213 protein-coding genes, 5 tRNA genes and 2 riboswitches are annotated in these 213,455 nt (G+C 68.2%); of the genes, 110 read left to right on the forward strand and 108 right to left on the reverse strand.

Annotation, left to right across the window (positions count from 1 at the left end; genetic code table 11):
* Positions 1 to 40: 40 nt before the first annotated feature.
* From TSH64_RS26110 to TSH64_RS26125, 4 genes are all read right to left on the reverse strand, one after another.
* Positions 41 to 469, reverse strand: a complete 429-nt coding sequence (locus TSH64_RS26110) for a DUF1489 domain-containing protein (RefSeq protein WP_109449520.1) — start codon at positions 467 to 469, stop codon at positions 41 to 43.
* A gap of 116 nt (positions 470 to 585) precedes the next feature.
* On the reverse strand, positions 586 to 1,623 hold the full coding sequence (locus TSH64_RS26115; RefSeq protein ID WP_109449522.1) for an ion channel: 1,038 nt from the start codon (positions 1,621 to 1,623) through the stop codon (positions 586 to 588).
* 160 nt (positions 1,624 to 1,783) lie between these two features.
* Positions 1,784 to 2,398, reverse strand: coding sequence for a 2-hydroxychromene-2-carboxylate isomerase (locus TSH64_RS26120; RefSeq protein ID WP_109449524.1), 615 nt, complete (start codon positions 2,396 to 2,398; stop codon positions 1,784 to 1,786).
* Positions 2,399 to 2,500: 102 nt separating this feature from the next.
* On the reverse strand, positions 2,501 to 3,214 hold the full coding sequence (locus TSH64_RS26125) for a response regulator transcription factor (RefSeq protein WP_042696260.1): 714 nt from the start codon (positions 3,212 to 3,214) through the stop codon (positions 2,501 to 2,503).
* Between the two features lie 251 nt (positions 3,215 to 3,465).
* Here TSH64_RS26125 and TSH64_RS26130 point away from each other — a divergent pair, with 251 nt between their 5' ends.
* Both TSH64_RS26130 and TSH64_RS26135 read left to right on the forward strand, forming a co-directional pair.
* Complete coding sequence (locus tag TSH64_RS26130; RefSeq protein WP_109052013.1) at positions 3,466 to 3,651, forward strand: hypothetical protein; 186 nt, start codon at positions 3,466 to 3,468, stop codon at positions 3,649 to 3,651.
* Positions 3,652 to 4,072: 421 nt separating this feature from the next.
* Complete coding sequence (locus tag TSH64_RS26135; RefSeq protein ID WP_109449526.1) at positions 4,073 to 6,244, forward strand: hypothetical protein; 2,172 nt, start codon at positions 4,073 to 4,075, stop codon at positions 6,242 to 6,244.
* A 43-nt stretch (positions 6,245 to 6,287) separates the two neighbouring features.
* On the opposite strand, the gene TSH64_RS26140 is transcribed toward TSH64_RS26135, so the two are convergent.
* The 5 genes from TSH64_RS26140 to thiO all read right to left on the reverse strand — a co-directional run bounded on the left by TSH64_RS26140 (position 6,288) and on the right by thiO (position 9,708).
* Positions 6,288 to 6,752, reverse strand: coding sequence for a hypothetical protein (locus TSH64_RS26140; RefSeq protein ID WP_199237669.1), 465 nt, complete (start codon positions 6,750 to 6,752; stop codon positions 6,288 to 6,290).
* Positions 6,753 to 6,781: 29 nt separating this feature from the next.
* Positions 6,782 to 7,225 carry a PaaI family thioesterase gene (locus tag TSH64_RS26145; RefSeq protein WP_098740586.1) on the reverse strand — a complete coding sequence of 148 codons (444 nt, stop codon included), beginning with the start codon at positions 7,223 to 7,225 and terminating at the stop codon, positions 6,782 to 6,784.
* Between the two features lie 168 nt (positions 7,226 to 7,393).
* Positions 7,394 to 8,194 (reverse strand): thiazole synthase, encoded by an 801-nt coding sequence (locus TSH64_RS26150; protein ID WP_109449530.1) that lies wholly within the window; start codon positions 8,192 to 8,194, stop codon positions 7,394 to 7,396.
* A gap of 114 nt (positions 8,195 to 8,308) precedes the next feature.
* Positions 8,309 to 8,530 (reverse strand): sulfur carrier protein ThiS, encoded by a 222-nt coding sequence (thiS, locus tag TSH64_RS26155; RefSeq protein ID WP_109449532.1) that lies wholly within the window; start codon positions 8,528 to 8,530, stop codon positions 8,309 to 8,311.
* On the reverse strand, positions 8,527 to 9,708 hold the full coding sequence (gene thiO, locus TSH64_RS26160) for a glycine oxidase ThiO (protein ID WP_109453046.1): 1,182 nt from the start codon (positions 9,706 to 9,708) through the stop codon (positions 8,527 to 8,529). The genes thiS and thiO overlap by 4 nt, the downstream gene beginning before the upstream one ends.
* Positions 9,700 to 9,799, reverse strand: a riboswitch (TPP riboswitch). (Overlaps the previous gene by 9 nt.)
* A gap of 270 nt (positions 9,800 to 10,069) precedes the next feature.
* Here thiO and TSH64_RS26165 point away from each other — a divergent pair.
* Positions 10,070 to 12,133: a methyl-accepting chemotaxis protein gene (locus TSH64_RS26165; RefSeq protein WP_158285415.1), complete on the forward strand. Its 2,064-nt coding sequence runs from the start codon at positions 10,070 to 10,072 to the stop codon at positions 12,131 to 12,133.
* 33 nt (positions 12,134 to 12,166) lie between these two features.
* Here TSH64_RS26165 and TSH64_RS26170 read toward each other — a convergent pair whose 3' ends face one another.
* Positions 12,167 to 13,711, reverse strand: a complete 1,545-nt coding sequence (locus TSH64_RS26170; RefSeq protein ID WP_247873154.1) for a DNA polymerase Y family protein — start codon at positions 13,709 to 13,711, stop codon at positions 12,167 to 12,169.
* Positions 13,712 to 13,900: 189 nt separating this feature from the next.
* On the opposite strand from TSH64_RS26170, the gene TSH64_RS26175 reads away from it, so the two are divergent.
* From TSH64_RS26175 to TSH64_RS26200, 6 genes are all read left to right on the forward strand, one after another.
* Positions 13,901 to 14,473 (forward strand): hypothetical protein, encoded by a 573-nt coding sequence (locus TSH64_RS26175; RefSeq protein ID WP_109449536.1) that lies wholly within the window; start codon positions 13,901 to 13,903, stop codon positions 14,471 to 14,473.
* Between the two features lie 119 nt (positions 14,474 to 14,592).
* The gene (locus tag TSH64_RS26180) at positions 14,593 to 15,087 is read left to right on the forward strand and encodes a HupE/UreJ family protein (protein WP_109449538.1); all 495 of its coding nucleotides are present in this window, start codon (positions 14,593 to 14,595) and stop codon (positions 15,085 to 15,087) included.
* Positions 15,088 to 15,280: 193 nt separating this feature from the next.
* Positions 15,281 to 16,459, forward strand: coding sequence for a TAXI family TRAP transporter solute-binding subunit (locus TSH64_RS26185; RefSeq protein WP_247873155.1), 1,179 nt, complete (start codon positions 15,281 to 15,283; stop codon positions 16,457 to 16,459).
* Positions 16,460 to 16,587: 128 nt separating this feature from the next.
* Positions 16,588 to 17,049 (forward strand): GNAT family N-acetyltransferase, encoded by a 462-nt coding sequence (locus tag TSH64_RS26190; protein ID WP_109453048.1) that lies wholly within the window; start codon positions 16,588 to 16,590, stop codon positions 17,047 to 17,049.
* A gap of 114 nt (positions 17,050 to 17,163) precedes the next feature.
* The gene (locus TSH64_RS26195; protein ID WP_109449542.1) at positions 17,164 to 17,832 is read left to right on the forward strand and encodes a glutathione S-transferase family protein; all 669 of its coding nucleotides are present in this window, start codon (positions 17,164 to 17,166) and stop codon (positions 17,830 to 17,832) included.
* 94 nt (positions 17,833 to 17,926) lie between these two features.
* Positions 17,927 to 19,570 (forward strand): hypothetical protein, encoded by a 1,644-nt coding sequence (locus TSH64_RS26200; RefSeq protein ID WP_109449544.1) that lies wholly within the window; start codon positions 17,927 to 17,929, stop codon positions 19,568 to 19,570.
* Positions 19,571 to 19,594: 24 nt separating this feature from the next.
* Here TSH64_RS26200 and TSH64_RS26205 read toward each other — a convergent pair whose 3' ends face one another.
* Complete coding sequence (locus tag TSH64_RS26205) at positions 19,595 to 20,305, reverse strand: TetR/AcrR family transcriptional regulator C-terminal domain-containing protein (protein ID WP_109449546.1); 711 nt, start codon at positions 20,303 to 20,305, stop codon at positions 19,595 to 19,597.
* Between the two features lie 113 nt (positions 20,306 to 20,418).
* On the opposite strand from TSH64_RS26205, the gene TSH64_RS26210 reads away from it, so the two are divergent.
* Both TSH64_RS26210 and htpG read left to right on the forward strand, forming a co-directional pair.
* Positions 20,419 to 21,063 (forward strand): MSMEG_1061 family FMN-dependent PPOX-type flavoprotein, encoded by a 645-nt coding sequence (locus TSH64_RS26210; RefSeq protein ID WP_109449548.1) that lies wholly within the window; start codon positions 20,419 to 20,421, stop codon positions 21,061 to 21,063.
* 166 nt (positions 21,064 to 21,229) lie between these two features.
* Entirely contained in the window at positions 21,230 to 23,110 is a 1,881-nt protein-coding gene (gene htpG, locus TSH64_RS26215; RefSeq protein WP_109449551.1) for a molecular chaperone HtpG, read from the forward strand.
* A gap of 68 nt (positions 23,111 to 23,178) precedes the next feature.
* On the opposite strand, the gene TSH64_RS26220 is transcribed toward htpG, so the two are convergent.
* Positions 23,179 to 24,348 carry an ATP-binding protein gene (locus tag TSH64_RS26220; protein WP_109449553.1) on the reverse strand — a complete coding sequence of 390 codons (1,170 nt, stop codon included), beginning with the start codon at positions 24,346 to 24,348 and terminating at the stop codon, positions 23,179 to 23,181.
* 460 nt (positions 24,349 to 24,808) lie between these two features.
* Here TSH64_RS26220 and TSH64_RS26225 point away from each other — a divergent pair, with 460 nt between their 5' ends.
* The 4 genes from TSH64_RS26225 (at position 24,809) to TSH64_RS26240 (ending at position 27,102) form a co-directional block, all read left to right on the forward strand.
* Positions 24,809 to 25,240 carry a Fur family transcriptional regulator gene (locus tag TSH64_RS26225; RefSeq protein ID WP_042701979.1) on the forward strand — a complete coding sequence of 144 codons (432 nt, stop codon included), beginning with the start codon at positions 24,809 to 24,811 and terminating at the stop codon, positions 25,238 to 25,240.
* Between the two features lie 199 nt (positions 25,241 to 25,439).
* Positions 25,440 to 25,805, forward strand: a complete 366-nt coding sequence (locus TSH64_RS26230; protein ID WP_109449555.1) for a hypothetical protein — start codon at positions 25,440 to 25,442, stop codon at positions 25,803 to 25,805.
* A 99-nt stretch (positions 25,806 to 25,904) separates the two neighbouring features.
* On the forward strand, positions 25,905 to 26,651 hold the full coding sequence (locus TSH64_RS26235) for an HAD family hydrolase (protein ID WP_109449557.1): 747 nt from the start codon (positions 25,905 to 25,907) through the stop codon (positions 26,649 to 26,651).
* Positions 26,652 to 26,727: 76 nt separating this feature from the next.
* Positions 26,728 to 27,102, forward strand: coding sequence for a response regulator (locus TSH64_RS26240; protein WP_109449559.1), 375 nt, complete (start codon positions 26,728 to 26,730; stop codon positions 27,100 to 27,102).
* Positions 27,103 to 27,178: 76 nt separating this feature from the next.
* Here the strand turns inward: TSH64_RS26240 and sigJ are convergent, their stop codons facing one another.
* From sigJ to TSH64_RS26290, 10 genes are all read right to left on the reverse strand, one after another.
* Positions 27,179 to 28,105, reverse strand: a complete 927-nt coding sequence (gene sigJ / locus TSH64_RS26245) for an RNA polymerase sigma factor SigJ (protein WP_109449561.1) — start codon at positions 28,103 to 28,105, stop codon at positions 27,179 to 27,181.
* Positions 28,102 to 28,554 (reverse strand): carboxymuconolactone decarboxylase family protein, encoded by a 453-nt coding sequence (locus TSH64_RS26250; protein WP_109453049.1) that lies wholly within the window; start codon positions 28,552 to 28,554, stop codon positions 28,102 to 28,104. The genes sigJ and TSH64_RS26250 overlap by 4 nt, the downstream gene beginning before the upstream one ends.
* A gap of 98 nt (positions 28,555 to 28,652) precedes the next feature.
* Positions 28,653 to 28,910 carry a hypothetical protein gene (locus TSH64_RS26255; RefSeq protein ID WP_109449563.1) on the reverse strand — a complete coding sequence of 86 codons (258 nt, stop codon included), beginning with the start codon at positions 28,908 to 28,910 and terminating at the stop codon, positions 28,653 to 28,655.
* A 16-nt stretch (positions 28,911 to 28,926) separates the two neighbouring features.
* Entirely contained in the window at positions 28,927 to 29,415 is a 489-nt protein-coding gene (locus tag TSH64_RS26260; RefSeq protein ID WP_247873156.1) for a DsrE family protein, read from the reverse strand.
* Between the two features lie 33 nt (positions 29,416 to 29,448).
* Positions 29,449 to 30,237 carry a molybdopterin-synthase adenylyltransferase MoeB gene (moeB, locus tag TSH64_RS26265; protein ID WP_247873157.1) on the reverse strand — a complete coding sequence of 263 codons (789 nt, stop codon included), beginning with the start codon at positions 30,235 to 30,237 and terminating at the stop codon, positions 29,449 to 29,451.
* A 98-nt stretch (positions 30,238 to 30,335) separates the two neighbouring features.
* Positions 30,336 to 31,127: a hypothetical protein gene (locus TSH64_RS26270; RefSeq protein WP_109449567.1), complete on the reverse strand. Its 792-nt coding sequence runs from the start codon at positions 31,125 to 31,127 to the stop codon at positions 30,336 to 30,338.
* A 154-nt stretch (positions 31,128 to 31,281) separates the two neighbouring features.
* Complete coding sequence (gene cysK / locus TSH64_RS26275; protein ID WP_109449569.1) at positions 31,282 to 32,241, reverse strand: cysteine synthase A; 960 nt, start codon at positions 32,239 to 32,241, stop codon at positions 31,282 to 31,284.
* Between the two features lie 110 nt (positions 32,242 to 32,351).
* Positions 32,352 to 32,807 carry an Rrf2 family transcriptional regulator gene (locus tag TSH64_RS26280; protein ID WP_012972993.1) on the reverse strand — a complete coding sequence of 152 codons (456 nt, stop codon included), beginning with the start codon at positions 32,805 to 32,807 and terminating at the stop codon, positions 32,352 to 32,354.
* A 200-nt stretch (positions 32,808 to 33,007) separates the two neighbouring features.
* Positions 33,008 to 33,316 carry a DUF2218 domain-containing protein gene (locus tag TSH64_RS26285; protein WP_109449571.1) on the reverse strand — a complete coding sequence of 103 codons (309 nt, stop codon included), beginning with the start codon at positions 33,314 to 33,316 and terminating at the stop codon, positions 33,008 to 33,010.
* Between the two features lie 36 nt (positions 33,317 to 33,352).
* On the reverse strand, positions 33,353 to 33,979 hold the full coding sequence (locus TSH64_RS26290) for a PadR family transcriptional regulator (protein WP_109449573.1): 627 nt from the start codon (positions 33,977 to 33,979) through the stop codon (positions 33,353 to 33,355).
* Between the two features lie 206 nt (positions 33,980 to 34,185).
* Between TSH64_RS26290 and TSH64_RS26295 the strand changes: the two genes are divergently transcribed.
* The 6 genes from TSH64_RS26295 (at position 34,186) to TSH64_RS26320 (ending at position 40,888) form a co-directional block, all read left to right on the forward strand.
* Positions 34,186 to 36,114 (forward strand): hypothetical protein, encoded by a 1,929-nt coding sequence (locus tag TSH64_RS26295; RefSeq protein ID WP_109453051.1) that lies wholly within the window; start codon positions 34,186 to 34,188, stop codon positions 36,112 to 36,114.
* 50 nt (positions 36,115 to 36,164) lie between these two features.
* A complete protein-coding gene (trxB, locus tag TSH64_RS26300; RefSeq protein WP_109449575.1) occupies positions 36,165 to 37,169 on the forward strand; it encodes a thioredoxin-disulfide reductase in 1,005 nt (334 codons plus the stop codon).
* A gap of 120 nt (positions 37,170 to 37,289) precedes the next feature.
* Positions 37,290 to 38,300, forward strand: a complete 1,011-nt coding sequence (locus tag TSH64_RS26305) for an ABC transporter permease (protein ID WP_109449577.1) — start codon at positions 37,290 to 37,292, stop codon at positions 38,298 to 38,300.
* Positions 38,297 to 39,229, forward strand: a complete 933-nt coding sequence (gene nikC / locus TSH64_RS26310; protein WP_109449579.1) for a nickel transporter permease — start codon at positions 38,297 to 38,299, stop codon at positions 39,227 to 39,229. The genes TSH64_RS26305 and nikC overlap by 4 nt, the downstream gene beginning before the upstream one ends.
* Before the next feature lie 4 nt (positions 39,230 to 39,233).
* Entirely contained in the window at positions 39,234 to 40,106 is an 873-nt protein-coding gene (locus tag TSH64_RS26315; RefSeq protein WP_109449581.1) for an ABC transporter ATP-binding protein, read from the forward strand.
* Between the two features lie 2 nt (positions 40,107 to 40,108).
* Entirely contained in the window at positions 40,109 to 40,888 is a 780-nt protein-coding gene (locus TSH64_RS26320; protein ID WP_109449583.1) for an ABC transporter ATP-binding protein, read from the forward strand.
* A 22-nt stretch (positions 40,889 to 40,910) separates the two neighbouring features.
* Here TSH64_RS26320 and TSH64_RS26325 read toward each other — a convergent pair whose 3' ends face one another.
* The 3 genes from TSH64_RS26325 to TSH64_RS26335 are packed head-to-tail and all read right to left on the reverse strand — an operon-like array spanning position 40,911 to position 43,383.
* Positions 40,911 to 41,156: a helix-turn-helix domain-containing protein gene (locus TSH64_RS26325; protein ID WP_109449585.1), complete on the reverse strand. Its 246-nt coding sequence runs from the start codon at positions 41,154 to 41,156 to the stop codon at positions 40,911 to 40,913.
* Between the two features lie 31 nt (positions 41,157 to 41,187).
* Entirely contained in the window at positions 41,188 to 41,463 is a 276-nt protein-coding gene (locus TSH64_RS26330) for a BrnT family toxin (RefSeq protein WP_109449587.1), read from the reverse strand.
* A gap of 51 nt (positions 41,464 to 41,514) precedes the next feature.
* Positions 41,515 to 43,383 carry a GGDEF domain-containing protein gene (locus TSH64_RS26335; protein WP_109449589.1) on the reverse strand — a complete coding sequence of 623 codons (1,869 nt, stop codon included), beginning with the start codon at positions 43,381 to 43,383 and terminating at the stop codon, positions 41,515 to 41,517.
* A gap of 629 nt (positions 43,384 to 44,012) precedes the next feature.
* On the opposite strand from TSH64_RS26335, the gene TSH64_RS26340 reads away from it, so the two are divergent.
* Positions 44,013 to 45,566 carry an ATP-binding protein gene (locus TSH64_RS26340; RefSeq protein ID WP_109449591.1) on the forward strand — a complete coding sequence of 518 codons (1,554 nt, stop codon included), beginning with the start codon at positions 44,013 to 44,015 and terminating at the stop codon, positions 45,564 to 45,566.
* Positions 45,567 to 45,571: 5 nt separating this feature from the next.
* On the opposite strand, the gene TSH64_RS26345 is transcribed toward TSH64_RS26340, so the two are convergent.
* A complete protein-coding gene (locus TSH64_RS26345; protein ID WP_109449593.1) occupies positions 45,572 to 46,108 on the reverse strand; it encodes a substrate-binding domain-containing protein in 537 nt (178 codons plus the stop codon).
* Between the two features lie 197 nt (positions 46,109 to 46,305).
* Between TSH64_RS26345 and TSH64_RS26350 the strand changes: the two genes are divergently transcribed.
* Positions 46,306 to 47,199 carry a LysR substrate-binding domain-containing protein gene (locus TSH64_RS26350; RefSeq protein ID WP_109449595.1) on the forward strand — a complete coding sequence of 298 codons (894 nt, stop codon included), beginning with the start codon at positions 46,306 to 46,308 and terminating at the stop codon, positions 47,197 to 47,199.
* A gap of 39 nt (positions 47,200 to 47,238) precedes the next feature.
* Here the strand turns inward: TSH64_RS26350 and TSH64_RS26355 are convergent, their stop codons facing one another.
* On the reverse strand, positions 47,239 to 48,264 hold the full coding sequence (locus TSH64_RS26355; RefSeq protein WP_109453052.1) for a zinc-binding alcohol dehydrogenase family protein: 1,026 nt from the start codon (positions 48,262 to 48,264) through the stop codon (positions 47,239 to 47,241).
* Positions 48,265 to 48,517: 253 nt separating this feature from the next.
* On the opposite strand from TSH64_RS26355, the gene TSH64_RS26360 reads away from it, so the two are divergent.
* Positions 48,518 to 48,787 carry a hypothetical protein gene (locus tag TSH64_RS26360; RefSeq protein WP_109449597.1) on the forward strand — a complete coding sequence of 90 codons (270 nt, stop codon included), beginning with the start codon at positions 48,518 to 48,520 and terminating at the stop codon, positions 48,785 to 48,787.
* A 20-nt stretch (positions 48,788 to 48,807) separates the two neighbouring features.
* Here the strand turns inward: TSH64_RS26360 and TSH64_RS26365 are convergent, their stop codons facing one another.
* The 6 genes from TSH64_RS26365 to groES all read right to left on the reverse strand — a co-directional run bounded on the left by TSH64_RS26365 (position 48,808) and on the right by groES (position 54,872).
* Positions 48,808 to 50,001, reverse strand: a complete 1,194-nt coding sequence (locus TSH64_RS26365; RefSeq protein ID WP_109449599.1) for a hypothetical protein — start codon at positions 49,999 to 50,001, stop codon at positions 48,808 to 48,810.
* Between the two features lie 173 nt (positions 50,002 to 50,174).
* Positions 50,175 to 50,888: a LuxR C-terminal-related transcriptional regulator gene (locus TSH64_RS26370; protein ID WP_109449601.1), complete on the reverse strand. Its 714-nt coding sequence runs from the start codon at positions 50,886 to 50,888 to the stop codon at positions 50,175 to 50,177.
* Between the two features lie 423 nt (positions 50,889 to 51,311).
* The gene (locus tag TSH64_RS26375) at positions 51,312 to 52,229 is read right to left on the reverse strand and encodes a DMT family transporter (protein WP_109449603.1); all 918 of its coding nucleotides are present in this window, start codon (positions 52,227 to 52,229) and stop codon (positions 51,312 to 51,314) included.
* Between the two features lie 17 nt (positions 52,230 to 52,246).
* Complete coding sequence (locus TSH64_RS26380; RefSeq protein ID WP_109449606.1) at positions 52,247 to 52,621, reverse strand: hypothetical protein; 375 nt, start codon at positions 52,619 to 52,621, stop codon at positions 52,247 to 52,249.
* Positions 52,622 to 52,889: 268 nt separating this feature from the next.
* Positions 52,890 to 54,533, reverse strand: a complete 1,644-nt coding sequence (gene groL / locus TSH64_RS26385) for a chaperonin GroEL (protein WP_109449608.1) — start codon at positions 54,531 to 54,533, stop codon at positions 52,890 to 52,892.
* 48 nt (positions 54,534 to 54,581) lie between these two features.
* Positions 54,582 to 54,872 (reverse strand): co-chaperone GroES, encoded by a 291-nt coding sequence (gene groES / locus TSH64_RS26390; RefSeq protein ID WP_042702035.1) that lies wholly within the window; start codon positions 54,870 to 54,872, stop codon positions 54,582 to 54,584.
* A 445-nt stretch (positions 54,873 to 55,317) separates the two neighbouring features.
* Between groES and TSH64_RS26395 the strand changes: the two genes are divergently transcribed.
* The 3 genes from TSH64_RS26395 to TSH64_RS26405 all read left to right on the forward strand — a co-directional run bounded on the left by TSH64_RS26395 (position 55,318) and on the right by TSH64_RS26405 (position 57,436).
* Complete coding sequence (locus TSH64_RS26395) at positions 55,318 to 55,554, forward strand: hypothetical protein (RefSeq protein WP_109449610.1); 237 nt, start codon at positions 55,318 to 55,320, stop codon at positions 55,552 to 55,554.
* Between the two features lie 177 nt (positions 55,555 to 55,731).
* A complete protein-coding gene (locus TSH64_RS26400) occupies positions 55,732 to 56,226 on the forward strand; it encodes a lysozyme (RefSeq protein ID WP_109449612.1) in 495 nt (164 codons plus the stop codon).
* A 136-nt stretch (positions 56,227 to 56,362) separates the two neighbouring features.
* Complete coding sequence (locus TSH64_RS26405; protein ID WP_109449614.1) at positions 56,363 to 57,436, forward strand: COX15/CtaA family protein; 1,074 nt, start codon at positions 56,363 to 56,365, stop codon at positions 57,434 to 57,436.
* Between the two features lie 227 nt (positions 57,437 to 57,663).
* On the opposite strand, the gene TSH64_RS26410 is transcribed toward TSH64_RS26405, so the two are convergent.
* The 8 genes from TSH64_RS26410 to ccoN all read right to left on the reverse strand — a co-directional run bounded on the left by TSH64_RS26410 (position 57,664) and on the right by ccoN (position 65,284).
* The gene (locus TSH64_RS26410) at positions 57,664 to 58,326 is read right to left on the reverse strand and encodes a cyclic nucleotide-binding domain-containing protein (RefSeq protein ID WP_247873158.1); all 663 of its coding nucleotides are present in this window, start codon (positions 58,324 to 58,326) and stop codon (positions 57,664 to 57,666) included.
* A gap of 181 nt (positions 58,327 to 58,507) precedes the next feature.
* Positions 58,508 to 58,711, reverse strand: a complete 204-nt coding sequence (gene ccoS, locus TSH64_RS26415) for a cbb3-type cytochrome oxidase assembly protein CcoS (RefSeq protein ID WP_109449618.1) — start codon at positions 58,709 to 58,711, stop codon at positions 58,508 to 58,510.
* A complete protein-coding gene (locus TSH64_RS26420; RefSeq protein ID WP_109449620.1) occupies positions 58,617 to 61,166 on the reverse strand; it encodes a heavy metal translocating P-type ATPase metal-binding domain-containing protein in 2,550 nt (849 codons plus the stop codon). Before TSH64_RS26420 ends, ccoS begins: the two co-directional genes overlap by 95 nt.
* Before the next feature lie 38 nt (positions 61,167 to 61,204).
* A complete protein-coding gene (locus TSH64_RS26425; RefSeq protein WP_109449622.1) occupies positions 61,205 to 61,735 on the reverse strand; it encodes a FixH family protein in 531 nt (176 codons plus the stop codon).
* A gap of 222 nt (positions 61,736 to 61,957) precedes the next feature.
* Positions 61,958 to 62,848: a cytochrome-c oxidase, cbb3-type subunit III gene (gene ccoP, locus TSH64_RS26430; RefSeq protein WP_109449624.1), complete on the reverse strand. Its 891-nt coding sequence runs from the start codon at positions 62,846 to 62,848 to the stop codon at positions 61,958 to 61,960.
* A 3-nt stretch (positions 62,849 to 62,851) separates the two neighbouring features.
* Positions 62,852 to 63,013: a cbb3-type cytochrome c oxidase subunit 3 gene (locus tag TSH64_RS26435; RefSeq protein ID WP_012972963.1), complete on the reverse strand. Its 162-nt coding sequence runs from the start codon at positions 63,011 to 63,013 to the stop codon at positions 62,852 to 62,854.
* A gap of 15 nt (positions 63,014 to 63,028) precedes the next feature.
* Entirely contained in the window at positions 63,029 to 63,766 is a 738-nt protein-coding gene (gene ccoO / locus TSH64_RS26440) for a cytochrome-c oxidase, cbb3-type subunit II (RefSeq protein ID WP_109048083.1), read from the reverse strand.
* Between the two features lie 21 nt (positions 63,767 to 63,787).
* Positions 63,788 to 65,284 (reverse strand): cytochrome-c oxidase, cbb3-type subunit I, encoded by a 1,497-nt coding sequence (gene ccoN, locus TSH64_RS26445; protein ID WP_109449626.1) that lies wholly within the window; start codon positions 65,282 to 65,284, stop codon positions 63,788 to 63,790.
* A 444-nt stretch (positions 65,285 to 65,728) separates the two neighbouring features.
* Between ccoN and TSH64_RS26450 the strand changes: the two genes are divergently transcribed.
* The 3 genes from TSH64_RS26450 to TSH64_RS26460 all read left to right on the forward strand — a co-directional run bounded on the left by TSH64_RS26450 (position 65,729) and on the right by TSH64_RS26460 (position 67,809).
* Positions 65,729 to 66,103 (forward strand): hypothetical protein, encoded by a 375-nt coding sequence (locus tag TSH64_RS26450; RefSeq protein WP_247873159.1) that lies wholly within the window; start codon positions 65,729 to 65,731, stop codon positions 66,101 to 66,103.
* A 55-nt stretch (positions 66,104 to 66,158) separates the two neighbouring features.
* A complete protein-coding gene (locus tag TSH64_RS26455) occupies positions 66,159 to 66,518 on the forward strand; it encodes a cupin domain-containing protein (protein WP_109449630.1) in 360 nt (119 codons plus the stop codon).
* Positions 66,519 to 66,597: 79 nt separating this feature from the next.
* Positions 66,598 to 67,809, forward strand: a complete 1,212-nt coding sequence (locus TSH64_RS26460) for a class I SAM-dependent rRNA methyltransferase (RefSeq protein ID WP_109449633.1) — start codon at positions 66,598 to 66,600, stop codon at positions 67,807 to 67,809.
* 122 nt (positions 67,810 to 67,931) lie between these two features.
* Here TSH64_RS26460 and gluQRS read toward each other — a convergent pair whose 3' ends face one another.
* The gene (gluQRS, locus tag TSH64_RS26465) at positions 67,932 to 68,777 is read right to left on the reverse strand and encodes a tRNA glutamyl-Q(34) synthetase GluQRS (protein WP_109449635.1); all 846 of its coding nucleotides are present in this window, start codon (positions 68,775 to 68,777) and stop codon (positions 67,932 to 67,934) included.
* A gap of 94 nt (positions 68,778 to 68,871) precedes the next feature.
* Positions 68,872 to 69,039, reverse strand: a complete 168-nt coding sequence (locus TSH64_RS35995) for a hypothetical protein (protein ID WP_014248815.1) — start codon at positions 69,037 to 69,039, stop codon at positions 68,872 to 68,874.
* 434 nt (positions 69,040 to 69,473) lie between these two features.
* Between TSH64_RS35995 and TSH64_RS26470 the strand changes: the two genes are divergently transcribed.
* Positions 69,474 to 70,037, forward strand: a complete 564-nt coding sequence (locus tag TSH64_RS26470; protein ID WP_109449637.1) for an HNH endonuclease — start codon at positions 69,474 to 69,476, stop codon at positions 70,035 to 70,037.
* 71 nt (positions 70,038 to 70,108) lie between these two features.
* On the opposite strand, the gene TSH64_RS26475 is transcribed toward TSH64_RS26470, so the two are convergent.
* Positions 70,109 to 70,693: a demethoxyubiquinone hydroxylase family protein gene (locus tag TSH64_RS26475; RefSeq protein WP_109449639.1), complete on the reverse strand. Its 585-nt coding sequence runs from the start codon at positions 70,691 to 70,693 to the stop codon at positions 70,109 to 70,111.
* Positions 70,690 to 71,226, reverse strand: coding sequence for a disulfide bond formation protein B (locus tag TSH64_RS26480; RefSeq protein ID WP_109449641.1), 537 nt, complete (start codon positions 71,224 to 71,226; stop codon positions 70,690 to 70,692). Before TSH64_RS26480 ends, TSH64_RS26475 begins: the two co-directional genes overlap by 4 nt.
* Positions 71,227 to 71,453: 227 nt before the next feature.
* On the opposite strand from TSH64_RS26480, the gene TSH64_RS26485 reads away from it, so the two are divergent.
* A tRNA-Leu gene (locus TSH64_RS26485) sits at positions 71,454 to 71,538 on the forward strand.
* 33 nt (positions 71,539 to 71,571) lie between these two features.
* Here TSH64_RS26485 and TSH64_RS26490 read toward each other — a convergent pair.
* On the reverse strand, positions 71,572 to 71,925 hold the full coding sequence (locus tag TSH64_RS26490) for a carboxymuconolactone decarboxylase family protein (protein ID WP_109449643.1): 354 nt from the start codon (positions 71,923 to 71,925) through the stop codon (positions 71,572 to 71,574).
* A 210-nt stretch (positions 71,926 to 72,135) separates the two neighbouring features.
* Between TSH64_RS26490 and TSH64_RS26495 the strand changes: the two genes are divergently transcribed.
* From TSH64_RS26495 to TSH64_RS35700, 3 genes are all read left to right on the forward strand, one after another.
* Positions 72,136 to 72,519, forward strand: a complete 384-nt coding sequence (locus tag TSH64_RS26495) for a rhodanese-like domain-containing protein (protein ID WP_109449645.1) — start codon at positions 72,136 to 72,138, stop codon at positions 72,517 to 72,519.
* An 83-nt stretch (positions 72,520 to 72,602) separates the two neighbouring features.
* Positions 72,603 to 72,824, forward strand: coding sequence for a hypothetical protein (locus tag TSH64_RS26500; protein ID WP_109449648.1), 222 nt, complete (start codon positions 72,603 to 72,605; stop codon positions 72,822 to 72,824).
* Between the two features lie 8 nt (positions 72,825 to 72,832).
* Positions 72,833 to 73,006: a hypothetical protein gene (locus tag TSH64_RS35700; protein ID WP_158285416.1), complete on the forward strand. Its 174-nt coding sequence runs from the start codon at positions 72,833 to 72,835 to the stop codon at positions 73,004 to 73,006.
* An 82-nt stretch (positions 73,007 to 73,088) separates the two neighbouring features.
* Here the strand turns inward: TSH64_RS35700 and TSH64_RS26510 are convergent.
* Positions 73,089 to 73,173: transfer RNA gene (locus TSH64_RS26510), tRNA-Leu, on the reverse strand.
* A 255-nt stretch (positions 73,174 to 73,428) separates the two neighbouring features.
* Here TSH64_RS26510 and TSH64_RS36000 point away from each other — a divergent pair.
* Positions 73,429 to 73,602, forward strand: a complete 174-nt coding sequence (locus TSH64_RS36000; RefSeq protein WP_199237670.1) for a hypothetical protein — start codon at positions 73,429 to 73,431, stop codon at positions 73,600 to 73,602.
* Between the two features lie 32 nt (positions 73,603 to 73,634).
* Here TSH64_RS36000 and TSH64_RS26515 read toward each other — a convergent pair whose 3' ends face one another.
* Positions 73,635 to 73,880 carry a hypothetical protein gene (locus TSH64_RS26515; protein ID WP_109449652.1) on the reverse strand — a complete coding sequence of 82 codons (246 nt, stop codon included), beginning with the start codon at positions 73,878 to 73,880 and terminating at the stop codon, positions 73,635 to 73,637.
* 118 nt (positions 73,881 to 73,998) lie between these two features.
* The gene (locus TSH64_RS26520) at positions 73,999 to 74,784 is read right to left on the reverse strand and encodes a molybdopterin-binding protein (protein WP_109449654.1); all 786 of its coding nucleotides are present in this window, start codon (positions 74,782 to 74,784) and stop codon (positions 73,999 to 74,001) included.
* Positions 74,785 to 74,850: 66 nt separating this feature from the next.
* On the opposite strand from TSH64_RS26520, the gene sfsA reads away from it, so the two are divergent.
* Together sfsA and map are read left to right on the forward strand one after the other, a co-directional pair.
* Complete coding sequence (sfsA, locus tag TSH64_RS26525; protein ID WP_109453053.1) at positions 74,851 to 75,603, forward strand: DNA/RNA nuclease SfsA; 753 nt, start codon at positions 74,851 to 74,853, stop codon at positions 75,601 to 75,603.
* Between the two features lie 60 nt (positions 75,604 to 75,663).
* Positions 75,664 to 76,473, forward strand: coding sequence for a type I methionyl aminopeptidase (gene map / locus TSH64_RS26530; RefSeq protein ID WP_109449657.1), 810 nt, complete (start codon positions 75,664 to 75,666; stop codon positions 76,471 to 76,473).
* Positions 76,474 to 76,646: 173 nt separating this feature from the next.
* Here the strand turns inward: map and TSH64_RS26535 are convergent.
* The 6 genes from TSH64_RS26535 to TSH64_RS26560 form a co-directional block, all read right to left on the reverse strand.
* Positions 76,647 to 76,721: transfer RNA gene (locus TSH64_RS26535), tRNA-Thr, on the reverse strand.
* Between the two features lie 103 nt (positions 76,722 to 76,824).
* Positions 76,825 to 78,753, reverse strand: a complete 1,929-nt coding sequence (recQ, locus tag TSH64_RS26540; protein WP_109449659.1) for a DNA helicase RecQ — start codon at positions 78,751 to 78,753, stop codon at positions 76,825 to 76,827.
* A gap of 410 nt (positions 78,754 to 79,163) precedes the next feature.
* Entirely contained in the window at positions 79,164 to 79,607 is a 444-nt protein-coding gene (locus TSH64_RS26545; RefSeq protein WP_161958144.1) for a (deoxy)nucleoside triphosphate pyrophosphohydrolase, read from the reverse strand.
* On the reverse strand, positions 79,604 to 80,188 hold the full coding sequence (locus TSH64_RS26550; RefSeq protein WP_109449661.1) for a GNAT family N-acetyltransferase: 585 nt from the start codon (positions 80,186 to 80,188) through the stop codon (positions 79,604 to 79,606). The genes TSH64_RS26545 and TSH64_RS26550 overlap by 4 nt, the downstream gene beginning before the upstream one ends.
* A 21-nt stretch (positions 80,189 to 80,209) precedes the next feature.
* Positions 80,210 to 81,448 carry a bifunctional glutamate N-acetyltransferase/amino-acid acetyltransferase ArgJ gene (argJ, locus tag TSH64_RS26555; protein ID WP_109449663.1) on the reverse strand — a complete coding sequence of 413 codons (1,239 nt, stop codon included), beginning with the start codon at positions 81,446 to 81,448 and terminating at the stop codon, positions 80,210 to 80,212.
* A gap of 130 nt (positions 81,449 to 81,578) precedes the next feature.
* Positions 81,579 to 82,541, reverse strand: coding sequence for a peptidylprolyl isomerase (locus TSH64_RS26560; protein WP_109449665.1), 963 nt, complete (start codon positions 82,539 to 82,541; stop codon positions 81,579 to 81,581).
* A 439-nt stretch (positions 82,542 to 82,980) separates the two neighbouring features.
* Here TSH64_RS26560 and secA point away from each other — a divergent pair, with 439 nt between their 5' ends.
* The 3 genes from secA to TSH64_RS26575 all read left to right on the forward strand — a co-directional run bounded on the left by secA (position 82,981) and on the right by TSH64_RS26575 (position 89,217).
* Positions 82,981 to 85,743 carry a preprotein translocase subunit SecA gene (secA, locus tag TSH64_RS26565; RefSeq protein WP_109449667.1) on the forward strand — a complete coding sequence of 921 codons (2,763 nt, stop codon included), beginning with the start codon at positions 82,981 to 82,983 and terminating at the stop codon, positions 85,741 to 85,743.
* A 99-nt stretch (positions 85,744 to 85,842) separates the two neighbouring features.
* Positions 85,843 to 86,328 carry a large conductance mechanosensitive channel protein MscL gene (gene mscL, locus TSH64_RS26570; RefSeq protein WP_247873160.1) on the forward strand — a complete coding sequence of 162 codons (486 nt, stop codon included), beginning with the start codon at positions 85,843 to 85,845 and terminating at the stop codon, positions 86,326 to 86,328.
* A gap of 129 nt (positions 86,329 to 86,457) precedes the next feature.
* Positions 86,458 to 89,217, forward strand: coding sequence for an EAL domain-containing protein (locus TSH64_RS26575; protein ID WP_247873161.1), 2,760 nt, complete (start codon positions 86,458 to 86,460; stop codon positions 89,215 to 89,217).
* 30 nt (positions 89,218 to 89,247) lie between these two features.
* On the opposite strand, the gene TSH64_RS26580 is transcribed toward TSH64_RS26575, so the two are convergent.
* The 3 genes from TSH64_RS26580 to TSH64_RS26590 are packed head-to-tail and all read right to left on the reverse strand — an operon-like array spanning position 89,248 to position 90,431.
* Entirely contained in the window at positions 89,248 to 89,721 is a 474-nt protein-coding gene (locus TSH64_RS26580) for an SRPBCC family protein (RefSeq protein WP_109449669.1), read from the reverse strand.
* Complete coding sequence (locus TSH64_RS26585; RefSeq protein WP_109449671.1) at positions 89,718 to 90,056, reverse strand: metalloregulator ArsR/SmtB family transcription factor; 339 nt, start codon at positions 90,054 to 90,056, stop codon at positions 89,718 to 89,720. The genes TSH64_RS26580 and TSH64_RS26585 overlap by 4 nt, the downstream gene beginning before the upstream one ends.
* A 51-nt stretch (positions 90,057 to 90,107) precedes the next feature.
* Positions 90,108 to 90,431, reverse strand: coding sequence for a multidrug efflux SMR transporter (locus TSH64_RS26590; RefSeq protein WP_109449673.1), 324 nt, complete (start codon positions 90,429 to 90,431; stop codon positions 90,108 to 90,110).
* 215 nt (positions 90,432 to 90,646) lie between these two features.
* On the opposite strand from TSH64_RS26590, the gene TSH64_RS26595 reads away from it, so the two are divergent.
* The 3 genes from TSH64_RS26595 to TSH64_RS26605 all read left to right on the forward strand — a co-directional run bounded on the left by TSH64_RS26595 (position 90,647) and on the right by TSH64_RS26605 (position 94,988).
* Positions 90,647 to 92,215, forward strand: coding sequence for a lysine--tRNA ligase (locus tag TSH64_RS26595; protein ID WP_109449675.1), 1,569 nt, complete (start codon positions 90,647 to 90,649; stop codon positions 92,213 to 92,215).
* Positions 92,216 to 92,708: 493 nt separating this feature from the next.
* Positions 92,709 to 93,617, forward strand: a complete 909-nt coding sequence (locus TSH64_RS26600; protein ID WP_109449678.1) for a hypothetical protein — start codon at positions 92,709 to 92,711, stop codon at positions 93,615 to 93,617.
* Between the two features lie 147 nt (positions 93,618 to 93,764).
* Positions 93,765 to 94,988, forward strand: a complete 1,224-nt coding sequence (locus TSH64_RS26605; protein ID WP_247873162.1) for a DUF2336 domain-containing protein — start codon at positions 93,765 to 93,767, stop codon at positions 94,986 to 94,988.
* 33 nt (positions 94,989 to 95,021) lie between these two features.
* On the opposite strand, the gene TSH64_RS26610 is transcribed toward TSH64_RS26605, so the two are convergent.
* Entirely contained in the window at positions 95,022 to 95,516 is a 495-nt protein-coding gene (locus tag TSH64_RS26610) for a hypothetical protein (RefSeq protein WP_109449682.1), read from the reverse strand.
* Between the two features lie 270 nt (positions 95,517 to 95,786).
* Between TSH64_RS26610 and mdh the strand changes: the two genes are divergently transcribed.
* The 5 genes from mdh to TSH64_RS26635 all read left to right on the forward strand — a co-directional run bounded on the left by mdh (position 95,787) and on the right by TSH64_RS26635 (position 101,427).
* Positions 95,787 to 96,755 (forward strand): malate dehydrogenase, encoded by a 969-nt coding sequence (mdh, locus tag TSH64_RS26615; protein ID WP_109449684.1) that lies wholly within the window; start codon positions 95,787 to 95,789, stop codon positions 96,753 to 96,755.
* Between the two features lie 130 nt (positions 96,756 to 96,885).
* Positions 96,886 to 98,085 (forward strand): ADP-forming succinate--CoA ligase subunit beta, encoded by a 1,200-nt coding sequence (sucC, locus tag TSH64_RS26620; protein WP_109449686.1) that lies wholly within the window; start codon positions 96,886 to 96,888, stop codon positions 98,083 to 98,085.
* 1 nt (position 98,086) lies between these two features.
* Entirely contained in the window at positions 98,087 to 98,962 is an 876-nt protein-coding gene (gene sucD / locus TSH64_RS26625) for a succinate--CoA ligase subunit alpha (RefSeq protein ID WP_109449688.1), read from the forward strand.
* 124 nt (positions 98,963 to 99,086) lie between these two features.
* On the forward strand, positions 99,087 to 100,004 hold the full coding sequence (locus tag TSH64_RS26630) for an IclR family transcriptional regulator (RefSeq protein ID WP_098737493.1): 918 nt from the start codon (positions 99,087 to 99,089) through the stop codon (positions 100,002 to 100,004).
* A gap of 424 nt (positions 100,005 to 100,428) precedes the next feature.
* Positions 100,429 to 101,427: an NAD(P)H-quinone oxidoreductase gene (locus TSH64_RS26635; RefSeq protein WP_109449691.1), complete on the forward strand. Its 999-nt coding sequence runs from the start codon at positions 100,429 to 100,431 to the stop codon at positions 101,425 to 101,427.
* A 75-nt stretch (positions 101,428 to 101,502) separates the two neighbouring features.
* Here the strand turns inward: TSH64_RS26635 and TSH64_RS26640 are convergent, their stop codons facing one another.
* From TSH64_RS26640 to TSH64_RS26650, 3 genes are all read right to left on the reverse strand, one after another.
* Positions 101,503 to 102,969 (reverse strand): hypothetical protein, encoded by a 1,467-nt coding sequence (locus TSH64_RS26640; protein WP_109449693.1) that lies wholly within the window; start codon positions 102,967 to 102,969, stop codon positions 101,503 to 101,505.
* Between the two features lie 12 nt (positions 102,970 to 102,981).
* Positions 102,982 to 103,587, reverse strand: coding sequence for a BON domain-containing protein (locus tag TSH64_RS26645; RefSeq protein WP_109449695.1), 606 nt, complete (start codon positions 103,585 to 103,587; stop codon positions 102,982 to 102,984).
* A 222-nt stretch (positions 103,588 to 103,809) separates the two neighbouring features.
* Positions 103,810 to 104,652, reverse strand: a complete 843-nt coding sequence (locus TSH64_RS26650; protein ID WP_109449697.1) for an N-acetylmuramoyl-L-alanine amidase — start codon at positions 104,650 to 104,652, stop codon at positions 103,810 to 103,812.
* Between the two features lie 257 nt (positions 104,653 to 104,909).
* On the opposite strand from TSH64_RS26650, the gene TSH64_RS36005 reads away from it, so the two are divergent.
* Positions 104,910 to 105,077 carry a hypothetical protein gene (locus tag TSH64_RS36005; protein ID WP_199235334.1) on the forward strand — a complete coding sequence of 56 codons (168 nt, stop codon included), beginning with the start codon at positions 104,910 to 104,912 and terminating at the stop codon, positions 105,075 to 105,077.
* A 156-nt stretch (positions 105,078 to 105,233) separates the two neighbouring features.
* Here the strand turns inward: TSH64_RS36005 and TSH64_RS26655 are convergent, their stop codons facing one another.
* Positions 105,234 to 105,620, reverse strand: coding sequence for a hypothetical protein (locus tag TSH64_RS26655; protein ID WP_109449699.1), 387 nt, complete (start codon positions 105,618 to 105,620; stop codon positions 105,234 to 105,236).
* A gap of 223 nt (positions 105,621 to 105,843) precedes the next feature.
* On the opposite strand from TSH64_RS26655, the gene purU reads away from it, so the two are divergent.
* Positions 105,844 to 106,710 (forward strand): formyltetrahydrofolate deformylase, encoded by an 867-nt coding sequence (purU, locus tag TSH64_RS26660; RefSeq protein WP_109449702.1) that lies wholly within the window; start codon positions 105,844 to 105,846, stop codon positions 106,708 to 106,710.
* A 28-nt stretch (positions 106,711 to 106,738) separates the two neighbouring features.
* On the opposite strand, the gene TSH64_RS26665 is transcribed toward purU, so the two are convergent.
* On the reverse strand, positions 106,739 to 107,542 hold the full coding sequence (locus TSH64_RS26665; protein ID WP_109449705.1) for a response regulator: 804 nt from the start codon (positions 107,540 to 107,542) through the stop codon (positions 106,739 to 106,741).
* A gap of 947 nt (positions 107,543 to 108,489) precedes the next feature.
* Between TSH64_RS26665 and TSH64_RS26670 the strand changes: the two genes are divergently transcribed.
* Entirely contained in the window at positions 108,490 to 108,993 is a 504-nt protein-coding gene (locus TSH64_RS26670) for a hypothetical protein (protein ID WP_109449707.1), read from the forward strand.
* Positions 108,994 to 109,348: 355 nt separating this feature from the next.
* The gene (locus TSH64_RS26675) at positions 109,349 to 110,983 is read left to right on the forward strand and encodes an AMP-binding protein (protein WP_109453056.1); all 1,635 of its coding nucleotides are present in this window, start codon (positions 109,349 to 109,351) and stop codon (positions 110,981 to 110,983) included.
* Between the two features lie 5 nt (positions 110,984 to 110,988).
* Here the strand turns inward: TSH64_RS26675 and TSH64_RS26680 are convergent, their stop codons facing one another.
* Entirely contained in the window at positions 110,989 to 111,918 is a 930-nt protein-coding gene (locus TSH64_RS26680; protein WP_247873163.1) for a ChbG/HpnK family deacetylase, read from the reverse strand.
* A gap of 20 nt (positions 111,919 to 111,938) precedes the next feature.
* On the reverse strand, positions 111,939 to 112,889 hold the full coding sequence (locus TSH64_RS26685; protein ID WP_247873164.1) for a DMT family transporter: 951 nt from the start codon (positions 112,887 to 112,889) through the stop codon (positions 111,939 to 111,941).
* Between the two features lie 398 nt (positions 112,890 to 113,287).
* Here TSH64_RS26685 and TSH64_RS26690 point away from each other — a divergent pair, with 398 nt between their 5' ends.
* From TSH64_RS26690 to TSH64_RS26725, 8 genes are all read left to right on the forward strand, one after another.
* Entirely contained in the window at positions 113,288 to 114,886 is a 1,599-nt protein-coding gene (locus TSH64_RS26690; RefSeq protein WP_109449711.1) for an ABC transporter substrate-binding protein, read from the forward strand.
* Positions 114,887 to 115,108: 222 nt separating this feature from the next.
* Positions 115,109 to 116,119: an ABC transporter permease subunit gene (locus tag TSH64_RS26695; RefSeq protein ID WP_109050116.1), complete on the forward strand. Its 1,011-nt coding sequence runs from the start codon at positions 115,109 to 115,111 to the stop codon at positions 116,117 to 116,119.
* Between the two features lie 9 nt (positions 116,120 to 116,128).
* The gene (locus TSH64_RS26700; protein WP_199237671.1) at positions 116,129 to 117,040 is read left to right on the forward strand and encodes an ABC transporter permease subunit; all 912 of its coding nucleotides are present in this window, start codon (positions 116,129 to 116,131) and stop codon (positions 117,038 to 117,040) included.
* A gap of 4 nt (positions 117,041 to 117,044) precedes the next feature.
* Positions 117,045 to 118,034 carry an ABC transporter ATP-binding protein gene (locus TSH64_RS26705; RefSeq protein ID WP_098737512.1) on the forward strand — a complete coding sequence of 330 codons (990 nt, stop codon included), beginning with the start codon at positions 117,045 to 117,047 and terminating at the stop codon, positions 118,032 to 118,034.
* Entirely contained in the window at positions 118,034 to 119,059 is a 1,026-nt protein-coding gene (locus tag TSH64_RS26710) for a peptide ABC transporter ATP-binding protein (RefSeq protein WP_247873165.1), read from the forward strand. The genes TSH64_RS26705 and TSH64_RS26710 overlap by 1 nt, the downstream gene beginning before the upstream one ends.
* A 116-nt stretch (positions 119,060 to 119,175) precedes the next feature.
* Positions 119,176 to 119,877 carry a hypothetical protein gene (locus tag TSH64_RS26715; protein WP_109449715.1) on the forward strand — a complete coding sequence of 234 codons (702 nt, stop codon included), beginning with the start codon at positions 119,176 to 119,178 and terminating at the stop codon, positions 119,875 to 119,877.
* Between the two features lie 111 nt (positions 119,878 to 119,988).
* Positions 119,989 to 120,477, forward strand: a complete 489-nt coding sequence (locus TSH64_RS26720) for a YajQ family cyclic di-GMP-binding protein (protein ID WP_098737515.1) — start codon at positions 119,989 to 119,991, stop codon at positions 120,475 to 120,477.
* Between the two features lie 218 nt (positions 120,478 to 120,695).
* Positions 120,696 to 121,103 carry a hypothetical protein gene (locus tag TSH64_RS26725; RefSeq protein ID WP_109449717.1) on the forward strand — a complete coding sequence of 136 codons (408 nt, stop codon included), beginning with the start codon at positions 120,696 to 120,698 and terminating at the stop codon, positions 121,101 to 121,103.
* A gap of 82 nt (positions 121,104 to 121,185) precedes the next feature.
* On the opposite strand, the gene TSH64_RS26730 is transcribed toward TSH64_RS26725, so the two are convergent.
* The gene (locus TSH64_RS26730; RefSeq protein ID WP_109449720.1) at positions 121,186 to 121,398 is read right to left on the reverse strand and encodes a hypothetical protein; all 213 of its coding nucleotides are present in this window, start codon (positions 121,396 to 121,398) and stop codon (positions 121,186 to 121,188) included.
* Positions 121,399 to 121,787: 389 nt separating this feature from the next.
* Between TSH64_RS26730 and oxlT the strand changes: the two genes are divergently transcribed.
* The gene (oxlT, locus tag TSH64_RS26735) at positions 121,788 to 123,083 is read left to right on the forward strand and encodes an oxalate/formate MFS antiporter (RefSeq protein WP_109449722.1); all 1,296 of its coding nucleotides are present in this window, start codon (positions 121,788 to 121,790) and stop codon (positions 123,081 to 123,083) included.
* Between the two features lie 13 nt (positions 123,084 to 123,096).
* Here oxlT and TSH64_RS26740 read toward each other — a convergent pair whose 3' ends face one another.
* The 3 genes from TSH64_RS26740 to TSH64_RS26750 all read right to left on the reverse strand — a co-directional run bounded on the left by TSH64_RS26740 (position 123,097) and on the right by TSH64_RS26750 (position 125,036).
* The gene (locus tag TSH64_RS26740; RefSeq protein ID WP_109449724.1) at positions 123,097 to 123,987 is read right to left on the reverse strand and encodes a S49 family peptidase; all 891 of its coding nucleotides are present in this window, start codon (positions 123,985 to 123,987) and stop codon (positions 123,097 to 123,099) included.
* A 63-nt stretch (positions 123,988 to 124,050) separates the two neighbouring features.
* Positions 124,051 to 124,785, reverse strand: coding sequence for a methyltransferase (locus tag TSH64_RS26745; RefSeq protein ID WP_247873166.1), 735 nt, complete (start codon positions 124,783 to 124,785; stop codon positions 124,051 to 124,053).
* A gap of 44 nt (positions 124,786 to 124,829) precedes the next feature.
* Complete coding sequence (locus TSH64_RS26750) at positions 124,830 to 125,036, reverse strand: DUF2007 domain-containing protein (protein WP_109449728.1); 207 nt, start codon at positions 125,034 to 125,036, stop codon at positions 124,830 to 124,832.
* Positions 125,037 to 125,153: 117 nt separating this feature from the next.
* On the opposite strand from TSH64_RS26750, the gene TSH64_RS26755 reads away from it, so the two are divergent.
* Positions 125,154 to 126,170 carry a polyprenyl synthetase family protein gene (locus TSH64_RS26755; protein ID WP_109449731.1) on the forward strand — a complete coding sequence of 339 codons (1,017 nt, stop codon included), beginning with the start codon at positions 125,154 to 125,156 and terminating at the stop codon, positions 126,168 to 126,170.
* 146 nt (positions 126,171 to 126,316) lie between these two features.
* A tRNA-Pro gene (locus TSH64_RS26760) sits at positions 126,317 to 126,393 on the forward strand.
* A gap of 90 nt (positions 126,394 to 126,483) precedes the next feature.
* Here TSH64_RS26760 and TSH64_RS26765 read toward each other — a convergent pair.
* On the reverse strand, positions 126,484 to 127,272 hold the full coding sequence (locus TSH64_RS26765) for a metallophosphoesterase family protein (RefSeq protein ID WP_109449733.1): 789 nt from the start codon (positions 127,270 to 127,272) through the stop codon (positions 126,484 to 126,486).
* A gap of 300 nt (positions 127,273 to 127,572) precedes the next feature.
* Between TSH64_RS26765 and TSH64_RS26770 the strand changes: the two genes are divergently transcribed.
* Positions 127,573 to 128,835 carry an ABC transporter substrate-binding protein gene (locus TSH64_RS26770; protein WP_109449735.1) on the forward strand — a complete coding sequence of 421 codons (1,263 nt, stop codon included), beginning with the start codon at positions 127,573 to 127,575 and terminating at the stop codon, positions 128,833 to 128,835.
* A gap of 50 nt (positions 128,836 to 128,885) precedes the next feature.
* Here TSH64_RS26770 and TSH64_RS26775 read toward each other — a convergent pair whose 3' ends face one another.
* Positions 128,886 to 129,530 (reverse strand): trimeric intracellular cation channel family protein, encoded by a 645-nt coding sequence (locus TSH64_RS26775; protein WP_109449737.1) that lies wholly within the window; start codon positions 129,528 to 129,530, stop codon positions 128,886 to 128,888.
* 73 nt (positions 129,531 to 129,603) lie between these two features.
* Entirely contained in the window at positions 129,604 to 130,164 is a 561-nt protein-coding gene (locus TSH64_RS26780; RefSeq protein ID WP_109449739.1) for a hypothetical protein, read from the reverse strand.
* A 163-nt stretch (positions 130,165 to 130,327) separates the two neighbouring features.
* Here TSH64_RS26780 and TSH64_RS26785 point away from each other — a divergent pair, with 163 nt between their 5' ends.
* Complete coding sequence (locus TSH64_RS26785) at positions 130,328 to 132,766, forward strand: heavy metal translocating P-type ATPase (RefSeq protein ID WP_109449741.1); 2,439 nt, start codon at positions 130,328 to 130,330, stop codon at positions 132,764 to 132,766.
* 11 nt (positions 132,767 to 132,777) lie between these two features.
* On the forward strand, positions 132,778 to 133,164 hold the full coding sequence (gene cueR / locus TSH64_RS26790) for a Cu(I)-responsive transcriptional regulator (RefSeq protein ID WP_109050134.1): 387 nt from the start codon (positions 132,778 to 132,780) through the stop codon (positions 133,162 to 133,164).
* A gap of 254 nt (positions 133,165 to 133,418) precedes the next feature.
* On the opposite strand, the gene TSH64_RS26795 is transcribed toward cueR, so the two are convergent.
* A complete protein-coding gene (locus tag TSH64_RS26795; RefSeq protein ID WP_109449743.1) occupies positions 133,419 to 133,604 on the reverse strand; it encodes a hypothetical protein in 186 nt (61 codons plus the stop codon).
* 161 nt (positions 133,605 to 133,765) lie between these two features.
* On the opposite strand from TSH64_RS26795, the gene TSH64_RS26800 reads away from it, so the two are divergent.
* Positions 133,766 to 135,181 (forward strand): MFS transporter, encoded by a 1,416-nt coding sequence (locus TSH64_RS26800; protein ID WP_247873167.1) that lies wholly within the window; start codon positions 133,766 to 133,768, stop codon positions 135,179 to 135,181.
* Between the two features lie 4 nt (positions 135,182 to 135,185).
* On the opposite strand, the gene TSH64_RS26805 is transcribed toward TSH64_RS26800, so the two are convergent.
* The 4 genes from TSH64_RS26805 to TSH64_RS26825 all read right to left on the reverse strand — a co-directional run bounded on the left by TSH64_RS26805 (position 135,186) and on the right by TSH64_RS26825 (position 138,176).
* A complete protein-coding gene (locus TSH64_RS26805; RefSeq protein WP_109449747.1) occupies positions 135,186 to 135,767 on the reverse strand; it encodes a PRC-barrel domain-containing protein in 582 nt (193 codons plus the stop codon).
* Between the two features lie 221 nt (positions 135,768 to 135,988).
* The gene (locus TSH64_RS26815; protein WP_109449749.1) at positions 135,989 to 136,243 is read right to left on the reverse strand and encodes a DUF3072 domain-containing protein; all 255 of its coding nucleotides are present in this window, start codon (positions 136,241 to 136,243) and stop codon (positions 135,989 to 135,991) included.
* Between the two features lie 77 nt (positions 136,244 to 136,320).
* A complete protein-coding gene (gene metW / locus TSH64_RS26820; protein WP_109449751.1) occupies positions 136,321 to 136,929 on the reverse strand; it encodes a methionine biosynthesis protein MetW in 609 nt (202 codons plus the stop codon).
* Between the two features lie 20 nt (positions 136,930 to 136,949).
* Positions 136,950 to 138,176, reverse strand: coding sequence for a homoserine O-acetyltransferase (locus TSH64_RS26825; RefSeq protein WP_109449753.1), 1,227 nt, complete (start codon positions 138,174 to 138,176; stop codon positions 136,950 to 136,952).
* A 177-nt stretch (positions 138,177 to 138,353) separates the two neighbouring features.
* Here TSH64_RS26825 and pheA point away from each other — a divergent pair, with 177 nt between their 5' ends.
* Together pheA and hisC are read left to right on the forward strand one after the other, a co-directional pair.
* Complete coding sequence (gene pheA / locus TSH64_RS26830; RefSeq protein WP_098737531.1) at positions 138,354 to 139,250, forward strand: chorismate mutase; 897 nt, start codon at positions 138,354 to 138,356, stop codon at positions 139,248 to 139,250.
* Positions 139,251 to 139,401: 151 nt separating this feature from the next.
* Complete coding sequence (gene hisC / locus TSH64_RS26835; RefSeq protein ID WP_109449755.1) at positions 139,402 to 140,493, forward strand: histidinol-phosphate transaminase; 1,092 nt, start codon at positions 139,402 to 139,404, stop codon at positions 140,491 to 140,493.
* 64 nt (positions 140,494 to 140,557) lie between these two features.
* On the opposite strand, the gene TSH64_RS26840 is transcribed toward hisC, so the two are convergent.
* The 7 genes from TSH64_RS26840 to TSH64_RS26870 form a co-directional block, all read right to left on the reverse strand.
* Entirely contained in the window at positions 140,558 to 141,838 is a 1,281-nt protein-coding gene (locus TSH64_RS26840) for an amidohydrolase family protein (protein WP_109449757.1), read from the reverse strand.
* Positions 141,838 to 142,761 (reverse strand): ABC transporter permease, encoded by a 924-nt coding sequence (locus TSH64_RS26845; protein ID WP_109449759.1) that lies wholly within the window; start codon positions 142,759 to 142,761, stop codon positions 141,838 to 141,840. Before TSH64_RS26845 ends, TSH64_RS26840 begins: the two co-directional genes overlap by 1 nt.
* 6 nt (positions 142,762 to 142,767) lie before the next feature.
* Complete coding sequence (locus TSH64_RS26850) at positions 142,768 to 143,817, reverse strand: ABC transporter permease (RefSeq protein ID WP_109453062.1); 1,050 nt, start codon at positions 143,815 to 143,817, stop codon at positions 142,768 to 142,770.
* On the reverse strand, positions 143,807 to 145,375 hold the full coding sequence (locus TSH64_RS26855) for an ABC transporter ATP-binding protein (RefSeq protein WP_109449761.1): 1,569 nt from the start codon (positions 145,373 to 145,375) through the stop codon (positions 143,807 to 143,809). Before TSH64_RS26855 ends, TSH64_RS26850 begins: the two co-directional genes overlap by 11 nt.
* Before the next feature lie 28 nt (positions 145,376 to 145,403).
* A complete protein-coding gene (locus TSH64_RS26860) occupies positions 145,404 to 146,399 on the reverse strand; it encodes a BMP family protein (protein ID WP_109449763.1) in 996 nt (331 codons plus the stop codon).
* Positions 146,400 to 146,716: 317 nt separating this feature from the next.
* Positions 146,717 to 146,896 (reverse strand): DUF2256 domain-containing protein, encoded by a 180-nt coding sequence (locus TSH64_RS26865; protein WP_109449765.1) that lies wholly within the window; start codon positions 146,894 to 146,896, stop codon positions 146,717 to 146,719.
* Positions 146,893 to 147,780: an IclR family transcriptional regulator gene (locus TSH64_RS26870; RefSeq protein WP_199237673.1), complete on the reverse strand. Its 888-nt coding sequence runs from the start codon at positions 147,778 to 147,780 to the stop codon at positions 146,893 to 146,895. Before TSH64_RS26870 ends, TSH64_RS26865 begins: the two co-directional genes overlap by 4 nt.
* 189 nt (positions 147,781 to 147,969) lie before the next feature.
* Here TSH64_RS26870 and TSH64_RS26875 point away from each other — a divergent pair, with 189 nt between their 5' ends.
* From TSH64_RS26875 to TSH64_RS26905, 7 genes are read left to right on the forward strand one after another with little or no spacing between them, the layout of a single operon-like run.
* Positions 147,970 to 149,064, forward strand: coding sequence for an ABC transporter ATP-binding protein (locus TSH64_RS26875; RefSeq protein WP_109449767.1), 1,095 nt, complete (start codon positions 147,970 to 147,972; stop codon positions 149,062 to 149,064).
* Entirely contained in the window at positions 149,061 to 149,966 is a 906-nt protein-coding gene (locus TSH64_RS26880; protein WP_109449769.1) for an ABC transporter permease, read from the forward strand. The genes TSH64_RS26875 and TSH64_RS26880 overlap by 4 nt, the downstream gene beginning before the upstream one ends.
* Before the next feature lie 7 nt (positions 149,967 to 149,973).
* Positions 149,974 to 150,768 carry an ABC transporter permease gene (locus TSH64_RS26885; protein ID WP_109449772.1) on the forward strand — a complete coding sequence of 265 codons (795 nt, stop codon included), beginning with the start codon at positions 149,974 to 149,976 and terminating at the stop codon, positions 150,766 to 150,768.
* 40 nt (positions 150,769 to 150,808) lie between these two features.
* Positions 150,809 to 151,099, forward strand: a complete 291-nt coding sequence (locus tag TSH64_RS26890; protein ID WP_109449774.1) for a (2Fe-2S)-binding protein — start codon at positions 150,809 to 150,811, stop codon at positions 151,097 to 151,099.
* The gene (locus TSH64_RS26895) at positions 151,096 to 152,484 is read left to right on the forward strand and encodes an FAD/NAD(P)-binding oxidoreductase (protein ID WP_109449776.1); all 1,389 of its coding nucleotides are present in this window, start codon (positions 151,096 to 151,098) and stop codon (positions 152,482 to 152,484) included. The genes TSH64_RS26890 and TSH64_RS26895 overlap by 4 nt, the downstream gene beginning before the upstream one ends.
* Positions 152,484 to 153,602 carry an FAD-binding oxidoreductase gene (locus tag TSH64_RS26900; protein WP_109449778.1) on the forward strand — a complete coding sequence of 373 codons (1,119 nt, stop codon included), beginning with the start codon at positions 152,484 to 152,486 and terminating at the stop codon, positions 153,600 to 153,602. The genes TSH64_RS26895 and TSH64_RS26900 overlap by 1 nt, the downstream gene beginning before the upstream one ends.
* A gap of 32 nt (positions 153,603 to 153,634) precedes the next feature.
* Positions 153,635 to 154,696 carry an ABC transporter substrate-binding protein gene (locus TSH64_RS26905; RefSeq protein WP_109449779.1) on the forward strand — a complete coding sequence of 354 codons (1,062 nt, stop codon included), beginning with the start codon at positions 153,635 to 153,637 and terminating at the stop codon, positions 154,694 to 154,696.
* Between the two features lie 57 nt (positions 154,697 to 154,753).
* Here the strand turns inward: TSH64_RS26905 and TSH64_RS26910 are convergent, their stop codons facing one another.
* The gene (locus TSH64_RS26910) at positions 154,754 to 156,145 is read right to left on the reverse strand and encodes a 3-deoxy-7-phosphoheptulonate synthase class II (protein WP_109449780.1); all 1,392 of its coding nucleotides are present in this window, start codon (positions 156,143 to 156,145) and stop codon (positions 154,754 to 154,756) included.
* Between the two features lie 321 nt (positions 156,146 to 156,466).
* Here TSH64_RS26910 and TSH64_RS26915 point away from each other — a divergent pair, with 321 nt between their 5' ends.
* The gene (locus TSH64_RS26915; RefSeq protein ID WP_247873168.1) at positions 156,467 to 157,831 is read left to right on the forward strand and encodes an AmpG family muropeptide MFS transporter; all 1,365 of its coding nucleotides are present in this window, start codon (positions 156,467 to 156,469) and stop codon (positions 157,829 to 157,831) included.
* Between the two features lie 49 nt (positions 157,832 to 157,880).
* Here the strand turns inward: TSH64_RS26915 and TSH64_RS26920 are convergent, their stop codons facing one another.
* From TSH64_RS26920 to TSH64_RS26935, 4 genes are all read right to left on the reverse strand, one after another.
* Positions 157,881 to 158,777, reverse strand: coding sequence for a manganese catalase family protein (locus tag TSH64_RS26920; protein ID WP_109449782.1), 897 nt, complete (start codon positions 158,775 to 158,777; stop codon positions 157,881 to 157,883).
* Between the two features lie 303 nt (positions 158,778 to 159,080).
* The gene (locus TSH64_RS26925; RefSeq protein WP_109449783.1) at positions 159,081 to 159,563 is read right to left on the reverse strand and encodes a hypothetical protein; all 483 of its coding nucleotides are present in this window, start codon (positions 159,561 to 159,563) and stop codon (positions 159,081 to 159,083) included.
* Positions 159,564 to 159,737: 174 nt separating this feature from the next.
* Complete coding sequence (gene gor / locus TSH64_RS26930; protein WP_109453064.1) at positions 159,738 to 161,105, reverse strand: glutathione-disulfide reductase; 1,368 nt, start codon at positions 161,103 to 161,105, stop codon at positions 159,738 to 159,740.
* A 133-nt stretch (positions 161,106 to 161,238) separates the two neighbouring features.
* Positions 161,239 to 161,733, reverse strand: a complete 495-nt coding sequence (locus TSH64_RS26935; RefSeq protein ID WP_247873169.1) for a flagellar basal body-associated FliL family protein — start codon at positions 161,731 to 161,733, stop codon at positions 161,239 to 161,241.
* Positions 161,734 to 162,165: 432 nt separating this feature from the next.
* Between TSH64_RS26935 and TSH64_RS26940 the strand changes: the two genes are divergently transcribed.
* Entirely contained in the window at positions 162,166 to 163,359 is a 1,194-nt protein-coding gene (locus TSH64_RS26940; RefSeq protein WP_247873170.1) for a nicotinate phosphoribosyltransferase, read from the forward strand.
* A 143-nt stretch (positions 163,360 to 163,502) separates the two neighbouring features.
* On the opposite strand, the gene deoA is transcribed toward TSH64_RS26940, so the two are convergent.
* Genes deoA through TSH64_RS26970 form a run of 6 tightly spaced genes read right to left on the reverse strand, consistent with a single transcriptional unit; the run spans position 163,503 to position 169,052 of the window.
* Positions 163,503 to 164,822, reverse strand: coding sequence for a thymidine phosphorylase (gene deoA / locus TSH64_RS26945; protein WP_109449786.1), 1,320 nt, complete (start codon positions 164,820 to 164,822; stop codon positions 163,503 to 163,505).
* 3 nt (positions 164,823 to 164,825) lie between these two features.
* Positions 164,826 to 165,665, reverse strand: coding sequence for a deoxyribose-phosphate aldolase (gene deoC, locus TSH64_RS26950; RefSeq protein ID WP_109449788.1), 840 nt, complete (start codon positions 165,663 to 165,665; stop codon positions 164,826 to 164,828).
* Complete coding sequence (locus TSH64_RS26955; protein ID WP_109449790.1) at positions 165,662 to 166,495, reverse strand: purine-nucleoside phosphorylase; 834 nt, start codon at positions 166,493 to 166,495, stop codon at positions 165,662 to 165,664. The genes deoC and TSH64_RS26955 overlap by 4 nt, the downstream gene beginning before the upstream one ends.
* 15 nt (positions 166,496 to 166,510) lie before the next feature.
* Positions 166,511 to 166,930 carry a cytidine deaminase gene (cdd, locus tag TSH64_RS26960; protein WP_109449792.1) on the reverse strand — a complete coding sequence of 140 codons (420 nt, stop codon included), beginning with the start codon at positions 166,928 to 166,930 and terminating at the stop codon, positions 166,511 to 166,513.
* A 4-nt stretch (positions 166,931 to 166,934) separates the two neighbouring features.
* The gene (locus tag TSH64_RS26965) at positions 166,935 to 167,909 is read right to left on the reverse strand and encodes an ABC transporter permease (protein WP_109449794.1); all 975 of its coding nucleotides are present in this window, start codon (positions 167,907 to 167,909) and stop codon (positions 166,935 to 166,937) included.
* 3 nt (positions 167,910 to 167,912) lie between these two features.
* Positions 167,913 to 169,052, reverse strand: a complete 1,140-nt coding sequence (locus TSH64_RS26970) for an ABC transporter permease (RefSeq protein WP_109453069.1) — start codon at positions 169,050 to 169,052, stop codon at positions 167,913 to 167,915.
* A gap of 185 nt (positions 169,053 to 169,237) precedes the next feature.
* On the opposite strand from TSH64_RS26970, the gene TSH64_RS26975 reads away from it, so the two are divergent.
* The 8 genes from TSH64_RS26975 (at position 169,238) to TSH64_RS27010 (ending at position 178,696) form a co-directional block, all read left to right on the forward strand.
* Positions 169,238 to 169,570: a (2Fe-2S) ferredoxin domain-containing protein gene (locus tag TSH64_RS26975; protein WP_109449796.1), complete on the forward strand. Its 333-nt coding sequence runs from the start codon at positions 169,238 to 169,240 to the stop codon at positions 169,568 to 169,570.
* Positions 169,571 to 169,701: 131 nt separating this feature from the next.
* Entirely contained in the window at positions 169,702 to 170,616 is a 915-nt protein-coding gene (locus TSH64_RS26980; protein WP_109449798.1) for a DMT family transporter, read from the forward strand.
* A 33-nt stretch (positions 170,617 to 170,649) separates the two neighbouring features.
* Positions 170,650 to 170,764: riboswitch (TPP riboswitch) on the forward strand.
* Between the two features lie 82 nt (positions 170,765 to 170,846).
* Positions 170,847 to 171,983 carry an ABC transporter substrate-binding protein gene (locus TSH64_RS26985; protein ID WP_109449800.1) on the forward strand — a complete coding sequence of 379 codons (1,137 nt, stop codon included), beginning with the start codon at positions 170,847 to 170,849 and terminating at the stop codon, positions 171,981 to 171,983.
* 4 nt (positions 171,984 to 171,987) lie between these two features.
* Positions 171,988 to 172,860, forward strand: coding sequence for a branched-chain amino acid ABC transporter permease (locus tag TSH64_RS26990; protein WP_109449802.1), 873 nt, complete (start codon positions 171,988 to 171,990; stop codon positions 172,858 to 172,860).
* Positions 172,853 to 174,577, forward strand: a complete 1,725-nt coding sequence (locus TSH64_RS26995) for a branched-chain amino acid ABC transporter ATP-binding protein/permease (RefSeq protein ID WP_109449804.1) — start codon at positions 172,853 to 172,855, stop codon at positions 174,575 to 174,577. The genes TSH64_RS26990 and TSH64_RS26995 overlap by 8 nt, the downstream gene beginning before the upstream one ends.
* Positions 174,574 to 175,275: an ABC transporter ATP-binding protein gene (locus TSH64_RS27000; protein WP_109449806.1), complete on the forward strand. Its 702-nt coding sequence runs from the start codon at positions 174,574 to 174,576 to the stop codon at positions 175,273 to 175,275. The genes TSH64_RS26995 and TSH64_RS27000 overlap by 4 nt, the downstream gene beginning before the upstream one ends.
* A gap of 126 nt (positions 175,276 to 175,401) precedes the next feature.
* Positions 175,402 to 176,793 carry a hypothetical protein gene (locus tag TSH64_RS36010; protein WP_109453071.1) on the forward strand — a complete coding sequence of 464 codons (1,392 nt, stop codon included), beginning with the start codon at positions 175,402 to 175,404 and terminating at the stop codon, positions 176,791 to 176,793.
* A gap of 61 nt (positions 176,794 to 176,854) precedes the next feature.
* The gene (locus TSH64_RS27010) at positions 176,855 to 178,696 is read left to right on the forward strand and encodes a chloride channel protein (protein WP_109449808.1); all 1,842 of its coding nucleotides are present in this window, start codon (positions 176,855 to 176,857) and stop codon (positions 178,694 to 178,696) included.
* Between the two features lie 114 nt (positions 178,697 to 178,810).
* On the opposite strand, the gene TSH64_RS27015 is transcribed toward TSH64_RS27010, so the two are convergent.
* Positions 178,811 to 179,464, reverse strand: a complete 654-nt coding sequence (locus TSH64_RS27015) for a peptidoglycan-binding domain-containing protein (RefSeq protein ID WP_109449810.1) — start codon at positions 179,462 to 179,464, stop codon at positions 178,811 to 178,813.
* Between the two features lie 597 nt (positions 179,465 to 180,061).
* Here TSH64_RS27015 and opgC point away from each other — a divergent pair.
* Both opgC and TSH64_RS27025 read left to right on the forward strand, forming a co-directional pair.
* Positions 180,062 to 181,222, forward strand: coding sequence for an OpgC domain-containing protein (opgC, locus tag TSH64_RS27020; protein ID WP_109449812.1), 1,161 nt, complete (start codon positions 180,062 to 180,064; stop codon positions 181,220 to 181,222).
* Positions 181,223 to 181,288: 66 nt separating this feature from the next.
* Positions 181,289 to 181,585, forward strand: coding sequence for a hypothetical protein (locus TSH64_RS27025; RefSeq protein ID WP_109449814.1), 297 nt, complete (start codon positions 181,289 to 181,291; stop codon positions 181,583 to 181,585).
* 71 nt (positions 181,586 to 181,656) lie between these two features.
* Here TSH64_RS27025 and TSH64_RS27030 read toward each other — a convergent pair whose 3' ends face one another.
* Both TSH64_RS27030 and TSH64_RS27035 read right to left on the reverse strand, forming a co-directional pair.
* On the reverse strand, positions 181,657 to 182,094 hold the full coding sequence (locus tag TSH64_RS27030; RefSeq protein WP_109449816.1) for a PRC-barrel domain-containing protein: 438 nt from the start codon (positions 182,092 to 182,094) through the stop codon (positions 181,657 to 181,659).
* Between the two features lie 137 nt (positions 182,095 to 182,231).
* Entirely contained in the window at positions 182,232 to 182,858 is a 627-nt protein-coding gene (locus TSH64_RS27035) for an ATP-dependent Clp protease proteolytic subunit (RefSeq protein WP_109048162.1), read from the reverse strand.
* Between the two features lie 395 nt (positions 182,859 to 183,253).
* Here TSH64_RS27035 and TSH64_RS27040 point away from each other — a divergent pair, with 395 nt between their 5' ends.
* The 5 genes from TSH64_RS27040 to TSH64_RS27060 all read left to right on the forward strand — a co-directional run bounded on the left by TSH64_RS27040 (position 183,254) and on the right by TSH64_RS27060 (position 189,388).
* Positions 183,254 to 184,117: a glycosyltransferase gene (locus TSH64_RS27040; protein ID WP_109449818.1), complete on the forward strand. Its 864-nt coding sequence runs from the start codon at positions 183,254 to 183,256 to the stop codon at positions 184,115 to 184,117.
* 96 nt (positions 184,118 to 184,213) lie between these two features.
* Positions 184,214 to 184,585, forward strand: a complete 372-nt coding sequence (locus TSH64_RS27045; RefSeq protein ID WP_247873171.1) for a hypothetical protein — start codon at positions 184,214 to 184,216, stop codon at positions 184,583 to 184,585.
* A 103-nt stretch (positions 184,586 to 184,688) separates the two neighbouring features.
* Entirely contained in the window at positions 184,689 to 185,840 is a 1,152-nt protein-coding gene (locus tag TSH64_RS27050; RefSeq protein ID WP_109449820.1) for an efflux RND transporter periplasmic adaptor subunit, read from the forward strand.
* A gap of 6 nt (positions 185,841 to 185,846) precedes the next feature.
* Positions 185,847 to 188,993: an efflux RND transporter permease subunit gene (locus TSH64_RS27055; RefSeq protein WP_247873172.1), complete on the forward strand. Its 3,147-nt coding sequence runs from the start codon at positions 185,847 to 185,849 to the stop codon at positions 188,991 to 188,993.
* A 14-nt stretch (positions 188,994 to 189,007) separates the two neighbouring features.
* A complete protein-coding gene (locus TSH64_RS27060; RefSeq protein ID WP_109449822.1) occupies positions 189,008 to 189,388 on the forward strand; it encodes a response regulator in 381 nt (126 codons plus the stop codon).
* A gap of 148 nt (positions 189,389 to 189,536) precedes the next feature.
* On the opposite strand, the gene TSH64_RS36015 is transcribed toward TSH64_RS27060, so the two are convergent.
* From TSH64_RS36015 to folK, 3 genes are all read right to left on the reverse strand, one after another.
* Positions 189,537 to 189,695 carry a hypothetical protein gene (locus tag TSH64_RS36015; protein WP_167421726.1) on the reverse strand — a complete coding sequence of 53 codons (159 nt, stop codon included), beginning with the start codon at positions 189,693 to 189,695 and terminating at the stop codon, positions 189,537 to 189,539.
* A 294-nt stretch (positions 189,696 to 189,989) separates the two neighbouring features.
* Positions 189,990 to 190,397: a hypothetical protein gene (locus TSH64_RS27065; protein ID WP_247873173.1), complete on the reverse strand. Its 408-nt coding sequence runs from the start codon at positions 190,395 to 190,397 to the stop codon at positions 189,990 to 189,992.
* A gap of 90 nt (positions 190,398 to 190,487) precedes the next feature.
* Positions 190,488 to 191,021, reverse strand: a complete 534-nt coding sequence (gene folK / locus TSH64_RS27070; RefSeq protein WP_109449826.1) for a 2-amino-4-hydroxy-6-hydroxymethyldihydropteridine diphosphokinase — start codon at positions 191,019 to 191,021, stop codon at positions 190,488 to 190,490.
* Between the two features lie 242 nt (positions 191,022 to 191,263).
* Between folK and TSH64_RS27075 the strand changes: the two genes are divergently transcribed.
* From TSH64_RS27075 to TSH64_RS27085, 3 genes are all read left to right on the forward strand, one after another.
* Complete coding sequence (locus tag TSH64_RS27075) at positions 191,264 to 191,692, forward strand: hypothetical protein (protein WP_247873174.1); 429 nt, start codon at positions 191,264 to 191,266, stop codon at positions 191,690 to 191,692.
* Positions 191,693 to 191,850: 158 nt separating this feature from the next.
* Complete coding sequence (locus tag TSH64_RS27080; RefSeq protein ID WP_109449830.1) at positions 191,851 to 192,552, forward strand: carbon monoxide dehydrogenase subunit G; 702 nt, start codon at positions 191,851 to 191,853, stop codon at positions 192,550 to 192,552.
* Positions 192,553 to 192,681: 129 nt separating this feature from the next.
* Positions 192,682 to 193,062, forward strand: a complete 381-nt coding sequence (locus TSH64_RS27085; protein WP_109048171.1) for a cytochrome c family protein — start codon at positions 192,682 to 192,684, stop codon at positions 193,060 to 193,062.
* Between the two features lie 136 nt (positions 193,063 to 193,198).
* Here TSH64_RS27085 and pepN read toward each other — a convergent pair whose 3' ends face one another.
* The 6 genes from pepN to erpA all read right to left on the reverse strand — a co-directional run bounded on the left by pepN (position 193,199) and on the right by erpA (position 199,633).
* Positions 193,199 to 195,856, reverse strand: coding sequence for an aminopeptidase N (gene pepN, locus TSH64_RS27090; RefSeq protein WP_109449832.1), 2,658 nt, complete (start codon positions 195,854 to 195,856; stop codon positions 193,199 to 193,201).
* A gap of 296 nt (positions 195,857 to 196,152) precedes the next feature.
* Positions 196,153 to 197,349 carry a hypothetical protein gene (locus TSH64_RS27095; protein ID WP_109449834.1) on the reverse strand — a complete coding sequence of 399 codons (1,197 nt, stop codon included), beginning with the start codon at positions 197,347 to 197,349 and terminating at the stop codon, positions 196,153 to 196,155.
* A 228-nt stretch (positions 197,350 to 197,577) separates the two neighbouring features.
* Positions 197,578 to 197,667 (reverse strand) — tRNA-Ser (locus TSH64_RS27100).
* A 71-nt stretch (positions 197,668 to 197,738) separates the two neighbouring features.
* On the reverse strand, positions 197,739 to 198,311 hold the full coding sequence (locus tag TSH64_RS27105) for a hypothetical protein (RefSeq protein ID WP_109449835.1): 573 nt from the start codon (positions 198,309 to 198,311) through the stop codon (positions 197,739 to 197,741).
* A gap of 129 nt (positions 198,312 to 198,440) precedes the next feature.
* On the reverse strand, positions 198,441 to 199,214 hold the full coding sequence (xth, locus tag TSH64_RS27110) for an exodeoxyribonuclease III (RefSeq protein ID WP_109449837.1): 774 nt from the start codon (positions 199,212 to 199,214) through the stop codon (positions 198,441 to 198,443).
* A gap of 62 nt (positions 199,215 to 199,276) precedes the next feature.
* On the reverse strand, positions 199,277 to 199,633 hold the full coding sequence (erpA, locus tag TSH64_RS27115; RefSeq protein WP_109449838.1) for an iron-sulfur cluster insertion protein ErpA: 357 nt from the start codon (positions 199,631 to 199,633) through the stop codon (positions 199,277 to 199,279).
* A gap of 191 nt (positions 199,634 to 199,824) precedes the next feature.
* On the opposite strand from erpA, the gene TSH64_RS27120 reads away from it, so the two are divergent.
* From TSH64_RS27120 to TSH64_RS27180, 13 genes are all read left to right on the forward strand, one after another.
* Positions 199,825 to 201,024 (forward strand): deoxyguanosinetriphosphate triphosphohydrolase, encoded by a 1,200-nt coding sequence (locus TSH64_RS27120; RefSeq protein WP_109449839.1) that lies wholly within the window; start codon positions 199,825 to 199,827, stop codon positions 201,022 to 201,024.
* 58 nt (positions 201,025 to 201,082) lie between these two features.
* Positions 201,083 to 202,843: an arginine--tRNA ligase gene (gene argS / locus TSH64_RS27125; RefSeq protein ID WP_109449840.1), complete on the forward strand. Its 1,761-nt coding sequence runs from the start codon at positions 201,083 to 201,085 to the stop codon at positions 202,841 to 202,843.
* Positions 202,840 to 203,913 (forward strand): SPOR domain-containing protein, encoded by a 1,074-nt coding sequence (locus tag TSH64_RS27130; protein WP_109449841.1) that lies wholly within the window; start codon positions 202,840 to 202,842, stop codon positions 203,911 to 203,913. The genes argS and TSH64_RS27130 overlap by 4 nt, the downstream gene beginning before the upstream one ends.
* Before the next feature lie 34 nt (positions 203,914 to 203,947).
* Complete coding sequence (gene nagZ / locus TSH64_RS27135; RefSeq protein WP_247873175.1) at positions 203,948 to 204,988, forward strand: beta-N-acetylhexosaminidase; 1,041 nt, start codon at positions 203,948 to 203,950, stop codon at positions 204,986 to 204,988.
* Positions 204,989 to 205,004: 16 nt separating this feature from the next.
* Positions 205,005 to 205,682 carry a site-2 protease family protein gene (locus TSH64_RS27140; protein WP_109449843.1) on the forward strand — a complete coding sequence of 226 codons (678 nt, stop codon included), beginning with the start codon at positions 205,005 to 205,007 and terminating at the stop codon, positions 205,680 to 205,682.
* 11 nt (positions 205,683 to 205,693) lie between these two features.
* A complete protein-coding gene (locus TSH64_RS27145; RefSeq protein WP_109449844.1) occupies positions 205,694 to 206,527 on the forward strand; it encodes a ScpA family protein in 834 nt (277 codons plus the stop codon).
* Positions 206,520 to 207,137: an SMC-Scp complex subunit ScpB gene (gene scpB / locus TSH64_RS27150; RefSeq protein WP_109449845.1), complete on the forward strand. Its 618-nt coding sequence runs from the start codon at positions 206,520 to 206,522 to the stop codon at positions 207,135 to 207,137. The genes TSH64_RS27145 and scpB overlap by 8 nt, the downstream gene beginning before the upstream one ends.
* Before the next feature lie 161 nt (positions 207,138 to 207,298).
* Positions 207,299 to 207,553: a twin-arginine translocase TatA/TatE family subunit gene (locus tag TSH64_RS27155; protein ID WP_109449847.1), complete on the forward strand. Its 255-nt coding sequence runs from the start codon at positions 207,299 to 207,301 to the stop codon at positions 207,551 to 207,553.
* 75 nt (positions 207,554 to 207,628) lie between these two features.
* Positions 207,629 to 208,180 carry a Sec-independent protein translocase protein TatB gene (tatB, locus tag TSH64_RS27160; protein WP_109449849.1) on the forward strand — a complete coding sequence of 184 codons (552 nt, stop codon included), beginning with the start codon at positions 207,629 to 207,631 and terminating at the stop codon, positions 208,178 to 208,180.
* Between the two features lie 15 nt (positions 208,181 to 208,195).
* On the forward strand, positions 208,196 to 208,984 hold the full coding sequence (gene tatC / locus TSH64_RS27165) for a twin-arginine translocase subunit TatC (RefSeq protein ID WP_109050505.1): 789 nt from the start codon (positions 208,196 to 208,198) through the stop codon (positions 208,982 to 208,984).
* A 184-nt stretch (positions 208,985 to 209,168) separates the two neighbouring features.
* A complete protein-coding gene (alaS, locus tag TSH64_RS27170; protein ID WP_109449851.1) occupies positions 209,169 to 211,838 on the forward strand; it encodes an alanine--tRNA ligase in 2,670 nt (889 codons plus the stop codon).
* Positions 211,839 to 211,911: 73 nt separating this feature from the next.
* Positions 211,912 to 212,244, forward strand: coding sequence for a DHCW motif cupin fold protein (locus TSH64_RS27175; protein WP_109449853.1), 333 nt, complete (start codon positions 211,912 to 211,914; stop codon positions 212,242 to 212,244).
* A 28-nt stretch (positions 212,245 to 212,272) separates the two neighbouring features.
* Positions 212,273 to 213,115, forward strand: a complete 843-nt coding sequence (locus TSH64_RS27180; RefSeq protein ID WP_109449855.1) for a MoxR family ATPase — start codon at positions 212,273 to 212,275, stop codon at positions 213,113 to 213,115.
* Positions 213,116 to 213,455: the final 340 nt, after the last annotated feature.

Here is a 213,455-nt window from a genome sequence, read left to right on the forward strand (position 1 = left end):
CTTCTGCTTTTTATGTTCGCTGAACCGACGGATGTTTTCCTCAGAGCAGCCCGAGTTCACGCAGCTCCGCCGCCATGTCGGCCGGCAGTTCGTCCCCTGCCCCGCCGGCGGCGGAAAGATCCTGGGGGGCGGCGTCTGCGGTCAGATAGCGCCAGCCCTGGAACGGTCGATGTGCGGTCGGCACCGTCTGCACCCGGTCGGCGGCGATGTGCAGGGTGCAATAGCTCTCCCCCTCCTCGTCGGTATCGGTGTCGATGGCAAGGATGGGCTGGCGCACCAAAACGCTGCCCTTGATCACCCAATAGATCGATCCGCCGGCCAGCAGCTCGTCGCCGCGCTTGGGCAGGCGGCGGGTGTAGACGGGGATGCGGGTCTGGCCACCGGCGGTTACGGCACGGCGGTCCTGAAGCTCAGCCAGATGGTCGAGGTCACGGACGCCGACGGCGAGCTTGATCAGATGGAGAGGCATGGGGACTGCATGGTCTCTGACAGGAGGGACGGAACCGCGCCCAGCATAGCGCGCCTCCTGACATAGTGCGTTATGCCGGATTGTCCCGCAGTCTGGAGCGCGGAACGGATCTGTCCTCAGAGCGGATCGTTGCGGTCCGACCGGTTGATCGGCCGGGCATGGCCGATGATGGCGCTGAAGCCGAACAGCAGAAGCAGCACGCCCATGACGATCTCGATGCCGCAGACCAGACGAACCACCCCGGACACCGGGTGGATGTCGCCGTAGCCGACGGTGGCGAAGGTCACGATGGAGAAATAGATCCCCTCGGCGAAGGTGATGTCGCGCCTGACGCCCTCGATCACGAAGTTCGGCTCCGCCATGAAGCGGTCCATGATGGTGTAGATGGCGCCGAACAGGATGATGCAGAGCGAATAGAAGGTCAGGAAGGCGAAGGCCGGCAGGACCAGACGGGCCGATTGCTGGAAGAAGCCTTCGAACAGCAGGCCCGCATCGAGCAGGAAGATGGCGATGTCGCGCGACACCAGGGCGACGATGACGGCGATGGCCGACATGGCCAGCAGGAAGATGGCACCGATGGCCTGGGTGTCCATGTCCTGTTCGGGCACCAGGAAGGTCAGGGCGCCGATGCCCCAGACCGGCGCCATCCACAGGAAGACGCGGTCGAAATGGCCACCCTCGCGCAGACGCCGCGACATCACGATCCGCCGGATGTCCTCCGCCCGCCACCAGGCGCCGCCGAGGAAGGCGACCAGCGGCAGGACGAAGGCAATCGCCTGGATCAGCGGGCTGATGTTGTGGAAGTTGCTTTCGGCGAAAAAGACGAAGATGCAGGCATAGACGCCGATGAAGTTGGTCAAAGCCAGGGTGAAGAACTGGCTCCCCGGAAACAGGTAGTGGAAGGCGCCGACCACCAGCCCGACCGATCCCAGCAGGACGAAGGTCAGGTCGCCCGACACCGACCGGATCGACAGGGCGATCAGGCCGAGCAGCAGAGCCGTCAGCAGCGCCCCGCCCAGCCAGGACTTCGACGCCCCCCGGCCGCCATGCCCACCCCCATGCCCGCCGCCATGATTCCCGTGCGAACCGCCGGGCGGGACTGCCGGGGGCGGGCTGGAGGTCCGGGGACGGCGGTCGGGAACGATCTGATCCATGGGGCGGTAAACCGAAACGAGAGCAGGCACCGCGGCCGGCGCCCAACCGAAAGTCTTAGCCCATGGTTATAGCGGTTTGCCGGCCCCGACCGTCAGCACTTTCCGGCCCCGGATGACGATGCGGAGGCCCGGCTTTACCCGACGTCCTTGCCAGCCGCCCTTACCAGCCGCCGGTGGCGAGCCAGCGGTCGACCATGTCGAGCCGGTCCCAGCCCCAGAAGGGTTCGCCATCGACGATGAAGAAGGGCGAGCCGAAGACGCCGCGCTCCACCGCATCGTCGACCTCGCTGCGGAGCCGGTCCTTGACCGCCGGATCCTGGATGGCGGCGGTCACCGCGGCGCGGTCGATGCCGAGGCTGCCCAGTGTCTTCGCCGCGATCTCCGCCACCGTGTCGGCCGGGCCGATGTCCTGCCCCTCGCCGAAATGGGCATGATAGATGGCGCGGGCCAGCAGCTTGGCCTGCTCCGGATGCTCGTCGGCCAGCCAGTAGAAGGCGCGCGAGGCGGCGACGCCATTGGCCGGGGCCGAATCGGGGAAGGTGAAGGGCGCGCCGGTCAGGCGGGCGATGCGTCCGACATCCTGGGTCAGATACTCGCCGCGCAGGGGCTGCTCCAGGTTCGGCTTCATCCCCGTCACCTTGAAGATGGCGCCGAGCAGGACCGGGTGCCAAGTGACGGTGCGGCCGTGCTTCGCCGCCAGCTCGTCGATGCGCAGGCTGGCGAAGTAACCGTAGGGGGAGCCGAAGTCGAAATAGAAATCGATGGGATCAGGCACGCGCGTTTCCTCTCCGACAGGTTTTCAGGAAAGGCTAACGCGGGCGTGGGAAGGCGTCCAGGGTGGCGTCCGGGGGAGCCACGGACAGGGATCGGCAGGCCCTCAGACGGTGCGGACCTTGGCGTCGAAGACGTAGCCGGCACCACGCTCGGTCTTGATGATGCGGGGTTCCTTCGGGTTCGCCTCGATCTTGCGGCGCAGGCGGAGGATAAGCACGTCGATGGAGCGGTCGAACACCTCCGCCCCGTCGACCCGGGTGAGGTCGAGCAGCTGGTCGCGGGTCAGCACCCGCTGCGGCCGCTTGACGAAGGCGGCGAGCAGGCCGAACTCCGCCTTGGTCAGCTCCACCTCGCGCCCCTCCTGGCCGCGCAGGCGCTGGGCGGTGAGGTCGAGTTCCCAGTTGGCGAACTGCACGACGGCGCGCAGTTCTTCCGGGCTGCGGGCCGGGCGGGCGTCGTTGGAGACGCGGCGCAGCACCGCCTTGATGCGGGCCAGCAGTTCGCGCGGGTTGAAGGGCTTGGTCAGGTAATCGTCGGCGCCCAGCTCCAGCCCGACGATGCGGTCGACATCCTGATCCTTGGAGGACAGGATGATGACGGGGATCTGCGATTCGGTGCGGATCTGGCGGACAAGCCCCAGACCGTCGCCGTCGGGAAGCCGCAGGTCGCAGACCACGAGATCGACAGGCTCGCCATCCAGGGCCTGCCGGGCCGATGCGGTATCCTGCGCCGTCGTGACCCGGTACCCCTCTCCCGCCAGATATGAGGCCAAAAGCTCCCGAATCGGCTCGTCGTCGTCGACCGCGAGAATATGCATGCCTGTTACCTCCCCAAACCTTCTTATCTCACGCGCGAGCGCCACGCAATGCGTTACAACCCCGTAACAGCCGCGGCTCTTTCGCCCACCGCGTGAGTTGGTTGAAACCCCCTGCCGCACCAGCGACATAAAAGTACCCTTGCGCGGACATTAACCAGAAACACGTTGCGGTTTAAATCCAGACCATCGAACAGGGACGGTCGCCCGCCAAGGGGCGACGGACCAATGCCGTGATGGGGGACTGCACCGCCATGTCGAACATCGATCATTGCCTGGAACGCCTGGCGCTGCTCGACCGCGCCGACCGCCTGCTGAACGAGGTGCGGGTCTATGGGCAGCATGGCCCGATCCGCGAAACGCTGGCGCAGCACCGGCTGCTGCTGGGGGAGGCAAGGCGCCATCTCGACTCGGCACGCTCGGTCGGACGGCCGGGCTGACGGGCCGGACGACAGGCCGCTGAAAGATAGAGACAAGGCCACGATCATGTCCGGCTGCACCGTCCCGGCACTGCCGATGCCGCACCAGCGCACCGCATCGCATGCCCCGGCCCACTCCCCGGCTCACCATAGGACCGCGAGGCGCCTGCCCGCCGAGGGCAACCGCCGTCCGGTGGCGGAGCGCTGCAGCCACCACCAGGGCTGCACGCCGAACCCGGTGCAGGTTGCGACCCATAACGGCGCACCGCTGTGGCGCACGATGATGGAACGCTGGCTGACAGCGGCGCCCTGACGGCGGCACCCTGACGCTCGGGCCCCACCCTTGCGGCCTTACCTGCCGCCTCCGGCAACGCTCTCCCTAATCCCGCCCGAATTCGCGCTTATGCCGACGGTCGGGAGCAACAGAACCGGAGAGACAATCATGACCCGTGCCATCCTTCTCGCCTCCACCGCCCTGCTGATGGCGGCCCCGGCCGCCTGGGCCGCGGCGGACGGACCAACCGGCGGGCAACTGGCGCTGACGCGGGTTCTGCTGTCCACCGGCGGCGTCGGCTATTTCGAATATGAGGCGACGGTCAGCGGCGATGCCGACCTGTCGCTGGAGGTGCGGCGCGATCAGGTCGACGACGTGCTGAAAAGCATCGTCGTCTATGACGACAAGGGCGGAGTCGGCACCATCGGCCTGCCCGGCGCCGAACCGCTGGACACCGCCTTCCGCGAACTGCCCTTCTCGGCGGGCGACCTCACCTCGCCCGCCGCTCTGCTGAACGCGATGCGCGGGGCGGAGGTGACGTCCGGCGGCTCCCGCCAGTTGACCGGCCGGCTGATGTCGGTGACTGAGGAGACGGTGCGGCTGCCGGGCAGCGACGGCGCCACCGCCACCCGCCACCGGGTGACGCTGATGACCGCAGACGGCCTGCGCCAGCTGGTGCTGGAGGAGGCCGATGCCCTGCGCTTCACCGATCCGGCGGTGCAGGCCCAGATCGACCGGGCGCTGTCGGCGGTGGCGGACAATGCCCGGCGCGAGCGGCGGCAGCTGACCGTGCACAGCCGGGCGCCGCAAGGGGCGCCGCAGGATGGGCAGGCCGCCGGCGAGCGGCGGGTCCGGGTCGGCTATGTCGCGGAGACGCCGCTGTGGAAGGCGACCTACCGGCTCAGCATGACGCAGACCGGGCAGCAACAGAGCGGACAGCCGCAGACCGGGGCGGCGAAGGAGGGCAGCGGCGCCCTGCAGGGCTGGGCGGTGCTGGAGAATCTCAGCGGCGAGGATTGGAAGGGCGTCGATCTGACGGTGGTATCGGGCAATCCGGTCACCCTGCGCCAAGCGCTCTACACCCCCTACTTCGTCGAGCGGCCGGAGGTGCCGGTGGAGGTGCTGGGCCGGGTGCTGCCCACGGCGGACGAGGGCACGGTGACGCTGAACGACGCCCATCCGGCGATGCGGCCGCAGTCCGAACTCTCGCGTGCCGCAGCGCCGCCCGCCGCAGCGATGGCCGCTCCCCCGCCCCCCGCACCGGCCCCGATGGAAGAGCCGCTGGCGAAGGTGGCGCCCTACGGCAGCGCCGCCGGGACACCGGCGATGGCTGCGGTGCGCGGTGCCGATGCCGGTGCCGCGGAAGGCGCCCAGGTGCTGTTCCATTACCCGCAGCCGGTCAGCGTGCCGAACGGCGGGACGCTGATGATGCCGATCGCCGTCCGCAGCCTGCCGGTGGAGCGGGTTGCGCTCTACCAGCCGGGCACCGATGCCCGCCACCCGCTGGCGTCGCTGCGGCTGCGCAACGACGGCGACACCGCCCTGCCGCCGGGTCTGCTGACCTTCTATGACCGGACCGGCGGCGCCGGGATGGAGACCAGCGCCTATGTCGGCGACGCGCGCATGGCGACCCTGCCGGCGGGCGACAGCCGCCTGCTGTCCTTCGCCGTCGACCAGGCGGTGACCATCGACCGCGAGGAGAAGCCGAGCCGCCGGCTGTCCCGCGCCACCCTTGCCGACGGCGTGCTGACCCTGTCGGTCACCGACCGGCAGAGCACCACCTACACGGTGGCGGGCGCCCCGGACGCCGACCGCAGCGTGGTGATCGAGCATCCGCGCCGTCCCGGCTGGGATCTCGCCGAGCCGGCAAACGGCAAGCCGGAGGCGACAGCCGGCGCCTACCGCCTGCCCCTGGCGGTGCCGGCCGGCAAGACGGTGACGCTGACCGCGACCTTGGAACGGCCGCGGCAGGAGCGGATCGTGCTGACCGATCTGAGCGCCGACCAGATCGCCGCCCGCGCCTCCGCCCCCGAACTGCCGCCGGAGGTGCGTCAGGCGCTGACGACACTGGCCGGCCTGCGGTCGGCCGTCGCCGAGAAGGAGCGCCGCATCGCCGAATTGGAGGACGAGCGGACCGAGCGCATCGCCGACCAGGACCGGCTGCGCGAGAACCTGAAGGCGCTGCCGGCGGGCAGCGACCTGCACAAGCGCACGCTGGCCAAGATGGGAGAGGCGGAGAATCGCCTGGACGGCCTGGCTCGCGACCTGACCACCGCCCGCGCGGAGGCGGAGAAGGCCCGACAGGTGCTGCGCGAACGGGTGAAGGCCCTGGCGATCTGAGAGGAGGGGGGCGGGGTTCCGCCCCCCTTTCGCGCTTTTGTCCTTACAGCGTCGTCGCGCTGCAATAGGCCCAATCCTCGCCCTGCAGGCCGAAGAAGGCGGCGACCGGCTTGCCGCTGGAGCGGTCGACGACGACGCGGAAGCGGCTGCCGGTGCAGGTGCCCTGGGCCTGCTTGGCGACCGGGACCTTGACGTGCTTGGACTTCAGGCAGGCTTCCGACATCTTCGGCGGGTTGGCCGGGCCGTCCACCTTCTTGCCGTTCAGCACCATGTAATAGCTGGTGGCCTGCCCGCCCTTGACGTCGGCCTTCACCTCGATCTTGCCGAAGCGCGACTTGTAGAGGCCGGCATCCTGTTCGCCGTCCGGCGCGCCGCCGGGCAGCGAGCGGAAGGAGATGGCGGCGCAGGAGGGCGGGTCCTTGGCCTCGGCCGGGGCGGCGGCGAGCACGGCGACACCGCCGGCCAGCAGCAGGGCGGCGGGCACGGACAACAGATGGGCAGACAGCATCGAAAAGCCCTTTCGAACCGGTTGAAACGTCATTTCGGCATCACGCAGAAGGTGGTCTGCTGCATCAGGGCGCAGTCCTTCTCGACACCGCCGTCCAGCATCGACACCTCGACCTGGGTGATGACCAGGGTGCGGCCCGGCTTCACCACGCGGGCGCGGGCGATCATGACGTCGCCCTTGGCCGGCGACATCAGGTTGATCTTGAACTCCACCGCCAGCACTTCCGCCCCGGCCGGCATCAGGCTCAGGGCCGCATAGCCGCCGGCATTGTCGGCCAGCGTGCTGACCATGCCGGCATGGAAGAAGCCGTGCTGCTGCGTCAGGTCGGCACGGAAGGGCAGACGCATCTCGCAGAAACCCGGCTCCATCGCCGCCAGTTCGATGCCGAGCGTCTTGCAGATCGGCTGCTGTTCAAAGGACGCGAAACAGCGCGCCTTCCAGTCGGGAGTGCGGGGTTCAAAGGTGGCGGGCAAGGCAAGGGTCTCCGGCAGAGGGGTGCCAAGGGGGGAGTGCCAAAGGAGGCGGTGCGCCACAGCCTGCGTCAGCCGCCCCGCAGGATCAAGCGGCCGAACGGAGTGCGCGTCACCTTGCCCACCACCTTGCCCACCCTGGCCGCCCCGGCGGCCTATGACCGACCGCCGTCAGCCGCCGATCAGGCCCATCTGCGGGCTGGACGGTTCGGCATGGGCGCGCATCGGCATGCGGCCGGCCAGATGGGCGGCGCGGCCGGCATTGACCGCATCGCGCATCGCCGCAGCCATCCGCACCGGGTCGCGCGCCTTCGACACCGCGGTGTTCAGCAGGACGGCGGCACAGCCGAGCTCCATCGCCAGCGCCGCGTCGGAGGCGGTGCCGATGCCGGCATCCAGCACCACCGGCACCGGGCTGCGGGCGCAGATCGTCTCGATGGCGTGCGGGTTGCGGATGCCCATGCCGGAGCCGATGAAGGCCCCCAACGGCATCACCGCCGCGGCCCCCAGGTCGGCCAGCTTGCGGCAGGTGACGGGGTCGTCGTTGCAGTAGGGCAGCACGACGAAGCCGTCATTCACCAGCTCCTCGGTCGCACGCAGCAGTTCCTCCACGTCGGGATAGAGCAGGTCGCGGTCGCCGATGACCTCGAGCTTGATCCAGGGGGTGTCCAGCGCCTCGCGCGACAGCTGGGCGGTGAGCACGGCTTCCTTGGCGGTCATGCAGCCGGCGGTGTTGGGCAGCAGCCCGACCGGCCCGGTCGGCCGCCCGGCGGTGGCGCGGGCCAGCACGTCGACGAGGCTTTCCGAATAGCCGTCCAGGCTGATGCGGCGGATCGCCAGCGTGACCAGTTCGCTGCAGCTGGCCGCCAGCGCGTCGAGCATCACCTGCTGGTTCGGATAGCCGGCGGTGCCGAGGAACAGCCGTGAGCCGAGGCTGCGCCCGGCGATGGTGAGGGTGTCGGGTTGGGACATGGGGGGAGCCTTTTGATAAGGCCCTCCCGCGCAAGCGGTCCGGGGATACCCCCCTCTCCCCGGGGGGGAGAGGGGATCCTTCCCGGGCTGGTCGCGGGAGAGGGAAATTCAGGGTCAGCCGCCCTGGATCGGGCGGACGATTTCCAGGCTGTCGCCGGGCTGGAGCAGGGTCTCGGGCCAGCGCCGCCGTGGGACCACGGCGCCGTTCAGGGCGACCGCGACGCCGAGCGTTCCGGCGGCGATGCCATGCCCGGCCAGGAACTCGGCGACGGAGGCGGCGGACAGCGGCTCTTCGCGGCCGTTGACGCGGATGGCTTCACGTGAAACGGCGGTCATGCGGCGGCTCCCGCGGCAACGAAGCGGTCGGCGGCGAAGGGGCGCAGCATCGGGTCGGTCTCGCCGGTCAGCACCAGGCGGGCGATGCCGTCGGCGGTCACCGGGGTCAGCAGGATGCCGTTGCGGTGGTGGCCGGTGGCATGGATCAGGCCGGGAATGCCGCTCTCGCCCAGGATCGGCGCATCGTCGCGGCTGCCGGGACGGAAACCCGCCCAGGCTTCCTCGATGGGCAGTTCGGCGATGCCCGGCAGCGCCCGCCACGCCCCCTCCAGCAGGGCGAACTGCCCGCCGGCGGTCAGACGGTCGTCGAAGCCTCGCTCCTCCGTCGTGGCGCCGATCAGCAGCCGGCCGTCCAGCCGCGGGATCAGGTAGGTGCCGGGCGTCCACACCACATGGCGCAGCAGCGGCAGACGGGGGTCCATGCGCAGGCAGACCATCTGCCCCTTCACCGGACGCACCGGCGGCTTCGCGGCGGGCGGCAGCCCAGGCACGCCGGCCGACCACGCCCCGGCGGCCAGCACCACCCGGTCGGCCCGATGCAGCGTTTCGGCAACCCGCACCCCCACGGCGCGGCCGCCCTCCACCGCCAGCGCCACCTCGCCGCATTGCTCGTGCAGGCGGGCGCCGGCAGCCACGGCGGCGCGGCGCAGGGCGGCCGCGACCTTGCGGTTGTCGACCTGATGGTCGCCGGCACAGAACAGGGCACCGGCGACACCCGGTTGCAGGAAGGGCTCGCGCCGCCGCACCTCGGCCCCGCTCAGCCACTCCACCGGCAATCCAAGATCGCGCTGGAAACCGTGCAGGAAGCGGACCTTCGCGGCATCGTCGGCGGTCAGCGCGATGACCATCGTGCCTTCGCTGCGCAAATCGACGGCCATGCCGCTCGCCGCCTCGAGAGCGCGGGCGAAGTCCGGCCACAGGGCCTGCGACGCGCGGGTCAGCGGCAGCAGCCCCTCCTCGCCCGGCTCGGTTTCGACGCAGGCGGCCAGCATCCCGCCGGCGGCATGGGTGGCGCCGCGCCCGGCCTCCCCCCGCTCGAAGACATCGACGCGGCAGCCGGCCGACGCCAGCCTCCAGGCGATGGCGAGGCCGATGCAGCCGGCGCCGACGATGGCAATGGAGGGACGGAGTCCGGATTCAGAAACGGAAAAAGAATGTGATTCTGGCGCATGGATCATGCGGCGGCTCCCTTCGCTGGAATTACCCAGACAGGTTCGATGGGTGTGTTCTCAGCCGCGCGACCACCGCACGGCACCCCAGGCCTATGGATTGCCTTATGCCAATCTTCCGCTGGCCCCACAAGCGGAATCGACCGGCGTCCGGTCTTGCCAACCCCGGCCCGCCGTATCGGCTCGCCGCCCAACCTGACGATGGATGCGGCAACAGGCCGCAGCCGGATACGGAGTCCCCCCGACAGGAAGCGTTACCGAGCGGCAGCTAAAATGTCGGCACAATGAGCCATACCCGGGCACTCACAGCCGCAAACGGGCGCCGCCGGTGCGCGGAATGAACAACGAAGACGACCGAGGATTCGCCAGCATGCTGTCTTTCTTCCGCTCGGACTCTCCGACCGCCCCCGTTTCCGGCACTCCGGCGGGCACCCCGGCTGGCGGGCCCGAAGCGGCAGCGCACGCCGCCGGACCGGCGGAACAGCCGATCCGCAGCCTGTGCCTGCCGGCGGAGCGGATCGGTGCCGCGGCGCTGGAGGGGCTGACTTTCGCCGCCGGGGCACCGGCGCTGGTCGTCGGCTTCGTGTCGCCGCATGTCGATTTCGCCGCCACCGCGCGGGCGGTCCGCTCCGCCCTGCCGGCGGCGACCCAGCTGGTGCTGGTCTCCAGCGCGGGCGAGCTGTGCGCGGCCGAGGGCCAGCCGCTCTACCGCAAGGCCGGCGACCACTGGGACAGCGTGGTGCTGCAATCCTTCAGCCCGCGCCTGCTTGCCGGGGTCAGCATCCAGTCGGTCCCGCTGCATTGCGACGACCTGCGCGGCGGCCGAGCGACCCGCGACGTGCCGGCCAGGGTGGAGGCGATCCGCGGCGAACTCGACCGCATCCGCGTCCCCTTCCCGGTCGACAGCCATGACACGGTGGCGCTGACATTCATCGACGGGCTGTCGGCCAGCGAAAGCTGGTTCATGGAGGCGGTCTACCGCTCCGGCCATTTCCCCTGCCTGTTCATCGGCGGCTCGGCCGGCGGCAAGCTCGACTTCCGCAACACCCATCTGTTCGACGGCCAGCGCGTGCTGGAGAACGCGGCGGTGACGGTCTTCCTGAAGATGGCGCCCGGCATCCGCTACGGCATCTTCAAGTCGCAGAATTTCCGGCCGACCCAGACCCGCTTCGCCGTGGTCGACGCCGACCCGATGCGCCGCATCGTGCGCAGCGTGATCGACCGCGACGGCTTCGAGGTCGTCGGCTTCATCGACGCGCTCGCCAAATCCCTGCGCTGCAAGCCGCAGGAGCTGCCGGGCAAGCTGGCGAAGAACACCTTTGCCATCGAGATGGAGGGGGAGCTGTTCGTCCGCTCCATCTCCGGCTTCGATTTCGAAAAGGGGGAGGTCGCCTTCTACTGCGACGTCAACCCCGGCGATTCGCTGTGCCTGGTGGAGGCGACCGATTTCGTCCGCCAGACCCAGGACGACCTCTCGGCCTATCTGCGCAACAAGCCGCGCCCCCTCGGCGCCATCCTGAACGACTGCATCCTGCGCCGGCTGAACAACCCCGACCAGCTGTCGCGGGTCCATGCCTTCGACGGGCTGGCCGCCGCCGGCTTCTCCACCTTCGGCGAGCTGCTGGGCATCAACATCAACCAGACCCTGTCCGCGCTGATGTTCTTCGAGGTGCCGCCCGGCGCCGCGTTCAGCGACGACATGGTCGACCGTTTCCCGGTGCATTACGCCCGGTTCCAGAGCTATTTCATCGCCACCCGCTACAACCGGCTGGAGCTGCTGAGCCGCATCCGCAACAGCGTGATCGAGCGGATGCACAGCTATCTCGACGCGCTGGTGACGCTGACCGGCGGCGTGCAGGAGACCGCCAGCTATGCCGCGCGCATCGGCGGCTCGATGTCGGCGATCGAGGCGACGCTGAACCGCCACGCCACCCTGTTCGACGGCCACGCCGACCGCAAGGAGGCGCTGGTCCGCGAATTCAACCAGCTGTCCACCGTGGTGAAGAGCATCGAGAAGGTGCTGGCGGTGATCGACGGCATCGCCAGCCAGACCAACCTGCTGGCGCTGAACGCCACCATCGAGGCCGCCCGCGCCGGCGAGGCGGGCAAGGGCTTCGCCGTGGTGGCGGCCGAAGTGCGCAAGCTGGCCAACGACACCAAGCAGACGCTGGCCGACACCCGCCGCGCCATCGACCAGGTGGTGACCTCCGTCCGCTCCGTCGGCGGCCAGCTCGACGACACCAGCGCCCGCATGGACGAAGCCGCCACCGCCTCGCAGGAGTTGCAGACCGACATCCATGCGGTGATCGACGAGGTGGAGGGCGCCCAGAAGGCCATCGAAGACCGCCTGTCCGACATGAACGACCATGCCCGGCGCATGGAGGACATCAACCGCTACATCGCCTTCCTGAAGCAGCTCGACCGGGCGGGGTGAGCGGGCGGGGTGAGCGGGCGGCGTCCCGGCGCCTCACCCCAAGAACCCGTGCAGGAACCAACGCGGGGGCTCGTCGGGCCGGTACAGACCGGCGCGGAACAGCCAGAAGCGCCGGCCGCCGTCATCCTCGACCCGGTAGTAATCGCGCACCGCCAGTCCCAGCGATCCTTGCCCGCGCCACCATTCGCATTCGATCCGCTCCGGCCCCTCGGCCCGGCGCACACGGTGTGGCACGCCGCGCCAGACAAACAGCAGCGGCGGGTCGTCGGGCAGCGGGGCGGTGGCCTCCACCGGCTCGGGCGGGGTCAGCAGGCGCAAGGGGCGCACCTGCCCGGCCGGCCAAGGCTTCGGCGCCGGCAGGCGCTCCATCGGCGGATGCGGCGCCACGCAGCGCTCCGGCAGCCAGCTTTCCCGCGGCACCAGCCGCAGCACCGCCCGTTCCCCCAGCCGCAGCGCCAGCCGGTCGACCAGCTCGGCCAACTTGTCGTCATTGCCTTCCTCACCGCCCTCCTCCCCGTCGATTGCGGTCTGGACGGCGGACAGCGGTCCCGTCTCCGTCGCCGACAGCACCAGGGTTTCCAGCCCCGGCCCCGGCTCGATCCGTTCCAGCAGAGGGGCGAACAGCCGGGCAAGCACCGCTGGGTCGCGCGCTGGGCGGCTGGTGCCGAGCGTCAGGCTCTGCGGGTCGTCGTCCACCCGCTGGTCGGTGCGGTGGGCGTCCAGCCGCAGCCGGCGCGCCCCCTGCCCTGCCGCCTCCAGCCCCTTGCACAGCCTCCCCAGCAGATGGCGCAGCGCCCCGGCAATCGATTCGGGCGTGGCGATCGGCTCGGCGAAGGTCAGGCGCTCGCGATGGTCCGGCACCGGCCGGCGCGGGGAGATCGGCTCGTCCAGCCGGCCGAAGGCCTGATCGTACCGTTGCATCAACCTGGCTCCGAACCGCGCCGCCAGCCCCGCCCGCGGCATGGCATGCAGGTCGCCGATCCGGCGCAGGCCCAGCGCGTGCAGCCCCTCCACAATCTCCGCCGGCAGCCGCAGGGCGGCGAGCGGCAGACCATCCAACGCCTCACGACGCCGCTGCTCCGGACTGCCGAACCGCACCAGCCCCCAGGCGGCGGCCGGGGTATCGGCGATGGCGGCGCGGGCGGCGAAGCCGGCGGTGCGCAGCCGCCCGGTCAGGTCGGCGGCCAGCGCCGGCTCGCCCTCAAAGAGATGGGCGCAGCCGGTGATGTCGATCACCACCCCGTCCGGCTCGTCCGCCGCGGTCCAGGGGCTGTAGCGCCGCGCCCAGTCGGCGACGCGGCCGAGCAGGGCCGCATCGGCCTCCGGCGTCGCCTCCGCCACCTCCAGCGCCGGTTCCAGCGCACGGGCATCGCTGAGGGTATGGCCGGGAGCGATGCCCAGCATCGCCGCCGCCCGGTTGACCGCGACCACCACCCGCCGCTGGCGCTCCGTCCGCAGCAGGACGAAGGGGCGTGCGCGCAACTCCGGCGGCATGAGCCGTTCCCGCGCGTCGGTCGGCAGGCGCGGCAGCCACAGGGCAAGGATACGGCGCTTGGGTCTCTCCGCCCGGCGGAACAATCCCCTCTCCCCCCGATCCTCTCCCCGGGGGGGAGAGGGGGACAAGGGCGGGTGGGGAGGGGGATGCGTCATAAGAAACCCGACAATAAGGAACAAACAAAGAACATCTTAGCGCCGGCTTGGCTGCAAGGGGAGTCCCTCCTTTGGGGTCATCTTGCCGAAACGATCAGCAATGCCGACATTCCATCAATGACCCCACCTCTCCCATCGCTCGCCATTCGACTGACGCCGCTCCTTCTCCTGCTGGCGACAAGCGCCTGCGCGCCGACGGACCTGCGCGACGACAATCCCGGCCGCGCCCAGGCCTTTCCACCCGTCTACAACCAGACGGTCGTTCCTGGCGGGGGCGAGCGAAGAACCTGGAGCCAGATCCAGGCGGAACAGGGGGCGGAGCAGTCGCGGACCGGCTCCAGGTCCGCCGCCACGGCACAGTCCCGCAAAACCAGCGACAGCCAGAGCGACGACCGGCAGATGCGCCGCGACCCGGACGGCACCGACCAGCCGCCGCCGAAACGCCGCCGCGGCAGTTCGTCGCCGCCGCCCGACCCGGCCGCCCTGCCCCAGCCGCCGCGCCCGATCCCGGTGCCGCCCCCGCCCTCGTCCCAGAGCGCCACCGACGCCTTCAAGCGCGACCTGATCCGGCCGGAGGTCGACCGCATGCGGACCGACGACGCCATGGGCCGGCTCGACCCGCTGGGCCAGCGCGACCTGATGCGGCGCGAGAACGACCTGCGCCAGTTCGGCGACCCGCTGGCACGGTAACGGCCACCCTGCGCGCCCCGGCAGCGCCGGTCCTGACGGCTTGACCCCGCCCCCGCTCAGCCGCCATACCGGCAGCTGGAGCTGGACGGACAGCTGAACGGACGGGGGGATGCGGGCGTATGACGACGGTGACGGGGGCCTTCGGCAACGGGCTGACCACGCCGGTGTGGGTGCTGCAGCATCTGCTGGGCATCCTCGGCATCGGCCTGTGGGCCGGGCAGTCCGGCGGCACCGCGGTGTGGCAGGTGCCGGCCGCCGCGGTGACCGCCGCGCTGGCGGCGGGTTTCGCCGCCCAGATGGGCGTGCGGCTGCCCTATGCCGCGCCGGGACTGGCCGCCTCGCTGGTGGTGGTCGGGTCGCTGGTGGCGCTGGGGGTGCGCGCGCCGGCGGTGGTGGCGGTGCTGATCGCCGCGGTCGCCGCGGTGTTCCACGGCCATGCACATCAGGGACCTCCGCTCTACTGGGCCGGTTTCGCGTCAGGGTTGATGCTGGTCGCCTGCGGCGGGCTGGGTCTGTCGATTGCGGTGACGCAGGCCGAGTCGGACCGGGCCGTGCGTTTGTGTGGCGGTGCGGTAGCAGTCGCCGGCGTTCTCGACCTCGTCGGCGTGATTTGACCGGATGCGCCTTGAAATGACCGGGTTGCGCAGAAATCTTTGAAAGCACGACCTCCCCTCCCCGCCCGTCCCGCTTGGGAGGCACGGGCCAGACGAACGGAACGATCCGGTGTCCCGCGCAGCCGCCAAAGCCTGCCCACCCTCACCGGGGCTCCGCTCTCCGGGAGCTGGGCCGCATCCCGATGCGGCTCCCTTGACTCACCTCGGCCTGACCCGCCGCCATCTGCTGGGCGGGCTGATGGGAGGCGTGGCCCTGGCCCCGTTGCCGGGCGGCGGATTGCTTGGAAATCCGGCCGCCGCCCAGGATCTGCGCTATTTCCGCATCGGCACCGGCACCACCTCCGGCACCTATTTCCCGATCGGCGGGCTGATCGCCAACGCCATCTCCAACCCGCCGGGCTCGCGCCCCTGCGACAAGGGCGGAAGCTGCGGCATCCCCGGCCTGATCGTGGTGGCGCAGGCCAGCAACGGCTCGGTCGACAATGTCGAGATGCTGCGGGCGGGCACGGTGGAGGCGGGGTTCGCCCAGGCCGACGTCGCCTATTGGGCCTACAGCGGCACCGGCAGCTTCACCGGCAAGCGCCCCTTCACCGAGCTGCGCTCGCTCGGCATGCTCTATGCGGAGGCGATCCAGATCGTCGTCCGCTCCGACGGCTTCATCGACCGCATGGCCGACCTGAAGGGCCGCAGCATCTCTGTCGGCGAGGAGGGCTCCGGCACTCTGGTCGAGGCGCGGCTGATCCTGGACGCCTACGGATTGTCGGAAAGCACGATCACGCCGCTCTACCTGAAGCCCGGCACCGCGGCAGACCGGCTGGCGAAGGGCGAGTTGGACGGCTTCTTCATGGTCGGCGGCTATCCGGTGGCGGCGGTCAGCGACGTGGCGGCGCGGGTGCCGATCCGTCTGGTGCCGCTGGACGGCGAGCCGGCCGACCGGCTGCTTCGCGGCCAGCGCTTCTACATCGAGCAGGAAATCCCGGCCAACGCCTATCCCGGCAGCGCCCCCACCCCGACGCTGAGCCTGGGGGCGGAGCTGCTGACCCGCGCCGACCGCGACCCCGACCTGATCTATGGCGTCGTCCGCGCGCTGTGGCACGAGAACACCCGCCGCGTCCTGGCCGACGGGCATCCGCAGGGCCGCAATTTCGATCCCGCCCGCGCGGTCGCCAACGTTTCGGTTCCCCTGCATCCGGGGGCGGAGCGCTTTTACCGCGAGGCCGGCCTGCTCGGCAACGCCGCCAACGAGCCGGCGCGCGCGCCGGACAGCGCGACCGACTCTCCCTCCGCCGCCGGGGACAAGGCGGCGAACGGCAAGCCTCCTGCCGACAAGGGCACCACCGGGAAAAGCGGCGAAGACAAGCCGCAGCGCTGACCGCCTGTTGATCGCCCGCTGGCCGGACAGGACGAAAGGACCGTTTCCGCACGCCCCGCCGGTGGAATAGTCTGACCGGCATCCGGTTGATCCGCGCGATCGGGCGCAACGGACGGAAGGAGACAGGCATGACGGCCGGCGAAGGGGTGCGCATTGCGATCCGTTCCGCCCGCGACGCCGACTCCGCCCGCTGTGCCGAGATCTTCCTGCACGGCCGCCGCCAGGCCTTCTCCTGGCAGCCCGCCGACCGGTTCGGGCTGGACGATTACTACGACTGCGTCCGCGAGGATTCGGTGCTGGTGGCCGAGACGGACGGGACGGTGGTCGGCTTCGTCTCGCTCGATCCAAAGGCCGGCATCATCCACAACCTGTTCATCGACCCCGGCTGGCGCAAGCGCGGCATCGGATCGGCCCTGCTGCGCGAGGCGCTGGGACTGCTGCAGGGCGCCGCCGGCCCGGCCGAACTGGCCTGCGCCGCCCGCAACGCCGACGCCCGCGCCTTCTACGAGCGCAACGGCTGGATGCCGGTCGGCGAAGCGTCGAACCAGCCTGACGCGCTGGTGCTCTACCGCCTGTCGCGGGCGGGGTAGATGGCCGCTCCCCCCGCCTTCCCGCTTGCCCCGCGGAACTTCCTCCAACGAGACGATTTGGCTCGGATGCGCGGGCTGTTTTCGCTTGCCGCGTTGCGGTAAAGTCCCGCCGCCATGCGAACCCTGTACCACCACCCGATCCACGCCCTGTCGCGCACAGCGCGCGTGATGCTCGCCGAGAAGGGCCTGCCCTTTGAACCCGTGGTCGAAAGGCCGTGGGAACGGCGGACCGACTTCCTGAAGCTGAACCCGGCCGCCGAGGTTCCGGTGCTGGTGGAGGAGGACGGGACGGTTGTCGCCGGCGGCCTCGCCGTCATCGAATATCTGGAGGAGGCCTATCCCGACACCCCCCTGCTGCCGCGCGAGATCGCGGCGCGGGCCGAGGTGCGGCGGGTCGCCGACTGGTTCCTCCACAAGTTCGAGCGCGAGGTGGCGGAAAACCTCGTCGGCGAAAAGCTGATCAAGCGGCTGTCCGGCCAGGGCCACCCCTTCGCGCCGGCGATTCGCGCCGGGCTGGCCAACGTCACCTACCATCTCGACTACATCGCCTTCCTGTCGGAGCGCCGGCCCTGGCTGGCCGGGTCGTCCTTCACCCTGGCGGACATCGCCGCCGCGGTGCAGCTGTCCTGCCTCGACTATATCGACAACGTGCCATGGGACCGCAGCCCGGAGGCCAAGGACTGGTACGCCCGGATCAAGTCGCGCCCCAGCTTCCGCGCGCTGCTGGCCGACAACATCACCGGCTGCCCACCGCCCAAGCACTATGCCGACCTGGATTTTTAATATCCTGTTTGGATTTCGCCCAAGAGGGGCATGGACCGGCCGAGCGTATCAAGATTAACGTGCTCCCTAAATCGTAGTTGGGAGTAGTTGCTCGATGCGTCTCCGCCTTTCTTCGCCCGCTCCGGCCCTGCCGGTCCGTTCCCTCAGGCCCGCCCTGATCGCCGGCGGCATGCTGGCTCTGGTGGCCGGCTGGTCGCCTGCCCAGGCGGCACCGGCCGTCGACGATGCCGGCGCCAAGGCGCTCGCCGCGTCGCTGAAGAAGGATCTGCCCCGCTGGTTCCCGCCGCCCGCCGAGGATGGCGAGGGCATCGGCTTCGAATGGGAGGGCGAACCGACGGTCAAGCCGGCCGGCGACCATTACGACGTCGCCCTGCCGCGCCTGTCGGCCGAGGATGCGGAAGGCACCCTGTTCGACATCGGCACCATCCTGCTGGCGGTGACGCCGAAGGACGACAGCCAGTACGGCGTGTCGATCACGCTGCCCAGCGCCATGAAGGTGCAGAATCTCGACGACAACGACGACTATGTCGATGCCGCCACCATCACCATCGGCAAGCAGTCCTTCACCAGCACCTGGTCGGGTGCGCTGGAGACGCTGCTGACGGTCGACGGCGCCTTCAACGACCTGGCGGTCACCGCCGCCAACGGCAAGGGCAAGGTCTCCATCGCCACCATGACCATGGTGCAGGATCTGAAGCCGGAGACCGGGACCAACGGCTCCACCCTGTGGAGCGGCCCGGCCGCCTTCGCCTTCGGCGGCCTGTCGGTGCAGGACGACAAGAACAAGGAGCTGTTCAAGATCGGCGGCGTCACCAGCGAGGCGACCTACACCCGCGTCGACCTGACCAAGGTCAGCGCGCTGCAGAAGCTGTCCGAACAGACCGCCGCCAAGGGCGTGGCACCGACCAGCTCCGAACTTCTGCCGAAGCTGCAGGGCATGTTCGGCGGCATCAGCGGCGCGATGCGCCTGTCCAACCTGTCCTTCGTCAATCCGGAGGACGGCACCGCGGTGGCTCTCGGCCATCTCGCCTTCCGCAGCGGCCTGACCGATCTCGACCAGGCGATGTCCACCGTCAGCATGGGCATCGAGGCGCGCGACTTCACCATGACGCCGTCGCCGGCCCCGGTCGCCTTCACCCCGCGCGCCTTCGAGATGAAGCTGTCGGTCGCCAAGCTGCCGAACAGCGCCCTGTGGAAGGCCTTCACCGAGCTGGCCAAGTCCGCCGAGGCTGAAGAGGCCCCGCCGGCGAAGAAGGGCGCCAAGCCCAAGGCGGCAGCACCCGCGTCGCCCTCGGCGGACGTGGTCATGCAGCAGGCGATGGCCGCGATGGGCGAAGCCGGGACCGAGCTGCGCATCGACGCGCTGAACCTCGACACCCCGGCGACGGCCGGCACCGCCACCGGCGCGGTCAAGGTCGCGACCCAGGCCGCCTTCGGCGTCACCGGCGGCGCCACCGTCCTGCTGCGCGGCATCGACGCCGCGGTGAAGGCGATGCAGCCGGCCCCCGGCGCCAAGCCCGACAAGGAGACCCAGGATCTGCTCGCCGGTCTGGCGATGGTGCAGGCCCTGGGCCAAGCCGGCAAGGACGACACCGGCGCCGACACCCGCACCTACAAGATCGACATCACGGAGGCCGGACAGCTTCTCCTGAACGGCGCCGACATGACCGCCCTGCTGGCCGGCGGCAGCGAACCCGCCCCGGCTCCGGCCCCGGCGGAGAAGCCGAAGAAGAAGTAAGCCCGGCAGACGGCACGCCGAGCTTCAGCCCGGCGAAGCCCCCGATTCCGGCAACCCCGGATCGGGGGCTTTCTTTTGGGGATTGGAGCCGGGAACAGGGACGGCAGCCCTCAACCCGTCGATCAGGCGGTCCAGACCGAACCGGAAGCGGGCGTCGTCGTCATTGTCCGCGATGAGCAGCCTCACCGTGGCGGCGGCGTGGGGATAGCGTGCCTCCTGCTCCGCCGTCAGCTGCTGCGCCACCCGTTTCAGGTCGATCCCCTCGCCCTTTCCGCCCGGGGGCGGCAGCGTCGCCTGTTCCTCGATGGTGAAGCCGATCACGAAATACAGCATCGTGAACAGCATGTGCGCCGCCGTTCGCTCGTCGGCGCCGGCCGCGCGCAGGGTCGCGATGGTGCGGTCGCTGATGCGCAGAACATTGTCCATGACCGGGAAGGTTCCGGCATAGACCCGCGCCCCGTCGCGCCTGGACTTCAAGGCACGGCGGAACTCCGTCGCCATCTCCCGCAACCACGCGTCCCAGGGCAGGCCGGCATCGGCGGGAAGCCTCATCTCCGCCAGCAGGGCGTCGGCCATCGCGTCGAGGAGCGCCTGCTTGCCGGCGAAATGCCAATAGAGCGACGGCGCCTGGATCCGCAGAGCCCCGGCGAGACGCCGCATCGTCAGCCCCTCGATCCCGACCTCGTCGAGCAGAATCATCGCAGCATCAATGATGTCCTGTCGCTGCACACGCATGGCCCTTGAGTCCGCCTCTTCCTGCCGGGATTGACAAACTAACGCCGTTAGGTGAAATCTAACAACGTTAGTTTACCCGTCGCCGCGCTCCGCGGCCCAGCAGAGGAACGCCCATGGATCCCCACCGCATCCACACGGTCGAGGCGCTGAGGCAGCTCTACGACATGCCGTCCGAGCGCATCGTGAAGATGAGCTTTCCCTTTCTGGACGATCACTGCCTGCGCTTCGTCGCCGAATCCCCGCTGGTCTTCGTCGCCACCATGGCGGAAAGCGGGATGGACTGTTCGCCGCGCGGCGGGCGTCCGGGCTTCGTCCATGCCGAGGACCGCCAGACGCTGGCCCTGCCCGACTGGCCCGGCAACAACAAGCTTTCGTCGATCACCAACATCCTCACCTCCGACGGCGGCTGCGGACTGGTGTTCCTGGTGCCGGGGGTGGACATCTTCCTGCGGGTCAACGGCATCGCCACCGTCACCACGGCCCCGTCCCTGCTCGACCGGCTGAGGGAGGAGGGACGCACCCCCAAGGCCGCCATCCGCCTGTCCGTGCGGGAAGCCTTCCTCCATTGCGGCAAGGCGCTGCGCCGCTCGCATCTGTGGCAGCCGGACGCCTGGTCGGTGCCGCGCGACATGCCGTCTCCCGGCCAGGTGGTGAAGGACCAGGCGGGATTGGCGGACCTGTCGGTCGAGCAGATCGACGCGATGTACCGGAAGGGACTGGCGGAACAGCTCTACAGCGAATCGCCGCATATGGAATGAAGGCCGGAGGACGGAGACGGGACCGCCGGTTTGGGCCCCTTCACCGCGACACCCCGCCGCACACCTCCCGCGGTTGCATGGCACAAGCCTCTTGAACGGCGGGGACGCTTTCACATATCTCCGCCGTCTTGACGCCCACCCGTGCAAAACCAACGAAGGTGCCCCCATGACCGAGGAACGGCTCAGTTTTCAAGCCGAGGTCAGCCGTCTGCTCGACATCGTCGCCCACTCGCTCTACAGCGAGAAGGAAGTGTTCCTGCGCGAGCTGGTCTCCAACGCGTCGGACGCCTGCGACCGCCTGCGCTATGCGGCGCTGACCCAGCCGGAACTCTCGGCCGACGATCCGAACCTCAAGGTCCGCCTGCTGGTCGACAAGGACGCGCGGACCCTGACCGTCGCCGACAACGGCATCGGCATGAACCGCGACGATCTGGTCGAGAATCTCGGCACCATCGCCCGTTCCGGCACCGCCGCCTTCATGAAGTCGCTGGAAGGGGCCGAGAAGGGCGACGGCAAGAAGGACGTCAACCTGATCGGCCAGTTCGGCGTCGGCTTCTATTCCGCCTTCATGGCCGCCGACAAGGTCACCGTGCTGACCCGCAAGGCCGGCGAGGCCACCGGCTGGCGCTGGGAGTCCGACGGCAAGGGTGAATTCACCATCGCCGAGGCCGACGGCCTGCCGCGCGGCACGCAGATCGTCCTGCACCTGCGTGCGGGCGACGACGAATATCTCGACGAGGCCCGTCTCGGCGGCATCGTCCGCAAATACTCCGACCACATCGCCATTCCGATCCTGTTCGGCGAGGGCGAGGAGGCCAAGGCGCTGAACAGCGCGTCGGCACTGTGGACCCGGTCGAAGTCGGAGATCACCGCCGACCAGTACAAGGAATTCTACCACCATGTCGGCCACGCCTTCGACGATCCGTGGCTGACCCTGCACTGGCGGGCGGAAGGGGCGCTGGAATACACCAACCTGCTCTATGTGCCCTCGACCAAGCCCTTCGACCTGTTCGACCCCAAGCGCGCCCACCGGGTGAAGCTGTACGTCAAGCGCGTCTTCATCACCGACGCGGCGGAAGGGCTGATCCCGCCCTACCTGCGCTTCCTGCGCGGCGTGGTCGACAGCGAGGATCTGCCGCTGAACATCAGCCGCGAGATGCTGCAGCACAACCCGATGCTGGCCAAGATCAAGGCCGGCATCACGCGGCGCGTCCTGTCGGAGCTGTCGAAGAAGGCCAAGGACAGCGAGAACGCCGCCGAGTACGACAGCTTCTGGGAAAACTTCGGCGCGGTGCTGAAGGAAGGCCTCTATGAGGACTACGAGCACCGGGACGAGCTGCTGAAGCTGCTGCGCTTCCGCACCACCGCCGGCGAGGATCTCGTCTCGCTGGAGCAGTATGTCGCCCGCATGAAGGAGGGCCAGGACGCCATCTTCACCATCAGCGGCGACGACATCGACACCCTGCTGCGCAGCCCGCAGCTGGAAGGCTTCAGGGCCAAGGGCGTCGAGGTCCTGCTGCTGACCGATCCGGTCGACGAGTTCTGGATGCCGTCGGTCGGCGTCTATGAGGGCAAGCCGTTCAAGTCGGTGACCCGCGGCGGCGCCGATCTCGGCAAGATCAAGGGCGAGGAGACCGAGAAGCCGGAGGAGAAGACCCCGGAAGGCGAGCTGACCGACCTGCTGGCCCTGCTGAAGCTGACCCTGTCCGACGCGGTGAAGGATGTCCGCAAGTCCGAACGCCTGACCGACAGCGCCGTCTGTCTGGTGGCCGACGACAACGACATGGACATGCACTTGGAGCGCCTGCTGAAGCAGCACAAGCAGCTGAACGGCGAGGTCGGCAAGCGCATCCTGGAGATCAACCCGTCGCACGCCCTGATCAAGCGGCTGGCCGACCGGGCCAAGGGCAGCGGCGCCACCGACGCGCTGGAGGATGCGGCCTGGCTGCTGCTCGACCAAGCCCGCATCGTCGAGGGCGAGCCCCTGCCCGACCCCGCCGCCTTCGCCCGCCGTCTGGCGAGCGCGATGGAGAAGGGGCTGGCGTAAGGGTCGCCTGCACCGGGAAAGTCTGAAGGAAAGCCCCCCTCTCTCCGGAGACGGGGGGCTTTTCCGTTCTACCTTCCGCTTCCCCCCCGCCCCACCCGCCGGGGCGGGAAGACCAGCGAGATGGTGGTGCCCTCGTCGCGGCGGCTGACCACGTCCAGCCGGCCGCCATGCAGCTCGATCAGCCGCTTGGTCAGGGGCAGTCCGAGACCGGTGCCGACCTGGCTGCGGGCCAGCGCACTGTCCACCTGCCCCCAGGGCTCCAGCGCCTTGGCCAGCTCCTCCCCGGTCATGCCGATGCCGGTGTCGTGCACCGACAGCCAGAGCGTACCGTCCGCCGCCACGCGGCCGCGCAGCGTCACGATCCCGTCGGCCGGCGTGAACTTCACCGCGTTGGACAGCAGGTTCAACAGCATCTGGCGCAGCTTGCGCTCATCCGCCCGCAGCGGCGGCAGGTCCAGCGGGACCGCGGTGGCGATGCTGACGCCATGGCGCGCGGCCCGTTCGGCCAGCAGCCGCGCCGTGCCGATCGCCACCCGCACCACATCCACCGTCCCGTCCACCAGCTCCAGCCGGTCGGCATCGGCCTTCGACAGGTCGAGCAGGTCGTTGATCAGCTCCATCAGGTGCCGGCCGCTTTCGGCGATGTCGCGGGCATATTCGCGATAGAGCGGAATGGCGTGCGGTCCCAGCACCTCCTGCTCCAGCAGTTCGGCGAAACCCATCATCGCCGTCAGCGGCGTGCGGATCTCGTGGCTCATGTTGGCGAGGAAGGCGGTCTTGGCGCGGATCGCCTGCTCGGCCTGCCGGCGCGCCTCGTCCAGTTGGCGGGCGCGCAGTTCCGTCTGTTCGGCGGAGCGCGCCATCAGCCCGGTGACCGTGCCGACGCCCAGATAGCGGTCCTGCTCCACCACCAGGAAGCCGGTCACCAGCGCCGCCGGCTTCAGCCGCGCCAGCCGCCGCCCGATCTCCGCCAGCGGAGTAGCGCCGTCGATCAGCAGCGGATGCGGGTCCATCAGCTCGGTGACCGATTGCATGCCGCCCCCCTCTCCGCTGCCGTCCGGCAGCAGCCGGCCGCGCTCCAGCAGTCCGGCGACACGGCCGTCGCCGTCGACCACCGGCAGGGCGGCAAGCTCCGGCTGGCGCTGGAACCGGGCAAGGGCGGCGGCGCAATCCTGCGAGGAGGAGAGCGGAGCGACCGGAACGGCCAAACCGGCCGCTGTAAAGGCGGGTTCGTCCATATGCGGCTCCGCCGTGAACGAAGAGGTGGAAGGCGGGAAATCGAACGGCGTCACTGCGGCTTCCCTCCCTCCTGTCGGGCATTGTCGGGCCCGGTGGATGTCCGGCAGGCGCGCCGCCCCGGATCGGACGGCGCTGCCCTGGGGGAAAACCTAGCAGCGGATTATGAGCAATTGGTTTCCGACCCGCTCCATGGCGGCATCGCCCAATAGCCTGAAAGTATTATGCCCTTGGCGAAAAAAGCCTCCTCCGCTCGGCCGTCCGGCGGGAACGTGGGTGTTTGAGAATGTCTGCGAAACACAGTATGATGGTCGGGTATTCGGGGTGCCGCGAACGGCTGGCCGGGGCGAACTGAACGATCGCCTCCGTTGCCGGCTCTTTCCGCTGGCGTTCCGGGCATCAGGGAGACCGGAGGGGCGAACCGCCGCCCGTCGAACGAAGACAGGATTACAGGGGATGTCCATGCCCTCGCGCCTCGAAGAACTGTGCGTGAAGAAGGGATTGAAGATGACCGACCAGCGCCGCGTGATCTCGCGCGTGCTGTCGGAGGCGACGGACCATCCCGATGTGGAGGAGGTGCATCGCCGTGCATCCGCCATCGACCCGCGCATCTCCATCGCCACCGTCTACCGGACGATGCGGCTGTTCGAGGAGGCGCATGTCATCGACCGGCTCGATTTCGGCGACGGCCGCGCCCGTTACGAAGAAACCAGAACCGATCATCACCATCATCTGATCGACGTCGACTCAGGTGAAGTCATCGAGTTCACCAACGATGAAATGGAACGGCTGAAGGAAAGCATAGCCCGCGAGTTGGGCTATGACCTGATCGGCCATCGGTTGGAACTGTACGGCGTCCCGCGCAAACGCCGTGCCGACAAATCTGAGTCTTAACTATATACGGAACTCATTTCCGATACGCACAAGGGGTGGCGGCTGACGTCGCCACCATCCGGAATCGCCACCCGCATGACGGGTGGGTCAGGCGATCATCGCTTGCGGGGTGCATCGGGTGCCGGTCTGGACCTTGCGGGGCGCTGGCCCAAGGTTAGGCGAGGAGCAAACCTCAAAACAGACCGGAACCGGCCTCACCATGGATGACCGTCCCAACAACCGCCAGGGGCAGCCCCCCCACACCCGGCCCGAGAGCCCGCCGAGCACCGCCGGGCCCGCCTCCCCGACCCCCGACCCTGTCCTGGAACGGCTCGACCGCCTGTCGGATCTGCTGATGCGCCGCATCGACCGGCTGGAGGAGCGGGTCCGCAGCCTGGAGCAGGACAATGGCGAGATCATCAACCTGCTGATCGCCGTCAAGGCCGGACTGGAGGAAGCGTCAGGCGACCTGATCGCCCAGCTGGAGGAAGCCGACGACGGCACCGGGCAGGACGACGGCTCCGAGGACGGCTCCGAGGACGGACCGCTGTTCGAGGTGCCCTGCGGGCCGACCATGCTGCATTGACCCGGACGCGCCATCCGCCTCCGCATCGGGTCAGGTCTTCCTCGATGTCGACCTGAAACTCCTTGCCCGCCGCCCTGTGGCGGCCGGATAACTGCGGTCATGCAAACGACGTCATCCCCGCCGCCCGGCCTGGAGCCTCAAGCCGGCATCGCCCTGCCCCTGCCTCTGCCGGCGGCAACGCCGGAGTCGATCCTGGCGGCGATGCCGGACTCGCAGGTCTCCGGGCCGGCCGGCGTCGCCTTCTTCGACTTCGACGGGACGCTGATCCATGGCGACAGCCTGCCGATGTTCGTCGGCGAGGTGATCGGCCGGCGCCGCGCTGCCCTGGCGCTGGCCGACGCCATCCGCTCTGCCCTGCACCGCCATGTCCGCGGCCGTGGGCCGGGCTGCGACTTTCCGGGCTCGGTCAAGGCGATCTACCTGAAGCGCACGCTGCACGGGCTGCCGGTGGCCGATGCGCTGGCTGCGGCCGAACGCATGGTGCCGCGCGTGCGCTGGCACCAGCCGATGCTGGACGTGCTGACCGAGCATCGCCGCCAGGGCCGCCGCGTGGTGGTCGCCACCGGCGCGCTCGACCTCTACATGCCGGCGCTGCTGCGCGGGCTGGAGGTGGACGATCTGCTGGCGACCGGCATGGAGGTGGTGGACGGCAGGCTGACCGGACGGCTCAGCACCGCCAACTGCGTGCGGCTGGACAAGGCGGAGCGGGTGATCGGCTGGATCGCCGGCCATGGCCCGGTCGCCGCCACCTGGGGCTATGGCAACCATCCCAGCGACCTGCCGATGCTGGCGCTGATGCACAAGGGCGAAGTGGTCCGCATTCGACGAAGGTCGAACCGCAGGTAGCAGGCGTTTACAACCCCGGCGCCCGCCCGCATACTCCGTCCGTCCATAACAAAAACATGATGGACGGAGGGGAACCGTGGCTTTCAGCATCGAAGCCGACATCCGGATGCCGGGTTACGGCGGACGCCGTGCGGTGATTGCCGATGCCGACCGCGTCCAGCGCGAGGCGCTGGCCGGCCATCTGTCCGGCCGCGGCTTTCAGGTCTCGCAGACCGACGACGCGCTGGAGGCGCTGACCATCATCGGTGCCGAGGCACCGGTCGTGGCCCTGCTTCCGCTCGACCATGAGGGCGACGACGGCGACCGCGCCGCGGCGCTGGCGGCCATGCTCTATCCGCAGACCCGCATCCTGATGACCGGCCCGCGCATGCCGAACCTGCCCTTCCCCATCCTGCCCCGCCCGGTCGACCTGAGCGCGCTGGACCGCTGGCTGGACGAGGCGACGGTTTAGATCGGATCGCGTAAAATCGGGATCGATTTGAAGCGTGAATCCGATCGTTAAATATAAAGCTATAGCTCGGTGCGTTTCATATTAAACGCACCGAGCTATAAAAGCCGGCAACGCGCTCCAGCTTTTCCGGGTTGGCGATCTGATAGACCCGCCGGATCCTGTTGCCGGTGCCGCCGCAGGGGGCGATGTCGAAGGCCAGGACGCTGCGGAATGCCCCGCCCAGCTCGGCCAGCAGCCCCGGCCCGCCATTCACCCGCACCGGGACGAAGCCGAAGCCGACACCGCGCTTGCGCTGGACGCCGATCAGGAAGCGGGCGATGCGGTCGGCGCCGAACAGCGGGTTGACCGCCGTCCGCACCATCCCGCCGCCGTCGCTCAGCCATTGGGCGTCGTTGGACAGCAGGGCGACGATGGCGGCATAGTCGCGCCGGACGCTGGCCTCGGCGAAGGCATCGGCCAGGCGCCGCCCGGCATCCGCGGCGTCGGCCGGCCGGCCCCAGGCGGCGGGCTCGGCCAGTCTGGCGCGGGCGCGGCGCATGATCTGGCGGCAGGCCTCCACCGACTTGCCGAGCATCGCCGCGATCTCCGCGTAATCGAGGTCCATCGCCTCGCGCAGGACGAAGACCGCCCGCTGGTCCGGCGCCAGCCGTTCCAGCAGCAGCAGCATCGCCAGCGGCACCGACTCGGGCTCCATGCCGTCCTCCGGCTCCGAATCCCAGCCGGCGACCTCCGGTTCGGGCAGCCACAGCCCGTAATAGCGCTCCCGCGCCACCCGGGCGGACCGCAGCCGGTCGAGCGCCAGCCGCGTCACCAGGGTGGTGAGATAGGCGGGGGCCGACCCGACGCTGCCGGGCGCCACGGCCGACCAGCGCAGCCAGGCGTCCTGCACCGTGTCTTCCGCCTCGGCCACCGAGCCGAGCAGCCGGTAGGCCAGGGCGCGCAGCCGCGCCCGCTCGCCCGCGAAGGCGGCGAGCGCGGTGTCCGGGTCGGCCAGCGCCGTCACGCCGCCATCCCGATGGCGGTGCCCTCGATATGCTGGGCGATGCCGATGCGGTTCCAGGCATTGATCTGCGCCGCCGTCACCGTCAACTGGGCGATCTGCTCGGCGTTGAAATGGCGTTGCAGTTCCCGGTACGCCTCGTCGATGCGGTCATGCTCGGCGTGGGTCAGCACCTCCGCCCAGGCGAAGGCGGCGCGCTCGTCCGGCAGGAAAAGGTCCGACCGCTCCCACCCGGCAAGGGCGGCGATGCGCTCTTCGGACTGGCCGTCGTGACGGGCTTCCTTGCTGTGCATGTCGATGCAATAGGCGCAGCCGTTGATCTGCGACACGCGCAGGTCGATCAGGTGGACCAGCCCGGTCGGCAGGCCGCTGCTGCGGATGGCCTTGGAGGCGGCATACAGCGTGGCGAACAGGGACGGAGTGTCGGCGGCGACGGTGAAACGGAAAGCCATGGTGTTCATCCTCGTCTGGAGTGTCATCGCCCCCATGACGGGCCGCGTGTCTCCGGCGTGACGCATGCCTGCCCTGCGCTCCACTCAAGCCCTGGCTTTCAGGCGTCGCTCAGCATTCCCACCGCCTCGCGCAGGATGGCGACCTTGGCGGCGAACCGCCCCTCCGGGTCGCTCTCGTCGATCAGCTGGATCATGATGCCAAGGGCATGCGCGACCCGCGGGGCCATTCCCGGCCGCTCCCGCAAGCCGGTGGCAAGTGCGGCCAGTGCCGGCCGGTAGGGTCGCCCCTCGAACCCGTCGGTGGCGATCGACTCGAACCGGTTGGCGAGGTCGAGGATCTCGCGGTTGTCGCTCATGCGCGTTCCAGCATTGTCAGACGAACAGCATGGCGCCGCCGCCGGGCGCCTCATTCAGGAAGGTGACGACGCCGCCGGTGGCGACCGGCACGTCTGCACGCAGGGAGACGCCGGGCGGCAGCCCCAGCGCCCGCAGCCCCATCTCGCAGGCCATCACCGTGACGCCCATGGCGACGCAGGCCTCCAGCAGTTCCTCGAAGGTGGCGAGGCCGTGGGCGGCGAAATAGCGGTCGCGCGCCACCGGCGTGCTGCCGTCGTCGGCCGGGTCCAGGTCGTGCCAGCCCAGCACGCCCGGCTCCGTCTCATGGACCAGGGCGCGCAGCGCGCGGCCGGTGAAGAACAGCGTGACCTTGCGGTTGGTGGCCGCCGCGGCGCTGGCCATCACCAGGGCGTAATGCACCCGGTCGAAGCCGCCGGCGAACAGCACGATGGACAGGGCCGGCGTCCCGCCGGCTCCGGCCGCAGGGATAGTCTCCGGCATGGTCTCAGGCAGGGCAGTGGACATGATGGCCGCCTCCCATGTTTGCCACGGCGCCCGTCAGTGGGCGGAGAGGTCGTGGATCGTCCGATGATCGCCGCAAAGCGCGCAGTCGGGATCCCGCCTGATGGTTATGCGCTGATAGGACGCATAGAGCGTGTCCATCATCAGCAGGCTGCCCGACAGGCTCTCACCCAGCCCCAGCAGTTCCTTCAGCACCTCCGTCGCCTGCAGCGAGCCGACGGAACCGGCCAGCGCCCCCAGGACGCCGCCTTCCGAACAGGACGGCACGGTGCCGCGCGGCGGAGGTTCGGGGAACAGGCAGCGATAGCAGGGGTGCGGCGCCCCCAGATGCGCCTTGAAAGTGCTCAGCTGCCCGTCGAAGCGCAGGATCGCCGCCGACACCAGCGTCCTGCCGGCCAGGAAGCAGGCATCGTTCAGCAGGAAGCGCGTGGCGAAATTGTCCGACCCGTCGGCGACGAGGTCGTAGCCGGCGATCAGATCCATCGCGTTGTCGCGGTTGATCCGCGTCCGGTGCGCCTCGACCCGGACATCGGGGTTCAGCGCCCGGATGCGGGCGGCGGCGCTCTCCACCTTCAAGTGGCCGAGCGTCGATTCGTCGTGGATCACCTGCCGTTGCAGGTTCGACAGATCGACCGTGTCGTCGTCGACGATGCCGATGGTGCCGACGCCGGCCGCCGCCAGATAGAGCAGCAGAGGCGCGCCCAGGCCGCCGGCACCGACGACCAGCACCTTGGATCGCAACAGCTTTTCCTGGCCGATGCCGCCGACTTCCGGCAGGACGATGTGGCGGGAATAGCGGTGAAGCTGGGTGTCCGTGAAGTCCATGGCCCGCAGCATAGCGCAAGGACGGGCCGTTGCAGCAACATTCGATGCCGCGATTTCCGAGAAGCCGGCAGCGCGCAATCGCCGCGATGGGAAAACCGTCAGGCCTTGGTCGAGGTCGTCGACCCTTGGGACGCCCACTGCTGCAGGCGGGCCTGCCGCTCGCGCAGCGTCTTCTGGATGGCGCTTTCCTGGCCGCTGCCGAATTCCGTCAGGTCCGGATTGCGCGGCACCAGTCCGAGCCGGAAATCGGTCGGCGACTTCAGGTCGGACGGCGGCACCACCACCATCGAATATTCGCCGGGTTGCAGCTTGTAGGTCGGCTTTTGCAGGAAGTTCTGCTGGGAGTCGGGCTTGCCCGAGTCGCTGGCGGCGACCACCTTGCCGTCCTTGTCCATCAATGCCCAGCGCGTGTTGGGCAGCGAGATGTCGGCGGTGAAGGTGCCGCCCTGCACGACGTTGAAGGTGTGCTTCTGGATGCCGGTGTCGCCGTTGCCCGGCGGCTGGGCGGTGCCCTTCAAGGTCGCGCCGCCGGCCGTCACCAGGACGTTCTGCCGTTCCGTGACGTCCATCGAATAGTCGCGCACGCCCGCCGCGCGGTTGGCCTGGGAAAAGGTCGCCGTGTAGGTGCCGGGACCGAGCCGCGCGCTGGCGTCCGCCGTCGATTCGTTCGACCGCAGGGTGGTCACCACCTCGTTGCGTTCGTTGCGGATTTCGACGTTGGTGAAGCTGTTGTTGATCTTGAAGTTGTATTCGCCGGCCTTGCTGACCGTGAAGCTCTGGCTGTCGGCGTTCGCGCCGTCGGCGCCGACCCCGGTCGTCTTCCCCTTGAACTGGGAGAAGGAGCTGCTCGACAGGTTCGGGACGTAGGTGGACGTGGAAATATCCGACATGGCGGTCACTCCCCTGCGTCGGCACGGACGGAAACGACGTTGCTGATGCCGGGGAGTTTAGCCGAATTCGCAAAATCCGTCAAATTTCGGACGGGAATTTCGCCTTCAGGCTGCGGAGCGGGGACGGAGCACGTCCCCACCCTGCTAACCCTTCTTATTCCAGCCCTTCGAACAGGGCGGTCGACAGGTAGCGCTCGGCGAAGGACGGCAGGATCACGACGATCTGCTTGCCCTCATTCTCCGGACGGGCACCGATCTCCAGCGCGGCGGCCAGCGCCGCACCCGACGAGATGCCGACCGGCACGCCCTCCAGACGGGCAACGGCACGGGCGGTCTCGAAGGCGCGCTGGTTGGAGATGCGCACCACCTCGTCGATCAGCTCCTTCTTCAGGATGTCGGGCACGAATCCGGCGCCGATGCCCTGGATTTTGTGCGGGCCGGGCATGCCGCCGGACAGGACGGGGCTGTCCTCCGGCTCCACCGCCACCGCCTTGAAGGAGGGCTTGCGGGACTTCAGGACCTCGGCGGTGCCGGTCAGCGTGCCGCCGGTGCCGACGCCGGAGATCAGGAAATCGACCTGGCCGTCGGTGTCCTTCCAGATCTCCTCCGCCGTGGTGGCACGGTGGACCGCCGGATTGGCGGTGTTCTTGAACTGCTGCAACAGATAGGCGTTCGGATCGGCGGCCAGGATCTCCTCCGCCTTGCGGATGGCGCCCTTCATGCCTTCCGCCGCCGGGGTCAGCACCAGCTCGGCGCCCAGCAGCTTGAGCATCTTGCGCCGTTCCACCGACATGCTTTCCGGCATGGTCAGGATCAGCTTGTAGCCCTTGGCGGCGGCGACGAAGGCCAGCGCGATGCCGGTGTTGCCGGAGGTGGGCTCGACCAGCGTGGTGCGGCCGGGGGCGATGGTGCCGGCGGCCTCGGCGGCCTCGATCATGGCGCGGCCGATACGGTCCTTGACGCTGGCCAGCGGGTTGAAGAACTCCAGCTTGCCGATGATCTGGGCCTTCACCCCCGACTCTGCGGCGAGACGGTCCAGCCGCACCAGCGGCGTGGCGCCGATCGTGTCGAGGATGCTGTCGTAGATCTTGCCGCGGAACTCCGGTGCAGCCATGATTCCACCTCTGAGATTTGTGTTATATGTGATTTCAACACCCCAGGCGGAGCATTATCCAGCAGAGGGAGCCTGTCAAACGGGAAGTGGTGCCACCCAAGTCCCCCGCGTCAGATGGTGAAGTCGATGCGGTCCTCGGTCTCGCTTTCCACCCCGGCACGCCGCGCGCGCATGCACAGATCCTCGATGGTGATGGTGTCGAGCTTGGCCATGCATTCGTCCTGGAGTTCGCCCCACAGCGGGCGCACCACCTGATGGCCCAGCACCGAACCCGCCGGCTCCTCGATGGGGTCGGTGGCGGTCTCCATCGCGCGGACGACCTTCACGATCTCGCCCAGCGTGATCCGCCGCCGCTCGCGCGCCAGCCGGTAGCCGCCGCGAGGGCCCCGCACGCCGGCCAGCACGCCTTCGCGCACCAGCTGTTGCAGCACCTGTTCCAGATAGCGCTTCGGAATGCCCTGGCGCCGGGTGATCTCGCCGGACTGCACCGGCTCGGTGCCCGCGTTGTAGGCGATGTCGAGGACCGCCTCGATGGCGAACATCAGCTTCTTGGAGATGCGGAGCATCACGAACGACTCCCGGTATTCTGACCGTGGGTGGCCGACGGTGGAACCACCATCCCCTCCCCCACGTCCGCCTGTTGGTTAAAAACCGTTTTACACCGTCGATGCGGTAATTCTCAACAGGATTTGTCGCAGACAGACTCGGGAAAATGCACCGCCTCGTCCGGCGGGGTGCCGCCACCCCACCCCATCAGCCCACCCCATCATCCCACCGGCGTCCAGGCCACCTCCCCCAAATCCCGGACCAGAGTCTCTTCACGGAAGGCGAAGCGCTTGAGATGGTCGATCACCACCTCCTGCATGCGCTCCATCTGTCCGGCATCCTCGATGTCAATCGTCAGGGTCAGCCCCGCGTCGTCGGCCGCCATCCGGCAGCGGCGGTCGGCGGCGAAGGGAACGAGCCCCTGGGTCTCGTCATGGATGACCTCGAACTTGTGCGCCCAGTGCTTGCACAGCTGGGTCATGTAGCGGCGCCCGTTCGGGGTGGCGATGCGTGCGGTGGATGCAGCCATGGTCCTGTCTCCTGTCCGGCCCGATGCGTTCGATGCTCAGATGCGTTCGACCTTGCGGGCGGCGTCATCGATGATGTCAGCGACGGCCTGGGTCTGCTCCGCCGTTAGGTCGCCGCGCGACAGCCGCAGCCGCAGCGCCAGCTTGAAATTCTCGATGGCGCGGTGGATCTGCGGCGAGGATTCGCGCTGCTGCCGGGCCCGCGCATGGGCGATGCGCTCGCGCACCGCGGCGACCGACGGCTCCGCCGCCTTCAGCGCCTCCGCCCCTTCCGGCGTGATCTCGTAGAGCTTCTTGTTGCCCTCGGTCGCGCCGACGCGGATGTGGCCCTGCTCTTCCAGCAGGGTCAGGGTCGGGTAGACGACGCCGGGGCTGGGGCTGTAGGCGCCGCCGACCATCTCCTCGACCGTCTTGATCAGGTCGTAGCCGGAGCGCGGCTTTTCCGCGATCAGCCACAGCAGGACGAGGCGCAGGTCGCCATGGTCGAAGACCCGCCGCTCGCCGCGGCCACCGCGGCCGTGACCGCCCCAACCGTGACCGCCCCAACCTTCCCCGCCGCCGCGATGCCCATGGCGACCGTGACGGCCGCGCCCATCCGGAGCCTCGTCCTCGAAGTCGGGACGCGAGAAGCGGCGGCCGTGTTTGTGAAACAGATGCCGAAGCATGGAACCCTCATCAGATGCAGTTTCGATATAACGAAAACTTAGATATATCGAAACACGCTCTCTGACAAGGGGGAAGCGTTCGGCGGCACACGCATCGGGCGGACACGGCCCGGACAAATCGCGTCCGTCCGCAAATCACTGTCGCCCGCCCGGCCGAAGCGGCTATAACCGACGCCCCGGCTTTGCTTTCGCGCGTGTGTGCCCTGATGTCCCTTCGGATCGAGACCTTTTCCAACGTCACCGGCGGTTCCAGCTTCTTCAAGGCGGTGGGCCACCCGCTGGCGGCGCCCAAGGCGGCGATCCTGATCGCGCGGCTGGCCTCCTTCGGCCCGGTGGCGGTCTACGACCCGCTGGGCCTGCTGTCGGGGCTGGCGGAGTTCTACGACCTGTCGTCGATCGATTTCTGCGGCATCTATGTCCAGGACGTCGAGAAGGTCGGACAGGAGGTGTTCGGCCATGCCGCCCGCCCGGTCACCGACCTGCCGTCCAGCGGCGCCCGCACCGTCTTCGTCGTCGCCTTCGATTCGCAGCGCCTGGAAGGCCACATCGCCCACCTGATCCCGAAGCAGGCCGGCGTCGTCTCGCTCGACGCCATGCGCGTGCCGGAAGACATGCTGAACGATCCCGGCCACTACCTGTCGAAGTTCAACTGGGCGACCAACTTCGCCTGGTTCCGCGACGGCGACGGCCACCACACCCGCGTGGTGTCGGCCAACTACTGGCCGCGCTACGGCGCCAAGGGCACCCGGCTGTGGGCCTGCCTGTTCGACGGCGAGGGCCGCCCCATCGCCGACTGGACGGAGCCGATGCCGCCGACCGACGGCACCGTGGTGATCGACAGCCGGCAGGTGCGCGAACGCTTCAACCTGTCGCCCTTCTGCGGGTCGCTGTTCCTGCACATCATCGGCGCTGCCGGGCATGACGTGGTGAAATACGCGCTCGACACCTATGGCGACGACGACAGCGTGATGTCGTGCACCCACGACGCCAATGCCTGGCCCGCCGACCTCTATGCCGGCCTGCCCGCCCCGCGCGAGGGCGAGCGGGTGTCGTTGTGGATCCAGAACAGCCACCCGACCCCGATTCCCGCCGGCGCCGTCGGCCTCAACCTGATGGGCTCGGCCGACATCCGCACGCTCGACCGGGCGGTCCCGGCCTTCGCCACCCTTGAACTGGACGTCGCCAGCCTGTTCCCCGAGGCCCGCTGGCCCCAGCAGTTCGAGGTGCAGGCCGGCAAGCATTTCGTCCGCCCGCGCTACGAGATCGCCGCCGCCGACGGCCGCCGCCGCATGGCCCACGCCAATGTCGAGCGCACCGACCTGAAGCCGGACCCAAAGCTGCCGCTGCTGACCGGCGGTGCTGTGGACAAGGGCGTGGTGGGCAAGGGCCACATCCTGCCGGCGCCGCTGCTGCCGATGGGCCGCTGGCGTACCGTTCTGCTGCCGACGCCGATGAGCACGGCGCAGACCGAGTTGCCGGTGAAGGCGGTGGTCTACGACCGCAACGGCGCCGCCGTCGCCGAGCACCGCTTCGGCAACCTGAAGCGCTCCGACAGCGCGGCGCTGGACGTCACCGGGCTGGTCGCCGACAAGACCGTCGTCGATGGCTGGGGCCATGTCGAGCTGGTCTATGATTTCGATGCCGGAACGATTGCCGATGGCTGGCTGCATGCCCTGGTCCGTTACGAAGACGTAACGACCGGCCATGTGGCTGAGACCAGCTTCGGCAGCCACATGTTCAATATGGCGATGGTCTACCGCGACGAGCCGCAGAGCTACCATGGCCGCCCGCCCGGCCTGTCGACCCGCCTGTTCCTGCGGCTGGGCACCGACCCGTGGGACACGCTCTGCCACCTCGTCTACCCTGCCTCGACCCAGTGGCATGCCACGTCGGACACCGGCCTCGTGCTGGTGCGGCGCGACGGGGTGGAAGTGGCGCGCAAGCGGCTGGCGATCCCCTGCGGCGGCTCGCAGTTCTGGCGCTATCGCGAGATGTTTACGGAAGCGGAACGGTTGGCGGCGGGCGATCACGCCTATGTGCTGATCCGCGACACCACCTGCCGCCTGTTCGGCTACCATGGCTGCCTTGCGGCCGGTGACACCGCCTTCAGCCTCGACCATATGTTCGGCTTCTAGAACCGTTTTAATCACGACTCCGTTCGCGGGGAATTTGCGGGATCAGACCCATGGCCACCACGCACCACACCAAGGTCCTCATCATCGGCGCCGGCCCGGCCGGCTACACCGCCGCCATCTATGCCGCGCGTGCCAACCTGGAGCCGCTGATGGTCCAGGGCATGCAGCCGGGCGGCCAGCTGATGATCACCACCGATGTGGAGAATTTCCCCGGCTTCGCCGATCCGATCCAGGGCCCCTGGCTGATGGAGCAGATGCAGAAGCAGGCGGAGCATGTCGGCACGAAGATGGTGTTCGACCTGATCACCGACGTCGACTTCACCAAGCGTCCCTTCGTCTGCAAGGGCGACAGCGGCGACACCTACACCGCCGACAGCGTCATCATCGCCACCGGCGCCCAGGCGCGCTGGCTCGGCATCTCGACGGAAGAGATCTACCGCGGCTTCGGCGTGTCGGCCTGCGCCACCTGCGACGGCTTCTTCTTCCGCGGCAAGGAGGTTGCGGTCGTCGGCGGCGGCAACTCGGCGGTCGAGGAGGCGCTGTACCTGACCAACCACGCCAGCAAGGTCACGGTCATCCACCGCCGCGACGGCTTCCGCGCCGAGCGCATCATGCAGGACCGCCTGTTCCGCCATCCGAAGATCGAGGTGGTGTGGGACAGCACGGTTGAGGAGATCGTCGGCGAGGGCGACGGCACCATGGGCAACCCGCGCGCCGTCACCGGCGTCCGCATCAAGAACGTCAAGTCGGGCGACGAGCGCGTCATCCCGGTGGCCGGCGTCTTCGTCGCCATTGGCCATGTGCCGGCGACCGGCATCTTCCAGGGCAAGGTGGAGATGGACGAGTCGGGCTACATCGTCACGGTGCCCGATTCGACCGCCACCAACATCCCCGGCGTCTTCGCCGCCGGCGACGTGAAGGACAAGGTCTACCGCCAGGCAGTCACCGCCGCCGGCATGGGCTGCATGGCGGCGCTGGAGGCCGAGCGCTGGCTCGCCCACCACGAGCCGGCCGCCGGCGCGCATGGCGACCAGAGCCCGGCGGGGACCTGGTGAGCTGAAGCGATCCGCCCCCTCCCCCAATCGGGAGAGGGGGCGCCCCCTTACGCCCTTGACGGTCTTTGCACAAAGCTCCGACTGTGATTCCCTGATGCGTCCAATCGCGAGGGAGTCCTCTTGCCTACGCTGAAACGCGGCCTGACCCTGCTGGTCACGGTGGCCGCCACCCTGCTGGGCCTGCTGCTGGTCACGTTCCTGATCGGCCGGGTCGTGCCGATCGATCCGGTGCTGTCGGCGCTCGGCGACCGCGCGAATGCCGACAGCTACGCGCAGATGCGCACGCAGCTCGGCCTCGACCTGCCGCTGTGGCAGCAGTTCCTCCGCTATGTCGGCGACGTGCTGCAAGGCGACCTCGGCACCTCGGTGCTGACCTCCCGCCCCGTGCTGGAGGATGTGCTGCGCGTTTTCCCGGCGACGCTGGAGCTGGCGACCGTCGCCGCCATCGTCGGGGCGGTGCTCGGCATCCCCGCCGGGGTGTTCGCGGCGGTCAACCGCGGGCGCTGGCCCGACCATGCCATCCGCCTGCTCGGTCTGCTCGGCCATTCGGTGCCGATCTTCTGGCTGGGGCTGATGGCGCTGCTGCTGTTCTACGCCAAGCTGGACTGGGCGCCGGGGCCCGGACGGGTCGACGTCTTCTACGAGGGGATGGTCGATCCGGTGACCGGCCTCGTCACGGTGGACGCCCTGCTGGCCGGCGAGACCGACATCTTCTGGAACGCGGTCGGGCATCTGGTGCTGCCCTCGGCGATCCTCGGCCTCTATTGCGTCGCCTACATCGCGCGGATGACGCGCGGCTTCATGCTCGACCAGTTGCGCCAGGAATACATCACCACCGCCAGGGTGAAGGGCCTGTCCGAGACCCGCGTGGTCTGGGGCCATGCGCTGCGCAACATCACCGTGCCGCTGATCACCGTCATCGCCCTGTCCTACGCCAGCCTGCTGGAGGGATCGGTGCTGACCGAGATGGTGTTCGCCTGGCCCGGCCTCGGCCTCTACATCACCAATTCGCTGCTCAGCGCCGACATGAACGCGGTGCTGGGCGGGACGCTGGTGGTCGGCGCGGTCTTCATCGCGCTGAACCTGCTGTCCGACCTGCTCTACCGCCTTCTGGATCCCCGGGCCCGATGACCGCGCGCACCGACACCCCATCCGCCCCCCGGCCCGCCGGCTGGCGGGACTGGCTGACCACCGACACGCCGCAGTCCCGTGCGCAGGCCCGGCTGGGCCGTGCCTGGGCCGGCTGGACCGCCTTCCGCCGCAACCGGCTGGCCGTCGCCGGGCTGCTGATCGTGCTGGCCCTGGTCATCGTCGCCGCACTGGCCCCGGTGCTGGCGCCCCACCATCCCTATGCCCAGGATCTGAACAACCGGCTGATGCCGCCCAGTGCGGCCCACTGGCTGGGAACCGACGCCTTCGGCCGCGACATCCTGTCCCGCCTGATCCACGGCGCGCGGCTGACGCTGATGATCGTGGCGCTGGTGGCGGCGACGGCGCCGCTGGCCGGTCTGGTGATCGGCACGGCCGCCGGCTATTTCGGCGGCTGGGTCGACACCGTGCTGATGCGCATCACCGACATCGCGCTGGCCTTCCCCAAGCTGATCCTGGCACTGGCCTTCGTCGCGGCACTCGGCCCCGGCATCGAGAATGCGGTGATCGCCATCGCCATCACCTCCTGGCCGCCCTATGCCCGCATCGCGCGGGCGGAGACGCTGACCGTCCGCCGCGCCGACTTCATCAGCGCCGCCCGGCTGCAAGGAGCGTCCAGCCTGCGCATTATCCTCGGCCACATCATGCCGCTCTGCATCGCCTCGCTGATCGTGCGGACGACGCTGGACATGGCCGGCGTGATCCTGACCGCCGCCGGTCTCGGCTTCCTCGGCCTCGGCGCCCAGCCGCCGCTGCCGGAATGGGGGGCGATGATCGCCAGCGGCCGGCAATATGTGCTGGAGCAATGGTGGGTCGCCGCCATGCCGGGCCTCGCCATCTTCATCGTCAGCCTGGGCTTCAACCTGCTGGGCGACGGTCTGCGCGACGTGCTGGACCCGAAGGGGGACTGAAGCCATGGCCGACAACAAGACGGCGCACGACGCCCCCCTGCTGGAGGTCTCCAACCTCCGTGTCGCCTTTCCCACCCGCACCGGCATGGCCGAGGCGGTGCGCGGCGTCTCCTTCTCGCTCGGCCGGGAGAAGCTGGGCATCGTCGGCGAGTCGGGCTCCGGCAAGTCGATGACCGGCCGCTCCATCCTGCGCCTGGTCCCCCCGCCCGGCCGGGTCAGCGCCGACCGGCTGGCCTTCAACGGCGAGGATCTGCTGGCGGCGTCGCCCAGGCGCCTGCGCGAGATCCGCGGCCGGCGCATCGCCATGGTCATGCAGGATCCGAAATACTCGCTGAACCCGGTGATGACCGTCGGCCGCCAGATCGCCGAGGCCTACCGCGTCCACAGCAAGGCCGGCGCCGCCGAGGCGAAGCGCCGCGCGCTGGAGATGCTGGCCGCCGTGCGCATCCGCGACCCGGAGCGGGTCTATGACCGCTACCCGCACGAGGTGTCGGGCGGCATGGGCCAGCGCATCATGATCGCGATGATGCTGATCCCCGACCCTGACCTGCTGATCGCCGACGAGCCGACCTCGGCGCTCGACGTGACCGTGCAGATGCAGGTGCTGGCGATCCTCGACGACCTCTGCTCCCAGCGCGGCATGGGCATGATCTTCGTCAGCCACGACCTGAACCTCGTCGCCTCCTTCTGCGACCGCATCCTGATCATGTATGCCGGCCGGGTGGTGGAGAGCTGCCGTGCGTCGGAACTGCACGCGGCCCAGCACCCCTACACCCGCGGCCTGCTGGCCAGCCTGCCCAGGATCGACGAGCCGCCGGGCGACCTGCCGGTGCTGAGCCGCGATCCGGTCTGGCTGACCGCTGGGCGGGAGGCCTGAGGATGATGATCGACATCCGGGATTTGCAGGTCCGCTTCGGCCGGGGCGTCGACGCCGTCACCGCGGTGGACGGCGTCACCCTGTCGGTGCGGGAAGGGGAGAGCTTCGGCCTCGTCGGGGAGTCCGGCTCCGGCAAATCGACGGTCCTGCGCGCGGTCAGCGGCCTGAACGACGAGTGGACCGGCCGCATCGCCGTCGCCGGCGCGGAACAGGGACCGGTGCGGCAGACGGGCTTCTACAAACTCTGCCAGATGGTGTTCCAGGATCCCTACGGCTCGCTGCACCCGCGCCACACGGTGGACCGCATCCTGGCGGAACCCATCGCCATCCACGGGCTGGGCGATGCCGACGCCCGCATCGACCGGGTGCTCCGCGATGTCGGGCTCGGCCCCGCCTTCCGCTTCCGCTACCCGCACCAGCTGTCGGGCGGCCAGCGCCAACGCGTCGCCATCGCCCGCGCGCTGGTGCTGGAACCCCGCGTCCTGCTGCTCGACGAGCCGACCTCGGCGCTGGACGTGTCGGTGCAGGCGGAGATCCTGAACCTGCTGCGCCGGCTGCGGGCGGAGCATGGCCTGACCCTGGTTCTGGTCACCCACAACCTCGCCGTCGTCGCCAACCTGTGCGACCGGCTGGCGGTGATGAACCGCGGCCGTCTGGTCGAGGAGATGAGCGTCGAGGAGTTGCGCCGGGGTGCGGCGCGCCAGCCCTACACCTTGCAGCTCCTGCGCGCCAGCCAGGGCTACGACCGCGCGACGGCGGAGAGCTTCCGGGATTATGCGTGAGAGGGCGCCCTCCGCTTCGCCCTCACTCGGCCGCCAGAACCTGGGCGACCATGTCCGGCTGTTTTTCGATGACGCGCAGGTAGGACGCGACGGCGGCATCAGGCTCCCGCCGCCCCTGCTCCCACTCCTGCAAGGTGCGCAGCGGAATGCCGAAGCGCTCGGCGAAGGCTTCCTGCGACAGACCGGTCGAACGACGGACCCGCTTCGCCAGAGGCGGATGCCTCATGGCGGCAAGTTGCTCGTCGGTGAAAGTTTCGTGGTCGTTCATCGGGATCACCTTGGGTCTAGGATGCCGTTGCTCAAGCGTTGGCCTTGAAATAGTGGGCTGCTTCGCGTTTGTCGGCCTCCCGCACGGAAATGAATTTTACCCCCTCCGCACGTTCAGTATAGGTGACGGCGTAGACCTTGCCTTTGACCATGCCCAGCGCGTTGAAGCGCTCCTCGCCATAATCCATGGACAGATCGAGAGCTTCGATCAGATCGTGGTCACGAAGGACCTCGGCCCCAAAGGACAGGTCCAAGCCGTGCTTGCGGCGATTGAGCAGGTTCTTGACTGGATCGAAAGGCTCGCCCATGGAAACCAATACTACGTCATTGACGGAGTTTGTACCAGGGGGGATGTCACTTCAACCCAGCCGCACCACGAACAGCTTGTCCTCCGCCCCCTTGGCGGCGGACTTGTGGTCGGCGATGGCGGCGTTGATGGCGTCGGGGGTCAGCCCATCGCTGCCGGGTGGGATCACCACGGCGACCCCGCTGGCCGCCAGCAGCGGGAAGCGCCGCACGGCGCCATAGCGGTCCTTCGCCAGGAAGCCGCCGCTGACCCTGGTTTCGGCGTCGTACAGGCTTTCGGCATCGGAGCGGAACAGGGCCAGCAATTCCGCCAGCCGGGCAAGCACCTCGCCCTCCCCGCCGCCGCTGACTCCCAGGAAGAAGTCGTCGCCGCCGATATGGCCGGCGAAGGCGTCGGCGTCGATGGCCGCCCCGGCGCTGCCGGCCCAAGCCTTCAGCCGCTCGCTGAACATCAGGATGGCGCGGTCGCCCTGGCGGAAGCCGAAATTGTCGTTGAAGGGCTTGAAGTTGTCGAAATCCAGATAGGCCAGCACATGGCCGCGGCCAGGGTCGGCCAGCGCCCCTTCGATGTGGCGCAGGATCGCCGCATTGCCCGGCAGGCGGGTCAGCGGATTTTGGTCGGTCGCCATCGCAAGGTTGCGCTCATGCACCAGCCGCAGCAGCGCACCGCTCGACAGCACGCCGGCATAGGCGCCGCCCTCGACGATGACGATGCCGTCGGCGGCCGACTCGGTGGAGAAGGCCTCGATCACCCGGTCCAGCGGGGTGGAGATGTCGCAGACCGGCGAGCGGATGACCAGATCGTCCAGCCGGTCGCCCAGGCCGCGGTTGCGCAGCAGTTCGCCGCCGAAGCGCGAATAGACGAAGCGCTTGAGGTCGCGCTCGCGGATCAGGCCGAGCGGCCGGTCATGCTCGTCGATGATCGGTGCGATGGCGGCGCTGCCGTCGCGGCGGAAATAGTCCAGCAGCTCGGTCTTGCGCGAGTCGACCCGCAGCGGCGGCAGCCGTTCGATCACCTCCGACAGGCGGCGGTGCGACTCGCTGGGTTGGCGGCGGTCCTTGCGGTTCAGATCCTCGACCACCGGATAGCGGTTGGGCAGGGCGGTCAGATCGACGCGCGGCCGGGCGATCAGGAAGCCCTGGGCGAAGTCGCAGCCCAAATCCCGGCAGGTGTAGAACTCGGTGACGGTCTCCACTCCCTCCGCCACGATCTGGATGCCCAGCGCATGGGCATGGCCGGCCAGCGCCGCCACCAGCGCCCGCTTGCGCGCGTCCGCATCGATGCCGGCGATGAAGAAGCGGTCGATCTTCACATAATCCGGCCGCGCCTCGTACAGCGTGCGCAGCCCGGAATGGCCGACACCGAAATCGTCGATGGCGATGCCGGCCCCGCTCTGGCGGAAACGGTCGACCGCCGCGTCCACCGCGACGCCGCTGGGCACCGGGCGGCTTTCCGACAGCTCCAGCACGATGCCGCTGTTGCGCAAGGCGGCAGGGTCGCGGGCAAGCCAGGGCGCGTCGGGACGGCCGATCAGCCGGGCGTCCAGGTTCAGGAACAGCTTCGCTTCGTTCCAGCCCGGCAACGCGCGATAAGCGGCGACCGCCTTGGCATGCAGCGCGGTTTCCACCGTCGCCAGCAGGCCGGCGGCCTCGGCGGCGTCCAGCAGCTCGCCCGCGTTGGCGAAGCCGGTGCGCTCGAAGCCGCGCAGCAGCGCCTCATAGCCATGGCAGCGGCCGGAGCGCAACTGGACGATGGGCTGGAAGGCATAGCGCAGGGCACCGACCGCCGAGGCCCAATCGAACGATGCGGCATCATCGTCAGCGGAGCGGACGGCGTCCCAGCCCGCGCCATAGGAGTCGGCACGGTCGCTGTCCGGCCTTGCGGTTTTGGCTCCGGCTTTTGTGGTGGTCAGCACAGTCATCGCTCGGTCCGCCAGCGCCGATCGCGCATGGGGTCGGCATCCGCTTGTAACAGAGCTTGTTTGCGGTTTCATGACTGAAGGGTCACGTTGCTGTGCAACGCGATTACCCGCCTGAGAGGCGGGAGCCGGATCGGACCGGAAACTCTGGTTGATCAGATCCACTCACGCACACGGTGCGGTGGAATGCCGGTTGCCCGCTCCACCCACCATCGCTATGCATGCAATGGTGGGAACCGGGCGGCGGAGTGGCCACCGCCCGCGTCCCACCTACCGGGGAGCACTGAGTGGAAAAAGCACCCGTACTCCTGGTCCTGGTGCTTCAGTTGATCAAGGCGATCCTCGATCTGCTGAAGTAACCGGACCGGACAGGAGGGTGCGGTTGGCGCCGCACCCTCCTGTCCGCAAGAATATGGTCAAACCGCCCTCTGCCGCAAGATCCAGCCCACCACCGGAGCGCTCATCCGCACTGCTCCGGCTCAATCGGCCGGAGAGTGATCGCCCGGCCCCGGCCGGCTTGTCCCGAATCGAATCCTCGTATCGCCGAGCCCGCCTGCGCTATAGGAAGGCCCCCCTCTTTCAGAGTTGCGGTTCGGGGGAGGCGGTTCGGGTTTGAGCGGGAGGCGAGCGGGATGAAGGTCGGCATCGACATGGGGGCGACGAACGCGGGCAGCGCCGCGACTCTCGACCTGGAGGAGTTGCTGGCGACCCGTCTGCTGGTTCAGGGCAATTCCGGCTCCGGCAAGTCGCACCTGCTGCGCCGGCTGATCGAACAGAGCGCCCCATGGGTGCAGCAGGCGGTGATCGACCCGGAGGGCGACTTCGTCACGCTGGCCGAACGGTTCGGCCATGTGGTGGTGGAGGCCGACGCGCACAGCGAGGCAGCATTGCAATCCGTCGCCGCCCGCGTGCGCCAGCACCGCGTCTCCGTCGTCCTGAACCTGGAAGGGCTGGACGCGGAAATGCAGATGCGCCATGCCGCCGCCTTCCTCGGCGGGCTGTTCGATGCCGACCGCGATTTCTGGTACCCGATGCTGGTGGTGGTGGACGAGGCGCAGCTGTTCGCCCCGTCCGCCGCCGGCGAGGTGTCGGACGAGGCGCGCAAGGTCTCGCTCGGCGCCATGACCAACCTGATGTGCCGCGGGCGCAAGCGCGGGCTGGCCGGGGTGATCGCCACCCAGCGCCTGGCGAAGCTGGCGAAGAACGTCGCGGCCGAGGCGTCGAACTTCCTGATGGGCCGCACCTTCCTCGACATCGACATGGCGCGCGCCGCCGACCTCTTGGGCATGGAGCGCCGGCAGGCGGAGATGTTCCGCGATCTGGAGCGCGGCCATTTCATCGCGCTCGGTCCCGCCCTGTCGCGCCGGCCGCTGCCGCTGCGCATCGGCGCGGTGGAAACCCAGGGCCGCACCGGCAGCCCGACGCTGATGCCGCCGCCCACCACCCCGGTGGAGGACGCCCGCGACCTGATCTTCACCACCACCGGGCCGGAGCCGCCGCGCTACGTGCGCCGCCCCTCCACCTCGGCCAGCGCCGACCTGATGGCACAGCTGGCGCGCGGCCGCGCGGCCGCCCCGCCGCCGCCGCCCGACGACAGCGCCGCCGAACAGCCGGCGCTGCTGCCGCTGGAGCCTGTGGAAACGCCGGAGCAGGCCGCCGAACGCGAGGCCCAGTACGGCGAGGTGCTGACCGAGGTTCTGGCCGACCCGGAGGCGCCCTACCGCTCGCTCGCCGTCCTGTACCAGGATTTCCTGGTGCGCTGCCGCGGCCGCGGGGTCGATGGCGACCGGCTGGCCCTGCCCGCCTTCCGCCGCCGTCTGGCGACCGCCCGCGCCGGGGCCGGCAGCGGTGACGATCCCGCTTGGCAGCGGGCGACGGAGGTCGCCGCGACGCTGGCGGAGGACATCCAGCCGGTCTTCCTGCTCTTGGCCCGCGCCGCTCTCGACCACGCCCCCTGCCCGTCCGACGCCGACGTGGCGCGCGCCTGCGGCAGCCGGTCGAAGGGGCGGGGTCGCCGCCTGCTGACCTATATGGAACAGCGCGGCTTCATCGCCAGCCGCAGCGGCCTGGGCAACACCCGCGCCATCGCCCTGCCAGCGCTGGGCTGGGAAACCGCGCTGGGCGACCCCAACGCCGACGATGCCGCCGACGCCTCCGACGAGGGCGGGCTGTTCGCGGCGGGGTGAGCCCCTCAGCTTCCGGCGGTGGGCGCACTCACCGGCTTGCCGGGCTGGCCCCAGCTGGCGACGAAGTCGTTCACGCCGGGAACCGCCATCATGTGCGAGTCCTTGACGTAGACGAAGCGCTTCGGCCCGAAGCCGTATTCGGTCATCGTGATGCCGGCGGAGCGGCAGCGCTGATACTCGGCCGCGCCGATCGGGCGGTCGGAGGCCACCATGTCGGGATGGTCCAGCCCGACGCCGCCGCAGAAGGCGCGGAAGCCGGAGGCGGTGCCGCGGGCGTCGAGATGCGGCTTGGTGTCGGGACCGCCGGTGTATTTGGCGGCGGCCTGATCGATGGTGCCGCGCAGGGCCGGGCTGCCGACGATCCAGATGCCGCGGGCTTCCGGCGGCGGCTTGGGCACGGCCGGCGGCGGAAGGGCGGCGGTCTGTTGCGGCGGCGGCGTGAGGCCCGGCATCTGGCAGCCGGCCAGCGAAGCCGCAGCGGCAAGTGCGAGGGCCAGATGTTTGAAAGCCACTCTGCCGGCCGGAGCGGAAAAACGGGTCATCGGGCGTCTCTCTCCTCAAGGATCGTCAGGCCGCCGGGCGGCAAGGCCCGGAGGGCTCTGACAATGAGAACGCCCCTGGCCCGCTTCAACGGCACGCCCGCCATATGCCGATTGCCGTGTCCCGATGCGCCGCTCGCCATCCATGAACATTTCCGATAGGATGGCAGGAAACGATCACCATATGGAATGCATTGCCAATGTCCCTGCCCGACCTGGAGATCGACGCGCTGCGGGCCTTCGTCACCGTGGCGGAGGCCGGCGGCTTCACCGCGGCGGCGGAGCGGCTGGGCCGCACCCAGTCGGCGATCAGCGTCAAGATCAAGAAGCTGGAGGACATGCTCGGCCGCCGGGTGTTCGAGCGCACCAGCCGGTCGCTGGCGCTGACCCATGACGGCGAGCTGCTGATGGGCTATGCCCGCCGCCTGCTGGATCTGAACGACGAGACGGTGCGCCGTTTCGCCGAACCGGCGGCGGAGGGCGAGCTTCGGCTGGGCGTGGCCGAATATTTCCTGTCCGACCACCTGCCCCATGTGCTGCGCCGCTTTACGAAGCTGCACCCTCGCCTGCACATCGACGTCCGGGTGGGCATGTGCAGCGATCTGGTCTCGGCCCTGGACACTGGCGAACTGGACCTCGTCATCTCCCGCCGCGATGCCGGCGACACCCGCGGCCGGGCCATCTGGACCGAGCCGATGCGCTGGATCGCCGCCCCCGGGCTGGAGATCCCGGACGACGGCCCGCTGCCCTTCTGCGCCCTGCCGGCGCCCTGCGTCTTCCGCAACCGTGGACTGGCGGCGCTGGGTGAGACCGGGCGGTCCTGGCGGGTGGTCTATACCAGCGCCAGCGTCATGGGAGTGCAGGCCGCCGTCCGCGCCGGGCTGGGGGTTGCGGTGCTCAGCGACTCCTCGGTGCCCGACGGCGTGCGCCGGCTGGGAGTGGAGGACGGACTGCCCGAACTGGGCGACGTCGAAATGGCGATCTTCGGCGAGACGCCGCGCAACCGCCGCCTCGCCGAACCGCTGGTCGGCTTCATCGTCGAAAGCCTGGCGGCGATGCGCCCGGCCCGCCCGCCCCTCGCCCTGGCTGGTTGAGGGGGCTGGTTGAGGGGCAGGCCGGGCGCACCGGACGGATCAGAAGCCTTCCAGCACCACCTTGCCGCGGGCCTTGCCGGATTCGATCAGGGCATGGGCCTTGCGCAGGGTGGCGGCATCGATGCGGCCCAGCGTCTCGGTCAGGGTGGTGCGCAGCGTACCGGCATCGACCAGCCGCGACACTTCGGTCAGCAGCTCGTGCTGGGCGATCATGTCGTCGGTCTGGAACAGCGGCCGGGTGAACATCAGCTCCCAGTGCAGCGAGACGCTCTTGCGCTTCAGCAGGCGGATGTCGATGGGCTCCGGATCGTCGATCAGGCCGATATGGCCCTGCGGCGCCACCAGCTCGACCAGATCCTGGAAATGGCGGTCGGTCGCATTGGTGGAGAAGACGTAATCGACGCCGGTCAGCCCCAGCGCCTTCACCTGTTCCGCCATCGGCCGGCTGTGGTCGATCACGTCATGGGCGCCAAGCTCGCGCACCCAGTCGGCGGTCTCCGGACGCGACGCGGTGGCCAGCACCCGCACCCCGCTCAGCCGGCGGGCCAGCTGGATGGCGATGGAGCCGACGCCGCCGGCCCCGCCGACGATCAGCAGCGACTTGCCCTCGCCGCCATTTTTCCCGTCGCCCTCGCGCGGCAGGCCCAGCCGGTGGAACAGCATCTCCCAGGCGGTAATGGCGGTCAGCGGCAGGGCGGCGGCCTCGGCGACGCTCAGGCTGGCCGGGCGGGCGCCGACGATGCGCTCGTCGACCAGATGATATTCGCTGTTGGTGCCGGGCCGGTCGATGGAGCCGGCATAGAACACCGCGTCGCCGGCACGGAAGAGGGTCACCTCCGGCCCGACCGCCTCGACGATGCCGGCGGCATCGAAGCCCAGGACGCGCAGCTCGCCTTCGGTCGGCAAGGCGTTGCGGCGGACCTTGGTGTCCACCGGGTTGACCGACACCGCCTCCACCCGGACCAGCAGGTCGCGGCCGGTGGGGGTCGGGCGGTCGATCTCGACGTCGATCAGCGCGCCGGCATCGGCGATGGGCAGGGACTTGCGGAAACCAACGGCTTTCATGGCGGCCTCGTCTTCTGAATGGGTCTTCTGAATTGGGAAGACGTCGGGACACAGGATGGCGCCGCCGCCCCGATATGTGAAATTCATAGTTCTTCTTTCATCCATCGGATTCCGGGATGGACGAGGCATCGGCCGAACGGCTTCAAAATCATGACGCCAAAGAGGTATGGAATAGCCGGCCGGGCTGCGGTGTTCGTACAGATGACCGGTTTCACCGCCGAAGCCGGTCCGTCGTCAGACAGGAAGCACGGCCATGCCAACCAATCGTCTCCGCATCCTGACCGCCCTGCTCCTGGCTGCGGGGGGTGCCGCCCTGACCGGCTGCGTCGCCTACGATCCCTATTATCCCGCCTACAGCGAGCCGGTGGTGGTTCCGCCGCCGACCGTCTATGCCGTGCCGCCGCCGGTGGTGGTCGGGCCGGGCTATTACCGCCGCCCCTGGCACGACCATTGGCACGGCGACCGCGGCTGGGGCCCGGGACGTGGATGGGGCCCCGGCAGGGGACCGCGCGGCTGGCGCTGAGCCGGGGACGCCGACGGACCTCAGACGGCGTTGGCCGGCAGGCCGTCGCCGCAGTTGCGCAGAACCAGCACGGTGTGGTCGTCGTCGCTCACCGCACCGTCGCGCAGCAGGACCAGCGCCGCCAGCGTCGGCTCGACCCGGTGCAGGTCGCGGTGGATGAACAGGGCGGGCAGCCGGGCACACCCGCCGGTGTAGAGCACGACATGCTCCCCCGCTGCCCAGCGCAGATGGACCGAGGCGGGGGCCAGCGGATTGAAGCCGATCATCGCCCAGCGGGCGCCGAGCGCCGTGATCTCCTGCCGGCGCACCACCGCCCCGGCCAGGGTGCCGAGCGCCGTATAATCCACCGCACCGGCGTCGAAGCGCAGGACCGCGGCGGCCGACCGCCCGATCCGCGTCAGGGTCCGGTCGTGGGACAGCCCCAGTTCGGGCCGCCCCTTCAGGTCGCGCCGGATGGCGTTGACCACGACGGGAGCCGGCAGCCCCGGAACCGTGGCGGCGACCACCGCCTCCATCTGCCGCAGCACAGCGGGCGTCATCATTGTGGGGGGGGGAATTTGCGTGGCACCTTGCCCCTTGCCCTCCTCCGCACTGGAACCGGCATCGGTCTTGACGGGGGGCTCGGCGGGACCGGCATCGGCGGCCGTGTCGCCGTCGACCATCAGGGCGATGCCGCAGGGGCCGTCACTGCCACGGGCGGGGGCACAGCTGACGAACCAATGGTCGATGAAGGGACCGCCGCGCGCGGCGTCGCCGCCGCTCCGCTCGACCGTCACCGCCCCGGCCTGGGCCAGGGCGTCGGCCGGCGGGGCATCGTCCGCACCCGGCCGCAGGACACGGGCCAGCAGCGCGAGCCCGATGCCCGGCGTGGCATGAACATGGAACCGGTCGGCCTCGCCGCGAACGGACTCCAACACCGCGTCAAGCGCGGGGAGACCACCGTCCGGCGTTAACGGGGTCAGCGCGGCGGTGGCGGGATCGCGGTCGTAGGCCAGGCATTCGACGCCGGCCCCGCTGCGCATCCGGGCAATCAGGATGGTCCCGTCCGGCCGGCCAAGAGCATGGTCGGCCACCATGGTCACCAGCCGGTCCAGCCGGGCCGCCTCGTCCACCGGCAGCACCCCGTCGGCCCGTTCCGCCGCGATCCGACGCGCCGTGGCGATGTCGTCGGGCGACGCCACGGCGATGCGACGGTGACCATGATCGGGGAACATAGAACCGCTCCTGTCAGCGCTCTGGTTGCTCTTCCCCGGAACTTTACAATCCTCTTCCGGTCAAGCCCACGGAAAGCACTCGCCGGCCTTCAATTTTCGACCGGCCGTGTCCGAAGGAGCCGCAATCCGGCAAGGACGGGAACCCGCACAAGACAGCCCCGGGGATGGCGGCATCAGGATGCCGCCGCCTCCATCAGTGCGGCCGGGGCCGGCTGGCGGATGGACATGGGATGCGGCAGGTCACGGGCGCGCAGAATTTCCGCCGACTCCCAGAGACGCCCCAGGCCGACGATGGAGCGGCAGCCGGTCTTTTCCATGATGCGGGCGCGGTGGACCTCCACCGTCTTGATGCTGATGCCCAGCTCCCAGGCAATGGTCTTGCTCTGCTTGCCGTCGACGATCAGTTCCAGAACCTCCGACTCGCGGCGGCTCAGCAGGGCGAGCCGGCGGACGGCGTCGCGGCTGCGGTCGCGCTGCTGGGCATGCGGGCTGCCGGACGCCAGGCAGGCGCGCAGCCGCTCCAGGAAGGCCGGGATGGCGAAGGGGCGGGCGATGCAGTCGACCGCGCCGGCCTTCATCGCGGCGACGGCGGCGTCGACGTCGCCCTGCTCGGTCATCACCAGGACCGGCAGGTCGTGGCCGTGCAGCGAGGCCTCGGCCATGAACTCCATGGCGGTCATGTCCGGCAGGTCGCTGCGCAGGACGATGCAGGAGGACCCGGTGCCCAGCACGGCCAGCGCATCGGCGGCGGTGCTGTGGACACGGCAGGCGATGCCGACCGCGCCCAGCGCCCGCGAAAGCGTGCTGCGCGACATCAGGTCGCCATCGACGATGTGAACGAGGCAGGTGGTTTGCGGATAGGCGGGCGCGGAAATTTGCAGGGGCATCTTGGGACCTCCACCACATCGGGCCGGCGAACAGCGCCGGCTCTCCATAACGGTCGATCCGTGTCCGAACCGCCGCCATGACCGACATTTTAGCGGTCATCCCTTATTGACCGCTGCAATCGCGAGGGATAGCGGACCTGTCTAAAAGGATACCAGGGATACTACACCGGCGAAAACTCAAACAAGAACGCCGATCAATGCGCTATCCCACGGGACACCCCGAAACCAGACGGCGAACACCACAAGTATTTTCGCAAACTCCATACCCGGACGACCTATCCGCCGGCAGGAAACGCCGGCCAAACTTTATCACAAGACAAGAAAAGCCATCCAGTTGGTTTGTTGTGACCGCCGGGTTCAAAAATTATCTTCGCACGGATTTAACGTTCCGCGCGGCTTCCCCGGCCGCAACCCTGTGGCCGCTCAGGCCCGGCGGCGGGTCGCCAGGAGGATGCCGGCGGCGATCAAAGCGATGCCGACCCCATGATAGAGGTGCGGCTGCTCGCCCAGGAACAGGATGGCCAGCAGGCTGCCGAAGACCGGCACCAGATGGATGGCGAGGCCGGCGGTGTTGGGGCCGAGAAGCTCCACCGCCCGGTTGAAGCAGAGATAGGCGGCGATGGACGGGAACAGCACGGTGTAGCCGACCGCCAGCAGCGTGATGCCGCTGGCCTGGACCGGATGGCCGCCCAGGCTCTCCCAGACATAGAAAGGCAGCAGTTCCACCGCGCCGATGGCGAAGGTGACGACGACGAAGCTCAGCCCGTGGATCGCCGGCCGGCGGCGCAGCAGCGTGGTGTAGGCGGCATAGATCACCACAGCCGCCAGCATCCAGACGTCGCCGGCATTCAACTCCAGCCCCAGCAGGGTTCCCGGATCGCCGTGCGAGATCAGGGTCATCGCGCCGACCAGCGAGACGGCGATCCCCACCCCCTGCATCGCCCCGATCCGGTCGCGGAACAGGACGAGGCTCATCAGCACGATCATCACCGGCATCGACGACTGCAGCATCACGCAGTTCAGCGCGGTCGTCGTGTTGAGCGCGATGTACTGGAAGGTGTTGTAGATGCCGATGCCGAGCGTGCCCAGCAGCAGCACGCTCTTCCACCGCGCCAGGATCGGCGTGATGTCGTGGCGCAGATGCGGCCAGGCGAAGGGCAGCACCACCAGCATGCCCAGGAACCAGCGCCAGAAGGCCAGCCCGATGGGCGGCACCGACCCGGCGACCGCACGCCCCAGGACCGCGTTGCCCGCCCAGAACAGGGGCGGCAGCATCATCAGCAGCCAGGCCTGATCGGCGAGGCGGGATCCCTTGACGGAGGCGGTGCGGTCGGCGGGCATGGCGCTGTCCCGTGCGTTCAGCTGCGGCGGCGGGGCGAGGCGAAGACGCTCGCCGCGGTCACGGCGGCGCTGCGGTCGCCGCTGTCCTCGGCGCGGAAGACGCTTGCGCGGGGTTCGCGGCGGGGATGGCGCGGCGCATCGTCACGGCCTTCACCGCGGCCCTCGCCACGGCCTTCGCGGCCTTCGCGGCCTTCGCGGGCAGGCTTGGCGGGCTGGCGCATCTCGGCGTCGAGTTCGGCGATGCGCTTGACCAATGCTTCACGGATGGCGGGGGCCGCGTGGGCTTTCAGCGTCGCCAGCTGCTCCTTGAGCTGAACCAGCTGACGCTGCTTCTGCTCGCGGGTGCGCTTGATGGCGACGTTGTCGGAATGCTGGCCCTCGAAGGAGCGCATGGAACAGGCCCTCGTTTTAAAATACGGAAGTCAGGAGGCCGGCGCCCCACGCTGGGGCGCCCGGCAAGAGAGGGGCGGATTATTGGGAGGCGACCGCGGCAAAGCAAGGCGGACTTCACCTTGACTTTTCAGGATGGCGGGATGTCACGGCCAGGGGTGGGGGCAGGGTGGAACTCCGGCTCCCTTCCGGTCATCCGGCCAAAGAAAAAGGGCGCCCCCTTGCGGAGGCGCCCCTTTCCGAACCGAAGAACGGTCGAACGATAGGCTATTAGAAGCCCATGTCGTCCATGCCGCCCATGCCGCCCGGCATGCCGCCCGGAGCAGCCTTCTTCTCCGGCTTCTCGGCGATCATCGCCTCGGTGGTGATCAGCAGGCCGGCGATCGAGGCCGCATCCTGCAGGGCGGTGCGAACCACCTTCACCGGGTCGATGATGCCGGCGGCGACCAGATCGGTGAACTCACCCTTCTGGGCGTCGTAGCCGAAATTGGTGTCGTTCTGGTCGAGCAGCTTGCCGACCACGATCGAGCCGTCGGTGCCGGCGTTGTAGGCGATCTGACGGACCGGGGCCTGCAGGGCGCGACGGATGATGTCGATGCCGACGCGCTGCTCGTCGTTGACCGGGGTCAGGGCGTCCAGGGCCTTGGAGGCGTACAGCAGGGCGGTGCCGCCGCCGGCGACCACACCCTCTTCCACCGCGGCGCGGGTGGCGTGCATCGCGTCGTCAACGCGATCCTTGCGCTCCTTCACCTCGACCTCGGTCGCACCGCCGACGCGGATGACGGCGACGCCACCGGCCAGCTTGGCCAGACGCTCCTGCAGCTTCTCGCGGTCGTAGTCCGAGGTGGTCTCCTCGGCCTGGGCGCGGATCTGGCCGCAACGGGCTTCGATGTCGGCCTTGTCGCCGGCGCCGTCGACGATGGTGGTGGTCTCCTTGGAGATCACGACCTTCTTGGCGGTGCCCAGCATGTCGAGCGTGACGTTCTCGAGCTTGATGCCGAGGTCTTCGGAGATGACCTGGCCGCCGGTCAGGATGGCCATGTCCTCCAGCATCGCCTTGCGGCGGTCGCCGAAGCCCGGAGCCTTGACGGCGGCGATCTTCAGGCCGCCGCGCAGCTTGTTCACGACGAGCGTGGCCAGCGCCTCACCCTCGATGTCCTCGGCGATGATCAGCAGCGGACGCGAGGACTGGACGACGGCTTCCAGAACCGGCAGCAGCGGCTGCAGGCCCGACAGCTTCTTCTCGTGCAGCAGGATGAAGGGGCTCTCGAGATCCGCGACCATCTTGTCGGCGTTGGTCACGAAGTACGGCGACAGGTAGCCGCGGTCGAACTGCATGCCCTCGACGACGTCCAGCTCGGTGTCCAGGCTCTTGGCCTCTTCCACCGTGATGACGCCTTCGTTGCCGACGCGCTCCATCGCCTGGGCGATCATCTTGCCGATCTCGGCTTCGCCGTTGGCGGAGATGGTGCCGACCTGGGCGATCTCGTCGTTGGTCGTGACCTTCTTGGCGCGGGCCTGGATGTCGGCGACGACGGTCGAGACGGCCAGATCGATGCCGCGCTTCAGGTCCATCGGGTTCAGGCCGGCGGCGACCTTGGTCACGCCTTCGCGGACGATGGCCTGGGCCAGGACCGTGGCGGTGGTGGTGCCGTCACCGGCCAGATCGTTGGTCTTCGAGGCGACCTCGCGGACCATCTGGGCGCCCATGTTCTCGAACTTGTCGGCCAGCTCGATTTCCTTGGCGACCGACACGCCGTCCTTGGTGATGCGCGGAGCGCCGAAGGACTTCTCGATCACGACGTTGCGGCCCTTCGGGCCCAGCGTGACCTTCACGGCGTCGGCGAGGATGTCAACGCCACGCAGCAGCTTTTCGCGCGCGGAGGGGCCGAACTTGACGTCTTTGGCAGCCATGTCTCGATTCCTTTAACGTGTAAATTTCGAAGGGTACGGGCGGAGGACTTAGGCCTCGATGACGCCCATGATGTCGGATTCCTTCATGATCAGGTAATCGACGCCTTCGATCTTCACTTCGGTGCCCGACCACTTGCCGAACAGGATGCGGTCGCCGGCCTTGACGTCCAGCGCCACGACCTTGCCCGACTCGTCACGGGCGCCCGGGCCGACGGCGATGATCTCGCCTTCCTGCGGCTTTTCCTTGGCCGTGTCGGGGATGATGATCCCACCCTTGGTCTTGGTGTCGGACTCCAGACGCTTGACGACGACGCGGTCGTGCAGCGGGCGGAACTTCATGGAATGCCTCCTTGGATCAAGGCTTGGTTCTGACTGACGGAAATTGGCGCGGGCGGCGGCTGTTAGCACTCCAGCCCGGCGAGTGCCAGACAGCTAATCGAAGCGGATTATGGATTCAAGAGGCTCGTTTCGGAATTTGCCGCAAATGTCTGCAACACTCATCCGACACTGCTTATAGCACATTGATTTCAAATGATATTCCCTCATCTCGGCAGGCAGCCGGCACGGGCAAATTTCTTCAAACGGTCACGAGGAAACCGACCCTTCCGGCAGCGGACGCATCGCCGGGACAGCAAAAGGCTGGAGCCGGGCGCCAGATCCACCCGATCCTCCCAGCCGCTCCCTCACCTCCCGCACGTCACGCCTGTGATTGCCGTCACAGCGCCACCCGACGAAATTTCCTAAAATTTTAGAGAAATCGGCATTGGAGAGAGTGGAGGGCGCGATGATGGCGAAGCGGCGGGCGGACGGCTGGACCGGGACTCATGCGGCCGACCGCCTCGAACACAAGCGTCCGGCCCGAATCGCCGCCGCTCCGGGATCGGGCAAGCGGGCACGGTGGTGGGAGCATGAGAGCCGGCTGGTGGAGGTTCTGCTGGAGTTCACCACCATCGCCGGCCTGTTCGCCCTGCTGTTCGCTCTTTTCGTGCTGTTCGGCGCCGCCCAGACCTTGTCACCCTGACTTTATCAGCCCAGGTCCCGCGCAGAATTCTCCTGCCGCGCAGTCTCGGCGGCCACATCTCCGCAATTCGCGACAAATTGAAATCCACACTTCCCGCTCCGCGCGTATTCCCCATAGGATCGCCGCCGATACGGGCGGCACCACCCCGTCCGGCGCGCCAACCGGGAGTTTCCATCCATGACCACCCAGCCGGTCTGCCAAGCCGCGGTCGATCTTGTGAAGCATTTTGAAGGCCTTTACCTCAACGCCTACCTCTGCCCGGCCGGCGTTCCCACCATCGGTTACGGCCATACCGCCGGCGTGACGATGGGGCAGACCATCACCGTCGAGCAGGCCGATGCCTTTCTCGCCTCCGACCTTGCCCAGGCCGCCGGCCATGTCGACGCCCTGGTGACGGTGCCGCTGAACGACGACCAGCGCGGCGCGCTGGCGTCCTTCGTCTTCAACCTCGGCGCCGGCAGCCTGCAAAGTTCGACCCTGCTGAGGCTGCTGAACGAGGGCGATTATGCCGGGGCTGCCGGCCAGTTCGGCCGCTGGGTCTATGCCACGGTGAATGGCACGCCGACCAAGCTGCCGGGCCTCGTCGCCCGCCGCGCGGCCGAGGAGGCGCTGTTCCAGAGCCAGACCGCCCAGCCGAAGACCGGCGTCACCACCGCGGACGGCACCCCCTGATCCTGGCCTGATATCCGGGCCCGATATCCGGGCCCGATCCGGCCTTCCGGCAGGCGTCGGGCACGAGCCGTTTGACGGGACGGGATGTTCGCCCCACATTTGCGGACATCCCACCGCCGCGCTCCGGAATGCCGCCTTGACCGCCTTTGCCTCCGACAGCCTCGCCGCCGCCACCCGCCCCAATCCGAACCGGCCCATCGCCGTCTGGCTTCTGGTCTGCGCCGCCATGGTGCTGGCCATGGCCGTGATCGGCGCCATCACCCGGCTGACGGAATCCGGCCTGTCGATGGTGGAATGGAAACCGCTGATCGGCATTTTGCCGCCGCTGTCCTCGGCGGAATGGAACCGGGTCTTCGACCTGTACAAGGCGACGCCGGAATTCCGCATCTACAACAGCCACATGGATCTGGCCGGCTTCCAGTCGATCTTCTGGTGGGAGTGGTTCCACCGGCTGTGGGGCCAGCTGATCGGCTTCGTTTTCCTGATCCCCTTCCTGCGTTTCTGGATGCAGGGCCGCATCTCGTCGGAGCTGTGGCCGAAGCTGGCCGGCCTGTTCCTGCTGGGCGGGCTCCAGGGCGGCATCGGCTGGTTCATGGTGAAGAGCGGGCTGGTCGATTCGCCGAACGTCAGCCATTACCGGCTGGCCCTGCATCTCAGCACTGCCATCCTGATCTACGCCCTGCTTCTGCGCACGGCGCTGGGCCTGCTCGATCCGCTGCCGATGGCGGGCTGGCGGCCGGAGGCAGCGTCCCTGCGCCGCCACACCGGCTGGGCGCTGGGTCTGGTCGCCGTCACCATCGTCTGGGGCGCCTTCGTCGCCGGGTCGGACGCCGGCTTCGCCTACAACACATTCCCGCTGATGAACGGCCACTGGATCCCGCCGGAGGTCGACACGCTGACGCCCTGGTGGCTCAACCCGGTCGAGAACACCGCGGCGATCCAGTTGATCCACCGCGCGCTGGCGATCCTGACCGGGGTGGTCGTCCTGGTGCTGGCCGCCCGCGTCCTGAACGCCCGCCTGCCGGGACGCGCCGGCCGCGCGGCGCTGGCGTCGGGCGCCATGGTCCTGCTGCAAATCGCGATGGGAGTCGCCACGCTGCTGACCGTGGTGTGGACGCCCATCGCCGCCGCCCATCAGGCCGGCGCCATTCTGGTGGTGTCGATGCTGGTCTGGCTGCTGTTCGAACTGCGGCCGGTCGGGCGGGAATAACGCGCGTCGTATTCTTGCCGGCTTGCGGGCGCGGCCGGCAAGATCGACACGGATTGCACGGATTTAAGCACGGATTACACGGATTTTTTATGGCTTGCCGGCGCGGATGCTCCCCGACAAGCCGAAGCCTCGCGGAGGAACATCCGTGAAATCCGTGTCCTAATCCGTGAAATCCGTGGAAAATTTGCCAGACACGCCCGCACCCCGCGAAAGCGCGAGGCGCCGCGTCACGCCCCTTCGGCCAGATCGTACATCGCGTCGATGTCGGCGATCAGAACCTTGTTGCCTTCCTGGAGCGAGATCACCCCGGCGGTCTTCAGCTGGGTGAAGGTGCGGCTGACGGTTTCGGTGGTCAGGCCCAGATAGTCGGCGATGTCGGCCCGGCTCATCGGCACGAAGACCGGGTTTTCCTTGTGGCCGCGGCGGGCGGCGCGCTGCGACAGCATCAGCAGGAAGGAGCAGATCTTCTCCTTCGCCGTCTTGCGGCCGAGCAGGAGCATCTGGTCCTGTGCCGCGGCCAGCTCGTTCGACGCCATCGAGAACAGGCGCCGCTGCATCTTGGGGAATTCCTCCAGCAGCGCATCGATCTTCTTGCGCGGGAAGCGGCAGAGCGAGGCGCTGGTCACCGATTCGGCGGTGTAGGCATAGCTGTCGTTGACCGCCAGCCCAAGGAAATCGCCGGTCACCAGGAATCCGGTGATCTGGCGGCGCCCGTCCGGCAGCAGCTTGTACAGCTTCACCGTCCCGGACGTGACGTTGTAGAGCGCATCGGCGGCGTCGCCCTCGGCGAACAGGGTGTGGCCGGAATCGATGCGCACATTCTGCAGAATGTCGGCGAGACGGCGCAATTCCTCGGGTTCCAGCGCGGCGCACACCGTCAGGCTGCGCACGGGACAGGCCCCGCAGGGATTCATTTCCGTCGCAGCGCTCTTTTCCCGAGCGCGAACCATATCAAAAGGTGGCATGGAGGAACCCAGCCTTTCATTCCGCATGGGCCCATATTGGTGGCAATCGCTCAGAATCGCAACCTTGCACGCATACAACCTTTTTATGCCCATACGGGTTTTGGCACTATTGCCCGCGGACGGCCTCCACCGGCTTGGCCGGTTCACCGCCCGCGCGGGGTGCAGCCGGCAGATCGTCGTCGAACAGGACGCGGTGGGCCGCCCCGTCCAGATCGTCAAACTGGCCGGATTTCAGCGCCCACAGAAAGGCCGCCAGCCCCAGTCCGCCCAGGCTCAGCGCGATCGCGATCAGATAGAGAAGCTCGTCCATCACCCGAATCCTTACCCGGCAGTTCCCGAACGGCGATGTTCCGCACGGGAAGATCCTTGACGACGGCGCCGCGGGCCAGCCGCAGCGCGTTCAGAATGACGATCAGTGACGACGACGACATCGCCAGCGCCGCCAGCAGCGGCGTCAGCATGCCACCCATCGCCAGCGGCACGGCGCACAGGTTATACACCAGGGCGATCCCGAAATTCTGCCTGACCAGACGGCCGGACCGGCGGGAAACCTCCACCGTCTCGACGATCGGGCGCAGCAGCCGGCCCTGGAACACCACGTCGGCCGCGGTCTGGCTGACATCCACCGCGGTGGAGGGCGACATCGACACCGCGGCGGCGGCCAGCGCCGGGGCGTCGTTCAGCCCGTCGCCGACCATCAGCACGGTGCGGCCCTGCCCGGCCAGTTCGGCCAGCGCCGCGGTCTTGTCGGCCGGCGTCTGTTCGGCCCGCCAGTCGGCGATGCCCAGCCGCGCCGCCACCGCCGCCACAGCACCCCGGCGGTCGCCCGACAGCAGCTTCACCTCCAACCCACGCGCCTTCAGCGCCGCCACCACCGCGGCGGCGTCGGGGCGCGGGGCGTCGAGGAAGACGATCCGCCGCGGCTCCTCGCCCGGACGGGCCAGCCACAGCTCCGGACCGGCGGCATCCTCCGCCTCCAGCGGCGCGCCGGTGAAGCGGCGGCTGCCCAGCCGCACCTCGCCCTCCGCCGTCTGCAGGGACAGGCCGGCGCCGGCGATCTCGCGCACCCCCGCCGCCACCGGCACCTCGGGTGCGGCGGCGGCCAGCGCACGGGCCAGCGGGTGGCGGCTGGCCGCGGCGAGCGAGGCCGCCAGCGCCAGATCCTCCACCGACAGCCCCTCCGCCGACAGCCCCCCAGCCGCCAGTCCGTCCAGCTGCGGCACCGGGCGCCCCTCGGTCAGGGTACCGGTCTTGTCGAACACCACCGTGTCGATGGCGGCGAGCCGCTCCAGCGCGGTCGGGCTTTTCAGCAGGGTGCCCTGGCGCATCAGCCGGCCGCTGGCGATCACCTGCACCACCGGCACGGCCAGAGCCAGCGCGCAGGGGCAGGTGATGATCAGCACGGCGATGGCGTTCATCAGCGCGTCCTGCCACACCACCCCGCCCAGCAGCATCCAGCCGGCGAAGGTGGTCAGCGCGGTCAGATGGACGACGGGAGCGTAGAGGCGGGACACCCGGTCGGCGATGGCGACATATTTGGCGCGGCCCTGTTCCGCCACCTCCATCAGCCGGACGATCTCGGCCAGCAGCGTGCCCTCGCCCACCGCGGTGACGGTCAGGCGCAGGGGTGCGGTCAGGTTGAGCGTGCCGGCGAAGACCTGATCGCCCGGCCGCGCGGTGCCCGGCACCGTCTCGCCGGTGATCAGGCCGGTGTCGAGGTCGGACACGCCGTCGGACACCCGGCCGTCGACGGGGATGCGCTCGCCGGCCGCGACCAGGATGGTGGTTCCGGCAACGACCTGCTCTGGCGCCACCACAGCGCTGGTGCCGTCCTCTTTCAGGATGGTGACTGCGTTGGCGCGCAGGCCCAGCAGCTGTTCCGCCGCCGACCGCGCCCGGCCGCGCGCCCGCTGGTCGAGATAGCGGCCGACCAGCAGGAAGAACAGCAGCATGACGCCGCCGTCGAAATAGGCATGCTCGCCGCTGTGGATGGTCTCGAACAGGCTCATGCCGGTGGCGAGCAGCACGCCGATGGTGATCGGCACATCCATGTTGGTGCGGCCGTGCCGCAGAACCGACAGCGCCGAGCGCGCGAAGGGACGCAGCGCGTAGGCGATGGCCGGCATGCAGATCAGCGCCGAAATCCAGTGCATCAGGTCGCGGGTGGCGGTGCCCATGCCCTGGCTGTGGCCGGCCCAGACCGACACCGACAGCAGCATGACGTTGCCCATGGCGAAGCCCGCCACCGCCATGGCGCGCAGCAGTTCCTTCTCGCTCTTCGCCTGGGCGCCACCCAGCTGGTCGGGATCGAAGGGAACGGCGCGGTATCCCAGCTGGGCCACGGTGCCGACCACCGCGTTGGCGTCGGTCGCTTCGGGCGTCCAGCGCACGGTCAGCCGCCGCGTGGTCATGTTCATGCGGGCCTGGGCGATGCCCGGCTGGCGGTTGAGCGCCGATTCGATCAGCCAGACGCAGGCCGCGCACTGCATGCCGTCGACCATCAGGTGCAGGCTGCGGCTGCCGTCCTGCTCGTCGCGGGCATGCGGTTCGTAATCGACCGCCGGGGTGTCGTCGGGACGCAAGGGGCGGGCGGTGGGATCGACGCTGCGGCGCTCGTAATAGCGCTCCAGCCCCAGCCCGCGCACGAGGTCGTAGGCGGCGGCGCAGCCGGTGCAGCAGAACGGACCGGCGCCATCGCCGGCAGTCAGGCTGCCAGCTTGCGCATTGTCGCCCAGCTCTTGCCCGCAATGGAGGCAGACGGTCATCTCGACATCACCCTGACTGTCCCGGCCGCGTCGCGCCGTTACTGAACCCAGACGCGCTTCTGGTCCTGATAGTCGCCGCTGGCGTGGGTGATGACGAAGCGCATGTCCCACTGGCCTTCCAGATCCAGTTCCACCGGGGCGCCATAGCGGCCCTCGCCCAGATAGGGCAGCGACAGGGTCTTGTCATGCCCCTCGGAGATCGGACGGATCATCGTCACGGTGACGGCGGCATCCTTCAGGACCTGGCCCTGCTTGTCGCGGACGGTGATGGCGATCACGCCCTTGCGCGGTTCGGTGCTGGTGAAGTCCGGCTGGACCTGCCAGCCGCGTTCCGCCTGGGCACGGGCGCCGGCCAGATCGCTGTTGTAGCCGAGCCCCTTGATGAAGTGGTTCTCGGTCTCGATCCCGGTCCAGCTCGACACCGCGAAATGGACCATCACCCCGTTCACCGCCAGGACGATCATGAAGACGCCGACGAAGATCCAGGGGATGTACCATCCCGGCTGGCGCGGCGCCTTCAGGCGTTTCGGCGGGAGGGGGCGGTTTCCGGTGGTGGTGCTGATGCTCATGTCGCTGGCTGCCCTTCGACTGGTCGGCGGCGTTTGATCGCGGGCACTATGGCGACCGATTGCCGCAGGGACATTGCGATGGATCAAATGACAGGAAGTTAACGAAACCGCCGGTCCCGCACCTGTCCCGCGCCGCATGTCCCGCAAAGAAAAAGGCGTCGGGGAGTGACCTCCCCGACGCCCCCTCCGGTCGGTTCCGCAACGGCCCGCCCGGGCTTCGGCTTACTTGCCGCCGCCCAGGTTGTGGACGTAGACGGCCAGCGACTTGATCGTCGCATCGTCCAGGCGCTTGGACCAGGCCGGCATGACGCCGGCGCGGCCGTTGGTCACCGTCTCGACCAGCGTCTGCTTGTCGCTGCCGTAGAGCCAGTTGGCCTGCTTCAGCGGCGGAGCTCCGACACCGTCGACACCGGCGGCAACCGAGCCCTGGGCCGCATCGCCGTGGCAGGCGGCGCAGTTCTCGTCATAGACGGCCTTGCCCTTGGCGGCCTTGCCCGCATCGGCGGTCTTGCCGTTCAGCGACAGCACATAGTCCGTGACCTGATCGATCTGGTCGCGGTTGAGGATGCCGTCCTTGCCGAAGGCGGTCATGCCGACGTTCGGCGTGCCGCGGGTGTCGCCGTCATCCGAGCGGATGCCGTGCTGGATGGTCTTGTAGATGTCGGCCGAGGAGCCGCCCCACAGCCACACGTCGTCGGCCAGCGTCGGGAAGCCCTTGGCGCCCTGGCCGCCGGCGCCGTGGCAGGCGGCGCAGTTCTCGTTGAAGTAGGACCGGCCGCCGGCCATCGCGAAGCCCAGCAGGTCCTTGTCCTTCTGGATTTCGTCGACCGACTTGGCGGCGATGGCGGTCAGGTACTTGGCCTGGCCGGCCTTCGCCTCCGCCAGCTTGGTGTCCAGCTCCTCGCGCTGGGAATAGCCCAGGATACCCTTCGTGTAGGTCTTGCCCAGCGGCCAGGCCGGGTAGAACACGTAGTACACCATCGCCCAGGCGATGCAGACATAGAAGAGATACAGCCACCACTTCGGCAGCGGATTGTTCAGCTCGCGCAGTCCATCCCACTCGTGGCCGGTGGTCTCGACGCCGGACAGCTCGTCCTTGTAATTCTGTGCCATGGTCTAAAGCTCCTGACCATCATCCTTGAGCGGGATCTGGGCGGCGTCGTCGAAGGTGCGGCGGTTGCCGGGCCACATGGCGTAAACCAGGATGCCCGTCAGCAGCAGCATCAACCACACCGTCCAGAAGGACCGAAGCATCACCGTGATCGAATCCAAGTCCATGGATTCCTCCCCCGATTACTGCTGCAGCTGCTTGGACTGGTACTTGGTGAAGTCCACCATGGTGCCCAGCACTTGCAGGTAGGCGACGAGAGCGTCCATTTCGGTGACGGTCTTTTCGCCGGTGAAGTTCGCCACCACGGCCTTCGGGTAGCGCTTCATCAGCCCGGCGGTGTCGCCGTCGGGGTTCTTCTGCGCTTCCAGGTCGGCCTTGGCGTTGGCGATCTGCTCGTCGGTGTAGGGAACGCCGACGATCTTCAGCGTCTTCAGGTGGTCGCCGATGTCGCCGTAGCTCAGCGGACGCTCCTTCATCCAGCCGTAGGTCGGCATGATCGACTCCGGCACGACCGCGCGCGGGTTCACCAGATGGGCGACCTGCCAGGCGTTGGAGTATTTGCCGCCGACGCGGGCCAGATCGGGACCGGTGCGCTTGGAGCCCCACTGGAACGGATGGTCGTACATCGACTCCGCGGCCAGCGAGTAGTGGCCGTAGCGCTCGACCTCGTCACGGAACGGACGGATCTGCTGGCTGTGGCAGTTGTAGCAGCCTTCGCGCAGGTAGATGTTCTGCCCGGCCAGTTCGAGCGGGGAGTAGGGACGGACCCCCTCCACCTTCTCGATGGTCGATTCGATGGTGAAGAGCGGGACGATCTGAACCAGACCGCCGATCGACACGGTGATCAGCACGAGCACGATCAGCAGAAGGGTGTTCCGCTCGATCAGGTCGTGGCTGAAGCCCTTTTTATCCTGAGCCATTTCTCGCATCCTTCCCTAGCGTCAGGCCGCGCCGACCGTCGCCTTGTGCGGCGTGGTGACATAGGGCTTCTCGATGCGGACATCGCCCTTCGCCGTGCGCCACAGGTTGTAGACCATGATGAGAGCGCCGGTGACGAACAGGACGCCGCCCATCGCGCGGATCACGTAGAACGGGTGCATCGCCGCGACGGTCTCCACGAAGGAGTACTGCAGGAAGCCCAGGTTGTCGTAGGCGCGCCACATCAGGCCCTGCATGATGCCCGACACCCACATGGCGGTGATGTAGAGCACGATGCCGATGGTGGCGGTCCAGAAGTGGTAGCTGACCAGGCGCATGCTGTAGAGCTGCGAGCGCTTCCACAGCACCGGCACGAGATAGTAGATCGCGCCGAACGAGACGAAGGCGACCCAGCCGAGAGCGCCGGAGTGCACGTGGCCGACCGTCCAGTCGGTGTAGTGCGACAGGGCGTTGACCGGCTTGACCGACATCAGCGGGCCTTCGAAGGTCGACATGCCGTAGAAGGCGACCGAGGTGACCAGGAAGCGCAGGACCGGATCGGTGCGCAGCTTATCCCAGGCGCCCGACAGGGTCATGATGCCGTTGATCATGCCGCCCCAGGACGGCATCCACAGCATGACGGAGAAGGTCATGCCCAGCGTCTGCGCCCAGTCCGGCAGGGAGGTGTAGTGCAGGTGGTGCGGACCGGCCCAGATGTAGAGGAAGATCAGGGTCCAGAAATGGACGATCGACAGGCGGTAGGAATAGACCGGCCGCTCGGCGCGCTTGGGCACGAAGTAGTACATGATGCCCAGGAAGCCGGCGGTCAGGAAGAAGCCGACCGCGTTGTGGCCGTACCACCACTGCACCATGGCGCTCTGCACGCCCGACACGAAGGTGTAGGACTTCATGCCGAACAGCGACACCGGAACGTTGATGTTGTTGCCGATGTGCAGGATCGCGACGGTGAGGATGAACGCCATGAAGAACCAGTTCGCCACATAGATGTGCGACTCGCGCCGCGTCATCACCGTGCCGATGAACTGGACCGCATAGAGCACCCAGGTGACCGTCAGGTACAGGTCGAGGATCCATTCGGGCTCGGCGTATTCCTTGCCCTGGGTGAAGCCCAGGACGTAGCTCAGCGCCGCGAGCACGATGAAGACGTTGTAGTTCCAGAAGATGAACTTCGCCAGCCCTTCGCCCCCGAAGAGATACTGGCGGCACGTCCGCTGGACCGAATAGAGCGAAGTGGCGAACAGCACATTGCCGCCGAACGCGAAAATCACGGCCGAGGTGTGGACGGGGCGCAGGCGCCCGAAGCTCGTCCACTCCAGCCCGAGATTCAGCGCCGGGAAAGCCAGCTGCAGAGCGATGAAGGTGCCGGCCAGGAAACCGACCACGCCCCAGAACACTGCAGCGATCACGAAGAGTCGGATGGCGTCCTCATGGTAACGCACGTCTTCCGACACCCGCTGGCTGCCCAGGGTGGCCCCTGAAGTCAGAGTCGCTGATGTCATACAATCTCTCCCGTTTGCCCCGGGCGGCCGCGGGGCCGCGCCTTCTGGGTTGCACCACCACTGGGTACGTACTGTTAAGGAGCGGGACAGGTTGCACTCGGAAATGCCGAAAGGGACGCCGGGCGCGCCTGTCTCCAATGGCGCCCACTATGTGGATGGGGGGGTTCAGCAACATTGATCTACGTCAACGACCCTTCCGCCCCGGGGCTGCCATCGTTCAGTGTCCTTGCAATCGGCCGGGCTGAAATGGACGACGGTTTCATCGCTAAACCCCTTGGTCGGCGCCAGATCGACCAGGCTTACCCGCTGGTCTGCGCCCTGGCGCCGGGCCTGGGGGTCGACCAATGGCGCGCATTTGCCGCAGCGGTTCTGGACAGCGCAACCCTGGGGAGCAGTGCGGACGGTGGCGCAGGAGGCGGCCGCCAGCCGGCAAGCCGGGGCATCATGACCGTGCAGAACGCGCAGGGGTACCTGCACGGCCTGTTCTCCTACACGGCCGAACCGCACCTGCTGCACGGGCGGACGCTGTGCGTCGACAACTTCGTCGTGCTCGACCTGTTCGACGTCGCCGGCGTGGCGGAAGCCCTGCTGCAGGCGATGGAGGGGCTGGCCCGGCGGCTGGGCTGCGCCGCCATCCACACCACCCTGCCCGACCGTTTCGCCCGGCACGATTCCCTTCAAGGCTCCGGCCGCGACCCGATCCCCGACTGCTTCCGCACCGAAGGGCACCGGCAGGAAACGATCCGCTTCTGCAAGGAGCTGGCGGTGGTCAACGACAATGCCCCGACGCTGGCGGAGGGACGGCGCGACGCGGAGTAGCGCCTGTCGGGCCGGGAGGCGCACAATGCCGGACCTTGCAAAGGAAACGTCTCGGATGAGCGACGCGCTGGTCGGCAGCCTGCTGGAAGGACTTCCCGCAAGTCCGCAGCCCGAAGAACTGTTCACGACGCTGGCGGCGCTGCCCGGTGTGCGCATCGAGCGGATCGTCTCCACCGGCCAGTCCTCCCCGGACGGCTTCTGGTACGACCAGGAGTGGGACGAGTTCGTCCTGCTGGTCGCGGGCTCCGCCACTCTGCAGGTGGACGGAGAGGGAGACCGCCCGCTGTCCCCCGGCGACTGGGTGCTGCTGCCCGCCCGCACCCGCCACCGCGTTGCCGCCACCGCCGCCGGCGGGCCGACCGTTTGGCTGGCGGTCCATGCCGGTGAGCCGGGCGGCACCACCGGATCGGGGTAGAGGCCGAACGGCGCGGAGCGGCATGGGCGGGCCACCGCAGCCATTGCGCGCCGCCGATTTGCCGCTAGGATGCGGGCCCATGAGCGACACCGGCACCAAACCCGTCAAGAAATACCCCGCGATCCATCTGCAGTCCGGCCGCCAGCGGCGCGTCATGCAGGGGCATCCCTGGGTCTATTCCAACGAAGTCCAGATGGACACCACCGCCAAGGCGGTGCCGCCCGGCAGCCCGGTGCGGCTTCTGGACCCCGGCGGGACGCCGCTGGGCATCTACACCTTCAATCCGCACACGCTGATCGCCGCCCGGCTGCTGTCGAACGACCCGGCGACCGTGGTGGACCAGGCCTTCATCGCCGACCGGCTGCGCCGCGCGGTGGAGTTGCGCGACCGCCTGTTCAGCCGTCCCTTCTACCGCGTCGTCCATGCCGAGGCCGACGGGCTGCCCGGGCTGATCGTCGACCGCTTCGACGATGTGGTGACGGTGCAGGCCAACTCCGTCTTCATGGACCGCCGGATCGACGAGATCCTGGCCGCCATCGACGAGGTGATGGCACCGCGCGCGGTCATCCTGCGCAACGACGGCAGCCAGCGCGCGCTGGAGGGGCTGGCGGAGGAGACCCGGCTGGCCAAGGGCGAGATCGACGGCTCGATCCGCCTTGAAGAGAACGGCGCCACCTTCTTCGCCAACCCGCTGGACGGCCAGAAGACCGGCTGGTTCTACGACCAGCGCGACAACCGCGCCTTCATCGCCTCGCTGGCCAAGGGCGGCCGGGCCATCGACTTCTACAGCTACAATGGCGGCTTCGGCATCCAGTGCGCGGTGGCCGGCGCCACCCAGGCGATCGCGGTCGACCGCTCCGCCCTGGCCCTGGAGAACGCCACCCGCGCCGCCGCGGCGAACGGCGTCGCCGACCGCTTCGAGGCGCGCAAGGCCGACGCCTTCCAGGAGATGGAGCGGCTGGGCACGGCCGGCGAAACATTCCAGGTGGTGGTCGCCGATCCGCCGGCCTTCGTGAAGTCGAAGAAGGATCTGGCGGCCGGCAGCCGCGCCTACCGCAAGATGGCGCGTCTGGCGGCGAAGATCACGGCACCGGGCGGCTATCTGCTCTGCGGGTCGTGCAGCCACAATGTCGATCCGCCGACCTTCGCCGAACTGGTCGCCCGCGGCCTGCACGACGCCGGCCGCACCGGCCGCATCCTGCGCAGCGCCGGCGCCGGCCCCGACCATCCGGTCCACCCGCACCTGCCCGAGTCGGCCTATCTGAAAGCGCTCGTGCTGCAACTGGACTGAGTGCAGCCCGCCTGGGCATCCGGGGTGGACGGGCGGACGTACACACGCGGTACGCCCCCCGTACGCCTCCAGCCCCGGCCCGGCCCACCAGTGACACGTACGCCTGCCGCCCGGAGCGAGCCCTATCCTGCAAATCCCGCCAGCGCCCGCACCTCGGCCGGGCTGCGGCCCTCGTCCCGCAGCGACCGCAGGGACTGGGCGCGGTCGCGCTTGGCCAACCGCTCGCCCGCCGCATTCCGCAGCAGGCCGTGATGGTGGTAATCGGGGGGATCGTAGCCCAGCAGGGCCTGCAACAGCCGGTGCAGATGGGTGGCGAAGAACAGATCCTCGCCGCGGGTGACAAGGGTCACACCCTGGAGATGATCGTCGACGGTAACGCTGAGGTGATAGCTGGTCGGCGTGTCCTTGCGCGCCAGCACCACGTCGCCCAGCAGTTCCGGCGTCGCGTTCTGCCAGCCCTGGGCCCGGTCGTGCCAGCGCAGCGGCCCGGTCAGCCGGCAGGCGGCCTCCACATTGAGTCGCAGCGCCCAGGCGTCGCCCCGCTCGATCCGCTCGGCGCGCTCCGCGGCGGAGCGATGGCGGCAGGTGCCGGGATAGAGCGGCCCGTCGGGTCCATGGGGAGCCGCACCGGCCCGCACGATCTCGGCGGCGATGTCCTTGCGGGTGCAGAAACAGGGATAGAGCACGCCCAGCGACTCGAGCCGGGCCAGAGCGGCGCGGAAATCGTCGAAATGGTCGGACTGGCGGCGGATCGGACCGTCCCAGTCGAGGCCGAGCCACGCCAGATCCTCGATCAGGTCGCGCTCGTACTCCGGACGGCAGCGGTTGGGGTCGATGTCCTCGATCCGCAACAGGAAGCGGCCGGCGGCGCTGCGGGCGGTGGTCCAGCCGAACAGCGCGGAATGGGCATGGCCCAGATGCAGATGCCCGGTGGGGCTGGGGGCGAAGCGGGTGACGAGATCGCTCATTCCCGCTTTATAACGGCTGGCGTGACCTGGATGTAAGCGCGGATCGGAGAGAGGCGCGGATCGGATATGGGGCCTGATCAGATGTAAGGCCCGATCAGATGTAAGGATTGTCGCGGATCGGCTCGACCGGGATCTCTTCGCCTTCCAGATAGAGCGCCAGACGGCGGCGCAGCTCGCGGTCGAATGCATCGATGCGAATCTGGCGCTCACGCTCCTCGCGTTCACGGCGCTTCTGGGCGAGGTCGATGATGACGGCGGTCATGGCGGACTTTCCTCGGGGTCGCTTCCGGCCGGTTCGGACCGGCGGGATCGGCTTGGATCAACGAGGTCCACCATCGCGCCGTCATGGTTAACGAGGGGTAAGCACGCAAGGCGGGCGCGACTGTTTTTTGCCGATGTCACAGCCGCCTTCACAGCCGCCTTCACAGCCGCCGCGGGTGGGGCCGCTTGACCGCATCCCCGCCCCACCCACCTTGCCCACAGCGCGAAAAAGGTTACACAACGGTGAAGAAATTCGGCCGCGCCGGGTCAAGATATTGAGTCCCGAGCCCCGATCCACTATGTATCTGGTTGTCCCGGAGGACGATTCGGCCGCCGGGGCGCAGCAGACATGCCCCGCGCACGGTGCCGCAGCAGTGTCGCGTGCCGGGTTCCAGACACGCTCTCAGACAACGGTTACAGACAAGGGAGTGGCCATTGGCTCCACCACCCGATCACTGTCCGGCTCTGGTGCTGAACGCGGATTTCCGCCCGCTCAGTTACTTCCCCTTGTCGCTATGGTCCTGGCAGGAAGCGGTCAAGGCGGTCTTTCTCGAACGGGTCAACATCGTATCGCACTATGACCGGGTCGTCAGATCCCCCAGTTTTGAAGTCCGGTTGCCCAGCGTCATCTCGCTGAAGGAATTCATCCCGGCCTCGCGCCGTCCGGCCTTCACCCGCTTCAACGTCTTCCTGCGCGACCGCTTCACCTGCCAGTATTGCGGCCGCCCCTTCCCCACCCACGACCTGACCTTCGACCATGTGATTCCGCGGTCCCGCGGCGGTCGGACGACGTGGGAAAACGTCATCACATCCTGCTCGGCCTGCAATCTGGCGAAGGGCGACCGCCTTCCCCATGTCTGCGGCATGATCCCCCTCACGCCGCCCTTCCAGCCCAGTGCCTACGAGCTGCAAGAGAACGGACGCGCCTTCCCGCCAAACTTCCTCCATGAAAGTTGGCGGGATTTTCTTTACTGGGACTCGGAACTGGACCCGATGTAGGCTTGGCGCCGTGCCGTCAACGGATGGGGGCCGCTGCCGGCCCCTGCATCCGCCGCCTCAAACCCGCCCCGTCACACCCGTTCCGCCACCCAGATCACCGCCCGGGTGCCGGCCTTGATCGCCGCCGACAGCAGCGGATAACCCGCCGCGCGCTCCGCCTCGTTCTGCAAGCCGATGTCGCGGTGCTCGACCTCTTCCGCCTGGAACTTGCGGATGCTGTCGGACAGCTCCTGCTCGTCCGGGCCGAGATGAGGCAGTTGCGCCTCGTAATGCTCCTCGATCACCTCTTCGACCGCGACGGTGCAGGCCATCGCCGCCCGTTCGCCGAGGATCGCAGTGCCGGCGCCCAGCAGGAAGCCGGTGACGTGCCACAGGGGTTGCAGCAGGGTCGGCCGCACCCGGCGCCGGTTCAGCTGCTTCTCGAAATATTCGAGATGGACCAGCTCCTGATCGGCCATGTGGCGCAGGGTCTTGCCGTGGCGGCCCTTGCCCATCACGGCGATCTGGCCCTCATAGATGCGCTTGGCGCCATATTCGCCGGCATGGTCGACGCGGACGATGCGGGCCAGCCGGTCGCGCCGCGGCAGGTCGCCGGGCAATGCGCCGTGACGCGCGCCGTGACGGGAATTGGCGGTGGGAGACGTCGTTTCACTCACAATGCGGTCCTCGACACCGGGGTGCGGGTATAGGCGATGCGTGCCGCGACGAAGGCGTAGGCCGCCAGCGCCAGCGAGATCGCCACGTTGTAGCCCGCCATGGAGATCCCGAACAGCGACCACGCCACTTCGTCACAGCGGGTGACCGGGGCGGCCAGCACCTGGGCGCGGAGCGCCTCCAGCGAATTGGCCGCGGCCGAGCCGCCGCAGGACGAGGTGCCGGCCCACCAATGCTGCTCCACCCCGACATGGTAGGCGGCGATGCCGGCACCGGCCAGCAGGGCCAACCCGCTCACCACCAGCAGCGCGTCGCCCAGCCCCTTCCAGCGGCGGAACAGCCAAGTCACCAGCCCCAGCACCATCACCGCCACATAGGGCCAGCGCTGCATGATGCACAGCACGCAGGGTTGGTAGTTCAGCACGAACTGGAAGAACAGGGCCGACAGCAGCACCCCGGCACTGGCCAGCGCCAGCAGCAGGGCGGCGATGCGGGGATCCTCGAAGGCACGGGAGAGAAAGGGCTTGGTCGTCATGGCGGACAAGGTAGCGCGTGCGAGGCCGTTCGGCCAGCCGTCCGCAAGGCCCGCGGCACGCCTGCGACGGCATGACAGGGCGGCGGCATCGGCAGGGAATAAGCGGCACCGCGGCTGCGTCGCCGGGCGCTGTTTCGCCCCGGACCCGGGCAGCGAACCGGGATGCCCGGATGCCCGTTCTTTTGCCCTTTCCGTTTGCGGACTGTTGCGCTAGAAGAGGCGTCGCTGCGGGCGTGGTGAAATTGGTAGACGCGCCGGACTCAAAATCCGGTTCCGCAAGGAGTGTCGGTTCGAGTCCGACCGCCCGCACCACCCGATCCCTCTGTTGTGGGATCGCGGTTCCGGTCAGCCGGCCGCCTTTTCGGCGAATTGGTCGAATGCTTCGACCGCCTGGGCGGCATACATCACCGACGGCCCGGCGCCCATATAGACCGCCATCCCCATCGTCTCCATCACCTCGTCGCGGGTCGCCCCCTGCTTCATCGCCGCTTCGGCATGAAAGGCGACGCAGCCGTCGCAGCGGATCGCCACCGCGATTGCGAGCGCGATCAGTTCCTTGGTCCTGGTGTCCAGCGCATTCGGCTTGAGCGCCTCCTGGGCCATCCCGGAAAAGGCTTTCATGACCTCCGGGGCGCCGCCGCGCAGCTCGCGGATGGCGCCGGACAGCTCGCCGGTCATCTGCGGCCAGTTCTTGTGCATGGGTCTTCTCCTGCCATCGAAAAAAGGCGCACCGGACGTCCGGGTCGCCGCCCAGCCGGAACCGCCTTGGCGGAAAGCGAGCTGCGGGCGACATCGCCTCATTGACTTAACATTAGAATATACTAATTTATTGGTCAAGGGCAGTACGACGGTTGCTTGCCGTCCGATGCCACGGCCCGGCCCGCAATCCCCTTTCAAGGATCGACTCCGATGTTCCTCTGCTCCCTGATGCGACGCCTGTTCCCGACCGCGCAGCCCAACAAGCAGGGCGGCACCGACCGGATCCTGCAGGTCGATCCGCAGACCGCCATTCACTGGCAGGCGAAAGGCGAGGCGGTGATCGTCGATGTCCGCGAACCGCATGAGCACGCCGCCGGCCATATCCCCGGCGCCATCCTGAACCCGCTGTCGCGCTTCGACCCGTCGCGCGTCCCGGCCGAGCCCGAAAAGCATCTGGTCTTCCACTGCCAGGGAGGCATGCGCTGCGGCCCCGCCGCCGAGCGCTTGATGGCCGCCGGCCATACCGGCACCATCAACCGTCTCGGCGGCGGCTTTTCCGCCTGGGCCAAGGCCGGCGGCCCGGTGGAGCGCTGACGCCCCTCTCAAAGCCGCTGGCCTGCGCCTCACGACGGACGTATGTGTCTGTCGGTCACAGACAGATATGCAGGGACCGTCGAATGAAGCCCGCCCCCGTTCCTCCCGCGGCCTCTTCCCCGATCGTCGTCGACGAAACCGGACCGCAGAGCTTCACCCTCACCGTGACGTTCGACGGCCAGCGGTTCGAGTGCGGCAGATACATCAGCCGCGCCGCGGCGATGCAAGCCGGCCGGCTGTTCCTTCAGCGCAAGGAGGGGGAAGCCGCCAACGGCCGGACGAAACGGAAGCCGGGCAGGACGTGACGCCCGACATGCCCCCCGATGACGACCGCACCCGCCTCGCCGCCAATGTCGGCGCGGCCATCGCCGTCATGATCGTCCTTGGCCTGGGATACTGGCTGATGGGTGCCCTGATGCATCAGTCCAGGACCGAGGACTGTCTGCTGGCCCATCGGCGCAGCTGCGGCACGGTCGAGGTGCGGTGAGGTTTCCGGCCGCCGACCCGGAGCCGTTGCCATACCGCCGCCAACCGGCGGCAGGACTGAAGATTTCACAGTATTTTCAATATGGTGCGGGCGGTGGGACTCGAACCCACATACCTAAGGGTGAGGGATTTTAAGTCCCTTGCGTCTACCGGTTTCGCCACGCCCGCGCCCCGGGCCCTGCCATTGCAAGCCGATGCTGATGCACCGGACCGATGACGGCAAAGCTCATGTCCACGGACCGGCCCCGCGCTGCCCGCGGAGATTGCATACCGCGATATGCAACGCACCGTTCCGTGGTCATGACTTAGACAATCGCGGGGGCGCGGGTCAAGGGGCCTTCGCAAAACCGCAGGCATTCCCATATCGAAGGACGCGCAACTGGGGGCCGGCCCGCACCGGCTCGGGAGCAGGAGGGAGACGGCGTGAGCGAGACGCAATGGATGTCGCTGGTGGCGCTGCTGATGGTCGCGGTGCTGGTGGTGCCGGCGGCCCTTCGCCGCAACCGAGGGGCTGTTCTTCGCAACGCGGCGCTGTGGCTGGCGCTGATCGTCGCCCTCGTCTGGGTTTACGACCGCTTCGGACCGTTCGGCAACTGACCGCCGCCCCGCCCCGGCGTTGTGCCGCGGCGTTAGGGGCGGGTGTCCTCGTTCATCGTCATGATGCCGATTCCCATCGACACGCTGCCGAAGGTCAGCATCAGGCCGGCATAGAGCATCACCGTGGCGGTGATGCCGTATTCGCTGCTGCCGATCAGGGTCGCCAGCTTGGCGACGTCGAACCACAACAGCCCGCTTGCCAGCACCACGGCGCCGACGATGCCGGCGAACAGGTGGCGGAGAAGAAACAGCAGCGCTGTTTTCTCGAAGCTCTTCATGGCGGGGCTCCCGCGGCGGGAAAGACGGAGATGAGAGGAATTTAATGTAGGACCGAATCGGTCCGCGGCAATCGATCCGCCGACATATCCCCCGTCAGAGCGGCCGTCATACCCGCCACTATCCTTTCGTACCGACCGTGACGGTCGGCGTGCCGCCAAGGCCGCGGATGATCTCCGCCAGCTCGTCGGCGGCACCCGTCACCTCCGCCTCGTCGGTGCCGCGCAGCACCAGGCTGACGCCGAAGAAGCCGTGGCGGAAGTAAGGATAGCTGCCGATCTCCAATGCCGGATGGCGGTCCTGCAGGGCCGACAGCTCGGCGGCGATCACCCCCTCGCCCAGTTCGCAGGCCACCGTGCGGGCATGCAGGGGCGGCCCGCCGGCCAGCCGCGGCAGAATGCCGTCCAGCATCGCCCGCATGATGTTGGGCACGCCGGCCATGACGAAGACGTTGCCGATCTGGAAGCCCGGCGCCTGACTGATCGGGTTGTCGATCAGGATGCCGCCGGCCGGGACGTTGGCCATGCGCAGCCTTGCCTCGTTCAGCTGCCCGGCGGCGTAATGGCGCTCAAGCCGGGCGACCGCTTCCGGATTGCGCTCCAGCGCCACGCCGAACGCCTTGGCGACGCAGGCGGCGGTGATGTCGTCGTGGGTCGGGCCGATGCCGCCGGTGGTGAAGACATAGGTGTAGCGGGCGCGCAGGGCGTTGACCGCGGCGACGACCTCCTCCTCGACGTCCGGCACCACGCGGGCCTCGCGCAGCCGCACGCCGATCTCCGTCAGTTTCTCGGCGATGTGGCCGAGGTTGGCGTCCTTGGTGCGGCCCGACAGGATCTCGTTGCCGATCACCAGCACGGCGGCGGTCGGGTTGGCTCCGGTCTCGTTTGCGGCGGCTTCGGACGTCATCTGGCAGGGGTCTCCATCGGAACGCTCTTGTCGGGCGGGAAGGCCAAGGGTAGCGTCGCCGCCAAGATGCGCTTTCCCACCCCCCTTCTTCAAGGCCGCCTGATCCGCCGCTACAAGCGGTTTCTCGCCGACGTCCTGCTGGACGGGGTGGAGGTGACGGTGCATGTCCCCAATTCCGGCAGCATGATCGGGCTGGACAGTCCCGGCTCCGCCGTCTGGCTGTCGCGTTCCGACAATCCCAAACGCAAGCTGGCTTACACGCTGGAGCTGGTGGAGGCCGCCGCCCCCTGGGGCGAGGGGCTGGTCGGCGTCAACACCGGCCACCCCAACGCCCTGGTCGCCGCCGCGATATCGGCCGGCACCATCCCGGAGCTGGCCGGCTACGACCGGCTGCGGCGCGAGGTGAAATACGGCCGCAACAGCCGCATCGACGTGCTGCTGGAGGACGACCCGGCCAAGCCCGGAGCCGATCATCTCTCCATGAGGCCTCCCGCCTATGTCGAGGTCAAGAACGTCCATCTGCGCCGCCCCGGCGGCCCGCATGGAGACGCCGCCGAATTCCCGGACTGCGTGACCGCCCGTGGCGCCAAGCATCTGGAGGAGATGGCGGCGATGGTGGCGCAGGGCTGCCGCGCGGTCATGCTCTACCTTGTCCAGCGCGGCGATTGTTCCCATTTCCGCACGGCGGCCGATCTCGACCCGGCCTATCATGACGGGCTGCGCCGTGCACTGGATTCGGGTGTGGAGGCGCTATGCTGGTCTTGCGCGATCACGCCCGAATCGATTGAATTGGACCGGCCGCTGCCGATCCGGCTTTAGGGTCGCGGCAGCAGGCCTTCGGCATCCAGCTTTTGGTTACCTGGCATAGGGGCTTTCGTCTTGGAACAGGATCACGTCGAATCCAACCGCGTCCGCCTTCATGGTCCGGAGGGATTCGAAGGCATGCGCAAGGCCGGCCGTCTGGCCGCGCTGGCACTGGACTATATCGTCCCCTATGTGCAGCCGGGCGTCACCACGGGCGAGCTCGACCGCCTGCTGGAGCAGTTCATCCGCGACCATGGCGGCATCCCCGCCCCGCTGGGCTATCGCGGCTTTCCGCGGGCCAACTGCATCTCGGTCAACCACGTCGTCTGCCACGGCATTCCCGGCGACAAGCGTCTGGTCGACGGCGATATCCTGAACATCGACGTCACGCCGATCGTCGACGGCTGGTACGGCGACAGCAGCCGCATGTATCTGTGCGGCGACGTCGGCGTGAAGGCGCGCAAGCTGGTCGACGTCACCTATGACGCGCTGATGATCGGCATCGCCGCGGTGAAGCCGGGCGCCACGCTGGGCGACATCGGCCACGCCATCCAGACCTTCGCGGAGTCCCACCGCTTCTCGGTGGTGCGCGACTTCTGCGGCCACGGCGTCGGCCGCGTCTTCCACGAGCCGCCGTCGGTCCTGCATTACGGCAAGCCGGGCGAAGGGCTGGTCCTGCGGGAAGGCATGATCTTCACCATCGAGCCGATGATCAACACCGGCCGTCCGGACGTGAAGATCCTGGGCGACGGCTGGACCGCCGTGACCAAGGACAAGTCGCTGTCCGCCCAGTTCGAGCATTCCATCGGCGTGACGGCGGACGGTGCGGAGATCTTCACCCTGTCGCCGGCCGGCTACACGAGGCCGCCTTACCCGGTGGAGTAAAGCTGACGGTCATTGACGGGTCGAGGGGCGGGCGCCGTGTCGGGGGATGCGGCGCCCGAGTTGTTTATGGCAACCGCCAAGCACTCGACTTACCAGCGCCATAACGGAAAGCCGCGCAACACCCCGGAAACGAACAAGGGCCCGGCAATTGCTTGCCGAGCCCTTGAAGAAACTGGTGCCGCAACAGGGATTTGAACCCCGGACCTACTGATTACGAATCAGTTGCTCTACCCCTGAGCTACTGCGGCGTCGTTGTGGCGCGGAACATAGCGAGGTGCTTCGTGGGATGCAAGCGGTGAATTTCGGAAAAATCGGCCGCCCGTCCTCAAACCTGCCATGCGCCCGAAAGCCTTACCCGTGCTGCCGGATCACCTCCAGGAAGGCGTCGGCGTAGCGTTCCAGCTTGCGGCCGCCGACCCCCGGCAGATGGGCGAAGGTCGCGTGGTCGCGGGGGCGCTGGGCCACCATCTCCAACAGCGTGCTGTCGTGGAAGATCACATAGGGCGGCACGCTCTGGGCCTTCGCCAGCGCGGTGCGGCAGTCCTTCAGCGCATGCCACAGCGCGTCGTCGGCCGCCGACAGCGCTCCGCGGGCGCCGGAGCGCGACACCCCCTCCCCGCTCAAGCCGCCGCCGACCGACCCGCCCCGCGCGGTGTGGCGGCGCAGCGCATCGTGGACGCCGCGGCGGCGTTCCAGCACCGGGTCCTTGCGCAGCTTCACCACCCGCTGTCCCTTGATGACAGCCACCCCGGCATCGGTCAGGCGGAAGCCGCCATAGCCCTCCAGATCGACGGTCAGCAGCCCGGTGGCGACAAGCTGGCGGTAGACCGACTGCCATTCGACCTTGCTCATGTCCTTGCCGACGGCGAAGGTCTTCAACTGGTCATGGTTCTGCTGCACCACCTTCTCGGTGGCGTTGCCGACCAGCACGTCGATCAAATGGCCGGCGCCATAGCGCTGCCCGGTGCGGTAGACCGCCGACAGCGCCTTCTGCGCGGCGATGGTGCCGTCCCAGGTCTCGACCGGGTCCAGGCAGGTGTCGCAGTTGCCGCAGGGCTCCGGCAGCGTCTCGTTGAAATAGTTCAGCAGCACCTGACGGCGGCAGTCCGACGTCTCGCAGAAGCCGAGCAGGGCCTCCAGCTTGCCGCGCTCGACCCGGCGGTGGCTGTCGCCCGCCTCGGACTGCTCCAGCATCTGGCGCAGCATCACCACGTCGGCCATGCCGTAGGCCATCCAGGCGTTGGCGGGCAGCCCGTCGCGGCCGGCGCGGCCGGTTTCCTGATAATAGGCTTCCAGGCTCTTGGGCGGGTCGAGGTGGCAGACGAAGCGGACGTTCGGCTTGTCGATGCCCATGCCGAAGGCGACGGTGGCCACCATCACCAGACCCTCGCTCTTGATGAAGCGGTCCTGGTTGGCCTCGCGCGTCTCGGCGGGCAGCCCGGCATGGTAGGGCAGAGCCTCGCGGCCCTGTTGGTTCAGCCAGGCCGCGACCTCCTCCACCTTGTTGCGCGACATGCAATAGACGATGCCGGCGTCTTCCGGATGGTTGTCGCGCAGGAAGGCCAGCATCTGCTGGCGCTCGCTCTTCTTCGGCACCACGCGGTATGTGATGTTGGGCCGGTCGAAGCTGGACAGGAAGACGCGGGCGTCGGTCAGCCCCAGCTTGTCCTTGATCTCGGCGCGGGTCTGCACATCGGCGGTGGCGGTCAGCGCGATGCGCGGCACCGTCGGGTGGCGTTCGTGCAGGATCGACAGCTGCAGATATTCGGGCCGGAAGTCATGCCCCCACTGCGACACGCAATGCGCCTCGTCCAGCGCGAACAGCGCCAGCCGGGTGCGGTCGAGCAGGTCGAGGAAGCGCGGCGTCACCAGCCGTTCGGGTGCCACATAGACGAGGTCGATCTCGCCCTGCACCATCGCCCGCTCCACCTCCCGCGCCTCGGCCGGACCGAGGGAGGAGTTGAGGAAGGCGGCGCGCACGCCCAGTTCCCGCAGCGCCGTCACCTGATCGCGCATCAGGGCGATCAGCGGCGACACCACCACCGTCACCCCGTCGCGCACCAGCGCCGGGATCTGGTAGCACAGCGACTTGCCGCCGCCGGTCGGCATCAGCACCAGCGCGTCGCCGCCGCGCACCACATGGTCGATGATGTCGGCCTGCTGGCCACGGAAGGAGTCGTAACCGAACACCGTCCGCAGCGCGTCGAGCGCCGTGGCCGGCGGTTGACCGGGCGCATCGTCCGACGCACCCAGATTGCCGTAGGAAAACAACGAATCCACGCCGATGCGGTTCAGGAAAGTGGTGCCGGAGATCCGGCTTGTCGTCTCAACGCCCCATCATGTCGCACAGATCGCCCCCAGGGCAAAGCCGCAAAGGGACGCGGCCGGGAACAAAGGTCGGACCTTCACCGGTACCACCACACATTGGTGTGAAAGTGTGGCGCCTGCTCATCGCCCGCGTGTAAACTGAAAACGGCGGATGGGTGGTCCATCCGCCGTTTCAGAAGGAGGAAGGTGGCATGAAGAAGATGCCGTTCTTCCTGGTGCTCCAGTGGCGGAGATGGCGGATCGAGATCCGCCTGATCCGGCGCTAAGCACTGGAAGCGTGCCGGCGGGTGCAGCAACACGCGCCGGCCACCTCCGAAAAATATACAGCCGCGCCACCCGTTTTTCAACGCGCGGTATCGTCGTTACAGCAGATCCCGCAGCATCGCCACCAGCGGCACGTCGGCCGGCGGCATCGGGTAATCGCCCATCCGGTTCGGATAGACCCAGGCGAGCGTCTGCCCTTCCCGCGGCATCACGTCGCCCTCCCACACCCGGCAGACATAGAGCGGCATCAGCAGATGGAAGCGCTCGTAGCTGTGCGACGCGAAGGTGAAGGGGGCGAGGCAGCTGGCCGCCGTGTCGATGCCCAGTTCCTCCTTCAGCTCGCGCACCAGCGCCGCTTCCGGCGTCTCCCCGGCATCGACCTTCCCGCCGGGGAATTCCCACAGGCCGGCCAGCGACTTGCCGGGCGGACGCTGGGCCAGCAGCACGCGCCCGTCGGCATCGACGAGCGCCACCGCGACGACCAGCAGAACCGGCAGCGAACCGGGTGCGGGGGTGGAGCTGGGATCGAAACAGGCGGTCATGCGGAACCCTCTCGGCGGGCCGGCCACTCGGCGGCGGTGATTTCGAAACAGGGCGCCGACATGCTTCGCCCGCGGGCGGGAAAGTCTTGCCGGCGTTCGCCCCGCCGCCGCAAACCGGCTTTGCGGAGCAAGGCCTGGGACGGCAGGTTGTCGGGATCGGTGGCGGCCCAGATCCGCGACAGGCCGAGCGGACCGAAACCGATCCCCAGCATCGCGGTCACCATCTCCAGCCCATAGCCGGCGCGATGGTGCGGCGTGCCGACCCAATAGCCGATCTCGGCACCATCAGGCCGGTCAAGGTCCGGCTGCAACCCGACGCTGCCGACAGGCACGCCGTCGGAGACCCGCACCGCCAGAAAGACGAGAGCGGCGAGATCGGCATGGGCCCGCGCCGCCAGTTCCACCCAGTCATGGCCATCGGCAACCGAGTAGGGATGCGGGACCCGGGCGAGCCAGCGGGCAACCTCCCAGTCGCCGATCAGCGGCACGAAATCCGGCACGTCCTCATGCCGGAAGGTGCGGAGCAGCAGCCGGGGCGTCGCAACGCTGCCGGGCCAGGGCTCCGCTCCGCCGCCTGTCAAACCGTCAGCTCCGCCAAGCCGTCAGCTCCGGTAGCTGCCGTTGATGTCGATGTAGCCGTGGGTCAGGTCGCAGGTCCACACCTTCGCCGTGCCCTTGCCGAGGCCGAGGTCGATGTCGATGTCGACCTCCTTGCCCTTCATGTGGGCGGTGACCGGCGTCTCGTCGTAACCCGGGACTTCCATCCCCTCGGCGCAGATCAGGGTGCCGCCGACGGTGATCCTGATCAGGTCGCGGTCGGCGCGCTCGCCGGCGCGGCCGATGGCGGCGACGATGCGGCCCCAGTTGGCGTCCTCGCCGGCGATGGCGGTCTTGACCAGCGGCGAGTTCGCCACCGTCATGCCGATCCGCTTGGCGGCGGCGTCGCTGTCGGCGCCGCGCACGGTGATGGCGATGAACTTGGTCGCGCCTTCGCCGTCACGCACCACCTGCAGGGCCAGATCGAGCAGCAGATCCTCCAGCGCGGCGCGGAACTCCGCCAGTTCGGCGGCATCGGCGCTCGCCACCGGGGCGTTGCCCGCCTTCCCCGTCGCGAACAGCAGCAGCGTGTCGCTGGTCGAGGTGTCGCCATCGACGGTCACGGCGTTGAAGGTGCGCTCGGTGAACTCCGACAGCATGTCCTGCAACGCGGTGGCGGCGATGGCGGCGTCGGTGAAGACGAAGCCCAGCATCGTCGCCATGTCCGGCGCGATCATGCCCGATCCCTTGGCAAAGCCGGCGATGGTCACCGTCGTCCCGCCGATGGTCGCGGTGCGCACCGACCCTTTCGGGAAGGTGTCGGTGGTCATGATGGCGCGGGCGGCCTTCTCCCACGCGGCCGAATCGGCGGCAAGGCTCGGGGCCATCGGCGCCAGGCACTTGCCGATGGCGTCGGCGGCCAGCGGGATGCCGATCACGCCGGTCGACGCGATATAGACCTCGTCCGGGGCGCAGCCGGCCAGCTCGGCGGCGGCGTTGACCGTCGCCTGCACGGTGGCGTCGCCCGCCTTGCCGGTGAAGGCGTTGGCGTTGCCGGCATTCACCACCACGGCGCGCGCCGACCCCTTGGGCAGGCTGTCGCGGCACCAGATCACCGGGGCCGAGCAGGTCAGCGACCGGGTCAGTACGCCCGCCACGCTGGTGCCGGGATCCAGCACGGCCAGCAGCAGATCGTCGCGGCCCTTGTATCGGATGCCGCTGTTCGCCGTGGCGATGCGCACGCCCGCGATGGGCGGCAACGTCGGGAAGCTGGCGGGAGCCAAGGGGGAGAGGGTCGTGGCCATGACGGAAATTCCCGTGGTGGGGAGTGGTTGTGGCGTGGTGGAACGATGAAAACGGCAAGGCGTCAGGCCCCCGCCGCCCTTTTCTCCGTCTATGCCGGGAAAAGGACGACGGGGGCCTGAATGCCGGAGCTTACTTCTTCGCCGGTTCCGCCGGAGCGGCAGGCGCCGGGGCCGGGGTGGCCGGAGCGGCCGCCGGCTCTTCCTTCGGCATCGGCGAGCCGTCGAGCTGGAAGGTCTCGATCTTCGCCTTGCCGCGCAGTTCCTCGACGAGCGCGGTGACCATGTCCTTCGACAGGGTCTGCTCCAGCTGCGGCTTCACCTCGTCGAGCGTCGGCTGCGGCTGGGTCCGCTTGTCCTCGACCTTGATGATGTGATAGCCGAACTGGGTCTTGACCGGCTCCTTGCTGATCTCGCCCGGCTTCATGGCGAAGGCGGCGTTGGCGAAGGGCTCGACCATCGCGTCCTTGGTGAAGTAGCCGAGGTCGCCGCCCTGGGCCGCCGCGGCGGCGTCCTTGGACTTCTCCTTGGCCAGCTTGGCGAAATCGCCGCCCTTCTTCAGCTGGGCGATGATGGCCTTGGCCTCGTCTTCCTTCTCGACCAGGATGTGGGCGGCCTTGACCTCCTCCTGCGCCGGGTTCTCCTTCAGGTAGTCCTGATAGGCCTTGTTCAGCGCCTCGGGCGTCACGCGGGCCTTGATTTCCTTCTGGATGTAGGCGCGCTGCACCGCGCGCTCCTCGGCGCGCTTGATCTCGTCCTTCACCTCGGCCGAATCGGCCAGACCCGCCTTGTAGCCGGCCGAGGAGACCAGCTTGCCGCTGACCAGCTGGTCGATCACCGCCGGATAGATCATCTCGATCGGCATCTGCTGCACCTGCGGCGGCAGCTGCGAGACCATGCGGGTGACGTCCGACTTGTGCAGCTCCTCGCCGTTGACGCGGGCGACCACCGGATCGGCCGGAGCAGCGGCGGCGGCGGCCGGGGCCGGAGCGGCCGGCGCCGGGGTGGCGGGAGCCGGCGTCTGGGCGTGGGCGGCCAGCGCGATGCCACAGGCGGCAACCGACAGGAGCGCGGTGCGGAACACTCGTTGAACCATGGCGTGTCTGTTTCCTTCCGGCGGATGCTTCACAAATGGGCGGCCGATGGGCCGGCGCCCGTTTCGCATGGTCTGCGGCATCGGAGCCATCCGCCGCTCCGCGCCCGATTCCGCAGGGGATTAAGCATGGCTAAGCCGCGCGGGGCAAGGGTCCCCATTGTCCCGCGGCGCGGCCACCGCCCATTAGCTGTGTTCCGCCGCAGGGGATACCAGCCCCCGCCGCCGCCGGCCAACCGCCGCGGCGCTTTCTGGACGCGAATTCATCAAACGGTCATGCCGGGCGGTCATGCCGGGCGGCCCCGCCGCCCCGCCTTGCCGTCTGCGCAAATGCCGCAACGGAGCCCCCGCCGGCCCGGTCTCGTTGACAGCGCCTTGCCATAGTCCTATGTGAGACCCGTCGATAGGCTGGCCCACATTCCGCTTTACTCCCGAGGTTTTCATGTTCGGCGCTCTCGCCCGCAAGATTTTCGGCACCGCCAACACGCGCGCGGTCAAGGCGCTGCACAAGACCGTCGCTCAGATCAACGCGCTGGAGCCGTCGGTCGCCGCGCTGTCGGACGACCAGCTGAAGGGTCGCACCGACTGGCTGCGCGACCGGCTGGCCAAGGGCGAGACGCTGGACGACATCCTGCCGGATGCCTTCGCCACCGTGCGCGAAGCCGCCAAGCGCGTGCTGGGCCAACGCCATTTCGACGTGCAGCTGATGGGCGGCATGGTGCTGCACAGCGGCAAGATCGCCGAGATGCGCACCGGCGAAGGCAAGACGCTGGTCGCCACGCTGGCCGTCTACCTGAACGCGCTGGAAGGCAAGGGCGTCCACGTCGTCACCGTGAACGACTACCTCGCCTCGCGCGACAGCGGCTGGATGGCGCGGGTCTACGGCTTCCTCGGCCTGTCGACCGGCTGCATCGTCCATGGGCTGGACGACGACGAGCGGCGCGCCGCCTACGCCGCCGACATCACCTACGGCACGAACAACGAGTTCGGCTTCGACTATCTGCGCGACAACATGAAGTTCCGGCTGGAGGAACTGGTCCAGCGGCCCTTCAACTTCGCCATCGTCGACGAAGTCGACTCGATCCTGATCGACGAGGCGCGCACGCCGCTGATCATCTCCGGCCCCTCGACCGATTCGTCCGAGATGTATGTCCAGGTCGACCGGCTGATCCCGATGCTGGTCCCTGAGGATTACGAGAAGGACGAGAAGCACCGCACCGTCAGCTTTACCGAAGCCGGCCAGGAGCATATGGAGCAGCTGCTGGCCGAGGCCGGTCTGCTGAAGTCGGGCGGGCTCTACGACATCCAGAACGTGGCGCTGGTCCACCATTCGCAGCAGGCGCTGCGCGCCCACATGCTGTTCCAGCGCGACAAGGACTACATCGTCAAGGACGACAAGGTCGTCATCATCGACGAGTTCACCGGCCGCATGATGGATGGCCGCCGCTTCTCCGAAGGCCTGCACCAGGCGCTGGAAGCCAAGGAGAAGGTGACGATCCAGCGCGAGAACCAGACGCTGGCCTCCATCACCTTCCAGAACTACTTCCGCATCTACCCGAAGCTGGCCGGCATGACCGGCACCGCGCTGACCGAGGCGGCGGAGTTCGGCGAGATCTACGGGCTGGAAGTGGTCGACATGCCGACCAACGTCCCGGTCAAGCGCATCGACCATGACGACGAGGTCTATCGCACCGCGACCGAGAAGTACCACGCGATGACCGACCTGATCGAGGACGCGCGCAAGCGCGGCCAGCCGGTCCTGGTCGGCACCACCTCGATCGAGAAGTCGGAACTGCTGTCGGAGCTGCTGAACAAGCGCGGCATCCCGCACAACGTCCTGAACGCCCGCCACCACGAGCAGGAAGCCTACATCGTGGCCCAGGCCGGCCGCGCCGGCGCGGTGACGGTCGCCACCAACATGGCCGGCCGCGGCACCGACATCCAGCTCGGCGGCAATCTCCAGATGCGGATCGAGGTCGAGCTGGCCGACGTTCCGGAAGGCCCCGAGCGCGACGCCCGCATCGCTCAGATCGAGGCCGAGATCGCGGAAGCGCGCGAGAAGGTCAAGCAGGCCGGCGGCCTCTACGTCATCGGCACCGAGCGTCACGAGAGCCGCCGCATCGACAACCAGCTGCGCGGCCGCTCCGGCCGTCAGGGCGATCCCGGCACCTCGAAGTTCTTCCTGTCGCTGGAAGACGACCTGATGCGCATCTTCGGGTCGGAGCGGATGGACAGCATGCTCCAGCGCCTCGGCCTGAAGGAGGGCGAGGCGATCATCCATCCCTGGATCAACAAGGCCCTGGAAAAGGCGCAGCAGAAGGTCGAGGCGCACCATTTCGAGGTCCGCAAGAACCTGCTGAAGTTCGACAACGTCATGAACGACCAGCGCAAGGTCGTCTACGAGCAGCGCCACGAGGTGATGGAGAGCGAGGACATCGCGGAGGAAATCCGCGAGATGCGCCACCAGATCATCGCCAACATGGTGTCGACGGCGATCCCGGCGAACAGCTATTCCGAGCAGTGGGACATCGACGGCCTGCACGAGGCGGTCAACCGCGTGCTGGGCATGGACCTGCCGGTCCAGGAGTGGGCCAAGGAAGAGGGCATCGCCGAGCCGGAGATCGAGGAGCGCGTGCGCGAGGCCGCCGACCGCAAATATGCGGACAAGGAGGAGGCCTACGGCGCCGAGACGATGCGGCATGTCGAGAAGAGCATCCTGCTCCAGATCCTGGACCAGGAGTGGAAGGACCACCTGCTCCAGCTCGACCATCTGCGCCAGGGCATCAACCTGCGCGCCTATGCCCAGAAGGATCCGTTGAACGAGTACAAGCGCGAGGCCTTCGAGCTGTTCGACAGCATGCTGATGGCTCTGCGCGAGCAGGTCACCACCATCCTGATGCATGTCGAAATCCGCATGGCGCCGTCGCAGGAGGAGCTGTTCGCCCGCCAGATGCAGGAGATGCACGAGGGCCGCATGGACCCGGCGCTGGCGATGGCCGCCATGGGGGCAGGTGCCATGGGCACCGGTGATGGCGAAGCCCTGCCGGACGGCATGGTCCGCGCATCCTCGCCCGCTTCCTCGCTGATCGGCACGCCGGAGGACCAGCCGCTGCCGGCGGACGTGATGGAGAATACCCCGCGCAACGCCGCCTGCCCCTGCGGCTCCGGCAAGAAGTTCAAGCACTGCCACGGCCGCATGGCCTGAGGGCTGTTCGGCGGGGGGCCTGCGGGCTCCCCCACCCTTCATGAAACCATCCTTGCCCCACCCCGTTTCCCTTGCGTGACCACGGAGAAACGGGACGCCATGTTCGAAGAGTTCAAGAAATTCATCAGCCGCGGCAATGTTGTGGAGCTGGCGGTCGGCATCATCATCGGTGCCGCCTTTACGGGGATCGTCAATTCCCTGGTCAAGGATATCCTGATGCCGCCCATCGGCTGGGTCATGGGCGGCATCGACTTCTCCAACTATTTCTTCAGCCTGTCCGGCGACCGGTTCGATTCGCTCCAGGCTGCCGAACAGGCGGGTGCGGCCACCGTCAACTATGGCCGCTTCATCAACGCCTGCATCAATTTCCTGATCGTGTCGGGCGCCCTGTTCCTGATCGTCCGGCAGGTCAACCGGCTGCACATCCTGCACAAGGAAACGCTTAAGACCCCGCCGCGGCAGGAACAGCTGTTGGAGGAAATCCGCGACGCCCTGCGCGCCCAGGCGAACGACCGGGCGAACGACCGGGCCGGCACTCAGCCCACCCCCCGGCCCGCCGCCCCGCCCGCCGACCGCTCTCCCTGACCTCCTGGCGGGCGCGTCCGCGGGCTGCCATCGCTGCGGGAGCTTGTCACAAGCGCGCGAGAACCCTTCGTTGCCGCAGCCTGTCGAACGGGTTACCCTCTTGGATAAGCTGGCGATGGCGGTGAGGAGATGGCCTCACACGCCTGCGCTGTCCATGACCTCGGCAAGGGCCATGTCCATGTCCGCCATGCGCTGTCCATCGACTGTTCCGCCCGGGGCACCTCCATGAGGCCCAAGGGGAGGCCCATGGCGATCCGCGGCGCGCGGACCGCGGTCTTGCGGCTGCTGGCGATCCTCCTGCTGTCGCTTCTGGCCGGCGACCCGGCGGCGGCGATCAACACCCCGGTGCCGGCCCCGCTTCCGGAGGCCGGCCCCCGCCCGGCCGAGATCCGGGTGACGCTGGACAACAATTACCCGCCCTACAGCTTCCACACGCCGGACGGCACCCATGTCGGCATCGTCAGGGACATGTGGATGCTGTGGTCGCAGAAGACCGGCATCCCGGTGCGGATGATGCCGCTCGACTGGGGGCTTGCCCGGCAGGCGATGGACAAGGGCGACGCCGACGTCATCGAGACCATCTTCCGCAACAGCGCCCGCGAGGCGATCTACGACTTCTCCAAGCCCTATGCCCGCGTCGACGTGCCGATCTGGTTCAGCGCCGACCTCAGCGGCATCACCGGGGTGGAGTCGCTGCGCGCCTTCACGGTCGGGGTGAAGGACAGCGATTTCTGCATCGAATGGCTGACCGACCAGGGCATCACCGCCTTCCAGCGCTATCCCGGTTTCGAGGCAATGGTCGATGCCGCCTCGCGCCAGGAAACCCGCGTCTTCTGCATGGACGACCCCTCGGCCCGCTATTACATGACCAAGCGCGGGGTGCAGGGGCGCTTCCGCTACACCGAACCGCTCTACACCGGCGAACTGCACTGGGCGGTGCGCAAGGGCAACGCCGCCCTGTTCCGCCTGATCGCCGACGGTTTCGCCCGCATCGCCCCGGAGGAGCGCAAGGCGGTGGAGGAGCGCTGGCTCGGCCGCCCCCTCACCGGCATGGTCAGCCCGCAGACGATGGACCTGCTGGTCAAGCTGCTGGCCGGGGTGGCCGTCCTGGGCGCCGGGGCTCTGGTCTGGGTCCTGCTGCTGCGCCGGCAGGTCGAAAGCAAGACCGAGAGCCTGCGCACCGCCGTCACCGCCCTGACCGCCAGCGAGGAGCGCGTCCGTACCATCTTCGACAGCGTCACCGACGCCATCTTCATCCACGATCTGGACGGCGGCTCCATCCTGGAGGTCAACCGCCGGATGCGGGAGATGTACCGGGTGGAGGGCGTCCCGCTGTCCGACCTCACCGTCGAGAAGCTCAGCTCCGGCGTGCCGCCCTACACGCGGGGCGACGCCGCCGCCCGGATCCACAAGGCGGCGGACGGCGAACCGCAGCTGTTCGAATGGCATGCCCGCCGGCTGGACGGGTCGCTGTTCTGGGCGGAGGTCAGCATGCGGCGCGCCGTGATCGACGGCAACGACCGCCGGCTGCTGGTCCTGGTCCGCGACATCACCGAGCGCAAGGCGGCGCAGGAACGGATGGAGTATCTGTCGCGCCACGACGCGCTGACCCTGCTGCCCAACCGCATCCTTGTGCAGGACCGCACCGAGCAGGCCCTGGCCCGGTCCGAGCGCAACGGCCGGCTGGTGGCGCTGGTCGCCTGCGGGCTGGACCGTTTCAAGACGGTGAACGACAGCCTGGGCCACGCCGTCGGCGACGCGCTGCTGCGCGCGGTGGCGGACCGGCTGAAGGCGGCGGTGCGCGAGACCGACACGGTCAGCCGCGGCGGCGGCGACGAGTTCATCCTGCTGCTGTCCGGCAAGCCCGACATCGACACGGTGGTGGAAACCGTCGCCTCCCTGCACGAGGCGATGGCCGCCCCCTTCCAGGTCGGCGGGCAGGAACTGATCCTCACCCTGTCGTCGGGCGTGGCCATGGCCCCGGCCGACGGGAAGGATTTCGCCACCCTGCTGAAGAACGCCGACACCGCGCTCCACCATGCCAAGGCGGCCGGCCGCGACACCCACCGCTTCTATGCCGAGGCGATGAACGCCGAGGCGGTGGCCCATCTGTCCACCCGCAGCGGCCTGCGCCGCGCGCTGGAGCGGGGGGAGTTCCTGATCCATTACCAGCCGCAGGTCAGCCTGGAGACCGGCGCCGTGACCGGTGCCGAGGCGCTGGTGCGCTGGAACCACCCGGACAAGGGCATGGTCCCGCCCGGCGATTTCATCCCGATCGCCGAGGACAGCGGCCTGATCGTGCCGATCGGCGCCTGGGTGCTGACCGAGGCCTGCCGGCAGGCGGCGCAGTGGCATACCCAGGGGTTGCCGCTGTCGGTGGCGGTCAATTTGTCGGCCTTGCAGCTTCAGCGCGGCGACCTCGTGGCCACGGTGACGCGGGCGCTGACCGACAGCGGGCTCGACCCGCTTCTGCTGGAGCTGGAGCTGACCGAATCGATGCTGATCCAGAACACCGACCTGGTGATGGACAATCTGCGCCGGATCAAGGCGATGGGGGTGCAGGTGTCGATCGACGATTTCGGCACCGGCTATTCCAACCTGTCCTACATCGGCCGTCTGGCGGTGGACAAGCTGAAGATCGACCGCGGTTTCGTCGCCGACCTCACCCGCAACCACGACAGCGCCAAGATCACCGCCGCCGTCATCCAGATGGCCCACAGCCTGAACCTGACCGCCGTGGCGGAGGGCGTGGAGGACGCCGAGACGCTGGAGGCCCTGCGTGGCCTGAACTGCGACTTCGCCCAGGGCTATTTCCTCGGCCGCCCCGGCCCCGCCGAGGCGGTGGAGCGCGCCGCCCGGCAGGTGAACCCGTTCAAGGTCGGGGTTTAGGCAGGGTCGGGGTGTAGGCAGCCCCTGTTTCTACAGGCCCTTCACCAGGGCGACGAGCTGGTCGAGTGCCGCGCCCCAGCCGTGATGGAAGCCCATCTCCTCATGCTGTGTCTTTGCCACCTCGTCCTTGTGGAAGGCGACGGCGGTGTAGAGCGTGCCGGCGGCCGACGGCTCGATGGTCACGGACGCGGTCATGAAACCGCCGCCGGTGGGGCGGAAGCCCGGCCCCAGCGCATCGGTGAAGACCAGCCGCCGCTCGGGCTCCACGGCCAGGAAGCAGCCGGTGCTGTCGTTCCTCTCGCCGTTCGGCCCTTCCATCACCGTGCGGAACTTGCCGCCGGGCCGCAGGTCGATCTCGCAGGCGGTGGTGCGCCAGGGCGCCGGCGTGAACCACTTCATCAGCAGCTCCGGCTCGGTCCAGGCCCGCCAGACCAGACGCGGCGGCACCGCGACCTCGCGCTTCAGTTCAAGGTCGAGCTGCGGATTGAAATCCATAGCGGTCATGGTGTCCCGTCCTCCCGTTCGTTCAGGTCCAGCACGAGGCTGTCCAGCTGGTCGAGCCGTTTGGTCCAGAGGCTCCGCTGGGCGTCCAGCCAGCGTTCCGCAGCCGTCAGCGCCTCCGGCTTCAGCGTGCAGGTGCGCACCCGGCCGACCTTCCGCGTTTCGACGAGTCCGCTCTCCTCCAGCATCTTCAAGTGCTGGAGAAAGCTCGGCAAAGCCATGTCGAAGGGTTTTGCGAGGTCGCCCACCGTCGCCGGGCCACGCCCGAGCGCCTGGACGACCGCCCGGCGCGTGGGGTCCGCCAGCGCACGGAAGGTCAGGTCGAGTGCCGCATCCATGACGTCACCCTACCGGCGATGAACACTTAGGTCAACGCCTAACTATTGCCGTCATGCCGGCCCGCTCGCCATGTGCAGGCTGATCACCCCGGCGACGATCAGGAGGATGCCGACAACCTTCATCACCGTCAGCGATTCGCCGAACACGAAGACGCCGATGGCGGCGATGGCGGCGGTGCCGGTCGCCGACCAGATCGCATAGGCGATGCCGACCTCCATGCTGCGCAGCGCCTTGGCCAGCAGCAGGAAGGCGATGCCGTAGCACACCACCACGACCGCCGCCGGGCCGAGCCGCGTCATCCCGTCCGACATCTTCATCGCCGACGTGCCGACGACCTCGAACAGGATCGCCACCACCAGATACAGCCAGCTCATCGCGCCGAAACCCCGCCAACTCCCGCAAGGCCGATTCCGCGGGGGGCGCAGGATGGACCGGGCGAAAGGGTGCCGCAAGACCCACCAAAGACGTCCCCCGCCGGACATCCGTGCCAGCCGGGCCGGACGCCCAAGGTTGACGCCACGCCCGGCCGGCCCTAGGGTCTTTGCCCTCATTCCCAACTTTATCTTTGTGGTTTCGAAAGGGTCCGACGATGACCGGCGAACGGGATCTGGCGTTGCAGGCGAAGGCATGGCCGTTCGAGGAGGCGCGCAAACTGGTCGCACGCTTCGCGAAAGCTCCGCCCGCCAAAGGCTATGTCCTGTTCGAGACCGGTTACGGTCCGTCGGGCCTGCCCCATCTCGGCACCTTCGGCGAGGTGGCGCGCACCAGCATGGTGCGCCACGCCTTCCAGACCATGAGCGACATTCCGACCAAGCTGTTCTGCTTCTCGGACGACATGGACGGGCTGCGCAAGGTGCCCGACAACATCCCCAACAAGGAGATGGTGGCGGCCAATATCGGCAAGCCGCTGACCCAGGTGCCCGATCCCTTCGGCACGCATGACAGCTTCGGCGCCCACAACAACGCCCGGCTGCGCGCCTTCCTCGACAGCTTCGGCTTCGAGTACGAGTTCCAGTCCTCCACCGACTGGTACAAGTCGGGCCGCTTCGACGAGGCGCTGCTGGGCATCCTGCGCCATTACGACGAGGTGATGGCGGTGATGCTGCCCACGCTCGGTGCGGAGCGTCAGGCCACCTACAGCCCCTTCCTGCCGGTTTCCCCATCGACCGGTCGGGTCCTCCAGGTGCCGATGCTGGAGCGCAACGTCGAGGCCGGCACCATCGTCTTCGAGGACGAGGACGGCAGGAAGGTGGAACTGCCGGTCACCGGCGGCCATGTGAAGCTGCAATGGAAGCCCGACTGGGGCATGCGCTGGTTCGGCCTGGGCGTCGATTACGAGATGTACGGCAAGGACCTGATCCCGTCGGCCGATCTCGCCGGCAAGATCTGCAAAATCCTCGGCGGCACCCCGCCGGAAGGCTTCAATTACGAGCTGTTCCTCGACGACAAGGGCCAGAAGATTTCCAAGTCGAAGGGCAACGGCCTGACGATGGAGGAATGGCTGGCCTACGCGCCGCAGGAAAGCCTCGCCCTCTACATGTTCCAGAAGCCGAAGTCGGCCAAGCGCCTCTATTTCGACGTCATCCCGCGCGCCGTCGACGAGTATCTGACCTTCGTCGACAGGGTCCATGGCGAGGAGCCGGCGAAGAAGCTGGAGAACCCGGCCTGGCACATCCACAACGGCAAGCCGCCGGCGGTGCGCTCCGACGTGTCGTTCAACCTGCTGCTCAATCTGGCCGGTGCGGCGAATGCCGAGACCAAGGACGCCATGTGGGGCTTCATCCGCCGCTACGCGCCCGACGCCACGCCGGAGAACAGCCCGTTCCTCGACAGCATGGTCGGCTATGCCGTGCGCTACTACCAGGATCAGGTCAAGCCGACCAAGCAGTTCCGCGCGCCGACTGACGCAGAGCGCGCGGCCTTGCAGGATCTGCTGGTCAAGCTCGACAGCGTGCCGGCCGACGCCCGCGCCGACGTCATCCAGAACGAGGTGTTCGAGGTCGGCAAGGCCCACGGCTTCACCGAGCTGCGCGCCTGGTTCCAGGCGCTGTACGAGGTGCTGCTGGGCCAGACCACCGGCCCGCGCATGGGCTCCTTCATCCAGCTTTACGGCATCGAGGAAACCAAGGCATTGATCCGCGAGAAGCTGGCGGCCTGACGCTGCGGTCCGCATCGGATGGGGAAAGGGGGGTGTCGCGAGACGCCCCCCTTTTTCGTTTGCGAACATTCACAGGCGCGATGATTTTCAAATTTGACCGTTCGCCCAACCCGCAAGCGGCAAATTGCCCATGAAACGGGCAGAAAACTGCCTCCCCGCATAGGGGCTGGGCAAACCAAACTCTATTCCATACCGCGCTATGCGGATGTCGCACCGCACCAATACGAAAACCGTGGTACCGCTAACACGGCTGTGGGCTTAAACTCCGCCTCGTTACTGCATTTTGCAGTGCGTTTCCTCCCTAGACTAAAGGCCGCGCCCATTTGGGACGCGGCCCTTTTTTTTGCCCGCAGCACCCCTTCCCTTCCCAGTCCCGTCCCCCCTGTGACGGCCGTCACAGCCAGGATAGATAAAATGCCGGATAAATTGTTCCGGTAACCGCGACCGGCCCACTCGCCGGCCGGCTGGGATGCACCGGGAGGGAGGGCGTGGGATGACCGCCGATCAGCCGCCGTTCGAACGCCACCACCGCACGGCCCAGGCTCTGGTCAGCACCTTTCAGGAGGCGCTGGAGCCGCAATTCACCGCCAAGGGCGTCCTGTCGCGCGAGGAATTCACCCGCGCCATGGGGTTGATGATGGCGCATTGGCCGTCGGTGCTGCCGCTGTTCGCCTCGATCTGCCAATCCTGCACGGCGTCGAGTTGCGGCGGCTGCGGCGGCGGTTCCGGAACCATGGGGGAGGAGCCTCCGCAGATCGGGGCCGGCGGTCGCCGCCGCGACTTCGTCACCCGCCTGATGGTTTCGGCCCTGCGCACCCGGCTGCCCGACAGCATGGATCCGATCACCGGCGCCAGCTTTCCACAGGTGATCCTTCCCGGCCTGCAATCGACCCTGACCGCCCTGTTCTACGAGAAGGAATGGGAAGCGATGAACGCCAGCGTCATCGCCCTGTTCAACCGGCTGGGGACCGACCGCGATGCCGAGGTCTGGCAGCGGCTGGCGCATGAGGAAACGCTGGCGGTGCTGGCCGACACGCCCTTCATCCGGGTGATGCTGCGCTTCCGGCAGTTCCACCAGCAGCGCCAGACCTTCATGCGGCGGATGACCGACCAGCTGCGCGAGCGCCATTTCGTCTTCGCCGAGGAGCATTTCCAGACATTGTTCGACGCGCTGTTCGGCCGGCTGCGCGACGGGCTGCGCACGGAACTGGGCCGCGCCCGCACCGACATCCAGTATGGCGAGGGCACGGCGGAGGCGCTGCTGCGCATCTTCGATCAGTTCGACAAGCATCGGCAGGAGCAATCCGTGCCGGTCCGCGTGCTGGGCGGCCGGCAGATGCCGCGCCCGATGCTGGCGCAGCGCAGCATGCTGGGCAGCACCCCGGCGGCCAAGCGGCGCTGAGGTCCGCTGCAATTCCGGAGAGATATCACAGGGAGCACGGCCGCGGAATTAGGGGGCCGTTAACCAGGGGGGCGTTTCGATGGTCCGCATGATCCCACCGTTGCCGCTCCGCTTCGGCCGCGGCCCAACCACAAGGCTTCAGGTCCGGTGACAGCCCGGCGCTCCCCCTCCCGCCCCTCCGCCCATCTCCCGCCGGAGACGGAGTGCGGCGTCGCGCCCGAGCTGATGGACTATCTGTTCGCCGAGTCGCCGGCCCCGGTGCCGGAATCGCCCCCCGCTGCCGACCCCCAGCCCGGACGCGGCATCGCCCGTCAGGTCGGCGACGTCCTGGTCGAATCGCGACTGGCCGGCATGGGCGATGCCGACGTGCGCTCCACCCTGGCCCGCAAGCTCTGCCGGCTGCTGCCCGACCTGCCGCCGGGCGGGGCCGACACCGTCAGCACCGTCGCGACCCGCGCGCTGGAGCAGCTGGCCCGCGACCACATCGTCCGCGTGCGCGAGGCGCTGGCGACGGCGATCAAGGACATCGCCTGCGCCCCGCCCTCGGTCGTGGCGACGCTGGCGCGCGATGTCGAACGCTCGGTGGCGGAGCCGGTGCTGCGCTGCTGTGCGGCGCTGGGCGACGAGGATCTGCTGGACATCGTCGCCGCCGCCCCGGCCGGCTGGGCGCTGTCGGCCATCGCCCGGCGCCACAGCATCGGCGCCGCCCTGTCCGACGCCATCGCCGGCAGCGGCCATGCCGAGGCGACCGGCATCCTGCTCGACAACAGCGGTGCGGTGATCGCCGAACCCACTCTGGAAGCGCTGGTGGAGCAGTCGGCCCACCATCCCGACTGGCGGGAAAAGCTGGCCCGCCGCCCGGCCCTGCCCCGCCGGCTGGCGCTGCGGCTGGCCGATTTCGTCGATCTGGCGGTGGTCGAGGCGTTGCGCCGCCGCGGCGATCTCGACGACGCCACGGTGGCGGAGATTGCCGCGACCACCCGCCGCCGCATCGACTGGGCCGAGGCGCCCGACTCGGCCGAGCCGCCGGAACGCCGCGCCGTCCGCCTGCACCGGCAGGGGAAGCTCGACGAAACGGCGCTCAGCGACGCGATGTCGTGGAACGAGACCGGCTTCGTGCGGGCGGCACTGACCTTGCGCGCCCGCGTGGCGCCGGAGGTGGTGGATCTGATCCTCGACGCCCACGACCCGCAGGCGGTCACCGCGCTGGTCTGGCGCGCCGGCCTGTCGATGCGCTGCGCCATGCAGATCCAGGCGCGCGCCGCCGGCATCCACCCGCGGGCGATGCTGAACGCCCGGCAGGGCAGCGGCTTCCCGCTGTCCCCCGCCGAGATGGCCCGCCACCTGGAACGCTACGGCGTCGGGCCGTAAGGGGGGGGGCGAGGCGCCCCCCGGAGACAGTCCTTACTGCACGCCGCCGCGCGGCATCGGCTGGCGCGGGGTGGCGCGGCCGGTGTGCGGGATCGGGGCGTCGGGCGACGGCTCCTTGTAATAGGGGCCGCGGTCGGTCGGGCCTTCCATCGCCTCGGCCGGGGTGACGATCTGCTCGCCGGTGCCGGCGTCGAAGGCGATCAGCGCCTGCTGGCGCACCTTCAGGCAGGCGTCGCGCTTGGCGGAGGTCTCCGCCGACTGCGTGCCGTCCAGCGTCACCAGCGGCAGCACCCAGCTGGAGCGCTGGTTGTCGGGGATCGAGGTGTAGACATAGTTGGTCAGCGGCCGGCAATAGGCGGCGCTGGCCTCCGCAGCCGGATCGGTGATCGGGGCGGCGGCCATGGCGGCGGTATAATCGCCGACCGTCTGGGCCTGGGCGGCACCGGCGGCAAGGGCACCGGCGATGCCGGCGGCAAGCGCCAGCGACATGGTCAGACCGGGAATGAAACGGGCCACGAGCTTGGCCATCTGCGCTCTCCTTCGACCATCTGCGAACAAGGTAAGGACCGGACGCGAACCATACGTATAAAGCCCAACGCTCCGGCGTTTGGAAAGGATCATCGGGGGTGCGACGCAACGCTGCAATGCTCCGCTTGCGGTCATGCTTGCCCTCCGCGACAAAACGCGCTACCTACGCTTCCGAAATCTCGGGGCGCTGGATCCCTAAGACGTTAGAATGACCAACGGTTCTAGTCTCCCGCTGAATGGGGGACGCTCAAACGTTTTAGGGAACGCTCCATGGCTCGCAAGAAGATTGCGCTCGTCGGTGCCGGCCAGATTGGCGGCACGCTGGCTCTGCTCGCCGCTCAGAAGGAACTGGGCGACGTCGTCCTGTTCGACATCGCCGAAGGCATGCCGGCCGGCAAGGCGCTGGATCTGGCCGAAACCTCCCCGGTCGAAGGCTTCAACGCCAGCCTGACCGGCGGCAACGACTATTCGGTCATCGAGGGTGCCGACGTCGTGATCGTCACCGCCGGCATCCCGCGCAAGCCGGGCATGAGCCGCGACGACCTGATCGGCATCAACAGCGGCGTCTGCAAGACCGTCGGCGAGGCCATCGGCAAGTACGCCCCGAACGCCTTCGTCATCGTCATCACCAACCCGCTCGACGTGATGGTGTGGGTGCTGCAGCAGGCGTCCGGCCTGCCGCCGGAGCGCGTGGTCGGCATGGCCGGCGTGCTCGACTCGGCCCGCTTCCGCTACTTCCTGGCCGAAGAGTTCAACGTCTCGGTCGAGGACGTCACCGCCTTCGTGCTGGGCGGCCACGGCGACACCATGGTCCCGCTGGTGCGCTACTCCACCGTCGCCGGCATCCCGCTGCCCGATCTGGTCAAGATGGGCTGGACCACGCAGGAGAAGTTGGACGCCATCGTTCAGCGCACCCGTGACGGCGGCGCCGAGATCGTCAAGCTGCTGAAGACCGGCTCGGCCTTCTACGCCCCGGCCGCCTCCGCCATCCAGATGGCCGAGTCCTACCTCAAGGACCAGAAGCGCGTTCTGCCGGTCGCCGCCCACCTGAGCGGCCAGTACGGCCAGGACGACCTCTACGTCGGCGTCCCGACGATCATCGGCGCCGGCGGCGTCGAGAAGATCATCGAGATCGAGCTGAACGACGAAGAGAAGGCGATGTTCCAGAACTCCGTCGACGCGGTGAAGACGCTGGTCGACGTCGTCAAGAAGCTGGACGCCGAGAAGTCCGCTTCCTAAAGAACGGATCGCGCGGTCTCCGGCGTCCACCCGGCCCATATCCGGGCCGGGTGGACGCCGGTGGTGCGCCCGTCTTGTCCTTCAGTCGACCCGTTCTCGTCAGCCGAAACAAAAAACAGATGGACGCCCGATGAACATCCATGAGTACCAGGCGAAAAGCCTGCTGAAGAAGTACGGCGTCGCGGTTCCCCGCGGCGGCGTTGCCTACACCCCGCAGGAGGCCGAGACGGTCGCCCGCGAGCTGGGCGGTCCGGTCTGGGTCGTGAAGTCCCAGATCCACGCCGGCGGCCGCGGCGCCGGCCGCTTCAAGAACAACCCCGAGGGCAAGGGCGGCGTCCGCGTCGTCAAGTCGATCGAGGAGGTCGGCAAGAACGCCGCCGAGATGCTGAACAGCGTCCTGGTGACGAAGCAGACCGGCGCGGAAGGCCGCGAGGTCAAGCGCCTCTACATCGAGGAAGGCGCCGACATCAAGCGCGAGCTGTACCTCGGCATGCTGATCGACCGCGCCACCGGCCGCGTGACGATCATGGCCTCGACCGAAGGCGGCATGGAGATCGAAGAGGTCGCCCATAACACGCCCGAGAAGATCATCAAGGTCGCGGTCGACCCGGCCACCGGCATCCAGGGCTACCACACCCGCAAGGTCGCCTTCGCGCTCGGCCTGGAAGGCAAGCAGGTCGGTGCCGCCGCCAAGTTCATCCAGGCCGCCTACAAGGCCTTCGTGGATCTGGACTGCGCCATCGTCGAGATCAACCCGCTGATCGTCACCGGCTCGGGCGACATCCTGGCGCTCGACGCCAAGATGAGCTTCGACGACAACGCCCTGTTCCGTCACAAGGACGTGGCCGCCTTGCGCGACGAGGCGGAAGAAGACCCGGCGGAGATCGAAGCCGCCAAGCACGAGCTGAACTACGTCAAGCTCGACGGCAACATCGGCTGCATGGTCAACGGCGCCGGCCTGGCGATGGCGACCATGGACATCATCAAGCTGTACGGTGCCGAGCCGGCCAACTTCCTCGACGTCGGCGGCGGCGCCACGAAGGAGCGCGTCACCGCGGCCTTCAAGCTGATCCTGTCCGACAGCAACGTCGAAGGCATCCTGGTCAACATCTTCGGCGGCATCATGCGCTGCGACGTGATCGCCGAGGGTGTGGTCGCCGCGGCGCGCGACGTGAAGCTGCATGTGCCGCTGGTGGTGCGCCTGGAAGGCACCAATGTCGATCTGGGCAAGAAGATCCTGGCCGAATCCGGCCTGCCGATCCTGTCCGCCGACAATCTGGACGACGCAGCCAAGAAGATCGTCGCCGCCGTGAAGAAGGAGGCCGCGTAACATGGCTGTTCTCGTCGACAAGAACACGAAGGTGATCTGCCAGGGCTTCACCGGAGCCCAGGGCACCTTCCACTCCGAACAGGCCATCGCCTACGGCACCAAGATGGTCGGCGGCGTGACGCCGGGTAAGGGCGGGGCCAAGCACCTCGACCTGCCGATCTTCGACACCGTCGCCGAGGCGGTCGAGAAGACCGGCGCCAACGCCTCCGTGATCTACGTGCCGCCGCCGTTTGCGGCCGACGCGATCCTGGAAGCTATCGACGCCGAGATCCCGCTGGTGGTCTGCATCACCGAAGGCATCCCGGTGCTGGACATGGTCCGCGTCAAGCGCGCGCTCAACGGTTCGGCGACCCGCCTGATCGGCCCGAACTGCCCCGGCATCATCACGCCGGACGAGTGCAAGATCGGCATCATGCCGGGCCACATCCACAAGCGCGGCAAGATCGGCATCGTCTCGCGCTCCGGCACGCTGACCTATGAGGCCGTCGCGCAGACCACGGCGGCCGGCCTCGGCCAGACCACCTGCATCGGCATCGGCGGCGACCCGGTCAACGGCACCAACTTCGTCGACAGCCTGGAGCTGTTGGTGAAGGACCCGGAGACGGAGGGCATCATCATGATCGGCGAGATCGGCGGCGACGCCGAAGTCCGCGGCGCCGAGTTCATCAAGGCCTCGGGCACCAAGAAGCCGGTCGTCGGCTTCATCGCCGGCCGCACGGCTCCTCCGGGACGCCGCATGGGCCATGCCGGTGCGGTGATCTCCGGCGGCAACGACACCGCCGACTTCAAGATCGACTTCATGAAGTCGGTCGGCATCGCCGTCGCCGACAGCCCCGCCAGCCTGGGCTCCACCATGCAGTCGATTTTCAAAGGGTAACCAGTCCCCCGCGGGACCGCCGTCCGCGACGGTCCCGCGGCCTTAGCCAAGCCTTCTGTCACTCACGCCATCAGCCGCAACAGACAGGCGCAACCAACGCGCCGGACCCCGAGGGAGATGGGACATGAAAGCGCAAGCCCAAAACAGCATCCTGGCCCGCCGCATCATCCACGACGACCCCAGCGAGGGCGCCGCGGCCATCATCAAGACCGCGATCATCGAGACGCCGCGGGTGAAGAACGACAACGGCAAGGAGGCCAAGGCCGAGCGCGGCCAAGTGGTCCAGTCGCTGTGCCGCGCCCTGAACATCCTGACGATCCTGGGTTCCAACGACGGTCCGATGACGCTGACCGAGCTGTCGGAGGCCGCGAACCTGTCGCCCTCCACTACCCACCGCCTGCTGACGACGCTGCAGTACGAGCGCTATGTGCGCTTCGACCAGAGCGCGCGCGGCTGGGTGGTCGGCGTGCAGGCCTACATGACCGGCGCCAACTTTCTGAAAACCCGCAATCTGGTCGATGTCGCCCGCCCCCGCATGCGCCGCCTGATGGAGGAGAGCAGCGAGATCGTCAATCTGGCGGTCGAGGAGAATGGCGAGGCGCTCTATCTGGCCCGCGTCGGCGGTCCCCGTGCGGCCCAGGTCGCGGTGCCGCAGGCCGACCGCACGCTGCTGCACTGTTCCGCCGTCGGCAAGGCGCTGCTGGCCGGCATGCCCGAGACCAAGGTGCAGACCATCGTGACCCAGCGCGGCATGCGCCAGTTCACCCGCAGCACCCTGTCGTCGCTGCCGGCGCTGTACCGCGACCTGACGCTGGTCCGCACCCGCGGCTATGCCCTGGACCAGGAGGAGCGGGTGTCCGGCCTGCGCTGTGTCGCCGCTCCGATCTTCGACGAGAATTCCCGTGTGATGGGGGCCCTGTCGCTGTCCGGCTCCAGCCGGCGCATCGAGGACGCGCGGCTGCGCGCCCTGGGCGAGATGGTCAAGCGCGCCGCCGCGGCGGTGACGCAGGAGCTGGGCGGCCGCGTGCCGGTTCCCAACTGACCCGTTCCTCACAAGGGACAAGCAGACGCCTAGAGCAAGAGAACGCCAAGAGCTGACGGCAGGTGGTGCACGTTGGCATTCCTCCCTGGCGCACTTAGGGCCGCATTCCTCACGGGATGCGGCCCTTTTTCTTGAGAAAAGAGGTGTTTCCACGGAATGGAAAAGCGTCTTTTTTCTCGGGAAAATCAGCGGGACCTGTGCGATTGTCTGTCTCGGGAAAGGCGTTCCTTTCTCATCGGGCGGATGTGTTGTTTTGCATGTTCGCGCTTCTCTCGGAGACTGGCCGTGCTGTGTGCAGCACGGCCATTTTTTTGACTTTTCCGCAGGGCGAAATCGGATCCATCGCCGCGTGGACTGGCCGTCCGCCGCGACGACACAGTGCCCCCCAGATCTTTCACAAGAACAGGGCAGGGGAGTGATCCGAATGGCAGACTCAAGACTGATGACGGCAATCGAGGTGAGCCAGCCCGGCAAGCCGGAGGTGCTGGTCCCGGCGCACCGCCCGGTTCCCGATCCCGCACCCGGCGAGATCCGCATCGCCGTCCAGGCCGCCGGCGTCAACCGGCCGGACGTGCTCCAGCGGCTCGGCAAGTACAACCCGCCGCCGGGCATCACCGACATCCCCGGCCTGGAGGTCGCCGGCATTGTCGATGCGCTGGGCGAGGGGGTGGAGGGCTGGCGCATCGGCGATCCGGTCTGCGCCCTGCTGGCCGGCGGCGGCTATGCCGAGTATTGCGTGGTGCCGGCGGCGCAATGCCTGCCGATCCCCGACGGCCTGTCGATGGCCGAGGCGGCGGCCCTGCCGGAGACCTTCTTCACCGTCTGGTCGAACGTGTTCGAGCGCGGCGCGCTCCAGCCCGGCGAGGCGCTGCTGGTCCATGGCGGCACGTCGGGTATCGGCACCACGGCGATCCAGTTGGGAGCGGCCTTCGGCGCGCGGGTCTTCGCCACCGCCCGCGGGGCGGAGAAATGCGCCGCCTGCGTCCGGCTGGGTGCGGAACGCGCCATCGACTATGCCGAGGAGGATTTCGTCGCGGTGGTCAAGGAGGCGACCGGCGGTGCCGGCGTCAATGTGGTGCTGGACATCGTCGGCGGCGATTACGTCGCCCGCAGCATCGACGCTCTGGCGGTCGAGGGCCGCTATGTCTGCATCGGCTTCGTCCGCGGGGCGACGGCCAATGTGAACTTCTTCCCCGTCATGACCAAGCGGCTGGTGCTGACCGGCTCGACCCTGCGGGCGCGGCCCATCGCCTACAAGCAGGCGGTGGCCGAACAGTTGAAGGCCCGCGTCTGGCCGCTGGTGGCCGCCGGCACGGTCAAGCCGGTCGTCCACGAGGTCTTCCCGCTCGCACAAGCCGCGGACGCCCACCGGCTGATGGAAAGCAACCAGCATGTCGGCAAGCTGGTGCTGGCCGTGGGGTGAGCGGAAGCTCTCTCAGATCCAGCAATCCCCTCTCCCCGGGGGTGGGAGGGGGAATTTCAAGAGGTCGCTGCACCCTCAATCCAGCATCGGCAGTCCGGTCTCAATGCGGACCAGCGCGGCCAGCAGCGGGGCGCCGATGTCGCGGCGGACGAAGTTGCTGGCCTTCTCCGCCGCGTTGATCGCCAGCTGGAAGGTCCGGCGCCAGCGGTCGTCGTTGTAGAAGGCCTTCTCCGCCTTGGCCCGCTGCGCCAGCAGGCCGGGCCGGCGGCCGGCGGCCTCGTCAGTCAGCTTGTTCAGGCGGTTCATGAGGTCGTTGGCGACGGCCGGCTCGCCGCGCTTCATCGCCGCCTCGATCAACTCGGCATAGGCCTCGCCGCGGGTGTCGATGTCCGCCACCTGATCGGCGTAGGCGACCGCCATGCCCGCCTCGCCGCGCTTGGCCAGCCGCCCCAGCACCGCCGGGATGGTCCAGGGATTCTCGTCCTGCACGGTGCTGAGCAGGCCCAGCGCCAGCTTCGGCTCGCCGATGTCGGCTGCCGCCACCGCCAGTTCCGGCGGGCAGCAGTCGCCGCGGGTTTCCTTGAACTTGGAGAACTGCGTCTCGACCGTGTTCAGGAACAGGGTGCGGGCCTGCGCCTCCTTGCCGGCGCGCAGCAGCGTCTGGGCGACCAGCCCCAGCTCCCAGGCGCAATTGTGGCTGGAGGCATAGCTCTTGGCCTCGTCGGCCAGCGCGTTGGTCAGGCCGCTGTCGCCGCGCCACGCCGCCGCCTTGGCGATGTCGGCGAGGTTGTAGATGCGGGTCGAGCAGTCGTTGATCTGCCGGGTGATGTCGAGTGCCAGCGGCGACTGCCCCATCAGCGACAGGGCGCGGGCGACGAACAGATCCTGGCCGGAGCTGTCGGCGACGCCGCCGCGGCGGACCGCGCTGACGAAGGGCGCCATGATCTCCTTGGCGCGGCCGGTGTCGCCCAGCTGCTGGTAGGCGACGGCCAGCGACAGCCAGTCCCAGCGCGCCGCGTTGATCGGCGTCTCCACCGGCGGCAGCATCTCGCCGATGCGGTGGAGGAAGCACAGGCTGTTGAGCTGGTCGTTGCAGACCAGCGCGCGGATGCGCGAGCGGAATTCGTAGAAGTCGAAATCGCCGACGAACTGGTTGGTGACGAGCTGAACCGCCAGCGGGCTGTCGGGATACTTCGTCACGATGTCGTTGAACAGCTTGTCCGCCTCCTTCAGCAGGCGGCCCTCCTCGGCGACGTCATAGGTGTTGTCGGCCTGACGGATCAGCTGCAAGGCCTGGACGAACAGGCGGTTGGCCGGGCCCGGCGTGCCGGCGGCCGGGTTGTCCGCCCCGCCGCCGTCCTGGTCCAGCGCCAGCACGGTCTGCTTCGCCCCATCCGGTTGCCCGGCCATGTCCTGTGCGGCCTGTACCGCCGCGTCCTGCGCCGGAGCGGGACCGGCCGCGAACGCCGCCGGCAGGCTCAAGGCTGCGGCGACGGCGGCGGTGCGGAGAACGGCGAGGACACGGGATAGGGCGGAGGCCATGGCGGTCGGGGTTCAACCCTGGATGTTTGAGTTCGGGAGCAGACGGACGTAGCTGACGACGCGTTGGACGTTGGGCACCGACCGGGCGTGCTGGAGCGCGCGGTCCAGCTCTTCCTGTGACGCCGCGACACCCATCAGATAGACAACGCCATCGACGGTATCGATGCTGTAGTTCTGGCTATGAATATCCGCATCGAAGGTGATGCGGCTGCGGATCTGGGTCGAAATCCAGGTGTCGCGGGCGGTGTCCAGGATGCTGGACCCGTTGTCGATCTGGATTTCGTTGATGACTTCCTTCACGCCCTGCGCCTGCCAGACGAGGCGCACCGCGTCGAGCCGCATCTGCGCGTCGGCGGCGCGGCCGGTCAGCAGGACGCGGCCCTGATCGACGGTCAGCCCGATGCGGTTGGTCAGGTCGATGGAATGCTGCAGCCACAGCGAGTTGATGCGGGCGCGGATTTCGGTGTCGCTGACGAAGCCGCCGAAGCCGCGCTCCTGCGTCGCCACGACGGCGGTCCCGCCCGCGGCACCCAGCACCAGCGGCCCGCAGCCGGCCAGCGAGACACCGGCGGTGCAGGCGAGCGCGAAGACTGTCCAAAGGCGGCTCGAACCCGTCACAGTGTGCCTCCCTTCGCCTGCGTGGCCAGCGCCGGGCGGAATCGGCGCGCGGCCGGAAAAAGTCACGGCGGAACGGTCTTTGCAATGGGGAAATTCGAGGCTTTCACCAGTCATCGTCACTTTGTCCCGATGTGATGCACGGATGTTGCAGTCGCTGCGAGTGCGAAGGAGTGGCCGCGGCAGAAAATCCGCCGCAGCGCCTCATGCAGTTTCGGTGTGAAATCAGGCGAAAGCTGGGCTGGAAAGCACGCCGGCGATTTCACGGGCCAGGACGCGGGAAACCACCCGCCGGGCGGTCGCGTCGCCCAGGATTTCCTCGTCCCTGGGATTGGACAGGAAACCGGTTTCCACCAGAACCGACGGCACGTCCGGCGCCTTCAGCACCGCGAAATTGGCCGCCCGCATCGGGTTCTCGAGCAGGCGCAGCTCCTTGCCCGCCCCCTCCACCAGGATCTGGCGGGCGGCCAGCGAGGCATGGCGGGTGTGGCGCGCCGTCAGGTCCATCAGGATGTCCTTGACGATCCGGCCGCCGCCGACCGCCCCCGGCTTGCCGAAGCGGTCGGCTTGGTTCTCCTGCTGGGCGAGGCGGGAGGCGAAGGAGTCCGATGCCTTTTCCGACAGGATGTAGGCGGACAGGCCGCGGGCGTCCGCATTGGGGGCGCTGTCGGCGTGGATCGACACGAACAGGTCGGCCCCGGCCTCGCGCGTCAGCGCAACCCGGTCGTCCAGCGCCAGGAAGCGGTCGTCCCGCCGCGTCAGCCTGGCGGCGACGCCATGCCGCTCTGCCAGGATGCGCGCCACGTCGCGGGCGATGTCCAGCGTCACCTCCTTCTCGAAGGTGCCGCGGGTGCCTATGGCGCCGGGATCGTTGCCGCCATGGCCGGGATCGAGCATCACCAGCCGCGACCGCGACGATGTGCCGCCGGCCGGTTTGCGGTCGGGCCGCCGGCCCGACGCCTGGGCGCTGCCCGAACCCAACGGCTGGGCCAGCGCCAGGCCGGCGGCGCCGAAGGCGGTTAACCAAAGCTTGCTGAGCCCGAGCCCAAGCAGCTGTCGTCGATCCATGGCCAAAAATACCGTGCTGCAAAGGAGGGAAGTCATCGGCACCAAGCCGTGCCATCCGTTCATCTAGCCTGAATCATTAACCAATGCGGCGGCGCAAAAGTATTGTCAAGGCCGGCCAGATTACCGTTTCTGAATATTTGTGGGCATTCGGTAACCGGCGCAGACTTGACGTGCCGAGGATTCGACAGAGGTCATTGGTTGCTTGAAGGCGAATTGAAAAAGCGCTAAAATTTTAGCGATCAGCTCGGGAGGTGTCGATGTTGAGGAAAGCACTGTTCAACATCATCCGGCAAGAGCAGCGCGATATCGAGGACAAGCTCGAACGCGAAGAGCAGCAGCAGAGTCCTGACGTCCGCCGGATCGTCGGCCTGCAACAGGAGGCCACCAGCCTGCGTCGTGAGTTGGAACATTTCCACGACGTCTGACCCCGGCCATCGGCTTTGGCCGACCGGCGTCTTTTGGATAGGTCGCCACTGAATTTTGTGACCGACGGGTCGCGCCCCCTTCTCCGCAGGATCGCGGGGAAGGGGATTTTTGTTTCCGGGTCTTGTTTCCAGGGAAAAGGGCGAAACCCCGGCGTCTTATCCCAGCTTGGCGTATCCACGTTCGATCACCCGCTCCGCGGCCTCGTAAACCGCCAGCATCTGCTCGTAGGCCGCGCGCAGGCGGGCGAGGTCCGCGACGGCGGCAGCGTCCGGGTGGCGGGACTCCGACATCTTCAGGCCGGCACGGATATAGTCGGCGCGCAGTTCCGCCACCCGCACCGCCATCCGCAGGAAGGAGTCGCGGTTGAGGTTCGGCAATTCGCGGCCGATGACCTCGCAGTTGGCCTCCAGGATCGCGGCATCCATGTTTTCCAGAAAATGGCGGATGCGCTGGCTGCGGCTGCTGTCGGCGGCATCCGCCGTCATCAGCTTGTCGACCTTGCCCTTGGTGTATTCACCGATGATCTTGCCGCCGGATGCCATGGTCGACCCCGTCTTCCTCCGCCGGCCTGGCCCGGCCGCCGTCGCCGATTGTCGCACCGCCGGTCCGGCGATTCCAGAGCGGTGTGGACCGCCCGGCATCGGCGGCACACGCGCTTGACGGTACAGCCATGTGCACAGTCGCTCATGAAGCGGGTGCAACATCGCGGCGTTCGTGCTAGGGAAGCCTCCCCCTTTTCTTGCTGTACGCCATGGTGGACGCGCGATGTCTGAGACCGGCTCCGACTATATCCTCACCGTTTCCTGCCCCGACACCGTCGGCATCGTCTTCGCGGTGTCCGGCTTCCTGGCGGAGCGGAGCTGCAACATCATCGACAGCGCGCAGTTCGGCGACCGCATCTCCGGCCTGTTCTTCATGCGCGTCAGCTTCAACGGCAACCCGGCCGGGCAGACCAAGGCGCAGCTGGAAGCAGACTTTGCGGCGCAGGTGGCCGAGCGCTTCGGCATGACCTGGAAGATCCACGACGCCCGGCGCCGCCCGCGCGTGCTGATCATGGTGTCGAAGTTCGGCCACTGCCTGAACGACCTGCTGTACCGCTACCGCACCGGCTATCTGCCGATCGAGATCCCGGCCATCGTCTCCAACCACCGCGATTTCTATCAGCTGGCGGCGTGGCACAACATCCCGTTCCACCATCTGCCGGTCGCGTCCGACAACAAGGCGCAGCAGGAAGCCCGCCTGCTGGAGATCGTCGACGAGGAGAAAATCGACCTCGTGGTGCTCGCCCGCTACATGCAGGTGCTGTCCGGCGCACTGTGCGAGCGGATGGCCGGCCGGGTGATCAACATCCACCACAGCTTCCTGCCCAGCTTCAAGGGCGCCAAGCCCTACCACCAGGCCCATGCCCGTGGCGTGAAGCTGATCGGCGCCACCGCGCACTATGTCACGTCCAACCTCGACGAAGGCCCGATCATCGAGCAGGAGGCGGAGCGTGTCGACCATACGATGACGCCCGACGACCTGGTGGCCATCGGGCGTGATATCGAGAACATCGTGCTGGCCCGTGCCGTCCGCTACCACGTGGAGCATCGTGTGCTGCTGAACGGCAACAAGACGGTGGTCTTCCGCTAAAGCCTTCCGAGTGAAGCGGTGCCGCCCCTCAATGGGGCTGCGCCGCCTCGCGGGCATCTTCCGGCTGCGGCATGAACACGGCCCGCGTGATCGCCTGTTCGATCTGGTCGCGGGTGAAGGGCTTCGGAATCACCGGGCCCAGATGCTCCAGCCCGTGCTTGGCCAGATCGTCCGGGAAGGCGGTGACGAAGATCACCGGCAGGAAGCGGCGGGCCCGCAGCTCGCGCGCCACTTCCAGCCCGTTGTCGCCGTCGGCCAGCCGGATGTCCATCAGGGCCAGCGTCGGCCGGTGTTCCGCCGCCAGCGACAGCGCCTCGTCCATCGTCGCCGCGTTGCCGCAGACGATGTGGCCCATGCCGCGCACCGTTTCCGCCAGATCGTAGGCGATGATGGCGTCGTCCTCGACGATCAGGATGGTGGCGGTCAGCCGGGCACGGACACGCTCGCGGGCGTGGGTCAGCCGCTCCATCGCATCTTCCGGGGCGATGCCCAGAACGGCGGCGGCCTCGCCGACCGGCAGATCCTCCAGATTGACCAGCAGGTAGAGCCGGCGGTCGGTCTCCGCCAGCGTCATCAGCGCCGATTCCACCGGATGATAGGGCGCGACCGCGGGGGGTGAGCCGTCTTCGTCCTGCAGTTTGTGCAGATGGCGATAGAGCGGGCCGCGCGACGTGTCGTCGCCACGGCCGTTCTCAGCCTCGTCCGCCTCCAGATACCATTCCAGGGTGCGGGTCACCAAGGCGTCCCCCCGCCCGTTCGTCCCGGTCAGCGCGCGGGCGTAACGGCGCAGGTAGGGCAAATGCTGCATGAAGTGACCGGTGTACTGCTCCATCTCTCTCCCCGTGCCTTTCTGCGGCGCGTGTTCCTGGCATCCACCCGATATGCCGTTTCCGGGATCCCGGATACGGCCGGTGCAACTCGATCTCTTCCGGGCGCCTGTTCCCGGTCCGCATGTCCGGCGCTGAAATCCGGCGACCGGACCGCCTGGGCGGCCCTGCCGGGGATCACGACGCCATCGCCGCTGCTTCGATCAGCAGACTGACTCATCCCGAGCTGCAGCGGTGGAATTCATATGGCGCAGTCCGCGGCCTAACGGGAGTGAACCCGAAAGATTTATTCGAGATACCGACAACGGGTTACTCAGTATGCATAATATGAAGCAAGGCCGGATGTCGCCCGCATGGCCTTGCGGGCGGCCTATGACCGGCATGGCATTAGGGATGCCGGAAGGGCGGACTTAACCGTTCGGAAAGGCTTACAAGCCCACTCTGTCTTTGCCCTCCGGCATCGGTCTTTCCGCTGCCGTGCGAGGGCGAGGCGAGTGTTCCCGATCCTCGTGCGCGCCGGCCAACCCCCAGGCCGGCGCGTTTTTCTTGTTCGCCAAGGCAGCGATTCAAACCGCAGACCGTCCCCCTTGGGAACCAACCGTCAGCGGCGGTGTTGGGATCGGCATGGTGTGATTCCTCCCTGAACCGCCAATCCTAGTCGCCGCCGGGCGCCGCCGCGACATCACGCGGGTGGCGCCGGCGGCGAATTTTTATCTGCCAAGATAACGGCCATGTCGCCGCCTCGCTTCTGTCAATCGGGGACTTTCACAAGCCGGCGCTTGCAACGCGTTTAATCCAACGTTAAGGACATCGGCACACGGTTGGGGCATGGCGTCTTTGGGCGCGCCCTCCGTTTCAAGGCCGGCGGATCTGTGCCGGCCGGGGTATCGCGTGGGCTGCCGCATCGGGTCCGGGTTTGTGCATGGAAGACCAAGAGTTGGATCGGTCCCTGATGGACGGCATTCCGCCGGATGAGCTGGCCGACTTCGCCCGGTGGCGGGAGCGCGTGCGCGGCACGAACATTTCCGAGAAGACGCTGCTGGCGACCGACTATCTCAATCACTTCAACGAAATCGTGATGCTGATCGAGATGATCCCGGACATGCCGGACATGCTGGAGGAATGCCGCATCTGGCAGCCCAAGAGCTATGCCGAGCATTTCCGCGACAGCGGCTTCTCCGACAAGGAGCTGGCGATCGAGGCCTACGGCCATGTGCCGTCCAAGTTCCTCCGCCCTTTCGAGGACACCATCGCCCAGGCCCATCAGGTGATCGCCCACACGCTGGAGCGGATCGGCACCGACATCGACAGCGGCGATCCCGACAAGCTGCGGGTGGACTGCCAGACCTCCGTCGCGATGATCCACCGCATCATCCAGATCGCCAACGGCATCATCCACGGCACCGCCCATGTGATGGAGCAGGGCGAGATCGATCTTTACCTGCAGAACGGCTGACGATCGGTACGCCGACCCGTACTTTCGTTCCAAATCATGCGTCTTACCAACGAAAAACTGGCCTTTTCAGTCACTTGTCCCGGCACGAATGGCGATTGATGGTGCACCCACCATTCGTTCGTTGCATGGCTCACTTGCTCCCCCTGGCACTATAGTCGGATCATAAAAGATAAGACGGAGGCGTGTTCATGCGTCCTCTGCGGGGGGAGATGGAGCATTGCCCATGAAGGGATGCGCATTCGCGCCGGCCGATGGCATGGCCGTGTCTGAACCGCGCGTGTGGCGGCCGGGTCCGCCCACCGATCACGCCGGCCCCATTCTTCCCGTCCAGCAACGGGGGGAGATGACGCAGCGCATGACGCCATCCGGACATTTGGACAGCTTCACCCGTGACCGGCTGCCGGCACCGTCACAGCGCCCCGACCTGATCCTCGACCGTCCGGAACTCCAGTATCCGCAGCGCCTCAACGCGGTCTCCGTCCTGATCGACGGCTGGCGCGAGCGCGGCTGGGACGGCCGCCCCTGCCTGATCGGCGGCGACGGCGAGGTCTGGAGCTATGGCCGGATGCGCGACACCGTCGACCGCATCGCCCGCGTCCTGACCGAGGATTACGGGCTGGTCACCGGCAACCGCGTCCTGCTGCGCGGCCCCAACACGCCGATGCTGGCCGCCTGCTGGCTGGCGGTGATCAAGGCCGGCGGGGTGCTGGTGCCGACCATGCCGCTGCTGCGCGCGCCCGAGCTGGCCGACGTGCTGAAGCGCGCCTCCATCGACATGGCGCTGTGCGACACGCATTTCCTCGATGACCTGGAAGAGGCGGCGCTGCCCTCGCTGCGCATTGTCGGCTTCCGCGACGGCGAGCTGGAACACCGCATCGCCACCAAGCCGCCCGGCTTCGAGGCCGCCGACACGGCGCAGGACGATGTGGCGCTGATCGCCTTCACCTCCGGCACCACCGGCACGCCGAAGGCCGCCGCCCATCTGCACCGCCATCTGCTGGCGATTTCCGACCTGTCGCCGCGCTCCGTGCTGGGGACGACGGCCGATGATGTCTTCTGCGGCTCGCCGACGCTGGCCTTCGCCTACGGGCTGGGCGGGCTGCTGCTGTTCCCGCTGCGCATCGGCGCCTCGGTGATCCTGCTGGAGCGCGGGACCGCCGACCGGCTGATCGAGGCTGCCACCCGCCACAAGGCGACGGTGATGTTCACCGTGCCGACCGTCTATCGCGGCATGATCGGCCGCATGGCCGCCGACCCGGCGCTGGCGAAGGGGCTGTCCGGCCTGCGCCTGTGTATCTCGGCCGGAGAGCCGCTGCCGCAGCAGACCTTCGAGGGCTGGCGCGACGCCACCGGCCTGGAAATCCTCGACAGCCTGGGCACCACCGAGCTGCTGAACGCCGTGCTGCATGCCGTGCCCGGCAATGTGCGCCCGGGCTCCACCGGCAAGCCGGTGCCGGGCTATGAGGCGATGGTGGTGGACGACCAGTTCCGCCGGCTTCCCCCCGGCCAAGTCGGCCGGCTGGCGGTGCGCGGGGCGACCGGCTGCCTCTATCTCGACGACCCGCGCCAGGAAAGCTATGTCCAGCAGGGCTGGAACCTGACCGGCGACGCCTTCCACGTCGATGAGGACGGCTTCTTCTGGTACCACGCCCGCACCGACGACCTGATCGTCTCGGCCGGCTACAAGATCTCCGGGCTGGAGGTCGAGAACATCCTGCTGAGCCACGACGCGGTGCAGGAATGCGCGGTGATCGCCGCGCCCGATCCGGTGCGCGGCACCATCCCCAAGGCCTTCGTCGTGCTGCGCGACGATGTCCGCCCCGACGAGCGTCTGGCGGAGGAGCTGCAAAGCTTCGTCAAGGACCACATCGCGCCCTACAAGTACCCCCGCGCGGTGGAGTTCCTCGACGCCCTGCCGCGGACGGAGACCGGCAAGGTCCAGCGCTTCAAGCTGCGCCGCCGCGCCTGGCAGCCGGACGAGGCGGAGTAGCGCTCCTAGCGGGAGAAGCCGGCGAAGCGGGTCAGCCGGATGTTGCGCGCCTCCAGCAGGGCGGCGAACTCCGGCCCGCGCAGATAGTCATATTCGGCGCGCCGCGGTTCGACCAGCGTGTCGACGCGGCGCAGCTCATCGTCGGGCAGGCCGGGGTGCACCATCACCAGCGTCCGGCCGCCGATCCCGTCCAGAAAACGGGACATCAGCTCGGCGAAGGGGCGGCTGCCGGCAAAGTCGTAGACTCCGGCGAAGCGGTCGTTGGCCGGGATGCCGCGGTCCCGCACCATGCGCCTCAGCCCGCCGCCCAGCCCGCCGATCAGCAGCGTCTTCGGCACCGCCACGCCCCGGCGCAATACCGCCGCCACCGGCTCGCCGCACAGGCGGACATAAGCGCCGGGCAAGGCGGCCAGCGCCTCCGCCACCGCATCGCGGACGACCGGCAACTGGTGGATGTGCTGGTGGCCGTCGATATAGTCGGGCGGCCCGCCCCAGGCGTCGGTGAAGGCGGCGATCTGGCGCGACAGTTCGTCACGGATCTCCGCCCGTGCCGCCGGCGCGTTCAGCCTCCCGCGATAGGCCCAGCCCATCAGCTGCCCCAGCGGCGGCAGCCGCCCGTCCGGCGCCAGCGTCGGCATCGGTCCCAGCGGCGGCTGGTCGGTCAGGGTGAAATGCAGCCCGACATCCGCCTTGCCCTTCAGCTCGCGCAACGCATCCGCCCCGCTGCGCCAGTGCGGGCAGAGGCTCATGACCGAGGTGGCGGTCAGCCGTCCCCGGGCGATCAGGTCGCGGATGGCGGCGTTGACGCCAGGAGCCAGCCCGTAATCGTCGGCGCAGAGCAGCAAGTGGGTGGGGGCGGTTTCGGTCATGGCCGGACGGGTGCGGGTGGCGAAGGTCCGGCCAAGATGGGAGGGCGGCCCGTGGCGATCAAGCAATACCGGTCCGGCGATGCCGCTCAGGCCGCTTTGCCGGCCGGTTCCGCCGCCGGCTTGCGGGCCTGCAGGGTGGCGAGCATCACGCCGGGCAGCACCAGAAGCACGCCCATCAGATGGAAGCCCTGCAACGGCTCGGACAGCATCAGCCAGGAGGCCAGCGCCGCCCACAGCGGCGACACGTACAGCGCGGTGGAGGCGCGCGCCGCCCCCATCATCACGATGGTCTTCTGATAGGCCAGCAGAGCCAGAACCGAGGCGAACAGCGCCACGGCGACGATCGACAGGACGGTGGAGACGGTGACGGGGACCGGCCGCACCGCCACCGTCTCCCACGCATAGAAGGGCGCCAGTACCAGCACGCCGGCCAGCGCATTGGCGGCGAAGGCGGTGACCACCGGCAGGGGTGTGCCCGATTGCCGCAGCAGGATGGTGTAGACCGACCAGGACACCGCCCCGGTCAGCACCAGCAGGTCGCCGCCGTTGAAGGACAGGTGCCGCAAGGCCTCCAGATCGCCGCGGGTCAGGATCACCAGCACGCCGGCCATCGCCAGCAGGATGCCGAGGATCTGCCGCAGCCGGATGGCGTCGCCCAGCCAGACCGCGGCCAGCGCCAGGATCATCGCCGGGCTGGTGGCATAGATCAGGCTGGCGTTGGTGGCGCTGGTCCGCTCCAGCCCGTAATAGACGATGGCGCCCGAAATCCCCTGGCCCAGCACGCCCAGCAGCAGATAGCGCCGCCATTGCGCCCTCAATCGGTGGCGGTGGGCCAGCAGGCCCGGCAGGGCGAAGGGCAGCACGATCAGGAAGGCGATCAGCCAGCGCCAGAAGGCCAGCCCGATCGGCGGCACCACATGCGCCGCCGCCCGCCCGACCACTGGGTTGGAGGCCAGCAGTGCCGACCCGACGATGTAGAGGCTGTAGGCGGCCAGTGGTCCGGACCGCAGGGAGGACGGCAGAAGCGGAAAGGGCATGCCGGACCGGTATCCGAAAAATGGTTCCATCACAGGTGCAACCCAGCCTAGCATGGGGCTCGCCGCCGGACTTCACGGCGGGTGCGCATGGCAGCCGACCGCCTCCATCGGCTGCGCGCATTTCCCCGGCGACCCACCCGCATGGCCTGATTCGCAGGGGCAGGAAGCTGCCGGTTCGGTCAACCGGATGGTTGGCTTTGCAACTGTTTCGTTTTCGGGGGCGAAAATGTATCCATACGGACGTATTGGCGCCACGAATTGTGCTCTGCGCCACGGTATAGCCACGTATGCATGTAGGCGTTGACAGGCGCCTTGGGCACGCGCCAAATGGCGGCGCTATTTCATAGGCGTTCTGGCAAATTTCCATACGCTCCAATCGGAATCGGGAGGCAAGACGAATGAAGCGCATCCTGCTGGGTGCCGGGCTTGGTATGGCCGCGGCGCTGGCGCTGTCGGCGCCGGCCCAGGCGGCGAAGACCCTTGTTTATTGCTCCGAGGGTAGCCCCGAAAACTTCAACCCCATGTTGAACACGACCGGCACCAGCTTCGACGTTGCTCTTCCGGTCTACAACAACCTCGTCCAGTTCGAGCATGGCGGCACCAAGGTCGTTCCCGGCCTGGCGGAATCCTGGACCATCTCCGACGACGGGCTGGTCTACACCTTCAAGCTGCGCGCCGGTGCCAAGTGGCACAGCGTCGGCGATTTCAAGCCGACCCGCGATGCCAACGCCGAAGATGTGATCTTCTCGTTCGAGCGCCAGTGGAAGCCGGATCATCCCTTCCACAAGATCTCCGGCGGCGCCTACGATTACTTCAACGACATGGCGATGCCCAAGTTGTTGAAGTCGATCGAGAAGGTCGACGACCTGACGGTCAAGTTCACGCTGAACGCGGTCGAGGCGCCGTTCCTGGCCAACCTCGCCATGCCGTTCGCCCCGATCATGTCGGCCGAATATGGCGCGATGCTGCTGAAGAAGGGCACGCCGGAGAAGCTGGACCAGGTTCCGGTCGGCACCGGTCCCTTCCAGTTCGTCGCCTACCAGAAGGACGCCGTCATCCGGTACAAGGCGTTCGAGCAGTATTGGGGCGGCAAGCAGCCGCTCGACAACCTCGTCTTCGCGATCACGCCCGATGCGGCGGTTCGTCTGGCCAAGCTGAAGGCCAACGAATGCCAGATCATGCCGTACCCGAATCCGGCCGACATCGACGGCATGAAGAAGGACACCTCCATCGTCGTCCAGGAGCAGGAAGGCCTGAACGTCGGTTACGTCTCCTTCAACGTGACGAAGAAGCCGTTCGACGACGTGCGGGTCCGCCGCGCCGTCAGCATGGCGCTCGACAAGAAGGCGACGGTCGCCGCGGTTTATCAGGCTGCCGGCGTCCCGGCCAAGAACCCGATCCCGCCGACCATGTGGTCGTACAACAACGCCATCGAGGATTATCCCTACGACGTCGAGCGCGCCAAGAAGCTGCTCGCCGACGCGGGCTATCCCAACGGCTTCGAGACCGACCTGTGGGCGATGCCGGTGCAGCGCCCGTACAACCCCAACGCCAAGCGCGTCGCCGAGATGATGCAGGCCGATCTGGCCAAGGTCGGCATCAAGGCGAAGATCGTGCAGTACGAGTGGGGTGAGTACCGCAAGCGGATGCAGCAGGGCGAGCACCAGATGGGCATGCTCGGCTGGACCGGCGACAACGGCGATCCGGACAACTTCCTCTACACCCTGCTGGGTTGCGAGGCTGCGCGTCCGGGCGGCAACAACCTGTCGAAGTGGTGCAACAAGGAGTTCGACGACCTCGTCGTCCAGGCCAAGCGCACCACCGACATCGCCGCGCGCACCAAGCTGTACGAGCAGGCGCAGGTCATCTTCAAGGAAGAGGCCCCGTGGTACACCATCGCCCATTCGGTGGTTTACATGGGCCTCGCCAAGAATGTCGTCGGCTACAAGATGGACCCGTTCGGCATCCATCGCTTCGAAGGCGTCGACCTGAAGTGATGCGTGACGCGCCCCTGCAAAAAGGGGGTGCGGCGCCGGGTGTACCGGGTTGGAGGCCTTGGGGTTCCGCGCCTCCAACCCTTTGAACAGAGTGGCATTCCCAACCCTGCGCAAGCGGGGAAGGGCCGGAGTGGGGGCAGGTGCCCCTGATGGAACGGGGCGTTGCCAAGTCAGCGCTCCGTTCCAGTTTTCACCGTAGTTTTAAAAAACGAGTACCCGTCGATGCTTCGCTTCATCCTGACGCGGGTAAGCTTGGTGATTCCGACTTTTCTCGGCATCACCTTTCTGACCTTCATCCTGATCCGGCTGGTTCCCGGCGACCCCATCGAGGTGCGCGTCGGCGAACGGGGTATCGCGCCCGAACGGCTGGCCGCCCTCCGCCATGAACTGGGTCTCGACCAATCGCTCTGGCAACAGTTCCTCGATTATGTCGGCAACGTGCTGTCCGGCGATTTCGGCCTGTCGCTGGTCACCCACAATTCGGTGCTGAGCGAATTCATCACCCTGTTCCCGGCGACGCTCGAACTGGCGCTCTGCGCCATGCTGTTCGCGACGCTGGTGGGCTTGCCGGCCGGCATCCTGGCGGCGGTCAAGCGCGGGTCGCTGTTCGACCATGGCGTGATGGGCGCCAGCCTGACCGGCTATTCCATGCCGATCTTCTGGTGGGGCCTGCTGCTGATCCTGTTCTTCTCGGTCGCGCTGGGCTGGACCCCGGTCTCGGGGCGCCTGGATCTGGTTTATTACGTGGAGCCGGTGACCGGCTTCATGCTGATCGACACGCTGATGGCCGGCGATTACGAGGCGTTCCGCTCGGCGTTGTCGCATCTGATCCTGCCGACCATCGTGCTCGGCACCGTGCCGCTGGCCGTGGTGGCGCGCATGACGCGTTCGGCCATGCTGGAGGTGCTGGGCGAGGATTACATCCGCACCGCCCGCGCCAAGGGCCTGGACAGCGGCCGGGTCATCGGCATGCATGCGCTGCGCAACGCGCTGATCCCGGTGGTGACCGTGATCGGCCTGCAGGTCGGCACGCTGCTGGGCGGCGCCATCCTGACCGAGACCATCTTCTCCTGGCCGGGCGTCGGCAAATGGCTGATCGAATCAATCAACCGCCGCGACTATCCGGCCCTGCAGGGCGGCGTCCTGCTGATCGCCACCTCGGTGATCCTGGTCAATCTGCTGGTGGACGTGCTGTACGGCGTCCTCAACCCCCGCATCCGTCACGCGCGGTGAGGCCAATCCATGTCCGCTGAAACCTCGACCAACGCAGAATCCGCAGTCACAGTGTCGCGCCCGCCGCACCCGCTGACCGAGTTCTGGTATCACTTCAAGCAGAACAAGGGCGCGCTCGGCGGCCTGGTGGTGATCGCGCTGATCGCGCTGATCGCCATCTTCGCCGGCGTCATCGCCCCGCACCACCCCGACATCCAGTACCGCGACGCCATCCTGACCCCGCCGGTCTGGCAGGAGGGCGGGAGCTGGAGCTACATCCTGGGCACCGACGACATCGGCCGCGACATGATGTCCCGCCTGATGTACGGCGCGCGGCTGTCGATGATGATCGGCCTGATCGTCGTCACCCTGTCGCTGGCCGTCGGGCTGGGGCTGGGGCTGGTCGCCGGCTTCTTCGGCGGCATGGCCGACGTGCTGATCATGCGCGCCATGGACATCCTGCTGGCGCTGCCGTCGCTGCTGCTGGCGGTGGTGGTGGCCGCCATCCTCGGGCCGGGGCTGGTGAACGCCATGCTGGCGGTGTCGGTGGTGGTGATCCCGCACTATGCCCGCCTGACCCGCGCCGCCGTGCTGGCCGAGGTGAACAAGGACTATGTCGTCGCCTCGCGCGTCGCCGGGGCCGGGCCGCTGCGCCTGATGCTGATCGTGGTTCTGCCCAACTGCGTCGCTCCGCTGATCGTGCAGGCGACGCTGGGCTTCTCCACCGCCATCCTGGACGCCGCGGCGCTGGGCTTCCTCGGCCTCGGCGCGCAGCCGCCGACGCCGGAATGGGGTACCATGCTGGCCTCCTCGCTGCAGTTCCTCCAGCGCGCCCCCTGGGTCGTGACCTGGCCCGGCATCGCCATCCTGGTGACGGTGCTGGCCTTCAATCTGTTGGGCGACGGTCTTCGCGACGCGCTCGACCCCAAGCTGAAGCGTTGACCTCATGCCTCTTCTCGACATCAAGAACCTGTCGGTCGAGTTCACCACCCGCGCCGGCACTTTCCGCGCGGTGGATGGCATCGACCTGACCGTGGACGAAGGCGAGGTCGTCGGCATCGTCGGCGAATCCGGCTCCGGCAAGTCCGTCACCTCTCTTGCGGTGATGGGGCTGCTCGGTTCCAACGGCCGCGTCGTCGCCGACCGGATGATGTTCGGCGGCCGCGACCTGCTGACCATGCCCGCCGCCCAGCGCCGGAAGATCACCGGCAAGGACGTCGCCATGGTCTTCCAGGAGCCGATGACCAGCCTGAACCCCTGCTTCACCGTCGGTTTCCAGATCATGGAGACCCTGCGTGTGCATGAGGGGCTGTCCGGCAAGGCGCTGCGCAACCGCGCCATCGCGCTGCTGGAGCAGGTCGGCATCCCCGCGCCGGAGACACGCCTGTCGGCCTTCCCGCACCAGCTGTCGGGCGGAATGAACCAGCGCGTGATGATCGCCATCGCCATCGCCTGTAACCCGCGCCTGCTGGTGGCGGACGAGCCGACGACGGCGCTGGACGTCACCATCCAGAAGCAGATCCTCGACCTGCTGGTCCAGCTGCAGCGCGAACGCGGCATGGCGCTGATCCTGATCACCCATGACATGGGCGTGGTGGCGGAGACGGCCCAGCGCGTCGTCGTCATGTATGCCGGCCAAGTGGCGGAGACGAGGCCCGTCCAGTCCCTGTTCGAGCGGCCGCGCCATCCCTACACCGGCGCCCTGCTGGACGCGCTGCCGGAGCGGGCGCTCGGTAAGCGCCGTCTGCCGACGATTCCCGGCATGGTGCCGGGCATCGCCGACCGGCCGGCCGGCTGCCTGTTCAGCCCGCGCTGCCGCTTCGCCGACGCGCGCTGCCGGGCCGAGCGCCCGGCGCTGTTCGATGTGGACGACGGGCGCGCGCGCTGTTTCTACCCGCTGCCGGACGGCCATCCCGCCGCCGGGGAGGCGCTGTGATGACCATCCGGACCGAAACCCAGAACGAACCCCATATCTTCGAGGCCTCGGCCGGCAATTCGGTTGTGCTGGAGGCCCGCGACCTTCGCAAGCACTATGCGGTCAAGCGCGGCGCCTTCAAGCCGATGGCGACGGTGAAGGCTCTGGACGGCGTGTCCTTCCGCCTCCAGGCCGGCAAGACGCTGGCGGTGGTCGGCGAATCGGGCTGCGGCAAGTCGACGCTGGCCCGCTCCGTCACCATGATCGAGCCGCCGACCTCCGGCGAACTGCATTATGACGGCCGCGACGTGGTCGGGCGCAGTGCCGCGGAGATGAAGGAGCTGCGCCGCACGGTGCAGATGGTCTTCCAGAATCCCTACGGCTCGCTGAACCCGCGCAAGACGGTCGGCTCCATCCTGACCGAGCCGCTGGTCATCAACACCGCCATGGACAAGCACGAGCGGCGCGACCGCGCGGTGGCCATGATGGGGAAGGTGGGCCTGCGCCCCGATCAGGTCGACCGCTATCCGCACATGTTCTCCGGCGGCCAGCGCCAGCGCATCGCCATCGCCCGCGCCCTGATGCTGAATCCGCGCGTCGTCGTCGCCGACGAGCCGGTGTCGGCGCTCGACGTGTCGATCCAGGCGCAGGTGCTGAACCTGATGATGGATTTGCAGGAAGAGCTGAACCTCGCCTACCTGTTCATCTCCCACGATCTCAGCGTGGTGCGGCACATCGCCGACTCGCTGATGGTGATGTATCTGGGCAAGCCGGTGGAGCATGGCGCCAAGGACGTGGTGTTCACCCGTCCGCGCCATCCCTACACCCGCATCCTGCTGGCGGCGACGCCGCGGGTGAACCCGGATCTCCGCCTCGACCGGGTGGTGCCGAAGGGCGAACTGCCGTCGCCGCTGAACCCGCCGCCGGGCTGCGCCTTCCACAAGCGCTGCCCCTTCGCCACCGAGCGCTGCTCGGCGGAGGTTCCGCCGCTGCGCCCCGTCGATGAGCGGCTGGTGGCCTGTCACTACGCCGAAAAGATGGACTGACCGGCGGCAGGACACGTGCCCTTTCGGTCTGCCCTGACGATGAGCCCGGCCCCCCTTGCGGCGGCCGGGCTATCTTTGCTCCACTGAAGCGGCCTCCCTGCGATGGAGTCCGCACCATGGCCCTTCGCCGCCTTGCCGCCTTCTGCCTGCCGCTCCTCCTTGCCCTTGCCGATCCAGCCGCTGCGGCCAGCGTCGACTGTGCCCGGGCCCGCGCCGGAACAGGGGCGGCGGAGGGAAAGCCGATCTGTTCGACACCGGCGCTCGGCGCACGGCTGCGCATGGTTCCGCAGACCGAAGGGCAGCCGGGCAGCCGCCTCCATATCCGGGCCGAGCGGCCGGAGATCGCCGATCCGGCCACGCCCGGAGCCGCGTTCTTCAATGAGACGGTGCGCCGTTTCGTCGAGGGCGAAGTCCGCTCGTTCCGCGAAAGCTCGGCCGATCTGCCGGAGGGGATCGAGGCGGAGCTGGTCCTGACCGCCGATGTCCACGTCGTCGCCCCCGGTCTGCTGTCGGTCCAGTTCCTGGGTGAAGGGGTGCAGGGCAACGGCTTCCGCTACGCGGCGGCGCTGACGGTCGATCTTGTGCGCGAGCAGGTGCCGACACCGGCGCAGATGTTCGGCACCGCCTCCTGGCCGGCGACTGCGATTTCCGCCTGCCGGGCGGCGCTCGGCCCCGATCTGGCGGCGGAGTGTGACGGCCCCGACCTGACGGATCCGCGCAGCTGGCGGTTCGAGCCGGACCGGGCGGTGGCGACCCTGTTGCTGCCGGGCAAGGAGTTGCGGGAAATCGCCCTGCCGTTCCATCCGCCCGTCCGGTGAAATGCCCATCACTGAAACAGAGGGGGCAAAGCGGCTGTTGAGTGCGGCGGCCGTCTTCTTTACGGTTGGCCCGATTCGTTTCTCAGCAGTCCTATCAGGGAGAGTGCCGCCATGCCGTCGTTCGACATCGTGTCCGAGACGGACGTCCACGAGATCGACAACGCTCTCGCCGGCGTCCGCCGCGAGATCGAAACCCGGTTCGACTTCAAGGGCTCCAAATGCACGGTGGAGCGGACCGAGAACGAGATCGTTCTGCTGGCCGACGACGCGCCGAAGCTGGCGCAGATGCAGGAACTGCTGCGCGTCTATGTGACCCGCCGCAAGCTCGACGCCGCGGCGCTGGACTTCACCGCGCAGCCGCAGCGCGCCGCGGGTGATGCCCTGCGCCACACCGTGACGATCAAGCAGGGGATCGCGCAGGATCTGGCGAAGACCATCGTCAAAGGGATCAAGGACAGCAAGATGAAGGTCCAGGTCTCGATCCAGGGCGACGAGCTGCGGGTGACGGGCAAGAAGCGCGACGACCTGCAGGACGCCATCGCCGTGGTCAAGCGGATGGGCATCGAGCAGCCCTTGCAGTACCAGAACTTCCGCGACTGACCTCCAGCCGGCTTGGTCCCGGCCCGGTTCGGCCCGACCCGGCAAGGCGAGGCAAGCCTTGCCGGGCGGCTGGGAATCTTCTGCCGGGTGGCTGGGAAATTTTTGCCGGTCAAATCGTCGCAGGGGCGGCGCCGGCCCTTGTGAATCGCCGGTTGTGGTGATGGCGTGATTTTTGCGTGTGTCCCTGCGGTTCGCCACAAACCGCCGGGGATGGTCCCATGTCGATGATGGCCAACAGCGAGGCCACGCAAGCCATGCGCATCAGGGCGGAAGACGTCCTGGAGCGCAAAGGGACGTCCGCGTCCCGGCAGGCGGGTGCGCTGGCCGGCCAGTTCGCGGCGATGCTGGAAACCCTGAACGGGGTCGGGGAGGGCGACGCCTCCGGTGCCGGTGGCACGGAAGTGGTGGCGAACGCCCAGCCCTCCGTCCGCCTCGGCGTCGGTGCCGTCACCCTGTTCGCGCAGGAGGACGGGCAGGGCGGGGCCGGCATGGCCGCCTCATCCCCGGTGCCCGACCCGCAGGACCCCGCGACCGCGATGCAGGTGGTGGAAAGCGCCATCCAGACCGGCAACGGGGCCAATTTCCGCTGGCTGACCACCCTGCTGACCCAGAACTCCGCAGCCTGATTTCTGCTGCCTGATTTCTGCGGCCAGTACTCTGCGGCCAGATTTCTCCGGCCTGAGTCCGGCCGCGTCGAGAAATCTCCGTTCAGAACCCCCGGCCGAACTCGGCCCAGGACATCGCGACGTCCGGCGACTCCGGCTTGCGCTTGCCGCCGCCATGGCGGGTGCGGAAACCGGCGAACAGATCCGGCAGGGCGATCTGCGGGAACGAAGCGGGACAACCGACTCCCGCAGGGGCGAAGCCGGCGGGAGCCAGAGCGGCGGAACCGGCGAACAGGCGGGTCAGGATGCTGGACATCGTGCGATTTCCCCTGGCTGCGGCGCAGCTCGTCAGCGCCGGTGAACATGGACCGATGATGCGCCTCTCTCTGCACCGCAACAAGATATTCTGTATACCAGATACCGTATTTCAAATATGTGTGCGCCGCATGGCTCCACCTTGACAGTTCTGTTCGCAAGGCAAGCAATCGGTGCATGCCTGCTACCGTGAAAAAGCGAGACTTTTCAACGCATTCCACGATGTGGAAAAGAATAACGCATTCGGTATCCGGTATTTGGAATACGGATTGTTGAGGCGCACAGTCATGTCCGAACGGCGCAGGACGCGGTGCGATGCGGGTGGCCCGCCACAGCGGACAGCCACACCCCGCCGGTCCTGCGCCCCCACGCTCAATGGGACTTTGGGGCATGACCACAGAGACGACCGAAGACCGCGGTCTTCTGCACAACAAATGGTTCCAGCTCAGCGTCGGCCTGCTGTGCATGGCGATGATCGCGAACCTGCAATATGGCTGGACGCTTTTCGTCGATCCCATCGATGCCAAGCATGGCTGGGGACGCGCGGCCATCCAGATCGCCTTTTCCATCTTCGTCTTCACCGAAACCTGGCTGGTCCCGGTCGAGGGCTGGTTCGTCGACCGCTACGGCCCGCAGGTGGTGGTTCTGGTCGGCAGCCTGCTGGTCGGCGGCTCCTGGGTGATCGACAGCCAAGCCACGTCGCTGCCGATGCTCTACACCGCGGCGGTGATCTCCGGCATCGGCGCCGGCTGCGTCTATGGCACCTGCGTCGGCAATGCGCTGAAATGGTTCCCGCAGCAGCGCGGCCTCGCCGCCGGCGTCACCGCCGCCGGCTTCGGCGCCGGTGCCGGCGCCACGGTCATTCCCATTGCCAACATGATCGCCAGCCAAGGCTACGAGCAGGCCTTCCTGGTCTTCGGCATCGGGCAGGGCGTGGTGATCTTCGTGCTGTCCTTCTTCCTGCGCAAGGCGCCGAAGTCGAGCGGCCCGGTGCGCAAGAGCGGGCTTGCCCAGACCAAGATCGACCATCCGCCGTCCCGCGTCATCCGCACCCCGGTCTTCTGGCTGCTCTACGTCATGTTCGTGATGGTGGCCTCCGGCGGACTGATGGCGGCGGCCCAGATCGCGCCGATCGCCCATGACTTCCACGTCGCCGATTCGCCGATCAACATGTTCGGCCTCGTCCTGCCGGCGCTGACGCTGGCGATCTCCATCGACCGCATCCTCGACGGCGCCGGCCGGCCCTTCTTCGGCTGGGTGTCCGACCGCATCGGTCGCGAGAACACCATGTTCATCGCCTTCGGCATCGCCGCACTCGCCATCATCCTGGTGACGCAGCTCGGCCGCAACCCGGTGATGTTCGTGATCTTCACGGCGATGTTCTTCTGCGTCTTCGGCGAGATCTACAGCCTGTTCCCGGCCACCGCCGGCGACACCTTCGGCTCGAAGTTCGCGGCGACCAACGCCGGCATGCTCTACACCGCCAAGGGCACGGCGGCGCTGCTGGTCCCGCTCAGCAGCATCATCGCCAGCCATTTCGGGTGGCACGCCGTGTTCTACATCGCCGCCAGCTTCAATCTGGTCGCCGCGGTGCTGGCATTGTTCGTCCTGAAGCCACTGCGCGCGGCCTTCATCCAGGCCGACGATTACGGCCTTCAGGCGGCACCGGCCACCGCCGAGCGCTGAGGGCGGGTTCTCCTCAACGCCCCAGCTTCGCCCAGGCCGCCCAATCGTCGAGAGAGGTGCGGGCGGCCGCGACCAGGGCATCGGCAAAGGCTTCCTGCGCCCCGGCCTCCAAGGCCGGGGCGTCGCCATATCCGGCGCGCAGTCGCAGCCGCCGCAGCATGCCGCCCTCCTGCTGCACCACGCGCAGCCGGACCTTCTCGCCGAAGCGGCCGCGCATGACGGAGCGGAGGTCGCCCAGCCCGTCGATCAGCCCAAGCGCCAGCGCCCGGCGCCCGGCCCAGAAGGCACCGGAGAACAACTCCTCCTCCGGCCCGGTCAGGCGGGTGCCGCGACGGGCCCGCACCATCGCCTTGAACGCCTCGTGCACGTCGGCCTGGAGGGCCTTCAGATGGGCGACCCCGTCCTCCCGTTCCGGCGAAAAGGGGTCGAGCAGCACCTTCTTGTCGCCGGCGGTGTAGAGGCGCCGTTCGATGCCGTGGCGCTCGATCAGCCCATGCAGCCCGAAGCCGGACGACACCACGCCGATGGAGCCGACGATGGAGCTTTCGTCGGCCCAGATCTCGTCCGCCGCGCAGGCCAGCCAGTAGCCGCCCGAGGCGGCGGCATCCTCGCAGAAGGCGAAGACCGGCACCTTCTTCTCCTCGGCTAGATCGCGGATCCGCTTGGCGATCAGCGCCGACTGCACCGGCGACCCGCCCGGCGAGTTGACGACCAGCGCCACCGCCTTCTGGTCCTTGGGCGCGAAGGCGCGTTCCAGCAGCGGGGCGACGCCGGCCAGCGTCAGGCCGGAGCGCAAGGGGCCGCCCTGGCCGATGACCCCGGTCAGGCGGACGACGGACACCAGCGGCCCGGCCTTGCGCCAGGGGCCGAAGGGGAGTTTGGCGAGGAGGGATTTCAGGCTCATGCCGGCAGAGATGGGATTGAAGTCTCCCGATTGAAAGGCGCAGGTCCTGTTAAATTGGCCCCGCTAAATCGGGAGCGCTTCCGCGTCGCGCAGCACCCGCTCCGCCTCCGGGCTATAGCCGCCTTCGGCCCTGTGCACCGTCAGGCCGGCGGTCAGGCGGGCCGGCGCCCTGCCGCCCTTGCGCGCGACCAGCAGCAGCCGCTTGGCCTCCACCCCCGGCTTGGGCCACAGCGGCACCAGGACCAGGCTGCCGAAGCGGCCGCGCAGTGCCTGCAGGATGTCGTCGATCCGGTCGGCGCGGTGGACCATGGTCAGGGTGCCGCGCGGCTTCAGCATGCGGTTGGCGAAGCGCACCCAGTCGGCCAGTTGCGCCGTCCCTTCGACATTCGCGGCGGCCTTCCAGCCGTCGGGCGGGACGCTGGCGGCACCGGCCTTCAGATAGGGCGGGTTCATCATCACCCGGTCGAATCCGGCGCTGCCGAGCGCGTCCGGCGGTGCCAGCAGGTCGCCTTCCACCACCGTCACCCGCTCCGCGACACCGCTGAGCGTGGCATTGCGGCGGGCGAAGGCGCAGGCGTCGGCCCGCTGTTCCAGCCCCACAACAGACACACCCGGCACCCGGACGGCGAGGCAGAGTGCCGCAGCCCCGGTGCCGGTGCCGACATCCAGCACCCGCTCGCCGTCGCCGGCGGCGGTGATGGCGGCGAGGAAGACCGGATCGATGGCCGCGCGATAGCCGCCGTCGGGCTGGAGCAGCCTGACCCGGCCGTTCAGCAGGAAATCCACGGGTAAAGCCACTGGCGCTTCGATGCTTTGTTCCGGAACCGGAAGGATCGTGTCGTTCACGCTTCGCCGGCCTCGCGCAGGATGCGGACGGCCTGTGCGGCGTCGTCCGTATCGACCATCAGCCGCCGCGGAATGGCACCGATCGATCCCTCAAGGATGCTGGTGTAGCTGTCCAGCACGATGGCCTCGATCCCGGCATCGGCAAGCAGGGCGACCAGCCAGGACAGGCGGACGGGATCGGTGGTGCGCAGCAGTTCGGTCATGGTTTCTCGAAAGGACGGGCGTCTCGAAATAACGGCCCCCTGCGGACTTGACCGAAGAGCCTAGGCCGTTATGCTCCCTAGCGCAAATTCTGGCGTCAATCATCCGTGGAGTCGACCTTGGCGGTCGTGACCAACTTCGAGCCGAAACGGCGCAAGTCTACCCCGCTCGACGACCTGACCGCTTTGGTGGCCGAGGACCTCAGCGCCGTCAACCAGATCATCCTCGACCGCATGCAGTCGCAGGTCGAGATGATTCCCCAGCTGGCCGGCTATCTGATCGCCGCCGGCGGCAAGCGCCTGCGTCCGGTGCTGACGCTGGCGGCCGCCAACCTGTGCGGCTACCAGGGCGAGCATCACCGGCTGCTGGCCGCGGTGGTGGAGTTCATCCACAGCGCGACCCTGCTGCACGACGACGTAGTCGACGAGAGCGACCTGCGCCGCGGCATGGCCTCGGCCAACGCGGTGTTCGGCAACAAGGCCAGCGTGCTGGTCGGCGATTTCCTGTTCTCCCGCGCCTTCGAGATGATGGTGGAGGTGCAGTCGCTCGACGTGCTGCGCATCCTGTCCGGTGCCTCCGCCATCATCGCCGAGGGCGAGGTGCTGCAGCTGCGCACCACCAACGACACCGAGACCAGCGAGCAGGCCTATCTCGAGGTCATCAAGGGCAAGACGGCGGAGCTGTTCGCCGCCGCCTGCCGCGTCGGCGCCGTCGTCGCCAACCGCCCGCAGGCGGAGGAGCTGGCGCTCTACGATTACGGCATGAATCTCGGCATCGCCTTCCAGCTGGTCGACGACGTGCTGGATTATTCGGCCCTGCAGGCGAAGCTCGGCAAGACGGTCGGCGACGATTTCCGCGAGGGCAAGATCACCCTGCCGGTGGTGCTGGCCTTCCGCCGCGGCAATGACGAGGAACGTGCCTTCTGGCGCCGGGTGATGGAGGAGCTGGACCAGAAGGACGGCGACCTCGAACATGCCCAGGCGCTGATGGCCCGCCACAATGCCCTGAAGGACACGGTGGAGCGTGCGCGCCATTACGGCTCCATCGCCCGCGACAGCCTTGGGCTGTTCGCCGACGGCCCGGTCAAGCAGGCGCTGCTGGAAGTCATTGATTTCGTGATCGATCGCGATTTCTGACAAGGCTGCGGCGAGGGTGGATCGACGGTCCTGATCTTTTTGACGATGACGCATTTTTTGCGTTGCGCACCCGGTCCGGACCGTTTATACACCCGCTCCACCGACGGACGGCGCACTTCAGGGTGACAGGCCGGCGGTGACAGGACCGGAGAGTAGCTCAGCCTGGTAGAGCACTGCTTTCGGGAGGCAGGGGCCGGAGGTTCGAATCCTCTCTCTCCGACCATAAGGACAAGGGCTTCCGGAGAAATCCGGGAGCCCTTCGTCATTTTGGGCCATCGTCTCGGGGCCATCGCTTCAGGGCCGCGCCAGACCCTCACACCGTGCACAGGAAACGCCGCTCCGTCCCTTCCAGCACCAGGGCGGTCAGGCGGTTGGTGGCGTAGGCGCCGGTGTCGATGCCGATGCGGTTGGGCAGCAGTTCCGGTTCCGGCGCGATGGTGTGGCCATGGACGACCATTTTGCCATGGTCGGCGCGCGACGCCAGGAAGGTCTCGCGGATCCACAGCCGGTCCTGGTCCTCCTGCCGGTCGAGCGGGACGCCAGGACGGACGCCGGCATGGACGAAGTGGTAGTCGCCGATGGTCAGATGGTTGCGCAGGCCCGTCAGGAAGGCACGGTGATTGGCGGGCAGCAGGCTGTTCAGCATCAGCTGCGCTTGTTGTAGATGTTCAACCGGCGCATCGGGGTCGGGGGCCGGGATGCCGTAGCTCTCCAGGGTCGCGTCGCCGCCATAGGTCAGCCAGCCGGGGGCGACGCGCAGGTCTGACAGGAAGCCCAGCATCGTGTCCTCATGGTTGCCGCGCAGGAACACGGCGCCGAAGGCCGGCGGCAGCCCGCAGGCCAGCCGTTCGATCACCAGCCGCGAATCCGGGCCGCGGTCGACGTAATCACCGAGGAAGACGAGGTATTTCAGCAGGTTCGGCGCCTGGTCGGCATCGCGGGCGATCTGGCCCAGCATCTGGTCCAAGAGGTCGAGCCGGCCATGGATGTCGCCGACCGCATAGACGCGCATGCCGCGCGGCACCGTCGCCGGTCCGGTCCGCCCGGCCGAGGAAACGCTCGACGTGGCGTCAGCCCACAGTTTCCGTGCCAAGCTCAACACGCGGCAGTTCTCGTTTTTGTCACAGTTCACCCACTCAGCTGTGTCCGGGCCGCCGGCTCTTCAAGGGGGCGACGGGGCTTCTTCTGTTGCACCGCATTCACGCCATTCGAGGCGATGGCGAGCACTTCGGCGAGGGTGACGGTCCGGCCGCTGTAACGGGCATGTGGTTTCAATCCATTGCGAAACGAAGGGCTTCGGCGATTCCACTTTGACATGGAGGGGGGACGCGGTGAACTCTTCGGTCGATCAGAGCGGACCCGATCCGCAGTGCGTCCAGCCAAAAAAGGCCCCCGCAGCATCATGACCAACGACCATAAGAACCGCTCCACCGGAGGATTCGCCCTTTCCCGCCGCACGCTGGGGCAGGCCGCCATTGCCGGCGGCGTGCTGGCCGGCTTCGGCCGTGCGCCGGTCTTCGCGCAGGACACCACGCTCAAGGTCGGCGTGCTGCTGCCGCGTTCCGGCCTGCTGGCCCAGGCGGGCCAGGCCTGCCAGCGCGGCGCCGACATCGCGCCGGCGGTGCTGTCCGAACTCGGCTACAAGGTCGAGGTGATGTCGGCCGACACCGAATCGAACGCCGACGTCGCCCGTTCGCGCACGGAAAAGCTGATCAACGACGGCGCCCATGTTATCGTCGGCGCCTTCGACAGCGGCCAGACCGCCGCCGCCGCCCAGGTCTGCGAACAGCGCGGCGTGCCGCTGGTGATGAACATCGCCGCCGCCGACAAGCTGACCGAGCAGGGCTACAAGACCGTCTTCCGCAACTTCCCGACCTCCACCATGCTGGTGACGAACGGGATGTCGCTGATGAAGGACCTGTTCGCCGCCACCGGCACCACGCCGAAGACCGCCGTGTTCCTGCACGCCAACGACACCTTCGGCATGGCGAACAAGGCCGCCATCGACGCGCTGTTCCCCAAGCTGGACATGCCATTCCAGATCGTGGAGTCGATCTCCTACGATCCCAAGGCGCAGGATCTGGCGGTCGAGGTGGCGAAGGCCAAGGGCACCGGGGCCGAGCTTGCCATCGTCACCACCCGCGCCAACGACGCCATCATGATGGTGCGCGAGATGGTGAAGCAGCGCTGGGAGCCCAAGGGCATCGTCTCCCCCGGCTCGCCCGGCCTCTATGACGAGCAGTTCTACAAGGTGCTGGGCAAATACGCCGACTTCGCCATCACCAACCTGCCCTGGTACGATCCCAAGGCTGCGATGACCAAGCGGGTCGAGGCGGCCTTCAAGAAGCAGTTCCCGAACGACCGCTTCGAGGGCTATGCCTTCAACGTCGCCTTCACCTTCGAGGCGATCCTGATCGCCGCCGACGCCTTCAAGCGCACCGGCACGGCGGAAGCATCGGCGATGCTGGCGGCCCTGCGCCAGACCAACCTGTCTGACAAACTGATGGTCGGCCCGGCGATCACTTTCGACGACAAGGGCCAGAACACCAACCTGATCTCCGCCTGCATCCAGAACCACAAGCTGCGCCCGACCGTGGTGCTGCCGAAGGCCTCGGCCGAAGCAGAGCCGGTGTTCCCGATGCCGGGCTGGGGCAAGCGGGCGTAAGCCGGTCCTCTTGTGACGCCCTCTCCCCCGTTCCGGGGGAGAGGGCTGCTTCAGCTCCCCGGCGCCCGCGGTGCGCTCCAGTTGCGCAGCACGCTCACCACGCGCAGCACGAACACCGCCAGCGCACCGACCACCGCGACCGGCACCGGCGGCAGGTCCAGGCGGTTGCCGGCGATCACCACCGCGGCCCCCAGCAGCGAGGCCATGGCATAGATCTCCTCGCGCAGCACCCGCGGCACCTCCGCCACCAGCAGGTCGCGCATCGCCCCGCCGCCGCAGGCCGTCATCACTCCCAGAAGGGCGGCCGGCAGCGGGCTCAGCCCATAGGCCAGCGCCTTGCCGCAGCCGGCGACGGTGAACAGCCCGAGGCCGGCGGCGTCCAGCACCATCACCGGCTTGCCCAGCCGGTTGATCGGGCCATGGAACAGGAAGGCGGTCAGCCCGGCGGCCAGCGCCACCATCAGATAGCTGTCGTCGCGCAGGCTGGCCGGCGGCAGCGCGCCGATCAGCAGGTCGCGCACCACGCCGCCGGCCAGCGCCGCCGCCAGCGACAACACCATCACCCCGAACAGGTCGAGCCGCTTGCGCACCGCCAGCGTGCCGCCGCTGAGGCCGAAGACGAACACGCCGATGAAATCCATCACCGTCAGCAGGGCGGAGAGGTCGGTCGGCATCGGAATGGGAAGCGGCGGCATGGGCGGGCTCTGGCAAAGTCGTGTGCCCAGCGATTGAGCACAGCCGCGCCCGCCGCGCCAAGCGAAACCTCCGCTACACCGTGTCGGGCACCGACAACCGGATGCCCATCCGCCGCGCCTCCAGCATGAAGGCGCGGGTCATCTGCAACAGGTCGGTGCGCCAGTAGAGCTGGGTCAGCGGCTCGTCCAGGAAGTCTTCCGGCAGCATGGCGTAGCAATAGGTCTCCACCACCCGGATCTCCTGTTTCCAGGGATCGACGCCGTCGCGCCAGCCGATGGTCCAGCCGGCATGGCCGGCGCCGATGGCCCAGCGTTCGAAATGCGGGGCGATGGTGTTGCTGTCGATGGGGTCCTTCACCGGCACCTGATAGAGCGCGACGAAGCGCCGGACATTCAGCTGAAGCCGCATCAGCAGCGAATCGCCAAAGGCGCCAATGCGATAGAGGCAGTCGGGCGAGCCGGGGGCATGGCTGAAGGTCACCTCGGCCCGCCGCAGCTCGCTCAGCGGCGTGGCGGACGGGGCATCGGCCAGCGGCGGCGTCTCATACTCGACGGCCCGCAGATCCTCGACCACGTCATGGGTCAGCATGTGGGAAACGCGGCTCTGCGCCTCGGCGATGGTCAGGCGGGTCAAGGGGCTGGTCCCTTCGGGCAAGTTGCAAAGCGGTCAGGAGACGAACGCCCTTTTCGGACTTTTGTTCAGGGGCCGGCCAATCTGCGGCGATCCGCCCCTTGACCTTCCAATTGCTGGAAGCCCCATATCCCGTCATGCCGAGCGGAATCGAAGGAGAACCGGCATGACCACGACCCAGCACGACAGCAGCCCTGCGACGACCGCCGATCTCGACCTCGGCGTGTCTGGCATGACCTGCGCCTCCTGCGTCCGCCGGGTGGAGAAGGCGCTGGGCCGGGTGCCGGGCGTCACCGCGGTGTCGGTCAATCTGGCGACGGAGCGGGCGCGGCTGAGCTTTGCCGGCACGCCCGACGCCAGGGCCGCGGCGGACGCCGTCGAGGCTGCCGGTTTCCATGCCGAACGGCGGGAGTTCGACCTGTCGGTCACCGGGATGACCTGCGCCTCCTGTTCCGGCCGGGTGGAAAAGGCGCTGATCCGCTTGCCCGGCGTCGACTCGGCATCGGTCAATCTGGCGACCGAGCGCGCCCATGTCGTCGCCTTCGCCGGAAGCCTCGACACCGCCGATCTGGTCGCGGCGGTGGAGAAGGCCGGCTATGGCGCCGCCCCGGTCGCGCAAGGCGGCGAGCAGGCGGAAGAGGAGCTGCGGGCCGACCGCAGCCGGCGCGAGCTGCACCATGTGCTGATCGCGGCGGCGCTGTCGCTGCCGCTGCTGGCCGGCATGGCTGGCGACCTGTTCGGGGCGGACTGGATGCTGCCCGGTCCGGTCCAACTGGTGCTGGCCAGCGTCGTGCAATTCTGGCTCGGCGCGCGTTTCTACCGCGCCGGCTGGAATGCGCTGCGGGCGGGAGCCGGCAACATGGACCTGCTGGTGGCGCTCGGCACCTCGGCGGCCTGGGGGCTCAGCCTCTATTTGATGCTGACCGCGCATCCGGGGCACGAGCCGCATCTCTATTTTGAAGCCTCTTCCGTCCTCATCACCTTCGTGCTGTTCGGCAAATGGCTGGAGGCGCGGGCCAAGGGCCAGACGGCGGCGGCGATCCGAGCCCTGATGGATTTGCGCCCGGCGACCGCCCGGCTGCGCCGCGACGGCGTCGAGACCGAGGTGCCGGTGGAGCGCGTCCGCGTCGGCGACCATGTGGTGGTCCGTCCCGGCGAGCGGGTGCCGGTCGACGGCCGGGTGATCGAGGGCAGCGGCGGTGTCGACGAATCGATGCTGACCGGCGAGAGCCTGCCGATCGACAAGGAGCCGGGTGCGCGCGTCACCGGCGGCTCGATCAACGGCGACGGCCTGCTGGTGGTGGAGACCACGGCGGTCGGCACCGAGACCATGCTCGCGCAGATCGTCCGCATGGTGGAGGGCGCCCAGGCGTCGAAGGCGCCGATCCAGCGGCTGGTCGACCGGGTCAGCGCCGTGTTCGTCCCGGCGGTGCTGGCGGTGGCGGCGCTGACGCTGGCCGGCTGGTGGATCGTCGGCGGCGATCTGGAAACCGCCATCGTCACCGCCGTCTCGGTGCTGGTCATCGCCTGCCCCTGCGCGCTGGGTCTGGCGACGCCGACCGCGATCATGGTCGGCACCGGCGTCGCCGCCCGCCACGGCATCCTCATCAAGGACGCCGAGGCGCTGGAGCGCGCCCATGCCCTGACCGCCGTCGCCTTCGACAAGACCGGCACGCTGACCGAAGGCAAGCCGCGCGTCACCGACCTGATCCCGGCAGACGGCACCGGTGGCGAAACCCTGCTGCGCCTTGCCGCCGCCCTCCAGGCCGGCAGCGAGCACCCGCTCGCCCACGCTCTGCGCGACCGCGCTGCCGCCGCCGGCATGGCGCCGGGGGCCGCAACCGATTTCCGCGCGCTGGCCGGCCGCGGCGTCAGCGGCACGGTGGCGGGGCGCCGCCTGCACCTCGGCAATGCCCGCGCGGTGGCGGAGGCCGGCTTGCAGCCGGGCGCCCTGGCCGGACCGGCCGACGCGCTGGCCGCATCCGGCCGCACCCTGTCCTGGCTGTTCGAGGTCGGCGAGGCGCCGCGCCTGCTCGGCCTCGTCGCCTTCGGCGACACGGTGAAGGACAGTGCCGTCACGGCCATCGCCTCGCTGAAGGCACAGGGGGTGGAGCCGGTGATGGTGACCGGCGACGGCCAGGGGGCCGCCCGCTCCGTCGCGGCGGCGTTGGGCATCGAGCGGGTGTTCGCAGAGGTGTTGCCCGGCGACAAGGCTGCCGTGGTCGCGACCCTGAAAGGGGAGGGCAAAACTGTCGGCATGGTCGGGGACGGCATCAACGATGCGCCGGCGCTGGCCGCCGCCGATGTCGGCATCGCCATGGCGACCGGCACCGACGTGGCGATGCACAGCGCCGGCGTCACCCTGATGCGCGGCGACCCGCGCCTGGTCGCCGGCGCCATCGACGTGTCGCGCCGGACCTATGCGAAGATCCGCCAGGGGTTGTTCTGGGCCTTCGCCTACAATGTGATCGGCATCCCGCTGGCGGCATCGGGCAACCTCAGCCCGGTGCTGGCAGGTGCGGCGATGGCGCTCAGTTCGGTCAGCGTGGTGGTGAACGCCCTGACCCTGCGCGGCTGGACGCCGCCAAAAAGCGAGGATGCGTGATGAGAGACGGCATGACCATCGGCGACGCCGCCAAGGCATCGGGCGTCAACGCCAAGCTGATCCGCTATTACGAATCCATCGGCCTGATCCCTGAGGCCGGGCGGACGGCGTCGGGTTATCGCGTCTACAGCGACCGTGACGTGAATGTGCTGCGCTTCGTCAAGCGGGCGCGGACGCTGGGCTTCGGGATCGAGCGCATCCAGAAGCTGGTCGGGCTGTGGCAGGACCGCTCGCGGTGCAGTTCCGAGGTCAAGCGGATCGCACTCCAGCACATCGACGAGCTGGAGGCGAAGATCGCCGAGTTGCAGGCGATGCGCGACACGCTGCATGAACTGGCCGACGCCTGCCACGGTGACGAGCGGCCGGACTGCCCGATCCTGAAGGATCTGGCGTCGTGAAAGAAACTCCCCACGCGCGTTGTCCCCTCTCCCCCCTGGGGAGAGGGTTAGGGTGAGGGGGATGCGCGGCAAGGATTTTCAAAGGTCGCGCAGTCCCGGTCCCCAGTATATCCACCCCATGCCTCCCCCTCACCCCGACCCTCTCCCCGGGGGGAGAAAGGGAAATCCCCATGGTGAAAGCGCGTTGCCTACCGCTTCGTCTTCGGATCATGCGTGGAGTGACGGTCGGTCGCATCAATGCGCTTGCTCATGCCTCACCGATCCTGCTGGTAGCCCTGGTGGGTGGTGTTCTGCCGGCTGTTGCCCTGCTGGCCCTGCTCCTTGGTGTTGGGCGCGGCGCGGTTGCCGGTGCCGTCGTCGGGCGAGGCGCTGGCCGCCGGCTCGCCGGGGCCTTTATCGCTGCGGCCCTCGGGCGGGACGGGCGGGATGTGCTTGGTCATGGTGGCGCTCCTATTGTTGGCTCGCGTTCTCTTCCAACAGAAGGGCGTGGGACGGGTTCCGGCCGGACAGAGACCCAGCCCTGCGCCCGGCCTCCGCAATGCTTTCATGCGAAATTGCTGCGACCGCGCAGAGTGGATCGGACTCTATGCTGATCCCCACCATGCCAGATCTTCCCGTCCAGCCTCTCGCCCCCGCCCAATCCGCACCCCGCAAGCCGCCCGTGACGGCGTCCGACGGACTGCCGATCCCGCAGCGCTATTGGGCGATGACGGCGATGACCGTCGCGCTGATCATGGCGGTGCTGGACGGCGTGGTCGCCAACATCGCCCTGCCGACCATCCAGCGCGAGTTCGCGGTCGATGCCGCCAGCGCCATCTGGGTGGTCAACGCCTATCAGCTGGCGGTCACCGTCTCGCTGTTCCCGTTCGCGTCGCTGGGCGATATCATCGGCTACCGCAAGGTCTACTGGTTCGGGCTCGCGCTCTTCACCGTGGCCTCTCTGGCCTGCGCGCTGTCGCCGAACCTGCCGGTGCTGACCGCCGCCCGCGTCGTCCAGGGCATCGGCGGCGCCGGGATCATGAGCGTCAATCTGGCGCTGGTCCGCCACATCTACCCCTCCACCCATCTCGGCCGCGGCGTCGGCTACAACGCGATGATCGTCGCGGTGTCCTCCGCGGCGGGCCCCAGCCTCGCGGCGCTGATCCTGTCGGTGGCCTCCTGGCCCTGGCTGTTCGCCGTCAATGTGCCGCTGGGGCTGGCGGCGTTGGCGGTGGCGGCGCGGGCGATGCCGGCGTCCAACCCGGCCGGTCACCGCTTCGACTGGCTGAGCGCCGCGCTGAACGCCGGCATGCTCGGCCTGCTGATCGTCGGCTTCAAGGGGGTGGATGGCAGCCAGCCTTATTGGCTTGTCGCGGCGGAACTGCTGGCGGCCCTGGCGCTCGGCGCGACGCTGGTGCGGCGCGAACTGGCGCAGGCAGCCCCCCTGCTGCCGGTGGATCTGCTGCGCCGCCCGGTCTTCGCCCTGACGGTCGTCACCTCGGTCTGTTCCTTCGCCGCGCAGAACATCGTCTTCGTCGCGATGCCCTTCTTCTTCGAGGATGTGCTGAACCGGTCGCTGACGGAATCCGGCCTGCTGATGACGCCCTGGCCGCTGGTGGTGGCGCTGGTCGCCCCGATCTCCGGCCGGCTGGCCGACCGCTACGAGCCGACGCGGCTGGCGGCGGCGGGCCTGCTGGCCTTCGCTGCCGGCCTCGCCCTGATGGCGCTGCTGCCGTCCGACCCGTCGACGCTGGATGTGGTCTGGCGGATGGCGCTGGCCGGCTTCGGCTTCGGCTTGTTCCAGACCCCGAACAACAAGGTGCTGGTCAGCAGCGCGCCGAAGGAGCGCAGCGGCGGCGCCAGCGGCATCCAGGCCACCGGCCGGCTGCTGGGCCAGACGCTGGGCGCCGCCACGGTCGGACTGGTCTTCACCGCCATCGGCAAGGCGGACGGCAGCGTCGTCGTGCTGTGGCTTGGCGCCGGGCTGTGCCTCTTCGCCTGCCTGACCGGCATCTTCCGCCGCCGCCCGGCCGCCTGACCGGTTACGGCTTGGGCTGCTGGCTTTCCGGCCGGGTCAGCGTCGGCTCGTCGCCATAGGCGAAGGTCGGCGCCTTGTCGAGGTCGGCCTGCCCGATGTCCAGCATCGGCCCGTCGGGACCGTTGGCGAGCGCGCCGGCCGGTAGCGCCACCAGCTTCTCGCCCAGCCCCAGCACCTCGTTCGGCGCCATCACGATGCGGTCGACCCGGTCGCCGCTGCTGTCCATGGTGAAGTCGAGGATGCGGCCGGCCATCTGCCCGTCGCGGGTGCGCAGCTCCGTCCCCACCATCGCCCGCGCCTGCTCGGGATTGAGCGCTGCGGAGGGCAATGCCGCCACCGGCGGCGAGGAACCCTGCGCGCCCGTCACCGATCCCGTCACCGGCGCTGCGGGGTTCTGCACCTCACGCGACGGCGCTTCGCCGCTGACCCCCGGCGGGGAGGCGATCTGCCCGGTCGCCGGTTGGTCGTCCGGCCGCGGCGCGGTCATCAGCGGCGGCGAGGCGGCGACGCCCGGCGCGGTCTGGGCAAAGGCGGTGCCGGTCAGCAGCAGCGCCGCGGCCGGAACAAGCATGAGGGGGCGGAGCATGAGGGCGACCCTTCCGTTCGGATTCAGGTATCGCCCTGGTTAACAGCGGAAGGTGGGGTTGGGTTGCCGACATGAATCCGCGCTCGTCTCCCTCTCCCCCCGGGGAGGGGGGCGGGGTGAGGGGGATGCACATGTTGGATTCTTGCTGGAGGGCCGCCGCGCGCCCCCCTCACCCTAACCCTTTCCCCGGGGGGAGAGGGGATCTTCCGCTGCCTCCCCACTCACTTCCCGCGGCCGGTCTTGTCCTGCAACGCGTCGATGCGCTTCGACGCCTCGGCCTTGGTCAGGCCGTCGTCGAAGGATTCGCCGGCCTCCTCGCTCAGCGTCTTCAGATAGGAGGCCTGGGCGCCGGTCATCGGCTCGTCGCCGGTGGTCCAGTCGTCGGGGTTCTTGTCGCGGTTGGACGTGTCTTCGCCGGTCTTCGGATTCTCGTGGCCGGCATGGTCATGGGTATCGGCGGTGTGCTTGGTCGTCATGATGCGTGCCTCTCGAAAGGGAACGCATCATGAACAAACCTGAAGGCGGAAGGTTCCCGCCCCCTGGCCCGGCCCCCTCAGCCGTTGCGCCGCAGCAGGAACACGCCCTGTTCGCCCAGCAGGTTGGCGAAGCCGGAATGGGCGTGGCTGGTCACCCGACCGGCGCGGTCGATGATCCGCGTCTGCTCGATGGTGATGCTCATCTCCTCCGTCAGCACGACGAAGTCGCGCAGCGTGCAGAAATGGATGTTGGGCGTTTCCCACCACTGGTAGCCCAGCTTTTCCGTCACCGGCATGCGGCCGGTCAGCATCAGCTGCATGCGGACGCGCCAATAGCCGAAATTCGGCACCGAGACGATGGCGCGGCGGCCGATGCGGCACAGCATCTCCAGCACGTCGCGCGGCTGCTTCATCGCCTGAAGCGTCTGGCCGAGAATGACGTAGTCGAAGGCTTCCGCCGGATAGTCCTTCAGGTCGGTCTCGGCATCGCCCTGGATCACCGACAGGCCGTGCGCCACGCACTGGCGCACGCCGTCCATGCTGAGTTCGATGCCGCGCCCGTCGACATTCTTGGTGTGGGCCAAATAATCCAGCAGGGCGCCGTCGCCGCAGCCGACGTCCAGCACGCGGCTGTTCGGCTCCACCATTTCGGCGATCAGCTTCAAATCGTCGCGAATGTCCACCATGGTCGGTTGTCTTGTCCCACTCAGCGCGCGCGGCGGCGGACGGACAGGCCGCGATGCTCGGCGCAGCCCTCCAGGAAGCCGTGGATGACCTGATGGAACTCCGGCTCGTCCAGCAGGAAGGCGTCATGGCCCTTGTCGGTCTCGATCTCGACGAAGCTGACATTCCCGGCGACGGCGTTCAGCGCATGCACGATGGCCCGCGATTCCGAGGTCGGGAACAGCCAGTCGCTGGAGAAGCTGGCAAGGCAGAAGCGCACCGGCGTGGTCTTGCCCCCCGGCCGGAAGGCGTTGGCCAGCGATCCACCCGCATCGGCGGCGAGGTCGAAGTAATCCATCGCGCGGGTGATGTAGAGGTAGGAGTTGGCGTCGAACCGCTCGACGAAGGCCGCCCCCTGGTAGCGCAGGTAGCTTTCCACCTGGAAATCGGCGTCGAAGCCGTAGGTGATCGCCTTGCGGTCCTGCAGATTGCGGCCGAACTTGCGGTGCAGGGCGGTTTCGGACAGGTAGGTGATATGCGCCGCCATGCGGGCGACGGCCAGACCGGCCTCCGGCCTGGTGCCTTCCAGCAGATAGTTGCCGCCGCGCCATTCCGGGTCGGCCATGATCGCCTGCCGCCCGACCTCGTGGAAGGCGATGTTCTGCGCGGAATGGCGGGCGGCGGTGGCGATCGGCACCGCGGCGAACACCGATTCGGGGTAGGCCACCGCCCATTGCAGCACCTGCATGCCGCCCATCGAGCCGCCGATGACGCAGAAAAGCTTCTCGATGCCGAGATGCTCGACCAGCAGCTTCTGCGCCCGCACCATGTCGCCGATGGTCACCACGGGGAAGGACAGGCCATAGGGCTGGCCGGTGGCGGGATCGAGATCTTTCGGCCCGGTGCTGCCCAGGCAGCCGCCCAGCACGTTGGAGCAGATGACGAAATAGCGGTCGGTGTCCACCGGCTTGCCGGGGCCGACCAGCATCTCCCACCAGCCGGGCTTGCCGGTGACCGGATGCCTCTCCACGACGAAATGGTCGCCGGTCAGGGCGTGGCAGATGAAGATCGCGTTGGATTTGTCGGCGTTCAGCGTGCCGTAGGTCTGGTAGGCGATCTGGAAGCCGCCGATCTCCACCCCGCTGTCCAGCCGCATCGGCCGGTCCACCGCCAGACGCACGCGCTTGCCCGGCATGACCTGATCATTGGGCTCGTGGGCGGGGGCCGGGGCGGGAGCTTTGGGGGCGGAGCTGTCGAGGGCCGCGGACATCTCGTTTCGTGCCTTGTCGGAAGCCTTGCGGCGCCTTGATGGGAACCGTCAGGGAGCTGTGGCGGAACGGGAGCGTATAGCTACGAAGCCGGCCTTCGGAGTGTCAATGTTTTCTTTGATTTCAGGGCGCATGCGGACTACTACTAACCGGCTCTGCATTCGATGGTTTTTTGACCCATGGCTTCCGCCCGGACCCCGCTCGACGATTTGCGCCGCGAAATCGACCAGATCGACGACGCGATCCATGACCTGCTGATGCGCCGCGCCGCCGTGGTGGAACGCATCGGGGCGGCCAAGGGCAATGGCGCGGCCGAAACCGGCGCCCAGCCCGTCTTCCTCCGCCCGGCGCGGGAGGCGACGATCCTGCGCCGCCTGATGGCCCGCCATGCCGGCACCTTCCCCGCCCAGGTCGTCGTCCGCATCTGGCGGGAGATGATCACCGCCTTCACCCGCATGCAGGGCCCCTTCGCCGTCGCCGTCTATGCGCCGGAGGACCGCCGCGGCTTCTGGGACGTCGCCCGCGACCATTTCGGCGGCTTCGTACCGATGACCGCCGTCAACACTCCCGCCGCAGCGCTCCGCGCCGTGTCGGAGGGGACGGCGACGGTCGCCGTGGTTCCCTATCCGGCCGAGGACGATTCGGATCCCTGGTGGCGCTTCCTGGTGTCGGCCGACGCCGGCCGGCCGCAGGTGGTGGCGCGTCTGCCCTTCGGCGGGCGCGGCAATGCCCGCGGCGAGAACCGCGACGCGCTCGCCATCGCCGCCGTCCCGCACGAGCCGACCGGCGACGACCGCACCCTGCTGAGCATCGAGATCGGCGGCGACCTAAGCCGCGGCCGCCTGAAGGATTCGCTGGAGGCCTGCGGCCTGCCGCCGGTCGGCTTCTGCACCTGGCATCCGGCCGGCCACGCCACCGGGATGAGCGGCGGCGGACCGTCGGTCCATCTGGTCGAGATCGCCGACTTCGTCGGCCAGGGCGACCCCCGCCTCGCCAAGCTGCTGGAACGCTCGGGCGACATTCCGGTGCGGGTCAACGTCGTCGGCGGCTATGCCGTGCCGCTCGCTCTGGGCTGATGTGCGCGAATGAGGCGAGCCGCCGGGGCTGCTCCTGCCTTATCCTGCCGGCCCTCCGTGGAACGTTGGAACAGGGCCGCCGGAACTGTTCCATCCTGTTCCACCCCATCCTTGAACCGCCCATCCACCAGCGTCGGAAGGTAAGCAGACCATGACCCAGCCGAACGGCCCGCAGCCGCGTCCGGGGATTCTCGACATCGCCGCCTATGTCGGCGGCGAGCATCAGGGTCATATCCGCCTCGCCTCCAACGAAGGGGCGCTGGGGCCGAGCCCGAAGGCGATGGAGGCCTATGCGGCGGCGGCCGGGACTCTGCACCGCTATCCGGACGGCGGCTCGGCGGCGCTGCGCGGCGCCATCGCCAAGCGCTTCAACCTGGATGCCGACCGCATCGTCTGCGGCGCCGGGTCGGACGAGATCATCAGCCTTCTGATCCGCTCCTATGCCGGGCCGGGCGACGAGGTGCTGTATTCGCAATACGGCTTCCTGATGTATCCGATCGGCGCCAAGTCGGTCGGCGCCACCCCGGTGATCGCACCCGAGGACGGGCTGACCGCCAGCGTCGACAATTTGCTGGCCCGCGTCACCCCGCGCACCCGTCTGGTCTTCCTCGCCAACCCGAACAACCCGACCGGCACCTATCTGCCGGCGTCGGAGGTGGCGCGGCTGCATGCCGGCCTGCCGCCGGACGTCATCCTGGTCATCGACGCGGCCTATGCCGAATACATGAACAAGGACGACTACACCGCCGGCGAGGAGCTGGTGGAGCGGTTCCCCAACGTGGTGATGACCCGCACCTTCTCGAAGATCTTCGCGCTGGGCTCGCTGCGCATCGGCTGGTGCTATGGGCCGGCCGGGATCGTTGACGTGCTGAACCGGGTGCGCGGCCCCTTCAACGTGTCGAACGCCGCCCATGTCGCCGGCGTCGCCGCGGTTGAGGATGCCGAGTTCCTCGACCGCTCCCGCCGCCACAATGAACAGTGGCGCGAGTGGTTCTCCGCCAACGTGCGGGAGCTGGGGCTGACGGTGCACCCCAGCGTGACCAACTTCGTGCTGGTCGATTTCAAGGGCCAGCCCGCCGGCAAGGACGACGCCGAGGCCGCCCGCCAGTTCCTGAAGGCCCGCGGCATCCTGGTCCGCCAGATGCCGTCCTACGGCCTGCCGAGCTGCCTGCGCGTCACCATCGGCACCGAGCAGGAGATGCACGCGGTTGCCGACGCGCTGCGGGACTTCCTGAAGGCGTAAAGGTTTTCCGAACAAAGAAAAGCCCGCCGGAACAGCTGTTCCGGCGGGCTTTTTTGTGGTGGTCTTATCCCCGGTTCAGCAGGAAATCGACCGTCTCCGGCCGCCCCGGCAGGTCGAGCCTGGCCTGCACCGGTTCGCAGCGGCTGACGATCCGGCCGCGGCGCAGCACGAACAGGCGGGCGGCGCGGGTGCGGATCGCCTCCACCGGGTTGCCGGCCTGGAGCACCACCAGATCGGCGTTGCAGCCCGGCTCCAGCCCGTAGCCGTCCAGATGCAGCAGCTCGGCCGGGTTGACCGTCACCGCGTCGAAGGCGGCCTTGATGCCGTCCTGGCCGGTCATCTGCCCCACATGCAGGCCCATCTGCGCCACCTCCAGCATGTCGCCGGAGCCCAGCGGATACCAGGGGTCCATCACGCAGTCATGCCCGAAGGCGACGGTCAGCCCTGCCGCCATCAGCTCCGGCACGCGGGTCATGCCCCGGCGCTTGGGGTAGGTGTCGTGGCGGCCCTGGAGAACGATGTTGATCAGCGGGTTGGCGATCACCCCCAGCCGCGCCTCCGCCATCAGCGGGATCAGCTTGGAAACATAGTAGTTGTCCATCGAATGCATCGAGGTCAGGTGCGACCCCGTCACCCGGCCGTGCAGCCCCAGCCGCTGCGTCTCGTAGGCCAGCGTCTCGACATGGCGGGACAGCGGGTCGTCGCTCTCGTCGCAATGCATGTCGACCAGCAGCCCGCGCTCGGCCGCGATCTCGCAGAGCAGCCGGACCGAGGCGGCGCCGTCGGCCATGGTGCGCTCGAAATGCGGGATGCCGCCGACCACGTCGACGCCCATGTCGAGCGCCCGGACCAGCAGCTCCTTCGCACCCGGCGCTCGGAGAACACCGTCCTGCGGGAAGGCGACCAGCTGAAGGTCGAGGTAGGGCGCGACGCGCTTCTTGACGTCGAGCAGGGCTTCGGTCGCCAGCAGGCGCGGATCGCAGATGTCGACATGGCTGCGGATCGCCAGCAGGCCGCGCCCGACCGCCCAGTCGCAGTAGGCGAGCGCCCGCTCGACGATGGCGTCCTGGGTCAGCTGCGGTTTCAGCTCGCCCCACAGGGCAATGCCTTCCAGCAGGGTGCCGCTTTGGTTCACCCGCGGCAGGCCGTAGCTGAGTGTGCTGTCCATATGGAAATGGGCATCGACGAAGGGCGGGCTGACCAGCCGGCCGGTGGCGTCGATCTCACCAGCTGCCTCGCCCGCCAAGTTCGCTTCGACTGCGGCGATGCGACCGTCCTTGATGCCGATGTCGATGCCGCTGCGGCCATCCGGCAGGGTGGCGCGGCGCAGGATCAGGTCGAACATCAGCGTTCTCCTTTGCGGTACGGGATCATCAGGGCGCGCGGGTAGGAGGCCCGGCGGGCCACCAGCACCAGCGCCAGGATGCTCAGCAAATAGGGCATCATCAGGAACAGCTGGTAGGGCAGGACGCCGCCGCTCGCCTGCTGCAACCGCAATTGCAGCGCGTCGAACACCGCGAACAGCAGGGCGCCGAGCAGAGCCTTGCCCGGCCGCCAGGAGGCGAAGACCACCAGCGCGATGCAGATCCAGCCGCGCCCGTTGACCATGTTGAAGAAGAAGGCGTTGAAGGCCGACAGGGTCAGGAAGGCGCCGGCCAGCGCCATCAGCGCGCTGCCCGCCACCACCGCGCCGATGCGGATGGCGGTGACGTTCAGCCCCTGCGCCTCGGCGGCTGCCGGATTCTCGCCGACCATCCGCACCGCCAGCCCGACCGGCGTGCGGTAGAGCACATAGGCGACCACCGCGACCAGCAGGAAGGCGAGGTAGGTCAGCGGCGTCTGGGCCAGGGCGCCGGGCAGGGCCAGCGGCTGGAACGGCTCGACGGTCGGCGGGGTGCTGGCCTGCGGCAGGACGAGGCGGTAGACGAAGTAGGACAGGCTGGTGCCCAGCAGGGTGACGCCGATGCCGGTCACATGCTGCGACAGGCCGAGCGGCACGGTCAGCGCCGCATGCAGCAGGCCGAGCAGCGCGCCGCAGGCCGCCGCCGCCAGCACGCCGGTCCACAGGTCTGCGCCCTGGTAGACCGCCATCCAGCCGGCCATGGCGCCCAGCGTCATGATGCCTTCGATGCCGAGATTGAGCACGCCGGCCCGCTCGCACACCAGCTCGCCCAGCGTGCCCAGCACATAGGGGGTGGCGATGCGCAGCACCGCGGTCCAGAAGGCGGCCGACAGCAGGATGTCGAGGATGGTCGACAGGAAATCCATAACCCCTTACCCCCGCCGCAGCCGGTAGCGCGCCAGCAGCCCGGCGACCAGCATGCAGAGCAGGCTGGTGGCGACCAGGACGTCGGCGATGTAGTTGGGAACCGGCATGGCCCGGCTCATGGCGTCGGCGCCGACGAAGATGCCGGCGATGAACAGCGCGGCCCCGACCACCCCGATGGGGTGCAACTGGGCCAGCATGGCGACGACGATGCCGCTGTAGCCGAAGCCCGGCGACAGGTCGAGCGTCAGGTACCCCTTCAGCCCGCAGACCTCCGCCGCGCCGGCCAGCCCGGCGAGCCCGCCCGACAGCAGGGCGGTGCGCAGCATGACCCGCGTCACCGGCATGCCGGCGAAGGCGGCGGCGCGCGGGTTGGCGCCGACCGCGCGGTTCTCGTAGCCCCAGATGGTGCGGGTGTCGATCAGCCACAGCAGCACCGACAGGCCGAGCGCGATGGCGAGCCCGGCATGCAGGCGGGTGCGCGCCACCAGCTTGGGCAGCTCCGCCGCCTCGGCGACAGGGGCCGACTGCGGCCAGCCCATGCCCATCGGGTCCTTCAGGGCGCCTTCCAGCAGCAGCGACACCAGCAGCAGGACGACGAAGTTCAGCAGCAGGGTGGTCACCACCTCGTCGACGCCGAAGCGGACCTTCAGCATGGCGGGGCCGAGCAGGGTGACGCCGCCCGCCGCCATGCCGGCGATCATCACCACGGGGATCAGCGCCCAGGCCGCCAGGTCGAGCATGCCGCCGCCGACCACCACGGCGGCCAGCGCGCCCATGTAGAGCTGGCCCTCCGCCCCGATGTTCCACAGCTTGGCGCGGAAAGCGACCGCAGCGGCCAGCCCGGTGAGGATCAGCGGGGTGGCGCGGGTCAGCGTCTCGGTCAGGGCGAAGCGGGAGCCGACGGCGCCTTCGAACAGCAGGCCGTAGGCGCGCAGCACCGGGGCCCCGGTCCAGGCGACCAGCAGGGCACAGAGCGCCAGCGCCGCCACGACGGCGCCAACCGGTGCCAGCAACCGCAGGGCGAGCGGGGTATCGGTGCGCGGTTCAAGCCGCATCGCCATGCTCCAATTGGGTCTCCGGCAGGATGTCGCGCAAAACGTCCCAATGCCCGGCCATCAGCAGGCCGAGCTGGCTGACCGACACCCGGTCATGCGGCAGCAGCGGGGTGAGGCGCCCGTGATAGGCGACGGTGACGCAGTCGGCCAGCGCCAGGATCTCGTCCAGATCCTCGGAGATCAGCAGGACGCCGGCCCCGGCGGCGCGGGCATCGAGCAACCGGCTGTGGACGTAGGACACCGCACCGATGTCGAGCCCGCGCGTCGGCTGGCTCGCCAGGATCAGGTCCGGCCCATGGGCCAGCGTGCGGCCCAGGATCAGCTTCTGCATGTTGCCGCCCGACAGCAGCTGCGTTCGGGCGTCGGGACCGGGGCAGCGCACGTCGAACTCCTCGATCACCTCGCGGGCATAGGCCCGCGCCGCGCCCCGCCGCAGCACGCCGAAGCGCGAGAAGGATGAGTCGTGGTAGCGCTCGGCGATCAGGTTCTCCCAGACCGCCATGGCGCCGACCAGACCGGCGCTGTGCCGGTCCTCCGGGATGCGTGCGACGCCGCGCCGGACCATGTCGGCCGGATCGCCATGCTCGACCACGCTGCCCTTCAGGGACAGCCTGCCGGAGTCGGGGCGGATCAGTCCGCTGACCAGCTCCGCCAGCGCCGTCTGGCCGTTGCCGGACACTCCGGCGATGCCGACCACCTGATGACGGTGCACCGTCAGATCGACCCGATCCAGCAGCGGACGACCATGGCCGGAGGCAACCGTGACGCCCGCCAGCTCCAGCACCGGCTCGCCGGGGCTGAGCGGGGCGGGGGCCGGCGGCTTGACGCTGCGGCCGACCATCAGCTCTGCCAGCTTCGCACGGTCGGTGGAGGCGGTGGCGTGGGTGGCGACCAGCTTGCCGGCGCGCAGAACGGCGACGGTGTCGCTGGCGGCGAAGACCTCGTTCATCTTGTGGCTGATGAAGACGACGGCGAGCCCGTCGGCGGTCAGCTTGCGCAGGGTCTCGAACAGCCCGGCCGATTCCTGCGGCGTCAGCACCGCGGTCGGCTCGTCCAGGATCAGGATGCGGGCGTCGCGGTAGAGCGCCTTCAGGATCTCCGCCCGCTGGCGCTCGCCGACCGACAGCTCGCCGACCGGCGCGTCCGGCCGCACCTCCAGCCCGAAGCGCTGGGACAGATCGAGCAGACGGCGGCGGGCAGCACCCCGGTCGGAGCGCCAGCGCCACAGCGATTCGGTGCCGACGGCGATGTTGTCCAGCACCGACAGATTGTCCGCCAGCGTGAAATGCTGGTGGACCATGCCGATGCCGGCCTCCAGCGCCGCGCGGGGGGAGCCCGGCGGCAGCGGGCGGCCGAACGCCTCGATGGTGCCCTCGTCGGCGACGTAATGGCCGAAGAGGATGTTCATCAGGGTGGTCTTGCCGGCGCCGTTCTCGCCCAAGAGCGCCAGCACCTCGCCGGCGCGGAGCGTCAGCGAGATGTCGTCGTTGGCGAGCAGCGGGCCGAACCGCTTGGAGATGCCGGCGAGCCGGAGGACGACCTCCGGCCCACCTTTCATAGGGGATGACATCGGGATGCGCCGGGTGTCACATCGTCGACTTCGGCTCGGCATCGTTGACCTTCACGGTGAACTTGCCGTCGCGGATCTGCTGCTCGCGCTCCTTCACCTTCGCCTTGACGGCGTCGGGGACCTTCGCCTCGAAAGTGCCGAGCGGCGCCAGGCTGGAGCCCTTGTGCGCCATCATGCTGTAGGGGCCGTAATCCTCGGCCTTGTAGCTGCCGGCCTTCACCGCGGCGATGGCGCGCTCCACCGACGGCTCCATGTGCCAGAGCGCGCTGGCGACGACGGTGTCGGGATATTGCGGCTGGGTGTCGATGACGTTGCCGATGGCGAGCACTTTGCGCTCCTTGGCGGCATCCGACACGCCGAAGCGCTCGGCGTACATCACGTCGGCGCCGCGGTCGATCATGGCGAAGGCGGCTTCCTTGGCCTTCGGCGGGTCGAACCAGGAGCCGATGAAGCTGACCGAGAACTTGACCTGCGGGTTGACCTCCTTGGCGCCTTCCATGAAGGCGTTCATCAGGCGGTTCACCTCGGGGATCGGATAGCCGCCGACCATGCCGATGACGTTCGACTTGGTCATGCCGCCGGCGACCATGCCGGAGAGATAGGCCGGCTCCTGGATGTAGTTGTCGAAGACCGAGAAGTTCGGCTCCTGCGGCTTGAAGCTGGAGCCCATGACGAAGGCGGTCTTCGGATAGTCCTTGGCGACGGCGCGGGCGGCGCGCTCCACCCCGAACACCTCGCCGAAGACCAGCTGCTGGCCGGCTTCGGCATACTGGCGCATCACGCGCTCATAATCGGTGTTGGCGACCGACTCGGCCCAGACATACTCGATGTCGCCGCGGTCGGCGGCGGCCTTCAGCGCGACATGGATGCGGCTGACCCACTGCTGCTCGATCGGCACGGTGTAGACGCCGGCGACCTTCACCTTGCTTTGCGCAAATGCCGGCAGGGAGCCGCCGGCCGTCGCCGCGAAGGCAACCGCGGCCACACCGCACAGCACCGCACGGCGCGTCATACCCCCGGCCGCCTTCCCAAAGACGTTCATCGCCCGATCCCCCATCCCCCGAACCGACATCATAAGTCCCCTTCGTCGCTGAGTATCGTTGGTCGCGTATCGTTGGCCGCCGTTACCGGCGGCAGTATGGCCGAGCCGCCAAGCTCATGAATACTCGGGAATGTGCCCGTAAATCCATGGACCCGTGCGGCCGCCATTTCGAATGCAACGGAAATGCCATCGGCCGGGAGCGCCGCCCATCTCGCAGGCAGATGCCTCCGGCTGGTCAGAATGCTGGCATGTGATTGAATAAAGGGCAAATCTTCCTGACGATCCGGTCAGGATCGCGGCGCGTCGTCCTGCCGTGCGCCCTCGCGCTTGCGGGCGTCGCCGCGGCAGCGGTCGGAGCAGTATTTCACCTCGTCCCACACCCGCTCCCATTTCTTCCGCCAAGTGAAAGGACGGTTGCAGACCGGGCAGGTCTTGGTCGGCAAATCGGCCTTCTTCACGCCCTTCATGCCGGGCCGCCGCCCAGGATCGCGGCGGGACGGCGCAGGACGGGGTCGAAGGGGTTCAACTGGCGGCTGATCGCAGCGGATTCGCGTTTCAGGATGTCGACCACCACCGGCAGCCGTTCCTCGTTCAGACGCTCGCTGATCGTGCCGACGCTGAGCGCCGCCACGGCGTAGCCGTCGCGGTCCAGCACCGGAACCGCCACGCCCGACATGCCGGGGAGCAGGCCGGTGGACCGGCTGGCATAACCGAGATCGCGCACCCGCGCGATTTCCGTGCGCAGATAGACCTCGTCGATGATGCCGACGCCCTGCATGCGCGGCAGGTTGAAGCGGATGACCTCCTCCCGCTCCTCCGCATGCAGGAACGCCATGATGGCGAGGCTGCCCTGACCGACGCCCAGCGTCACCCGGCCGCCGATGTCGCCGGTGAAGGAGCGGATGGGGAAGGGCCCCTCGCTGCGGTCCAGGCACACCGCATCGAAGCCGCTGCGCACCAGCAGGAAGATGGTGTCGCGCAGGGTCGCCGACAGGCGCAGCAGGATCGGCCGGCAGATGTCGCGCAGGTTGTTCGGGTTGCCGGCCTGCGCCGCCAGCCCGAACAGGTCGATGCCCAGCCGGTAGCGCTTGGTCGCCTTGTCCGCCTCCGCCATCCCCTCTTCCACCAGGATCTTCAGCAGGCGGTGGACGGTCGGCGGGGTGAGGTCGAGCGCGCGGGAGATGTCGGTCAGCCGCGCCCCCGCCTCGTTGGAGGAGGCCAGCAGGCGCAGGATCGCCAGCCCGCGTTGCAGGCTGGACTTGCTGCCCGCCTCGTCGCTGCCGGCAGTTTCGGCGCCGGCGCTCTCGACACCCGCACTCCCTTTTGCCCTGCGGCGGAGGTCGGCGGTCATGTTTGGCTCCGTTCTGAAAATCGGTGATGTTGGCCGCCCCATCTATTCCGTATATCGGAAGCTTTTGCAAAATCTTTTCTGTTGGTGGAAAAAGCGGATTGACGCGACAGGGGGTGCGGCGGAACCATTCAGGCAACAGGTGAGGCCCGGAGACCGAGGCCAATTGTCGCAAGAGGGAGAATTCCCCCCGTGTCGTTCCTCGAATTGAAAAACATCACCAAGCGTTACGGCCCGCTGACCGCGGTCGGCGACGTGTCGCTGTCGGTGGAGAAGGGCGAATTCGTCTCGCTGCTCGGGCCTTCGGGCTGCGGCAAGACCACGACCCTTCAGATGATCGCCGGTTTCGTCGAACCGTCGGCCGGCACCATCCGGCTGGACGGGCGCGACATCACGCGGGCCAAGGCGAACAGCCGCGGGCTGGGCATCGTGTTCCAGAGCTACGCGCTGTTCCCGCACATGACCGTGTTCGACAATGTCAGCTTCGGCCTGGAGATGCAGCGCGTGCCCAAGGGCGAGCGCAAGCCGCGGGTGGAAGAGGCGCTGTCGCTGGTCCACCTCTCCCCCTACGCCAAGCGTTACCCGCGCGAGCTGTCGGGCGGCCAGCGGCAGCGCGTGGCGCTGGCCCGCGCGCTCGTCATCCGTCCGCCGGTCCTGCTGCTGGACGAGCCGCTGTCGAACCTGGACGCCAAGCTGCGCGAGGCGATGCAGTTCGAACTGCGCGAGATCCAGCGCAAGGTCGGCACCACCACGGTCATGGTCACCCACGACCAGGCGGAAGCCTTCTCGATCAGCGACCGCGTCGTGGTGATGGAGGCCGGGCGCATCACCCAGATCGACCAGCCCTACCGCATCTACGAGCATCCGGAGACGGAATTCATCTCCCGTTTCGTCGGCAAAACCAACCTGTTGCCGGGCAAGGTCGTCACCGCGACCGGCGCCGGCGCCACGGTGTCGCTGGCCGGCATCGCCGTGCCGGTGGAAACCCCCGGCCTGTCGGTGGGCGAGACGGTGACGCTGTGCATCCGTCCGGAAAAGCTGCATCTGGCAGCACCGGCGGGCGGGCTGCTGACCGGCCGCGTCGCCGACCGTTTCTTCCTGGGCAGCCAGTGGCTCTATCACATCGACGGGCCGCTCGGCACGCTGATGGTGGTGACGCCGAACGATGGCTCCACCCCGGCGGAGCAGGGCGCCCCGGTCGGGCTGGAATGGTCGCCGTCGGTCGTCCGCGTCCATCGCGGCGCCATGGCGGAGGCGCCGGATGTTGCCCTTGAGGTGACGGGATGAGCGCAACCCTTCCCGATGCCGCCCCGGCCTCGCCGGGTGAGGAGACGCCGGAACGCCGGTTCCCGACCGCCCCGCTGTTCCTGTCGGGCCCGGCGGCGCTGCTGTTCGCAGCACTGGTGCTGACCCCGCTGTTCCTGACGGCGCTGCTGTCCTTCAACCAGTTCGACTATGCGACCGGGCGCACCGGCGGCTTCACGCTGGAGCATTATCTGGCGGTGGTGACCGACGAGTATTACCTGGAAATCTTCCTGCGCACCTTCCGGATCTCGGCGCTGGCGACCGCCATCTGCGTGGTGATCGGCGTGCCGGAAGCCTACATCCTCAGCCGGATGAGCAATCCCTGGCGCTCCATCTTCCTGCTGGTGATCCTGGCGCCGCTGCTGGTGTCGGTCGTCGTCCGCGCCTTCGGCTGGAGCATGCTGCTGGGGCCGGAGGGGCCGGTCAACGGGGCGCTGATCGCGCTCGGCATCGGCCGGATGAAGCTGCTCTACAGCGAGGGCACGGTGGTGGTGGCCCTGGTCCACGTCATGCTGCCCTTCATGGTCATCCCGGTCTGGACCTCCTTGCAGAAACTGGACCCGGCGGTGGAGCAGGCGGCGCTGTCCTTCGGCGCCTCGCGCGCCACGGCCATTGTCCGCGTGGTGGCGCCGCAGGTCCTGCCTGGCATCCTGTCTGGAAGCCTGATCGTCTTCGGCCTCAGCGCCAGCGCCTTCGCCATCCCAGGGTTGCTCGGCGGACGGCGGCTGAAGATGGTCGCGACCGTGGTCTACGACCAGTATCTCAGCGACCTCAACTGGCCGATGGGGGCGGCGGTCGCCGTCATCCTGCTCGCCGCCAACCTGATCATCATGCTGACCTACCACCGCATGGTGGAAGGCCACTACCGCCGCCGGCTGGGGTGAGGACGCCATGACCCGCAACGGACCCGCCGCCCTGTTCTTTCACACTCTCGTCGTCATCTTCATGCTGGCGCCGCTGGTGATCGTCTGCCTCGTCGCCTTCACGCCGGAAAACACCCTGTCGCTGCCGACCAGGGGCTTTTCGCTGCGCTGGTTCGAGGCGGTGTTCCACCATCCGGACTTCGTCCAGTCTTTCTGGAACAGCCTGTGGCTCGCCGTGCTGTCGGCGACGCTGGCGGTGGCGCTGGCGGTGCCGGCCTCGCTCGCCATCACGCGCTGGGAGTTCCCCGGCCGCGGCTTCCTCAATGCGCTGTTCCTGTCGCCGCTGATCATCCCGCATCTGGTGCTGGGCGTCGCCATGCTGCGGCTGTTCGCCGTCGTCGGCGCCGCGGGCAGCTTCGGCTGGCTGGTGGCGGCGCATATGGTGATCGTCACCCCCTATGTGATGCGCCTGCTGATCGCCGCCATCTCCGGCTTCGACCGTAGCGTGGAACAGGCCGCCTTCTCGCTCGGCGCCAGCGAGGCCACCGTGTTCCGCCGCGTCACTCTGCCGATGATCCTGCCCGGCGTCACCGGCGGCTGGCTGATCGCCTTCATCAACAGCTTCGACGAGCTGACCATGTCCATCTTCATCACCTCGCCGTCCACGGTGACGCTGCCGGTGCGGATGTACATGTACGCCACCGAATCCATCGACCCGATGATGGCGGCGGTTTCGGCGCTGATCATCGGCATCACCGCGGTCGCCGTGCTTCTGCTCGACCGTGTCTATGGGTTGGACCGCATCCTGGTCGGCCAGCACTGAGCGTCCGCTCCGGCCGTCCTCTCCTCGGAGACCAGTCATCATGGCTTTGCTGCAGCGTGTGGCCGAACAGGGCCGGCGCGTGGTCCGCTTCACCCTCGACGGGCGTCCGGTGGAGGCGCTCGAGGGCGACACCATCCTGACGGCCATGCTCACCAACGGCGACCGGCTGCGCCGGACGGAATTCGCCGACACCCCGCGCGCCGGCTTCTGCATGATGGGCGCCTGCCAGGATTGCTGGGTGCGGACGGAGGAGGGCGAGCGGCTGCGCGCCTGCGGCACCTTCATCGCCGACGGCATGCGCCTCGTGAGCGGCGGGGAGTGGACGCAGTGAGCGAATCTCTTCTCCCTCCCGTCATCGTCGGCGCCGGCCCGGCCGGCATCCGCGCGGCGGAACGGCTGGTCGCCGCCGGCCTGCGCCCGGTGGTGGTCGACGAGGCGGCGCGCTGGGGCGGCCAGATCTACCGCCAGCCTCCGGATGGCGGCTTCACCCGGCCGAAAAGCGCGCTGTATGGGTTCGAGGCCGGTAAGGCCGACGCGGTTCACCGTGCCATGGCGGCGATCCGCGACCGGGTCGACTACCGTCCACGCACGCTGGTGTGGAACTGCGAGGCAGGCGCGCTCGACCTGCTGAGCGATGGGGCGAGCGAGACTCTGCCCTTCAGCCATCTGATCCTGGCGACGGGCGCCACCGACCGCGTGCTGCCCTTCCCCGGCTGGACCCTGCCCGGCGTCTTCACGCTCGGCGGGTCGCAGGTCGCGCTGAAGTTCCAGGGCTGCGCCGTCGGCCGGCGGGTGGCCTTCCTCGGCACCGGGCCGCTGCTCTATCTGGTCGCTTACCAGTATCTGAAGGCAGGCGTCGAGGTGGCGGGGGTGTTCGACACCACGCCCTTCGCCGCCCAGGCCCGCGCCACCGCCGGCATGCTGCGCGACCCGGCGACGCTGGCGAAGGGGCTGCTGTTCGTCGGCTGGCTGCGCGCCCACGGCGTGCCGATCCACAACGGCGTCCGTCCGGTGCGTGCCGAGGGTGCGGAGCGGGTCGATGCGCTGGTCTGGCGCGATGCCCGTGGGCAGGAACGGCGCACCTCCTGCGACGCCGTCGCCTTCGGGCTTGGTCTGCGGTCGGAAACCCAGCTGGCCGACCTCGCCGGCTGCCGCTTCCGCTTCGACGAGGCCGACCGGGCCTGGCTGCCGGAGCGGGACGGGGCAGGGCGCAGCTCGGTTGCTGGCGTCTATCTGGCCGGCGATGGCAGCGGCATTGCCGGTGCCGACGCGGCGGAACTGGCGGGCGAGCGCGCGGCGCTGGCCCTGCTGGAGGATCGCGGGCTGCCGGTCGAAGCCGCAAGGGTCAAGGAGCTGGACGGCCGGCTCGCCCGCATCGCCGCCTTCCGCCGCAGCCTGTCGGCCGCCTTCCCCTTCCCGGCGGACTGGGCCGACGCGATTGCCGACGACACGATGATCTGCCGCTGCGAAGGCATTACCGCCGGTGCGGTGCGCGAGGTCGCCCGCAGCGGACAGGCCCGCGAGATGAACCGCGCCAAGGCGCTGACCCGTGCCGGCATGGGCCGCTGCCAGGGCCGCATGTGCAGCGCCACCACGGTGGAGCTGCTGTCCCGCACGCTCGGCACCGGGCCGGATGGGGTGGGGCGCCTGCGGGCGCAGCCGCCGATCAAGCCGCTGCCGGTCTCCGCCGGTGCCGAGCGGCGGGAGGTCGCGTGATGCGGGAACGGATCGAGTGCGATGTCGCCATCGTCGGCGGTGGGATCGTCGGCGGGTCGGCGGCGCTGTTCCTGCGGCAGGCCGGCCTGTCGGTGACGCTGCTGGAACGCGACTGGTGCGGCGCCAAGGCCAGCGGCGTCAATTTCGGCGGCGTGCGCCGGCAGGGCCGCCCACTGGAGCAACTGCCGCTGTCCCAGCGCGCCCACGCCATCTGGGGCCGCCTACCGGAGCTGCTGGGCACCGACGCCGAATATATCCGCTCCGGCCATCTGAAGCTGGCGCGCAGCGAACCCGATCTTGCCTCCCTGATCGACTACCGCGAGCGCAGCCAGGGTTTCGGTCTCGGGCTGGAGATCGTCACGGGCGAGGAGTTCCGCCGCCGTTGGCCGGCGCTGGGCGACCGGGCCATCGGCGGCTCGCTCTGTCCGGAGGACGGTCACGCCAACCCGCGCCTCGTCTCCCCCGCCTTCGCCCGTGCCGCTGCCAGGCTGGGTGCGGTGGTGCGCGAACAGACGCCGGTCGACCGGGTCGAGAAGGACGGCGACCGCTTCGTCCTGCTCAGCGGCGACGTTCTGGAGGTGCGCGCCCGCTTCCTGCTGAACACCGCCGGAGCCTGGTCCCGGCGGGTGGCGGAAGCCTTCGGCGAGCCGGTGCCGCTGGAATCGCTCCATCCCAACATGGCGGTGACGGAGCCGCTGCCCCGTTTCCTCGACGTCAACATCGGGGTGGAGGGCGGCGGCGTCTATGGCCGGCAGGTGCCGCGCGGCAACATGGTGGTCGGCGGCGGGCGCGGCTTCGCGCTGGATGCCGACCGCGCCCGGCCGCAGCGCGACGCCGTGCTGACCCTGATGCGCGACGCGGCGGAGCTGTTCCCGCAGCTGCGCCACGCCCACGTCATCCGCTGCTGGACCGGGGTGGAGGGTTACACGCCCGACCGCAACCCGATCGTCGGCCCCAGCCGCACCACGCCCGGCCTGTTCCACGCCTTCGGCTTCTCCGGCGCCGGTTTCCAGATCGGCCCCGGCGTCGGCCAGACGCTGGCCGAACTGGTCACGACCGGCGGGACGCCGATGCCGCTGGAGCCCTTCCGCATCGACCGCTTCACACCGACCGCTTAAGATCCCATCCCTTGGCCCCTTGGAGGACGTGCATGCCCACCTTGCGTTCCCTGTCGCTCACCGGTCTCGCCACGGTTGCCATCACGGCCGCCGCCGCCCTCTCCACCCCCGCCGCCGCCCAGACCAAGACGGTCTACATCGGCATGAACGGCGGCACGATGGAGAAGACCTACACCGAGCATGTCTTCCCCGCCTTCGAGAAGGCGACCGGCATCAAGGTGGTGGTCGTTCCCGGCACCTCGTCCGACATCCTGGCCAAGCTGCAGGCCCAGAAGGACAATCCGCAGATGCACGTCGTCTTCCTGGACGACGGGCTGATGTACCGCGCCATCGGCATGGGCCTGTGCCAGAAGATGGACAGCTCGCCGGTGCTGAACGACGTCTACCAGTCCGCGCGCCTGAAGGGCGACATGGCGGTCGGCGTCAACATGGGCATGACCGGTCTCGCCTATAACAAGGCGATGTTCGACGAGAAGGGCTGGGCGCCGCCGACCAGCTGGATGGATCTGGCTGATCCCAAGTACAAGGGCAAGATCGTCGTCCAGTCGGCCGCCAGCAGCTCCTTCGGCCTGCACGCCTTCCTGATGTACAACCGCATCAAGGGCGGCACCGAGGGCAATGTCGATCCGGGCTTCACCACCTGGCGCAAGACCATCGGCCCGAACGTGCTGGAATACATCCCCAGCTCGGCCAAGATCGCCGAGATGGTGCAGACCAACGAGGCGGCCATCTTCCCGCTGACCCCGACCGGCGTCGGCAGCCTGAAGGCCAAGGGCATTCCGGTGGAATACGCCCAGCCCAAGGAAGGCTCGGTCGTCCTTATGGTCGGCGAGTGCGTCGTCGCCAAGAACCCGGACAACGAGGCCGCGCAGAAGCTGGCCGCCTACCTGCTCGGGCCGGAGGCGCAGCTCGCCGCCCTGCAGTACGGCGCGCAGATCCCGTCCAACACCAAGGTCACCGCGCCGGCCGACGTCGCCGACGAGATGAACAAGTTCCAGGGCTACATGAAGAACGCCGTCACGGTGGACTGGGACGTCATCAACGAGAAGCGCCCGGATTGGAACCAGCGCTGGAACAAGGAAATCGAACGGTAATCGGGACATGAAAAAAGGGGGCGGAAACGCCCCCTTTTCTTTTTGCCGAAACGATGCTTACTCAGCCGCCACCGCGGCGCGGCGCCGGGCCTCGCGGGACTGGCGGCCTTCCTTCAGCTTCTCCGACAGCAGGAACGCCAGTTCCAGCGACTGGCTGGCGTTCAGGCGCGGATCGCAGGCGGTGTGGTAGCGCAGGGCCAGATTGTGATCGGTGATCGCCTGGGCGCCGCCCGTGCACTCCGTCACGTCCTGGCCGGTCAGCTCGAAATGCACGCCGCCGGCATGGGTGCCCTCGGCCTGATGCACCTCGAAGAAGCCTCTGGCCTCGGCCAGAACCCGCTCGACGGGGCGGGTCTTGTAGCCGGTGGTCGACTTGATCGTGTTGCCGTGCATCGGGTCGCAGGACCACACCACCGTGCGGCCTTCGCGCTGGACCTTGCGCAGCAGCGGCGGGAACTTCTCCGCCACCTTGTCGGAGCCCATGCGCACGATCAGCGTCAGGCGCCCGGCCTCGTTGGTCGGGTTCAGGATGTCGATCAGGCGGATCAACTCGTCCGGGTCGGTGGTCGGGCCGCACTTCAGGCCGATGGGGTTCTTCACCCCGCGCAGGAACTCGACATGGGCGCCGTCGGGCTGGCGGGTGCGGTCGCCGATCCACAGCATGTGGGCCGACACGTCGTACCAGTCGCCGGTGGTGCTGTCGACGCGGGTCAGCGCCTGCTCGAACGGCAGCAGCAGCGCCTCATGGCTGGTGAAGAAGTCGGTCTCGCGGATCTGCGGGGTGGTCTCCGCGGTGATGCCGCACGCGGCCATGAAGGCCAGCGTCTCGTCGAGCCGGGTGGCCAGCTCCTGGAAATGCTCGCCGGCCGGCGACTTCTCGACGAAGCTCAGCGTCCACTGATGGACCTTGTGCAGGTCGGCATAGCCGCCCTGGGCGAAGGCGCGCAGCAGGTTCAGCGTCGCGGCGGCCTGGGTGTAGGCCTGCATCATGCGCTCCGGATCGGGAACGCGGGCGTCGCTGGTGAAGTCGAAGCCGTTGACGATGTCGCCGCGGTAGGACGGCAGGTCCACCCCGTCGATGGTCTCCATGTCGGCCGAGCGCGGCTTGGCGAACTGGCCGGCCATGCGGCCCACCTTGATGACCGGGATCGAGGCGCCGAAGGTCAGCACCACGGCCATCTGCAGCAGGACGCGGAAGGTGTCGCGGATGTTGTTGGGGTGGAACTCGGCGAAGCTCTCGGCGCAATCGCCGCCCTGCAGCAGGAAGGCCTGGCCGGCGGCGGCCTCGGCCAGCTTGGCCTTCAGACGGCGGGCCTCGCCGGCAAAGACGAGCGGCGGATAGGAGGACAGGCGCTGTTCGACCGCCTCGACCTTGGACAGGTCGGGATAAGTCGGCAACTGCTTCGCCGGTTTCGTCCTCCAACTGGCGGGTGTCCAACGCTCGACCATGACGCGCCTGCTCTTCCTTGACGATTGCGGAACGGGGGCCGGGCGGGCGGCGAACGACCGGCGGCTGAACCCGTGGGAGGTACTCTATAGCGCGACTCGAGGAAACTTTTCCATAGTTTCGGCTCCCTTGCCGGCAATGCTGTGCCGCGGGCATAGGCCGCCTGCCACCGGGGGTGATTTCAGATGAAAGGAAATTCGCGTCGGACCCTCGTGCTCCTGCCCGATGGGCAGGGACCGGATCGGCAGGGGCCGCTGGCGGCGGATGCCCGCGGCCTTTATACATCGGGGGCAATGGACCATCCCCCGAGAGGAGCCTTCCCGGTGAAACCGACATCCTGGCGGACAACGCGCCTGTCCTCCTGGGGGCAGGCCCTGGCGGTCTACCGCGACCCGCGCGTGCTGGCGATCCTGTTCCTCGGTTTCTCCGAAGGGCTGCCGCTGGCGCTGACCGGCGCCACGCTGAATGTCTGGCTGACCGAGCAGGGCGTCAGCCGGACCAACATCGGGCTGTTCGCGCTGGTCACCATGCCCTATGCGCTGAAATTCCTGTGGGCGCCGCTGATCGACCGGCTGCGCCTGCCGGTGATGACGCGGTTGTTCGGGCGTCGTCGCGGCTGGGCGCTGACGGCGCAGGCGGCGCTGATCGCGGCATTGCTGGGGCTTGGGACCACCGATCCGGGGCAGGATCTGTGGTGGACCGCCATGTGCGCGGTGCTGGTCGCCTTCTGCTCGGCCAGCCAGGACATCGTGGTCGATGCCTATCGCGTCGAGGTGCTGGAGGAGAACCAGCAGGCCGCCGGTGCGGCGGTTCTGGTGCTGGGCTATCGCTTCGGCATGATGGCGGCGGGGGCGGGCGCCCTCTACATCGCGCAATTCCACGGCTGGCGCACGGCCTACGAGGTGATGGCCGGGCTGGTCCTGGTCGGCATGGCGACCGTCCTGCTGTGCCGCGAACCGAAGGAGCCGCCGCCGAACGCCCGCGAAAAACTGATCGCCGAATGGCTGGGCCGCCGGCCGCATCTGTCGGGCCGCAGCGCCGTGCTTCTCGCCTGGATCTATGGTGCGGTGGTGGCGCCCTTCGCCCAGTTCACGGAGCGGCGCGGCTGGGTGGTGATCCTGGCCTTCATCGCCAGCTACAAGCTGGGGGAGGTTCTGGCCGGCCAGATGTCCTCGACCTTCTACATCAGCCTGGGCTTCACCAAGGTGGAGATCGCCAACGTCAGCAAGCTGTTCGGCCTGTGGGCGACCATCGCCGGCGGCCTGCTGGGCGGCTTGCTGGTGGGGAAGGTCGGCGTACTGCGCGGCCTGATGATCGGCGGCATCCTGCAGATGGTGTCGAACTTCGGCTATGTCCTGCTGGCCTGGAGCGGCAACGACGTGTCGATGCTGGCGGTCACCGTGGCGGTGGAGAATGTCTGCGGCGGCATCGCCACCTCGGCCTTCGTCGCCTATCTGTCCAGCCTGTGCAACGTCGCCTACACGGCGACCCAGTATGCGCTGCTGTCCAGCCTGTACAAGCTGGGCGGCGACCTGTTCGGCGCCTCGTCGGGCTGGCTGGCGGAGCGGATGGACTGGGTCAGCTTTTTCCTGCTGTCGATGGCCGGCGCCATTCCGGCCCTGTGCCTGCTGATCTGGCTGATGGGCCTGCACAGGCGCGAGCAAGAGGCCGCCGTCCCCGCACAGTGACGGGGACGGCGATGCCGGAGGAGCCTGTTATCAGCCTCCGCCATTAGCCTCAGGTGGTGCTCTTGGTCTTGCCAGCGCCCGGCCCGGCGCCCAGGTCGGCGCCGGTTAGCGGATCGGAGTCCGGCTTCGACATGGTGCGGGCGGCCACGGCATTGACTGCCGCCAGTTCCGACGCGGCGAGCTTGACCGTCGGGTTGCCGTCGCCGCCGTTGACCGGGGCGTCGCCCATCTTGACGTCCACGAACTCCCACTGGGCGCCCTGGTTCCAGGGGCCGCGCATGTCGCCCTCGCCCTGGCTGGTGTTGTAATACTTGTCGGTGTATTCCGGTTTGCCCGGCAGTTTGCCCGGCGGGAAGTTGTTGTCGATGGCGTAGAGCGCCTTTTCGAAGCTCTTCTGGTGGGCGATCTCGCGGGTCATCAGGAAGCCCAGTGCATCCTTCACGCCCGGATCGTCGGTGACGTTGATCAGGCGCTCGTAGATGATCTTCGCGCGCGCTTCCGCCGCGACGTTGGAGCGCAGATCGGCCGTCGGTTCGCCGATGCTGTCGATATAGCCGCCTGTCCACAGATGCCCGGCCGAATTCACCAGGGCCGGACCGCCGCCATACAGCAGCGACAGGGTGTGGCTGCCATTGCCCTGGGTGATGTTGGCGTACAGGTCGGCGGTCGCCTCCGCACCCTCGGCCAGCTTGCCCTTGGCGCCCTTGGTCAGCATCGCCACGATGGACCCGATGATTTCAAGGTGGCTCAATTCCTCGGTCGCGATGTCGATCAGCAGGTCCTTGCGGCCCGGATCCTCATCGGCCAGACCCTGCGTGAAATAGCGCATGGCCGCGGCCAACTCGCCCTGTGGGCCGCCGAACTGTTCAAGCATCAGGCTGGCGAGCACCGGATTCGGCTCGGACACGCGGACCGTGTACATGAGCTTTTTGTTGTGCATGAACATGCGAGGAATTCCTCCTGGGTCAGATGGCCCGCCTTGCAGGGGCCGCGGATCGGGGCGACCGGGTCCGGACCGGATCGCTTCATGTCCTCAACCCAGGATTTTTAGAAGCGTTCCAGGAAGAATGCCTGTTTCGGAGTGCTATGCCGGATGGATCACAATGGCGGCGGGAACGATTGCCTTCCGTATAGAGGAAGCCCGTATAGGCCATGATCGTGAAGCAAAACGCCCACGCCGGATTTCACATCCGGGTGGGCGTCCTTGCCGACCGGTGTCCGAAGACACCGGCCTGTGTCGGCGGAAACCTTACTGCGCCTGGGCGCGGCAGGCTTCCAGGGCAGAAATAGCCTTGCGGGTGTCGTCGAGGTAATAGGTGTAGGCGTAATCGTCGCCCTTGCCGTCGATCTCCATGTAAAGCTCGCGGCCGTTCATCAGGGCGTCGATCGCCTTGGAGGTCGCCGGGATGCCGACGACGGCCATCGTCTTGTCGATGGCGGCACCCGGAACCTTGTCGCTCCACTTCTTGTCGACCGACAGGGAGATCGAGAGATCTTCCTTCTCCTTCAGCTTCCAGGCCGAATCGCCGAAGATCAGAACCATCGCTTGGCCCTTGTTGGTATAGGCCAGGGCGATGGTCGCGGTGTCCTTCGAGTCCGTCTTCCACTCCTGCGTGATGGCGCAGTCCTTGTCGATCTTGACGTCCCACACGCCGATCTTGGTCTGGGCCTGAGCCGCACCGACCGAGGCGAACGCCGCAACGCAGGCAGCCGCTGCAAAAATTCCACGCATGTTTGGAGCCATTCCCTGGAAAAATTGTTCGTGCCGCCATGGTAGGTACCACAATCGGTCAAGGTCCAGGGATTTCCGGTCCTTATTGGCATGCACCGGGTGCCATGAGCGGAGGACTCCACTCATGGCCCCGTTGCGGACGGTTTGCCGCTGCCTTGCGGCAAGGCTGTCCGCTCAGATTTTCTTTTCCGGCTCCGCCTTCTCGCGCATCAGCACGAATTCCTCCGCGGTGGAGGGATGAAGCGCGATGGTGCGGTCGAAATCGCGCTTGGTGGCACCGCAGTTCAGCGCGATTGCCAGCGCCTGCATCATCTCGGGCGCGTCCATGCCCATCATGTGGCAGCCCAGCACGCGCTGGCTTTCGCCGTCCACCACCAGCTTCATCAGCACCCGCTCGTCGCGGCCGGACAGGGTGTGCTTCATCGGACGGAAGCCGGCCTTGTAGATGTCGACCTTCGCGTACTTCTCCCGTGCCTGCATCTCGGTCAGGCCGACGGTGCCCAGCGGCGGCAGGGAGAACACACCGGTCGGCACATTGTCGTAACCGATGTGCATCGGGTTGTCGTTGAACAGCGTCTCGGCCAGGGCGCGGCCCTCGGCGATGGCGATGGGGGTCAGCGCCATGCGGTCGGTGACGTCGCCGATGGCATATATGTTGTCGACGGAGGTGCGCGACCACTCGTCGACCGGGATCGCACCGGCCTCGTCCAGGGCAATGCCGACCTCTTCCAGGCCCAGATTTTTCGTGTTCGGCCGGCGGCCGGTGGCGGCCATCACCAGACCGGCGGAATGTTCACGGCCCATATGGTCGGTCAGGGTATAGCCGCCGGGGCCCTTTTCGAGCTTCGCCGGCTTGCAGCGCGAGATGATGTTGATGCCGCGCTTGCTCATTTCTTGCGCCAGGGCGACGCGGATGTCGTCGTCGAAACCGTTCAGCAGATCGTCGCCGCGGATCATCAGAGTCACTTCCGCACCCAGACCGCGGAAGATGCTGGCGAACTCCACCGCGATGTAGCCGCCCCCGACGATCAGGACGGAGTGGGGAAGCGTTTCCAGATGCAGCGCCTCGTTGGAGGTCACGGCATGCTCCATCCCCTCCACCTGCGGCAGCGTCGGCCAGCCGCCGGTGGCGATCAGGATGTTGCGGGCGGTGTAGCGCTTGCCGTCGACCTCCACCGTATGGCGGTCGACGATCCGGCCGAACCCCTCATACAGGGTGACGCCGGAATTCTTCAGCATATTGATGTAGATGCCGTTCAACCGGTCGATCTCGCTGTCCTTGCGCGCGATCAGCGTTTCCCAGTCGAAGGACGGCATCGGCGCGCTCCAGCCATAGCCGGCGGAGTCCTCGAAGCCGTCGCGGAACTGGGCGGCGTAGACCAGCAGCTTCTTCGGCACGCAGCCACGGATCACGCAGGTGCCGCCGACGCGGCTGCCTTCGCAGATCGCCACCTTGGCGCCATAGGACGCAGCGCGCCGGCTGGCGGCGACGCCGCCGGACCCCGCCCCGATGGTGAAGAGGTCGAAATCGAACTCGGCCACGGCCGTCTCCTTCCGCAACTGGACCCTGATCCTGCAAACAATTCCCCCGGACGGTTCCTGCGAACGGTCGGGGGGCCTGTTCACTGTGGACCGGCAGCATATGGGGAGGTGCGGGGTGTTGGGAAGCGCGCCCTCAGCGCAGCAGCATGTCCTGGATCAGGACTTGTCGAAGCTTCAGCGGGCGCATGGTCTTGTTGGCGACGTAGCGCAGCGCGTCCTTGATGTAGACCTGCCCGTCGGCCCCGCGCAGTTCGGCCGGATCGACCTCCAGCAGGCGCCGGCCCATGGCATCGGCGATGCGCGGCAGGTGGGGCGTCACCGCCTCCATCGGGGTTGCCGGATCGAATTCCAGCACGGCACGCAGCCGCAATTCCTGCAGGCGGCGGCCGTCGTTCAGCGTGATGGTCAAAGTGGGCAGGGCGGCATAGACGGCTGGCGAAAGCTCGACCCGCGCCGGAGGATGGGCGCCCTGGGCGGGGGCCGGACGCAGCAGCAGCACACCGCCGACCCCGGCGCCGGCAAAGGCGAGCATCAGACCCAGCAAGGCCAGGACGATCCGGTTCCCGGTGCCATCGAAGGAGGGCAGGCCGCTCCGGTTGGATTCGGCGAATTCCAATTCCGCGGACATTGCTGCCTTGCTCATTCCGCTCTGCCTGGATGTTGCCGACGAACCGGTGCGTGAAACCTTAAAAGCGCGGAAGTGGTAGGTCAAATAAAGGTATTTTAGTGGATTTTTCCTTTGATTGTCGAAGGACGGCCGGATTTCGACTGCGGACTTGCGGTGTAGCCTTCGGCGGCAGTCGATGTATTCAATGACGGCCGCAATCCTGCTTCCCGCAGAAAATGCAACGCAGCCATCCACCACGGGTTGGCCGGATGGGAAGCCTCTTCCCCCGTCCGGCCGGGACGTATAATGCTGGGATACCAACACAACCGGCCGGCTGCCCTGTCCGGGGGCCGGACCATGACGACGAAGCACTGCAACGCCATGCGCAGACCGATGCGTGGAACCATGTGCAGAGCCATGTGCAGACAGGGGCGAAAGGCGAGGGTGACGGGTATGAGCGACACCGACAACCGTTCAGCTGGCAACCAAGCGGCCGGCAGCCGGAAGGCCGGACATGGGCCGACGGCTCTTCTCCCGCCCTCCGCCTCGGTTCCCGACTGGACGGACACCTATTTCCGCCGCACGAAGGAAGCGGTGGGCAAGTTCGGCGACAAGACCGTGACCTATGCCATCTTCATGCGGCGTCCCGTGGTCTGCGCCCCGCGCCTTGCGGTGGAGTGGCTGGAGGCGGTGGCGCGCGAACGCAACACCGGCTTCCAGATCGAGCTGAACTACCCCGAGGGCAAATGGGTCGGCGCCGGCGAGCCGATCATGTACATCACCGGCTCCTTCTACCATCTGGTCGATTGCGAGACGATCCTGTTGCAGAAGCTGGGTCCGGCCAGCGTCGCCGCCTACAATGCCTTCACCATGTGCGCCGACCTGCCGAAGGTCGCCTTCCTCGCCATGGACGCCCGTCACTGTGCCGGGACGGAGATGGCGGAGATGATGGCCTATGCCGCTTCCGTCGGATCCGACCGGGCGAAGCGCAAGGTCGGCGCCAAGGGCTTCATCGGCAACGCCACCGACGCCACCGCCCCCTATTTCGGTCAGGAGAAGGGCATGGGCACCATGCCGCACGCCCTGATCGGCTATGCCGGATCGACCGTGCGCGCGGCGGAGATGTTCCACGAGACCTTCCCCGACCTGGGCCTGACCGTGCTGGTCGATTATTTCGGCCGCGAGATCACCGACGGGCTGGAGGTCTGCCGCCGCTTCCCGCAACTGGCCGCCCAGGGCAAGCTGTCGCTGCGGCTCGACACCCCCGGCGGCCGCTTCGTCGAGGGGCTGGACCCGCCCGGCTCCTACGCCGTGCTGGAGCGACATGCGCCGCACGCCATCCGCGGCTATCGCGACGAGACGCAGCTGCGCTACCTGATCGGCACCGGCGTGTCGGCGGCGGCGATCCATTACGTTCGCGAACGGCTGGACGATGCCGGCTTCCCGGCGGTGAAGATCGTCGCCAGCAGCGGCTTCGGCCCGGCCAAGTGCCGGCTGATGGCGGAAGCCAACGCGCCGGTGGACATCATCGGCACTGGCAGCTACCTGCCCGAACGCTGGACCGAGACCTACGCGACCGCCGACATCATCGAGTATGACGGCGAGCGCCGCGTGAAGGTCGGCCGCGAGTTCCTGTTCCGGCGGTAGGGTCCTGTCTCACATCCCGGATCCCCTCTCCCCCCCGGGGAGAGGGTTAGGGTGAGGGGGATCCGCTTCGTGGCTCTCTTCGGCTACGCCGACCCCCCTCATCCCGACCTTCTCTCCAGGGGGGAGAAGGAGTTAAGTGCACCTCACCCCAGACGCTTCGCGATCAGCGGCCCGCGCGCGGGCGCCGTGTCCGTCACCGTGACCGACGCGCGCAGGCGGCGTTCCGCCTCGTCGGCCTGGGCCTCGCTGCGGGCGTGCAGGATCGCCAGCGGACGGTCGCCCGGTCCCACCGCGTCGCCCAACCCGGCCACCGCGTCGAAGCCGACGGCGAAGTCGATGGCATCGGTCGTTTTGGTCCGGCCGCCACCCAGCGCAACCACCGCCATGCCGACCCCGCGGGTGTCGATGGCGCCGACGAAGCCAGCTTGTTCGGCGAACAGCGGGCGGACGATGGGCGCGCGTTCCAGATGGCGGTCGGGCTGCTCCAGCAGGTCGGCCGGCCCGCCCAGCGCCGCCACCATGCGGGCGAAGCGCTCCGCCGCTTCACCGCTGGCGATGGAGCGGTCGGCCATCGCGCGGCCCGCCGCGGCGTCCGGCGCCAGCCCGGCCAGCGCCAGCAGTTCGGCGGCCAGCGCCGCCGTCACCTCGTAGAGCCGCGGGTCCGCCGGTTCGCCGCGCAGGATGGCGAGGCATTCCAGCATCTCCAGCGCATTGCCGGCGCTGCGGCCCAGCACCTCGTTCATGTCGGTCAGCAGGGCCACCGCCGGCAGGCCGGCTCCCTTCGACACCGTGACGATGCTATCGGCCAGCGCCTCGGCATCCGAGAAGCGCTGCATGAAGGCGCCGCTGCCGAACTTCACGTCCATCACCAGGGCGTCCAGCCCGGCCGCCAGCTTCTTCGACAGGATCGAGGCGGTGATGAGGTCGAGCGATTCGACCGTCGCCGTCACGTCGCGGATGGCGTAGAGCCGCTTGTCGGCAGGGGCAATGTCGTCGGTGGCGCCGATCACGGCGCAGCCCACCTCCTTCACCACCCGGCGCAGCAGCTCGTTGTCGGGCTTGGCGCGGTAACCGGGGATGCTCTCGAACTTGTCGAGCGTGCCTCCGGTGTGGCCGAGGCCGCGGCCCGACACCATCGGCACGAAACCGCCGCAGGCGGCCAGCATCGGCGCCAGGATCAGGCTGACCTTGTCGCCGACGCCCCCCGTGGAATGCTTGTCGATCACCGGACCGGGCAGGTCGAGCGACCTCCACTCCATCACCGTGCCCGAATCGCGCATGGCGCGGGTCAGCGCCACCCGTTCGTCCAGGCTCATGCCGCGGAAGAAGACGGCCATGGCGAAGGCCGATGCCTGGGCCTCCGACACGCGGCCGTCGGTGAGGCCGCGGACGAAGTCCTGGATGGTGGCGGCGTCCAGCGGCTGGCCGTCGCGCTTGGCGCGGACGATTTCCTGCGGAAGCATGCCTCAGTACCCTCCCGCCGGGGCAGGCTCGCGTTCGCCCTCCCGTTCGCCGTCCTGCTCGCCATGACCGGCGGCCGACAGCAGCGCGTCGAGCAGGCTGGAGGCTCCGAAGCGGAAGGTCTGAGGCGTGGCCCAGCCATCCCCCAGGATATGGTCGGCCAACGCCAGATAGCGCGCCGCCTCCGCCGCGTCGCGGATGCCGCCGGACGCCTTGAAGCCGACCTTCTTGCCCGATTCATAGATGCTGTCGAGCATCACCGCCGCGGCCGGCAGGGTCGCGGCCGGCTGAGTCTTGCCGGTGGAGGTCTTCAGGAAGTCGGCGCCGGCGGCGATGGCGTCGCGCGAGGCCCAGGCCAGCAGGTCGGCATCTGGGAAGGCGCCCGATTCCAGGATCACCTTCAGCAGCACCTTGTCGCCGCAGGCCTCGCGGCAGGCCTTCACGACATTGATCGGCTGGGTGCGGGCGCCGTCGATGAAGGCCTTGTAGGGCAGAACCACGTCGATCTCGTCCGCCCCGTCGGCGATGGCCCGCCGGGTCTCCGCTGCCACCGAGGCGGCGTCGGCCTCGCCGGTCGGGAAATTGACCACGGTGGCGATCTTCACCGGCGTGCCCTCCAGCGCCTTGCGCGCGGTGGGGACGAAGCGCGGCCAGACGCAGACGGCGGCGACCGGCCCCACGGGGGTGACGGCGCGGGCGCAGAGATCCTGCACCACGCGGTCGCTATCGTCGCCGTTCAGGCTGGTGAGGTCGAGCATGCCCACGGCACGGCGCGCCAGATCGGCGTCGGACGGGGCGTTGGCGCTGGCGTCCAGCGCGCTTTGCAGGTCGGCAGACAGTTTCATGACCGGGACCCGTCCTTCTCATGCAGGCGTTCGAGGAAGCCGACCAGCAGGCGCTCCAGGTCGGCGGCTGCCGCCGAGGCGGCGGTCAGGGTCTGGTGATGGTCGACCGGCCCGTCGCCGAGCCCGACGCCCAGATTGGTGACGACGGCACAGCCGACGACCCGCAGGCCGCAATGGCGCGCGACGATGCATTCGGGAACGGTGGACATGCCGACCGCGTCGGCGCCCAGCAGCTTCATCATCCGCACCTCGGCCGGCGTCTCGAAGGACGGGCCGGGATAGGCGGCATAGACGCCCTCCGCCAGATCGATGGACAGGCCGGCGGCGACATCCTTGAGCAGGCCGCGCAGTTCCGGATTCCAGGCATCGGTCATGCTGGGGAAGCGCTCGCCGAAGGCTTCGTCGTTCGGACCGGTCAGCGGGTTGCTGCCCAGCAGGTTCAGATGGTCGCTGATCGCCATCAGCCGGCCGGGTCCGACCTCCAGCCGCAGCGAGCCGACGGCGGCGGTCAGCACCAGCGTGTCGCAACCGGCCAGCTTCAGCGCCCGCACCGCGGTCTTCAGCGCATCGAAGCCGTTGCCCTCATAGGCGTGGACGCGGCCCTGCATGCAGGCGACCTCGACCCCGCCGAGCTGTCCCACCACCAGCCGACCGGCATGGCCGGACACGCTGGGGATCGGGAAACCGGCGATGTCGGTGTAGGGAATGGCAACCGCGTTGGCGATGCGGTCGGCGATGCCGCCCAGGCCGGAGCCCAGCACGATGCCGACCCGCGGCCGATGGCCGGAGGCACGGTGGAGGATGTCCGCGGCGGCGCGGGCTGCGGTCATGTCGGGAAACTCCGCTCAGAAGGCTAAATTGGTGGGGCCGAAGGATTCGGGCAACAGGGTTTCCAGCGGAAAGCTCCGCCGCAGGCCGGCCGGGTCGCAGATGTGGATCGGCGTGTCCGGGGATGCAAATTCGCGGATGCGCTGGCGGCAGCCGCCGCAGGGGGTGCAGATCTCCTCCGCCCCCGCCTCGCCACCCATCACGACGATGGCGCGGATGCGGCGGTCGCCGGCGGTGACCATGGCGCCGATGGCGCTCGATTCCGCGCATTGTCCTTGCGGATAGGCCGCGTTCTCCACATTGCAGCCGGCGAAGATGCGGCCCGAGTCGCCGAGGATCGCCGCACCGACCTTGAATTTGGAATAGGGGGCATGGGCGTTCTCGCGCGCGGCGCGGGCCGCTTCGATCAGCTGCGGCAGCTCTGCGGTGTCGGCCATCGGCTCAGCGTTCCTTCACATAGGGAATGCCGCTCGCCTTGGGGGCGATGGCCTTGCCGACGAAGCCGGCCAGCAGCAGGACGGTCAGCACATAGGGCAGCATCTGGATGAACTGAACCGGGATGACGCCGATGCCCGGCAGGACCACGCCCTGGAGGCGGACCTGCACCGCGTCGGTGAAGGCGAACAGAAGGCAGGCGAACAGGGTCGGCCCCGGCCGCCATTTGCCGAAGATCAGAGCCGCCAGCGCCAGATAGCCCTTGCCGGCGGTCATGTCGCGGACGAAACCGGCGCCATGGCCGGTGGAGAGATAGGAGCCGGCCATGCCGGTCAACACGCCGGTGACCAGCAGCGCCTGATAGCGCAGCGTCGCCACCGACAGGCCGGCGGTGTCGACCGCCGCCGGGTTCTCGCCCACCGCCCGCAGCCGCAGCCCGAAGCGGGAGCGGTAGAGCACCCAATGGGTGGCGATCACCAGGACCAGCGTCACCCAGATCAGGATGTTGTTGCCGTTGAACAGCTCGCGGTAGACCGGCCCCAGCACCGGGATGCCGGACAGCGCCTCCACTCCCGGCAGTTCCACCGCGGGGATGCGCGCCTGGTTGGGCAGCAGCGGGGTCTGGCCGCCCTGCTTGAACCAGGCATAGGCCAGCGTCGGCGCCAGCCCGGCGACCAGGATGTTGATCGCCATGCCCGACACCACCTGATTGCCGTTGTGGGTGATGCAGGCGAAGCCGTGGACCATCGCCAGCGCCACCCCGGCGGCGATGCCGGCCAGCAGCCCCAGCCACGGGTTCAGCGTGGCCGAGGCGACGGCGGCGGAGAAGAAGGCGCCGGCCAGCATCTTGCCTTCCAGCCCGATGTCGACCACGCCGGCCCGCTCGCAATACATGCCGGCGAAGGCGGCCAGCACCAGCGGGGTCGCCACGCGGATGGTGGCGCCCAGAAGCTGCAGCGCCAGAAGCAGCGCGTCTTCCATCGCTCAGCTCCTCCCCGTTTCGGCGGCGGCGGTGCCGCGGCGGCGGAACAGCGCCTCCACCTGCGGCTTGAACAGGTTCTCCATCGCACCGGCGAACAGGATGACCAGACCCTGGATGACCATCACCAGCTCGCGGTTGATCGTGGGGTATTCAAAGGACAGCTGGCCGCCGCCCTGCGCCAGAACCCCGAACAGCAGGGCCGCCAGAATGATCCCGACCGGATGGTTGCGCCCCATCAGCGCCACGGCGATGCCGACAAAGCCGACGCCGCCGGTGAAGTTCAGGATCACCCGGTGCTGCACGCCCAGGATCTCGTTCACGCCGACGAAGCCGGCGAGCGCGCCGGAGATCAGCATGGCGATGACGATGTTGCGCGCCGGCGAGATGCCGGCATAGACCGCCGCCCGTTCGTTCCGGCCCACCGTCCGCAGCTCGTACCCCCAGCGGGTCCGGCGCAGGAAGATGTGGAACAGCAGACAGCAGGCCAGCGCCCAGAGGAAGGACAGGTTCAGCGGCGAGGCGGGAATCGCGATACCGAACCAGCCGAGCGCCCGGTCCATCGACGGCAGCCAGACGCCGGGGTCGAACTCGCGGGTTTCCGGCGACTGGCTGCCGGGGCGGATCAGCACGTCCACCAGCAGCCAGGTCATGATCGACGCGGCGATGAAGTTGAACATGATCGTCGTGATGACGATGTGGCTGCCGCGCTTGGCCTGGAGCCACGCCGGGATGAAGGCCCAGGCGGCGCCGAACAGGGCCGAAGCCAGCACCGCCAGCACGGCCACCACCGGCCAGGGCCAGCCGGTCAGCGCCAGCGCCACCAGCCCGGCGCCGAGCCCACCCAGATAGGCCTGCCCCTCGCCGCCGATGTTGAACAGCCCGCAATGGAAGGCGATGGCGACCGCCAGTCCGGTGAAGATGTAGTCGGTGGTGTAATAGAGGGTGTAGCCGATGGCCTCGGGATATCCCAGGGCCTCCGACACCAGCAGCGACAGCACGTCCACCGGGTTCTCGCCGATCACCAGGATCACCAGCCCCGACAGCACGAAGGCGGCGACGAGGTTGAGAACCGGCAGCAGCGCATAACCGACCCAGCCCGGCACCGCGCCCGGCTGGCCCTTCCCCGATCCGCTCAGCAGCACCGGCATCTCCTGGATTGCCCCTTGCCGGGGATTCTTAACCGCCAATGCTCTGCCGACCAAGCGTTTCGTGATGTGAGAAAGCCAATGGGCACCGGGACTTGGAAGCGTCACAAAAGTCTTGCCGCAACGCAGCATTCTGGCATGCTTCTTACCCATAGAATTTTTATGGCTATGGAGCATGACCGATGCCGCTCGATATTCCGCAGACCTTCCGCCACCACGTCTTCTGCTGCGCCCAGCAGCGCCCGCCCGGCCATCCGCGCGGCAGCTGCGCCGCCAAGGGCGCGCATCCGCTGTGGCAGCGGCTCGATCAGAAAATCCAGGGCAAGGGGCTGGCCGACGTCGGCATGGCGATGACCGGCTGCCTCGGCTTCTGCTCCGCCGGGCCGCTGATGGTGGTGTATCCGGAAGGCATCTGGTACCGGCCGGAAACCCCGGAGGACATCGACGAGATCGTCGACTCGCATCTGGTGAAGGATGAGCCGGTCGAGCGGCTGGTGATGGTTCTGACGCGGTGAGGCGAGCGGGCGCTTCACGCCACTCCCTGAAAGTGCCGGCGCCTACCAGACCTGCGGTTGCGGCATTGGGACACAGGCGCATTTGCCCATAATGTGGGCACCTCCCGCCATTGCCGTTCCGAACCGATTTCATGACCGACGCCGAAACCGCCGACCTGCTGCCTGCCGAGGTCGATTCGGTTCCCTATGCCGTCGGCTGCTTCCTGGGCGCGATCCTGCTGTTCGCGGCGATGGACACGCTGATCAAGTTCCTGACCGCCGATTACCCGGTGCCGCAGTTGATGTTCGTGCGCTCGCTGGTCGCATTCCTGCTGGTGGGCGGCTACACCCTGGCGTGCGGCGGCGGGATCGCGGCGATGCGGACGCGGCGGCCCCTGGGGCATGTCTGGCGCGCCTTCGCCGGGCTGATCTCCATGGGATGCTTCTTCTATGCCTTCCGCGAATTGCCGCTGGCCGACGTCTATGTGCTGAGCTTCGCCGGTCCGCTGTTCATCACCGCGCTGTCGGCGCCTTTGCTGGGCGAGCCGGTGGGCTGGCGCCGCTGGGCCGCGGTGGTGGTCGGGTTCGGCGGCGTGGTGGTGATGGCGCAGCCGTCGGCCGGAGCGCCGCTGGTGCCGGTGCTGGTGGGGCTGTGCGCCGCCCTGTTCTATGCGCTGGCCGCGCTCGCCGTGCGCGGCCTGTCGCGGACGGAAACCAGTGCCTCCATCGTGCTCTACCTGCTGCTGACGACGACAGTGGTCAGTGGGGCTCTGGCCGTGCCGGTCTGGACGGCGCCGACCAACTTCGCGCTGGGGATGATGGCGCTGGTCGGGGCCATCGGCGCCGGGGCGCAGGTGCTGCTGACCCAGGCCTTCCGCCGCGCGCCGCCGGCGGTGGTGGCGCCTTTTGAATATACCGGCATGGTCTGGGCCAGCCTGTTCGGCTGGCTGGTGTTCGGCGACCTGCCGACCGTGCCGGTCCTGGCCGGCGCCATGGTCATCATCGGCAGCGGGCTATACATCCTGCATCGTGAAACCATGGTGGCGCGCCGCCGGTTGGGTTCTTGACAGGACGGGGCCGGCGGCGACACTCTCGCCGCCTGTTCACGGCTGGGGTGCCCGTGCGGTTGCCGGTTCGGCAATCGCAGGGGCTGAGACAACACCCATCGAACCTGATCCGGGTCATGCCGGCGAAGGGAGCCGACCGGAACCCGACGGACCCGCTGAAAGCTGCTGCAAAGCGCCCCGTCCCCTCCGCGTCGCCCCAACCGCCGGCGCGTGTCGAGGAGTTTTCGGTCATGCGGCGCACGCTTTCCCTTCTGATCGGCCTGCTGGCCGCATCCTCCTGCCTGTCGTCCGCTGCCCGTGCCGACGACACGCTGTCCTTCCCGGTGCTGGTGCCGCTGACCGGCTTCCTGTCGCTGGAGGGCACCAGCCAGCGCAATGGCGCCGTCCTGGCGCTGAAGCAGACGCCGGCCGGAATCGCCATCGCCTCGGAGGTCGTCGATACCGGCACCTCGCCCGAGGCGGCGGTGACGGCGCTGGAACGCGCGGCCGGCCGCGGCACGGTCGGGGCGGTCGCCGCCAGCATGCTCGGCACCCAGATGCTGGCGATGCTGCCGCTGGCGGGCGAGCTGAAGCTGCCTCTGGTCACCGTGTCGGGCACCGCCTCGATCACCGAGCAGGGCAATCCCTGGGTCTTCCGCTTCTTCCCCGGTGACGCGGTGACCAAGGCCGCCCACGCCCGCTATGTGGTGGAGGAGCTGGGCAAACGGCAGCCGGCCGTCATCTACCAGACCACCGCCTACGGCCAGAGCGGCAAGGCCCATCTCGACGCCGCCTTCAAGGCGCTGGGCGTCACGCCCGTCTTCGAGGAGGGGGTGGACCCGGCGGCCAAGGATTTGCTGCCGGTGCTGACCAAGGCGCTCGCCGCCAAGCCGGACGTGCTGGTCCTGCACCTGCATTCCGCCCCAACCGCGCTGCTGCTGCGCCAAGCGGCGTCCAGCGGCGTGACCCTGCCCATCGTCGCCGGCTCCGCCATGCACCAGCCGAGCACCGCGGCCCTGCTGGAACCGGCGGAACTCAAGGGCGTCTGTGCAGAGACCGCGGCCTCGCCGATTTCCGGCGGCACGCCGGAGGTCAAGGCCTTCACCGACGCCTACCGTGCCGCCTTCGGCAAGGAGCCGGACGCTTTCGCGCTCGGCCAGTATGACGGCATGACCATGGTGCTGGAGGCGGTGAAGGCCGGCGCCCGATCGCCGGACGCCATCCGCAAGGCGCTGTCCGCCGAGACGTTCCAGGGCCTCGCCATGACCTACAAGTCCGACGGCAAGGGCAACATGGCCCATTCCGCCGTCATCGTCTGCTATGACGGGGCCAGCCGGGTGCCGGTGCTGGCGAAGCGGTACGACGACCCGACGCTTGCGGCGAAGTGAACGGATGGCGGCGCTTCAACTGCTGGTCAACGGTGTGGCGCTGGGGGCGGCCTACGCCCTGGTGGCGCTGGGCTTCGTTCTGGTGCTGAACGCCACCTCGGCGGTGAATTTCGCCCAGGGCGATCTGGTGATGGCCGGCGGGCTGCTGGCGGTGGCGGCGGCGCCGCTGATCCCGCTGCCGGGCATCGTCCTGCTGCCGGTCGTTCTGGTGCTGATGGCGGCGCTGGGGCTGCTGCTGGCGCTGGCGGCCTATCTGCCGCTGCGCCGCCGGCCGCCGGTCTCGGTCTTCATCAGCACCATCGCGGTCGGCATCATCCTGCAGAACGGAGCCGCCATCCTGTTCGGGCCGGAGCCGCGCGCCGCACCGCCGCTGTTCGGCGACGATACGCTGCACATCGCCGGGTTGGCGGTGCCCGAGCAGTCGCTTGCCATCGTAGCGGTGGCGGGGCTGCTGATCGGGGCGCAGCAATGGGTGTTTGCCCGCACGCAGTTGGGCCGCCGGTTGCGCGCCACGGCGCAGGATCCGGAGATGGCGCGCGCCTGCGGCGTGCCGGTCACCGCGATGATCCTGGTGACCTTCGCCATCGGGGCGGCCTGTGCCGGCGCGGCCGGGCTGCTGCTGGCCAACCGCTATTTCGTCACGCCGACCTCGGGCGGCGACCTAATCCTCAAGGCCTACATCGCGGTGACGGTGGGGGGCTGGGGCTCCGTGCCGGGCGCGGTGGTGGGGGCGCTGTTGATCGCGCTGTTCGAGGTGGGAGTATCGTCGGTGCTCTCATATCCGGCGGCGTTGGGCGCGCTGTATCTGACCTTGCTGGCGATTCTGGTGCTCCGTCCGCAAGGGCTGTTCGGCGAAGCGGTGCGCCGCCGTGGGTGAACGGCACTCTCCGGCCGAGACTGTCGCGCTGATCGCTGGCGCGCTTGCCCTGTTGGTCTATGCGCTGGCCTTCGCGTCCCCCTATGGCCTGCGCATCCTGACCGTCGCCGGGGTCTATGCGCTGGCGACCTTCGGATTCCAGATCGTCTTCGGGCTCGGCGGGGCGCTGTCGCTGGCGCAGGGCGCCTTCTTCGGCGTCGGCGCCTATGTGACTGGTATCCTCGGCAGCCGCTTTGGGCTCGGTTTCGAGGTGACCTTCCCGCTGTCGATGCTGGTGCCGCTGCTGCTGGCCCTGCCGGTCGGTCTGGCGGTGCTGCGGCTGGAATCGCATTACTTCGCCCTGGCGACGCTCGGCATCGCGCAGGTCCTTCATCTGCTGGCGGTCAACCTGCCGGAGCTGACCGGCGGCTCCAACGGGCTGGCCGGGGTGCCGGCGGCGGTGCTGTTCGGCTGGGCGGTGCCGCGCGGGCTGCCGATGGCCGGGCTTGTGTGGGGGCTGGTCGCTCTCGGCGGGCTGATCGGCTGGCGGCTGGCGGGGGGTCGGCTCGGCCGGTCGTTGACGATGCTGCGCGACGACCCGCTGGCGGCGGCAACGCTGGGGCTCGATGTCGGGCGGCTGCGGCTGATCGCCTTCGGCATCAGCGCCCTCTTCGCCGGGGCCGCCGGGGCGCTGGCCGTCCACACCCAGCGCGTCGTCTCTCCGGAGGTGCTGGAGTTTCCGGTCATGGTCTCCATCCTCACCATCGCCATAGTCGGCGGGCGGGGGCAGATGGCCGGGGCGGTGCTGGGCGCCGTGCTGTTGCTGCATCTGCCGGAATGGTTCCGCTTCCTGGAGCGCGGCTATCTGGTCGTCTACGGCGTGGCGCTGCTGGCGACCGTGGTGCTGGCCCCGGACGGGTTGACCGGCCTGCTCGACCGCATCGCGGCCCGCCTGTTCAGCCGCCGGCCGCGGGCTTCGGTCGAGGCGAAGGAGCCGCCGCGTCCGCAAAACTCGCCGGACGGGCTGGCAGTCGACGATCTGCGCAAGTCCTTCGGCGGTGTGCGGGCGGTGGACGGCGTGTCGCTGGAACTGCGGCCGGGCAGCATCACCGGGCTGATCGGGCCGAACGGCTCCGGGAAATCCACGGTGATCAACCTGCTGTCGGGGCTGGAACGGCCGGATGCCGGGCGGGTGCGGCTCGGCGGGCGCGACGTCACCGGCACCCGCGCCGACCGGCTGGCCCGCGCCGGACTGGCCCGCAGCTTCCAGGCGGCGGTCTTGCCGAATGGGGCCGGCGTGCTGGAGGCGGTCGCCGCCGCGCGGCTTGCCGTCGATCCCGATGCCCGGACGGCGGAGGCGCACGCCCGCTGGGCGCTCGACCGGCTGGGCGCCGGCGACTTGGCCGGCAAGGGCTGCGATGGGCTGCCGGCGGCGCTGCGGCGGCGGGTGGAACTGGCCCGGTCGCTGGTCCGCCGGCCGGCGGTGCTGCTGCTGGACGAACCCGCCGCCGGCCTGACCGACGGCGAGAAGGCGGAACTGGCGGCCCTGCTGCGCGAACTGGCGCAGGAGGGCGTGGCGATCCTGCTGGTGGAGCATGACATGGGCTTCCTGTTGCCGCTTGCCGGCCGGGTGCTGTGCCTCGACCGCGGCCGGGTCATCTATGACGGGCCGGCCGGCGGCGTACGCCGGGATCCGGCGGTGGCCGCTGCCTATCTCGGCCGGGCGGTACCGGCATGAGCGCGCTGCTGTCCATCCGCGGCCTGAGCGCCGGCTATGGCGGGGCAAGCGCGCTCGACGAGGTGTCGCTGAGCCTTGCGGCGGGGGAGACGGTGGCGCTACTCGGCGCCAACGGGGCGGGCAAGTCGACCCTGCTGAAGGCCCTGCTCGGCCTTGTGCCGGCGCGGGGGGAGCTTCGCTTCGATGGGGCGGACATCGGCGGCCTCGCCACCGAGGCGCGGGTCCGGCGCGGCATCGGCTATGTGCCGGAAGGGCGGCGGGTCTTTGCGGGAATGAGCGTGCGCGACAATCTGGAGGTCGCCGGCCTGCCCGCCGGACGCGACCGCGCACGGGATGTCGAGCGCGTCTTCGCCCTGTTCCCCGACCTTGCCCTGAAGAGCCGTGAGAGCGCCTGGCGCCTGTCCGGCGGCCAGCAGCAGATGCTGAGCCTGGGGCGCGCGCTGATGGGCCGGCCGCGCCTGCTTCTGCTGGACGAGCCGTCGCTCGGCCTGTCGCCCAAGCTGGCCGACGAGCTGTTTGCCGCCGTCCGCCGCATCGCCGACACCGGCACGGCCGTGCTGCTGGCCGAGCAGAGTGCTGCCCGCGCTCTGGCGGTCGCACCGCGCGCCGTGCTGCTGCGGCTGGGGCGCGTCGTCGGCGACGGGCCGGTGGCGGCGCTGTCGGACGAGAGGCTGCGCGAGACCTTCTTCGGCGGCTAGGCGCCTGCCTATGCGTGTCCTGTGCAACAGGTGTCTGTTTCGTGCCACAGGACGGGCGGTTGGACTTGCGGACGGGGGCAGGCGCGGATAGCTTCGCCGCCACAACCATCTATGGATTACCTCGTCATGACCGCCCGCTTCGCCGCATCGCTGTCCGCGCTTCTCCTGCTGGGGGTGGCGTCGGCTCCGGCGATGGCCGAACTGGTGCCGGTGCAGCCGACGATTCCTCCCGCCGCCTATTACGGACTGCCCGAGCCGGAGGCCGAGATCGTCGTTCCCAGCGGCCCGGTGCAGGACGCCAAGCCGGGCAGCGCGCCGAACTCTGCCCCGAACACTGCAGCGGGCAAGCCGGCCGCCAACCCGTCCGCTCCGGCCCCGGCCAAGCCCGACGGGCCGGGCGAGCTGATCGAGAGCTGGGACGGCGGGGCCGCCAAGAAGAAGGACGGCAGCTTCGCCTATTGCGTGGCGGAGGGGGAATTCACCACCGGCCATGTGCTGATGTTCGCGCGCAGCCCGAAGGGCGAGACCAACATCGGCATCGGCATCCCCGGCGCCGACCTGCCCAAGGGCGGCGAGTGGCCGGTGACCATCGAGGTCGACAAGAAGCTGAAGCGGGAGCGGACCGCCGTCGCGTCCCAGCCGGACATGCTGGTGGTCTCCAACGGCAAGGACGAAGAGCTGATCAACGCCCTGATGGGCGGCAACGAGCTGGTGGTGTCGTCGGCCAGCGACCGCATCGTCTTCAAGCTGGCCGGCACCAAGAAGGTGCTGGGCGACCTGAAGACCTGCGTCGACAAGGGCGGCAACGTTCCGCCGATCAAGGTCGCCGCCGGCCGCCCGGCGGACAAGGACCGCAAGAACCGCCTGCCGGAAGGGCTGGACAGCCTGCTGACCGCCGCCGGCGTCCATGACGCCGAGCTGGTGCCGATGGACAAGGTCCCGCAGGACCGCCGCCCGGCCGACGTCGCCTGGCGCTTCGGCCCCATCGTTGGCGGCATCCGCGAACGCGCGGTGGGCGAAGGCGCCAGGATCGACGAGCTGTCCGACAGCTTCGCCGAGGCTATGAAGCAGCGTTGCGAGGGCACGCCGACCGTCGTCCTGAACCAGTCCGAGCAGGCGGGGGCCGTCTGGCTGCGCACCGGATCGGTCGACTGCGCGATGCCGCAGGGCAAGCTGCACGTCACGTTGAACTTCCTGCTGTCGCAGCGCCGCCTGTTCACCGTCATCTTCCACGAGGCCAGCGAGCCCGACGTGCAACTGGCCGACAAGGTGCGCGACAACCTCGCCCAGGTGCTGCGCCGTGCCGGCCTCGCCCCGGCTCCCGCCGTCACCGACGCGACGCCTGCCCAACCTGCGCCCACTCAGGGTGGACCGGCCCAACCCGCACCGGCCCAGACTGCGCCGGCACCGGCGGTGCAAGCTCCCGCACCGGCTCCCGCTGCCCCTGCGGCCACCCCTGCGGCCCCCGTTCCGCCGACGGTGAAGCCGCAATCGAAACCGCAACCGTCGAAGCCCTGACGGAACTCACGCCCTTCCGGCCCATTGACCCTATACGGAAGGGCCATCGATCAGCGTGACCATGCCTGACAACTCCGCGTCCATCGACGGCGTGGGCGACAACGCCCGCGCCGGAAGCGATCCCTATGCGGCGCTCGATGCCTCAGCCGCCACCACCGTGTCCGAGCGCTGGAGCGTGCGCAACAGCGCGCTCGCCGTGGTCGTGCTGGCCGCACTGGTCGGCGGCGTAGTCGGGCTGGCGGTCGGCCTGCTGCATGAAGCGGTGCTGTTGATGCAGACACTGGCCTTCGACCTGCCCGATGGCGAGCGGCTGGGGCAGGGCGCGCCGGACCTGCTGCGCACACTCGGCGTGCCGGTGGTGGGCGGTTTGCTGCTGGGCATCCTGTCACTGCTGGTGCGGCGCTGGCGCCCCAACGCCATCGTCGACGCGGTGGAGGCGAACGCGCTCTACGGCGGCAAGATGTCCCTGATCGACAGCCTGCGCCTGACGGTGACCACCGCCCTGTCCAACGCGTCGGGCGCATCGGTCGGCATGGAGGCGGCCTATACCCAGGCCGGCGCCGGGCTGGCCTCATCGCTGGGCCAGCGGTTGCGGCTGCGCCGGGCCGATCTGCGCACCATGGTCGGCTGCGGGGCGGCGGCGGCCATCGCCGCGGCCTACCATGCGCCGCTGGCTGGGGCCTTCTACGCTTTTGAACTGGTGTTGGGCGGCTACACCCTGGCCGTGCTGGCCCCGGTCGGAGCGGCGGCGGCGCTGGGGGTGGCGGCGTCGGCCCTGCTGACCGGCGGCGAGGTGCCGCTGGCGCTCGGCCGGCCGGTGGTGATCGCCGGCTGGGATTACGCCGCCTGCGGTGTCGTCGGCTTCCTGGCCGGCTGGCTCAGCATCCTCGCCATGCAGGCGGTGACGGTGGCCGAACGCGGCTTCAACCGCCTGCCGGTCCCGCGCTGGATGCGCCCGGCCATCGGCGGACTGATGGTGGGCGCGCTGGCGCTGGCGGTTCCGGCGGTGATGGGAAGCGGCCCCGGTGCCGTCCCGCCGGAACTGGCGGGCGGCGCGCTGGCGCTGGCCCTGACGCTCGCGGCGAAGATCCTGGCATCGGCGGTGTCGCTGGGCTCGGGCTTCCGCGGCGGCTTGTTCAGCGCCTCGCTGTTCATCGGCGGTTTGTTCGGCGGCCTGCTGGGTCAGGCCATCGAAACTTTTCTGCCGGGGCTGGGGATCGACGGCGGCCTGCTGCTGCTGGTCGGCATGGGGTCGGTCGCCGCCGGCGTCGTCGGCGCGCCGGTCACCATGGTGCTGCTGGTGCTGGAGACGACCCAGGATCTGTGGGCGGCGTCGGGCGTGCTGATCGGGGTCGTGCTGTCGACCACCGTGGTGCGGCAGGCCTTCGGCTACTCCTTCGCCACCTGGCGTTTCCACCTGCGCGGCGTGCCGATCCGCGGGGCTTATGATGTCGGCTGGCTGTCGGAGCTGACGGCCTTCCGGCTGATGCGGCGGGACGCCAAGACGGTGCCGGCCACCCTGACGGTGGAGGCGCTGCGCCGCCTTTATCCGCTGGGCTCGACCAAGGCGGTCTTCGCCGTGGACGAGATGGGCCGCTATGCCGGGATGGTCGACATGTCGGTCGTCCACGATCCGGAACAGGACACCGCCGCCACCGAAACCCGGGTCGAGTCGCTCGCCAACAAGGCCGACGCCGTCCTGATGCCCGGCGATGACGCCCGCACCGTGCTGAACCGCTTCGGCAGCGAGGAGGTGGAGGCCCTTCCGGTGCTGTCCTCCCCCACCGACCGGCGGATCATCGGCTATGTGACGGAGTCCTTCGCGCTGCGCCGCTATTCCCAGGCGCTGGAACGCCAGCGCGGCGAGGATCTGGGCGAGCGGGGGCTCTGGGGCCGGGACTGACCGGAAAAAGACAGCAACGCTAAAACGACATCGCCGGCCCTGTGACGCCGCGGCGGCTGCCTGCCGTCGCGATGCCCCGGAACCGGCGATGCGGGTACCGTACTGGAGACGAGGTTACTGCTGGGTGCCGGTCGTGCCGGTGGCGCCCGGCGTGGTGGTGGCACCCGGCATCGTGTTGTTCGTCGTGCCGGTCGTCCCCGTGGTGTTGCCAGTGGTGGTGCCGGTCGTGCTGCCCGAGGTGGCCTGACCGGTGCTGCCCATGTTCAGGGCGGACATCGTCTGCTGGTCGGCACGGCCGGTGACGCGCAGGCCGTTGTCACGCTGGAACTTCATCAGGGCGCTGCGGGTGCCGGCGCCCCAGACTCCGTCGACGGCGATGTCGCGGCCGTCGTTGCGGTCGTTCAGCGCCTGCTGGAGTTCACGGACCTGATCGTGGCTCAGCCGGGTGCTGGAGGCCATGCTGCCGGAATGGTGGGCCGACGACCGGCGCGTGGAGCTGCCCGAGGTCTCGTCCTTCACTTCGGCCGTGGCGCGGTCGGTCACGCGGTCGGTCTTCTTGCTCAGGCTCTCGTCCATGGTGTTGCCGGCCACCGCGCCGCCGACGCCGCCGACCACCGCACCGACCGGACCGCCGACGACGGCACCGGCCACGGCACCCGTGCCGGCGCCGGTGGCCGTCCGCGAGGTTTCGGTGCTGCCGCAGGCGCTGAGCGCGAACAGGGCGCCGGCCGCAGTGGCGGTCATGACGATCTTCGAAATCCCACGCATGGTTGCCATCCTTCTCGATTACGATTCGATGTTGGCGACCCGCCGCCCGGTGCGGCCTGTACTGTCCTGCCGCACGGCAAGCGACAGCTGGGTCATGTGAAGAACAATCAACAGCGGGCCTTCTTGTTCCCTGATGTCGCGTCACGATTTTCCGCATACGCCGTTTACCATGGCGCAAACGGAGGCTCGGCCGGAGTAATACTCCGCCACTGCCTGGGGCCGCTCGCCCGACATGCGCCGGGGAATCGCTCTGGACGTTGCAGCGACAGGCTTTCCGGCGCGATGACGATGAAAGAGGTGCGGCGAGGTGTGTCGTCCTCTTCATCCGCCCGCAATTCGGCCTCCCCGATAACGGGTTGGTTTCCACACCCCTCCCGAGAAGGGTTTAACGCTTTTCCCCTCCGACGCCGCGTTGGAAGCATTCCCCCATCGCGTTGGACACCCGGCCGGCGAAATTGACCATGGTTGGGCTACATCCGTCGTGGCGGTGCCGGACCCAAGGTAGTCAGGCACCGTAGCGATTCGTCTGCTGACCCCCACCGGGGCCGCTTCCACACGGGCGCTGGAGCCCGCGACAGCAGGAGAGGCGAGGGCTGCATGCAGCAACGTCAGACACGCGACGCCCGGCTCGATCTTTTCAAGGGCGTGGCCCTTCTGATCATCTTCATCAACCATGTCGGCGGGAATCCGCTGGCGAAGCTGATGCCCGCCCGTTTCGGACCGTCGGATTCGGCCGAGATCTTCGTCTTCATCTCCGGCTATGCCATCGCGCTCGCCTATGGCCCGGTGCTGGCGGAGCGCGGGTTCGCGGCCTGCCAGCGCAAGGCCCTCGACCGTTGCCGTCAGCTTTGGGTCGCCAACATCCTGACCATGCTGGTCAGCGCGCTGGTGGTGGCCTTCGCCGTATATATCGGCGATCTGCCGATGGAGGCGTCCAATCGGCTGGAAAGCTTCGCACCGCTGTTCGACACCCCCGTCACGGCGATGGCGTGGACCCTGGTGCTGATGTATCTGCCCTTCGCCTTCGACATCCTGGCGCTCTACATCCTGCTGGTGGCGGTGGCGCCGCTGTTCCTGTGGAGCTATGCCCGCTTCGGCTATGCGGCGGTCGCGCTGTCGGTCCTCCTCTATCTGGTGGCGCAGGCGGCCCCCGGGCTGGTGCCGCCCAACCTGTGGGACGAGGACTGGAACTTCAGCCCGCTGGCCTGGCAATGCGTGTTCTTCCTCGGCACCGCCCTGGCGCTGGTGGTGCGCAGCGGGCGGGTCCGGCTGCCGCAGTCGCGCTGGCTGCTGACGGCCGTGCTGGCGTTGCTCGGCGGCATGGCGGTGTGGAAGTTCGCCGCCTCCGACATCGGCCATGCCGTGACGCCGGCGGCGTTCCGGGGCTGGCTGCCGGAGGAGTCGATCCCCTGGGCCGACAAGGACACGCTGGGGCCGATGCGGCTGCTGCATTTCCTGGCGCTTGCCTGTGCGGCGGCCCTGCTGGTGCCGCGGGATGCGGGATGGCTGCGCTCCGCCCCCGCCCGCCTGCTGGTCGCCTGCGGCCGGCATTCGCTGCCGGTCTTCTGCGTCGGCGTGGTGCTGTCTATCGCCGGCTCCGCCCTGCTGGTGGCGGAGGATGGTGCCCTGATGGTGCTGGCGGTCAATCTGGTCGGGGTCGCCGCGCTGCTGGCGCTGGCGCTGGTGCTGGAGCGGCGGCGGACCCGCCATCAGCCGTCGAAGCCGGCGGTGCCGTCCGCGGTGCCCGAAACGCCTTAGAGTCCGCGGGAGCCAGCTACGGCCGGGCGTCTTGAATCCTGCGCCCGCTGAGCGCATAATTCGACCATGCAAGTCAACCCGGCCATACCGTCCTACCAGACGCTGAAGCCAACCCCGCAGCTGACGCCCGCGGCGCAGGTCGCCATGTCTCCGGCGGTCCAGGCGGCGCAGCAGATCGCCCCCGCGGTGCGGACGCAGACCGTCTCGGCTCCCCAGGCGGCCGGCAAGTCCGACCAGACCCGCGACGCCCGCACCGCCACCCAGGGCAATCAGGCGGTCGACACCACTGCCGGCACGCTCGCCGCCCGGGTGAATGCGCAGGGCTACCAGCCGCGCGGGGCTCTGCTGAACCTGTCGGTCTAAGCCAAGATCGCTCCAACAAGGAAAAGGCGGCGGAGGGCTTTCCCTCCGCCGCCTTTTCCTTGTTGGAAAACTCAGTGCGACAGTTCGCTCAGCGGACCCTTGCCCTTGACGGTCTCGTAACGGCCCTTCTGCCACTTCTCCAAGCCCTGGAGCTGCTGTTCGGTCATGTCGAGGGTGAGCTTGACGCCCTTCATGTGCAGCTTGTTCAGCGGCAGGACCACGTCCTTGTCGCTGACGTCGATGGTGTGGTCGACGTCGATCACGGCGTAGAGCTTGTTGTCGTAGCGGACGATGTCTTCGATCTCCGCCATGTTCTCGCCCTTGGCGCCGTAGATGTCCTTGCCCTTCAACTGGTCGACATGCAGCTTCATCAGAGCCGGGTCGACGCTGTCGTCGATTGCCGCAACCGACGGGTTGTTCGACTTGGTCACGCTGTGGTCCGAGGCGGCCAGCGCGGGCGTGGCGGCGAGCAGCGCGGCGGTGCAGCCCAGAACGAGATAGCGTTTCATCGGTTGGCTCCATCTTTCGTGGATGTTGTGGCGGATCAACACCCTTGCCGACCGATAGGTTTCCCATTTTCCAAAAGAAAAAGGGCCTTCCTCCCATTTGGAGAAAGGCCCCGTTTCTTCCGGAGAAAGCGGAACTTTTACTTCAGCTCGTCCATCGTGTCGATGACATGGCTGACGATGCCGTATTCCTTGGCCTCGTCGGCCATCATCCAATAGTTGCGGTCCGTATCCTTGGCGACCTTCTCGAATGTCTGCCCGGTCTCACGCGCGATGATCTTGTTCAGACGCTCGCGCATGCGGATGATTTCCTTCGCCTCGATGGCGATGTCCGTCGCCCGGCCGCCCGTTCCGCCCAGCGGCTGGTGGATCAGGAAGCGGGTGTTCGGCAGGCAGAAGCGGTCTTCCTTCTTCGCCGCCAGATAGATGTGGCAGCCGGCGCTGGCGACCCAGCCCGTGCCCAGCATCTTCACCCGCGGCTTGATGAAGCGGATCATGTCGTGGATGGTGTCGCCCGCCTCGACATGGCCGCCCGGCGAGTTGACCACGACGGTGATGTCGTCGTCGCTCTCATGCGCGAGCGCCAGCAGCTGGGCCGACACGACCTGCGCCAGCTTCATGTCGATCTGACCGAAGATCAGGACCGTGCGCGCCTTGAACAGGCTCTGCTGCACGGCGGCGAACTGCGGCTGGGCGCTTTCCTTCGACTTCTCGTCCGGTTCCTTTTCGGGTTCATCGTCGAACCGGGTGTATCCGACCTGCGCCATTGATGTTCTTCTCCCTGGTATCGGAAGCGGGGTATCGGGACCGGGATTCGCCGCCGGAGGAATGCCCCGACCGCTGTCCCGCTGCCGCATGCGCCTTGCCTGCTTCACCACATAGCCCGTCCGGGCTTCATGTTCAACGTCCGGCGGGTCAAAATCGATGGGTCGGGCCGCGGCCGGATGGCACGTTTGCAACGCGGTGCAACAGTTTTCTGGCGATGTTCCACCGTTCCACCCCTCGAACACGAGGCTGTCCTCCGACATCGCAGGCACGACGGTCCTTTCTACCATGCGGCGGCGGCACGGGTAAGGGGAGGGTCAAAATCCGGTTCAGGCCATTGACGACCTTTGATTAGCAACGCCAGATTCTGCCGAGAACGGGCCTGGAGTGCAGTGCTATGGACGGGACTGGAACAGGGCAGGACCCCTCCTTCGGCGTTTCCGTCATCATCGCGGCCCACCGCGCCCACGACACCATCGCCCGCGCGGTGCGGAGCCTGCTGGAGCAGGACTGGACGGCATGGGAGGCGGTGATCGTCAGCGACGACGGCACCGATTACCGTCCGACCCTGCGGGCCGCCGGGATCGACGATCCGCGGCTGGTCTTCACCGGGACCGGCCGGGTGGGCGCCGGGGCGCCCGCGGCGCGCAATGCCGGGCTGGCGGCGGCGCGGCTGGAACTGGTGGCGCCGCTTGATGCCGACGACCGCTTCCGCCCCGGCCGGCTGTCCGCCCTGGTGCCGCCGGCGCTCGGCAACGGCGCCGCCTTCGACAATGTCGCCGTGGTCCGCGACGAGGACGACTCGCCGTTGCAGCACCTCTATGAGGATGGGCAGGCGCCGGCCCGGCTGGATGGCGCCGGCTTCCTGGCGACCTCGGTGCCGATGTTCCCGCTGGTGCGGCGCGATCTGGTGCCGGGCTGGGACGACGATGTGAATTTCTGCGACGACGTGGTCTTCAACGTCCGGGTTCTCGACGCCACCGGCGCGGTGCCGCTGGTGGCGACGCCCTTCTATGAATACCGGCAGCGCGCCGGCTCCATCACCTTCTCCGCCGACAGCGGCGAGCGGGCGGAGCGCTGCTACCGCCATGTGCTGGACCGGCTGGACGGCGACGGGCTGGGCATCCGGGACGACGGGCTTCGCCGGCGCTTCACCCAGGCCATCGCCGCCAAGCGCGCCCGCAACGCCGCCTATGAGGCTGCCTTCAAGGCCGGCCGCTGCGCCAATTTCCAGGAATTCCTGGTGCTGGAGTGGGGGTAAAAACCTGGGCGGCCAAGCTCCCGCTGGTTTTGCTTTACCATTCTGTGTCAGCTTTGTTGCGTCGCACATCGCCGGACCGGACACGGGTAAAGCCCCATGAATGCCCCGACCTGCTGCCTCGCCCGCATCCCCGCCAATGGAAAATTCTGGCTGAAGAACGCGCGCGTTCACGACGGTTTGCGCGATATCCGGATCGAGCATGGCCGGGTCCGCGCCCTGGTGCCGGCGGGCGAGTCGCCCTGCTGTGCGCCGGGACTCGATCTCGATGGCGGTGAGGTGCGGCGGATGGACGCAGATTCTCCCGTCATGGCGGGCGACCCGGCCGATCTGTGGGTGACGCTGTGCGGCGGCCGGACGGTGCCGATGCGGGCGGGAAAGCTTGAAACCGCAAAGCCCGAAGAAGCTGGCGGGCATTGGGATGCAGGCGGTCATAGAGATGCGGTGCATAGGGACGGTTCGGATCGCTGAACCTTCTCGACTCCGGATGTGAACTGAACGATATAGTTCAGTTTGCCCGGTGCCTCCGTCGGTTGCACTGCGGCAAAGCGAAACCCGCCCGGATCCCGGCCCCATGCGCCACACGCTTCGCATTGCTGCACTCCTCGTCCTGGCGGCGCTCGCCGGCGGGGCTTACTGGTATTTCGTGAAGCAGGGCGGGACCGTTGCCGGTCTGACCGCGATGGTGAACGGCGTCCTGTCCGGCGGCGCGCCGGCCCCGGGCGGCGCCTCCGGTGGGGCCGCCGGGGCCGCCAAGCCGCCGGGCGGCGCCCCGCCGATGCCGGTGGAGGCCGCCCAGGTCCGTGTCGGCACGGTCGAGCGGACGGTGACCGCCGTCGGCTCGCTGCTGTCCAACGAATCGGTGGTGGTCCGGCCCGAGATCGCCGGCCGCATCAGCGAGATCGCCTTCAAGGAAGGCCAGCGCGTCGCCAAGGGCACGGTGCTGGTCCGGCTGGACGACGCCATCGCCCGCGCCACCCTGGCCCAGGCGCAGGCGAGCATCGCCTTCTCCCGTGCCGAGCTGTCGCGTGCCGACCAGCTGGTGCGCCAGAACACCGGCCCGCTGCGCAACCGGGAGCAGGCCTCGGCCAAGCTGCTGGCCGACGAGGCGGCGGTGCAGCTTGCCAAGGCGCAGCTCGACAAGCAGGTGATCGCCGCCCCCTTCGACGGGGTTCTCGGCCTGCGCAAGGCGTCGGTCGGCGACTTCGTCCAGGCCGGCAAGGACATTGTCAATCTAGAGGACATCGACACCCTCAAGCTCGATTTCCGCGTGCCGGAGATGTTCCTGCCGGCGGTGAAGGTCGGCCAGACGGTGAAGGTGGCGGTGGATGCCTTCGGCGGGCGCAGCTTCGACGGAACCGTCTATGCCATCGATCCGCTGGTCGATGTGAACGGCCGCGCTCTGGCGATCCGCGCCCGCGTGCCGAATCCCGACGGCTCGCTGCGCCCCGGCCTTTTCGCCCGCGTGTCGCTGACGCTGACCACGGTGCCGGACGCGGTGCTGATCCCCGAGCAGGCCATCGTCGCCTTCGGCAAGGACCAGTTCGTCTTCAAGCTGGTGGACGGCAAGGTGGTCCAGACCCGCGTCGTGCTGGGCGAACGCCGCAACGCGGAGGTGGAGATCGCCAAGGGCCTCGCCCCCGGCGACATGGTGGTCACCGCCGGCCAGCTGAAGATCCGCGACGGCGTGCCGGTGACGGTGCTGCCGGCCAAAGCCGGGAGCTGACACGCCATGGTTCTCTCCGACATTTCGATCCGCCGTCCCGTCCTGGCGACGGTGATGAGCCTCGCTTTGATGCTGATCGGCATCGTGTCGTACCAGCGCCTGTCGGTGCGCGAATATCCCAAGATCGACGAGCCGGTCGTCACGGTGGAGACGACCTACAAGGGCGCCTCGGCCCAGATCATCGAAAGCCAGGTCACCCAGACGCTGGAGGACAGCCTCGCCGGCATCGAGGGCATCGACGTGATGTCCTCGATCAGCCGGGCGGAGAAGTCGCAGATCACCCTGCGCTTCCGGCTGGACCGCAACGTCGATGTCGCCGCCAGCGACGTGCGCGACCGGGTGGGCCGCGTCCGCGCCGCGCTGCCGTCGGAGATCGACGAACCGGTGATCGCCAAGGTCGAGGCCGACGCCCAGCCGATCATCTATCTCGCCTTCTCCTCCGACCGGCATTCGCCGCTGGAGGTGACCGATTTCGCCGACCGCTACGTCAAGGACCGGCTGCAGAACCTGCCCGGCGTGGCGCAGGTGCGCATCTTCGGCGAACGCCGCTTCGCCATGCGGCTGTGGCTCGACCCGCAGCGGATGGCCGCCTACCGGGTGACGCCGCAGGATGTCGAGACCGCGCTGCGCCGGCAGAATGTCGAGATCCCGGCCGGCCGCGTCGAAAGCGTGGCGCGCGAGTTCACCGTGGTCTCGGAGACCGACCTGCGCAGCCCGGCCGAGTTCGAGGCCATCATCCTGCGCGACGATTCGGGATATCTGGTCCGTCTGCGAGACGTCGGCCGGGCGGAGCTGGGGGCGCTCGACGAGCGGGTCAGTGCCCGTTTCAACGGCCGCGGCGCCGTCGCCATCGGCGTGGTGAAGCAGTCCACCGCCAACCCGCTGGACGTGTCGAAGGCGGTCAACGACGCGCTGCCCAAGATCCGCGCGGCGGTGCCGGACGGCATGGGGGTGGATGTCGGGTATGACAGCTCCGTCTTCATCGCCAAGTCGATCGACGCGGTGTTCCACACCATCTTCGAAGCGATCATCCTGGTCGTTCTGGTCATCTTCTTCTTCCTGCGTTCGCTGCGGGCAACGCTGGTGCCGCTGGTGACCATCCCGGTGTCGCTGATCGGCGGCTTCGCCCTGATGTACGCGCTGGGCTTCTCCATCAACACGCTGACCCTGCTGTCGATGGTGCTGGCCATCGGCCTCGTCGTCGATGACGCCATCGTCATGCTGGAGAACATCTTCCGCTACGTGGAGGAGGGGATGAACCCCTTCCAGGCGGCGTTGAAAGGGTCGCGCGAGATCGGCTTCGCCGTCATCGCCATGACCATCACGCTGGCGGCGGTGTATGCCCCCATCGGCTTCATGACCGGGCGCACCGGCCGACTGTTCACCGAATTCGCCCTGACGCTGGCCGGGGCGGTGATCGTGTCGGGCTTCGTGGCGCTGACCCTGTCGCCGATGATGTGCTCCAAGCTGTTGAAGCACGAGACCAGGCACGGGCTGCTCTACCGCGCCATCGAACGCTTCCTGGAGGGGATGACCAACGGCTACCGCCGGCTGCTGCGCCTGTCGCTGCGGGCGCGGCCGCTGGTGCTGCTGATCGGGTTGGGCGTCGCCGCCGCCAGCTATTTTCTGTTCACCGGCCTGAAGTCCGAGCTGTCGCCGGTCGAGGACCGCGGCACCATCGTCGGCATCGCCATCGCGCCGGAAGGCTCCACGCTGGACTACACCATGGGCTATGCCCAGCGGATGGAGGCGCTGTTCCGCCAGATCCCGGTGCTGGAGAAGTTCTTCGTCGTCGTCGGTTTCCCGGTGGTGAACCAGGGCATCGCCTTCGTCCGCCTGATCGACTGGGACGAGCGCGAGGTGAAGCAGCAGGCGATCACCGCCCAGCTGTTCCCCAAGATGTTCGGCATCCCCGGAATCCTCGGATTCGTCACCAACCCGCCGTCGCTGGGCCAGAGCCCGATCGACAAGCCGGTCAACTTCGTCATCCAGACCTCGCTGCCCTTCGAGGAGTTGCAGGCGATGGTCAACGCCATGATGGCGGAGGCGCGCAACTTCCCCGGCCTGACCAACCTCGACACCGATTTAAAGCTGAACAAGCCGGAGCTGCGGGTGTCGCTGGACCGCGACAAGGCAGCCGACCTGGGGGTGGATGTCGACACGGTCGGCCGCACGCTGGAAACCTTGCTGGGCGGCCGGCAGGTGACGCGCTTCAAGAAGGACGGCAAGCAGTATGACGTGATTGTGCAGGTTGCGAATGTCGACCGCCGCAACCCGGACGACATCGCCGGCATCTATGTGCGCGGCGGCACCAGTGTAACCGGGGGAGCGGGTCAGATGATCTCGCTCGCCAATCTGGTGAAGGTCGAGGAGCGGGTGGCGCCGAAGGAGCTGAACCACTTCAACAAGTTGCGCTCCGCCACCATCACCGCGACGCTGGCACCGGGAACCTCGCTGGGCGAGGCGCTGGCGGTGATGCAGGCGGCGGCGAACAAGGTGCTGCCCGCAACCGCGCAGACCGACTATGCCGGGCAGAGCCGCGAGTTCCGCGAATCGGCGACCGGGCTCTACTTCGTCTTCATCCTGGCGCTGGCCTTCATCTATCTGGTGCTGGCGGCGCAGTTCGAGAGCTTCGTCGATCCCTTCGTCATCATGCTGACCGTGCCGCTGTCGATGACCGGCGCGCTGGCGGCCTTGCAGATGAGCGGCGGGACGATGAACGTCTACAGCCAGATCGGCCTCGTCACCCTGGTCGGGCTGATCACCAAGCACGGCATCCTGATCGTCGAGTTTGCCAACCAGCTCCAACGCGCCGGGACCGACATCCGCAAGGCGGTGGAGGAGGCGGCCGTGCTGCGCCTGCGCCCGATCCTGATGACCACCGGCGCCATGGTGCTGGGGGCGGTGCCGCTGGCCTATGCCAAGGGGGCCGGTGCCGAAAGCCGGCAGGCCATCGGCGCCGTCATCGTCGGCGGCATGACTCTCGGCACGCTGCTGACCCTGTTCGTCGTGCCGACCGTTTACAGCTATCTTGCCCGCAAGACGCCGATGCAGGATGACGCTGCCGGGGCGGAGCAGGCGGGCAATGGGTTTGGCGGGGGACATGGTGGCGGGCAGGGCGGCGGGCACGGCACGCCCCATCCGGCCGAGTGACAGGGAGCGGCGTGGTGGCGAATGTTCTGATCATCGATGACGACGACGTTGCGCGTGCGGTTCTGCTGCGCACGCTGACGATGGCCGGCCATGAGGCTGTCGGTGCCAGCGACGGGCTGGAGGGGATGGAGCGGTTTCGCGGCCGTCCGGCCGACAGCCCGCTCGACCTCGTCATCACCGACATCTTCATGCCGAACCAGGAAGGTCTGGCGACGATCATGGAACTGCGGCGCGGGGCGCCGTCGCTGAAGATCATCGCGATTTCCGGCGGCGGCGCCCGCGCGTCGCTGGACGTGCTGCCGGTGGCGGAGGCGCTGGGCGCGCACCGCACCCTGCGCAAGCCTTTCACCCCGACCGAGGTGATGGATGTCGTGCGCGCGGTTCTGGAGGGATGATGTGCCTGTCCCGCGAAATGCGAAGCGCCGCTCTCCGGGGAGGAGGGCGGCGCTTCGCTGTCGGGGGTTCCAGCCGATTTGCCTGACCGGGCCTTATCCGGCGCCTATGTCTGGGCGTCTATGACGCCCGGGTCAGGATTCCCGCAAGTCAGGCGGCTAACCGTTCTTCCTGTACTCGACGGCTCCGGCGGAGGCGCTCGAAAAGCTGCTGGACACTGTCGGGGCTGATCCCATCGCGCACCATGACGGCGATCACGATCGGATCTTCGAGCAGTTCGGAAAGGGTCGGCGTCGTGTTGCGGTCCATGCGTCCCTCCCTTTGTGTCCGGCCTCCGGGTGCCGTAGCCGTCCCTGAAGGGGGATCGGCGGACGGACGAAGCCGGCAATGGCGATTGGCCTAATCCCTGCTGCGCGCTCGTCTCGGCTTTCGGTGTCCGGATTGCCTCTGGGGATATACCCCCTTCGGTCCGGATTGTGGGTCTGAAATACAATATGGCGACCATAACTCAGACGGAGTGGTATTGTCACCCGTCCTTTTGTCAACGGCCGCTATATCTTTGTGTATTCCAGTATTAGGGCCCGCGGCAGGGGGGTCGGCCGCTCAGCCCTGTCCAGGCCTTGCCCGTGTCAGGCTGGCGCCGGCGGTCGGGCCGCCCGAGTCGGCCGCAGGAATGGCGACATCGACCTGCACCCGCCGCACCTTGGCATGGGACAGGCACAAATCCGCGGCGCGGTCCGCCAAATAATCGGCACCGGGTACATCGGATTCGCCGCAAAGACGACGCAAGTCTTCGACAATATCCTCGTAAGACATCACCGCGGCGATGTCGTCGGGAAAGCCGGGGCCGGGATGGGTGACGGTCAACGTCAGGTCGAAACTGGCCTCCGGCCGGTCGGTGCGGCCGGCGAGCGCCACCACGGCGGCGAAGCCGCGCACCAGGATGGTGTAGGTGAGCGGCGCACCGCCCGGCTGGACCAGCATGGTCCGTTTCACGCTATCGTCCGACAACACACTCTCCCGGCCGGCGAGCGGACGCCGGCATTGCAGTCCGGCCGGCACTATAGGCGGTGCGGCCGCCGCTTGCCATGGCGAGCCCGGTCACAGCGCTTCGGCGATGCGGACGACGGTTTCACGGCCGGGCACCTCGTCGCAGAGGTCGCCGATCCGCCGGTTCAGCAGCGGGTGGACGATGCCGGCGGCGATGTCGGCCAGCGGGCAGAGAACGAAGGCGCGCTCCGCCATGCGGGGATGGGGGATCTCCAGTTCCGGCTCCGCCACCACCCGGTCGGCATAGAGCAGGATGTCGACGTCGATGGGCCGCGGGCCGAAGCGCAGGCCGCCCAGGTCGCGGCCCAGCGACGCCTCGATCTCCTTCAGGAAGCGCAGCAGGGCCGCCGGCTCCAGGCTGGTGGTGCCGCGCACCGCCATGTTCAGGAAGGCCGGCTGGTCGGTCACATACATCGGCGCCGTCTCGTAGAGGGCGGACTGCGCATCGATCCGCACCGCTTCGCCCAGCCGCCGGATCGCCTCGGCGAGGTTGGCGGCGCGGTCGCCCATGTTGCCGCCGAGTGCCAGATACACCGTCGCGGCGGAGGTCGATGAGGGCGGGGAGGGGGGCGTAAGCTCGGCCATGGCGTCGGCGGTCCCGATATGCTGGTATGGGCTGGGGACGGAACTCCTAGCAAATCCGGACCCGCCCGTCACTTCCGGCCCGCAAGTCCGCATCGACCGGCGCCGTCCGGGAACGGACGGGCAGCGGCGGGGTTTCAGCACTGTATCAACCGGTTGAGAAGAACCCGGCGATGACACGATATTCTGGCGGAGGACGAGAGATGGGCCGAGACAGGGGTATGGCAAGGACGGTTGGCGCTGCGATGATCCTTCTCGGCGGCACCGCCGTCCTCCTTGCCGGCTGCGCCACCGGCCCCGACCCGGAGATCGCGCGCCGCGCCCAGACCGCCATGGTCGGCATGCCGAAGGCCGACCTGCTGGCCTGCGCCGGCGTGCCGGACCGGCAGGCGACGGCGTCGGGGCGCGAATACTACACCTATGTCGCCCATCCGGCGGTGGCCTACAGCCCCGGCAGCAGCATCGGCATCGGAGCCGGCAGCTTCGGCGGCAGCGGCGGCGTCGGGCTCGGCCTCGGCTTCGGGGTGCCGGTCGGCGGCGGCACCGCTCCGGGATGCGAGGCGACGATGGTCATCGGCCCGCGCGGCACGGTGGAGCAGGTCAGCTACCCGGCCGGCGCCTCGCTGTCGTCCTGCACGCCAATCGTCAGCAACTGCATGGCGCCGCGCGGCTGAGGATGCCGGCAAGTAAGACTTTGAGATGAGGCGGCCGGGGCTGTCGCGGTGCCCGGTTATGCCATATCCTCGACCGTAACCCCGGCCGCAAGCCGGGGAACAGACGGCCGCAAAAGGCCGCATCAGGGTTGCCAACAGGGTTGGAGGAACCACGAACCATGGACATGAGCGGAAGCCACCGGATCGAGGCCAGCCGCGACGCGGTGTGGGCGGCGCTGAACGATCCGGACATCCTGCGCCAGTGCATTCCCGGCTGCGAGGAGGTGGTCCGGCAGTCCGACACCGAGATGACGGCCAAGGTCGTCGCCAAGGTCGGCCCGGTCAGCGCCAAATTCGCCGGCAAGGTCACCCTGTCGGACCTCGACCCGCCCAACGGCTACACCATCACCGGCGAAGGGTCCGGCGGTGCCGCCGGCTTCGGCAAGGGCGGCGCCACGGTGACGCTGGCCGAGGAGGACGGCGCCACGCTGCTCAGCTACACCGCCAAGGCCCAGGTCGGCGGCAAGCTGGCGCAGATCGGCTCCCGGCTGGTCGACGCCACCGCCCGCAAGATGGCGGAGGAGTTCTTCGCCCGCTTTACCCAGATCGTCGGCCCCGCCCCGGCCGAGGCTGTCCCCGCCGAAACGGCTCCGACAGAAGCGGCGCCCCAGCCGGCTGTCCGTCCGGCGGTCTATTCCGATCCCGCACTGGCCTCCGCCACGCCGAAGCCCGCCGCCCGCATGGCGGAGGTGCCGCCGGAAATCCCGCTGCCGCTGCCGGTCGGGCGTGGGATGGGTGTCGGCGGCGGCAATTTCTACGTGCCGTGGGCTGCACTTCTTGTGGTTGTGGTTCTGCTCGCATCGCTTGCCTGGATGAGTTGACGTGGCAGATTGTTCATTGGTCGTACGGCTGCATCAAAGGGGTTTGACACCCTTTCGGAATGTGTATGCTGCCGCGCGATTCCGGTCGGCGCCGTCGGCCGGTGGATCCATCGGAAGGGAAGCCGAAGAATGAAGAAGCTGTTGATGGGCGTTGCCGCCATCGCCGCGGTCGTGATGGGTGCCGGTGCCGCCCAGGCGGCCGATGCCGCCGCCGGCAAGGATGTCTTCAAGGTCTGCATGGCCTGCCACACCGCCGAGCAGGGTAAGAACAAGGTCGGCCCGTCGCTGTTCGGCGTCGTCGGTCGTCCGGCCGCCTCGATCGAGGGCTTCAAGTATTCCGCCCCGATGAAGGAAAAGGGCGCCGGCGGTCTGGTCTGGACTGCGGAGAACCTCGACGCCTACATCAAGGCGCCGAAGGAAATCGTCCCGGGCGGCACGATGGCCTTCGCCGGCCTGAAGGACGACGCCAAGCGCGCCGACCTGATCGCCTTCCTGTCCGAGCAGAAGTAAGACCGCTGTCCCCAGACGGCTGGTCCCCGGTCCGGCGGCCGGGGAACGGTCCTGACGGCGAAAGGGCCGGTGGCATTGCCACCGGCCCTTTGCTTTAGCGCCCCTGCGTTTGGGAATAGTCCTTTGGTTCCGAGTCTCAGCCGGCGGCGGCCAGGCTCTTGCTCGCAACCTCGTAAACGTCCGGCGACAGGCCCGAGGTTGCGACGATCCGCTGCAATTCGGCCTTCATCAGCCCCTGGCGGGCCGCGTCATAGCGCCGCAGACGGGAGAAGGGACCCATCAGACGGGCCGCAACCTGCGGGTTCATCGGATCCAGGCGCAGCACCTGATCGGCGAGGAAGCGGTAGCCGGCACCGCTCGCGTCATGGAAGCGGACCGGGTTGCCGTTGGCGAAGCCGCCGATCAGCGCATAGACCTTGTTCGGGTTCCGGATCTCGAAGGCCGGATGGCCGAGCAGGGCGGTGACGCGGGCCAGCGTGTCGGCGCGGTTGGACATCGCCTGCACGCCGAACCACTTGTCGACCACCAGCGCCTCGCCCTTCCAGCGGGCGTAGAAGTCGGCCAGCGCCGTCTCCCCCTCCGGCGAGGCGGCGTTGGACAGGAACTGCAGGGCGGCGATCTCGTCGGTCATGCCCTGGGCGCTGCGGTACTGCGTCAGGCACAGGTCGAGCGCCTCGTCATCCTCCAGCGCCATCAGATAGGCGAGGCAGAGGTTCTTCAGCGCCCGCTTGCCGATGGCGTCGGCATCGACGGAGAAGGGCTCCTGGCTGCTGTTGCGGCGGTAGAGGTCGAGGAAGCGTGCCCGCAGGCGGCCGGCCATCGTTTTGCGTGCGAACTCCCGCACCGCATGGATGGCGTCGGGATCGACCACCGGCATCTGGGTGCCGAGATAGGCCTCGGTCGGCAGCACCAGCGCCTGGGCGGCGAAGGCGGGATCGCGCTCGGCATCGTCCAGAATCTTGGCGAAGGCGTCGGCATAGCCCTCCGGCAACACCAGCGCGCGTCCGGCCTGCTGGTCGGCGACGAGGCCGAGCAGGATGCGGGTGCCGAGAATCTGCCCGGCTTCCCACCGGTTGAAGGCGTCGCTGTCGTGCGCCATCAGGAAGGTGAGGTCGGCGTCGGTCAGGTCGGTCTTCAGCTTCACCGGGGCGGAGAAGCCGCGCAGCAGCGACGGCACCGGCCGGGCCGCGATGTCGCGGAAGGTGAAGCTCTGGCTTTCCGCCGTCACATGCAGGATGCGGCTGGTGCCGGCGGCGGCCTCCTCGCCGTCCAGGCGCAGCGGCAGGTCCTGGCCATCGGGCCCGAGCAGGCCGACGACCAGCGGGATGTGCATCGGCTGCTTGGTCGGCTGGCCCGGCGTCGGCGGCACCGTCTGTTTCACCGTCAGGGTGAAGGTCTTCGCCGCCGGATCATGGCTGCCGGCGATGTCGAGTTCGGGCGTGCCGGACTGGCGGTACCACAGCTGGAACTGGGTCAGGTCGACGCCGCTGGCATCGGCCATGGCGGCGACGAAATCGTCGCAGGTGACCGCCTGCCCGTCATGGCGCTGGAAGTAGAGATCGGTGCCCTTGCGGTACTTCTCCGGCCCCAGCAGGGTGTGGATCATGCGGATGACTTCCGCACCCTTGTTGTAGACGGTGGGGGTGTAGAAATTGTTGATCTCGACATAGCTGTCCGGGCGCACCGGATGGGCCATGGCGCCGGCATCCTCCTGGAACTGCACGGTGCGCAGCCCCTGGACATCGGCGATGCGCTTCACCGCGCGGGAATGCATGTCGGACGAGAATTCCTGATCGCGGAAGACGGTCAGCCCTTCCTTCAGCGACAGCTGGAACCAGTCGCGGCAGGTGACGCGGTTGCCGGTCCAGTTGTGGAAATACTCGTGCGCGACCACCGCCTCGATGTTGAGGAAATCGGTGTCGGTCGCGGTTTCCGGCTTGGCCAGGATGTATTTGGTGTTGAAGACGTTGAGCGACTTGTTTTCCATCGCCCCCATGTTGAAGTCGCCGACCGCGACGATGTTGAAGATGTCGAGGTCGTATTCCAGCCCATAGACCTCCTCATCCCAACGCATCGACTTGACCAGCGAGCGCATGGCGTGGTCGATCTTGTCCTCGTTCCCCGGCTCGACATAGATGCGCAGCGTCACATCGCGGCCCGACGCGGTGCGGAAATGGTCCTCGCCATGGACGAGGCTGCCGGCGACCAGCGCGAACAGGTAGCAGGGCTTGGGGAAGGGATCCTCCCAGCGCGCCCAGTGGCGCCCGCCCTCCAGATCGCCGGATTCGGCGAGGTTGCCGTTGGACAGCAGCACCGGATAGCGCGCCTTGTCGGCGGTGATGGTGGTGCTGTAGCGCGCCATCACGTCCGGCCGGTCGGCGAAATAGGTGATCTTGCGGAAGCCTTCCGCCTCGCACTGGGTGCAGAAGTTGCCGGAGGACTTGTAGAGCCCTTCCAGCGCGGTGTTCTCCTGCGGCTTGATGCGGACGACGGTCTCCAGTTTATAGCTGGCCGGCACCTCAGGCACGATCAGGTGATCGGGGGTGACGGTGTAGTCGTCCGGCCCCAGAATGCGGCCGTCCAGCGCCACCGACACCAGATCCAGCCTCTGCCCGTCGAGCGACAGCGGCTCCGTCGCCGCCTCCGGCCGGTCGGGGTTGCGGCGGATCGCGAGCACCGCGCGGACGGTGGTGACATCCTCGCCCAGGTCGACGAACAGGTCGACCGTGTCGATCAGATGCGCCGGCGGGCGATAGTCCTGAAGCCGGATGGCCTTCGGCGTGCCTTTGTCCATGTGCCTTGTCTCTGGTCTGTGTCTGTCTTGCGGATCAAGCCGTTCGGGACAGGTCCGAGGAACAGGGACTGTAGCAAGGCGGGGGCGGGCTGTCGCCAGTGGGAATGGGGGTGGGGTAGTCTGCCGGTTGGCGGCGTACAGTGTGAAACTGTAAGATCGAAGGCGGAAGTGCTACATGGGCAAGACGGTTCGCTTCGACACCGAAATCAGCGAAGAAATGCTGACAAGCCTTCACCGGTTGGCCGAGCGCCAGGGCGGAACGCGAGACTAGTGGATCGAGCATGCCGCTGATCTCCTCAGGCGCCCCCATCACTTGTGTCGCTTGGCTGTTTGTTCTCCAAGATTTTAATCAGTTCCGTGTATGATGCTGTCATTTTCAATAGCAGTTGATTGTATATGGTTTGAAGGTCTGCTTCCTCCATAAGTCCCAGTCGATCCGTTACCTTCCTCATTGTCGCTGCGGCACCCTGGGTTGAGCCGAGGTGAGAATAAGCCACCCGAAAATCATATAGTGTGTAGAAAGGTGACATCAGCTTGTTCACCTGGGTCGCGTCACCAACTGAGCTTAACAGTGCCTGCAAGCGCTTAAGAGACCCAGTGCCGGTGCAAACGATGCCTTGTGTGGCAACAACTTCACCAAGTTTTGCGTTGTTGAGCGACTCCAAATGGATCTTATTTAAGGTGTCTGAGGTGGAATGCCGTTGCGCCGGTGTATCATGGACTGGCCGATGGAGCCGCCTCGCCAAATCGAGTACTTCTGTATCAAGATGCGCGATCTTTTCTCCCCAACGTTTGAAAGCGGCGGCAAGGAAATTTGAACGTTCTTTAAAGAGTATATCTTCTTGCGGCGGATCAGTGAATTTGCATTCAATCTGACCGTCATAGAATTCACTCCCCAGACTATGATCTGAGGGGCGGTTTTCACTCATTAAATAATACTGCTCAGATTTTGGGAGCTTCGCGATGTCACCAAGCCACATGATAAGATGACCATGCCGATTGATACCAAACGGAAACGCAAAGTCGTCCATATATGTAATATTGCCATAAGTCGGCGAGGCGTAGCGGATAAGATAGCGCGGATCGGCATCATATTTGGTCAGAACGGTGCGGTTGAAGAAAATTGGCGTTAGAAAACCTAGATTCCAAGGTCGGGCAAGCCCTGGATAATAGTAGTAATCATCCGGATCGTACTGAAAAGGAACATCCGTGTAATCAAACACGTCTTCAATTTTTTTTCTCTTACTTTTAAATATTGTAGCGTCTTTCTTCGTCGTGATTTCATGTGCTTGCATGATCGAGAAACGAGACCTGTCCGGTAAAGTGCGGAAGCTGCAACCAGTGCACTCCAACATCGGCAAACCATCGATGTCGATCTCAATTCCGGAAACCGTAACATGGAACCGCTCGAAGATCAGATCGAGTGGTCCCCCGCAGATATCGCAATAAGCCCGCTGCGCGCCGTCCTTCGGGGGAAGTTCGTTCAGTTCCATAGCATTTTCGTAGCTGTTGAGTTCGCCTGGACGATTAAAACTCGGATGTCGAGTGTCTTGAAAGAGGAGCTTAGTATACCGAAAAAAAGCAATGAAATTTTACGATCAAAAGCAATAAATGTCTGTTCTCTGCTCGCGCTATACTGAAGCCTGCATCGTTAGATGTCGACCAACGCCAGAAATAACTTAGATAATTTTTGGCAGGGTAAGGAAGAGAGCTTGAGATTATGGCGGAAGAGGTGGGATTCGAACCCACGGTAGGCTCACACCTACGACGGTTTTCAAGACCGTTGCCTTAAACCACTCGGCCACTCTTCCCTCGGCCCACGGGAGTAGCGAATGCGTCGCGGTGGGTCAAGTGTCGCGCGCAAGCGGCTGCGTTTTGCCCCTCAGTTCCGGATCGGGCGGCCCAGCGTGCGCAGGCGGCGGGTCGGTTTCGGCGGGCTGGGGCTGTCGGAGAAGTCGGGCAGGGCGGGGGCGCGGGCTATCGTCTTACGGATCAGCTCGGCCGTGGCGTCCAGATCGTCGAGAATCTCCGGCGCCACGCGGTCGGCATAGCGGGGGCTCAGCAGGCGGGTGCGGGTCTGGTCGATGCTGCGCAGTTCGGGCTCGAACAGTTCGCGGGCGCCGATGGGCAGGACCTGGTCCTCGCGCATGCTGGAAAAGTAATTGCGCATCGCGCGGGCCAGCAGGCGGGTCAGCAGAAGATCCATCCGCTCGAACTCGGCGCGCAGGTCGGTCAGGCGCGACTCGTCCACCCCCTGGAGATGCTCCTCGGTCAGGGTGAACAGGGCGCGGATCTCCTCCAGCTTGCGGCGGAAGTCGAGGAAGGAGGCGAAGCGGTCGTCGCCCATGTCGCGCTGGGCCCGCTCGGCAAGCTGGGAGGCTTCGGTCGCCTGACGCTCCAATGCCGCCAGCAGAGACTTCACCCGCTCCCGACCGTTGTCGCGCCTCCACGCCATGCCCGCTCCGCACTCCTTGATGACTGCGCCAGCCCGGCTTTCGACGGGGCGGCGCGTTCATCGTAGAAGCGAAACTTTTAACAAAATGCTTTTGTCACGGACTTTACACAGGCGGCACACCCACGCCGCTCAGGCGTCGCGCAGGTCCAGGATGACCGGCGTGTGGTCGGACGCCTTTTCCAGCCCGCGCGGGCCGCGGTCGATGGTGCAGCCGGCCAGACGGTCGGCGGCCTGCGGCGACAGCAGGAAATGGTCGATGCGCAGGCCGTTGTCGCGCGGCCAGCTGCCGGCCTGATAATCCCAGAAGGTGTAGGCGTGGTCGTCGTCATGCAGGGCGCGGTAGGCCTCGGTCAGGCCGAGATTCAGCAGGGCACGGAACTTGGCCTTGGATTCCGGGCGGAACAGCGCGTCGCCGGCGAAGGCCTGCGGCGAGTAGACGTCGCGCGCCTCGGGGATGATGTTGTAGTCGCCGCCCAGCACCACCGGGATTTCCTGCGCCAGCAGCGTGCTGGCATGGTCGTACAGCCGGTCCATCCAGCGCAGCTTGTAGGCGAACTTCTCGCCCGGCACCGGGTTGCCGTTGGGCAAATAGAGCGATGCGATGCGCACGCCGGCCACGGTGGCCTCGACATAGCGGGCCTGCTCGTCCTCCGGCTCGCCCGGCAGGCGGGTCAGCACGTCTTCGGCTGGGGCCTTCGACAGCAAAGCGACTCCGTTGTAGGCCTTCTGCCCGACGGCGTTGACATGGTAGCCGAGTTCTTCGAAGGCCGCGGTCGGGAAGGCGGCGGTCTCGCATTTGATTTCCTGGAAGAGCACGACGTCCGGGGACGCCGTGCGCAGCCAGTCGGTGATCAGCGGAAGGCGGGCCTTCGCCGAGTTGACGTTCCAGGTGGCGATCTTCACGAAAAAGGCCTGCCTTCTCTTCTTGGTCTTGTGCGGTCGGACGGTGGACGCAGACCGCGGCCCTAAACCGCGAAGGAGTTGCCGCAGCCGCAGGAGGCGGTGGCGTTCGGGTTCTTGATCTGGAAGGCGGCGCCCATCAGGTCCTCGACATAATCCAGCGTCGCGCCGGCCAGCAGGTCGAGCGAGGCGTCGTCGGTGACCACCTTGGTGCCGTCCTTCTCGAAGACATGGTCCTCGTCGGTCGCGGTCTCGTCGAAGGTGAAGCCGTACTGGAAGCCGGAGCAGCCGCCGCCGGACACGGTCAGGCGCAGCATCAGGTTGGGATTGCCCTCCTGCTCGATCAGGAAGGCGACGCGCTTGGCAGCACTTTCGCTGACGCCGAGGATTCGGGTTTCGGTGGGGAGTGCGGTGTCGGGCATGGGGTGGCCCCTCTGTTGCGGTGCGGGAGTTGCCACAAATGTAAGGGGGATCGCCGGCTTCGTCAAAGTGTGGGCACGTTTGCGCCAAAGCGTTGCGCATCTGGCACGCTCCGCCGCCGGCTGGCCGGGCGCCTGGGCATAGCACGCCTTCGCCGTTGCACCTGCGTTTCCCCGCCGGTAGTGTCCGCCCCATGACGGCGGACTGTTCCCACGATCGGCTGGCTCCCTATGGCTGCAACCCGGCGGACACGCGCGGGCGGCTGGTGGCGGAGCCGGAAAGCCCGACGCGCTCGTGCTTCCAGCGCGACCGCGACCGCATCGTGCATTCCGGGGCCTTCCGCCGGCTGAAGCACAAGACGCAGGTCTTCGTCTATCACGAGGGCGATTATTACCGCACCCGGCTGACCCACAGCCTGGAGGTGGCGCAGATTGCCCGCTCGATCGGCCGGACGCTGGGGCTGAACGAGGATCTGGCGGAGGCGGTGGCGCTGGCCCACGACCTCGGCCACACCCCCTTCGGCCATGCCGGGGAAGAGGCGCTGAACGCCTGCATGGAGCCGTTCGGCGGCTTTGCCCACAACGACCAGACCCTGCGCATCCTGACGCGGCTGGAACGGCGCTATGCCGAGTTCGACGGGCTGAACCTGACCTGGGAAGCGCTGGAGGGCGTGGTCAAGCACAACGGCCCGCTGCTGCCGCTGCTGCCCGGTCACCGCCTGCCGACGACGATTGCGGCCTTCCAGGGCGAGTGGGATCTGGAACTGCACACCAATCCGGGGGCCGAGGCCCAGGTGGCGGCGCTGGCCGACGACATCGCCTACAACAACCACGACATCGACGATGGCTTGCGCGCAGGCCTGTTCACGGTGGACGAGGTGGCGGAGCTGCCGCTGGTCGGTCCGCTGGTCCGCGAGGTCTGCGACCGCTATCCGGGGCTGGAGCGCTCGCGCCTGATCCACGAGACGATCCGGCGGATGATCAACGCCATGGTCGTCGATCTGGTGACGGAGACGCGGCGGCGGCTGGCGGAGCACCGGCCGGGCAGTGCCGCCGAACTGCGTGCCCTGCCGGTGGCGATGGTCAGCTTCTCCGACGGGATGCTGGAGGCGCAGCGGCCCCTGCGCGCCTTCCTGCGCCAGCGCATGTACCGGCACTATCGCGTGAACCGCGAGATGAGCAAGTGCAAGCGCGTGGTGCGCGCCCTGTTCCAGCTGTTCATGGACGAGCCCAACACCCTGCCGACCGAATGGCAGCGCGACATCGCCAAGAATGGGGGTGACGCCGATCTTGCGGTGCGCGCCCGTCATGTGGCCGACTATATCGCCGGCATGACCGACCGCTATGCGTTGGCCGAACATGACCGGCTGTTCGACCTGCATGTAAAGACCTGAACCGTGAAGACCTGAGCCGTCAGGCTCCTGTGACCTCCTGAAAAGACGACCTGAGACGATGAATATTTTCAAGGCCTTCGAGACCGATATTCGCAAGCTGCTGGAAGAGCTGGCCGCCGAGGGTGCGATCCCCGCCGGGCTGGACAGCAGCCGTCTGACGGTCGAGCCGCCGCGCGAGGCCTCGCATGGCGACCTGTCCACCAACGCCGCGATGATCCTGGCGAAGCCGGCGAAGATGGCGCCGCGCGCCCTGGCGGAGCTGCTGGTCGCCAAGCTGAAGGGCCGCGCCGACGTGGCGTCGGTCGAGATCGCCGGTCCGGGCTTCGTCAACCTGCGCCTGACGCCGGACGTCTGGCGTGACCGCATCCGCGACGTGCTGACCGCCGGCACCGCCTATGGCGATAGCGCGCTGGGAGCCGGGACTCCGGTCAATGTGGAGTATGTGTCGGCCAACCCGACCGGCCCGCTGCATGCCGCCCATGGCCGCGGCGCCGTGTTCGGCGACGCGCTGGCGGCACTGCTGCAGAAGGCCGGCTATGCCGTCACCCGCGAATACTACATCAACGATGCCGGCGCGCAGGTCGACGTGCTGGGCCGCTCCACCTTCATCCGCTACCGCGAGGTGCTGGGCGAGCAGGTCGGCGAGATCCCGGCCGGCCTCTATCCCGGCGAGTACCTGAAGGAGGTCGGCCAGGCGCTGGCCGAGCGCGACGGCAACCGCTGGGTCGGCACCGACGAGTCCGAATGGCTGCCGGCCTGCCGCGACTTCGCCATCGGCATGATCATGGGCTGGATCCGCGAGGATCTGGGCGCCCTTGGCGTCACGATGGACGTCTACAGCAGCGAGCGCGCCCTGGTGACGGCGGGGGCCGTCCAGACGGCGCTGGCGGCGCTGGAGGAACGCGGCCTGATCTACACCGGCGTGCTGGAGCCGCCGAAGGGCAAGAAGCCCGACGATTGGGAGCCGCGCCCGCAGACCCTGTTCAAGTCCAGCGACTTCGGCGACGACGTCGACCGGCCGCTTAAGAAGTCCGACGGCTCCTTCACCTATTTCGCCAACGACATCGCCTATCACTATGACAAGTACCGGCGCGGTGCTGCGTCGCTGATCGACGTGCTGGGCGCCGACCATGGCGGCTACGTCAAGCGCATGCAGGCGGCGACGCGGGCGATCTCCGGCGGCGAGGCCGAACTGGACGTGAAGCTGTGCCAGCTGGTCCATCTGATGCAGAACGGCCAGCCGGTGAAGATGTCCAAGCGCGCCGGCACCTTCGTGACGCTGCGCGACGTCATCGATCAGGTCGGCCGGGATGTCGTCCGCTTCATCATGCTGACCCGCCGCAACGACCAGACGCTGGACTTCGACTTCGCCAAGGTGACGGAGCAGTCGAAGGACAACCCGGTCTTCTACGTGCAGTACGCCCACGCCCGCTGCCGCTCGGTGCTGCGCCATGCCGCGACCGCCCTGCCGCAGCTGGACCAGACGCCGGCCTCGCTCGCCGCCGCGGCCAACCTCGCCCGGCTGGACAGCGAAGAGGAGATGGCGCTCGCCAAGCGTATGGCCACCTGGCCGCGCGTGGTCGAGGCGGCGGCCGAAGCGCATGAGCCGCACCGCATCGCCTTCTTCCTCTACGACCTCGCCAGCGACTTCCACGCTCTGTGGAACCGGGGCCGCGACGATGCCTCGCTGCGCTTCCTGATCGAGGGCGATGCGGAGCTGACGACGGCCCGTCTGGCGCTGATCGCCGCGGTGGCGACGGTCATCGCCTCGGGCCTGTCGGTGATGGGCGTGGAACCGGTGGAGGAATTGCGTTCATGAAGTACGACGGCGACGTCAACTACGCGGCCAATCCCTATGGGATGCCGCCCCGACAGTCCGCGAACAGGCGCGGGCTGCTGGCGCTCGGCTTCGCCGTGGTCGGCGTCGTGACGTTCGCCGGTGCGGCGGTGGTCGGGCTGCGCGGCCCGTCGCGGCTGTCCGGCGACGGGCCGCCGCTGCTGACCGCGGAGGCCGGCCCGTCCAAGGCCCGTCCCGACCAGCCGGGCGGGATGGAGGTGCCGCACCAGGACATCCTGGCCTATGAGCGGCTGCGCGACCATGACGGCGGCCGCGGCAATCAGGTGGAGCGGCTGCTGCCGCCGCCGGAGGTGCCGCTGCCGCGTCCGGTGGTGACGCCGCAGATGCCGGCCGTGGTGCCGCTGCCCTCGGTGCCGTCGGTGGCCCAACTGCCGCCGGGCGCCACCGCCACCGTGCCGCGCGACACTGTCGCCGCGGCGGTCGCGGCGGCGGCTCCGCTGGCAGCGCTGGAACCGGTGCCGGCTCTGCCCGCCGCCACGCCGACGGCGGCCGTTCCGGCCCCGGCGGTGCAGGCCCCGGCTGCCCAGACTCCGCCCAGCGTCGCCGCCAAGCCGCAACAGGCCCCGGCCAAGCCGGCCCCTGCTCCGCAGCAGCAGGTCGCGTCGGTCGCCAAGCCTCCGGCGCCGCCGGCAGCAGCGCCTGCCCAGCAGAACGCCGCTCCGTCGATGGGGCAGCTGATCGCCAAGCTGGAAGCCGCGTCCCTGCCGGCCGCTCCGGCCAAGGCCGCTCCCCAGCCGGCGAAGCCCGCTCCCGCAACCGCCTCCGCTCCTGCGGCCGGCGGCGGCAGCGGCTGGCGTGTCCAGCTGGCGTCGGTGCGCAGCGAGGGCGAGGCCGCGGCCGAATGGCGCCGCCTTGCCGGCCGTCACCCCGACGCGCTCGGCGGGTTGTCGATGCAGGTCGCCAGGGTCGATCTGGGCGAGAAGGGCATCTTCTATCGGGTGCAGGGCGCCGGCGCCGACGAGGCGCGGGCCAAGTCGGCCTGCGCCCAGCTGCGCGCGCAAAATGTGGGGTGTGTGGTTGTCCGTCCCTGATTTTTCCGGCCCTGATTCTTTGGGTTCCGATTCGGTGAGTTCCATCCAGGTCTCCCACCCGCGCGCGGTCGTCTTCGGCTGCGCCGGGCTGGAGGTGACGGCCGACGAGGCCGCCTTCTTCCGCGATGCCGATCCGCTCGGCTTCATCCTGTTCCGCCGCAATTGCGACAGCCGCGACCAGATGCGCCGGCTGGTCGACGATCTGCGCGCCAGCGTCGGCCGGGCGGACGCCCCGGTCCTGATCGACCAGGAGGGTGGCCGGGTCGCCCGCATGCGCCCGCCGCATTGGCCGGCCCATCCGCCGATGGGCGTGATCGGCGCGCTTGGCGAACGCGATGCCGCCGCCGGGCATGAAGCAGCCTGGATCAACGGCCGGCTGCTCGCCCATATGCTGACGGAGGTCGGCATCACGGTGGATTGCGCGCCGGTCTGCGACGTTCCGGTCGAGGGCGCACACGACATCATCGGCGACCGTGCCTTCTCGCGCGACCCGGCCTTGGTGATCGACCTCGCCCGCGCCACCGCCAATGGGCTGCTGGCCGGCGGCGTGCTGCCGGTGATCAAGCACATCCCCGGCCATGGCCGCGCCTTCACCGACAGCCATGCCGAGCTGCCGGTGGTCGAGGCCGGCCGCGCGGCGCTGGAGGCCACCGATTTCGCCCCCTTCCGCGCGCTGGCCGACCTGCCGCTGGCGATGGTGGCCCATGTGGTGCTGAAGGCCATCGACCCGACCGCCCCGGCCAGCACCTCGGCCATCGTGGTGCGCGAGGTGGTGCGCGGGCCGTCCATCGGTTTCGCCGGCCTGCTGTTCAGCGACGATTTGTCGATGAACGCGTTGCGGGGCGACCCGAGGACGCGGGCCGAAGCGGTGCTGGCGGCCGGCATGGATGTCGTGCTCCACTGCAACGGCGATCTGGCCGAGATGCGGTCGATCCTCGGTGCCGTTCCGCTCTTGAGCGGGGTGGCGGCGGAGCGCTGGGCGCGGGCGGACGCGATGCGCCATGCGCCGGAGGCGGCGGACATCGCTGCATTGACCAACCGGCTGGCCGAGCTTCTCGGCACGGCTGAGACCTGACGGACGGGAGCGGACGATGGAGGAATGGATCTTCCAGGTGACGGCCGTGGCCCTGCCGGCCATCCTCGCCATCACACTGCACGAGGCGGCGCACGGCTTCGTCGCCTGGCGGCTGGGTGACGACACCGCCTATCGGCTGGGGCGCGTCACCTTCAACCCGATCCGCCACATCGACCCGTTCGGCACCGTGCTGCTGCCGGCGCTGATGTATTTCACCACCGGCTTCGTCTTCGGCTGGGCCAAGCCGGTGCCGGTCAATTTCGCCCGGCTGGACCATCCGCGCCGCGACATGGTGTGGGTGGCGCTGGCCGGTCCGGGGACCAACTTCCTGCTGGCGGTGGCGTCGGCGGTGATCTGGCGGCTGGTCAATCCCGAGAACAGCTATATCGAGCTGTGGATCCGCTCCGCCGCCGAGGTCTCGGTGCTGGTCAACGTCATCCTGATGGTGTTCAACCTGATCCCGCTGCCGCCGCTGGACGGCGGGCGCGTCGCGGTCGGCATCCTGCCCGATTTCCTGGCGGTGCCGCTGGCGAAGCTGGAGCGCGTCGGTCTGCTGATCCTGATGGCGGCCTTCTTCCTGCTGCCGATGCTGGGGCGCCAGATCGGCATGGACCTCAGCGTCATGCATTGGGTGCTGGGTCCGCCCGTCGATGCGGTGATCGATTTCATCCGCGTCCTGACCGGCAACGACTGATAGGGTAATCGATGGCCGATCTGCTGGCCGGGCGTGAGGCCGACACCTCAGCAATCGCGGAGGGGTCGGCATCCGAACAGCTGTTGCTGGTTCTGGACGGCTTCGAGGGGCCGCTCGACATGCTGCTGGCGCTGGGGCGCGACCAGAAGGTCGACCTGACGCGCATCTCGATCCTGGAACTGGCCGACCAGTATCTCCGCTTCGTGGCGGAGGCGCGGAAGGTGAGGCTGGAGCTGGCCGCCGACTATCTGGTGATGGCGGCATGGCTGGCCTACCTGAAGTCGCGGCTGCTGCTGCCCGAACCGGAGGGAGAGGAACCGTCCGGCGAGGACATGGCCGCCGCACTCGCCTTCCAGCTCCAGCGGCTGGAGGCGATGAAGGGCGTCGCCGAAAAGCTGTTTGCCCGTCCGCGGCTGGGCATCGAAATCCATCCGCGAGGCGCGCCGGAGGATTTGGATCTGCGCCGCAAGTCGGTCTACGAGGTCACGCTGTTCGACTTGCTGCGCGCCTATGGCCAGCAGCGCGCCCGCAAGGAATCCGGCGTCCTGCACATCGCCCCGGTCCGCCTCTATTCGATGGAGGAGGCGGTGCGGCGCCTGTCATCCCTGCTCGGCCGCATGCCGGACTGGGCGACGCTGGCGAGCTTCCTGCCGGGCGGCGAGGGCGGCGGCGGGCTGCTGACCCGTTCGGCGCTCGCCGCGCATTTCGCCGCCACGCTGGAGCTGGCCAAGGCCGGCCGGGTCGAACTGCGCCAGGAGGGCGCCTTCGCCCCGCTCTATGTCCGCGGGCGGGCGGCCGGTTCCCAGGACGGCGACATTTCGGAAGAAGCGCAATCGAATGATTAAGGAAGTCACAGACGCCCAGGAGGCAGAGGCCCGCATCGGTAAGCTGCGCCTGCTGGAAGCCCTGCTGTTCGCCTCAAGCGATCCGCTGGACGAGGAGACGCTGGCCGGCCGCATCGGGCCGGAGGTCGGCCTGCTGCTGGAGGAACTGCGCGCCCATTACGCCCCGCGCGGCGTCACCCTGGTGTGCACCGGCGGCGGCTGGGCCTTCCGCACCGCGGTCGATCTGGCGCCGGAGCTGCGGCGCGAGGAGGAGGTGTCGCGCAAGCTGTCCCGCGCCGCCATCGAGACGCTGGCGATCATCGCCTACCACCAGCCGGTGACCCGCGGCGAGATCGAATCCATCCGCGGTGTCGCGACCAGCAAGGGCACGCTGGACCTGCTGATGGAGCATGGCTGGATCCGGCCGGGCAAGCGGCGGGAGACGCCGGGCCGGCCGCTGACCTGGATCACCACCGACCATTTCCTCGATCATTTCGGGCTGGAGAGCTTGCGCGACCTGCCCAGCGTCGACGAGCTGCGCGCCGCCGGCTTGCTCGACAGCCGTCCGGTGCTGCTGGGTCTGGGGGCGACGGCCGACGACAGTGCCCTGGACACGGGCGACGAGACGTAAGCCGCAGGCGACCGCTTGGTTTTTCTCCGGCACCTGAGCGAATTCCCGTGAAACCTCAATGACAACCGGTTAAGGATGGTGGGGGCAACGTTGCGGCACCCCGGCCTTTCTGCCATAGTGCCGGCCCGCCGCAAAGGCCGTTCAAACGTGATAGGCGCGCCATGGGTTCTTTCAGCATCTGGCACTGGATCATCGTTCTTCTGATCGTTCTTCTGCTGTTCGGCGCCGGTAAGTTGCCGAAGGTGATGGGCGATCTCGCCAAGGGCGTGAAGTCCTTCAAGGCGGGGCTGCAGGACGACAGCGACGATGCAACTCCGGGCGCCAACGCCAAGACCATCCCGAACCAGCCCGCCCCGAACCAGCCGGCCAACACGGCCGAAGCCGTGGCCAAGAAGGACGAGGCGGTCCGCAGCTGACCGGCAGGCGCGCGGCCGTCTCTTCCCGAGCGCCGCACGCCATCCTGCCCACCGCATTCGTGAAGCCGGAAGAACATGTTCGACATCGCTTGGTCCGAACTGATGGTGATCGCCGTCATCGCCCTTGTGGTCATTGGACCCAAGGATCTGCCCAAGGCGATCTTCACGCTCGGCAAATGGGTGCGCAAGGCGCGGGTCGTCGCCCGCGAATTCCAGACCCACATCGACGACATGATGCGGGAAACCGAGTTGGACGAGCTTCGCAAGGAAGCGCTGAAGACCCGCGACCTGAACATCAAGAAGATGATGGAGGACACCATCGACCCGAAGGGGGAGGTGGGCAAGGCCTTCGACGCCAAGGAATTCGACACGGGTCTGAACGGCCATGCCGGCAGCACGCCGGAACCGGACCTGCCGCAGGCGCCGACCCCGGTTCCATCCCCGGCTGCTCCGGCCGTGACGGACAACGTGGGGCCGGCCGGCGCGCCATCCCCGATCACAACGTCGCCGATCACGATCGCTCCGATCGCCACCGAATCCGCTTCGCCGGCCCCGGTGCCGCAGCCCGCTCCGGCCCCGCGGCCGGACGCCGTGGCCGCAGCCCAGCCGACCGACAAGCAGACCTGAAGACAAAGACGGCCCATGACCGGCGATACGCAGCAGGACGAACTCGAAGACAGCAAGATGCCGCTGATCGATCATCTGATCGAGCTGCGGAACCGGCTGATGTGGGCAATCGGCGCAATCCTGATCGCCTTCCTGCTGTGCTATGCGGTGTCGGACAAGATCTACAATTTCCTGGTCCAGCCGCTGGCCGACATCCTGGCGGGGCAGGGGCGCCGGATGATCTACACCGGCCTGACCGAAGCCTTCTTCACCTATGTGAAGGTGGCGTTCTGGGCCGGCTGCTTCATCTCCTTCCCGGTGATCGCCAGCCAGATCTGGATGTTCGTGGCGCCCGGCCTCTACAAGCATGAGCGCAAGGCGTTCCTGCCCTTCCTGATCGCCACCCCGGTGATGTTCCTGACCGGCGCCGGCATCGTCTATTACTTCATCTTCCCGATGGCCTGGCGCTTCTTCCTGGGCTTCGAGTTCCACCCGGACGGCAGCAACGCCCTGCCCATCGAATTCGAGGCGCGCGTCGGCGAATACCTGCATCTGGTGATGTCGCTGATCTTCGCCTTCGGCATCGCCTTCCAACTGCCGGTGCTGCTGACCCTGCTGGTCCGCGTCGGCATCATCAGCACCGACGCCCTGGCGTCGAAGCGCCGCTACGCCATCGTCGGCGCCTTCATCGCCGCCGCGGTCCTGACCCCGCCCGACGTCATCAGCCAGGTCAGCCTGGCGCTGCCGCTGATTGCGCTCTACGAGATCGCGATCATCATCGGGCGCCGGATCGAAAAGGCACGGGCCGCCGCGGAAGCCGAGTGACCGGCGGCAACGCGCCCGCAGCATTTTGCCAGTGGCTGCATGCAGTGGCGATTCGCCACTGGCAAATTACCTGCGTTGACCTAGGGTAATAATCCGTCCGTCATGGACATGCCGCCATTCTCGCGCTAAAAGCACGGTTCGGCCAACAAAAGGGCCTCAGCCGCGCACCCGGAGCCTTGACCGTATGCAGACCGCCAACGACATCCGTCGCACGTTCCTGGATTTCTTCGCCAAGCAGGGCCATCAGAAGGTCGATTCGTCGCCGCTCGTGCCGCGCAACGACCCGACGCTGATGTTCACCAACGCCGGCATGGTCCAGTTCAAGAACGTCTTCACCGGTGCCGAGACGCGGCCTTACCGGCGCGCGGCCACCTCGCAGAAATGCGTGCGCGCCGGCGGCAAGCACAACGACCTCGACAACGTCGGCTACACCGCGCGGCACCATACCTTCTTCGAGATGCTGGGCAACTTCTCCTTCGGCGATTATTTCAAGGACGACGCCATCGCGTTCGCCTGGAACCTGATCACCAGGGAATACGGTCTGCCGGCCGACAAGCTGCTGGTGACGGTCCACACCTCCGACGAGGATGCGGCGGGCATCTGGCGCAAGGTCGCCGGCCTGTCGGACGACCGCATCATCCGCATCCCGACCGACGACAATTTCTGGCGCATGGGCGACACCGGCCCCTGCGGTCCCTGCTCGGAGATCTTCTTCGACCACGGCCCGTCGATTGCCGGCGGCCCGCCGGGCAGCCCGGATCAGGACGGCGACCGCTTCATCGAGATCTGGAACCTCGTGTTCATGCAGTATGAACAGCTGGGTCCGGACAATCTGGTGGCGCTGCCCAAGCCGTCCATCGACACCGGCATGGGGCTGGAGCGTCTGGCTGCCGTCCTGCAGGGCAAGCACGACAATTACGACATCGACCTGATGCGGGCGCTGATCATGGCGTCGGCGGAAGCGACCAAGACTTCGCCGGACGGCGCGCATGCCGTGTCGCACCGCGTCATCGCCGACCATCTGCGCTCGACCTCCTTCCTGATCGCCGACGGCGTGCTGCCGTCGAACGAAGGCCGCGGCTATGTGCTGCGCCGCATCATGCGCCGCGCCATGCGCCACGCCCACATGATCGGCGCGCGCGAGCCGCTGATGCACCGTCTGGTCCCGGCGCTGATCCAGCAGATGGGCGATGCCTATCCGGAGCTGAACCGCGCCCGCGCGCTGATCGTCGAGACGCTGAAGCTGGAAGAGACCCGCTTCAAGCAGACGCTGGAACGCGGCCTGCGCCTGCTGGAGGATGAGGTCGGCCATCTGGGCGAAGGCCAGCCGCTGGCCGGCGACGTCGCCTTCAAGCTGTACGACACCTATGGCTTCCCGCTCGACCTGACCCAGGACGTGCTGCGCGGCCAGGGCCGCGGCGTCGACGAGGCCGGCTTCAAGGCGGCGATGGACGAGCAGCGCCGCAAGGCCCGCGAGTCCTGGGCCGGCTCGGGCGAGGTCGGCACCGAGAAGCTGTGGTACGAGATCAAGGACGAGCTGGGCGCCACCGAGTTCTTCGGCTACGACACCGAAGTCGCCGAAGGCAAGGTGACCGCCCTTATCAAGGGCGACGCCCGCGTCGAGGCCGCCAACCTCGGCGATCAGGTGCTGGTCGTCGTCAACCAGACTCCCTTCTACGGCGAATCGGGCGGTCAGGTCGGCGATGCCGGCGTGATTTTCTCCGCCGGCGGGGCCGAGGTCGCGGTGTCCGACACGCTGAAGAAGCTGGGCGCCGTGTGGGCCCATGTCGGCACGGTCACCAAGGGCACGCTCAAGGTCGGCGATGTGGTCGAACTGCGCGTGGACACCGAGCGCCGCTCCGCCATCCGCGCCAACCACTCCGCCACCCACCTGCTGCACGAGGCGCTGCGCCATCGCCTGGGCGACCATGTCACCCAGAAGGGCTCGCTGGTGGCACCCGAGCGTCTGCGCTTCGACATCAGCCAGCCGACCGGCCTGAGCGGTGCCGACATCGCCGCCATCGAGGACGAGGTGAACCGCCGCGTGCTCGCCAACAGCGAGGTCATCACCCGCCTGATGTCCCCGGACGAGGCCCGCGCCCAGGGCGCCATGGCGCTGTTCGGCGAGAAGTACGGCGATGAGGTCCGCGTCGTCTCGATGGGCGGGCCGCATGGCGAGCAGGACCGCGACTACTCCATTGAGCTGTGCGGTGGCACCCATGTCCGCCGCACCGGCGACATCGGCGTGTTCAAGATCGTCTCCGAAGGCGCCGTCGCCGCCGGCGTCCGCCGCATCGAGGCGCTGACCGGCACCGGCGCCAAGGCGTGGCTGTCCGAGCGCGACCATCTGCTGACCGAGGCGGCGAGCGTCCTCAAGGTCAAGCCCGACGAGGTCCCGACACGCGTGGCGGCCCTGGTCGAGGAACGCCGCAAGATGGAGCGCGAACTGGCCGACCTGCGCCGCCAGGTTGCCATGGGAGGCGGCGCCAAGGCCGACGGCGGCAACGAGGCCAAGGATGTGGCCGGCGTCAAGGTTGCCGCCCGCGTGGTCGAAGGCCTGCCGGCCAAGGACCTCAAGCCGATGGCCGACGAGTTGAAGAAGCAGGTCGGCTCGGGCGTCGTCGTGCTGATCGCGTCCAATGAGGGCAAGGCTTCCATCGTCATCGGCGTGACCGACGACCTGACCGCGACCCTCAGCGCCGTCGATCTGGTCCGTGTCGGTGCCGAGGCGCTGGGCGGCAAGGGCGGCGGCGGCCGGCCGGACATGGCGCAGGCCGGCGGCCCCGATGCCTCGCTGGCCCCGGCGGCCATCGAAGCCATCGAAAAGGCGATTGCGGCCAGGAAGGCCTCCTGATCCCATAGACACCCGGCCCCCGGAGCGATCCGGGGGCCGTTTTTCTATTCGTGCCGTCTTCAAAGGTCCGGCGATGGAACTTCCGACTCTTCCCTTCACCGTGACCGACTGGTCCGCCGTTCCCGTCACCGAACATCCGGGCGAGACCGGGCTTGCCCGCTGGCGCAGCTTCCATTCCGGCGAATTGCGGGTGCGGCTGGTCGAATACACGCCGGGCTATCTGGCCGACCATTGGTGCGACCGCGGACATGTGCTGTTCGTGGTCAGCGGCGAGCTGATCACCGAGCTGAAGGACGGCCGCCGCTTCGTCCTGAGCGCGGGCATGAGCTATCAGGTGTCCGATTTCGGCGACCATCCGCACCGGTCATCGACCGAAATCGGCGCCACTCTGTTTATCGTGGATTGAAACGTCTTCGCTTGAGGGAGCCTAATCCATGCGCTTCACCGGTACCGACCGCTATGTCGCCACCGACGACTTGATGGTGGCGGTCAACGCCGCCATAACGCTGGAGCGGCCGCTTCTGGTGAAGGGCGAGCCGGGCACCGGCAAGACGGTGCTGGCGGTGGAGATCGCCCGCGCACTGAACAAGCCGCTGCTGTCCTGGCACGTCAAATCGACGACCAAGGCGCAGCAGGGCCTCTACGAATACGACGCGGTCAGCCGCCTGCGCGACAGCCAGCTGGGCGAGGCGAAGGTTAATGAAATCGCCAACTACATCGTCCGCGGCAAGCTGTGGGAAGCCTTCGAGGCGCCGGAGCCTCCGGTCCTGCTGATCGACGAGATCGACAAGGCCGACATCGAGTTCCCCAACGACCTGCTGCTGGAACTCGACCGCATGGAGTTCCACGTCTACGAGACCCGCCAGACGATCAAGGCGGCCAAGCGCCCCATCGTCATCGTCACCTCCAACAACGAGAAGGAGCTGCCGGACGCCTTCCTGCGCCGCTGCTTCTTCCACTATATCCGCTTCCCCGAGCGCGAGACGATGGAGCGCATCGTCGAGGTCCATTATCCCGGCCTGAAGGCGGCCCTGCTGCGCGAGGCGCTGAATCTCTTCTATGACCTGCGCGAGGTTCCGGGGCTGAAGAAAAAGCCTTCCACCTCGGAGCTGCTGGACTGGATCAAGCTGCTGATGGTCGAGGATGTCGATCCGGAGACCCTGCGCGCCAAGGACGCCCGCACGCTGATCCCGCCGCTGTGCGGCGCACTGCTGAAGAACGAGCAGGACGTTCACACGCTGGAGCGGCTTGCATTCCTGGCGAAGCGAGGGCGCTGACCGGGACCTTCGAAATTCGACTGCCCTTCCCGATCGCCGACGCGCCGCAGGAAATGCCGGATCCCGTCGCCCTCAAGGAAGACTTCGGCCGCAAGTCAACGATCGAATCCCGCAATCCCTGGGACGATGCCCTGCCCATTCCTTCGGGCAGGGCATGTCGGGGATCCGTTACGGGCGGTTCGGGTACAGGCCGTTGGCGACGATGCAGACGGTTTGTCCGATCGCCGGCGACTGGGTGCTGACCTTCTGGGTCGCACCGGCTGCGGCGGGGGCGACCGTCACCGTGCCGCCGGTGATGCCGGTGTTGGGAACCGTGATGGAGCCGCTGGCCGTGCCCGCC

It is taken from the genome of Azospirillum sp. TSH64, assembly GCF_003116035.1.
GTDB lineage: Bacteria > Pseudomonadota > Alphaproteobacteria > Azospirillales > Azospirillaceae > Azospirillum.

Excerpts from the sequence above, each read along its gene's own strand:
- TSH64_RS26940 (WP_247873170.1), top strand. The coding sequence starts at position 162,166 with ATGAGCGACACCGACAACCGTTCAGCTGGCAACCAAGCGGCCGGCAGC.
- TSH64_RS26785 (WP_109449741.1), top strand. The coding sequence starts at position 130,328 with ATGACCACGACCCAGCACGACAGCAGCCCTGCGACGACCGCCGATCTC.
- tatB (WP_109449849.1), top strand. The coding sequence starts at position 207,629 with ATGTTCGACATCGCTTGGTCCGAACTGATGGTGATCGCCGTCATCGCC.
- TSH64_RS26135 (WP_109449526.1), top strand. The coding sequence starts at position 4,073 with ATGACCCGTGCCATCCTTCTCGCCTCCACCGCCCTGCTGATGGCGGCC.
- deoC (WP_109449788.1), bottom strand. The coding sequence starts at position 165,665 with ATGAAACTGTCTGCCGACCTGCAAAGCGCGCTGGACGCCAGCGCCAAC.
- erpA (WP_109449838.1), bottom strand. The coding sequence starts at position 199,633 with ATGCCCGACACCGCACTCCCCACCGAAACCCGAATCCTCGGCGTCAGC.
- TSH64_RS26365 (WP_109449599.1), bottom strand. The coding sequence starts at position 50,001 with ATGTTCCCCGATCATGGTCACCGTCGCATCGCCGTGGCGTCGCCCGAC.
- ccoN (WP_109449626.1), bottom strand. The coding sequence starts at position 65,284 with ATGACATCAGCGACTCTGACTTCAGGGGCCACCCTGGGCAGCCAGCGG.
- TSH64_RS26825 (WP_109449753.1), bottom strand. The coding sequence starts at position 138,176 with ATGTCCGCGGCCCTCGACAGCTCCGCCCCCAAAGCTCCCGCCCCGGCC.
- TSH64_RS26675 (WP_109453056.1), top strand. The coding sequence starts at position 109,349 with ATGACGCCATCCGGACATTTGGACAGCTTCACCCGTGACCGGCTGCCG.
- pheA (WP_098737531.1), top strand. The coding sequence starts at position 138,354 with ATGGCTTCCGCCCGGACCCCGCTCGACGATTTGCGCCGCGAAATCGAC.
- TSH64_RS26610 (WP_109449682.1), bottom strand. The coding sequence starts at position 95,516 with ATGGCCAAGCTCGTGGCCCGTTTCATTCCCGGTCTGACCATGTCGCTG.
- TSH64_RS26225 (WP_042701979.1), top strand. The coding sequence starts at position 24,809 with ATGCCCTCGCGCCTCGAAGAACTGTGCGTGAAGAAGGGATTGAAGATG.
- TSH64_RS26400 (WP_109449612.1), top strand. The coding sequence starts at position 55,732 with ATGACCACCCAGCCGGTCTGCCAAGCCGCGGTCGATCTTGTGAAGCAT.
- trxB (WP_109449575.1), top strand. The coding sequence starts at position 36,165 with ATGGCCACCACGCACCACACCAAGGTCCTCATCATCGGCGCCGGCCCG.
- cueR (WP_109050134.1), top strand. The coding sequence starts at position 132,778 with ATGACCATCGGCGACGCCGCCAAGGCATCGGGCGTCAACGCCAAGCTG.
- TSH64_RS26175 (WP_109449536.1), top strand. The coding sequence starts at position 13,901 with ATGACCCCACCTCTCCCATCGCTCGCCATTCGACTGACGCCGCTCCTT.
- TSH64_RS26750 (WP_109449728.1), bottom strand. The coding sequence starts at position 125,036 with ATGACCGAACTGCTGCGCACCACCGATCCCGTCCGCCTGTCCTGGCTG.
- TSH64_RS26910 (WP_109449780.1), bottom strand. The coding sequence starts at position 156,145 with ATGGTCGAGCGTTGGACACCCGCCAGTTGGAGGACGAAACCGGCGAAG.
- TSH64_RS26380 (WP_109449606.1), bottom strand. The coding sequence starts at position 52,621 with ATGCGCTCCTTCGAGGGCCAGCATTCCGACAACGTCGCCATCAAGCGC.
- TSH64_RS26920 (WP_109449782.1), bottom strand. The coding sequence starts at position 158,777 with ATGTTCATGCACAACAAAAAGCTCATGTACACGGTCCGCGTGTCCGAG.
- nikC (WP_109449579.1), top strand. The coding sequence starts at position 38,297 with ATGACCGCGCGCACCGACACCCCATCCGCCCCCCGGCCCGCCGGCTGG.
- TSH64_RS26150 (WP_109449530.1), bottom strand. The coding sequence starts at position 8,194 with ATGTCCCAACCCGACACCCTCACCATCGCCGGGCGCAGCCTCGGCTCA.
- ccoO (WP_109048083.1), bottom strand. The coding sequence starts at position 63,766 with ATGGCTCAGGATAAAAAGGGCTTCAGCCACGACCTGATCGAGCGGAAC.
- TSH64_RS26200 (WP_109449544.1), top strand. The coding sequence starts at position 17,927 with ATGCGTCTCCGCCTTTCTTCGCCCGCTCCGGCCCTGCCGGTCCGTTCC.
- TSH64_RS27045 (WP_247873171.1), top strand. The coding sequence starts at position 184,214 with ATGAATGCCCCGACCTGCTGCCTCGCCCGCATCCCCGCCAATGGAAAA.
- ccoP (WP_109449624.1), bottom strand. The coding sequence starts at position 62,848 with ATGGCACAGAATTACAAGGACGAGCTGTCCGGCGTCGAGACCACCGGC.
- TSH64_RS27055 (WP_247873172.1), top strand. The coding sequence starts at position 185,847 with ATGGTTCTCTCCGACATTTCGATCCGCCGTCCCGTCCTGGCGACGGTG.
- TSH64_RS26990 (WP_109449802.1), top strand. The coding sequence starts at position 171,988 with ATGGCGGCGCTTCAACTGCTGGTCAACGGTGTGGCGCTGGGGGCGGCC.
- TSH64_RS26190 (WP_109453048.1), top strand. The coding sequence starts at position 16,588 with ATGACGGCCGGCGAAGGGGTGCGCATTGCGATCCGTTCCGCCCGCGAC.
- TSH64_RS26500 (WP_109449648.1), top strand. The coding sequence starts at position 72,603 with ATGAAGCCCGCCCCCGTTCCTCCCGCGGCCTCTTCCCCGATCGTCGTC.
- groL (WP_109449608.1), bottom strand. The coding sequence starts at position 54,533 with ATGGCTGCCAAAGACGTCAAGTTCGGCCCCTCCGCGCGCGAAAAGCTG.
- TSH64_RS26900 (WP_109449778.1), top strand. The coding sequence starts at position 152,484 with ATGCGGGAACGGATCGAGTGCGATGTCGCCATCGTCGGCGGTGGGATC.
- TSH64_RS26210 (WP_109449548.1), top strand. The coding sequence starts at position 20,419 with ATGGATCCCCACCGCATCCACACGGTCGAGGCGCTGAGGCAGCTCTAC.
- TSH64_RS26370 (WP_109449601.1), bottom strand. The coding sequence starts at position 50,888 with ATGCCCCTGCAAATTTCCGCGCCCGCCTATCCGCAAACCACCTGCCTC.
- TSH64_RS26575 (WP_247873161.1), top strand. The coding sequence starts at position 86,458 with ATGGCCTCACACGCCTGCGCTGTCCATGACCTCGGCAAGGGCCATGTC.
- TSH64_RS27025 (WP_109449814.1), top strand. The coding sequence starts at position 181,289 with ATGCAAGTCAACCCGGCCATACCGTCCTACCAGACGCTGAAGCCAACC.
- TSH64_RS26860 (WP_109449763.1), bottom strand. The coding sequence starts at position 146,399 with ATGACGCGCCGTGCGGTGCTGTGCGGTGTGGCCGCGGTTGCCTTCGCG.
- TSH64_RS26315 (WP_109449581.1), top strand. The coding sequence starts at position 39,234 with ATGGCCGACAACAAGACGGCGCACGACGCCCCCCTGCTGGAGGTCTCC.
- TSH64_RS26490 (WP_109449643.1), bottom strand. The coding sequence starts at position 71,925 with ATGCACAAGAACTGGCCGCAGATGACCGGCGAGCTGTCCGGCGCCATC.
- alaS (WP_109449851.1), top strand. The coding sequence starts at position 209,169 with ATGCAGACCGCCAACGACATCCGTCGCACGTTCCTGGATTTCTTCGCC.
- TSH64_RS26320 (WP_109449583.1), top strand. The coding sequence starts at position 40,109 with ATGATGATCGACATCCGGGATTTGCAGGTCCGCTTCGGCCGGGGCGTC.
- TSH64_RS26220 (WP_109449553.1), bottom strand. The coding sequence starts at position 24,348 with ATGGACGAACCCGCCTTTACAGCGGCCGGTTTGGCCGTTCCGGTCGCT.
- TSH64_RS35995 (WP_014248815.1), bottom strand. The coding sequence starts at position 69,039 with ATGACCGCCGTCATCATCGACCTCGCCCAGAAGCGCCGTGAACGCGAG.
- TSH64_RS26935 (WP_247873169.1), bottom strand. The coding sequence starts at position 161,733 with ATGTCCGCGGAATTGGAATTCGCCGAATCCAACCGGAGCGGCCTGCCC.
- TSH64_RS26690 (WP_109449711.1), top strand. The coding sequence starts at position 113,288 with ATGAAGCGCATCCTGCTGGGTGCCGGGCTTGGTATGGCCGCGGCGCTG.
- deoA (WP_109449786.1), bottom strand. The coding sequence starts at position 164,822 with ATGCTTCCGCAGGAAATCGTCCGCGCCAAGCGCGACGGCCAGCCGCTG.
- tatC (WP_109050505.1), top strand. The coding sequence starts at position 208,196 with ATGACCGGCGATACGCAGCAGGACGAACTCGAAGACAGCAAGATGCCG.
- TSH64_RS27095 (WP_109449834.1), bottom strand. The coding sequence starts at position 197,349 with ATGGAACTGAACGAACTTCCCCCGAAGGACGGCGCGCAGCGGGCTTAT.
- htpG (WP_109449551.1), top strand. The coding sequence starts at position 21,230 with ATGACCGAGGAACGGCTCAGTTTTCAAGCCGAGGTCAGCCGTCTGCTC.
- TSH64_RS26280 (WP_012972993.1), bottom strand. The coding sequence starts at position 32,807 with ATGCTCCGCATCTCCAAGAAGCTGATGTTCGCCATCGAGGCGGTCCTC.
- TSH64_RS26450 (WP_247873159.1), top strand. The coding sequence starts at position 65,729 with ATGACCGTGCAGAACGCGCAGGGGTACCTGCACGGCCTGTTCTCCTAC.
- TSH64_RS27080 (WP_109449830.1), top strand. The coding sequence starts at position 191,851 with ATGGACATGAGCGGAAGCCACCGGATCGAGGCCAGCCGCGACGCGGTG.
- TSH64_RS27015 (WP_109449810.1), bottom strand. The coding sequence starts at position 179,464 with ATGCGTGGGATTTCGAAGATCGTCATGACCGCCACTGCGGCCGGCGCC.
- TSH64_RS26345 (WP_109449593.1), bottom strand. The coding sequence starts at position 46,108 with ATGACCCGTTTTTCCGCTCCGGCCGGCAGAGTGGCTTTCAAACATCTG.
- TSH64_RS26335 (WP_109449589.1), bottom strand. The coding sequence starts at position 43,383 with ATGACTGTGCTGACCACCACAAAAGCCGGAGCCAAAACCGCAAGGCCG.
- TSH64_RS26795 (WP_109449743.1), bottom strand. The coding sequence starts at position 133,604 with ATGACCAAGCACATCCCGCCCGTCCCGCCCGAGGGCCGCAGCGATAAA.
- TSH64_RS26600 (WP_109449678.1), top strand. The coding sequence starts at position 92,709 with ATGACCGCCGATCAGCCGCCGTTCGAACGCCACCACCGCACGGCCCAG.
- TSH64_RS27120 (WP_109449839.1), top strand. The coding sequence starts at position 199,825 with ATGACGGCGGACTGTTCCCACGATCGGCTGGCTCCCTATGGCTGCAAC.
- TSH64_RS27050 (WP_109449820.1), top strand. The coding sequence starts at position 184,689 with ATGCGCCACACGCTTCGCATTGCTGCACTCCTCGTCCTGGCGGCGCTC.
- TSH64_RS27130 (WP_109449841.1), top strand. The coding sequence starts at position 202,840 with ATGAAGTACGACGGCGACGTCAACTACGCGGCCAATCCCTATGGGATG.
- TSH64_RS26235 (WP_109449557.1), top strand. The coding sequence starts at position 25,905 with ATGCAAACGACGTCATCCCCGCCGCCCGGCCTGGAGCCTCAAGCCGGC.
- TSH64_RS26580 (WP_109449669.1), bottom strand. The coding sequence starts at position 89,721 with ATGACCGCTATGGATTTCAATCCGCAGCTCGACCTTGAACTGAAGCGC.
- TSH64_RS26665 (WP_109449705.1), bottom strand. The coding sequence starts at position 107,542 with ATGGAGCAGTACACCGGTCACTTCATGCAGCATTTGCCCTACCTGCGC.
- TSH64_RS26955 (WP_109449790.1), bottom strand. The coding sequence starts at position 166,495 with ATGACCGCAGCCCGCGCCGCCGCGGACATCCTCCACCGTGCCTCCGGC.
- TSH64_RS26635 (WP_109449691.1), top strand. The coding sequence starts at position 100,429 with ATGGCAGACTCAAGACTGATGACGGCAATCGAGGTGAGCCAGCCCGGC.
- TSH64_RS26515 (WP_109449652.1), bottom strand. The coding sequence starts at position 73,880 with ATGAAGAGCTTCGAGAAAACAGCGCTGCTGTTTCTTCTCCGCCACCTG.
- mscL (WP_247873160.1), top strand. The coding sequence starts at position 85,843 with ATGTTCGAAGAGTTCAAGAAATTCATCAGCCGCGGCAATGTTGTGGAG.
- argS (WP_109449840.1), top strand. The coding sequence starts at position 201,083 with ATGAATATTTTCAAGGCCTTCGAGACCGATATTCGCAAGCTGCTGGAA.
- TSH64_RS26295 (WP_109453051.1), top strand. The coding sequence starts at position 34,186 with ATGTCCCTTCGGATCGAGACCTTTTCCAACGTCACCGGCGGTTCCAGC.
- TSH64_RS26985 (WP_109449800.1), top strand. The coding sequence starts at position 170,847 with ATGCGGCGCACGCTTTCCCTTCTGATCGGCCTGCTGGCCGCATCCTCC.
- TSH64_RS26870 (WP_199237673.1), bottom strand. The coding sequence starts at position 147,780 with ATGACCGCCGACCTCCGCCGCAGGGCAAAAGGGAGTGCGGGTGTCGAG.
- cdd (WP_109449792.1), bottom strand. The coding sequence starts at position 166,930 with ATGGCCGACACCGCAGAGCTGCCGCAGCTGATCGAAGCGGCCCGCGCC.
- TSH64_RS27140 (WP_109449843.1), top strand. The coding sequence starts at position 205,005 with ATGGAGGAATGGATCTTCCAGGTGACGGCCGTGGCCCTGCCGGCCATC.
- TSH64_RS27000 (WP_109449806.1), top strand. The coding sequence starts at position 174,574 with ATGAGCGCGCTGCTGTCCATCCGCGGCCTGAGCGCCGGCTATGGCGGG.
- TSH64_RS26880 (WP_109449769.1), top strand. The coding sequence starts at position 149,061 with ATGAGCGCAACCCTTCCCGATGCCGCCCCGGCCTCGCCGGGTGAGGAG.
- TSH64_RS26250 (WP_109453049.1), bottom strand. The coding sequence starts at position 28,554 with ATGGCTTTCCGTTTCACCGTCGCCGCCGACACTCCGTCCCTGTTCGCC.
- TSH64_RS35700 (WP_158285416.1), top strand. The coding sequence starts at position 72,833 with ATGCCCCCCGATGACGACCGCACCCGCCTCGCCGCCAATGTCGGCGCG.
- TSH64_RS26520 (WP_109449654.1), bottom strand. The coding sequence starts at position 74,784 with ATGACGTCCGAAGCCGCCGCAAACGAGACCGGAGCCAACCCGACCGCC.
- TSH64_RS26685 (WP_247873164.1), bottom strand. The coding sequence starts at position 112,889 with ATGCCCTTTCCGCTTCTGCCGTCCTCCCTGCGGTCCGGACCACTGGCC.
- TSH64_RS26495 (WP_109449645.1), top strand. The coding sequence starts at position 72,136 with ATGTTCCTCTGCTCCCTGATGCGACGCCTGTTCCCGACCGCGCAGCCC.
- TSH64_RS26355 (WP_109453052.1), bottom strand. The coding sequence starts at position 48,264 with ATGAAAGCCGTTGGTTTCCGCAAGTCCCTGCCCATCGCCGATGCCGGC.
- TSH64_RS36015 (WP_167421726.1), bottom strand. The coding sequence starts at position 189,695 with ATGGACCGCAACACGACGCCGACCCTTTCCGAACTGCTCGAAGATCCG.
- TSH64_RS26925 (WP_109449783.1), bottom strand. The coding sequence starts at position 159,563 with ATGCGTGGAATTTTTGCAGCGGCTGCCTGCGTTGCGGCGTTCGCCTCG.
- TSH64_RS26460 (WP_109449633.1), top strand. The coding sequence starts at position 66,598 with ATGAGCGACACCGGCACCAAACCCGTCAAGAAATACCCCGCGATCCAT.
- TSH64_RS27180 (WP_109449855.1), top strand. The coding sequence starts at position 212,273 with ATGCGCTTCACCGGTACCGACCGCTATGTCGCCACCGACGACTTGATG.
- TSH64_RS26285 (WP_109449571.1), bottom strand. The coding sequence starts at position 33,316 with ATGGCTGCATCCACCGCACGCATCGCCACCCCGAACGGGCGCCGCTAC.
- TSH64_RS26290 (WP_109449573.1), bottom strand. The coding sequence starts at position 33,979 with ATGCTTCGGCATCTGTTTCACAAACACGGCCGCCGCTTCTCGCGTCCC.
- sucD (WP_109449688.1), top strand. The coding sequence starts at position 98,087 with ATGGCTGTTCTCGTCGACAAGAACACGAAGGTGATCTGCCAGGGCTTC.
- TSH64_RS26420 (WP_109449620.1), bottom strand. The coding sequence starts at position 61,166 with ATGACCGTCTGCCTCCATTGCGGGCAAGAGCTGGGCGACAATGCGCAA.
- moeB (WP_247873157.1), bottom strand. The coding sequence starts at position 30,237 with ATGGACTTCACGGACACCCAGCTTCACCGCTATTCCCGCCACATCGTC.
- TSH64_RS26455 (WP_109449630.1), top strand. The coding sequence starts at position 66,159 with ATGAGCGACGCGCTGGTCGGCAGCCTGCTGGAAGGACTTCCCGCAAGT.
- TSH64_RS26865 (WP_109449765.1), bottom strand. The coding sequence starts at position 146,896 with ATGAAGGGCGTGAAGAAGGCCGATTTGCCGACCAAGACCTGCCCGGTC.
- TSH64_RS26115 (WP_109449522.1), bottom strand. The coding sequence starts at position 1,623 with ATGGATCAGATCGTTCCCGACCGCCGTCCCCGGACCTCCAGCCCGCCC.
- TSH64_RS26975 (WP_109449796.1), top strand. The coding sequence starts at position 169,238 with ATGCCGCTCGATATTCCGCAGACCTTCCGCCACCACGTCTTCTGCTGC.
- TSH64_RS26425 (WP_109449622.1), bottom strand. The coding sequence starts at position 61,735 with ATGAGCATCAGCACCACCACCGGAAACCGCCCCCTCCCGCCGAAACGC.
- TSH64_RS26140 (WP_199237669.1), bottom strand. The coding sequence starts at position 6,752 with ATGCTGTCTGCCCATCTGTTGTCCGTGCCCGCCGCCCTGCTGCTGGCC.
- TSH64_RS26560 (WP_109449665.1), bottom strand. The coding sequence starts at position 82,541 with ATGGTTCAACGAGTGTTCCGCACCGCGCTCCTGTCGGTTGCCGCCTGT.
- sfsA (WP_109453053.1), top strand. The coding sequence starts at position 74,851 with ATGCGCTTTCCCACCCCCCTTCTTCAAGGCCGCCTGATCCGCCGCTAC.
- TSH64_RS26805 (WP_109449747.1), bottom strand. The coding sequence starts at position 135,767 with ATGCTCCGCCCCCTCATGCTTGTTCCGGCCGCGGCGCTGCTGCTGACC.
- TSH64_RS26130 (WP_109052013.1), top strand. The coding sequence starts at position 3,466 with ATGTCGAACATCGATCATTGCCTGGAACGCCTGGCGCTGCTCGACCGC.
- TSH64_RS36010 (WP_109453071.1), top strand. The coding sequence starts at position 175,402 with ATGACCGCCCGCTTCGCCGCATCGCTGTCCGCGCTTCTCCTGCTGGGG.
- ccoS (WP_109449618.1), bottom strand. The coding sequence starts at position 58,711 with ATGGACGAGCTTCTCTATCTGATCGCGATCGCGCTGAGCCTGGGCGGA.
- TSH64_RS26165 (WP_158285415.1), top strand. The coding sequence starts at position 10,070 with ATGCTGTCTTTCTTCCGCTCGGACTCTCCGACCGCCCCCGTTTCCGGC.
- TSH64_RS26695 (WP_109050116.1), top strand. The coding sequence starts at position 115,109 with ATGCTTCGCTTCATCCTGACGCGGGTAAGCTTGGTGATTCCGACTTTT.
- mdh (WP_109449684.1), top strand. The coding sequence starts at position 95,787 with ATGGCTCGCAAGAAGATTGCGCTCGTCGGTGCCGGCCAGATTGGCGGC.
- cysK (WP_109449569.1), bottom strand. The coding sequence starts at position 32,241 with ATGGCTGCACCGGAGTTCCGCGGCAAGATCTACGACAGCATCCTCGAC.
- argJ (WP_109449663.1), bottom strand. The coding sequence starts at position 81,448 with ATGGCCACGACCCTCTCCCCCTTGGCTCCCGCCAGCTTCCCGACGTTG.
- TSH64_RS26435 (WP_012972963.1), bottom strand. The coding sequence starts at position 63,013 with ATGGACTTGGATTCGATCACGGTGATGCTTCGGTCCTTCTGGACGGTG.
- TSH64_RS26840 (WP_109449757.1), bottom strand. The coding sequence starts at position 141,838 with ATGTTCGACCTGATCCTGCGCCGCGCCACCCTGCCGGATGGCCGCAGC.
- TSH64_RS26585 (WP_109449671.1), bottom strand. The coding sequence starts at position 90,056 with ATGGATGCGGCACTCGACCTGACCTTCCGTGCGCTGGCGGACCCCACG.
- TSH64_RS26110 (WP_109449520.1), bottom strand. The coding sequence starts at position 469 with ATGCCTCTCCATCTGATCAAGCTCGCCGTCGGCGTCCGTGACCTCGAC.
- TSH64_RS26195 (WP_109449542.1), top strand. The coding sequence starts at position 17,164 with ATGCGAACCCTGTACCACCACCCGATCCACGCCCTGTCGCGCACAGCG.
- TSH64_RS26720 (WP_098737515.1), top strand. The coding sequence starts at position 119,989 with ATGCCGTCGTTCGACATCGTGTCCGAGACGGACGTCCACGAGATCGAC.
- TSH64_RS26770 (WP_109449735.1), top strand. The coding sequence starts at position 127,573 with ATGACCAACGACCATAAGAACCGCTCCACCGGAGGATTCGCCCTTTCC.
- TSH64_RS27155 (WP_109449847.1), top strand. The coding sequence starts at position 207,299 with ATGGGTTCTTTCAGCATCTGGCACTGGATCATCGTTCTTCTGATCGTT.
- TSH64_RS27030 (WP_109449816.1), bottom strand. The coding sequence starts at position 182,094 with ATGAAACGCTATCTCGTTCTGGGCTGCACCGCCGCGCTGCTCGCCGCC.
- TSH64_RS26650 (WP_109449697.1), bottom strand. The coding sequence starts at position 104,652 with ATGGATCGACGACAGCTGCTTGGGCTCGGGCTCAGCAAGCTTTGGTTA.
- TSH64_RS26905 (WP_109449779.1), top strand. The coding sequence starts at position 153,635 with ATGCCCACCTTGCGTTCCCTGTCGCTCACCGGTCTCGCCACGGTTGCC.
- TSH64_RS26965 (WP_109449794.1), bottom strand. The coding sequence starts at position 167,909 with ATGGAAGACGCGCTGCTTCTGGCGCTGCAGCTTCTGGGCGCCACCATC.
- metW (WP_109449751.1), bottom strand. The coding sequence starts at position 136,929 with ATGGTGGACATTCGCGACGATTTGAAGCTGATCGCCGAAATGGTGGAG.
- TSH64_RS26360 (WP_109449597.1), top strand. The coding sequence starts at position 48,518 with ATGCCAACCAATCGTCTCCGCATCCTGACCGCCCTGCTCCTGGCTGCG.
- TSH64_RS26595 (WP_109449675.1), top strand. The coding sequence starts at position 90,647 with ATGACCGGCGAACGGGATCTGGCGTTGCAGGCGAAGGCATGGCCGTTC.
- TSH64_RS27035 (WP_109048162.1), bottom strand. The coding sequence starts at position 182,858 with ATGGCGCAGGTCGGATACACCCGGTTCGACGATGAACCCGAAAAGGAA.
- TSH64_RS26715 (WP_109449715.1), top strand. The coding sequence starts at position 119,176 with ATGGCCCTTCGCCGCCTTGCCGCCTTCTGCCTGCCGCTCCTCCTTGCC.
- TSH64_RS27010 (WP_109449808.1), top strand. The coding sequence starts at position 176,855 with ATGCCTGACAACTCCGCGTCCATCGACGGCGTGGGCGACAACGCCCGC.
- TSH64_RS26725 (WP_109449717.1), top strand. The coding sequence starts at position 120,696 with ATGTCGATGATGGCCAACAGCGAGGCCACGCAAGCCATGCGCATCAGG.
- TSH64_RS26670 (WP_109449707.1), top strand. The coding sequence starts at position 108,490 with ATGGACGGCATTCCGCCGGATGAGCTGGCCGACTTCGCCCGGTGGCGG.
- hisC (WP_109449755.1), top strand. The coding sequence starts at position 139,402 with ATGACCCAGCCGAACGGCCCGCAGCCGCGTCCGGGGATTCTCGACATC.
- TSH64_RS26980 (WP_109449798.1), top strand. The coding sequence starts at position 169,702 with ATGACCGACGCCGAAACCGCCGACCTGCTGCCTGCCGAGGTCGATTCG.
- TSH64_RS36005 (WP_199235334.1), top strand. The coding sequence starts at position 104,910 with ATGTTGAGGAAAGCACTGTTCAACATCATCCGGCAAGAGCAGCGCGAT.
- TSH64_RS26815 (WP_109449749.1), bottom strand. The coding sequence starts at position 136,243 with ATGACGACCAAGCACACCGCCGATACCCATGACCATGCCGGCCACGAG.
- TSH64_RS26205 (WP_109449546.1), bottom strand. The coding sequence starts at position 20,305 with ATGCGTGTGCAGCGACAGGACATCATTGATGCTGCGATGATTCTGCTC.
- TSH64_RS26700 (WP_199237671.1), top strand. The coding sequence starts at position 116,129 with ATGTCCGCTGAAACCTCGACCAACGCAGAATCCGCAGTCACAGTGTCG.
- oxlT (WP_109449722.1), top strand. The coding sequence starts at position 121,788 with ATGACCACAGAGACGACCGAAGACCGCGGTCTTCTGCACAACAAATGG.
- TSH64_RS26590 (WP_109449673.1), bottom strand. The coding sequence starts at position 90,431 with ATGAGCTGGCTGTATCTGGTGGTGGCGATCCTGTTCGAGGTCGTCGGC.
- TSH64_RS26845 (WP_109449759.1), bottom strand. The coding sequence starts at position 142,761 with ATGGATTTCCTGTCGACCATCCTCGACATCCTGCTGTCGGCCGCCTTC.
- scpB (WP_109449845.1), top strand. The coding sequence starts at position 206,520 with ATGATTAAGGAAGTCACAGACGCCCAGGAGGCAGAGGCCCGCATCGGT.
- TSH64_RS27075 (WP_247873174.1), top strand. The coding sequence starts at position 191,264 with ATGATCCTTCTCGGCGGCACCGCCGTCCTCCTTGCCGGCTGCGCCACC.
- TSH64_RS26350 (WP_109449595.1), top strand. The coding sequence starts at position 46,306 with ATGTCCCTGCCCGACCTGGAGATCGACGCGCTGCGGGCCTTCGTCACC.
- folK (WP_109449826.1), bottom strand. The coding sequence starts at position 191,021 with ATGGCCGAGCTTACGCCCCCCTCCCCGCCCTCATCGACCTCCGCCGCG.
- TSH64_RS26885 (WP_109449772.1), top strand. The coding sequence starts at position 149,974 with ATGACCCGCAACGGACCCGCCGCCCTGTTCTTTCACACTCTCGTCGTC.
- pepN (WP_109449832.1), bottom strand. The coding sequence starts at position 195,856 with ATGGACAAAGGCACGCCGAAGGCCATCCGGCTTCAGGACTATCGCCCG.
- sucC (WP_109449686.1), top strand. The coding sequence starts at position 96,886 with ATGAACATCCATGAGTACCAGGCGAAAAGCCTGCTGAAGAAGTACGGC.
- TSH64_RS27105 (WP_109449835.1), bottom strand. The coding sequence starts at position 198,311 with ATGGCGTGGAGGCGCGACAACGGTCGGGAGCGGGTGAAGTCTCTGCTG.
- TSH64_RS26655 (WP_109449699.1), bottom strand. The coding sequence starts at position 105,620 with ATGGCATCCGGCGGCAAGATCATCGGTGAATACACCAAGGGCAAGGTC.
- gluQRS (WP_109449635.1), bottom strand. The coding sequence starts at position 68,777 with ATGAGCGATCTCGTCACCCGCTTCGCCCCCAGCCCCACCGGGCATCTG.
- TSH64_RS27085 (WP_109048171.1), top strand. The coding sequence starts at position 192,682 with ATGAAGAAGCTGTTGATGGGCGTTGCCGCCATCGCCGCGGTCGTGATG.
- TSH64_RS26640 (WP_109449693.1), bottom strand. The coding sequence starts at position 102,969 with ATGGCCTCCGCCCTATCCCGTGTCCTCGCCGTTCTCCGCACCGCCGCC.
- TSH64_RS26850 (WP_109453062.1), bottom strand. The coding sequence starts at position 143,817 with ATGCGGCTTGAACCGCGCACCGATACCCCGCTCGCCCTGCGGTTGCTG.
- TSH64_RS26260 (WP_247873156.1), bottom strand. The coding sequence starts at position 29,415 with ATGTCCACTGCCCTGCCTGAGACCATGCCGGAGACTATCCCTGCGGCC.
- TSH64_RS26855 (WP_109449761.1), bottom strand. The coding sequence starts at position 145,375 with ATGAAAGGTGGGCCGGAGGTCGTCCTCCGGCTCGCCGGCATCTCCAAG.
- TSH64_RS26330 (WP_109449587.1), bottom strand. The coding sequence starts at position 41,463 with ATGGGCGAGCCTTTCGATCCAGTCAAGAACCTGCTCAATCGCCGCAAG.
- purU (WP_109449702.1), top strand. The coding sequence starts at position 105,844 with ATGTCTGAGACCGGCTCCGACTATATCCTCACCGTTTCCTGCCCCGAC.
- opgC (WP_109449812.1), top strand. The coding sequence starts at position 180,062 with ATGCAGCAACGTCAGACACGCGACGCCCGGCTCGATCTTTTCAAGGGC.
- TSH64_RS26705 (WP_098737512.1), top strand. The coding sequence starts at position 117,045 with ATGCCTCTTCTCGACATCAAGAACCTGTCGGTCGAGTTCACCACCCGC.
- TSH64_RS27040 (WP_109449818.1), top strand. The coding sequence starts at position 183,254 with ATGGACGGGACTGGAACAGGGCAGGACCCCTCCTTCGGCGTTTCCGTC.
- TSH64_RS27145 (WP_109449844.1), top strand. The coding sequence starts at position 205,694 with ATGGCCGATCTGCTGGCCGGGCGTGAGGCCGACACCTCAGCAATCGCG.
- TSH64_RS26730 (WP_109449720.1), bottom strand. The coding sequence starts at position 121,398 with ATGTCCAGCATCCTGACCCGCCTGTTCGCCGGTTCCGCCGCTCTGGCT.
- TSH64_RS26775 (WP_109449737.1), bottom strand. The coding sequence starts at position 129,530 with ATGCCGCCGCTTCCCATTCCGATGCCGACCGACCTCTCCGCCCTGCTG.
- TSH64_RS26180 (WP_109449538.1), top strand. The coding sequence starts at position 14,593 with ATGACGACGGTGACGGGGGCCTTCGGCAACGGGCTGACCACGCCGGTG.
- TSH64_RS27175 (WP_109449853.1), top strand. The coding sequence starts at position 211,912 with ATGGAACTTCCGACTCTTCCCTTCACCGTGACCGACTGGTCCGCCGTT.
- TSH64_RS26480 (WP_109449641.1), bottom strand. The coding sequence starts at position 71,226 with ATGACGACCAAGCCCTTTCTCTCCCGTGCCTTCGAGGATCCCCGCATC.
- TSH64_RS26630 (WP_098737493.1), top strand. The coding sequence starts at position 99,087 with ATGAAAGCGCAAGCCCAAAACAGCATCCTGGCCCGCCGCATCATCCAC.
- TSH64_RS26325 (WP_109449585.1), bottom strand. The coding sequence starts at position 41,156 with ATGAACGACCACGAAACTTTCACCGACGAGCAACTTGCCGCCATGAGG.
- groES (WP_042702035.1), bottom strand. The coding sequence starts at position 54,872 with ATGAAGTTCCGCCCGCTGCACGACCGCGTCGTCGTCAAGCGTCTGGAG.
- thiS (WP_109449532.1), bottom strand. The coding sequence starts at position 8,530 with ATGACCGCCGTTTCACGTGAAGCCATCCGCGTCAACGGCCGCGAAGAG.
- TSH64_RS26740 (WP_109449724.1), bottom strand. The coding sequence starts at position 123,987 with ATGAGCCTGAAATCCCTCCTCGCCAAACTCCCCTTCGGCCCCTGGCGC.
- TSH64_RS26125 (WP_042696260.1), bottom strand. The coding sequence starts at position 3,214 with ATGCATATTCTCGCGGTCGACGACGACGAGCCGATTCGGGAGCTTTTG.
- thiO (WP_109453046.1), bottom strand. The coding sequence starts at position 9,708 with ATGATCCATGCGCCAGAATCACATTCTTTTTCCGTTTCTGAATCCGGA.
- TSH64_RS26230 (WP_109449555.1), top strand. The coding sequence starts at position 25,440 with ATGGATGACCGTCCCAACAACCGCCAGGGGCAGCCCCCCCACACCCGG.
- TSH64_RS26395 (WP_109449610.1), top strand. The coding sequence starts at position 55,318 with ATGATGGCGAAGCGGCGGGCGGACGGCTGGACCGGGACTCATGCGGCC.
- TSH64_RS26375 (WP_109449603.1), bottom strand. The coding sequence starts at position 52,229 with ATGCCCGCCGACCGCACCGCCTCCGTCAAGGGATCCCGCCTCGCCGAT.
- TSH64_RS26710 (WP_247873165.1), top strand. The coding sequence starts at position 118,034 with ATGACCATCCGGACCGAAACCCAGAACGAACCCCATATCTTCGAGGCC.
- secA (WP_109449667.1), top strand. The coding sequence starts at position 82,981 with ATGTTCGGCGCTCTCGCCCGCAAGATTTTCGGCACCGCCAACACGCGC.
- TSH64_RS26270 (WP_109449567.1), bottom strand. The coding sequence starts at position 31,127 with ATGTCGGATATTTCCACGTCCACCTACGTCCCGAACCTGTCGAGCAGC.
- TSH64_RS26255 (WP_109449563.1), bottom strand. The coding sequence starts at position 28,910 with ATGAGCGACAACCGCGAGATCCTCGACCTCGCCAACCGGTTCGAGTCG.
- TSH64_RS26545 (WP_161958144.1), bottom strand. The coding sequence starts at position 79,607 with ATGACCGCCTGTTTCGATCCCAGCTCCACCCCCGCACCCGGTTCGCTG.
- TSH64_RS26800 (WP_247873167.1), top strand. The coding sequence starts at position 133,766 with ATGCCAGATCTTCCCGTCCAGCCTCTCGCCCCCGCCCAATCCGCACCC.
- TSH64_RS26340 (WP_109449591.1), top strand. The coding sequence starts at position 44,013 with ATGAAGGTCGGCATCGACATGGGGGCGACGAACGCGGGCAGCGCCGCG.
- TSH64_RS26890 (WP_109449774.1), top strand. The coding sequence starts at position 150,809 with ATGGCTTTGCTGCAGCGTGTGGCCGAACAGGGCCGGCGCGTGGTCCGC.